This is a genomic window from Pseudarthrobacter sp. NIBRBAC000502770 (assembly GCF_006517815.1).
Lineage (GTDB): Bacteria > Actinomycetota > Actinomycetes > Actinomycetales > Micrococcaceae > Arthrobacter > Arthrobacter niigatensis.
The window spans coordinates 619,197-849,882 of the sequence record NZ_CP041198.1 but is presented as its reverse complement, the minus strand read 5'-3'; the positions used below and the strand labels follow the sequence as shown (position 1 = coordinate 849,882).

Here is a 230,686-nt window from a genome sequence, read left to right as displayed (position 1 = left end):
CTTGGAGCTCAGGGGTTCGCCTTCTGCACCGTTCGCAATCACCACCGGCCTGGCCGCAAACATGCCTTTCCTTCCGGACCCTGCAGCGGCACTGGCTTTGCGCCAGGTTTCGAACGCGGCGCCGCCCCGCCCGGTGAGCCCGGCTGCGGCAAGCGTGTCCAGCAGCCCGGGTCCGGCAGCCTGCGCTTCCCAGGGCCCAAACGCCTCAAGATGCTGGGACCAGCCTGCGCCTGGGCCTGCGGCCAGGAGCCGCGGCTGCTGCCGCAGGCTGTCCTGTTCCGCGTGGAGCGGCACCGGCTGGTGGGTGTCATGGGGGTGGGTCACAGGACGCGTCCTTGCCTGGCATGGGAGGTTTCGAGGAAGGAAGGGCTCAGGCGCCACAGCAGGGCCGCCGCTACGGCGACCGCTGACGCGACGGCCAGCAGGAGGAACCATCCGCTGGAGACGTCGGTGCCGTTGCCGAGGGCGTGCGCCATGGCGACCGGCCAGACGCCGTAGCTGAGCCAGTGCACGGCCTTGAAGCTGCGCTGCCCGATCCGGTGCCGCAGCAGGCCCGTCACCACCACCGCGAGGACGAGGTCCAGTGCCACCGTCCCCAGTCCCTGCCAAAACGGCTGGTACGAGCCCAGGAACGGGACGACGACGTCCACCGGGTTCAGCTTGGCAAACGAGTCCAGGAGCAGGGATCCCACGTGCAGGCCCAGGAACACCGTGGCGAGCAGCGCTATGTTCCGGTGCAGGAGGCTGATGGAGAACCGGGGCAGCACCAGCAGCGGGCGGCCGGACCTGTTGAGGATCCCCAGCAGCACGGACGCGGTGAATAGTGCCAGGGACACGAAGCCGCTGACCCGCCCGAACGCCCACATTGCCTCATCCACGGCGGCCACCCCCGGCATGGGAGCTTCCGCCGGCGGCCAGGGAAGGGCTGCCGTTGTCGGCAGGCCAGTCCCCGGTGGTGACCACCCTGCCCCGGCCGTCCACCAGGCGGGCAGCAATGCCTTCGGCCCGGAACCAGTCCACGGCAGCGAAGCCGCGGACGACTGCCGCCGTGCTGAACGCATTCGCTTCCAGGCAGGTGGGGGCGGCAACGGTCACCGACCGCCAGACCGGCTCGGCCGGCAGGCCAAAACGGGGGTCAAGGATGTGGTGCACCTCGGTCCCCTGGTGCTTCCAGCGGCGCTTTTGCGTACTGGATGTGGCCAGGGCAAAGCCCGGGGCCAGGGAGACCTGCTGGCAGGGGTCGGCAGGAAGGTCCTGCACCATGACCTGCCACTGGCCGGGCCCGCTGTCCGCCCGCGGCCCCGGGCCTGCGCTGGCCAGGTCGCCGCCCAGGCTGATGAGCACCCCGCAACCCAGTGCCTGGTGCACGGCGGCAGCGGCGAGGTCGGCTGAGACTGCCTTTGCTGTTGCTCCCAGGTCCAGCCGGAGGCCGGCCGGGAGGGTCAGGGTCGAGGCGTCGAGGTTCAGGCGGGTCCAGCCGGGTGCCCGCGGTACCGAAGGCCGCCGGGGAGGTGCTGGCTGCAGCGGCACCGGGATGCTGGTGAGCCCGGGCCTCTGCCATTCCGGGCCATGGCCCAAGGCGGCCAGCTCAGCTCCGAGGGTGGGGTCCACATCGCCGCCGGTGAGCCGGGCCGCGTCCAGTGCGCGCTCGAGCAGAAGCCGGAACAGGGGGCTGACGCCTACGCCCTGCGACATCCGGGACTGGCCCATCATCAGTTCGGAGTCTTCCCGGAAGCGGCTGCAGGCGAGGTCGATTGCCGCTACAACGCCGCGGACGGCCTCTTCGGCGGCGGCGAGCAGTTCGGGATCGGTGACGGTGACCGATGCCTCAAGTTCCCAGACAGTCCAGCTGGCCCGTGCAGTGTTGTCCGGCGACGCAGTGTTGCCCGCATGCGAAGTATGTTCGGCGGTCCAGGTGCCGGCTGCGCCGGGAGCGGCCCTGCCGGAGCCTGCCATGTCAGGACCCCGATGACCGGCCGTGGACAGTACTGCCGCTTCCCGGCTGGACCGGCGTGGTGCCGCCGGAACTGCCGTAGGTTTTCGACCGGCGTGAGGTGTTGTTCTTGGTGGTCCCGCGGTTATCGTCGTCAGACTTGGGCGTGCTTGACTGTGTGGCGTTGGTGTCCGTGACGGGAGTGGTCCTGGCGATCACGGAGGGCGTTGCGGCGTAGACGGCGGATGCCGCGACCCCGGCGGCGGCGAAGCTGCCAACGCCCACGGCCGCGGTGATCCCGGTGGCAAGGCGCTTGCCCCTGCTGCGAGTACTCATGACCAGCTCCCGTTCTAGCGGCCTGTCTTTCCTCCCATGGTGCGCCTCCTTCCTGTGAAGATGCTTTAAGGAAGCTGTTGATCGTTGGGAAGTCCGGCCGCACCAGGGCTGGTCACCAGAGCGAGGGCAGGCTTCCCACCAGGCGCTCGTACATGGCCAGCGCGGAGCCGTCCGTCAGGGACGCCACCTGGTCGATGACGACGCGCAGGCGCGCGCCGTCGTCGTCCGCCGCCCGCCAGTCTGCCGCGAACATCGGCTCCAGGTGCCGGTCTCCCGTAGCGCTGAGGGCGGTGACCAGGGCGTGGAGCACTTCCCGCTGCCGCTCGTAGATGGGCTGCCGGTGCTCGGTGGTCATCACGAACGTGGTGGCCAGGCCCTTCATCACCGCGATTTCCATGACGGTTTCGTCGGGAACCATGAGTTCGGCGTTATAGCGCGTAAGGTTTTCCGGCCCGTAGACGGCACGGGTGGTTTCCAGGGCGCTCTGGCAGAACCGGCCAATCAGCTGGCTGGTCATGTTCTTCAGCGCCGCCATGGATTTACGGCTGCCATCGGCCTCCCGCACCCAGACGTCCGTGGCCTCCAGCCGGGCCAGTGCGGCATCGATGGCCGCGGGGTCGTTGTGCGGCAGGTACCACTGCTTGGCGTAGCCCACCACGCGGGCGCGGTGGTCCGGGTTGTCCATCCAGCGCAGCTGGAAGTGGCCGGCAACAATCGCGTCCTCCACGTCGTGCACCGAGTATGAGATGTCGTCCGCGAGGTCCATGACCTGGGCTTCCAGGCAGCTCCGGCGTTCGGGGGCGCCTTCGCGGAGCCAGGTGAAGATGGGGAGGTCGTCCTCGTAGGCTCCGAACTTGCTGGTCCGCTGGCCGTGGATCACCGGCGCTTCCAGGGCTGACCAGGGGTATTTCGACGCCGCGTCAAGGCTTGCGCGGGTGAGGTTCAGGCCCGCGGGCCGGCCGTCAGCCGTGAGCACCTTGGGCTCGAGCCGGGTGAGCAGGCGGAGGGTCTGGGCGTTGCCCTCGAAGCCGCCGATGGCATGTGCCACCTCGTTCAACGCCGACTCGCCGTTGTGGCCGAAGGGCGGGTGGCCCAGGTCATGGCTGAGGCAGGCCGTGTCCACCACGTCCGGGTCGCAGCCCAGGGCCCGGCCCAGTTCGCGGCCCACCTGCGCCACTTCCAGGCTGTGCGTAAGGCGGGTGCGCACGAAGTCGTCCGTGTCCGGGGCCACTACCTGGGTTTTCGCGCCCAGCCGGCGCAGCGCGGACGAATGCAGCACCCTTGCCCTGTCCCGTTCGAAGTCGGAGCGGTACGTGTTCTTGGGCGGCTCCTCCACCCAGCGGGCGGAATCGTGCGTGTCGTAACCGGGCAGCGCCAGGGCCGCGGTGGGGGTTCCCGCGGGCCGGTGCCCGGCAACCGAAGCTTCAGCCACCGGAAACGTCCAGTTCTGCTGCCGCAATGTCCTTGGACTGGTCCTCGTTGAGTGCCCGGGAGTCCAGCCAGTCCTTGGGCAGGGCCGGCCTTTTCGGGGAGCCGGCGCGGCCGCGGGGGCCTTCGGCGTCAACCCCGGGGTAGGGCGAGTCCAGGTCCAGTTCGGCCAGAGTGTCCCGGAGTACGTCCAGGCTGGTCACCAGGGCAAGCCGCGTGCGCAGTTCCCCGCCCACCACGTAGCCCTTGAAGTACCAGGCAATGTGCTTGCGGATCTCACGCAGCGCCTTACCTTCGTCGCCGAAGGTTTCCACCATGAGCTCGGCGTGGCGGTACACGCCTTCGGCCACCTGGCGCAGGTTGGGCCGGTGCCGGACGTCGCTGCCTTCGAACGCGGCCTGCAGGTCACCGAAGAGCCACGGCCGGCCCTGGCAGCCGCGGCCCACCACCACGCCGTCCACGCCGGTTTCGCGAACCATCCGGACGGCGTCCTCGGCGGACCAGATATCGCCGTTGCCCAGCACCGGAATGTCGGGCAGCGCCTCGCGGAGCCGGGCGATGGCGGACCAGTCGGCCTTGCCGGAATAGAACTGGGCGGCCGTCCGGCCGTGGAGTGCGACGGCGGCGACACCGGAGTCGCGCGCGATGCGGCCGGCGTCGAGGTACGTCAGGTGGTCATCGTCGATGCCCTTGCGCATTTTGATGGTCAGCGGAACGTTGCCCTTGGAGGCTTCCTTGACGGCGGTCTGCACGATCGAGGTGAAGAGATCGATCTTCCAGGGGAGTGCCGAGCCGCCGCCGCGCCGGGTCACCTTGGGGACAGGGCAGCCGAAGTTGAGGTCGATGTGGTCGGCCCGGTCTTCCTCCACGAGCATCCGCACGGCAGCGCCGACCGTGCCGGGGTCCACGCCGTAGAGCTGGACGGACCGCACTTTCTCGTCGTCGTCATGCGAAATGATGCGGAGGGATTCGGGGGTCCGCTCCACCAGCGCACGGGAGGTGACCATCTCCGCCACATACATGCCGCCGCCGTATTCACGGCAGAGCCTGCGGAAGGCGGAGTTGGTGATGCCGGCCATGGGGGCGAGGATCACCGGGGTGTCCACCGTGATGGGTCCCAGCTTCAGGGGCGGGAGTTCCAGCTTGGGGGCGGGAGGAGTTGCAGCAACAGTCACCTGTCCATTGTTGCAAAGCCGGGCAAATCGGTGCTTCCGGCCAGTGCCAAAGTACCTGACCCCCCGTTCCGGCCCGCTGTTAGCGTGGCGCGGGGACGGACCACCAGCCAGGACGCTTCAAGGAGACATACCCATGCTGTCAGAGACCTCATATCCCGTCATCCAGGCCACCCTTCCCGTGGTGGGCGAACACACCCAGGAAATCGCGTCCCGTTTCTACAAGCACATGTTCGGCGAACATCCCGAGCTGCTCAACGGCCTGTTCAACCGCGGCAACCAGGCAGATGGCCGGCAGCAACAGGCGCTGGCCGGTTCGGTTGCCGCTTTCGCCGGCTTCCTGGTCAACGACCCCACCCACCTGCCGGACCATCTGCTGTCCCGCATTTCGCACAAGCACGTCTCCCTGGGCCTGAGTCCTGAGCAATACCAGGTGGTCCACGACAACCTGATGTGGGCCATCGTGGATGTCCTGGGCGACGCCGTGACACCTGAGGTGGCCGCGGCCTGGGACGAGGTCTACTGGCTCATGGCCAACATGCTCATCAACAAGGAACGCGGGCTGTACGACGCCGTCCGGCTCAGCCCGGAAACTGTCTGGCGCACATGGCGTGTGGCCGAAAAGATCCAGGAAACCGATGACGTTGTCAGTTTCGTGGTGGAGCGGACCGACGAGCGCGAAGTCAAGCCATCGCTGCCGGGACAGTACGTCACCCTCCGGATGCAGATGCCCGACGGCGTCCTGCAGCCCCGCCAGTACAGCCTGACCCAGGCAGACGACGGCCAGCACCGGCGCTTCGCCGTCAAGCGGGTGCGCGCGGAGGGGGCGCCGGACGGCGAAATGTCCAACCTCCTGCACGACCACGTCAACGTTGGCGACGAGGTCACCCTCTCCGCCCCCTTCGGCGACGTCGTCCTGGAATACACGGACCGGCCCCTGGTGCTGGCGAGCGCGGGAATCGGCATCACGCCCATGGCCGGCATGCTGTCCCACCTGGTCAAGTCCGGCTCCCAGCGGAAGGTCCTGTTCCTGCATGCGGCCGACTCCCCGGCCTCCTTTGCCCTGCGGAACCAGGTGACGGCCGACCTTGCAGCGCTGGCTGACGCCTCCCTCACGTCGTGGTTCCTGGAGCCGGCCGGTGAAGGCTCCTCCGCGGACAGCGACGCCGGTACGGTGCACCCGGGTTTCATGAACGTCAAGGACATCTCGTTGCCGTCCGACGCCGAGTATTACCTTTGCGGTCCCGTGCCCTTCATGCAGGCCGTACGGTCCGCCCTGGTGGGGGCAGGTGTCCGGGCGAAGGACATCCAGTACGAAGTCTTCGGACCGGACCTCTGGCTGGCCGACTACCAGTAGCCGCCTCCAGCGAACGCCGGTCCAGCCCCTGGTCCGCAGGTCAGCCGCGGTCCGCCCGCCGGCCCCGGCGGGTGGCGGGTACTTCCGGAGGCACCGGTGCGTCGGTGTGCACGGCGGCGGGTTCGACGGCGGCGCGCCGGCTGCGTTCCTCAAGCACGGCCGCGGCGAGCGCCCCGGTGTCCGCGACGTCGTCCGCGTGGCTGTGCCCGTCGTCGTGCTTTCCGTCCCCTGGCCCGGCGACGGGCGGATGGACTCCGCCTGCCGGGACGGGACCCGGCACCGGAACCCCGGTGGCCTTCACCACCAGCACGGCGATCAGCGTGGTGACCGGAATGGCCAGGACCAGCCCGATGGAACCCACCAGCGTCCGGATCACCTCCTCGGAGAGTTCGGCGCTGGTGAGCGTGTCCAGCAGGGGCCGGTCGTAGAGCATGACGATGATCAGGATGGGCAGCGCGGCGCCCGCGTAGGCGAACGCGATGGTGTACACCGTGGATGCGATGTGGTCGCGGCCGATCCTCATGGCGGAAGTGAACAGCTTCCGGGCGCTGCTGGCCGGTGCAAGCTCGTAAAGCTCCCACACGGCTGAGGACTGGGTGATGGTGACATCGTTGAGGACGCCCAGGCCGGAAATGATGAGCCCGCAGAGGATCACGCCGGAGATGGAGATGTTGGACGACGTGTTCACCAGGGTGGCGGCGTCGTGGCTCCCGACGCCGGCCAGGTTGGCCGCATCCGTAGCCCAAGCTGCGAGCAGGGCGGTGATGGCCAGTCCAAAGACCGTGCCCAGGAGCGCCGTGGACGTGCGCGCGGAGAACCCGTGGGCGAAGTACAGCACCCCGATCATGATCACGGTGGATCCCACCAGGGCCAACAACAGCGGCGGTTTGCCCTCCACCAGGCCCGGGAGCAGGAAGTTCGCGAGCACGAAGTATGCCCCCACCAGCCCGATCAGGGCCCGGAGTCCGCGCCACCTGGCGACGGCGATGACCACCACGGCGTACAGCACGGCGAGCAGGATGATGGGAAGGGTCCGGACGAAGTCCACGAAGATGTACGCCGGCGATCCCTGCGATCCGCCGGCGCCCTGGGCGTTGGACAGGTTCAGGTAGCGGATCTGGTCTCCGGGCTTGACACCGTGCGATGAGGCCACATCCGGGTTGATGACCACTTTGACCGGGCTGCCGCCCTTGTCGGGCTCGGTGTAGGCGAAGGTGCAGTCCGAGCCTTTGACCGGTGGCTGCTGCGCGCCTTGCTGGCTGCCCCCTTGCTGGCCGGGCGCCTGTTGGGCCGGCCCTTGCTGGGTACTCCCCTGCATGCAGTTCCCGGTCACCACGTTCTGGATGGTGCCGGTATCGAAGGTGACGCCAGGGGCGGTGGAGTACGGGTTGGCGAGCGAAACCCCTTCCTTGCTGCCGGATGGCCATAGCGCCGCCATTCCGGCCAGGGTCAGCAGTGCCAGCGGTATGAGCACGGCGGCCAGGATCCGGTTCGCCTTGCTGCGGGCAGCCATCGCCTGGGGCGTCGGCTCCGAATGATCCAAGGAAGCGTGGGAGTGACCGGCGCCCATCAGCAGTACAACCTCATGGTTGAACTCTACGTGCGGCGCCATAGGGTTTATAAATGGACCATCGGATGGGGAGGAACCTGGCATGGACAACCGTGGTGGGCATGGGGGCGGCAGAAACGGAGCACCCGACAAGGGCGGTGTACAGGCTGGGCAGGTGCCGCGCGTTTCCGCCCATCGGCCGGTCCTGAGCGTCCTTGAAGCATCCGGCAACACCCGGGGCGTGGTCCTGGTCCTGCATGGCGGCAAGGCCCACAGCCGGGATCCGGTGGAGGCCCGGCACCTTAGCCCGGCCAGGATGGTCCCTTTCGCCAGGGACCTGCACCGTGCCGGCCGGAAGCATGGGCTGGCGGTGTGGTCCCTGCGCAACAGCGTCCGCGGCTGGAACGGCTCCGACATGTCCCCGCTCCAGGATGCCCGCTGGGCGCTGCAGCAGATTGCGGACCGCCACCCGGGCGTTCCCGTGTTCCTGCTGGGCCACTCCATGGGCGGGCTGACCGCCGTGTGCGCGGCGGACCACCCACAGGTGGAGGCCGTGGTGGCACTGGCACCATGGCTGAGCCCCGAAACCCCTGCCTACCGGGTCGCCGGCCGGAAGGTGCTGATCATCCATGGCACCACCGACCATATGACCAGCCCCTCGCAGTCGCTGGCCTTTGCCCGCCGGGCGTCCGCGGACGCGGCGAGCATGCAGTACGTCTCGCTCAAGGGCGTGGGGCACTTCATGCTCCGGAAAGTCCGCGTGTGGCACACCCTGGCCACCGGGTTTGTCATCAAATCCTTCGCCGAAAGCACGGGCGCCGGCGTCCAGCCGTCCCGTGCGTTCGTGGAGCTGCTGCCCGAGTCCGCCGTACACGTCACCCTGTAGGGACCGGTCCTGTGACGTGGCGTCCCCCGCCCAACGACCGCTTCTACCGGCTGATCGTCCGCACGGGGCAGTTCCTCCGCTGGGCCCTCCAGCTGGACCTCCGAGCCACGGGCGTGGAGCACCTGCCCCCTCCCGGGCCGCGGACGGGGCCATCCCGGCAGCCGGTCCGCGGGAAAGGGGCCGTTTTCGCCGTGACACACTTCGGCTATGTGGATTTTGCCGTGCTGGAACTGCTCCTGTGGCGCCATGCACGCGCCCAGTTGCGGTTCCTGGTTCACCAGGGCGCAGCGGACCACTGGCTGGCCGGCCCGGCCATCAGCGCCAGCGGCCACGTGGTGGTGGGATATACGGGCCGCGCAGACGCTTACGCGGCTGCCGTTGCCAGGCTGCGGGAAGGCGAATACCTGGCTGTTTTCCCCGAGGCGGGGTCAGCAGGAGCTTCACGGTCCGCGAATGCCGCACGGGTGCTGTCCGGATGGCGGCGGAGGCGGGGGTTCCGGTCATCCCGGTATCCATCTGGGGCGCCCACCGCATCCTGACCCGGGGGCACGGCTTTTCCTTCCGCCGCAGCTGGCGGGCGCCGGTCCGGGTCCACGTGGACGCGCCGGTGGTGCTTCCGGCCGGCGTTGACGTTGAGGCGGCAACGGAAGCTTTGCGCGGCACCCTGCAGGCGGGGATCGACCGCTGCATCGCCGGCTTTCCGCTCCGGCCGGGGCCTGGAGCCTGGTGGATGCCGGCGCGGCTGGGTGGTGGTGCGCCCACGGATGCCGAGCGGCAACTGCTGGACGCTGCCGACGCCGCCGCGGGCCGCCGTCGGGCTCCCCGCACCAGGTAGCATCGCAGCCCAAGCAGGTAGCGCCAGGTGCCGTTTTGAGGGGTCAAAACGGCACCTGGCGCTACCCGGCTGGGAAGCGGGAGCGCGCTTAGTCGGAGACCACCAGGGTCTCGGCGCCGGCCAGGCGGGCCTTGCCGCCTGCCAGGAGGGGTTCGACGGCGGCGCGCAGCGCGGCCATCGAGTCGTCCAGTTCCAGCATGACGGGGTGCTGGTAGGCGATCAGCGCAAGCATGTCCCGGACGGCCTCGGCCGCGTCGTCGGCAGCAAGCGAGGGCTCGTGCCCGACGAAAACGTCCGTGGGAGTGTCCGGTCCCGTGCCCACTTCCGTTTGCGGTGCGTCGTCAGGGCCGGCAGGGGCGGCGTAGCTGACGGCGAACGCCCGGATGCGGCCCTTCTTGCTGGGTGCCACGCCCTGGCCGAACGCCGATTCCGGCTGGGCCCGGAGCACGATGGCGCCGTGGGCTCCGGTGAGCTCATCCAGGAAGAGCTTCTGCACCTGGCCCACGGACAGAACACCAGGAGAGTCCCAGCCGTGGATGGAGGTGTAGTACCGGCCCACCACGTCCGTCAGCTCCACCGAGCCGGTAGCCAGGTCCATGACGATGTCGGAACCGGCGTTTTCACCATCGATGGGGCGGCCGCCGTGGTCCTTGTCCGGGAAGACAGGCAGCCGGAGGGCTCCGGGCTCCACGATAACCAGCCGGGAGCGCTGGATGGGTGCCAGCCCGGCCGCTTTGGCGAATGCGGCCCCGGGCGTGCCCGGTTCCACTTTGGCGCGGAGCTTGGTAACGCCCGACGGCGCGTGTCCGGCTTCGCGGCGCAGCATGGCCAGGAGGGTGGCTCCGATGCCGTTGCGGCGGTGGTCCCTGGCGACTTCAATGTAGGCCCAGAGGCGTTCCGGGTGCAGGGACGCTTCATAGACGACGCCGGCCGCGACCGGGATGCCGACGCCGTCAACGACGTCCTCGGCGACGATGCAGCGCCGCCACGGCGTGCCGTTCCCTCCGTTGGAGGATACGGCCAGGGCGCCACGGAACTGGCGGGCCTGGGCAGTCTCGGGGCCGCCCCAGATTTCCAGCAGCGCGAGGTCGTCGCCATCCCGCCATTCACGGTATTCGATGGCCACGCTCAGGCGCCGATCAACCGTGCCGCCAGGTAGCCTTCCACCTTGTCCAGGGAGACGCGTTCCTGGCTCATGGTGTCCCGCTCGCGGATGGTGACGGCCTGGTCCTCGAGGGTGTCAAAGTCCACCGTGATGCAGAACGGGGTGCCGATCTCGTCCTGGCGGCGGTAGCGGCGGCCGATTGCGCCGGCGTCGTCGAAGTCGATGTTCCAGTTCTTCCGCAGCTGCGCGCCCAGGGCCTTGGCCTTCGGGGACAGGTCCTCGTTGCGGCTCAGAGGCAGCACGGCGGCCTTGACCGGGGCCAGGCGCGGGTCCAGCTTCAAGACCGTGCGCACGTCCACGCCGCCCTTGGCGTTGGGGGCCTCGTCTTCGGTGTAGGCGTCCACCAGGAACGCCATGAAGGACCGGGTCAGGCCGGCCGCGGGCTCGATCACGTAGGGGGTGTAGCGCTCGTTGGTGGCCTGGTTGAAGTAGCTCAGGTCCGTGCCGGAGGCCTTGGCGTGGGTGGAGAGGTCAAAGTCGGTGCGGTTGGCGATGCCTTCCAGCTCACCCCACTCGGAACCCTGGAAGCCGAACCGGTACTCGATGTCCGTGGTGCCCTTGGAGTAGTGGCTGAGCTTCTCTTTGGGGTGCTCGAAGAAGCGCAGGTTCTCCTCGCGGATGCCCAGGCCCGTGTACCAGGCCATGCGCTCCTTCATCCAGTACTGGTGCCACTCTTCGTCCGTGCCGGGCTCGACGAAGAATTCCATTTCCATCTGCTCGAACTCGCGGGTCCGGAAGATGAAGTTTCCGGGCGTGATCTCGTTGCGGAAAGACTTGCCGATCTGGCCGATGCCGAACGGCGGCTTCTTCCGCGAGGTGGTGAGCACGTTGTTGAAGTTCACGAAGATGCCCTGCGCGGTTTCGGGCCGCAGGTAGTGCAGGCCTTCCTCGCTGGCCACCGGTCCCAGGTAGGTCTTGAGCAGGCCGGAGAACTCCTGCGGCTCGGTCCACTGGCCCCGGGTGCCGCAGTTGGCGCAGGCGATGTCCTTCAGGCCGTTCTCGGCGGGGCGGCCCTTCTTTTCCTCGTATTCTTCCTCGAGGTGGTCAGCGCGGTAGCGCTTGTGGCAGGAGAGGCACTCCACCAGCGGATCGGAGAAGACTTCCACGTGGCCGGATGCTTCCCATACCTGGCGGGGCAGGATCACCGAGGAGTCCAGGCCCACCACGTCCTCGCGGCCGCGGACCATGGACTGCCACCACTGGCGCTTGATGTTTTCCTTGAGTTCGGCTCCGAGGGGCCCGTAGTCCCAGGCAGAGCGCGAACCTCCGTAGATCTCACCGGCCTGGAACACGAAGCCCCTCCGTTTGGAAAGGGAAATGACCTGGTCGAGGACGGATTTTGCTGCCATGGGGTAACTCCAATTTCTACAGGGCCGCTGGGTGCGGTCCGCGGGTTGTCAGGCCCCGGCTGCCATGTGCCTGCGGCACAGCGGCAACGGGTCGGGGCGGATGAAGGAAGATCAGGGGAAAGCTTGTGTCCTAGCGTACCGGCCGCTGCCTGCGAAGCGCGCCCCGGGGCCAGGGCAGGGTGGCCAGGATGATCGCGCCGAGCGTGAGCAGCGTTCCCAGGACGGTGGCCGGCGCGACGACGGTTCCCGGGGCGGGCAGGGCAAGGTCCAGGGCCAGCGAGCCAAGCAATTGGCCCGCGATCATTCCCAGGCCGGTGACCAGTACGCCCAGGCTGCGGACCAGCAGGGCGCCCAGCCCAATGAAGATGCAGCCCATGGGGCCGCCCAGGTAGTACCACCACTCCCCCGGCAGCGGGTTGCCGGGGCCGGCCACGGCGAGCTTAACGGCGAAGGCGGCCCACAGCACGATGCAGCCGGCCACGAAGTTCACCAGGGTGGCGGCAATGGGAGTGCCGTAGTGGAGCGTGGCGGTACCGTTCATGGCCTGCTGGAAGCTCATGAGGAATCCCGCCGCCACAGGCAGTATGAGGGGAAGCAGCAACCCGGACGCCCCGTCCCCGGAACCGCCGCTGCTGAACCTCGGCGAAACCGCCCAGGCCACGGCGGCGATGGTCAGGACGCAGCCGACGATCCGGATGGCGGTGACCGACTTCTTTCCGGCCGGCCCTATGCCCAGCCGGTCCACCACGAGGCCGCTGACGGTCTGCCCGGTGACGGTGGCCACGGTGAACAGCGCCACGCCGAGGATGCCGACGGTGAAGGACTGGGCAAAGACGAACAGGGCTCCAATGGCGCCGGCCACCACATAGATGCGGGGAAACGCGCGGCTGCGGACGGCCGGGATGATGGCCGCCAGGCCCGCCCGGCCCCGTGGCAACACCAGGGAAATGAGGATCATGACCAGCAGGCCTGTGCTGAAACTCACGGCCGCGGCGGCAATTCCGTCATTCAGGCGCGCCCCCAGGGCGCCGTTGATGCGGCCCTGGACGGGGATGGCCAGGCCTGAACCTACGGCCAGGGGCAGGCCCGCCAGTGCCGGCAGGCGGGAAGGGGAGGTCATTGAATCAACCTTAGTTCAGGCATTATTGCTCTATGAGCAACCCCATTGAGGACGTCCCCATCCGCGACACCATGATCCGGCTCGGCCAGCTGCTGAAGTTGGCCAATCTCGTCGAGGACGGGGTGGAGGCGGCGGAGCTCATCAAAAACGGGCTGGTCAAGGTCAACGGCGAGATCGATGACCGCCGGGGCCGGCAGCTGCACAACGGGGACACTGTCGACGTCAATGGCCAGACCATACGGGTCGTGGCACCCACGGCGGACTAAGCGCCCGGCCGCCGCGCCGCCGTCGTCCGTTCTACTTGTTCAGCACCTCATGCGTGAGGAACTCCCCCACGTGCCCAATCTCCTGCTGGTTGATGCCGTGCCACATGCCCGAGTATAGGACCTTGGTGAGCTTGACGTGCCTGCGCACCCAGCCCATGGTGAACTCGATCTTGTCCTGGGTGATCACGGGGTCCTGCTGGTCCCGTCCCCAGAACATGGGCACGGTGCCGTCCAGTTCGTCGTCCCTGAAGCTGGGGTCTCCGGCGGCGTCCACCACGAACCCTGAGAGTCCGACGACGGCGGCGAAGTCCGTGGGCCGCTGGCGCAGGAGCGTGGTGGCCATGGCCATGCCCATGGAGAAACCCAGCAGGGTGACGGACGGGTGCCCGGCGCGGATGCTGTCGATCCACTCCAGCACATACGCGGACGCCTTCTTGACCCGTTCCAGCGAGTACTCGATCGAGGCCGTCAGCGGGAACCAGGTGAAGCCGGGGCCCATGGCTATGGGCGCCCGCAGCGACGCGACGGCGAAGTCCCCGGGCAGCATGTCGGCCAGGCTGAGCAGGTCCTGCTCATTGGCTCCGTAGCCGTGGAGGAGCACCAGCAGCGGCTTGCCGGCGCGCTGGTCTTCCGGATGGGACCACAGGACAACGGGGGCAGGAAATACTTCGGCGTCAGTCATGGTTTCCATTCTTACAGTTACCCGAAAGTAACAACCTACGTTCGCGTAGGCAGCGGAGCGGAAGGCAGGATAGGACCGTGACTGATGCAAGTGCCGTTTCCACTACTCCTTCGCCCGCCGGTTCCCATCCCTGGACCCGGTACGTGGCGCTGGGCGATTCCTTCACCGAGGGCATCGGCGACCCCGAACCCTCAAGCCCCGGTGGCCACCGCGGCTGGGCCGACCGCGTTGCGGAGGAATTGGGCCGCACCCAGCCGGACTTCGCCTACGCCAACCTTGCCGTCCGCGGCAGGCTGCTGCAGCAGATCGTGGATCAGCAGCTGGCACCCGCCCTTGACCTGAAGCCTGACCTGGTCACCTTGTCCGCGGGCGGGAACGACCTCATCCGCCCTGGCGGGGACCCGGACGCGCTGGCCGAGAAACTGGATTCCGTGGTCCAGATCCTTTCCACGGGCGGCGCCACGGTGGTCCTGTTCAACGGGCCGGACACGGGGTCGTCGGTGCTGGGCAGGATCCGCAGCAAGGTGGCCATCTACAACGAAAACCTGCGGACGGTGGCGGCCCGGCACGACGCCGTCATTGCCGACATGTGGTCCCTGCGGCAGTTGAGCGACCCGCAGATGTGGGACCAGGACAGGCTGCACTTCTCCCCCTGGGCCACCACACCATCGCGGCCATGGTGCTGGACGCGCTCAACGTGGAGCACTCCTTGAAACCCCTGCAGCCTATGCCGCTGCCGCCCCGGACCTGGCGCGAGGCAAGGAGCGGCGACCTGGTATGGGCGCGGGAATACTTCGTGCCATGGGTGCTGCGCCGCCTGCGCCACCAGTCCTCCGGCGACGGCATCACGGCAAAACGTCCGACGCCGGGTCCCGTCTTTGGACCGGGCGTTCCGATGGGTTCGGGCGAGGGTCCGCTGGGAACCTCCGAACCCAGCCGCCGGTAAGGCTGCCGGGGTTACGCTGGAAGGACAACACTCGAGAGGCGCGGCACCGTGAGCAGCTTGTTTTTCTGGATTATCATCCTGTCCTTCGTTGTCCCCATGGCCATGCGGGCGTACCGGCGCTCCATGGCCCGGCGGGACCGGGACCAGGGCCTGCCGGGCCAGTTCCCCGGTCCGAACCAGTTACCTGGCTACGGCCAGTTCCCTGGCTCCGCCGGGCCGCAGAGCAACCAGCCGCGTGACGGCTACACCCAGCAGGATTACTTCTCCGGCGGCTTCCGCCAGCCCGGCCAGCCGCAGGGCCCCATTGGCGGCCAGCAGCTGCCGCCCTACCAGTACGGGCAGCCGCCCATGGCGGACCCCCGTTACGACGCTCCGTCGCAGGAATTCGGGCAGGAACCCCCGTTCCAGCAGCAGCCCCAGCAACCGCCTTACGGGCAGCAGCCTTATGGACACGAGCCCTCCTCCGGACCGGCTGCACCGCCGCCGCCGGCAGCTCCCCAGGGGTACCGGGCGCGGAAGCTCGCTGAACTGGACCAGCAGTACAGCAACGGTGAGCTGTCCATGGAGGAGTACATGAAGCGCCGTGGCGACATCATGAACGGCTAGCAACACCTGCACACAACAGGCCGGGGACCGAATGACGGTCCCCGGCCTGTTGTTGCTTGGTCGTCGCGCTCAGTGCACCTGGCTAGTCCACCTGCGGGAAGCCAAGGTCGATCACAGAGGTGGACGGGTCCGGCCAGCGGGTGGTGACTACCTTGCCGCGGGTGTAGAACCGGATGCTGTCGGGCCCGTACATGTGGGTGTCGCCGAACAGTGAGTTCTTCCAGCCGCCGAACGAGAACGTACCCACCGGGACCGGGATGGGGACGTTGACGCCCACCATGCCTGCCTCGACGTCGAACTCGAACTGCCGTGCCGCCCCGCCGTCGCGGGTGAAGATGGCCGTGCCGTTGCCGAACTGGTTGTCATTGACCAGCTGTACCGCGTCGCTGTAGGTGTCCACGCGGACCACCGACAGGACCGGGCCGAAGATCTCGTCGTCGTAGACCTTCATGCCCGGCTTGACGTGGTCCACCAGGCTGACGCCGATGAAGAACCCGTCGGAGTCGAACTGCTGGGAGCTGCCGTCCACCACCACGGTGGCACCTTCGCCTTCGGCTCCCGTGACGTAGGACGCCACCCGGTCCCGGTGTTCCGCGGTGATCAGGGGACCCATCTGGGAAGCGGGATCGGTGCCGGCACCGATCTTCAGGTCTGCCATGCGGCTGGAGATCGCCTTGACCAGGTCATCGGCAATGTGTCCGACGGCCACCAGGACGCTGACGGCCATGCAGCGTTCGCCGGCGGAACCATAGGCGGCGGAAACCGCAGCGTCGGCGGCCATGTCCAGGTCGGCGTCGGGAAGCACCACCATGTGGTTCTTCGCGCCGCCCAGGGCCTGCACCCGCTTGCCGTGCTCGGCAGCCCGTTTGTAGATGGACTGGGCCACGGGGGTGGAGCCGACGAAGCTGACTGCCTTCACCTCAGGGTGCTCCAGCAGGACGTCGACGGCTTCCTTGTCCCCCTGGACCACGTTCAGGACGCCGGCCGGCAGTCCCGCCTCGGCGAAGGCTTCGGCGATGAAGACGGCGGCGGACGGATCCTTCTCGCTGGGCTTCAGCAACACCGTGTTGCCGCACGCCAGCGCGCTGCCGATCATCCACAGCGGCACCATGGCCGGGAAGTTGAACGGAGTAATGCACGCCACCACGCCAACGGGCTGGCGGACGGAGTGGACGTCGATGCCGCTGGAGACCTGCTCCGAGCGTTCGCCTTTGAGCATGTGGGACAAGCCCGTGGCGAAGTCGATGTTTTCCAAGCCGCGGGCAATTTCACCTTCGGCGTCGGAGAGGACCTTGCCGTGCTCGCTGGTGAGGATCGCAGCGAGTTCCGATTTGCGCTGGGTCAGGATTTCGCGGACCTTGAAGAAGATGGTGGTGCGCCTGGCCAGACTGGTGGCGCGCCATTCCGGCAGCGCGGCGCGGGCTGCCGCGATGGCCTCCTCTGTCCGGGCTGCGGAGGCGAGCGCCACCTGCTTTTCCTGCCGGCCGGTGGCGGGGTTGAAGACCGGGCCGAAACGGTCGGCATCGGTGACGCGGGTGCCGTTGATGTAGTGCGGGATGGTTTCCAAGGGAGTCTCTTTTCCTGCCGTGCTGGCGGTGTGGCCAGTTGGGCGGCGTGTTTAGTTGGACGGTGCCTGGTCGGCTGGCTGGAGCGAGCCGTCCACGAGTTTGATGATCATGGAACAGTCCTTGCCTGCGTCCCCGGCGTCAATGAGCCGCTGGAACAGTTGCTGGACGTGCTTGCCGATTTCCAGGGGCGTGCCGGTGTCCTCGGCGGCGCTGATGGCCAGGCCGATGTCCTTGTTGGCAAGCTCGGTAGTGAAGGTGGGTGCGAAGTCGTTGTTGGACGCCGCCGTGGGCACCACGCCGGGGACCGGGTACCAGGTCCGGAGCGCCCAAGAGTCTCCCGAGGAGACCGAGGCGATGTTCCAGAAGACCTGCTTGTCCAGGCCCAGCCGGTCAGCCAGGACAGCGCCCTCCGCGGTGGAGGCAAGGTTGATGAAGAGCATCAGGTTGTTGCAGATCTTGGCCGCCTGGCCCGTGGTGGGGCCGCCGGTGGGGATGATGTTTCCGGACATGGGCCCGATGTAGTCCGAGGCGTCTTTGACGGCGCCCTCTTCGCCGCCCACCATGAAGGTCAAGGTCCCTGCTTCCGCGCCGCTCATTCCGCCGGACACCGGGGCGTCCACGAAGCGGAAGCCGGCGGCAGCAGCGGCGTCGTGCAGTTCCTGCGCGGAGGCGATATCGATGGTGGAGGAGTCGATGAGCAGCGTGCGGGTATCCGCGTGCTTGAGCACGCCGTCCTCCCCGAGGTATACGGCCCGGGCGTGTTCGCCCTTGGGCAGCATGGTAAACACGGCGTCCGCGCCGTGCACGGCTTCGGCGATGCTGGCTGCGCGCTTGACGCCACCTGCCTCGGCGGCTGCCAGTGCCGCGGGGTTGAGGTCGAACCCGCGCACGTCGTGCCCGGCCTTCACCAGGTTCACTGACATGTGGCCGCCCATGTTCCCCAGGCCGATCCATCCGATAACTGCCATGCGTAAGCTCCTTTGCTTCCATTCCGGCGTTACTGCCGGCATGCCTGTGTCTACGATCACACCTTGCTAGAGTGCAATCAAGGGGAAAAATTACAGACGCTCTGTGCATCGATGCACACAAGAGGAAGGCTACGCGTGGACTCCAGACGGCTGCCAAGCCCCGACGACCTGCTCATCCTGCTGACGGTGGCGCGCCTGGGCCGGTTCAACGCCGTGGCCGAGACCCTGGGCACCACCCACACCACCATTTCCCGCCGCATCCTGGCCTTGGACAAACAGCTGGGCGGCCGGACCCTGGAACGCAGCCCGCACGGCTGGGAGTTGACCCAGCTCGGTGCGTCCGCAGTGGAGGCGGCGGAGGCGATCGAAAGGACTCTTGGCTCGTTGTCAGGCCTGATCAGCCAGGACCAGAGTGCCCTGGCCGGCCTGGTGCGGGTGGCCACCACCGACGGAGTGGGAGCCGTGTTTGTCACCCCGTCGCTGGTGCGGCTCCAGCAGCAGAACCCGCAGCTGAACATTGAAATGCTGAGCGCCACCCGGAAAGTCAGCCAGAACCGGTCAGGGGTGGACCTGGAGATCGTGGTGGGCCGGGCCGACGTCAGCACCGCCCAGACCATCTTCCTGAGCAACTACTACCTGCGCCTCTACGCCAGCCGCGGCTATGCCGCGCAGCAGGGCCTCCCGGAAACGCTCGACGACGTGGGGCAGCACGCGTTCGTCTCCTACGTGGAGTCTGCGCTCCAGGTGGCGGAGCTTGGGCCCCGCTGGTCATCGCAGCTTCCGACGCCCAGGACGAGCTTCCAGGCCACCAGCGTGTTCGCCCAGGTGGAGGCGGTGCGCCAGGGCGCCGGCATAGGGCTGCTGCCGAACTTCATGGTGGGAGACCGCGAAGATTTCGTCCCCGTGCTGCCCGGTGAGTTTGAGCGCCAGTTGCCCATCTGGGCCGTTGCCAGGCCGGAATCGCTCCGCTCGGTCCGGGTACAGGCCGTGATCGCGGCCCTGAAGGACGAGGTGAAGGAGCGCTCTGTGCTGCTCGCCGGCTGAAGATCCGGTCCGACGGGTCAGGCCTGAGGAGTCAGGCCCGACGGTTCAGGCGCGACGGTTCAGGCCTGGAAGAGCCGCCGCACTACCTGTCCCGCTGCGAGCGCATCAAGGCCCTCGTTGATCTCGCTGAGTGGCCGGGTGTCGGTGTGCAGCAGCTCAACGGGCAGCTTGCCTTCCCGCCAGTACGCCAGGTACTTGGGGATGTCCCGTGCGGGAACGGCGTCACCCATGTAGGAGCCCAGCAGCCGCTTGCCGGCGCCGGCGAACTGCAGGGCAGGTACGGTCAATTCGGCGGACGGGTGGGGCAGGCCCACCGAGACCACCGCGCCACCCCTGGTGACCTGCTCGAGGCAGGACGCGATCACAGCGGCCGAGCCCACCGCCTCGACGGCAACGTCGACGCCGTCGCCGGCTGCTTCCCCGATCAGCCGTCCCGCGTCCTCCGGCGTCCCCACCGCGGTGGCCCCCGCGTCGCGGGCCAGTTGGTGCTTCCCCTGGTTGGGATCGATGGCGATGACGCTGGCGGCCCCGGCGAGGCGGGCTGCCATCACGGCGGACAGGCCCACCGCGCCCAGCCCGAACACTGCCACGGACTGGCCGGGACCGACTCCTGCGGTGTTGAACACCGCTCCCATTCCGGTGAGCACGGCGCAACCAAACATCGCAGCGACTGTGTCCGGGACGTCGTCGTCAATCACCACCACTGATTCCCGGGCAACCACCGCGTAGTCAGCGAAGGCGGATACGCCCAGGTGATGGTTGATGCGGCCGCCCTCCGGCGTCCGCAACAGCGCCGGACCGTGGAGCAGGTCTCCGGATCCGTTCACCTCAGCTGCCCGGTGGCAGAGCGCGGGCCTGCCTGCCAGGCAGGCCCGGCACTGGCCGCAGCTGGGAACGAACACCAAAACCACATGGTCACCCACGGACACGTCGGAGACGCCGTCTCCTACGGACACCACCCGCCCCACGGCCTCGTGTCCCAGTGCCATGGGAAGGGGCCGGACGCGGGAACCGTCCACCACTGACAGATCCGAATGGCACAGGCTCGAGTAGGTGATGGAAACTCCAAGTTCACCGGTGCGCGGCTCCGGCTGGTCCAGTTCCTGCACCAGCAGCGGCCGCGACTCGGCATAGCTTTGCTTTAACCCTGCGGCGGCCGGGGCGGGAACGGTGGAGTAGAGGACGGCGGCTTTCATGGGCCTACTTCTTGCTGGCAGCGAGCAGGTCTGCCGTGCCCTTGGCGTCGGCAGCGTCAACATCGTGCAGCGAGATGCCCCGGGTTTCCTTCAGGAAGAAGACCGCGACGGCGGTGATGGCACAGGCGATGAGCAGGTACACCGCTACCGGGACGGAGGACTTGTAGGTGCCCAGGAGCGAGGCAGCGATGATCGGGGCCAGGGAACCCGCCACGATGGACGTCACCTGGTACCCCAGGGAGACGCCGGAGTAGCGCATCCGGGTGGGGAACATTTCCGCCATGATGGCTGGCTGCCCGGCATACATGAAGGCGTGGAACACCAGGCCGATCATGATCGCCGCCAGGATGACGAAGTCGTTCTTCGTGTCCATCATGGGGAAGGCGAAGAAGCCCCAGGTGGCACCCATGACGGCGCCGGCCATGTAGACGGGCTTGCGGCCGAAGCGGTCCGACAACTTGCCCACCATGGGGACCACCGAGAAGTGGACGGCATGGGCAACAAGCAGCAGCAGGAGGATCCGCGTGGTGTCGGCCTGGACAACGGTCTTTAGGTACGTGATGGAGAACGTGACCACCAGGTAATACAGGATGTTCTCCGCAAAGCGCAGGCCCATGGCAGTGAAGACGCCGCGCGGGTACCGCCGGAACACCTCAGCCACGCCGTAGCCCTTGTGGCCGGCGTCCACTTCTTTACGGGCCTCCAGGAAGATGGGGGCGTCGTTGACCTTGGTGCGGATGTAGTAGCCGATCAGGACGATCACGGCGGAGAGCCAGAACGCCACGCGCCAGCCCCAGCCCAGGAACGCGTCCTGGGTCAGTGTGGAGGACAGGACGAACAATACGGCCGTGGCCAGGAGGTTGCCCAGCGGCACCGCCGACTGCGGCCAGCTGGCCCAGAAGCCGCGGGACTTGCTGGGGCTGTGCTCTGCGACGAGGAGGACCGCGCCGCCCCACTCCCCGCCCACGGCGAAGCCCTGGGCGAACCGGAGGAAAACCAGAAGCGCAGGCGCCCAGTAGCCGATCTGCCCAAAGGTGGGCAGGCAGCCCATGAGGAAGGTGGAGACGCCCACCACGATGATGCTCAGCTGCAGCAGCTGCTTGCGGCCGAACTTGTCGCCGAAGTGGCCAAAGACGATGCCGCCGATGGGGCGTGCGACAAAACCGACGGCATAGGTGAGGAAGGCGGCGATGATGCCGTCCAGTTCGGTGCCGGCGTTGGGAAAGAAGGCCTTCCCGAACACCAGGGTGGCGGCCGATGCGTAGAGGAAGAATTCATACCACTCCACGACCGTGCCGGCCATGGACGCCGTCACCACTTTCTTCAGGCCTGAGGCCTTGACGTCGGTTTCCTCTGTACGCCTTGCGGCGGAGCTTTCCGTACTCATGCGAACTCCTTCGGCGTCGTCGTCGACGCCACGGGGACCAGTCGATGGGGCCCGGGGTGTGATGCACACCACGGACACCGGATTCGATTGAGTATGGTCTGCCCGCGGTGCAACCTCAACGCCAAATAGTGCAGAAGGCATCTGCAGGAATGCACATTGCCGGCCGTCCTCCCGGCGGCGGCTACGCCAGGAAGCTGCTCCGGAGCTGGCTGCCCAGCTGTCCAATTTCGGTCAGGAACCCGTCGTGCCCGATCGGCGCCCGGATGAGGTGGACATCCACGTCCCCGGGCAGGGCCTGGGCAAGCTCGTGGGACTGCGATGGGAAATAGAGCCGGTCGGAGTCGACGGCGGCCACAAAGAACCGTGCCGTGGATGCGGCAAGGGTTTCGGCCAAGGTTCCCCGTCCCCGGCAGACGTCGTGGCTCATCAGCGCTTCGGTCAGGGCAATATAGCTGTTGGCGTCAAAGCGCTTCACCAGCTTGTTGCCCTGGTGGTCCAGGTAGCTTTCCACCTGGTAGCGGCCGCGGGAGGCCAGGACTTCCCCCCGCAGTGGCGATTCCGGCGCCTGGGGTTCCCGTCCGAAACGGCCTTCCAGCTCGGTGGCGGACCGGTAGGTGATGTGGGCGATCCTGCGGGCGAGGGCCAGTCCCTCTTCCGGACTCCGGCCGCCGTAGTAGTCCCCGCCGTTGAAGTTGGGATCCTGCCTGATGGCCAGGGTCTGCGCCTGGGCGAAGGCAATCTGTTCGGCAGTACTGGCGGCTCCGACGGAGATCACGGCGCAGCGCTGCACCCTGTCCGGGTACGTCACAGCCCATTCCAGGGCCCGTGCACCGCCCATGGAGCCGCCCAGGACGGCGAACCAGCTCTTGATGCCCAGCTGGTCCGCCAGCCGGGCCTCGGCAACAGTACTGTCGCGCAGCGTGACCAGGGGAAACCTGGAGCCCCAGGGCTTCCCATCAGGCGCGGGCGACGACGGCCCGGTGGACCCGTAGCAGCCGCCCACGATGTTGATGGACACCACGAAGAAACGGTCCGTGTCCACGGGGGCTCCAGGGCCGGCCAGCTGCTCCCACCAACCTTCTTCGTCGGTGTCGCCGCGGGTCACGTGGGTGCTGCCGGTCAGTGCGTGCTCGATCAGGATGGCGTTGCTGGCGTCCGCGTTGAGCGTGCCCCAGGTTTCGTAGGCCAGGGTGACGTCCGGGAGGTAGCCTCCGGCTTCGAGTTCCAGTCCCCCGATGGAGGCGTAACGGACAATTCCGTGTTCAGGGATGGCGGTTCGGGCGACGGTAACCGTCATGGCAAGACCTCTTCTACGCGCTTGCCCGCCGTCGTCTGACCGGCAGGCCAGGTCCTCACCCGGGGCACCCCACCGCGGATGGAGGGTTGCCGGCCAGCAAGCCGGGGCTGTCACTGGCACTCATGACCTGGTTCGAGTGTACGAAACACCCCCCGCTCCAGGCCAAGAGTATGACTGGTTGTGACTTCCCGGCTTGCCGGCCGGCACGTGCTGCGCCCTCGCGGTTGGGTCTAGGCGCCGGTGCCCTTGGCGGCCCGGAAGCCTGCCTCCAGGTCAGCCAGGATGTCGTCGATGTGCTCCAAACCGACGGAAAGCCGGACCAGGCCCGGGTGAACGCCGGCCACAACCTGCTGCTCCGGCGAAAGCTGGCTGTGCGTGGTCGACGCCGGGTGGATGACCAGGGAGCGCACGTCGCCGATGTTGGCCACGTGGGAGTGCAGCTCGAGTGCGTCGACGAAGCGCTTGCCGGCTTCCGCGCCGCCGGCCAGGTTGAAGGCGACCACGGCGCCCGTTCCCTTTGGCCCGTACTTGCGGCCACGCTCGTACCAGGGGCTGGACGGCAGCCCCGCGTAGGCGACGGATTCGACGTCGTCCCTTGCCTCCAGCCAGCGCGCAACCTCCGTGGCGTTCGCAACGTGGCGCTCCACCCGCAGGCTCAAGGTCTCCAGGCCTTGGGAAATCAGGAACGCGTTGAAGGGCGAGACCGCGGAGCCAAGGTCGCGCAGCAACTGCACCCGGGCCTTGAGGATGTAGGAGAGGTTGGCGCCGAGCGCGCCGCCTTCGCCGAGGTCGCGTGCGTAGACCAGGCCGTTATAGGTGGGGTCCGGGGTGTTGAAGCCGGGGTACCGTTCCGGGTCCTTGCCGAAATCGAACCTGCCGGAATCGACGATGACGCCGGCGATGGCCGAGCCATGGCCGCCCAGGTATTTGGTGGCCGAGTGGATGACGATGTCCGCGCCCCACTCCAATGGGCGGATCAGGTAGGGGGTTGAAAGGGTGTTGTCCACGATCAGGGGCACGCCGGCCTGGTGCGCCACTTCGGAGATGCCCTCAATATCAAGGACGTCCTGGCGCGGGTTGGACACCACTTCACCGAAGAAGAGCTTGGTATTGGGCTGCACGGCGTCGCGCCACTGGTCCAGGTTGTCAGGATCAGCCACGAAGGTCACCGAGATGCCGAACTTCTTCAACGTGTGGGCGAACAGGTTGTAGGTTCCGCCGTAAAGACTGGGGCTGGCCACTATATGGTCGCCTGCCTCGGCGATGTTCAGCACTGCGAACGTCTCCGCGGCCTGGCCGGAGCTCAGCAGCAATGCCGCCAGGCCGCCTTCAAGGCTTGCGATCCGTTGCTCGACGGCGTCCTGGGTGGGATTGCCGATGCGGGTGTAGATGGGTGCAAGTTCGGCCAGGGCGAAGCGGTTGGCCGCGCTCTCGGCACTGGGGAACACGAAGGACGTGGTCTGGTAGATGGGAAGGGCGCGGGCTCCGGTGGCGCTGTCAGGCTCCTGGCCGGCATGGATCTGGCGGGTTTCGAAGGACCATCCGTTGGACATCTCAGTCTCCTATGACATGGGCCCGGCATGCTGGGAGCACCACGGGCCGCGCTTGCTCTCCGGCCATTGCCGGACAGCCTGGTCCTCACCCGGGGCACCCCACCGCGGATGGAGGGTTGCCGGCCAGCGAGCCGGGGCTTGGCGCTGGCACTCATGACCTGGGCCCAGTCTAGGAACTTCAATCCGGCCCGGACAGCATTGTGACGAACATGGTCTTGGCGCAGGCCCAGGGGCATTTGGACAGGGACGGCGGCCACCCAAAATGCCAGTAAGGGTACCCTTAGCTGAGAGCCCGATCACAAAGTGCCAAGATGTTCGCATGCGCATGGATCACGTCTCTTACGCCTGTGAACACGATGGCCTCGCGGCCACTACCGAACGTATTGCAACTGCCCTCGGCGTTGAGGCAGTGAAGGGTGGCGTACACCCCCGCTTCGGAACCCGGAATATGATCATCCCCCTGGCGGGCCACAAGTACCTCGAAGTCGTCGAGGTCCTTGACCACCCGGCGTCGGACAAGGCACCGTTCGGGCAGGCAGTGCGTGCCCGCTCCGCTGCCGGTGGCGGCTGGATGGGCTGGTGCGTCGAAGTGGACGACCTCGCCCCCTTCGAGGAACGCCTGGGCCGCGCTGCCGTGAACGGCAACCGCAAGTTCCCGGACGGCCGCGAGCTGGTCTGGAAGCAAATTGGCATCCTGGGCCTCATCGCCGATCCCCAGGTGCCGTACATGCTCAAGTGGGAGGGCGACCCCTCCCTCCACCCGTCCCACGCTTACGAGAGCAACCTCAAGATGAGCTGCCTGACCATCGCCGGTTCCGCCTCGCGCGTCACCGAGTGGCTCGGTGAGCCCGTGGAGAAGCCGCTCGAGGACGTTGCGGTGGAATGGGTGGCCCCGCACGGTACGCCGGGCATCCTCTCGGTCACCTTTGAGACCGCCAACGGAGCCGTCACCATCTGACCCTTCCCATTCCTCCCGGACCACTCCGGGGAGGTCCCCGGGTTGTGCCCGGGCAAACTTCGGCCGCCATTGGGTGGTGACAACGGCGTCACCACCCAATGGCGGCCGAATCCATTTAAGCGGTGGCTGAGGGTCGCGTCTTTTTCTACGCCACGCGTGCTCTTTTTCGCGCCACACATTTGGGCTGCGGCATGCAACCTTCGCGTCGAAAACGTACGACGACGGCGGCCCGCTTCGGTGCGCCGGCTCACCTGCGCAGGCAGCGCCACCGGTTTGATCTGTAATTGTCAGACCCCCGTTGGATGCTGTGGGTATGGGAATCGGCGGTGGTCTTGGGGTGATGTTGGAGGGTGTTCGTGCCTCTGTTGCTGCCCTGGATGCGCTGGAGCGGGAGGACGCTTCCCTGGCATCCGGTTTGGATGTTGGTTTCGGTGTTGGTGCTGGTGTGGATGTGTTGCAGCGGCGCTATGAGATCCGGTTGGAGCGGCTGGAGCTTACGTCCCGTTTGGAGGCGCAGCTTGCAGGGGTGAAGGCACGGGACGCCGCCGACGCCGCCGGGTTCCAGGAGGCGATGACCCCGCCGGACGCCTCGGTCCAGGACCGCACGTACGCGCAGATGTCGGTGGTGGAGGAGATCGCTGCGGTCTTGACGGTTAGTTCCGGGGCAGCGGGCGCGTTGGTGGAGCAGTCCCGCCGGATTTGTGCCCTGCCGCTGGTGTTCGAGGCCCTGTCCACCGGGGACGTGTCGTGGCAGCATGCACGGATTGTCGCGGACGAAACCGAAGGCCTTGACGCTGTCGGGGCTGCCGGGCTGGTGGCGCATTTCTTCGACCCTGCCGCGCCCGATGCCGCCCGGGGTGCCGCGCCCGGTGAACTGGTCCCGTCCCGGTTCCGGGCCAAGGTCCGGGGCTGGCGGGAGCGCCATCATCCGGAATCGATCGAGAAGCGCCATGTAAAGGGTGTGGCGGACCGTCGGATGGAGTACACCCCGGACCGGGACGGCATGGCCTGGGTCTCCCTCTACCTTCGCGGCGATACCGCGTGCGCGATCTGGAACCGGACCACCGCCACCGCCCGCGGCCTCCAAGGCACCAACGAACCCCGAACCCTCACCCAACTCCGCCCCGACATCGCCGCCAGCCTCCTCCTCGGCGCCGGCATGACGTCCGGCGTCCAGGAAACCGCCGCCGGCGCCGGCGAAGACGTGCCCGATCCCGGCGCCCCGGGCACGCAGAGTTCGGGCACGCAGAGTTCGGGCACACAGGCTGTCACAGAGATCGGTAAGGTCCCCATCCCGCGGGCCGACGTGCTGGTCACCGTGCCCGTGTTCTCGCTCCTCGGCCTCACCGACGAACCAGCAGAGCTGGATGGTTTCGGCCCGATCCCTGCATCGATGGCCCGCAGACTCGTCGCCGGCGGGGCGGAGTCGTTCTACCGGGTCCTGGTCGACCCGCGGGACGGTGCACACCTGGAAATCGGCCGCAAAAACTACCGGCTTACCGGGTCCATCAAACACTGGATCAGGCTGCGCGATGCCCAATGCACCTTCCCCGGCTGCACCAACAAGACCCCCGACAACGAAACAGACCACCTCCAAGCGTGGGAACACGGCGGCACCACCGGAACCAGCAACCTCGCACAGCTCTGCCCCAAACACCATCGGCTCAAACACCACAGCCAATGGACCCCCGATCCGGCCACGAGCAAGGACCCACCGGGCTGGACCTCACCCACCGGACGCCACTACAACCCCGACCAGCAGGATTCAGAACCAACCCACTGGCCACCGGGAAGCCTGCCGGCGCACGCTGTTCGGGGTGCCGTTGTGGCAGGGGTTGAATTGGGGGCCACCGGGCCAGTCGAGGACGGGCAGTGGCAGCAGCTCCTCGCATCGATGCCGCCGTGGTCTGATCCTCCTGTCGAAGAACCACCAAGTGAGGACCTTCTGGACCCCGGCGAGCTTCGCCCCGCGGATCCCCTGTGGGATGAGTTCCATGCCAGGTTTTACGAGCTGCCCGCTGACCCGCAGGCGGACTGGCAGCTGCTGCTGCACCTGATGTGAGGGCAGAAAACAGCGCGCAGGCCGTGGCCGGAGTTAGGGGCCGCCCAGCAGGCCGCAGCCAACATTTCTTTCGGCAGTTCTCACGACGATGAATACTCGGGCCTCGTCGGAGGAGGGCGCGGCGAGGATGTCGGCTCCACCGGCGGTTTTGCCTTGGACCGTCAGGAGGGAAACATCAGTCCGTGCGGGCTCCGGGTCAGGAGCGCAGTTGTACTCGCGCCCGGCAAACTGGACTTTGGAAGGAACCTCTCGAGGCCAGAGCACCCAGTCCGACGTTTGTTCATGGATGCTCCACAATCGCCCGGTGAGCAAACATCCGGCCAACGCCAAGACGGCACTCCCCAAGGCCAATCCGTGTCGTAGTCCCCCGCCCATGCTGCAAGACTTCACGAAGGCATGCCTGGAATCAACAAGAACCCGTAACTAGGGCTACTGCAGGCCGGACCACCGCCCAGCGGTCGTTCAGTCGGGACCGGCAGACCGCGGCGGCCATAGCTGTTCAGCTACCCCAGCCCCACGGCCTTGCCGAAGAGGCTGAAGCCGACGAATGCCACGATGTCCAGCAGCGCGTGGGCGATGACCAGCGGCATGACGCGCTTGGTGCGCGTATAGAGCCAGGCGAAGACCACCCCCATCACAGCGTTGCCAATGAAGGGACCGAAGCCTTGGTAAAGGTGGTAGCTGCCACGCAGCACGGAGCTCACGGCGATGGCCAGTGGCGTGCTCCAGCCGAACTTGCCGAAGCGGTCCATCAGGTACCCCACCACGATGACTTCCTCGAGCACCGCGTGGCGCATCGCCGAGAGGACCAGGACTGGAACGGTCCACCAGTAGGCGTCCAGGGCACTGGGGATGATGGCTGTGGTGATGCCGAGCGCCCGGCCGGCCGAATAGAGCCCCAAGGACGGTATCCCAATCAGCGCGGCCAGCCCCAGGCCTTGCAGCAGGTCCATTCCGGGCCGGGCGAAGTTGAACCCCAGCTTCTGGAATGCTGAACCGGAGTTCCGTGCGTCGCCGGGGGAAGCTTGGCGCTGGTCGGTGAGGAAGTAGAGAACCAGCAGCACAGGAACCAGCGCAAAGATGATGTCGAGCAGCTGGTACGTCAGGTCGAAATACTCGCGGGTGCTCTGCGAGCGGTTCAGGGTGGACGTGCCCTCGGCCAGCGGGGCGCGGGTCATCTTGTCGAGCAGCTGCACCACGGAGTAGATGGCGGACTGGCCCAGGGACAGTCCCAGGACGATCCAGACTTCGAGCCGCAGTCGACGGCGGGAGGGAACCAGCATGTTCCCATCTTGCCTTCAGTTTCTGGATCCTGCCTGACGGAACTCCCCCCAGCCTCCCGGGAGTATCAGGCAGGTGCCACGATCACTTCCGTGCCGTTGGCTTCAAAGGCTGCCTTGTCGCGCGCAGAGATCCCGGAATCGGTGATCAGGCGGGTGAAGTCGTACCCGTCCATCGTGGCAAAGGCCCGCACGCCGACTTTGGAGGAATCAGCCAGGACGTAGGACACCCGGGCGCGGGAAGCCAGCAGGGCATTGACGGAGGCCTCGCCCTCCCCCGTGTTGGTGGGTCCCACCTCCGGGTCGATGCCGTTGACACCGATGAAGGCGATGTCCAGCACCACCTTCTGCATGATGATGTCCGTGTAGGGGCCCACGAGCTCATACGATCGCGGGTTGAGGATGCCGCCTGTCACCATCACCTTGATATTGGGCCGGACCGCCAACTGGCCCGCAATGTTGATGGCGTTCGTTACGACCGTGAGCGTCGGCTGGTTGGAGGGTGCATTCAGGTCCTCCCGGGTGGCCAGGATCTGTGCAAGCGCGGTGCTGGTGGTGCCTCCGCAGAGACCAATGACGGCGCCCGGCCGGATTAGGGCCGCGGCGCACTGCGCGATCTGTTCCTTCGCTTCGGCATGGTCGTCGCGGTTGTAACGTCCGGGCAGGTCATACGCCAGGGCGCCGGCGGTGGCACCGCCGCGCGTCCGCGTCAGCAGGCGGCGCTTGGCAAGGCTGTCCAGGTCGCGCCGGGCCGTGGCAGGGGAGACGTTGAGGGTGCTGACGATCTCGTCGACTTCTACCTGGCCGGTCCTGGCGAGCAGGTCCAGAATCGCTGTCAGCCGGTCGGTGCGTGTCATGCAAGCGGGCCTTTCGATACATCAGCCACCGCTTCGGGATGACGTTTCCTGATTCTAACCATACGGAAAAGATCAGGAACAATCATACAGCAGGAGTCCCGCTAACGCTCCCGCACCCCCGCCCGCCACACAGCGTACGTCAATGGCATCCCGGGCCGGTAAGCGAGATGGGTCGCGGATGGCGCATTCAACAGGTGCAGGTCGGCCCGGTGTCCGACGGCGATGGATCCCACGGCGCGTTCGCCGTCGGTGTCCCGGCCGGCTTCCTTGTGCAACGCCAGCGCACCGCCGTAGGTAGCGGCACGGACGGCCTCGTGCACGCTCAGGCGCATCTGGAGCACTGCCGTTGTCACGCAAAAAGCCATGGAGCTGGTGTACGACGTGCCGGGGTTGCAGTTGGACGCCAGTGCCACCTGCACCCCCGCGTCGAGAAGTTCGCGGGCGGGAGCCAACGGCTGGCGGGTGGAGAGGTCGCAGGCAGGAAGGCACGTGGCAACGGTGCCACGCTCCCCCGTTCCCACGGCCGGGTCCCAGCCGGACCAGGACGACGCCAGGGCTTTCACGTCCTGCGCGGCTAAGTAGTTCACGTGGTCCACGCTGGCCGCGCCAAGCTCCACGGCCAGCTGTACGCCGGGGCCCTCGCCGAGCTGGTTGCCGTGGACCCTCAGGCCCAGGCCGGCCTCGCGGCAGGCCATGAGCACACGGCGGGATTGCTCGGCGTTGAACGCACCCTCCTCGCAGAACACATCGGCCCACTGGACATAAGGGCGGACCGCAGCGAGCATCGGCCCGCAGACCAGGTCTGTGTATTCCTCCGGGTCCTGCCCGGCTGGAACCAGGTGTGCCCCAAGGTAGGTCACCTGGTCCGCAATGGTGGAGGCAATACGCGCGCTCCGGGCCTCGTGCTCAACGTCCAGGCCGTAGCCGGTCTTGGTTTCCAGGTAGGTGGTGCCCTGCGAGACTGCTTCGGCAACCCGCCCCATGGCCAGGCGGGTGAGATCGAAATCGGACGTGGCGCGCGTGGCGTTCATGGTGACGGCGATGCCACCGGCAGCGTAGGCCTCCCCGGCCATCCGGGCTTCGAATTCTGCGGTGCGGTCCCCGGCGAACAGCAGGTGGCTGTGGGAGTCCACCCATCCTGGCAGCATGGCCCGGCCGCCGGCATCGACGGCTTCATCCGCCGGGGGAGCATCGGCCGCAGCCCCGATCCAGGAAATCCGTTCACCCTCGACCACCACCGCCGCGCCCCTCAGGACCCGGTGTTCCAGGTCCTGCGTCATCAGCTCGGCGATATTGGTGATCAAGGTGCTCATGAAATCATTCTTCAGCGTCTGACGGACCAGCGCGTGGCTGCCAGGGCCTGCGCTGTCCGGGATTCCGGACGGTCCACAGCCCCATCGGCAGGGACGGCGCCGCCGGAAGAGCCCAGCCCCGCAAGGATCTGGCCGGCGGCGAACTCCGCCAGCGCCGCCGACGTCTGGAATCCGTAGCCGCCCTGGCCCGCGAGCCAGTAGAACCCGGACGCTTCAGCGTCGAACCCGGCTACGGGCACCCCGTCCGCGGCTTCGGTGCGCAGGCCGGTCCAGGCCCGGCGCACTCCGGTGATCCCCAGGCTGGTGAACGCGTTGAGCTTCTCCACCAGGCGCTCCACATCACCTGGATTGGGCCGTGCGTCCTCGGGCCCGCTGGGCACCGTCTCCGATGGGGAAATCAGCACGTCATGGCCGTCGGGGCGGAAATAGAAAGTGTTGTCCGCCGCTGCCACCATGGGGGTGGCAGCGGGCAGGGGATGGTCGACGGCGGCAATCGCCGCAGTGCGCCGGTACGGCTGGAGGCCCAGCTTCTCGACGCCGCTGAGCACCGCCAGCTCATCGGCCCAGGCACCTGCCGCATTGACCAGTACCGCGGCTTCAAAGCCCTCGGCGCCGGCCCCCACCTGCCACCCTGAACCCAGCCGCTGTGCCGAATGCACGCGGGCGCCGGTGATGATGTCCGCTCCGGCGGCGAGCGCCCGCTTGCGGTGGTCCTCCAGCAGAAGGGGCGCATTGCAGCCAAAGGAGCCGGTATCAAGTCCGGCGGCTTCAAAGGTTCCCGGCTTCAGGGCCGGACACAGCTCGAGGGCACGGTCCACCGCAATGGGCTGCATATGTCCGCTGGCCTCGGCGGCAACATCCTCCGCCGAGCCCACGAGCATGAAACTGCGCGGTGCCAGGACCGCTTCCGGCGCTTCAGCGTCGCGGGCCGCGAGCAGTTCGAGGGTCCGGACGGTGAGCTCCTGCACCACGGGCGGCCCGTAGCTGGGAATCAGCTGGCGGGCGGAGCGGGAGGACGTGTGGTACGCCAACTCCTGCTCCGCCTCCACCAGTGCAACGCTGCAGCGGCCGGCGAGCGCGGACGCGAGGGACAGGCCGGCGATGCCGCCGCCCACAATCAGGACATCGTAGTGTGCTGCCATTGGTCCATCCTGACAGAGATCACGCGTCCCGGGACCCTGCGTTTCAAGGGAAATCCTGTCAGGCTGCTGCCTCGGCACGGCTGGCGACGAAGGCACGCACGCACGCTTCGACGTCGTCCGCTGAATGTGCGGCTGAAAGCTGCACCCGGATCCTTGCAGCACCGCGGGGGACCACGGGGAAGCTGAAGGCTGTGACGAAGACACCGTGCTGCAGCATCCGGTCCGCCACCTTGGCCGCCATGACGGCGTCGCCGAACATGACCGGGACAATGGCGTGCTCGCCGGGGAGCAGGTCGAAGCCTTCCTCGGTCATGCGTCGGCGGAACAGCCCGGCGTTTTCGAACAGGCGGCGGCGGAGGTCGGCCGAGTTCTGCACCAGGTCCAGCGCCTTGAGGGTGGCGGCGACGATGGCCGGTGCAAGGGAGTTGGAAAAGAGGTAGGGACGGGCCTTCTGGCGCAGCATGGCCACGATCTCCCCGCGTCCGGAGACGTACCCGCCCGACGCTCCGCCCAGAGCCTTGCCGAAGGTGCCGGTGTAGATGTCCACCCGGTCAGAGACGCCGGCGTGCTCGGGAGTGCCCGCACCGGTGGCGCCCATGAAGCCCACCGCGTGGGAATCGTCCACCATGACCATGGCGCCGTACTTTTCGGCGAGGTCGCAGATGGCCTCAAGCGGGGCCAGGTAGCCGTCCATGGAGAACACGCCGTCGGTGACGATCAGGGTCCGCCGGGCATCCTGTGCTTCCTGCAGGCGGGCCTCGAGTTCGGCCATGTCCTGGTTGGCGTAGCGGTAGCGGCGGGCCTTGCAGAGGCGGATGCCGTCAATGATGGAAGCGTGGTTGAGCGCGTCGGAAATCACGGCGTCGTCCGGTCCGAGCAGGGACTCAAACACGCCGCCGTTGGCGTCGAAGCAGCTGGAGAACAGGATGGTGTCCTCGGTGCCCAGGAACGCGGAGACCTTGGCTTCCAGCTGCAGGTGCAGGTCCTGGGTGCCGCAGATGAAGCGGACGCTTGCCATGCCGAAGCCGCGCTCATCCATGGCCGCCTTGGCCGTGCGGATGATGTCCGGGTGGTCAGCCAAGCCCAGGTAGTTGTTGGCGCAGAAGTTCAGCACGTCGGCTCCGGGGCCGCCAATCTGCCCGGCGGTGATGTGGCTGGACTGCGGCGAGCTGATGCTGCGCTCGGTCTTGTACAGTCCGGCGGTGCGGATCTCGTCCAGCTCTTCGCGCAGCTGGTCCTTGATGGAGGTGAACATGGGGTTCCTTACAGTCGGGTCCAGTCGAGGACAACTTTGCCGCCCACGCCGCTGCGGGCAATGTCGAAGCCTTTTTCCCAGTCCGTGGCGGACAGCGTGTCCGTCACCACGGCAGAGATGCCGGCGTGCAGCACGGGGTTGGAGGAGAGCATGGCGCTCATGGCGTACCAGGTTTCGTACATCTCGCGGCCGTAGATGCCTTTGAGCGTGAGCATGTGGGTGACCACCTTGCCCCAGTCGATGGTGATCTCCTGGCTGGGCAGGCCCAGCATGGCGATCCGGCCGCCGTGGTTCATGTTGTCGATCATCTCAGGCAGGGCGGAGGGGTGGCCGGACATTTCCATTCCGACGTCGAAGCCTTCGCGCATGCCCAGCTCACGCTGGGCATCGCGCACCCGGGTGGTGGAGACATCGATGGCAAGGTCGGCCCCGAGCTGCCGGGCCAGGTCCAGCCGCGGCCGGGAAACGTCCGTGATGGCAATCTTGCGGGCCCCTGCGTGCCGGGCCACGGCGATGGCCATGAGCCCGATGGGGCCTGCGCCGGTGATGAGCACGTCCTCCCCCACCAGCGGAAAGCTGAGCGCGGTGTGGACGGCGTTTCCAAAGGGGTCGAAGATGGCACCGAGTTCGGGCGTGACGGAGGGATCGTGGTGGACCCAGACGTTGGTTTCGGGGATGGCGACGTACTCAGCGAAGGCACCATCGCGCTGGACGCCGACGCTGACCGTGTGGATGCACATCTGGCGGCGCCCGGCCCGGCAGTTCCGGCAGATGCCGCAGACAACGTGGCCTTCGCCCGACACCCTGTCACCTACTTTGACTTCGCGGACGTCCTCGCCCACTGCAACCACTTCGCCATAGAATTCGTGGCCGGCAATCAGGGGCGCCTCGATGATCCCCTGCGCCCAGGCGTCCCAGGACTGGATGTGGAGGTCCGTGCCGCAGATCCCGGTGGTCATGACGCGGATCTTCACGTCGGCCGGGCCGGCTTCGGGTTCGGGCCGGTCGACGAGCTCGAAGCCGGCGTGCGGGCCGGCCTTATACAGGGCCTTCATTGGCGTCCTTACTGCTTGGCGTTCGCTCTGCGGGGTACCTCCCCATTGAAGCCCCGGTGATGCTTTAGCACAACCGGGATCTTCTCAATCGACGATGTAGCGTTTGCTAATGATTAGAGTGGATGCATGGAGGTTCATCAGCTGGAAATCCTGCGGGAGCTGGGCGCTTTGGGCAGCGTGAAGGCGGTGGCCGATACGCTCATGGTCACCCCGTCGGCCGTGTCGCAGCAACTGGCGCACCTGCAGCGCACCGTGGAGGTTCCGCTGACGCGCAAGGAGGGCCGCAACCTGGTGCTGACAGAGGCGGGACAGGTGCTCGCGGACGCGGGCGCCGCCGTCGTCAGCGCCATGGCCGAGGCCCGCGGTGCGCTGGGCACCTATCACGGCTCCCCTGCCGGCAGGGTGACCCTCAGTGGATTCCATAGCGCGGGGCAGGCCCTGTTCGCGCCGCTGGCGCGCATGCTGGACCGGCCGGAGCACCCTCGCATTGAATTGTCGGACGAGGACGTTGCCCAGCAGGACTTCCCCGCCCTCACCGCCCGGTATGACCTGGTGCTCGCACACCGGATGGACCACAGCCCGCGCTGGCCGGCGGAACGGGTTGCCGTGATCCCCTTGGCGCATGAGCCGCTGGACGTGGCGCTGCCCGCAGGCCACCGGTTGGCCCGACAGGAGAAAGTCACGGCGGACGACGTCGGCGGCGAGGCCTGGGTGACCAGCCACCCCGGCTACTCCCCCGCCGATGTCCTGTCCGCCGTCGCTGCCGTCTCCAGCCGGGAGCCGAACATCATCCACCGCATCAACGACTACTCCACGGTGGCGGCGCTGGTGGCTGCCGGGGGCGTGGTGGGGCTGCTGCCCCGGTACACGGCGGGCCCGGTCCTGAACCCGGACATCGTGCTGCGGCCGCTGGAGGGCATCAGCACCCGGCGCAGGATCGACCTGCTGGCCAGGCCTGAGAACCTGAAGCGTCGGGCCGTGGTGATGGTCTGCGAGGCCCTGGAGGACATCATGGCAGGACTGGTGCAGCAGGGGTAGGCAGCGTGCCGCGGGCGCTCTGCCGGGTGGCCGGACCGGCGCCGCTACGCCCCTTCGCCATCCTGATCGTCTCCGGCGCCCATCTTGTGGCCCATGCCATGCCCGCGTCCCAACCCCAAGCCGGGGCCGTCGCCGGCACCGTCAACGATCCGCTTGGCGGTGGCCTTGTCCCCGTCCTTTACGCCGGCTACCCGCACGGTGTCGCCGGCGGCGATGTCCGCTGGCGTTCCGTCTGCCGGCTTACGGCTGGCACCGTCGCCGGACGCTGGAAGTTTGGTGATCCTGGTGTCCGCGTTGACAGTGTAGGACTGCGTGAAGCCGTCCTCGCTCTTGACGGTGATGGCGGAGTCGCTGACGGACTCCACGGTTCCGCGCTGTTCGAGAACGGTTTGGAAGGTTCCGTCGGGCTGCTTGACCACACCCTCACCATGCAGCGGCTGGGCGCGCTGGGACTTTTGCCCGGGTGCCTTCTGCTGGCCTGGCGCTTTCTGCTGTCCGGGTGCCTTCTGCTGGCCCGGTGCGGTCTGCGAGGGGTTCGGCGCGGCCTGGGAGGGGGACGGCGTTGGCGTCCCGCTTGCCGACCAGGCGAGGGCGGCTCCCGTCCCGGTGAGTGCCACGGCTACGGCACCGGCCAGCACCGCCTTGCGCATCCTCTTAGGTTCCCGGGCCATGGTTGTTCCTCCCGCACGCAGGCAGGGCACCGGCGCCCTGTGGGCTCCAGTGTAAGTCCGCCACGCCGGCGCGGCCACGGGTACTTTGCGGCCGGCGGCACCTGAGTACTTAAAGCCCAACTGGGTCGCAGTCAATGTCGTTACGGGCGCCAAAACGACATCAACTGCGACCCAGTTGGGTGTGCGGGTACTAGACGGTGACGCCCAGTTTCTCCAGGATGAGTTCCCGGACGCGGCCCGCGTCGGCCTGGCCGCGGGTGGCCTTCATGACCCCGCCAACGATCGCGCCGATGGCCTGCACCTTGCCGCCGCGGATCTTGTCCGCGACGTCGGGCTGCGCGGCCAGTGCGGCGTCGATGGCTTCGAGGAGGGGCCCGTCGTCGGACACGACGGCCAGGCCGCGCTTCTCCACGATCTCCTCCGGGGTGCCTTCACCGGCGAGCACGCCGTCCAGCACCTGGGAGGCCATCTTGTTGTTGATCTTGCCCGCCTCAACCATGCGGCTCAGCTCCACCACCGTGGCAGCCTCAACGCCCAGCTGGCCGGGGTCCACGTCGGCGGCCTTGGCGCGGCCCACGATCTCACCCATCCACCACTTGCGGGCCACGGAAGCCGTGGCGCCGGCGGCGATGGTTTCCTCGATCTCGTCCAGGACGCCGGCGTTCACCACGTCCCGGAATTCGAGGTCGGAGTAGCCCCAGTCGGCCTTGAGGCGCTTGCGGCGCTCGGCGGGCGGCTCGGGCAGGGTGGCGCGCAGCTCCTCCACCCATTCACGGGATGCCACCACGGGAACCAGGTCCGGTTCCGGGAAGTAGCGGTAGTCGTCGGCGTCGGACTTGGCGCGGCCGGACGTGGTGGTGCGCGTGTCCTCGTGCCAGTGGCGGGTCTCCTGGATCACCGGTTCACCCGAGTCCAGGACGGCAGCGTGGCGCTGGATCTCGTAACGGACGGCGTGTTCCACGGCGCGCAGCGAGTTCACGTTCTTGGTCTCGGACCGGATGCCGAACCGCTCACGGCCGTGCGGGCGCAGCGAAACGTTGGCATCGCAGCGGACGTTGCCGCGTTCCATCTTTGCATCGGACACGCCCAGGTTCTTGACGATCTCCCGGACGGCCGCCACGTAGGCCTTGGCCAGTTCCGGTGCGCGGGATCCGGCGCCCTCGATGGGCTTGGTGACGATTTCCACCAGCGGCACACCCGCACGGTTGTAGTCCACCAGCGAGAAGTCTGCGCCCTGGATTCGGCCCGTGGCACCGCCCATGTGGGTCAGCTTCCCGGCATCCTCCTCCATGTGTGCGCGCTCGATCTCCACGCGGAACACGGTGCCGTCCTCAAGTTCAACATCGAGGTAGCCGTCGTACGCAATCGGCTCGTCGTACTGGGACGTCTGGAAGTTCTTGGGGGTGTCCGGGTAGAAGTACTGCTTCCGGGCGAAGCGGCAGGACTCGGCGATCTTGCAGTTCAGCGCCAGGCCGATCTTGATGGAGGACTCGATGGCCGTCTTGTTGACCACGGGCAGGACGCCGGGCATGCCCAGGTCCACCTCGTTGACATTGGTGTTGGGCTCATCGCCGAAGACGTTCGGCGCGGAGGAGAACATCTTGGTCTTAGTGTTCAGCTCCACGTGGACCTCGAACCCCAGGACGGGATCGTACTTCTCCATGGCCTCTTCGAAGCTCAGGATGTGGTCAGTGCTCATTATTTTGCCTCCTGGGTTTCGAGGGTTCCGGCAGCGGCGGCGGCAAGGTCGGGAGCCTGTGCCAGCAGCGGGCCGCCCCATTTCGCCTCGAGCAGCGATTCAAGGACCGCGCCCACCCGGTACAAACGGGCGTCTTCGCGCGCGGGGGCCAGCAGCTGGATGCCGACGGGCAGCCCGTCCTCGTCCGCCAGGCCGCCTGGCAGCGACAGGCCGGGGACGCCCGCGAGGTTCGCGGGGATGGTGGCCACGTCATTGAGGTACATGGCCAGCGGATCGTCCAGTTTTTCGCCGAGCGGGAACGCCGTGGTGGGGGCGGTGGGCGAGATCAGGACGTCAGCCTGGGCGAAGGCGGCCTCGAAGTCCCGCTGCACCAGGGTGCGGACCTTCTGGGCGGAGCCGTAGTAGGCGTCGTAGTAGCCTGCGGACAGGGCGTAGGTGCCCAGGATGATGCGGCGCTTGACTTCGTCGCCGAACCCGGCGGCACGGGTGGCACCCATGACGCGTTCGATGGTCATGGGGCCGTCTTCGGGGAGGACGCGCAGGCCGTACCGGACGCCGTCGAACTTGGCCAGGTTGGAGGATGCCTCGGACGGCATGATCAGGTAGTAGGCGCCCAGGGCGTACTGGAAGTTGGGGCAGGAGACCTCCACGATCTCGGCGCCGGCTTCTTTGAGCAGCTCCAGGGCATCGTTGAAACGGTTCTCGACCCCGGCCTGGTAGCCCTCGCCATGCAGCTCCTTGATGATGCCGATCCGCAGCCCCTCGACGTTGCCGGTCTTGGCGGCGGCAACAAGGTCAGCCAACGGTTCCGGCAGCGAGGTGGAGTCGCGGGGATCGTGGCCGCCGATGACCTGGTGCAGGAGCGCGGAGTCCAGGACGGTGCGGGTGACCGGGCCGATCTGGTCCAGGGAGGATGCCATGGCGATGGCGCCGTAGCGGGAGACGCTGCCGTAGGTGGGCTTCACGCCCACGGTTCCGGTGACGGCGCCGGGCTGGCGGATGGAGCCGCCGGTGTCCGTGCCCAGGGCCAGGGGCGCCTCGAAAGCAGCGACGGCGGCAGCGGAGCCGCCGCCGGAGCCGCCGGGGATCCGGTCCAGGTCCCAGGGGTTGCGGGTGGGACCGTACGCGGAGTGCTCCGTGGACGAGCCCATGGCGAACTCGTCCAGGTTGGTCTTGCCCAGGATGGGCATCTTCGCGGCACGCAGCCGCTCGACGACGGTGGCGTCGTACGGGCTGTGCCAGCCCTCGAGGATCTTGGAGCCGGCCGTGGTGGGCTGGCCGATGGTGACAATCAGGTCCTTGACGGCGATGGGAACGCCCGCCAGGTAGTGCAGTGCTTCGGCTTCCGCCCCGCCGGCGGCGCGGATGGCGTCCACCTCGGCGGCGACGGCGAGCGCTTCTTCGGCGTTGACGTGCAGGAAGGCGTTGACCTGGCCGTCAACGGCGGCGATGCGGTCCAGGTAGGCCTGGGTGGCTTCGACGGCGGTGACTTCGCCGGCGTGGAGTTTCTCGGCAAGCTGCGCGGCGGAAAGCCTGATCAGGGTGTCGGCGCTGGTGTTCTTGTCAGTCATGTCTATGCCTCATCCAGGATTGCCGGAACCTTGAAACGGTTGTCATCGGAGTCCGGGGCGCCGGAGAGTGCCTGTTCAGCCGTGAAGGTGTGGCCCACAACGTCGTCGCGGAACACGTTGGTGAGCGGGATGGGGTGCGAGGTGGCCGGAACGTCGTCCCCTGCGGCCTCGCTGACGGACTTGACCGAATTCACGATGACGGCCAGTTCGCCGGCCATCCTGTCCAGCTCTTCGGCACTCATCTCGATGTGAGCGAGCCGCGCGAGGTGCGCGACGTCGTCACGGTTGATCGCAGCCATGGATCTCCCCTGCAAAGTTCGAATTGTTTTCCGATCCAGTCTAGTGCGCCAAACGCAGATGCCCGTCTGACATCCCCCAGCGGGCGTCAGACGGGCACCTTCGAAGCCCGCTCCTGCCTCGGGGACAGGGAGCGCGGGCAGCTACAGACTAACCGATACCGATGGCTCCAGTCAGCATCCCGACGCCGAGCATTACCAGGGAGATAACGGCGGTGCGCCACAGGACCTTCTTGTGGTGGTCGCCCAGGTCCACCTTGGCCAGCGAGACCAGCAGCAGGATGGCCGGAACCAGCGGGCTCTGCAGGTGGAAGGGCTGGCCGGTGATGGAGGCGCGGGCCATGTCGGCGGCGCCGACTCCGTAGTGCGCCGCGGTTTCGCTCAGGACCGGAAGGACGCCGAAGTAGAAGGCGTCATTGCTCATGAAGAACGTCATGGGGATGCTGAGCACGCCCGTGATGACGGCCATGAACGGGCCCATGGAGGTGGGGATGATCTGGACCAGCCAGGCGGACATGGCTTCCACCATGCCGGTGCCCTTGAGGACGCCGGTGAGGACGGCGGCGGCCATGACCATGCTGACCACGGCGACGATGGAGGGTGCGTGCGCAATGAGCTGGGCGCCCTGGTCCTTGACCTTGGGGAAGTTGACCAGCAAGGCGATCGCGGCGCCCACCATGAACACAAACGGCAGCGGGATGACGTTGGCGACGAGCACCACCATGACGGCGACGGTCAGGGCCAGGTTGAACCAGAACAGCTTGGGGCGCAGGGTGCTGCGGTTGGGATCGAGCGCGGTGTCGGTGAGTCCGGCGCTGCTGTCCTCAAGGAGGGTGTCGGTGCGCTCCAGCACGGCCACGGAGGATCCTGCCGGCGAGACGCCGACGGCGGGGGCTGCTCCGCCGGGGTTGCCGCCCTTGCGGCCACGGCCGGCGCCGGACACGCCGGTGCGCGAACCGCCGGCGGTGGTGCCGCCGTCGAACTCTTCCGCCATGAAGGGCTCTGCCGTAGACGGCGTTCCCCAGATCTCGGGGGCGGTGGCGCGGAGGCGGTTGCGTTCCTGCAGGCCGAGCAGCCAGGAGAAAGCGAAGACGACCACCAGGCCGGCCACGAGGGACGGGATCATGGGGACGAAGACGTCGTTGACGTCGATCTTCAGGGCGGTGGCGGCGCGGGCGGTGGGACCGCCCCACGGCAGGATGTTCATGGTGCCGTTGGCCAGGCCGGCCACGCAGGTGAGGACCACGGGGCTCATCTTCAGGCGCAGGTAGACCGGCAGCATGGCTGCGGTGGTGAGGATGAAGGTGGTGGACCCGTCTCCGTCCAGGGACACGGCGGCGGCCAGGATGGCGGTGCCCAGGACAACCTTGGCGGGGTCGTTGCCCAGCTTGCGGAGGATGAACTTCACCAGCGGGTCAAAGAGCCCGACGTCGATCATCAGGCCGAAGTAGATGATGGCGAACATCAGCAGGGCCGCGGTGGAGGTCATGGACTTCATGGAGTCCATGACCATGTCGCCGATGCCCAGGCCGGCACCTGCGAACAGGCCAAAAACAGTAGGGACAATGATCAACGCCAGCACTGGCGTCAACTTCTTCGTCATGATCAGCACCATGAATACCGCGATCATGGCGAATCCAAGTATTACCAGCACAGCCGGCTCCTTCTTGTGAACAGCGGCACAGCGGTGTGACGCGTGCTACAGACTGTAGGGTGGCGGCCGTCACGACAGTGCCTTTGGCTCAATTGATTGGCATACTGCTTATTGGGAGCATTTTGCTCATTGTGCTCACGGCGCCGCCGCGCCGGAACCGTGGCCCCTGCCACCCGTCAAGGAGGATGAATGCAGCGTTCCGTGCCCCGGCAGCCGCTGCGGTTTTCCACCCAGACGCTGCTTCTCCAACTGGCCGTGGTGCTGCTGGTCGTGCTGCTGAGCACCGCCGTTCACGCCTGGCTGACCTACGACCGGGTGGGCAGCGACGCGGAGAACCAGGCACTGACGTTGGCCCGGACCGTCGCCTCCGATCCGGAGGTCCGCGCCGATGTGCTGGCCATCAGCGACCAGCCCGGCACTCCCCCGCCGGCCGAGCTCCTGGCCGGCCCGCTGCAGGCGTCCGCGGAGGCAGCGCGGACCCGGACCGGGGCGCTGTTCGTGGTGATCACCGACGAAACGGGGATCAGGCTGGCCCACCCGGATCCGCAGCGGCTGGGCGAAAAGGTGAGCACCGACCCGTCCGAAGCATTGTCCGGGCAGGAGATCACTACCCGGAACACCGGAACGCTTGGCCCGTCGGCCGGCGCGAAGGTTCCGGTGTACGCGCCGGGCACCAGCACGGTGGTGGGTGAGGTGAGCGTCGGCTACTCCATGGAAACGGTGGCACAGAGCGTGAGCCGCGACATCGGCCCGGTGGCCCTGACCGCCGCCGGCGCCCTGCTGGCCGGGGTACTGGGGTCCTTCCTGCTGCGCCGCCGCCTGCAGCGCCTCACCCTGGGCCTGGAACCGGAGGAAATCAGCACGCTGGTCCACGACCAGGTGGCGGTGCTGCAGGGCGTGGACGACGGCGTGATCGGCGTCAGTGCCGACGGCCGGGTCAGCGTGTTCAACGCCGCAGCGCAGCGGCTGCTTGCTTTGCCCGACCTGTCGGGGTCCCGGTGGGAGGACGCCCCCGTCCCGGAACAGCTGAAGTCCCTCACGCGCACCGGAACTGGTGTTGCCGGTCCGGCGGTGGGTAGCGGCGGATCAACCCAGGACGCCCTCGAACTGGTGGCCGGCGGCCGGGTGCTGGTGGTGAATGCGCGCAAGGCCCTGCACCGCAGGGAGGATTTGGGCTGGGTGGTCATGCTGCGTGACCGGACGGAACTGCAGGAGCTCACGCGGCAACTCGATGCCGTCGGCACCATGTCCACCGCCCTGCGCGCCCAGCGGCACGAGTTCGCCAACCAGCTGCACACCCTGGCCGGTTTCCTGGGCATCGGGCAGCACCAGGAAGCCCGCGACTACCTTGCAGGGCTGGCCGCCACCGGACCGCTGAAGTTCCCGGTGGACCAGGCCGAGCTGCTGCAGGACCCTTACCTGCAGGCATTCGTGGGTGCCAAGGGCGTGGAGGCAGACGAACGGGGCGTCGCACTGCGCATCGGCCCGGAGACCCTGGTCCGCGGGCAGGTGACGGAGGCCCAGGATGTGACCACTGTGCTGGGAAACCTGATCGACAACGCCGTCAACGCCGCTGTGGCGGGGTCGTCCACGGACCGCTGGGTTGAGCTGGAGGTGCTGGATGAACCGGGCGACGACGGCGGCACGCTGCACGTCGTGGTAGCGGACTCGGGTGACGGGCTGGCGGAAGGCACGGACACGGAACGCGTGTTCGCCGAAGGTTTCACCACCGCCGCCGGCCCGGTCCGCGCCGGCGGCGGCCAGGGTTTCGGCCTGGCGCTGGCCCGCCAGCTGGTGCGGCGCCGCGGCGGCGATGTGAAGGTGCTGGACCGCGGGGCCACGGGTGGGCCGGGTGCCGTGTTCATGGCCACCCTTCCGCATACGACGGCGGGAAGCGCCGCCGCAAAGACCACGGGGGAAGCCGGAAAGGAAAAGAATGGCTGACGATTTTCGGGTCCTGATCGTGGACGACGACTTCCACGTGGCGAAGCTGCACGCCGCCTACGTGGATTCGGTGGCCGGCTTCCTGGCCCTGGCGCCCGTCGGTACGGCGTCGCTGGCCTTGCAGGCCATCCATAGCCTGCGGCCGGATTTGGTACTCCTGGATGTGTACCTGCCGGATGCCTCCGGGCTGGACCTGCTGCAGCAGCTGGATGTGGACACGATCATCCTCAGCGCCGCCTCCGACACCGCGTCGGTCCGGGTGGCGTTCCGCCGCGGCGCCCTGGGCTACCTGCTCAAGCCCTTCACGGCGGAGTCACTGTCGCAGCAGCTGCGCTCCTATGCCAGGTACCGGCGCCTCCTGGGCCAGCCCGGGGCACTGGACCAGGACGGCGTGGAGCGCGCCAAACGTGCGCTGATTCCGGGGGATGTCACGCCGTCGTCGAAACCACGTTCCGCAACGGAGGCCGCTGTGCTGGAATCGCTGGCCCCGGGCGATCAGTACTCCGCCGCCGAGGTGGCCGCCCGGGTGGGCGTTTCCCGCGCCACCGCCCAGCGGTACCTGTCCTCGCTGGCGGACGACGGGGCGGTGGACATCCAGCTCCGCTACGGCACCACGGGCAGGCCGGAGCACCGCTACGGCCTGCCGGCACGGTAGGGCCGGAGAAACTACGCGCTCTTCTGCGCGACCAGTTCGATCTCGACGAGCATCTTTGGGTCCAGGAACGGGAGCACGTGCACCAGGGAGAGGGTGGGGCGGATGTCACCGAACACTTCGCCGTGGGCCCGGCCGGCCTCTTCCCATTTGCTGATGTCCGTCAGGTACAGCTTGGACTGCACCACGTCCCCGTAGCCGAAGCCGGCGTCGGCCAGGACCTTGCCGAGTTTCTGCAGGACGTACTGGGTCTGGGTGTAGAAGTCATCCCCCACCACTCCGTCGTCGCCGCTCGCAGCGGTGGCAGAGATGTAGAGGGTGTTGTCCACCTGGACGGCGCGGGAATAGCCGAGGGTCTGTTCCCAGACGGATCCGCTGCCGAAGGTTTTGCGCATGGGTGGGCCTTTCAAAGCTGGAATGGGTCGCCACCACTGTAGGGCTGCTACAGGTCGCGCCGGTAAACCAGCAGTTTTATGTCGGTTCCGGGGACCAGCCAGTCCCGTGCAGGCACCCGCTGGAAGCCGGTCTTGCGGTAGAGCCCGTGCGCGCTCTCCCAGGTTTGGCCGGTGGTGAGGGCCACCGCACGGATGCCGGGGAGGGTCCTGGCATGGCCGATGATGGCCTCCACCATGGCTTTGCCGGCCCCGCTGCGCTGGACGGCGGGGTCCACCACCAGCATCCGGAATTCCAGCTCATCCTGCAGGGCGATGTCCGCGTACGGCTCCCCCGCCAGCGCCAGCGTGACGGAACCTATGACAGCTCCCTCGCGCTCCGCCACCCAGATGGTTGCCTGCTCCGCGCGCTCTGCCACATCCATGATCTTGACCATGTAAGGGTGGGCTGCGTCGTCGAAGTAGCCTGCCGAAAGATACGAATCCCCGGTGATGCGGGCAATGGCGGCGAAGTCGGCCTCGACGGCGGGACGGATGGTTATCTGCGGCTGCACCCGTCAATGCTAGTGGCGGCCCCGCCCACTGGACGGCAGGAAGGCACTTTCCGTGACAGAACTATCAGAACGGACACCCCGCTCCTTCGATGAGGCCGCCCAGTGCCCATCCAGGGCGGCCCGCTCAAAGCGGAAACTTCCCTGACAGCTCCAGCCCGGCCGCGCAGGTCCAGGCGTCCAGGCGCTCGTCGTCCGTTGGTCCGCCGTCGAGCGGGCTGGTGAGCCGCGGCCTGCGCACCCAGCAGCCGGCCTCCTCCGCGATCAGGGCACCGGCTGAAAAGTCATGCTCGTTCAGCCCCCGCTCACCGTAGGCATCGTGGGTTCCGTCGGCCACCATGCACAGGTCCAGGGCGGCGGAACCAAGCCGGCGGACATCGGCAAAGCCGTCCATCAACGTGCCGAAGGCAGCCGCCTGTTGGGCGCGGATTTCGGGCTCGTAGCTGAACCCTGTGGCCAGGATCTGCCCGGCACGGCCCGGTACCGGTCCATCGAGCCTGGTGACTGTGCCGCGTTCCTCAAGCCACGCACCCTGGCCGCGGGCAGCGTAGTACACCCGGCCCAGGGCGGGGGCGTTGACGACGCCCGCCAGCCAGGCGCCGCCGGCATCGGCGACAGCCACCGAGGTGGCGTAGTAGACGATGTTGCGGATGAAGTTGGTGGTGCCGTCCAGGGGGTCGATGGACCAGCGGTAACCGGTGGGGTGGGCGGAGCGGGTGGTTCCCTGTTCCTCGCCGGTGATGCTGTCGCCGGGGCGGGCGGCGGTGATGACGCGGCGCACGGCGTTTTCCGCGGCCAGGTCGAAGGCGGTGACCCAGTCCCCGGCCGCTCCCTTGTTGCTTGCGTCCAGGGCGCTGCCGTCACGGCCGGACAGGACCTTTGCGCCTGCCGCGGCGGCCTGTTTGGCCACCTCCAGCAGTTCCGTTGCAGACGTCATGCGTCCTCCCCAGTCACTACTTCCATTGCCTCTTCCTCGGTCACGTCTTCGTCCGCCGAGTCCCCCAAGGCTGCCGGGCCGCCGTCGAGCAGTTGCCGGAACCCGTCCTCGTCCAGGACGCGGATGCCCAGTTGCTCTGCCTTGTCCAGCTTGCTGCCGGCGCTTTCGCCGGCCACCACATAGCTGGTGTTCCTGGAGACCGAGCCGGCTGCCTTGCCGCCGCGGAGCAGGATGGCTTCCTTGGCCTCGTCACGGCTGAAGTTGGGCAGGGAACCGGTGACCACCACGGTCAGCCCCTCCAGGGTGCGCGGCATGGACTCGTCGCGTTCGTCTTCCATGCGTACACCTGCGGCGGCCCAGCGGTCGATGATCTCGACGTGCCAGTCCTCGGCGAACCACTCCTTCAGCGCGGCGGCGATGGTGGGGCCGACACCGTCCACATGCGCAAGTTCCTCCTCGGACGCGGCGCGGATGCGGTCCATGCTGCCGAACGCCTGTGCCAGGGCCCGTGATGCGCGGGGACCAACGTGCCGGATGGACAGCGCCACCAAAACCCGCCACAAGGGCTGCGTCTTGGCCTTTTCCAGTTCCGTGAACAGCTTCTGGGTGGTGGCGGTGGGCTTGGACGGGGACTTGGCCGTGCCCTTGCTGAAGAAGTACGGCACCAGTTCATATTCGCCGGTGGGGACGCCTTTGGACTTTTTCTCACGCCGGATCCGGACGCCGGCCAGGTCTTCGGGGGTGAGGTCGAACAGCCGTGCTTCGGAGGTCAGCGGAGGGGTGTCCGGTTCGGCAGGCTGGGTCAGCGCGATGGCCGCTTCCCAACCCAGGGCCTCGATATCGAAGGCACCACGGCCGGCCACGTGGAACACCCGCTCCCGCAGCTGGGACGGGCAGGACCTGGCGTTGGGGCAGCGGACATCCACGTCCCCCTCCTTCGCAGGTGCCAGCGGGGTACCGCAGGACGGGCACTCGGTGGGCATCACGAAGTCGCGCACCGGCGGGTCCTGCTGGTCCCGGAGGTTCAGGACCGGGCCCACGATTTCGGGGATGACGTCCCCTGCCTTGCGCAGGACGACGATGTCGCCGATCTTGACGCCCTTGGCCTTGACCACGTCCTGGTTGTGCAGGGTGGCCATTTCCACGGTGGATCCGGCAACCTTAACCGGCTCCATGACACCGTAGGGCGTGACCCGGCCGGTGCGGCCCACGTTGACCTGGATATCCAGCAGTTTGGTGTGGACTTCCTCCGGCGGGTATTTGTACGCCACGGCCCAGCGCGGAACGCGGGTGGTGTTTCCGAGGGCCCGCTGGGTGGCGAAATCATCGACCTTGATGACGATGCCGTCGATTTCGTGGAGCAGTTTGTGGCGCTGGTCCCCGTACCGCTTGATGAAGGCCAGGACGTCGTCCCGGGCGGCCAGCACCTCGAAGTAGGGGCTGACCGGCAAGCCCCATTCCTTAAGCAGTCCGTAGGTTTCCGACTGACTGCCGGCGGCAAGGCCCTCGCGGGCGCCGATGCCGTGGACGAACATCTTCAACGGCCGCTTGGCCGTCTCCGCCGGGTCCTTTTGCCGCAGCGAACCGGCCGCGGCGTTGCGGGGGTTGGCCAGCGGCGCCTTGCCGGCTTCGATCAGGGCCTCATTGAACTCGGCGAACGCCTTGGACGGGATGAAGACTTCGCCGCGCACCTCCATTTCCGCGGGAAAGCCGGTCCCGTGCAGTTCCTGCGGGATTTCCTTGATGGTGAGCAGGTTGTGGGTGATGTCTTCGCCGGTGGTGCCGTCGCCGCGGGTGGCAGCGCGCACCAGCTTGCCGTCGCGGTACAGGAGGTTGACTGCCAGGCCATCGATCTTCAGTTCGGTCAGCCAGGCGGCCTTTGCGCCGCCGTCGCCAATTCTTTCGATGCTGGCCTCGGCCCGGTTGAGCCAGGCCTCGAGCTCCTCCAGCGAGAAGACGTCCTCCAGGCTGTACATGCGCTGCAGGTGTTGCACCGGCGCGAAGGCGGCGGAGACCTCCCCGCCCACTTCCTGGGTGGGTGAATCGTTGGCGACAAGCTCGGGGTGCAGCGCCTCAATCTCCTCAAGGCGGCGGAAGAGCGAATCGAACTCGGCGTCCGATACCAGGGGCGCGTCCTCCTGGTAGTACGCAAACCGGTACTTCCGGACCAGGTCAGCAAGGTTTTCGTACTCCTCGCGGATGGCTTCGGTGGGTACCGCTTCGGGCTGGTGCGGTGCCGTGGTCCGGGTGGCGGTCTGTTCTGCGGGTCCTGGTCCTGTGCTCACAGACCTATCTTGCCCTACACCCCGGACAGCCATGGGGCAGCGCGGCGTGGCACCCGCCTGTTTGGCCGGATGGACCGCTCAGTGCGAGCGGAGCCGGTTCCGGTTCCGGTTCCACACGGCGAAGGCACCGGCGGAAGTGCCCACCAGCAGCGTGCCCAGGGCGATGGGCCCGAGGGCCGGGCAGCCTGGGCCCTCACCGCCGGCGGGTGCCACGGCAGCCATCTGGGTGGGCCCGCTGGAGCGGGTGACGGGGCTGTTCCAGTCCTGCCCGCTTGAGGGGCCGGTGGGTGGGCGGTAGCCCGCTGTGGCTGACGGCGATTCCGTGGGAGCGGCCACCTCCGGGTCCGGCGCCGCCGTTGCAGAAAGCTGTGCGGGGGCCGGGACGTCGGGCTGCGCGGGTTGGGGCTGGCCGGGCTGGGCCGTCGGTGCAGGCGCTCCGGCGGGAGGTGCCGGCTGGCTCGGCGGCGGGACCGGGTCCCTGGACTTCCGCGGGCGCCCGGTCTGGCCGGCGTCGGGGCTGCTGGCGAGGATGGGTACGCAGACCAGCCCGCAGTCAGATGGGGCCTGGGTGTCCGACGCCGGAGTCGGCGAGGGTGCGGTGGCGGCGGCGAGCGCGGGCCCGGCCGGGAAGAAGCCAAGAGCCAGGGCCAGGGCAGCTGCTGAAGCCGTCGTCGGGACGGCACGGAGGATCGGAGCGGACGGGGTCATTGCTACCTTTCGATGCGCGCAGCCCCCCACCGCGGCTTTCTGGTGTCCCCGGTAGTCTTCTACAGCGCCGGGCGGGGCCGCAAATCCGCCGCAGCAGCAGCCCCGCCGTCGTTGGTCCTGCTCAGTCCCGGTTTTCGGGCGGCAGCGCCACCTGGATCTTCCGGGCCTTGCCGCGGCCCACCACGTACCCGCGGCCCGGGATGAAGTCGGGGCTGACCCGGCCCAGCGAGGTGTTGAGCAGGCTGTCGCCTTCGATGTCGCCCGGGTTGAGCAGCAGGCCCCGGCGCCCGGATTTGAAAGGCTGGGCAAGCTGCCAGGCGCTGGACCAGGTGGAGGTCTCGGACTCGCCCACCACCCACTGGTCCGCCTTCAGTGACGCGGTGACCAGCTGTGCCATCCCTGATTCGGCGAGGGTGTCCGTAAATTCCGTCAGGCCTTCGATGAAGAACGCCACAGCCCCGGGATTCCCGGTGGAATGCTCCACCAGGTCCTCCACAACCTCGGCGAGGTCGTCCGGTCCCACCACGGAGCGGTTCCAGATGGGGAGGGAGGCGACGGCGGACCGGCGGGATCCGAGGTAGATCAGCTCGGTAGCGGGGTTTGACCGGCGCAGGGCGTAGGCCAGGGTCACCAGGGCAACGGTCCGGCCGGCGCCCGGGGGGCCTGCCAGCAGCAGCGGGCCGCGGGCCATGATCTCCGCGGGCTGCAGGGACTCATCGTCCACGCCGACCACCGGCAGGTCCGGGCTGCCCGCGGGCAGGACATCCAGGTCCACCTGCTCGGGCAGCCGCTCGATCCTGGGTGCGGTACCGAGGCCCTGGCGCAGCATCGCCTCGCTGAGCTTATGGACTTCCCGGGCCTGCAGGGCCAGGTTGGAGTTGCCGCCCAGGACGGCCAGCTGCACTTCGAGCCCGTCCAGCAGGCCGCGGCCCGGGGGCGACGTTGCGGTGAGGACATCCCTGGGAACGTCCATGGAGATGTAGTCGTCCTCGTTGGAGAGCCGCAGCACCAGCCGCCGCTGGATGGAGGCGAGCAGCGAAGCGGGGACGGCGTTGGGCCGGTCCCCCGTCACCACCAGGTGGATGCCGAGGGTGCGGCCGTCGGTGGCCAGTTGCAGGAAAATGTCCCAGAGCCCGGACAGCTTGCTGTGCTCGTAGGCTTCGCGGAATGCTGACATGCCGTCCACCAGTACGAAGATCCGCTTCTCGTCCGGCCGGTTGGCGAGCTTCCGGTACTCCACGATGGTGGATGCCCGCACCTCAGCGAACTGTGCGGACCGCAGCTCGGCGATGTCCCGCAGGAGGCGCAGGAGCCGCCCAACGCGTTCCACGTCGTCGCCGTTGATGATCTCACCCACGTGCGGAAGCTCTTCCAGCATCCTCAGTCCGGAGGAGCCGCAGTCGATGCCGTACACGTGGACGGGGCCCCCGCGCGGGGTGACCGCGGCGGCAATGGCAATGCCGCGCAGGGCTGCGGACTTGCCGGAACCGCCCGTTCCGTAGATGGCCATGTTGCCGTCCCGGTCCGGTTCGTAGAACACGGTGGGCTGGTCCTGGTGCGCGGGGTCGTCGGCCACGCCGAGCAGGAGCTGTTCGTCGGTGCGCGGGTTGGGCAGCTTGGAGAAATCGTAGGTCTTGGCCAGTTCGTCCAGCCATGGCCTGCGGGGCGGCTGGATGGCCAGGGTGTCCGCTGCGTGGACGATGGTGGAGGTCATCCTGGCGATGTCGTTGGGTCCCGCCGGTTCCTGGACAACAGGCTTGTCAGGGGCCGGCGCTTCCCAGCTGGGACCTGAGCCGAAGGCCATTTCCACGATGTCGATCTGGGGCCGCTGCGGCTTGTCGGTGGTCCAGCCGCCGGCATAGCCGGTCTGGAACCCCTGGATGCGGCCCGGCCCGGTCTTGGCGGCGCCGCGGCCCGGGATGGCGGGGTCGAAGTAGGCGGCGTCCGGGACGCCGAGGATGTCCGTAGCGTCATCCTCATCGGCCATGCGAAGGGCCACGCGGAGGTTGGTGTTGGCGCGCAGGTTGTCCTTGATGACGCCGGCCGGCCGCTGGGTTGCAAGGATCAGGTGCAGGCCCAGGGAGCGGCCGCGGGCGGCCACGTCCACCACGCCGTCCACGAACTCCGGAACATCGTTGGCGAGGGCGGCGAACTCGTCCACGATGATGATCAGGTACGGCGGGGCTTCGGGGTCTGCTTCGCGCTGCAGGGCCAGCAGGTCCTTGGCCTTCTTCCGGTTCAGCAGCTGCTCACGGTAGTGCAGCTCCGCGCGCAGCGACGTCAGGGCCCGGCGGACCAGGTGCGGAGACAGGTCGGTGACAAGCCCGACGGTGTGCGGCAGGTTGATGCAGTCCGCGAATGCGGCGCCGCCCTTGTAATCCACGAACAGGAAGCTGACCCGGTCCGGGCTGTAGGCGGCGGCCATGCCCATGACCCAGGACTGCAGGAACTCGGACTTGCCGGCGCCGGTGGTGCCGCCCACCAACGCGTGCGGCCCCTCGTTCTTCAGGTCCAGGTACAGCGGCTCGATGCCCTTGGACCCCACCAGGGCCCGGAGCGTGCCGTTGTCCTTGCGGTTCGCCACGGCGGTGGCATGCACGGAGTTGTTTTCCGTCCAGCGCTCGGCCACCGACTGCGGGTTGTCCAGGAAATCCTTGCCGATCAGCGTCGCGTAGGACACTGCACGGGGCAGGTCGGAGTCGTCGTTGACAGGCTTGCCCACATCCACCACGGGGGCCAGCATCCGGGCCAGCTGGGCGGCGAGCTCCGCATCCACGCTTTCACAGCTGACCGGATACGTGTGGCGGCCCAGGCGCACCTGGCCGGTGGTGGTCCCGTGGTCGCCGTCCACCACCATGAAGTCGCGGCAGGCGGCCGGGAGGGCCTGGATGTCGGTGGCCACCCATAGGACGTGTACGCCGGAGTCGGGCCCGCGTTCCGCCAGCCGGGTCAGCCGGCCGCGGTCCACGGGAGCGTCGTCCTCCACGATGACCAGCACCGACGGAAGGACCGGCTCTTCGAGTTCATGCTTGGCGGGGTCGATGCCGGGGCGGAGGTCCGGGGCGGTCCGCTTCGCCGCCGCTTCGCGGGCATCCACCAGGTCCTCAAGCCGGGCCAGCAGGGACGAACCGCCGGCCGAGCCGGCGGCCAGGTGGTCCCCGCCCAGCGGGCTGTGCCCCGAGCCCACGTGCGGCAGCCACTGCAGCCAGTTCCAGCGTTCGCGGGACTGGGCGGACGTAATGGCCGTCAGGACCACCTCGGCGGGTGAATGCAGCCCGACGAGCTGCAGCACCATGCCGCGGGCAACATCGTCCACCAGGCCGCGGGCACCCGCGATGCCCAGGGCGCCGGAGGTGCGCAGCTGGGAGACCACGGGGACGCCCTCGATCTCGCTGAACTGTTTGATGCAGTCCTGGATTTCGCGGGCGTACTGGACCTCGGTGTCATTGTTGGACGGCTCTTCCAGCGGGACCCGCGACGGCGCGGTCCCCAGTCCAAAGCGCAGGCCCAGGAAGGAGGAGTGCTCGGGCCGGTGCGTCCACAGCAAAGGCCCCAGCTTGTAGATGGCATCCACGGTGTCGCTGACGGACGGTGCTTCCTGGAGCCGGACCGCCCGTTCCACCTGCTGCAGTTCGGTCAGGTCCTGCCGGAACGCGGCCATGGAGGCGCGGAACTGCTTGAGCTGTTCCTTCTGCTGCTTCCGCGTCCGCATCCTGGTGTCAACGTAATGGCCCACGATGAACAGGGGCATCATCAGCATGAACACCATGGAGAGCACGTTCTGGGTGACCGCGAAGATGACCGCGCCCATCATCAGGGGCGCCACCAGCATGATGTACGGGAACGGCTGGTCCTCCGGCCGCTTGGGCCCGGCAGGGAGGACGCGCTTGGGCACGTCGAAGCGGGGCACCACCCGCGGGGAGCGGTTGAAGTCCACCAGGGGCGACGTCGGCGCTGCCGCGTGGTTGTGCCCCAGCGGCACCACGGTGACGGTGGTGTCCCCCAGGGTCACCGTGTCCGATGAGTTCAGGGTGGCGCGGGTGACGGGCAGCCCGTCCATCAGGAGGCCGTTGGCGGAGTTGGTGTCCACGATCTCGATGCTTTCGCCCACCGTGATCCGGGCGTGCCGCTTGGAGGTGAGCGGATCCGTCAGGCGGATGTCCACGTCCCGGTCCCGGCCGATGTAGCTGGTGCCGCTGGGCAGCGAAAATTCGCGGCCGGCGTCGGGCCCGGACAACACGCGCAGCGTGGCCGCGGCAGGCCCACGGCCGGCACCGGGCTCATGGAATTGTTCGCTGACCTGGGCCAGCGAGACCACGGAGCCCGGGCGCAGGCCCGACTCGAGGAGGTTGTCCTCACGGGCCAGGATGTTTCCGGTGATGCCGGCGCCCACGAAGGCTTCGTCGATGCGCAGGGAAAGGTTGTCCGGCACAGGCGTGCCCTTGCGGTCGGGGTCGGCCGACCAGAGCACGGTGGCGATGTCGGCCACGGTAGCCAGGCCGTCCACCGTGACAGCCAGGTCCCTGGCGTCGGCGGGTTCGCGGCGGAGTGTCAGCCGGATCCTCATCCTTCGTCCACGCCCCTCATCTTTTCGAGCAGGTACAGGTCATCGGGGGTCACCAGGTGGGTGGTGACGGCGTGTTCCACCAACCGTGCGCGGCGGTTGGTGGCGAGCTTCCCGCCGCCTCCGCGCAGGCCCACCACGCCAACGCGGTCCAGCTTGTCGCAGACGTTGTCCAGTTTGCGGTTGAAGCGGGTCAGCGCCCAGCCCAGGGTCTTGGCGGCGGCCGCCGAGGACGGGATGGTGCTGAAGCCGGTGCCTTCGCGCCGGAGCACCGGCTCGGCGAGGGCGACGATCAGTGCCTTCTGGGCGTCGGTGAAGACCACGGGGCCGATGGTGGTGTCGCCGCTGCTGGCGCCGTCCCGGGCTTCCTGCCGGAAGGACGGCGTCTTCAGGTGCACGGCGAACTCGTAGGTGGTGGGCCCGGCCGTGAAGATGACGTTGGTGTGGCTGAACACCAGCGGAATCCGGGCCCCGGGCGACAACCATGCCTGCATGCCGCCGGAGGCGTCAGCCACGGTGGCGGACAACATGCTGCCCACGTTGCTGAGCCACCAGATGCCGTCGTAACGGGCCACCTGCAGGAACTGCCGGTGCAGGTACGGGTTGTCGTCCACTTCAAGGTCGCCTTCGCGGCCGATATTGAAGATGTCCTCGTCCGATGGCTCGTACCATTCGCCACAGAAATCTATTGCTAGATCCCCCATGATCTGTGCCTCCTCAGTGGGCAATGTGTTTGCGTCATCAGCTGGCTAGTCCTGCAGGCAAGCGATGGAGTCCGGGCCTTCCGGCGAGGCGCTGCCGTCGGCCCGCACCAGGATCACTTCCAGGCAAATGGGAGTCGGGCCGAACCCGGAAACAAAAGTCTTCGGTACTTTCGTGGTTTCGTAGGGCCCGTCCGCCTTGGCGGATTTGGAGCGGTACTTGTATGAGTCACCCTCCCTGGGCTGGGGGTTGGTCCAGGAGAAGATGATGGTGTTTGGATCTTCGGGCTTTCGTGCTGCCGAGAGGCCTTCAACACTGGGGACGGTCCCGCTGTCCACCGCGTCCGCCGGCGGCTTGCTGGCCTGCTGGGTTTCCACCGCTTTGGGCGTCCCGGTGGCAGTGTTGGCCACCACGATGCCCACCACCGCCGCCAGGGCCAAAAGGGTTCCGCCTGCCAGCGCGAGCCAAAGGTTGCGCTTGCCATGGTCTGGCGCCGGCTCCGCCTGGGGCTGGTCCACGTTCACGGGCCGGTGCACGGTTGCGTCGGCGGTGTAGGTGTCAGGCCCGGCGTCGTCCCTTACCGGGGCACCATAGTTCGCCGTGCCCGGGCTGCCGCGCAAGACGGTGGACTGGGCCCACTCCCCCTGGCCGCCGCCGTCGGCCGCGCGTGCTCCGTGGCCATCCGTTCCAGCGGCACCCGCCGGGATGGAGGGCACGGCGGGGGCCGGCCGCCATTGGCCGGGGCCGGCGGGCGTGAAGGACGACGGCGGGACGGCGCCGTCGCGGCGTCCCGTGGCATCGGTCCCGGCACCGGGTGCGCTGGGGCGGGTGCGGGCCGGGAAGGTGGGCGCGCTTCCGGTGCGCTCGGGATCAATGGCGGCGATGCTGCGGACGCGCGTTTCCTCCGTGCCGTCGTCCGGATGGCCCTCCTCCTGCTGGGGTTCCTCAAGGACCTCGAAGGGCGTCACGGAGAGGTTGAGTTCTGCCTGGATGCGCTGGAGGGCGAGGGCGAAGGCGTGGGCGGAGGAGTACCGGGACTGCGGCGACTTGGCCATGGCGGTTGCCAGGGCCAGTTCCAGCGACTCCGGCACATCCGGACGGCCCAGCCGGGGCAGAGGCGTGTTGCTGATCCGGTTGATGAGTTCGCGCTGTGAGTTGTCCGCCCCTGGCATGACGAAGGGCGACCGGCCGGCGAGCAGGGTGTACAGGGTGGCGCCGAGGGCCCACACGTCCACCATGACGCCGTCAACGCTGCCATCCCGGAACTGCTCCGGCGGGGACCAGGGAATGGACATGCCGGAGTCGTCGTCGGAGTCCCCGGCAAGGGTGCCGGAGATCCCGAAGTCGGTCAGCGCGGGCCGGTTGTAGTCCGTCACCAGGATGTTGGCGGGTTTGATGTCGCGGTGGGCGATGCCGGCACGGTGGGCGGTTTCGACGGCGGAGGCCACCTGGATGCCGACGGCCAGGACTTCGTCAACGCTGAAGCGCTGGCGCCGGTACCGCACGTCCAGGCTGGGCCGGGAGCAGTACTCCATGGCCAGGTAGGAGTGCCCGTCGTCTGTTACTTCCGCTTCGAAAATCGTGACGATGTAGGGGTGCGAGGACAGCTGGGCCATGAGGTTGGCCTCGGACTCGAAGCGCCGGCGGGCACCCTCCGTCTTCAGGTCGGACAGGAGTACCTTGACGGCCACCTTCCGGCGCGGCCTGTCCTGTTCGTAGAGGTAGACGTCCGAAAAGCCGCCCGAACCGAGCAGGCTGATGTAGGTGAACCCCGGAATGCGGGGCGGCGGCGCAACGGGCCGTTTGGAACTCAAGGAATCTCCTCAAAACGCAATGAGATGTTGTCGCCCAGTTCGGCGATGTCGCCGTCAAGCAGGATGGCCATCTCGTTCTGGGCGAGGCGGCGCGGCGGTTGGCCTTCGCGGACCAGGACGGTGCCGTTGGTGGCCTTGAGGTCGCAGAGCATCACGTGCCAGCCCTCAAGCCGCACCTCCACGTGGGAGCGCGAGATGTCACCGCCCGGGCTTGCCACCTGCACCAGGCGCGGCATCACCCCGCCCTGGACGCGGGATACCGACGGCTGGCGGCCGATCACCATGGACTGGTCGAGGTCCAGCAGGTCTCCGGTGGAAAGCCGCATCCGCCCCAGCCGGGGACGGGCCACCTGCACCGCATCGGGCAACAGGGCGCCCCCGCAGACGCTGCACTGGGCACGGGTAGGCGGGTTGGCGTGACCCTGGGCGCAGATGCGCGCCAGCACCAGCGGGCCACTCCCGGCGTCCTGCTGCCCGGCAGGTGTGTTCGAGGCCGGGCCCGCGGTTCCGGCGAGGCTGCTCTTCATGACTGTCTGGCCGTCGTGGTCAGGGTCGAAGCCTGGGCCGGGCTGCTGGCCTGGGGCGGGCGGGTGCGCCAGCGGTCCATGGGCTGCCGCGGGAGCCTGGACAGGTGCGGGTTCCGGGACGGGCGCGGGTTCCGGGGCAGCGGGTTCCTGGACAGCTGGCTGGCCCCCGGGGCGGGCGGGGGCGGGATCTGTTCCCCCGGTGCGCCAGGGGACGGAGTCGATGAGGACTCCAGCCGACGCAGGACGGGGCGGACCGGCAGCGGCATCGTCCCGGCCGGTCCCGGGTCCCGCTGCATCGCCGGGACTTGCAGGCGCAGGCCCGGCTTCTGCTGCTCCGGCTTCCGCTGGCCCCGGTTCTGTGGCGGAGCCTGCCGGCGCCGCCTCTTCTGCCGTCCCGAGGGCGGGCAGTGGTTCGGCGGCGGCCAGCGCCGGCTGTTGCTGCGGCACCACGTGCCCGGAGTCGGCATCGGGGTCCTCGCGGACGGCGGCGTCCTCGATGTTCCGCATCACGGTGCGGTCCCACAGGTGGTCGTAGGACGTGGTCACCTCCGCGGCGGGGGCGGCATCGGCGTGGCCCGCCGCGGCGGTTGGCTCCGGCCCGGTTGTACCGGGGCCAGGCAGCTCCGGTCCCGGGTCCCCAAGGCCTGCCGAGTCTTCGGTACCGGTTTCTTCGAGAAGCTCTCCGTCGGCGTCGATGATCGCGCCGGGGGCAATGGTGGCTTCCGGATCAAGGTGGCGCACAGCGGACTCCGGATCGGGCTGCGCGCCAGGTTGCTGAAGGTCACCGGCGGTTGCGGCCGGCATGGCAGTGGCGGTCCACACGGACGCATCGGCGGCCGGTTCGCCCCCACCCGTTGGCATTTCCGGGGCAACGGGCTGGTCGATGCCGGCGGGACCGTCCACCTCCCCGGAAGAATTGACGGCGAAGGTGCCGTCACCACCGGCCGGAGTCCCCGTCGATTCGTCGCGGTCAGCCGGAGCTGGAGCAACGACGGCGGCGGGGCCGGACGGCGCACCCAGGGTCAGGGACCGCAGCAGCACCACGCCCTCCACCAGTGGAAGTTCAAGCAGCGGAAGTTCAGGAAGTTCAAGCAGTGGCAGCTCAACCAGCGGCCGGCCGGGACTGCCGGCACCCTGTCCCGTGGCAACCGTGCCGCCGGCGATTGTCAGCCGGCACTTACCCGCCACCAGGAACCTGCGCTCAGTCCAGGTGGTCACGTCGCGGCCGTCCAGATCCACCGGTCCGCCGGGCTGCTCCACGGCGAGGTCGAGCTCGCCGCGCAGGAAAACCCGGAGCGAACCGTTGAAATCGAGGATGGCAAACGACGGTATCCGGGACAGTGACCCACCGGAGCTGCTGGTGACGGCGGCCAGGACCTCGTGTGGCTCGGGGCGGGAACCCAGGAGGTCCCAGATGGCCCCGGCGAGTTCCGCCGGTGTCTCCGGGCCCAGGAGGACTGCGGTCCCAGACCGGACAATGCCCAGCCAGGTGCCGGGGGTGTAGCTTGCGCCCGTCATCGGCCAGGCTCCCCGGCCTGGTCCGCGCCGGCGTCCACAGGTTCGGGCAGGGGCTGCGTTACCGCCTCAGACGCCGGGGGCCGCGGCAGCGTCACTTCGTCGCCGTCCACCGGGGCGTGGCGCGGTGCCGTGGTGCCGGCGCCGTCGTCGTGCGCTACGTTCCGGGCGTCCACCACGATGGCCGTGACGTTGTCCCGGCCGCCGCTGCGCAGGGCGGCCTGGATCAGGGCGTCCACCGCCTCCTGCGGATCAGCCACGGTGCTGAGGATCCGGAGGATATCGTCGTCCGCCAGTTCCCCGGTGAGGCCGTCGGAGCAGACCAGCACCCGGTCGCCTTCCTCCACGGGGAGGAGCCAGTAGTCCGCCTCCGTCTCATCGCCCGTGCCCAGGGCCCGGGTCACCACGTGGCGCCGCGGGTGGACGGTGGCTTCCTGTGCGGTAATCTCGCCGGCGTCAACGAGCTCCTGGACCTCGGAATGGTCCACGCTGATCTGCTCGAACCGGCCCTGGCTGAGCCGGTAGGTGCGGGAATCGCCAATATTCAGGACCAGCCAGTACGGCACGCCCATTTGCTCCACCACCACGGCACCCGTAAGGGTGGTGCCGGCGCGGGCGCCCGTGGCTTCGCGGATGGAGGCGTCGGCGCGGACCAGGTACTCCTGGAGGAGGGCGGCGGTGATGTTCCGCTCCCCCGTGCTGACCTGGGGCATTTCGGCCAGGGCGCGCACGCACAGGCCGCTGGCGATTTCGCCGGCCTCGTGTCCACCCATGCCGTCAGCCACGGCGAAGACGGGGTCGGCGGCGATGTAGGAATCCTCGTTCAGCTCCCGGCGGAGTCCCCTGTCCGTCCCGTAGCCGTAGGTAAGGCTGAGGCCCGGCCCCGGCTGGATGGTGGAGGAAACACTGGCGGGGTGCTGGTTCATGCCTGTCCTAGGTAAAAGGTACGGTCTCCAAAGTGCACGCTGGATCCCGGGGTAACAAACGTGGGGACGCCCGGCACCAGGGGGGTGCGCAGGCCGTCCGGGGTGGTGACGGCGCTTCCGTTGGTTGACTGCCGGTCCGTCACCCAGATGCCCGCACCGTCAGTGAGCAGGTGCAGGTGGGTCTTGGAGATGGATCGGCCGGGGTCGTCCACGGCCAGCAGCTGGGCGTGCTGTTCGCCCGCTTGCCCCACCGGGTTGCGGCCCACCAGGACGCTGCGGTCCAGCTGGAAATCGCGGCCGTCATCGAGCCGGATGCGGAGAACGGCCACCTGGGCGGGTCCGCCGTTGCCGGGGCGCACCTGGGTGCGTTCGACGTCGTCGTCCACGTGCTGTGGCGGCACCCGGTGGCCTGCGGGGGCATCCTGGGCCGGGGTGGCCGGCGGCGCGAAGGATGCCGGCGAGGTGTAGGGCATGGTCTGTGAGGGCATGGTGGCCGACGGCGCAGGCGCGTGGGGTGCGGAAGCCTGGGGAGCCTGGAACCGGGCGACAGATTGTGCTGCGGGGGCTTGGGGCGTGTTTGACTGGGCCACCGGGGAGAGCACCTGCTGCACGGGCGGGAGGTCCAGGGGCGCGAAGCTGTAGGGTCCCTGGATGCCGCCGGTGGTGATGGGGTCCCTGCCGGCCTTGACGTCGAACACCAGGGTCTTGGCAGCGGTGTCGTTCCAGCCCCGGAGTCCGCCGTTCCTGTCCCATCGGTTGGACACGACCACCAGCACTGCCCAGGCGGCACCCACCACGAGCAGCGGGCCGAGGATGAACAGGGCGGCGTCAAACCATTTGAAGACCGCTACCAGCACCGCCGCGGGCAGGGCCAGGAGGATGCCTGCCCCGGTGATGAGGCCGCGCAGGAAGACGGCACCGGCGCCTGGTGCGTAGCCGTCCTGGTCCGCGCTGCAGATGCCCATGGCCAGGTTGCCGGGGGTCTTGCCGGTGCGGGCTTCCAGCCCGAGCACCACGAAGAGGTAGGCCATGGTGAGGCCCAGGCCAACGCCGCCGAAGAGGACCAGGGATGAGGTGTCGTACACAATGTAGCCACCGCTCCTGGTCCGGGTGATCCCGGCGAATCCGATGGCGAACGTCACCACCAGCACCGCCACCCCGGGCAGCCAGTCGATGACGGCAGCGCCAAGCCGCTTGCCCGCCGCAGCCGGAACAAGCTGAAGGTTCACTGCCATTCCCGTTCCTCCCCCTGGAGCGGCTTCCACCCTGGTGGAACCGCCGGTCATGCCCGGCCCGGCGCCCGCGTGGTGGCTGTTCCTGCCCGCGGTGGCCGTTTGTGCTGTGCCCGCCGGCCGACCTGCCGGGGGGCTTTCTACTACCGGGATAGTACCGGGAATCCCGGGCGCATGCGTGGGGCTCGCTTCCCGGGCACCGCTCCTGTCGTAGCCCACCACAGGATCCGGGGTGCGCGTCCGGCGCGCCGCCCGGTTGGGCAGCGGCGCACCGCAGGCAGGGCAGAAGGTGGCACCCGCACGGATCTGCTGTTGGCAGCGCGGGCAGCGTTCGGGATCAGGCATCACTGCTGGCTGGGTCCTTGCTGGTCTGGCCCTGGCGCTTCGCGCTGCGGGGTTTCCGGCTGGGGCGCCGAAGTTGGGGCGGGTGTTCCGGCGCTCTCCCCCGCGGCGTTGCCGTCGGCGAGGCGGCGGCGCGCAGCAAGGATGCCGCCCACCGCCGGGAGCGCCACGCGGCCGCCGCGCAGTTTGAGGCCATTGCCGGAGTTCATCGCGGTCCGGGCGTCGGCCAGCAGCGAACGGGGCGAGAAGCGTGCCTGCTGCCGCCGCCAGAATCCCATGCCGGAGGTCATTTCCTTGAGCGAACCATCAACGATGGTCCAGTACTCGCGGACCTCCTCCTCGGTGGGTTCCCCGGCTCCGAAGATGGAGGCGTCCGCCCGCCGCGCCAGCATGGTGGTTGTTCCCTGGGTGGCAGGGAACGCTTCGGCCAGCACGGCGGCGCTTTCGCGCCGCGTCGAGCGGGTGTCGACGGCGGCGCCCAGGTCTGTCGCGAGGCTCACCACCTCGTTCCATCCTCCGCCCACACGCTGGGCGGGGTGCCCGTCGCGGAAACGCGACTTCCGCCGTCGCGCCTTCAACAGGCCGATCAGCAGCAGCGGCAGCGCCAGGATCACCAGCGGGACCGCGACGACGCCCAGGGCGCCCAGGAGGGCACCCCAGAAGAGCCAGGGGTTGTTCTTTTTCTGGTCGGCGTCCAGCGCGTCCGGCGATGAATCCGGCGGCAGGTCTGCCGGTTCCTGCGGCGGGGGCGGCGGCTGCAGCACCTGCGGCTTGGGCTTGGACTTGTTTTCGGGGTCCGGCGGGATGGGAATGTTGTCCTTGGGCGGGGTGGGATCGAAGCTGACCCAGCCGACCCGTTCAAAGGCGACCTCAACCCAGGCGTGGACGTCCTTGCCGGTGATCTTCACCTCGCCGGCACCGTTCTCCGGGCTGGTCGGTTCAGGGTAGAAACCCATCACCACCCTGGAGGGGATGCCCAAGTGCCGGAGCATCAGGGACATGGCCACCGCGTACTGTTCATCGTCGCCCAGCATCTGCTTGGCCGTGAGCAGGCTGCGGATACGGGCGGAACCGTGGCCGGAGACGCTGGGCAGCTGGCCCTCACTGACCAGGCCGTTGCTGAACGCCCCGGTTTTCTGGAAGTGGGCTTCGATCTGGCGGACCCGGTCGATGGCCGTGGGTGCATCGGCGGACAGGTCGTTGGCCTGGGATCCCACCACCGGCGGCACTTCCAACGCGTCCGGGAGCGACACCTTGGCGAAGTCGTATTGCGTCAGCTGGCCGTGCTCGAGCTTGACGGGGTCGGAGACCTGGACGCTGTAGGAGTCGCCGCGGGACAGCCCGTTGGTGGTCACGGCGGTGTCGGAGCCGGGGTTGAAGTAGAGGCCGGCAGCAGCGGCGGAGCCGGACTGGTCAAAGCTGATGCCGGTGGTCTTTCGCCCGCCGGGGACAAAGTAGCCCTGGTAGTCCTCGATGTTGATGCTGATCGAGTAGTCGTTGGTGGGCACCACGCCGGATGAGTCGGCGAGGGTGTTGATGGATTTCGCATCCCCCACCTTGCTGAAGTTTCCGGAGCCATTGGGGTCCATGTTGTAGTTGGTCCCGTTGAAGGCATCCAGCGCGCCGAGCCGGACCCGGCCGTCCTTCGGGAGGCCCTTGACCACGAACAGGGTGTCGTCCTTTTTGTCCTTCACGTACGTCCGGAAGCTTGCCAGGGGCGTGATGTAGTCCTTGGGGTCGAACGGGGGCACCACCACGTTGCGGAGGACTTTCCGGTCTTCTCCTGCGCTGACGAGCGGTGCGGCCACCGCGGTGACCCCCACGCTGGCAGCAATGACCCCTGCCGCCATGCCCAGCCGGCGGATCCTGGCCCGGCGTGCAGCGGCCGTGTCTGTTTGCGGGTTGTTGACCGCCACCCGGCGGGTGTTGTTCCGCCGCAGTGCGTCGCGGCGGAAGGTGGCCCAGGCGATGCCGAGGACGGTCAGGCCGATGCCGCGTTCGAGTGTCAGGAACGCGGCGTTGGTGCTGAAGGCGATTCCGGTGACGAACAGGACCAGCACGGGCAGGAGGGGCAGGTAGGGGCTTTTGGCGCGCCAGGTCAGCAGCGCAGCGACGAGCGCCGTGATCAGGGAGCTCAGGAAGGGGACAATGAGCACCCCGCCGGCTGTGCCCACAGGCACGCCGACCGTGAGCATGTCCTTCCAGGCGAAGACGACGCCGAGGAGCAGGGTCCGCAGCGAATCAAGGGTGGGGACGAAGCCGGCGATGGCAGCGCCGGGTACCGCCAGCCAGGTTCCGAGGACCAGGTAGGCGGCGAGCGCCAGGGCTGTAGTGATCAACAGCCCCAGCCGCAGGTGGGCGTTCGCTGCGCCGATGGCCAGGCCCAGCACGATTCCGCCGAACCCGGACAGCAGGTAGTACGGGTCCCCGCCGAAGCTGAGGCCGAAACCGAGCAGGCCCAGGCCCAGCAGGACCACCAGTGCCCCGGCGTCGAGCAGGAAATGCCATGGCGGCTGGCCGTCCACGAAGGCCGACTCCGTGGTGGCCGCCTGGCGGCGGGTACGGGTTGGGGGAATCTGCGTTTGCGGGGAGCGGCCCGGTGCGGTGCTCATGCGGCCGCCTTTCTCAGCACGATGGCAAGGTCGGCCAGGTCGCCGAGCGTCAGGACAGTCAGGTCTGCGATGTTGGCCCGGGTGGGGGCCACCCCGGCTTCCACCCTGACCGCCAGGCTACGTACACCCGGCGGGACGGAGGCGGCGGCGGAGCGGAGCTGGGTTGCCGTCACGTTGCTGCCCACCACGAAGAAGACCACCGAGGCGTTGGGCACGGTGTCGGCCAGGGTCCGGGCGAGGTCGACGGCGGTGCGGCGCATGGGGGCGCCGACGATCCGGGTCATGTCGTCCAGCATGTTGCGGCCGGTTTCGCAGCGCAGGGGGCCCTTTTGGGTCAGGACGTCCAGTTCACGCTGTTCGCGGATGGCCTGCCGGCCGATGGAGGCAGCCACGGAGATGGCCATTTCGAACTCGGTCTCGGAGGCGTATTCCTCGGTGTTGATGGACAGCGAGATGGCCAGGTGGGCGCGCCGGGTTTCCTCGAACTGGCGGACCATGAGTTTGTTGGTGCGGGCGGTGGTTTTCCAGTGGATGTGCCGGCGGTCATCGCCCGGCACATAGTCGCGCAGGGCGTGGAAGGAGACGTCGGCGCTGGACAGGTCCGTGGTGGGCATGCCCTCAAGGTCGCGGATAAAGCCCGCCGCCGAACCGGCCAGGGCCACGGTGCGCGGGTGGACGAAGAGGTCCTCCGGGTCGGTCCAGAGGACCTGCCGGCGCAGCAGGTGCAGCGGGTCCGCCCGCACGGAACGGACGGGCCCCACCACGATGACGGCGCGCCGGGCGGTGGGAATGGTGAACAGGTCCTCGTGCACCTGCCCGGGCTTCATGCGGGGCAGATGAAACACGGCCGTGGTGCTGCCCACCGGCAGTTCCAGTGCGGCCGGCAGCAGTGGACGTGCCGAGGTGTTGGAGACGGCGATGCTGCCGACGGCGCTGTCCCCCACGGCCACGCGGGTGCGGGCGAGGTCCAGGACCACCCCGTACGAGGACCGGCCCAGGATGAAGGCTACAGCGATCACAAACATGGCGAAGGCGGCAATGGCCGCCGCCGTGGCTTCCTGCCAGCCGAAGGCCTGGCCGGTGGCCCAGAGCAGGATAGCTGCAGCCAGGACGGACCAGCCCAGGATGCTGACCACGGACAGCACCGGCCATGCATACTTCAGCCAGGTGTCCCGGACGGACCGCCACGCGGGCGTCAGGGCCTGGAGTGCGGTGCTGCTGGCTTCGGACCACACCGCGGCAGGGTGCAGCCGGGTGGGGCGGCCGTTCCGGTGGAAGAGTTGCTGGAAACGCTCCGCGAACCGGGTCAACGGGGTACCGCTGGACGTGCCGTCGGACATAGGGGTGTGCCTTCGTTGTTGCGCTGGAATGGAATGGCGGGGGCTGCGGGGTTCGTCCGCAGCCGGCGGCTCAGGCGTTTGTGCGCTGCTGCGGGGCGGCGACGTCGGCCAGGATCCGGGTCAGCACGGCCTCGGCAGTGGCGCCCGAGAACTCTGCCTCGGGGTCCATCACGAACCGGTGGGTCCACACCACCGGTGCCAGTTCCTTGATGTCGTCCGGGAGGACAAAGTTCCGGCCCTGCGAGGCAGCCCACACCTTGGCGGCCCGCACCATGGCCAGGGCACCACGCACTGACACCCCAAGGCGGGTTTCCGGGGCGTTGCGGGTTTCCTCGCAAAGCCTGGAGATGTATTCCAGCACGGCAGTGTCCACGTGTGCCGTTGCGGCGAGGTCTGCCATGTCCGCCACTGCCTGGGTGGTGATGACGGCGGACAGTTCCTTGGAGCGGTCCTTCAGGTTGCTGCCGCCCAGGAGTCGGACCGTGGACGCGTGGTCCGGGTAGCCGATGGAGGTCTTGATCAGGAAGCGGTCCAGCTGGGCCTCGGGCAGGCGGTAGGTACCCGCCTGCTCGATCGGGTTCTGGGTGGCCATCACCATGAACGGCCGGCCCGCGGAATACGTGACCCCGTCAACGGTCACCCGTGATTCCTCCATGACCTCCAGCAGCGCGGACTGGGTCTTGGGCGAGGCACGGTTGATTTCGTCGGCCAGGACGATGTTGTTGAAGATCGGGCCCTTGTGGAACTCGAACTTCTGCGTCTTCTGGTCGTAGATGGTCACGCCGGTGACGTCGGAAGGAAGCAGGTCAGGGGTGAACTGGATGCGGTTGTTGGAGCCCTGCACCGTAGCAGCCAAGGCCCGCGCCAGGGAGGTCTTGCCCGTGCCCGGCGCATCCTCGAACAGGACGTGCCCTTCGGCCAGCATGGCGGTGAAGGTCAGCCGGATGACGTGTTCCTTGCCGAGCACCGCCTGCCCCACGTTGGCAACCAGCTTTTCGAACGTGTCGGCAAACCACTCGGCCTGCTCAATGGTCATGGTCATGAAAGTTGCTTCCTTTTGATGGGTCGAAAGTTGTCGTGTGGGCCCGGGAGGCCCGGGCCCACACGATGGATGCGGTTGCTAGCGGTTAGGCATGCCATTCGGCGGATTGCAGCCCACGTTGGAGGTGTCGCAGCGGAGCCAGTTACCGGACGCCATCCCGGAGTTCAGGTGGTACCAGATGCCGCTGGGGTTGTTGGACGTCTTGTACCAGACCTGGTAGCGGTCCGCCGTGGACGGGGCACCGGCATCGAGCCACTTGCCGGCACCGGTGCACTGTGAGGGGTTGCCGGCGATGTAGCTGTCAGTCCCCTGGCGGGGCTCCGTGCAGCTGCGGACCGGGCTTGCCGTGACGTACCAGTCCGTGGGCGGGGGCGGTGTGTTGTCCGGGCCGGACGTTGACGTGACCGGACCGCCGACGGCGCCCGGGGTGACCGTGTAGGCACGGACCCGCAGTCTGTGGCTCGTGCTCCAGCCGCCGGCGCCGGCATCAAACTTGTTCGCCTTGCCGACGTTCTGCCAGCCGCCACCATCCATGCTCACCTCGTAGTAGCTGAGGGGCCTGCCGTTCGTCGCCGGGTCATTCCAGGTCCAATGCACCTGTCCATCGCCCTTGGCCGAGGTGCCGCCGTTGATATTGGGGGCGTTGGCAGGACCGTAGGGGTTTCCGGTGCCGATGGCCTTGGCGTCACCGGCCATATTGTTCTTGGTGGACGTGGCAATGATGGTCACGGTGATGTCCCGCCCATTGGTCATGCCACCGATGGTTCCTCCCCCGGCTTTGATCGAGCCGGTCCTGCCGTCGGCGTTGTAGGAGTAGGCAATCTCGGAGGCGGTGGAGCCGTTGCGCTGTGCATCGGTCAACGGCGTGAATGTCACGTCCAGCTGGCCGCTGGTCCCGTTCTCCTTCACCGTTCCAGAGTTGACTGTGCCAGGCTTTCCAGCTGCCCGAATTGCGGCAGACTGCGCGCTAGTGGCACTGGTTCCGGCCTTGTTCGTTGCCGAAACCGTGAAGGTGTAGTTCGTTTCCGAATTGTCCACGGTGACGTTTTGCGAGGTGCCGGCTACCTGCTGGCTGGCAACGGCGGCCCCTCCCCTGAGCGTGGTCAACGTGTAGGAGGAGACGGCGTCGCCGTTGTTGTTGGGCGCCGACCACACGACGCGCAGCTGGCTCTGCGAACCAACCGGCGTGGCCTGGGAGACGCTGGGGGCCGTCGGCGTGGCGGGGACTCCGGCGGGCACCTCGGCCGCGGAATAGGGACTCCATTCGGACGGGTCCTTGGCGTCATTGCGGGCCAGGACCCGGACCTTGTAGGACACGCCGTTCTGCAGGCCCTTCCACACGTAGCTGACTGACGTCAGTCCCTGGATCTGGGCGTTTTGGCCAGCGGGCGCCGGCGAGATTTCCAGGTCGTAGGACTTGACCGGGGACCCCTTGCTGGCCGGCGCGGCCCAGTTGACCGTCAGCTGCTTATCGCCGAACTTCAGCGACGGAGCCTGTGGCGTATCCGGTTTAACGTCCGGACGGACATCGGCAGACGCCGGCGACCGGTCGGAATCACCGAACTCGTTGGTTGCCGTCACCTGGAAGTGGTAGGTGGTGTTGTTGGTCAGGCCATTGAGGGTGCAGGTGTTGGCCGGGCATTCCTGCCGGAATCCGCCCTCCCCGAACACGGTGTACCTGGTGATGGGCGAGCCCCGGTCGGCCGGTGCCGACCAGGTGAGCAGCGCCGTCTGGTCGCCCACACTCTGCGCCTGCGGCGTGGTGGGCGCCGCCGGCTTGTCCTTGACGGTCAGCCGGACCCGCGCAGTGGCGTGCCGGGACGCATCCCCCGTCTTGTCCTCCACCGTGTAGGCCACCACCATGGTTCCGGTAAAGCCCGGCGCGGGGGTTACGGTCACAGAGTCACCGTTGACGCCCACGTTGCCGCTCCCCGTTTCGGTATTGGCGGCGATGATCTTCAGCGGTGTTTCGGGGAACGGGTTGGCGTCGTTGGCGAGCACGTTGATGGTCACCGGCTTGCCGGCGGCGGCGTTGTCCTGCACGTCGTCGTTCGCCACCGGTTTGGGCCGGTTGGAGGCGGTTACTGCAAGCTGGTACGTGGCCGTGGCCTCGAGCCCGCGGGGGTCGATTGCCTTGACCTGCACGGCGGCGCGGGTTCCGGTTGCCGTGGAGTCGGCCGCCGAAACTTTCAGCGTCTTGCCTTCGATGCGTGCAGAGAACCCGCCGGGAGAGTCTCCCACCAGTTCGTACTTCATCTTCTCGACGTCGTCCTGGTCGGGATCTGAGGTGAGCTTGCCGAGGTCGGTGCTGGCCGAGTCACCCTTGGGAACATCCACGTTGGCGCCAAGCAGCTCCGGCGGGTTGTTCTTGTTGGGGTCCGGCAACACCTTGGTGCGGATGCTGAGGGTGGACTTGAGGCCGGCGGGATCGTCCGGCCCGGTACCGTCGGTCACCTCGAAGGTCAGTGAACCGGGGCCCACGTAGTCCGCACCAGCCGTGTACTTCAGGCCGGTGCCGTCGCGCGTTACCGGATCGCCGCCGTCGGCACCGATGAGCTTGATCCTGTCCGCCTGGGTCAGCCGGGGTGAACGTCCTTCCCGGACCTTGACCCATTCCTTCAGGTCGACGTCGACGGATTGTCCGGCCACGACCTCCAGGACCTCGTCCTTGGCCAGTGTGGGGACCTGCTGGCCCAGGCCTGGCACCCAGATGATGGCGGTGGACTGCTGGCCGTCGACGTCTTCCACCGTGTACGGGATCAGCTGTGGCTGTTCGGTGAGGTCCACCAGGACGTTGCCGTTTCCGCCGGGCCGCGCAGTGGTGGCCTCGGTGCTGATCTTCAGGTTTTCGCCCACGCCGTCGGGGTCCTCGTCGTTCTTGAGGACGGGAACGTCCACGGCGGTCTTGCCCATGGCCTGGGCTGATGTCACCCTGTCGTCGCGGGCGATCGGCGCCTTCAGCGGCACGTCGTTGTCCACCACCAGGCGGATGGTGGCCTGGGCGGTGGCGTCCCGGTCGTCGGCGATGGTGTAGCGCACGTTGACGGTTCCGGCCTCGTTCGGGGCCAGGAGGATGATGCGGCCGCTGTTCCTGCTGACGGTGGCCTGCAGGGAGGGGTCGGCCTCGATGCCGTCGGTGAGGATGCGGATCCGGTCGCCGTCAGGATCGGTGTCGTTGGCAGTGGCGTCGACGGCAATCTGCCGGCCGGGACGCACCCGGACCTCGTCGTCCACCGGGGTGGGCTTTTGGTTCATGTCACCGCGGGGCGCGATGCCCACCGTGACGGTTCCCGTGTTCACTGCCCCCTGGCGGTCCACCACCTTGTAGCGGAAGGTGTCGGTGCCGGCACCGTCCCCGGCGGCGGTGAAGTCGATGAAGTTGCTGCCCACCGTGGCGGTTCCCATGGCAGGGGTGCTGTCGATGCCCGTCAGCTGCACGGAGTCGCCGTCGGGATCGATGCCGTCGAGGGGAACCGGGATGCGGACGGTGCCCGCAGCCACCACGCGGGCTGTCAGGTTCCGCGGCTGCGGCCGGGAGTTCTCCGCGCCCTCGAGCGGGAGGATGTGGATGGTCACGGCGGCGGCGCTCTTCTGGCCCTGCGGATCCACCGCGTTGTAGATGGCGCGCACGGTCTTGGGCTGGCTGCCCGCTATGAACCGGAGGGTGTTCTCTGAGACGAAGCTCTTCCCGTCGGCAGGGTCAACCGCCTGCGGCAGGACCGGGTCCACGGTCAGTTCCTGCCCCTGCGGGTGGGTGTCGTTGTCCAGGACGGGGATGGTGACGACGTCGTTGACGCGGACATTCACCTCGTCCGGCTTGGGCTGGGGTGCTTCCACGACAGCGGGGGCCGGCACGGGCACCACGGAGACACTGCCGGTGGCGGACTTCTTTCCGTTGGACATGGTGTATTCGAACAGGATGGGGTCCTTGGTTCCCAGGATGTCCGTAATCCGCAGGACGCTGTGGTTGATCACGCTGACGGACACCGTCGCGTTGTCCGGGAGCTTCACGGACTGAAGCACCAGGACACCACCGGAGGGGTCGGAGTCGTTGGCCAGGGGGTCCAGCAGGACACTGCCGCCCGTGGGCATCAGGGCAACGTCATGGACCGCGACGGGATCGCCGCCGTCGTTGCCGGATTCGACGTCCACCCGGATGAGGCCCTGGCTGCTTTGGGGGCCGTTGCTGGCGATGTACGTCAGGTAGACGGGGCCTGGGGTGCTGCTGCGGAAGGTGAAAGTGCCGCCGTCGGTGACGGGGCCAAGTTCGGCGGGGCCGTTGGCTTCCACCTGGGCGAGGCGGAGGGCACCCCCGTTGGGATCGACGTCGTTCTTCAGCGGGGAAATGACCAAATCCTGGCCCACCACGGCGGTGACGTGGTCGGCGTTGACCACGGGTGCCAGTGCACCTGGCGGCTGGACGTTGACAACTACCTTGCCCGTGACGGTGGCGCGGCCGTCCCAGATACTGACCTGGACGTTCTTCTTGCCGGCAGTTGCGCCGGAATCCTGGAAGGTCAACAGGCCGTCGCGCCGCACCTTGACCTGGTCCTGGTCGTTATCGGCCTTCGCGTCCAGCAGGACCAGGTCGTCGCCGTCGGGATCGATCCAGTCGGTGAGGATGTTCTGGCTGACGGTTTTGCCCTGTTCAACCAGCATGGTGGTGTCTTCGCCGCGTTTGAACTTGGGCGGCTTGTTTTCGTCGGGTCCCACCACGTTGAGCGTGACCTGTCCCGTGGCGGAGAGGCCGCGGCCATCCGAGGCACTGTAGTTGAAGGTCTCGGTGCCCGGCTTGGCGTCCGCGGGGACAGTGATCTGGAAGGCGGTGCCGCCGTAGATGCTTTCCAGCGTTCCCGATTTGGGTCCGGCGTCCCCCACCGCTGCGGTGAGAACGTCGCCGTCGGGGTCTGAGTCGTTGTCCAGGACGCTGAGGATGGTGGTGCGGCCGGGGCGGACTCCGACGGCGTCGGGCTTGGTTTCCGGCGGACGGTTGGGTTTGGTGCGGTCCGGCAGGATGTTGATGGTGTTGTTGTCCGCCGACTCCTGGTCCTGGTCGTCGGACTGGTTCTTGGGCGGGATGACGTCGTCCCAGTTGTTCACCAGCTGCATGTTCTGGTTCACCAACCACACATTCCCCGAATTCACATCATTCAGGACCACCAGGTCCCGGTTCACCCGGAAAACATACGACGGCGACGCACTCGCCTTGGGCACCGCAACATTCTTATCGTCAGCATCATTGACACAGTCCCGGACATACTTGTTCGCACCCGACCACGCCGCATGCACACACCCACCCAACTGCACCGGAGCAGCCGGAACCCCCTCACCATCGAACCCCACGGTCGTGGCCGTACCCCCGTCAAGGGGCTGCTTCAGCAACGCCTTCCGCGTGGCCAGCGCCACAAAGTCACTGTCCGGCCCGGCCTGCTGCAACTTCGCATCCCGCGCATTCTCCAACTGCAGCCGCTTGCCACCAGGCAGGAACAGGTTTCCCGCGGCAGCATCCAACACCACCGGCTGGTCCCCCACCACCGTCATCTGCAAATCCCCGGCACCCTTAAGCCCATCCCACGTACTGGACTCCGACGACGCCACACCACCCTCGGCATCAACACCGGTCACCGTCACGCTGCCGGTCTTCGGATCCGCCGAATAAATCCGGTCATCCGAACCCACCACCGACACCAGGCCCGCCGAACCCACCAAAACCGGCTCCGACGCTTCCTTATCAAAACCATTCACCGTGGCCGGCGACACCGCCCACACCTTCCCCGACGCAGCATCCGTCACCGAAATCGTCCGCGCCCCAAAACTCACATCCGCCGCCCCCGGCAACTGCTTATCCCCACCCAAACGCATATTCGCCGGCGACACCTGGTTCAACGTCGAACCCGTCTCGTCATCGACGAACACCTCACCGGCATGCTGCAACACATCAAACGTCGACAACGCCGGCGTCACCGCCCCATCCAACACCCGCGACGGATAATTCAACCGCCCCACAGCATTCTTCGACTTCGAAACAACCCACACACCACCATCGTTCAACTCCACCTCAGTGGTCTTAAACCCCGGATACAACACAGCACCCGTCACCACCACAGCCACCACAGCACCAAACGCCGTACCGGTGACGAGTTTCTTAAGTCGCTTTTTCAGCCCGAGCTTCCCCAGCAGAGTTGTCACAGCGTTAATTTCCCTCAGATTGTGTAGCCAGATGGCGGCCTGGTGGCAGGACAGGCAGCAGGCTTCCTTTTCCCCGGGGTAAGCCTACCGAATAGCGGAAACCGCCGCGATGGGGACAACTGCCCGCACATCCGCGCCCTGCGTGTCAGCAATGCGGTGCCCCCAGCCCGGCGGGATCGGCAAGCGTGGTGTGGCCGGCGATCACATAGCGGCCAACATTGCGTGCCGAGCCGGATTCAACCCGCCACCACCGGACGATGCCGTTGCCGGACCAGTTGTCGCTCTGGTCGATCCAGCACGCCACCATGATGCGGTCCTGGTCCGCCTTGTAGAACCATGGCGGGCTGTCCGCGTTGACGCCGTCACAGTCGAAGTAGGGACTTGGCCGGTAGTTGGATCCGCCCAGGGTGAAGGTGCAACTCCTGACGAAGTTGGGGTCGGAGGTCTTGATCCGGGTTTCCCACAGGCCTTGCTTGCCCGCTGTGGCGCTGGCGGTAACCACCGCGCTGCCGGTGCCGACAGAGTTGAAGGTCTGGACCGCGATGGTGACGGTGTCACCGAAGTTGGCCGTGTTGACCGTCCGGCTGCCGGAGGGGGCAACGTTCTCCCAGCCGCCGTTGTTGATTTTGATCCTCGTTTGCGCCACGTCGTTGGTGCTGGTGGACGGGGAGGACCAATTCAGGGTGGCCGACTTCTGGTTCACGCCGCCGTTTTGGCCGGACGCGGAGGGGGTGCCCGGGGAGCCGTACGGCGTGGCGGTGGCAGGGGCGCTGCCGTCAGAACTCGGGGCCACCGTGGAGTTGGCGACGACGGTGATACTGACGGCGTTGCCGTTGGTGAAGCCGCCGATGGTCTGGCCGGGCGTGATGGGCCCGCGGGCACCGTTGCTCGCGTTGTAGCTGTAGCTGACCTCGTTTTCGGCAGAACCATTTCGTTCCGCCGCGGTCAGTTTGCGGAAGTCCACCGTCACGGCGCGTCCTGCTCCGCCGGTGTTCGCCGGCGTGGCCGTGACCCCGGAGACCGTCGCCAGCTTGCCGGTGGCGCGCCGGGGCGCGGAGGGCGGGCTGACCGCGCCCTTGCCGGCCTTGTTCTCAGCCTGCACCGTGAACGTGTATGCGGCCTCAGAGTTGTTGGCGGTGAAGTTTGCGGTGCGGACGTTACCGGGGACGGTCTGCGTCTGGGCAGGGGCGTTGCCGCCGCTCATGGTCACGTAATAGGTGCTGATCGGATCACCGTTGGTGTTGGGTTCGGCCCACGTGACCCGAAGCTGGTTCTGGGTCCCCACGGATGCTGCGACGGCGGATGCAGGTGCTGCAGGTGCCGCAGGGACTCCGGCGGGATTGTCCTCCGCGGAATAGGTCCCCCAGTCGGAGGCGCCAAGCTCGTTGACGGCCTGGGCGCGCACCTTGTACTTCACGCCATTGGTGAGGCCGGTCCAGGTGTAGTTCAGCCCGGCGACCTCGTTCTTGAGGGCTGCCCCGCTGGCCGGTGGCGGTGAGATCTCCAGGTTGTAGTGCTTCACCGGCGAGCCCTCGGTTTTCGCCGCGGGCCAGGTGATGGCCATGGTCTTGTCCCCCGCCTTCACGGTTGGGGCTTCCGGTGGCGATGGCTTCTCGTCAGGCCGGATTTCATTGGACTGCGGCGAGGCCTGCGAGTCCCCCACTTCGTTGGTGGCCAGCACCGTGAATACGTACTTCACGTTGTTGGTGAGCCCGCTCAACGTACAGGTGGTGGTGGGGCACTTCTGTTCGAAGCCGTGGTTCGAGCGGACGGTGTACCCGGTGATGGGAGCGCCGTTGTCCGACGGCGGCGCCCACTTGAGCACGGCGGTTCGGCTGCGGACGTCGGTGGCGCTGGGGGCAGAGGGTGCGTCGGGTTTGCCGCGGACGGTGAGGCGCAGGCGGCCGTCCACCTGGCGGGACAGATCGCCCGTCTTGTCGGCCACGGTGTAGCGGACCACCATGACGCCCTTGTACCCGTCAGCCGGGGTAACGGTGATGCTGTCCCCCGACACGGACGGCTGGCCTGCTGCGGCGCCCGTCTCCACGGTGGCGCCCACGATCCGCAGGGGCGTATCCGGGAAAGGGTTGAAGTCGTTGGCCAGGACGTTGACCTGTTCCGTCTTTCCTGCGTTGGCCTTGTCCACAGCATCGTCGTTGGCCACTGGCAGGGGCCGGTTGGATGCTACGTGTCGTGCGGCGATGGTGGCGCCCACGGCGGGTGACCTGCCGTCGGTGACCTTCACTTGGATGTTCCCGGTGACGCCGATGCCAAGGGAACCATCGGCAGTGATGGCGAGCGTGGCGCCGTCGACCTTTGCGCTGAAGCCGGCAGGAAGCGTCCCGTCCAGTTCGAAGCGGAGGTTGTCCTTGTCCCGTTCGTCCACGTCCTTGGCCAGTCCGGCGAGGTCCACCGTTGCCGTTTCGGCCTTGGGGACGTCCACGGAGGTGCCGCTGAACGTGGGCGGGTGGTTGGCGTTGGGGTCCGGGACCACCTTGGTCATGATGACCAGGGTGGATTTCAGGCCGTCGGCGTCGTCAGGTCCGGAGCCGTCCGTTACTTCGAAGGTGATGGAGCCCGGGCCCACATAGTCCGGTCTGGCGGCGAAGCGCAGGGCTTTGCCGTCGGACTGGATGATGCCATCCGGGGAGCCGCCCTGGACGCGGACGGAGTCGGCCACGGTGATCCGGGCGCTGCGGCCGCTGCGGACCCGGACGTATTCGGACAGGTCCAGGGTGACGTCCTTGCCGGACATGACCTCAACGGGGTCGGTCTTGGCGAGGGTGGGGTACTGCGCGCCCTGGCCCGGGATCCACATCAGGGCGGTGGAGGTGAGGCCGTCGACGTCCGTGACCGTGTAGGGGATCAGCTGGTCTTCCGGGGTGAGAGTCACCACTACGTTGCCAGAGCCGCCGGGCCGGGCGTTCGGGTTGCCGTCGGGAAGGCTGACCTTCAACTCGGAGGCCACGCCGTCGGCATCGGAGTCGTTCTTCAGGACGGGGACGTCCACCGCGGTCTTGCCGAGGGTTTCGGCCACCGTCACGTGGTCGTCCTTGGCCGCAGGGCGCTTGAGTTCGGCGTCCGGGCTGATCCGGACCCGGATCACGGCGCTGGCGGAGGCCTTCTTGTCGTCCTGGATGCGGTAGCTGATGCTTTCGTTGCCGGCGGTGCCCGGGGCGGTGAACAGCACTTTGGCAGCGTCCGTTGCCTCAACCTGCAGGTCGGGCCTGGCCTCGAACCCGTCGGAAACCAGGCTGAGCGGGTCGCCGTCGGGGTCTGAATCGTTCGCCAGGGCCTCCACGGCAACCTTGCGGCCGGGCCGGACGTCCACGGCGTCATCCACCGCGATGGGTTTCTGGTTGTTGGCCTCCGGCGGGGCGATGCCGACAATGACTGTGCCGGTGTTTTCGGCGCCGATCCGGTCCCGGACCCGGTAGGTGAAGCTGTCGGTGCCGGCAGCGTCCCCGGCGGCTGTGAACTCCAGGTAGCCGTCGCGCACCACGGCGGTTCCCATGGCGGGTGCCTTGTCGATGCCGATGAGCTGGACGGAGTCGCCGTCTGCGTCGATGCCGTCCAGCGGCACGGGGACCTTGACGGTCATCCCGGCCACCACGCGCGCGGTCAGGTTTCGGGGCTCGGGCCGGGTGTTCCGGTCATCGTCCCGGGCGCGGATGCGGATGGTCACCTGCTGCGAGTCCACCTGCCCGGAGGCGTTCTGAACCTTGTAGATGGCGTACACCGTTTTCGCCTCGGGCCCGGCCACGAACCGCAGCTGGTCTCCCGCCACGAACATTCGTCCGTCGGCTGCATCGGGCTGTTGGGCCAGGTCCGGGAGGAGGGTGAGCTTTGATCCGTTGGGGTCGGCGTCGTTGGCCAGGACGGGAACAGTGACGACGTCGTTGGCCCGGACCGTTGCTTCGTCCGGCTTTGCCTGGGGTGCCTGGAGCTTGGCCGGGGCGGGAACCATCAGCACCGCGATCTCGCCGGTGGCGGAGGACCGGCCATTGGACACGGTGTACCGGACCGTCAGCTGGCCCTCGGCGCGGATGTCGGTGATCCTTACCACCGAGTGGTCCAGCACGGCCACGCTGACCGGCAGTCCGGCGTCGGCCGTCACGGACTGCACCACCAGCACGCCGCCCGAGGGGTCCGAGTCGTTGCCCAGGACATCCACCAGGACATCCCCGCCGGTGGGGAGCAGCGCGGTGTCCCGGACGGCCACCGGGGCGCCCTCGTCGGTGCCAGGCACCACGTCAACGCGCACCAGCTGCTGTGCGCTGGCCGGTCCGTTGGTCACCAGGTAGCTGACGTAGTGGGCACCAAGGGTCCGGGAGTTGAAGGTGAACGTCTGCTGGTCCGGGTTCAGGGTTGCCGTAGTCTCGGCGTCCGGGGTGGCCTGCGCCAGCCGCAGCGTCCCGCCCTGCGGGTCCGAATCGTTCTTGAGCGGGGTGATGACGGTGTCGGTGCCGGCAACGGCCACTATGTGGTCGGCGTTGGCGATGGGCGGCAGGGCCCCTGGGCTCCTGACGTCGACGGTGACTTTCCCTTCCGCGGTGGACTGGCCGTCGGAGACCGACACGGTGAGGACCTTCCGGCCCGGGGCGGCACCGGAATCCTGGAAAGTCAGCTGGCCGTCCGGGCGGATCCGGGCCTGGTCCAGCGGATCGCTGCTGGACACGGAGACGGCGAACAGGTCATCGCCGTCGGGGTCCATCCAGTCCGGAAGGATGTTTTGCGTGACCGACTTGCCTGACTGGACCACCAGCGTGGTGTTCCGGTTGGGCTTTTGCCGCGGCGCAGTGTTGATGCCGGGCGGGATGACGTTGAGCGTTATGTCCGCCGACGCTGACAGGCCGCGGCCGTCGTCCACGGTGTACTTGAAGGTCTCACTGCCGGCCTTGTCGGCGGGCACGGCGACCTGCAGGCCCGTGGAGCCATAGATGGGCGAGACTGCGCCCGTTTTGACGCCTTCGGGGGTTCGGACAGTGAGGACGTCGCCGTCGGGGTCGGAGTCGTTGTCCAGGACGGGCAGGATGGTGGTCTTCCCGGCGCGGATGCCGAACTGGTCGGGCTTGGCCACGGGGGCGCTGTTGGGTTTGGTGCGGTCCGGCAGGACGGTCTGCTGGACCTCGTCGGCGGAGTCCTTGTCGGCGTCGTCCGAGGTCTGCTGCGGTGGGATGACGTCGTCCCAGTTGTTCACCAGCTGCATGTTCTGGTTCACCAACCACACATTCCCCGAATTCACATCATTCAGGACCACCAGGTCCCGGTTCACCCGGAAAACATACGACGGCGACGCACTCGCCTTGGGCACCGCAACATTCTTATCGTCACCATCATTGACACAGTCCCGGACATACTTGTTCGCACCCGACCACGCCGCATGCACACACCCACCCAACTGCACCGGAGCAGCCGGAACCCCCTCACCATCGAACCCCACGGTCGTGGCCGTACCCCCGTCAAGGGGCTGCTTCAGCAACGCCTTCCGCGTGGCCAGCGCCACAAAGTCACTGTCCGGCCCGGCCTGCTGCAACTTCGCATCCCGCGCATTCTCCAACTGCAGCCGCTTGCCACCAGGCAGGAACAGGTTTCCCGCGGCAGCATCCAACACCACCGGCTGGTCCCCCACCACCGTCATCTGCAAATCCCCGGCACCCTTAAGCCCATCCCACGTACTGGACTCCGACGACGCCACACCACCCTCGGCATCAACACCGGTCACCGTCACGCTGCCGGTCTTCGGATCCGCCGAATAAATCCGGTCATCCGAACCCACCACCGACACCAGGCCCGCCGAACCCACCAAAACCGGCTCCGACGCTTCCTTATCAAAACCATTCACCGTGGCCGGCGACACCGCCCACACCTTCCCCGACGCAGCATCCGTCACCGAAATCGTCCGCGCCCCAAAACTCACATCCGCCGCCCCCGGCAACTGCTTATCCCCACCCAAACGCATATTCGCCGGCGACACCTGGTTCAACGTCGAACCCGTCTCGTCATCGACGAACACCTCACCGGCATGCTGCAACACATCAAACGTCGACGACGCCGGCGTCACCGCCCCATCCAACACCCGCGACGGATAATTCAACCGCCCCACAGCATTCTTCGACTTCGAAACAACCCACACACCACCATCGTTCAACTCCACCTCAGTGGTCTTAAACCCCGGATACAACACAGCACCCGTCACCACCACAGCCACCACAGCACCAAACGCCGTACCGGTGAACCAGCGGGAACGCGGCAGGCGGCGCCACCGGGGCGCGGCGGAAGAAGGGTTCTGGGCGCGCGTTTGTCCGAGCCGTGTCATGTGTGGAAATCCCCCGGTAAATCTAGGCTTCGTGCCTGCTGCCGGCATCACAGGACCCCGGGCACCACAACGATACCGCCATACGCCAACAAGTGGATAAATTCTTTCGGCCCGGTCCGTCCCGGACCCAAAGCCGCCGGAGCCTAGTCCAGGACCAGGCCCTTGCCGCGCCCGCGGGTCAGGCGGACGGGATTGATCTCGCCAAAGCCGCGCACATTCTCCGGGTCCTGCGGAATCAGGACGAACCGTTCGTCATGTTCCAGGGCGGAGGCTGTCATGGAATCCACCAGGACGGTACCAGGGTCCGCCAGGGTGGTCAGGCGGGCGGCGAGGTTCACGGTGGGGCCGTAGATGTCGCCCAGCCGGGACAGGATCCTTCCCCAGACCATGGCTACCCGGGCTTCCGGGAGGATTTCGTCTTCGGTGAAGGCTTCAGCCAGCGCCAGCGAAATCTCCGCACCCGCGGCAGGGGTTTCGGCGATGTACAGGACTTCATCGCCCACGGTCTTGACCAGCCGGCCGCCACCGACGGAGATGATCTCGGCGCATTTGTTTTCGAAGCGCTGGACCAGCCGGGCAAGCGTCTTTTCGTTCATCCGCCGGGACAGGCTCGTGTAGGACACCAGGTCCGCGAAACCGACCGCGCGGGCCAGGGGCAGCGGCGCGTCGTCCTCGTCGCCTTCCCGGCCTTCCTCGCTGGCCTGCAGCCCGGCTTCGGCGCGGACCGCGAGGCGCTGGACGCCGGCGTTGAGCTGGCGGCGCCAGGAGTAGACCAGTACTTCCTCGAGTGCGTCCACCAAAGCGGGCAGCTCGTTGACCAGGCGCTTGCGGGCCACGGCGTCCGTGACGCCCTGCTCGTGGACCATGTCCTCCACCAGCGCCTCGATCTGCCAGACCACCATGCGGTCGGTCATTTGCCCGATGGAGCGCGTCACCGAGATCGCCGCTTCCTCCGTGAGCTTGCCGGCGCGGACAAGGTCCACCACGGTGGACAGGGCCGCCTGGTCGCGTTCGGTGAAGGCGACGTCCTCGTCGCCGAAGTTGGGGAATCCCAGGGCACGCCAGAGCTTGCGGGCAGAAAGCAGTGAGAGGCCGGCCCCGGCCGCAACTTCACGGCGGCGGAGCTTGCGTTCCCCACCCAGGAGGCGGGCTTCGAGCGCCTTCATGGCCAAGCGTTCCGCGGACATGGCGCCGGTTGGCGGGTGACGGTCGACGCCGGGCAGCTCCGCGGCAGCACCCGGCCCGGTTGTGAAAGGGTCAGGCGAGCCGGCGTCGGACGACGCGTCGAAGGCGCCGGTTTCGATGCTCTCGACGCGTTCCTGCTGGTCCTCATCGGTCATCCCGTCCACCTTCTCTCATGTCCTCCGGAAATGCACCGGCTGGGTAATACGTCGCGCCGGGCTGGGCCCCCCTGTCCTCCGGCAGTTCCCCGATGGCGTCGAGGATGAAGTCCCGGAACCGGGCGACCTCGGGCACGTCGCGAAAGGTCACCATGCCCTGGTGCCCGGTTTCCAAGGATATATTCCCGGAACGCACCAGGCGCTGCAGCAAGGATTCATGGACCGTCAGGTTTCGCACCGATGCCAGGTTCACCTGCTGGTCCCGCCGGTTCAACAGTCCGTACCGGGCCACCATCCGCTGGCTGGTCAGCGTGTACCGGGTGCCATGCCAGCGAAGAAGCCGGGGCAGGCAGTAGCCCAGCCACACAGCCGCCGCCGCGAGCACGCAGGCGCCCACCAGCCAGGGCGTCCACTGGCGGCCAAGGGCAGGCACCACGCGTGCGGGGCCGCCGCGGATAACCCAGGCGCTGGCGAAGGCGGCCAAGGCCGGCGCCAGGACGAAGGCCACGGCGGGACCGGCAAGCTTCCGCGGCTGCGGGCGGGTAGTGACGATGACCTGCTCCCCTGGAACAAGGGACCTACGCATAACCACCCTGCTGCGGCGCGTCCGGCGACGACCAGGGCCGCAGGTGCACCACATCGCCGGCCGTGACCACATGCTCACGCGAATCCCGGTCCACCACCAGGAGGGAGCCGTAGTCATCCAGGCGGGAGGCATGTCCAATGATTTCGTGGTCGCCGGGAAGCTGCGCGCGCACCTGCTTTCCCAGGGTGACCATGACGGCCTCCACCCGTTTGTGCAGCGATGGGCCGCCGGCCATGCCCGCCGCGGGGTCGCCGTCGGCGTTGCAGAAACTGCGGTAGAGGACAGCGAAGTGGGCCAGGTAGCTTTTCAGCAGCGCGGTGCGGTCTGTGGTGGTGGCACCCTCGATGGCCACGGACGTGGCGGTGGGCACGGGAAGTTCGTCTTCGCCCAGGCTGACGTTAAGGCCGGTCCCCAGGATGACGGGGGGCACGCTGCCGTCCACCATGGGACCGAGCTGGGCCAGGATGCCGGCGATTTTCCTGCCGCGGACCAGGACGTCGTTGGGCCATTTGAGCTCGGCGGGAAGGCCTGCCGTTTCCAGGAGCGTCTGGCGCAGCGCCAGGGCTGCGATCAGGGAAAGCCACGAGTAGCTCTGGGTGGGAAGGGGCCTGCCCTCGGCGTTCACCGGGCGCAAAACCAGGGAGACCGACACGGAACTCAGCGGCGGTGCCTCCCAGCGCCGGTCCAGCCGGCCCCTTGCCGCGGTCTGGTACTCCGCCGTCAGGACGGAGAGGTCAGGCCATTCCGCAGGGTCCACCGTGACGCCCCGCAGGAGGTCGGCGTTGGTGGAGCCGGTGGAGTCCACCACGTCGATCCGGGGTATTCCCGTGGCGGAGAGGAAACGCTGGTCGGCCAGGTCCCCTCGGTTCAGGGGGGTACCCGGTGCGTGTGCGTCATCCATAGCTAGATCCTACCGAGCCGCGCCTGATCGTACCCAGCCTGCCGCAGTCCCGGAACGGGCACCGGGGACTGCATGAGGGCCCGCCTTAGAGGAAGATGTCCGGGACCAGCCGGTGTTCCGGTGATCCCAGGCTGTAGGGGCGGAAGTCGGTCACGCCCGCGGCGGCCAGGACCTGCTCATCCGTGTAGAAGTTGCCCGACGGCGGCGCACCGGCACCGAGATTGCTGCCGGTCAGGATGGCGTGGGCGGCGTCGGCCATGATCTGCGGGCCGCGCGCGGCCAGCACCATGGTTTCGCCGTGGGGCATATTGCGGATGGCAGCCGTGTCGATCAGGGTGCAGGGCCACAGTGAGTTGACCCTGATCCCGTCAGCCTTCAGTTCCTCGGCCAGGCCCAGGGTGGTCAGGCTCATCCCGTATTTGGCCATGGTGTAGGCAAGGTGCTTCCCGGCCCAGGAGGGGTGGAGGTTCAGCGGCGGCGAGAGTGTCAGGATCTGCCCCCGGCCCGAGGCACGGAGCGCCGGGAGCGCCAGCTTGGACAGCAGGAAGGTGCCGCGCACGTTGATGTCCTGCATGAGGTCGTACTTCTTCATGTCCACCTTGTCCGTGGTGGAGAGGTCGATGGCGGAGGCGTTGTTGATGACGATGTCGATGCCGCCGAACCGGTCAACAGCCGCGGCTACGGCGCCGGCCACGTCATCGTCCCTCCGCACGTCGCCCACCAGGGGCAGGGCCTGGCCTCCGGCCGCCTCCAGCTCGCGGGCTGCGGTGTGGACCGTCCCGGCGAGCTTGGGGTGCGGCTCCCCCGTCTTGGCAAGGAGCACAATGTTGGCCCCATCGCGGGCCGCCCGCAGGGCGATGGCCAGGCCGATCCCGCGGCTGCCGCCGGACAGCAGGATGGTCAGGCCCGCCAGGGAGCCGGCGGCCCGGTACGGGCTTTCGGAGGCATGCAAAGCATCGTCGCTTGAAGTCATGGGAACACTGTAACCCAACTAAGTTACTCATGAGTAACATTGTGGAGAGGTTGTTGGAACGGCAGAAAATTGTAGGTTCCCTACAGCCGTTGGCGCCCAAAGCGTTACTAGACTTGCCAGCAGGGTTCGTCTTTTGTGTGGATGCTACTTAACGCTCCGCGCAGCCAGACCTGCCAGCCGACAGAATTGACCTGCTACAGAGCCGGAGACACTTGATGAGCCACGATCTGACAACGACTGCGGGAAAGATTGCCGATTTCCGCGACCGCCAGGCGCGTGCCGAACAGCCCTCCGGCCCCGAGGCCATCGAGAAACAGCACGCCCGCGGCAAAAACACCGCCCGCGAGCGCATCGCCCTGCTGCTGGACGAGGATTCCTTCGTGGAGTTTGATGCCCTGGCCGTGCACCGCTCCACCGCCTTCGGCATGGAGAAGAAGAAACCGCTGGGTGACGGCCTGGTCTCCGGCTACGGCACCGTGGACGGGCGTTTGGTGGCGGTCTACAGCCAGGACTTCACCGTGTACGGCGGATCCCTGAGCCAGGTCAACGGCGAAAAGATCGTCAAGGTCCAGGAGTTTGCGCTCCGCAACGGCTGCCCCGTCGTCGGCATCCTGGACGGCGGCGGCGCCCGCATCCAGGAAGGCGTGGCCTCACTGGCCATGTTCGCGGACATCTTCCGCAACAACGTCCACGCATCCGGCGTAGTGCCGCAGATTTCGCTCATCATGGGCCCCTCCGCCGGCGGTGCCGCCTACTCCCCCGCCCTCACCGACTACGTGGTGATGGTGGACAAGACCTCGCACATGTTCATCACCGGTCCGGACGTCATCAAGACCGTCACCGGCGAGGACGTCGACATGGAAACCCTCGGCGGTGCGCGGCAGCACAACGCCACCACCGGAACCTCCACCTACCTCGCCTCCGACGAGACCGACGCCATTGAGTTCGTGCGCGAACTGCTGGATTTCCTCCCGTCCAACAACCTGTCCGAGGCGCCCGTCCTGGGGCACCAGCAGGAGTTGGAGATCGACGACGACGACCTCGCCCTGGACACGCTGGTTCCGGATTCAGCCAACCAGCCCTACGACATGCGCGCCGTGGTGGAGCAGATCGTGGACGACGGGCATTTCCTGGAGATGCAGGCCCTTTACGCCCCCAACGTGATGATCGGCTACGGCCGGGTGGAGGGCCACACCGTAGGCATCGTGGCCAACCAGCCCCTCCAGTTCGCCGGCACCCTGGACATCGCCGCATCCGAAAAAGCCGCGCGCTTTGTCCGCCATTGCGACGCCTTCAACATCCCCATCATCACCCTGGTGGACGTCCCCGGGTTCCTTCCCGGCAAGGACCAGGAGTTCCAGGGCATCATCCGCCGCGGCGCCAAGCTCCTGTACGCCTATGCCGAGGCCACCGTTCCCAAGCTCACCGTCATCACCCGCAAGGCCTACGGCGGCGCCTACATCGTGATGGGCTCCAAGAAGCTCGGGGCCGACCTGAACCTTGCCTGGCCTACGGCGCAGATCGGCGTCATGGGCGCGCAGGGGGCCGTGAACATCCTCTACCGCCGCGACCTCGCAGCGGTCGCCGAGGACGGCGGCGACGTGGAGGCCCGCCGCGCCCAGGTCATCCAGCAGTACGAGGAAGAACTCCTCAACCCCTACCAGGCAGCCGAGCTTGGCTACGTGGACGCCGTCATCGCCCCCTCGGACACCCGCATCCAGATCATCAAAGGACTGCGCGCCCTCCGCGACAAACGCGCCAGCCTTCCCGCCAAGAAGCATGGGAACATCCCGCTGTGATCCCCACCCCAGGGGCGCCGGAGCCCGACGAGACCCCGGAAACGGCAGAAGCAGCCGCCGCGCCGCTGTTTTCTGTTGTCAAAGGAAAACCCAGCGACGAGGAACTCGCCGCACTGGCCGCCGTCGTGCTTTCCCTCGGCGGAGAAACCCCCGCCCCGGCTAAGACCACCAGCGTGCGGCACTGGGTCCGGAGGCAGCAGTTGCGGCTCGCCCCCACTCCCGGGCCGGGAGCCTGGAAACGCAGCCGGGGCTGACCTCCTCCCTGCCACACTGACTGCGCGGAGCCCGGTAGTCTCGGCATGTGACTATCGACACTGCACCCGCCGCGCGCCCGCACACCCGGATCGACGCCGTCGCGGACACCTACACGGACACCCTGATCAGGCTCAACCCCACCTTTGCCACCACCCTTGGCCTGCCGGGACATGAGACGGAGTATCAGGACTTCTCCCCCGCCGGCGTCGCCGGTTTCGCGGAGGCAGCACGGGCTGCCCTCGTGGCCCTGGAGGGCCTGGAACCGGAAGACGACGTGGACGCCGTCACCCTGGACGCCATGCAGGAACGGTTGGGCCTGCAGCTGCTGATCCACGCTTCCGGCTGGGAATATGCGGAGCTGAACAACATCGCGTCGCCGGCCCAGGACATCCGCGCCATCTTCGACCTCATGCCCACCGAAACCGAGCAGGACTGGGAGCACATCGCCGGCCGCGCGCACAACGTGCCGGCAGCCATCAGCGGCTACACCGAGTCCCTGCGCCTGGCAAGGGATGCCGGGAAGGTGGCCGCTGCACGCCAGGTGCGGATCGTCATCGAACAGGTGACCAAATACGCCGCCGGGGACGGCTTCTTCGCCAAGCTAGGTGCCGGCGCCTCCACCTCCGCCGGGCCGTTGCCGGCGAACCTGCAGGAAATGCTCGACGCCGGTGCTGACGCAGCGCGCCGTGCGTACAGTGACCTGGCCGAATTCCTGCGCACAGAGCTGCTGCCCGCAGCGCCGGAAAAGGATGCCGTCGGCCGGGCCCGCTACGCCCTCGCTTCCCGGTCCTTCCTCGGCGCTGAAGTGGACCTGGAGGAAACCTACGCGTGGGGCGTCCAGGAACTGGACCGCCTCATCGCCGAACAGGAACAGGTGGCGCACGCCATCAAGCCGGGGACATCCATTGCCGAGGCCAAGGACATCCTCAACAACGACCCCGCCCGGCAGTTGAAAGGCACGGAGGCGCTGCAGAGGTGGATGCAGGATGTCTCGGACAGGGCGGTGGCCGAACTCGCCGGCGTGCACTTCGACATCCCCGACGTCATGAAGAAGCTCGAGTGCCGGATCGCCCCCACCGACGAAGGCGGCATCTACTACACCGGTCCGTCCGACGACTTCAGCCGCCCCGGCCGCATGTGGTGGTCAGTCCCCGCCGGGGAGGACACCTTCACCACCTGGGCCGAAACCACCACCGTGTACCACGAGGGCGTCCCGGGCCACCACCTGCAGGTCGCCACTGCAACCTACCGGCGCGAGCTGCTCAACAAGTGGCGCCGGAACGTCTGCTGGACCTCCGGCCACGGCGAAGGGTGGGCCCTTTACGCCGAGAAGCTCATGCAGGAACTGGGCTACCTGGACGATCCCGGCGACCATATGGGAATGCTGGACATGCAGCGCATGCGGGCCGCGCGCGTGGTCTTCGATATCGGCGTGCACCTGGAACTCGGGATGCCCGAACGCTGGGGAACCGGCACCTGGACCGCCGACAAGGGCTACGCATTCCTGAAGGAAAACCTGCCCATCAGCGAAGGCCAGCTCAACTTTGAGTTCACCCGGTACCTCGGCTGGCCCGGGCAGGCCCCCTCCTACAAGGTGGGACAGCGGCTTTGGGAACAAATCCGCGCCGAGCTCGAGGCGCGGCCGGGGTTCGACCTCAAGGAGTTCCATACCAAGGCCCTCAACATCGGCTCCGTAGGATTGGACACCCTCCGCCGGGCGCTGCTTTCCTGACTCGCCCATGCCCGGCGAGACATTAAGCACATCCGTGACGGGAATAAGTAACAATAGCCACCGTCTGCCTTGTATTTCCGGGGTTTTCCAGGTTCGTGGGCAAATGTGGATGCGTAATATTTCTCAATATTCTTTCGACGTGGTATTAGGTGGGGGTCTAGCTTGTTCTGGTGAGCACTCAGACAAGCACCCCCTCCCCCGCAGGGAAGACCGGATTCCAGCTCCCCAAGTGGGCGGGTTCGTTCGGCTTCCAGATCATTGCCGCCCTCATCGTGGGCCTAGGCCTCGGCCTGCTGGCCAAGTACACCGGCAGCACCAAGACCAGCCCCAACGCCCTCGGCGCCACGCTGCAGACCATCGGCTCAAGCTACGTGTCGCTGCTGCAGACCGCCGTCGTTCCCCTGATCTTTACCGCCGTCGTCAGTTCCATTTCCAACCTGCGCCAGGTGTCCAACGCCGCCCGGCTCGCATGGAACACGCTCCTGTGGTTCGCCATCACGTCCCTGATCGCCGTGCTGATCGGCATCGGCCTGGGCGTGCTCCTGCAGCCCGGCGCCAACACGGGCATCAGCGGAGACGCCAAGTACACCGGCAAGTCCGGTGACTGGTGGGCCTTCCTCGTGGGCCTCTTCCCGAAGAACTTCCTCGGCCTGGGTGCCAGCTCCACTGTCGGCGATTCCGGCGCCGTCACCACGTCGATCAGCTTCAACGTCCTGCAGATCCTCGTCATCGCCATCGCGGTGGGCGTTGCCGCCCTCAAGGTGGGCAAGGCAGCAGAGCCGTTCCTGAACCTGAACGCGTCAGCCCTCGCCGTGATCCAGAAGGTGCTCTGGTGGATCATCCGCATCGCACCGCTGGGAACCGTCGGCCTCATCGGCAATGCCGTGGCCGTCTACGGCTGGGACACCATCGGCTCGCTGGGAAAGTTCACCGTGGCCATCTACGCCGGCCTGGTGCTCGTGCTGTTCGTGGTGTACCCGATCCTGGTCCGCAGCCATGGCCTGTCCATCAAGCAGTACTTCTCCGGCGTATGGCCCGCAGTGCAGTTGGCTTTCGTTTCCCGCTCCTCAGTGGGCACCCTCCCGCTGACCCAGCGCGTGACTGAACGCAGCCTCGGAGTGCCCCGCGCGTACGCCTCCTTCGCCGTACCGCTGGGCGCCACCACCAAGATGGACGGCTGCGCAGCCATCTACCCTGCCATCTCCGCGATCTTCGTGGCCCAGTTCTTCGGCATCCACCTGGACTTCAGCCAGTACCTGCTGATCGCCCTGGTCTCCGTCCTTGGCTCCGCCGCAACCGCCGGCACCACCGGCGCCGTGGTGATGCTCACCCTGACGCTCTCCACGCTCGGCCTGCCGCTGGCCGGCGTCGGCCTGCTGCTGGCCATCGACCCCATCCTCGACATGGGCCGCACCGCGGTGAACGTGGCAGGCCAGGCCCTGGTCCCCACCATCGTGGCCAAGCGCCAGGGCATCCTGGACGAATCGCTGTACAACGCACCCCGCAACGGCACCCCGTTCGTGGATGACAGCGATGCTCCCGCCGATGGTTCCGCAACGGACGGCACCAGCGCCGGGACCGCATCCCGCGAGCTGCAGGATGCCAACGCATAACGCGCCAGCAAAAAGACGTCCCCGGGATATGCTCCCGGGGACGTCTTTGCTTAAGGACTTCGCCCCAGCCCGCAGTGGGCGGGCAGCAGTCAGCGTCCGCCAATCACCCCGTTCTGGACTGCCTTGGTCACGGCGTCGGCTTCGGCCTGCGTGAGTTTGCCGTCCGTCACTGCCTTGTCCAGGCGGGTCTTGAGTTCGGCAGCGTGTTCTGACTGCTCCTCGCTGCGGATCTCCTGGAGGGCTGCCGTCACCTTGGCCTCGTCGATTCCCAGCGAGCCCGCCAGCGATTTGGCGAGGGCGGCTTCGCGGGCCGCGGGGTCCGGCTTCTGGCCGTCGGCGGGCGGCGTGGTGGGCTTGTTGGCTTGGCGGAAGGCCTTCAAGGCGTCCGTCACCTTGGCTTCGTCCACGCCGAGCTTCGCCGCCAGGGCAGATGCCTGCTCCATGCCGTTGCCGCCGCGGCCGCCGTGCCTGCCCATGCCGCCGTGGTCGGTTCCGGCGGAGCCGTCGGCCGAGGCACTGGAACTCGCGCTCGGGGTGGGAGTGGGCGCAGTGGTGGTGGCCGATGCCATGCCGGCCACGCCGATTCCTGCACCGAGCGCCAGCGCCGCGGCTGACAGGCCCAGGGTCATCTTCTTCGTGCGGGTCATTTCTCTGTCTCCTCATTCGCCGTCGCCTGACGGCTGCTGGTGATACGCCTCGCGGCGGGACATTTCCAGCATCGTCCACCAGGTTCAGGAAAGGCTGTCGGGAACCTTTCGTTCTCCTGTGAATCCAGATCACTACACCCGGGAAATTAGTTGCATAGAGTGCAAAGTTGCACGTAGTGTAAGCCTGTGCCAGATCCGCTTTCCTCCCCGGAGACCCCGCAGGACGCCATGCCCGCCGCCCCTTCCCGCCGCGAGCTGAACAAGGCCGCCACGCGCCAGGCCATTACCGACGCCGCGCTGGGCCTCCTGCGTTCCAAAGGCCCCGGAAACTTCACGGTGGAGGACATCGCCGACACCGCAGGAATCTCCCGCCGTACCTTCTTCAACTACTTCAGCAGCACCGACGCCGCCTTGGCCTCCATCGTCCACGGCTTCCTGGACAACGCCATCCAGCAGCTGCGCCTCCGGCCGGCGGACGAACCCATGCTGGAGTCGGCCCAGGCCGCCCTGGTGGCCCTGGCCGACCCCAAGGCCATCGCCCCGCTCGCGGAACTGTTCTCGCTGACCCAGCAGAGTCCGCTGATGTCCCACACGGAACTGGAGGCGTGGGACCACTGCCGGGCCCAGGTCTTCACCGTGGCCCGCGAACGCCTCGCCGGAACCCCCGGCGAGCGGGACGAACTCTACGTCCACGCCCTGGCCGGCTCCATCATCTCCTGCGGAAAGGCCGCCATGGAGGTCTGGTTCAGCCGGCGCGGCCCGGACCTCTCACCCGCCTCCCTGGCCGAACTCCGCCAACTGCTCATCGATGCCATGGCCCTGCTGGGCGCCGGCTTCACCACCACCGCTTTCACATCCGCCACCCGTTCCTCCTGATCAGATCGGTCCTCCCGCATGGCACTCCTCCTTTACCGCCTCGGCAAGTTCTCGTACCGCCGGCGCTGGCTTGTCATTTCCCTCTGGCTTGCCGTCCTGGTGGCCGTCGGCGGTTCCGCCGCGGCTTTCCACGGCACGCTGTCAAACAACTTCCAGATCCCGGGCACCGAGACCCAGCGGATCGCGGACAAGCTCAAGCAGGATTTGCCCGCAGCCTCGGGCGGAAGCGCCACGATCGTCTTCGAAGCCCCCGACGGCGGATTCACGGCCGGGAGCCGGGCGGCCGTGACGGATGCGCTGAAGAAGCTGCAAGCCCTCCCCGAGGTCCGCGGCACGGTTGATCCGTTCACCACCCAGGCCCAGGTGGACCAGGCCGGCAAGGCCATCACCGACGGCGAACAGCAACTGGCGGCCGGCCAGGCGCAGCTGGATGCCTCCCGCGCCCAGCTGGAGGCGGGCAAGGCGCAGCTGGCAGCGGCTGAACAGCAGCTCACCGCCGCCGGTGCGCCCGCGGCCGTGGTCGAGGCACAACTTGGCCAGCAGAAGGCAGCGCTGGCCGCCGGCCAGGCCAAACTCGACGCCGGCGCACAGGAACTGCAGGCCAACAAGGCGAAGCTGGAACTTGGCAAGCGCCAGGCCCAGGCGGCCTCGGCCATCCGGTTCGTGTCCGCGGACAACAAGGCCGCCGTGGCCCAGGTTCAGTTCAACACCTCCATCAACGGCCTGGCCCCCTCGGTCCGCAAGCAGGTACAGGAAATCGCCCACGAGACGTCCTCCGCAGGCGTCAAGGCCTTTGCCAGCAAGGAAATCACCGAAGACATCTCGGCCCTGTTCGGCACAGCGGAAATCGTCGGCATCGCCGTCGCGGCCCTGGTCCTGATCCTCATGCTGGGAACGCTGATCGCGGCCGGCCTGCCGCTGCTGATGGCCATCATCGGGGTCGGTGTGGGCGTAGGCATCACCTTTGCCCTCTCCGGCCTGTTCGACATGAGCTCCATCTCCCCCATGCTGGCCCTCATGCTGGGCCTGGCTGTCGGCATCGACTACTCGCTGTTCATCGTCAACCGGCACCGGACCCAGCTCCTGGGCGGAATGGACCCTGAAGAATCCGTGGCCCGGGCCAACGGAACCTCCGGCAACGCCGTCGTCTTCGCCGGCCTCACCGTGATCATTGCCCTCGCCGCCCTGGTGGTCCCCGGTCTGCCGTTCCTCACCGTCATGGGCCTGGCAGCCGCAGGAACCGTGGCGGTGGCGGTACTGGTCGCCATCACCCTGACCCCCGCCATGTTGTCCCTGATCGGCCGCCGCATCATCTCCAGGCGGGCATGGGCCAAGTCCGAGGCCCACAACGCCGAACCGGGCCACGAGGCGGCGGACCTTGCCACCGACCGCGAACGAAGCACCCACGGGTGGGGCGGCCTGGTCACCAAGCACCCCTGGATTGCGCTCGTCGCCGGCGTCCTCCTGCTGGGCACCCTGGCATTGCCTGCCACCCAGCTCCAGCTGGCACTGCCTGACGGCGGATCCGAGCCCGTGGAGTCCGAGGCCTACCACGCCTACGACCTGACCGCACGCAGCTTCGGCGAGGGCGTCACCGGCCCCATCGTGGCCGTGGGCGAGTTCCCCGCGAACTTGGATGCGGCGCAGGCGCAGAAGCTGCAGTACGACATCGCGGACAAGCTCCGTGCCGTGGACAACGTGGTGGCAGCCGTGCCGGTGGCCCTCAGCGAAGACCGCCGCACCGCCGTCTTCCAGGTCATCCCCAAGGAAGGTCCCGCCAGCGCCAGCACGGTCAAGGTGGTCGCCGACCTCCGCGGCCTGAACGGGGAGATCAAGGCCGACTACGACGTCGCCATGGGCCTGACCGGCCAGACTGCCGGCAACGTGGATGTCTCCACCAAGCTCGGCGACGCCCTGCCGCCCTACCTGGCGATCGTCGTCGGACTGTCCCTGGTCCTGCTGCTGCTGGTGTTCCGCTCCATCGTGGTGCCGCTGCTGGCCACGGGCGGCTTCCTGCTGTCGCTGTCGGCCGCCTTCGGCGCCGTCGTGGCCGTCTACCAGTGGGGCTGGCTGGGGAATATCTTCGACGTGGCCAACCCCGGCGCCGTGCTGAGCTTCCTGCCCATCATCCTGATCGGCGTGCTGTTCGGCCTCGCCATGGACTACCAGGTGTTCATCGCCTCCGGCATGCGCGAGGCCTACATGCACGGATCATCCGCCAAGGAAGCGGTCAGGGTGGGGTTCCGGCACGCAGCCGCCGTGGTCACCGCCGCCGCGATCATCATGGTCAGCGTGTTCTCCGGCTTCATCTTCAGCCACCTCACCATGGTCCGGCCGCTGGGCTTCGCAATGGCCTTTGGCGTCCTGTTTGACGCGTTCGTGGTCCGGATGACCATCGTTCCGGCCGTGATGTACCTGCTGGGTGCCAGGTCCTGGTGGCTGCCGCGTTGGCTGGACCGGATCCTGCCGGATGTGGACGTGGAAGGTGCCAGGCTCAACCGTGGCCAGGGGACGCCGGTGCCCGGCGAACTGGTCCACTAGGCTGGGACCGTGCTCCATCTGATCCTCGCGTCCCAGTCCCCCGCCCGCACCAAGCTCCTGGCCGAGGCCGGCATCCGGCACACCGTGCTGGTTTCCGACGTCGACGAGGCGGCCGTCCAGGAACGGTACGGCGTGACGGACCCGCACGACACCGCACTGCTGCTGGCCCGGGCCAAGGCGGAGGCCGTCGCATCCCTGCCGGAAGCGGAGGGCGCCCTGGTGCTGGGCTGCGACTCCGTCTTCGAGTTCGACGGCGAGGCGCACGGCAAGCCGTACACGGCCGACGTCGCCCGCGACCGGATGCTGCGGATGAGCGGCAGCGCGGGGGTGCTGCACACCGGGCACTGGCTGGTGGACTGCCGGGACACGGACGACGACGCCGGCGGCGGCCGCGGCTCGGGCGCCACGCTCGGGGCGGTCGCCTCCGCCGAGGTTTCCTTCCTGGACATGGCCCCGGAGGAGATTGACGCCTACATCGCCACCGGTGAACCGCTGCACTGCGCAGGTTCCTTCACCATCGACGGCCTGGGCGGCGCTTTCATCCGCAAGGTCGACGGCGACCCGCACGCCGTCGTCGGCCTTTCCGTCTCCACCCTGCGGGGCCTGCTCGCCGCCGCCAATGTGCGCATCACGGATCTCTGGCCGCCGCGGTAGGCGTGTGCTTTTTTAGGCACCCTTGTAGCTTCCCTACAAAGGAAGGCTGCTTTACACGCGGATTCCGCAAGTAATATCGGCGGAACCTCCAAAACCGCGCTAGGCTCCCTGAAGGAAAGAAGGAGACGCCTTGTCAGCAAATTTGGAGCAGTCCGCAGGAACCACGCAGCCCAGCCTCACAAAGGTGCTGATCGCCAACCGCGGCGAAATCGCCGTGCGGATCATCCGGGCGGCCCGGGACGAAGGCATCGCCTCCGTGGCTGTCTACGCCGACCCGGACCGCGACGCACTGCACGTCCGGCTCGCTGACGAGGCCTATGCCCTGGGTGGCACCACGGCCGCCGAGTCGTACCTGGTGATGGACAAGATCATTGACGCCGCCCGCCAGGCCGGGGCCGACGCCATCCACCCCGGCTATGGGTTCCTGGCGGAGAACGCAGATTTCGCCGCCAAGGTCATCGCCGCCGGCATCACCTGGATCGGCCCCTCCCCCGAGGCCATCTCCGCCCTGGGCGACAAGGTCCAGGCCCGCCACATCGCCGAGAAGGTCGGCGCCCCGCAGGTCCCCGGCACCGCAGACCCCGTGGAATCCGCCGAGGAAATCCTGGAATTCGTGGACAAGTTCGGCCTGCCCGTGGCCATCAAGGCGGCCTTCGGCGGCGGAGGACGCGGCATCAAAGTGGCCCGCACCCGCGAGGAAATCCCCGAGCTCTTCGAATCCGCCGTCCGTGAAGCCACAGCCGCCTTCGGCCGCGGCGAGTGCTTCATCGAGCGCTTCCTGGACGCTCCCCGGCACGTTGAGACCCAATGCCTGGCCGACGCACACGGCAACGTCGTGGTGGTCTCCACCCGCGACTGCTCCCTGCAGCGCCGCAACCAGAAGCTCGTGGAGGAGGCCCCGGCCCCGTTCCTCACCCCGGAACAGAACCAGCGGCTTTACGAATCCTCCAAGGCCATCCTGAAGGAAGCCGGCTACCTGGGCGCGGGGACCTGCGAATTCCTGGTGGGCCAGGACGGCACCATTTCCTTCCTTGAGGTCAACACCCGCCTCCAGGTGGAGCATTGCGTCTCCGAGGAAGTCACTGGAATCGACCTGGTCCGCGAGCAGTTCCGGCTGGCCCGCGGCGAGGCACTGGGCTACGGCGACCCCGAGGTCCGCGGCCACTCCATCGAATTCCGCATCACCGGCGAGGACCCGGGCCGGAACTTCCTGCCCTCCCCCGGCACCATCAGTGTCCTGAAGAACCCCACCGGGCCCGGCGTGCGGATCGACTCCGGCGTGGAGCAGGGTGACGTCATCAGCGGCAACTTCGACTCGATGCTCTCGAAGCTGGTCGTTACCGGCGCCACCCGCACCCAGGCACTGCAGCGCTCCCGGCGTGCCCTGGAGGAAATGGTGGTCGAGGGCATTCCCACCGTCATCCCGTTCGATCTCGCCGTGGTCAGCAACCCCGACTTCGCCCCCGCGGACGGCCCGTTCAAGGTCCACACCCGCTGGATCGAGACCGCCTTCGTCAACGACATCCCCGCCTGGACACCCAGCGGCACCGCGGAAGAAGAGGCCGACGCCGGCGAACGCCAGCGCGTCGTCGTCGAGGTGGGCGGCAAGCGCCTGGAAGTGGTGCTCCCGGCATCCCTGGGCACCCCCGGCATCGCCGCAGCCGCCGGCAAGCCCGGCAAGTCCAAGAAGCGCTCACGTTCCGCAGGTCCCGCTGCCGCCACGGGCAACGCCCTCACTTCCCCCATGCAGGGAACCATCGTGAAGGTCGCCGTTTCGCACGGTGACGTGGTGTCCGAGGGCGACCTGGTGGTGGTCCTGGAGGCCATGAAGATGGAGCAGCCCCTCACCGCGCACCGGTCCGGCACCATTACGGGCCTGACAGCAACCGCCGGCGAAACGGTGTCCGCGGGCGCCATCATCGCCACGATCGAAGACTAGGAAGCCGGATGCTGGCACCAAGTTTCCAGGAAGAAGTGGCCCGCTACCACCAGGCGGTTCCCGAGATCACCCGGGGCAACACCGCCCCGATCAAGGAACTGTACTCCCGGCTGGACGACGTCACCCTGGCCAACCCGTTCGGCGGGATAGCCCGCGGCTGGGCCCAGGTGGAGGCCCGGCTGGACCAGGCGGCGCGGCAGTTCCGCGACGGCGAGATGCTCGGCTTCGATACCGTCACCTCCTACACGGCCCGCGACACCGCGTACCTGGTGGAGACCGAACACTTCCGGGCCCGCCTGGACGGCGCTGCCGCCACAGAGGAGTTCGCGCTGCGCGTGACCAGCATCTTCCGCCGCGAGGAGGGCTACTGGAAGCTGGTGCACCGCCACGCCGACCCTGCGGCCCGGTCCCAGTCCCGCCGCTCCCTGGCGCAGCCCACAGGCTGAGCGTTCGCCGGGCCTACCATCCGCCCCGGCTAGACATCCACCTATGCGGCGCTGCTACGCGCACGGCTGTGCTGGCAGGCGGCGCCGCCAGGATGCAGACTTAGCTCATGCTGCCATTCCTCCTCCTCGCATCACGTGCTGAAAATGCTGCCGCGGAGGATGAATACGCCGCCTACCTTAGGTACGGCGGGCTTGAGGAACGGGAGCTCCGCCGGGTCAGGCTTGAGGCCACTCCCCTGCCCGCGCTGGATCTTGCGGATTATTCCGGCGTCATCGTCGGCGGCAGCCCGTTCACCTCCAGCGATCCGCCGGAGCAAAAGACCCCGGTCCAGCACCGGGTGGAGCGGGAGCTTGCCGCGCTGCTGGACCAGCTGGTGGCCCGCGACTTTCCGTTCCTTGGCGCCTGCTACGGGGTGGGCACCTTGGGCAGCCACCAGGGCGCCGTGATCGACCGGACCTATGGCGAGCCCCTCGGCGCGGTGGAGGTGGAACTGACCGCCGAAGGCCTCCAGGACCCCATCCTGCAGGGCGTACCTCAAACCTTCACGGCATTGACCGGGCACAAGGAAGCCGTCCGCTCACTGCCCCCGCACGCCGTCCTGCTGGCACGGGCCGCCACCTGCCCGGTCCACATGTTCCGCGTCAGGACCAACCTTTATGCCACCCAGTTCCACCCGGAGCTGGACGCCGACGGATTGGTGACGCGGATCGATATCTACCGGGACGCCGGGTACTTTCCGCCGGAATCAGCTGAAGAGCTCATGGCCGCGGCACGGCAATTCACGATCACCGAGCCCATGGCGGTGCTGAAGAACTTCGTGGCCCGCTACGCCCGGTGAGCATGAAAATGCCCGGCGGGCCGGATGGCCGCGCCGGGCATTGTGGCGTTGGAAATCAGGCCACGTTGTTCTCGTAGTCAAGGTCGCGGGTCTCGCGCGTCAGGAACAGCGCGATCAGGGTCAGCACGGCCATGGACGTCAGGTAGACGCCCACCAGGACAGGGCTGCCCTTCGCGGCTTCCCACAGGGCCACTGCGATGAACGGGGCCACCGCGGCACCCAGGATGCTGGAGAAGTTGTAGCTGATGGCCGAGCCGGTGTAGCGGACGTTCGTGGGGAACAGTTCCGGCAGCAGCGCGCCCATGGGCCCGAAGGTCAGGCCCATGAGGGAGAAACCGAGGATCAGCAGGCCCATGGTGCCCACGAAGCCGCCGCTGAACAGGGGGACGAACAGCAGGCCGAACACGAAGATGCCGGCGGTGACGGCCATCAGCATCTTGCGGCGGCCGTGCTTCTCGGCCAGCGGGCCGGAAACCAGGGTGAAGATGCCGAAGAAGACGACGCCGGCAATCAGCATCCAGAGGAAGTCGTTGCGGGAGTAGCCCAGGCCGGGAACGAACGCTGCGGCGGCGGCTTCGGACATGGGTTTGCCGGCCTTTTCTGCGGCGGCCTGAGCGCCGGCCAGGGTGGGCTTGGTGCCGTAGGTCAGCGTGAACGTGGTCATCAGGTAGAACAGCACATAGGTGGCCAGCATGATGAAGGTGCCCAGGATCAGCTGGCGCCAGCTGGACTTGAAGACGCGTCCCAGCGGCAGCTTGGCTACCTCGTTGGACTCCACCACCTTGGTGAAGGCGGGGGTTTCGATCAACTTGAGCCGGACGTAGAGGCCCAGGATCACCATGACGGCGCTGAGCAGGAACGGCACGCGCCAGCCCCAGGCCGCGAAGGCCTCCGGTGTCAGCGTGTAGCTTGCCACCAGGAAGATGACGTTGGCGATGATGAAGCCAATGGGGGCTCCGAGCTGCGGGAAAGTGCCGTAGACGGCGCGCTTGTTGGCCGGGGCGTTCTCGGTGGCCAGCAGGGCCGCGCCGCTCCACTCGCCGCCGAGGGCCAGGCCCTGGGCGAAGCGCATGACCACCAGCATGGCCGGAGCCCAGAACTCCCAGCCCGGAACCAGCGCCGTGGGAAGGCAGCCGATGAGGAAGGTGGCGATGCCCATGGTCAGCAGCGACGCAACAAGGGTTCCCTTGCGGCCGAACTTGTCGCCGAAGTGCCCGAAGACAATCGAGCCGAGGGGGCGGGCGATGAAGGCCACGCCGAAGACGGCGAAGGAGCTCAGCAGCTGGGTGGTTTCGTTCGCGCCCGGGAAGAAGAGCTTCGGGAACACGAGCACGGCGGCCGTGGCATAGACGTAGAAGTCGTAGAACTCCACGGTGGTGCCGATCAGGCTTGCCACGATGACGCGGCCGCGGGAGTTCACCGGCTGGTGCGAACCAGGCACCTTGGTGGTATCGGTGGATGACATGGGTAAACGCTTTCGTGTGACCGGCCGGGCGCAGGCAGTACTGCCTCCCGGCTCGAATAGTTAGAGTTTGATCTTACTTCCCAACGTCCAGTCAATGGACGAAACGTCCACAATGCGGACCTGTGTTGTGGATCCCATATGCCGGACCCCCGCCGGCGCCTCACGCCGTCCGGCTGCCCCGGATAGGCAAAAGTCACAGCGCGTTAACAAACCTCGACCGTCCGCGAAACGAGCCGTCCCTACCTTGGAGGAACAACATCCCCCGAAGGAGGTAACCCGTGACTGTTGACCGCACCGTTGATGCCGTATCCGCCAGCGCACAGCCCGGCCCTACCCGCACCACTGACGCCCCTGCCCTTGAATTCCGCCCCGGCCGCTGGATCGCCAACTGGGACGCCGAGAACAAGGAGCAGTGGGAGGCCGCAGGCCGGGCCATCGCCCGCCGCAACCTGAACTGGTCAATCTTCGCCGAGTTCCTCGGCTTCGTCGTCTGGCAGCTGTGGTCCATCGTGGTGGTCCAACTCCCCGCTGCAGGCTTTACCTTCTCCACCTCGGAAATCTTCTGGCTCATCTCCATGCCAAGCCTGGTGGGTGCCACCCTCCGCATTCCCTACACGTTCATGGTCCCCCGCTTCGGCGGCCGCAACTGGACTATCGTGTCCGCCCTGCTGCTCCTGATCCCCTCCACCGGGCTGGCCCTCTGCGTCTCGAATCCGGGCACGCCGTTCGGCGTCATGCTCCTGGTGGCTGCCCTGGCCGGCTTCGGCGGCGGCAACTTCGCCAGCTCCATGGCCAACATCACGTTCTTCTACCCGGCCCGGGAAAAAGGCTGGGCGCTGGGCCTGAACGCCGCCGGCGGGAACCTGGGCGCCGCCGTCGCACAGCTTGCCGTTCCCATCGTCATCACCCTCCTCGCTGCCGGCACCGTCAACCTGCCTATGGCCGGCTGGATGTGGGTCCCGTTCATCCTGCTGGCAGCATTCGGCGCCTTCAAGTACATGAACAACCTCACCAGCGCCAAAGGCGACGTAGCCGGTTCGGTCGCGGCGCTGAAGGAACCGCACCTGTGGATCATGGCCCTGCTGTACATCGGCACCTTCGGCTCCTTCATCGGCTTCGCCGGCGTGTTCCCCAAGCTCATCAAGGACTACTTCCCCGCGTTCTCCTCCATCGGAGTGGGGACCGTGGCCCTGTCCCTGGCCTTCCTCGGCCCCTTGGTGGGTTCGCTGGCCCGCCCCTACGGCGGACGCATGGCGGACCGGATGGGCGGCGCCCGGATGACCGTTGCCGCCTTCGCCTCCATGGCTGTGATCACGCTGACCATGATCTGGACCCTCCCGCTGAAGAACTTCCTGCTCTTCCTGGTCCTTTTCCTGATGCTGTTCACCGCCAGCGGCTTCGGCAACGGCGCCACCTACCGGATGATCCCGGTCATCTTCGCCACGTCCAGCCGGGCTGCGCGCCAGGGTGCAAGCTCCGTGGCCACCCAGCGGCTCGCATCCTCCGCCCTCGGCCTGATCTCGGCGATCGGCGCCTACGGCGGCTTCGTGATCCCACAGGTGCTCAATGCCTCCAGCACCGCCAGCGGCTCCTACACTCCGGCCTTCTACGGATTCGTCGGTGCGTATGTCCTCATGCTGGTGGTCTGCTGGACCTGCTACATCCGCAACGCCGGCCGGAACGCGATGGGGCACGTCTAACATGACCAAAAGCGCCGCCACGCACTGCCCCTACTGCGCCCTGCAGTGCGCCATGACGCTCACGTCCCCCGCGGACCTGGCCCCGGCTGCACAGCCGGGGCCGGGCCCCGTGCCTGCACCGGATCCCGCGCCCGCACTGGAGGTTGCCGGCCGGGATTTCCCCACCAACCGAGGCGGCCTGTGCCGCAAGGGCTGGACCTCGGCCAGCCTCCTGAACCACGCGGGCCGGATCACCGAACCCCTGTTGAAAGGCGTCGACGGCGTCCACCGGCCCATCGGCTGGGACCAGGCCCTGGACCTCGCCGCCGCGGCAGTGAAGGACGCCCGCGCCCGGTACGGTGCCGACGCCGTCGGTGTCTTCGGCGGCGGCGGCCTCACCAACGAAAAGGCCTACATGCTGGGCAAGTTCGCCCGGCTGGCCCTGGGCACCTCCCGGATCGACTACAACGGCAGGTTCTGCATGTCCTCAGCCGCCGCGGCGGGAATGCGCGCCTTCGGCGTGGACCGCGGCCTGCCCTTCCCGCTCGAAGCCCTGGACACCGCCAGCACCATCCTGATGCTCGGCTCCAACGTCGCCGAGACCATGCCGCCGTTCGTCCAGCACCTGCAGGGGGCCCGCAACGCCGGCGGCCTGGTGGTGGTGGATCCGCGGCGTTCCGCCACCGCGGCCTTCACGGCCGACGGCGCCGGGCTCCACCTGCAGCCCCTCCCGGGCACCGACCTCACCCTCCTGTTGGGCCTTTCCCACGTGGTCATCCACGAAAACCTGGCGGATGCCGCCTTTATCCAGGAGCGCACCTCGGGCTACAACGCCGTGGTCCGCAGCGTAAACGCCTTCTGGCCCGAACGCGTCCAGTCCATCACCGGTGTCCCGGCGGACCTCATCCGCGAAACCGCCCGCCTGCTCGCCGCCGGTGCCCGCGCGGGCGGCAGCTACATCCTCACCGGCCGCGGCGTGGAACAGCACGCGGACGGCACGGACACCGCCACCGCGGCCATCAACCTCAGCCTCCTGCTGGGCCTGCCCGGCTCCGCCCGCAGCGGCTACGGCACCCTCACCGGCCAGGGCAATGGCCAGGGCGGCCGGGAGCATGGCCAGAAGGCGGACCAGCTGCCCGGCTACCGGAAGATCACAGACCCCGCCGCCCGCGCACACGTCGCCGCAGTCTGGGGCGTTCCGGAGGAGACAATCCCGGGGCCCGGCCTGCCCGCAGTCCAGCTGTTGAAATCACTGGGCCAGCCCGACGGCGTCCGGTGCCTTTTCGTCCACGCCTCCAACATTGCGGTGGCGGCACCCGACGCCAACGCCGTCATCAAGGGGCTGCGGAGCCTCGACTTCCTGGTGGTGTGCGACTTCTTCCTGTCGGAAACCGCTGCGGAGGCAGACCTCATTCTTCCAGTCCTCCAGTGGGCCGAGGAGGAAGGCACCCTGACCAACCTGGAAGGCCGGGTGCTGCGCCGCCGCCGCGCCATCTCCCCTCCCGCCGGCGCCCGCAGCGAGCTCTGGATCATGGCCCGCCTGGCCGAGCGCCTGGACGCCCCCTCCACCTACAGCGAGGACCCGGAAACTGTCTTCGAGGAGCTCCGCCTGGCTTCCGCGGGCGGCCTGGCCGACTACTCCGGCATCGACTACGCCATGCTGGACCGCGGCGAGGCCGCCTACTGGCCCTACCCTGCGGGCGGCACCGGAACGCCCCGCCTGTTCAGGGACGGCTTCGCGCACCCCGACGGCAAGGCGGTCATGGTCCCGGTGGCGCCGCGCCGCCGTCGTACTCCCGCAGCTGAAGCCGCCGGGCACGCAACGGAACCCGCCGGCACAGCCATGACCCTCATCACCGGCCGCCTCCTGGAGCACTACCAATCCGGGGCCCAGACCCGCCGGGTCCCCGAGCTGGCCGCCGCGCAGCCCGAGGCTAGGATGCAGCTCCACCCCGGGGCGGCCGACGCCATGGGCATCGGCGCCGGAACGCTGGTGTCGGTGTCCAACGGGCGCGGAGAGGTGGTGTGCCGGGCGGAGCTCAGCACCGCCATCCGCCCCGAGACGGTCTTCCTGCCCTTCCACTTTCCCGGGGCCGAAAGCGCCAACCGGCTGACGGAAGCCGCGACAGATCCGGTCTCCGGGATGCCCGAGTTCAAGTTCAACACCGTATGGGTCCGGCCCGTGGCCGCACCCGAATCCGCCCGCATGCTGCAAACGACGGAGGCCTCATGAGCGAGCAGATTGTCATTGTGGGATTCGGCCCCGTGGCCGCCCGGCTGGTGGACGAGCTCCTGCCCGCCGTGCGCAGCGGACACGCCAGGCTCACGGTGGTGGGCCAGGAAGCGGAGGCCGCCTACAACCGCGTCCTGGTGGCCGACCTGGGCGTGGGCCGGACCACCGCTGACGCCCTCGCCCTCGCCGACAGCGCCGAGCTGGTTGCGGAGGGCGTGGACGTCCGGCTGGGCGTCCGGGTTAGGCGCGTGGACCGGGCACGGCAGCAGGTGGCTCTGTCCGACGGCGCGTCCGTGCACTACGACCGGCTGGTGTTTGCCACCGGATCCCGGCCCGTGATCCCCAACCTCACCGGCATCAATCCGGACCCCTCCTCCCCCGTGCTGCCTGCCGGCGTCACGGCCTTGCGCGACCTGCGCGACGCGGAAGTGCTGCGGCAGGCCGTGGCGGGCGGCAAGCGCGTGGTGGTCCTGGGCGGCGGCGTCCTCGGCTTGGAAACGGCGCTGGCGGCCGCGGAGGAAGGCGCCACGGTCACCGTGGTCCACAACGGCCCGCACCCGCTGGGCCGCAGCATCGACCGCGGCGGCGGGGCCGTCCTGGCTGCGGGGCTGCGGCGCTGCGGCGTCCGCGTGGCCGGCAACGCCCGGTCCACCGGCGTTGAGCACAACGCGCCCGACGGCGGGTTCTCGGCTTTGCTGCTCGACGACGGCTCAGCGATCGACGGCGACCTCCTGGTCATCTCCTGCGGCGTCCGTCCGCGGACGGAGCTGGCCGAGGGGTGCGGGCTGTCCACCGGCACCGGGATCCTGGTGGACCACCGGCTGCGGGCCCATCACGAGCCGCATATCTTCGCCATTGGCGACTGCGCAGAGGTGCGCTGCCCGGATCCCCGCTGCGCAGCCTGCCGCAACGCCAAGGGTCCCTCCGGCCTGGTGGGTCCTGGATGGCGGCAGGCCGAATGGCTGGCAGGTTACCTCACCCTGTTGGCCGAAGGGGCGGAAGCGGAAGCCGACGTGCTCCCCGCGCTGGCTCCCGAACAGCCCGGCGTCGTGGTCCTGAAAGCCCGGGGCATGAACCTGGCCGTGGCCGGGGACAACGCCGCCGAACCGTGGGACGAGGAAGCCCTCACGGCCGGAGCGGTCAACGGCAGGCCGCGCCTGCAGATCGCCCAGTGGGCGGATCCGGAGCACGGCCGGTACGTCAAGATGACCACCCGCGGCGGCGTGCTGGAAGGCCTGGTGGCGGTGGGCATGCCCCGGACCGCCGCCGAACTCGTGGGGCTTTTTGAGCGGGGTGCCGAGCTTCCCGCCGACCGGTCACTGCTCCTGCGCCTGGATGGACCGGACCAGCTGCCCGGGGGCGGGGCTGCCGATCCCGCGGGCACCGTCTGCCGGTGCGCGGGGGTCAGCGGGGCGGCCATCGCTGCCGCCGCAACCGGCGGCTGCTCCACCGTGGCGGACGTTTCCAAGTCCACCCGCGCGGGCACCGGCTGCGGCGGCTGCCATGAGGACATCAAGGGGCTCATCGAACAGCACTTCTCCCCAGCCTTGCCCTAACCTCGCAAACTCGGCCAGGGAACCCGACGGCCGCGGCCCCAGGCGGCCGCGGCCTGGCAGCTGCGGGGCTTTGGCCCCTTGGCGTCGGGATTCCACAGGGCTTGAATGGTCCCAGGATTCCACTGTCAGCAGGAGGCACCGACGTCCTTGCCCATCATCCTGGCCCTCGCCGCCGTGGTGGCCGCCGCCGTGGCCGGAGCGGTCCTGGCCCGGGAGAAGGATCCGCAGCGCCGGGCCGGTGCACTGGTGAAAATAGGCGCGGCACTGATGACTGTCTTCACCGTGGCCGCCGTGGCTTTCATCAGCGGCGACGCCTTGGATCAGCCCGGCGGGATGGCGGGGCTAATGGCGGTCCTGTCCTGGTTTGCTCCAATGGTGGTCCTTGCGGCCCTCGCCTGGTTCCGGCCGGCCGGGGCTTCTCTCCTCCTGGTGGCGCTGGCCGCGCTGCTCGTCGCGGTCTGCGTGTGGTTCGCCCTCGATCCGGCGGCGGCCCGCAGCATCCAGGACTCGAACGGGCCGGTGGTGGCCGTCGGCGTTGTCGCCTTGGCCTTCCCGGCCTCCGTTCTGGGATTGAAGCGGACCGGCGCAGCTGGCTGGCTGCTGCTGGTATTGGGCGCGTTGCCATTAGTCATCACGCTCCTGGCCCGGTCAGGGCCTGCGGCCTCGCTTGCGGCGGCAGGTGTGGTCCCGGTGATCAGCGGCTTTGCCTACCTGTTGGCCGCACGGCTGGCCCGGCCGGGTTCGGAACCCCGGAAAGCCCGGTCAGTCCCGGCCTAGGCATTCTCCGGGCGCCCCCGCGGCCCGGGAACCGCCGACTGGCTCTTGACGGCGGCGTCCGCACAGCATGTGATGGACGGGACTGGCCCGCGCCCGTCCTCCGGGCCGGACGCCTGCCGTTCGGAACAAACGAAAGGACCCACCCATGTCCCTGCTCGACCCTGCCCTCTGGGAAGGCAAGATCTACCTCAACGGCTGGCGGGCGGGCGGCGGCGGTACCGGCACCAGCATGGAGCCGGCTACCGGTGGGCAGCTGGGCAGTTACGGCATCGCGTCCGTCGCGGACGTCCGCGAAGCCGCATCCGCTGCCGCGAAGGCACAAAAGGAATGGGCCGCCCGCAACCCCGAGGACCGGGCCGCGGTGCTGCGCCGCGCCGGGCAGCTCTGGGAAGAGCACGCAGCCGAGGTCCAGGACTGGATCGTGCGCGAATCCGGCGGCATTCCGCCCAAGGCAGCGCTGGAAACGCATATCGCAGCCAACGAATGCTATGACGCCTCGGCGCTGCCCTCGCTCCCTGCCGGGAACGTCCTCACGTCCAACGAAAACCGCTGGTCCTTTGCCCGTCGCCGTCCGGTAGGCGTCGTCTCCATCATCGCGCCGTTCAACTTCCCCTTGATCCTTTCCATCCGCGCCGTGGCCCCTGCCCTGGCGCTCGGCAACGGCGTGCTGCTCAAGCCAGACCCCCGGACAGCGGTCTGCGGCGGCGTGACCCTGATGCGTATCTTCGAGGAGGCAGGCCTTCCGCAAGGCCTGCTTTCCCTGCTGCCCGGCGGCGCGGACATCGGGGCCGCCGTCGTCGAAGCTCCCGAAGTCCGTGTCATCGCTTTTACAGGCTCGACGGCGGCCGGCCGGAAGATCGGTGAAACGGCCGGGCGGCTGCTGAAGCGCGCCCACCTTGAGCTCGGCGGCAACAACGCGCTCATTGTGCTCCCGGGCGCCGACCTGGCCAAGGCGGCCTCTGCGGCGGCGTTCGGCTCCTTCATGCACCAGGGCCAGATCTGCATGGCCGCCGGACGCCACATCGTGCATGAGGACATCTACGACGACTACGTCGCCGCGCTGTCGGAGAAGGCTGCCCACCTGCCTGTGGGCGATCCGAAGAGCGGCACCGTGGCACTGGGGCCGGTGATTGACGAACGGCAACTGCAGCGGGTGGACGGGATCGTCCAGGATGCGGTGCGGGCCGGCGCCCGGCTGGCCGCCGGCGGCACCCACGATGGCCGGTTCTACCAGCCGGCAGTGCTGGTTGACCTGGATACCGGCAGCCCCGCCTGGAAGGACGAAATCTTCGGCCCGGTAGCCCCGGTGATGAAGTTCTCCACCGTGGATGAGGCCGTGGCGCTGGCCAACGATAATGAGTACGGCCTCTCGATCGGGATCCTGGGCGACGTCGGACTGGCCATGACCATCGCCGACCGGCTGGACTCCGGGAAGGTCCACATCAACGAACAAACCGTTTCGGACGAGGCGAACTCGCCCTTCGGCGGCACGAAGAACTCCGGCAACGGCTCGCGGATCGGCGGCCACCACGCCAACATGGAGTCTTTCACCGAGATCCAGTGGCTCACCATGCGGCCGGACATTGCCCCATACCCGTTCTAGGAGCAGGCCTCCTGCGTCCTTGCACCCTATGCGGGCGCCCCCGCGTTGGGCGGCGTCAGAACACAACGCCCCGTACCAGGCCGATGAGTTGTTCCTTCGTTTGCGCCGCCGATGGCCCGGTTGGGGAGATGAGGACCTGCGCGGTGAAAGTGGCCAGGTTCTGTCCCCTGACCACTTGGAGGGACAGGATGGTAATGGGCACATCTCCGGCCGGACGCAGCGACTTGGGACCGGCCTGTTCGGTACCCGTGAAGAACGTTGCCCTGTCGCCGATGCCATCAATCACCTCGCCTCCCCTGCCCGGGATGCCCAGTACCGTTCCCGCAGCCTTGAGGACTTCGATCGAGAAGACCATCGAGTCCGGGCCCGGCGTGCCAGGGGTGGCAAACGTATAGCGGCAGCTGGCCTCACCAGGCAGGAGCTGCGGCTCCGTGGTTGCCCCGAATGCCTGCTTGACCTGGCCGGGATCGAGCAGGGCGCAGACTGCATTGTTGGTTGTGGCCGGTGGACCCACCGGCGGAGCGGCCGGAACTTTGAGTTCTGTTCCGTTGCCCCAGCCGGCGTCCACAACAGCCTGCGACAGCGTACGGGCCATTGCGTCGCCGTCGGGCGCCATGCCTCCGTTCATGGGCGGCCCGGTGACGTAAGGCATTTCAAGGACCTCGCTGCCCCGGACGGCGGTCAGGACCACGTTCGCGGAGGCACCGCCGGCCTCGCCGCGGAAGTACCCCGTCCACTGCAGGCAGGCGAAGTCGCCGATGCCCATGACGGGTGAACAGTCGGAGGTTGCCTTCGCTTTGTCGATGTCCCCGGCCAAGGCCGGGGACGTCAGTGCAACCGAAAGGCCGGTCATGCCCCGCTCGGCCGACTTGTTCGAATAGGTGCACAGGTAGGCCTTGCTTCCCGGGGGCCGCTGCTGGCTGTTCTGGCCCATCGGCACCAGCCCGGGATCCACCTTCGCGGCGATCTCCGGGGTGATGAGGTTGCAGGCCGGGCTGCCCTTGCCTGGTTCAGGGGACGGCCCCTGGGTCGGGTTGTTCGGGGTGGACGGTCCGGCACAGGAAGCGAGGACCAGCCCGAGCACAGCAACCGCGACCGCGATTCTGAGCCGTCTGAGCCGGCCCACCAATATCTGCACAGCAACCATGGCATCAGTGTGGCGGTGCACGCCGCCGGCCCCAAGGGTCCAAAGTACCGGACCAGGGAACGGTGCCGACGGCGGGGTGCGGCATACACAGTCAGACGCCGAAGAGCCGTCCCGCCACGAGATAGGTTCCGTAGAGACCCGCCGCCAGGAGGACGCCCAGATAGGCGAGCACGAGCCGCGTGTCGCGCAGGAAGCATTTGGACCGTGCCAGGCCCCGCCGTCTTGCCTTCCAGTAGCCGGCGAATCCGAGGGCGGCAAAGGCGACGAGCGCGACGGGACCGGCCAGCCACCCCAGCAGCGCAATGGTGGCAAAGATGCATAGCCGGAGCGGATCGTAGGGTGCCTGGCCGGTGGGTGCGGCGGTGCCCGGACCTTGCGGGGTGGAGTGTGCTGCGGCGTGCCTGCGCACCAGTTGGGACGGCTGGGGTCCGCCGGCAATGCGCCGGGCATCAGAGGCCTGGTCCATGGATCCTCCCTAGGCCTGGCGCACGGGGAGCAGCCGGACTCCGGTCGCCGTGCTCATCCGCTGCTGCGCCAGCGCCGGCCATGCCTGGACGGCGCAGAAGGGCGCGCACTGGTGCTCCCCGTCGTCGCCCTTGGTGCCGACGTGGACGCAGCACTGCGTGAGCCGTTCCTCGATCATGGTGGACATGTCCATGAAGGGCTTGACCATGATCCTGGTGACCCGCTCGGCGAGGAGCCGGCGCAGGCGCTGCTGCTGGCCGGGCAGCTTGCCGGCGGCCAGGGTGGTCAGCGTTCCGATGCCAAGATCGCACTGAGTGCAGATGTTCTTCCAAAGATCCATGGTCCGTGGGTGCGACAGGGACGACTGCTCACTCAGCAGGTCCAGCAGCGAGGTTTTCATCAGGTTCCGCAGTTCCAGCGGAATGGCGCTGTCAGCAATCCTGTTGGCGATGCTGTCAGGATTGAGTTCGAGCCACGCCAGCAATTGGTCGTGGCCGATGAGAGCCGCCAGGGAACGCCAGGTGCCGGCGTCATCCTTGAGCATGTAGCCCACCGATGCGCAGTGTGGATGGGAGCACGGCAGTGCCGTGAGGTCGTGCCACGAGACCACGCCCCCGGTCTGTGACTCAAGCCTGTCCAGGACGCCTGTGTGCGTGAGCCGGTCCAGGGGATCGATGCCGTGCCCGCGCCCGGAACCAAACACGGGCTGCAGCGCAACGCCGCCCACGAACGGGGTCTCCAGCGCACGCATCACCACGTCACCGATCTCACTGTCATTGACGCCCAGGGATGCCGTCATGGTCAGGGTTGTGAAGATCCCGGCCGCGGACAGCCGGGAGATGGCCGCGTCCTTGTAGCGGGTCAGGTCGCCGCCCCGGTGGTGGATTGAGGCCTCCCTGGAAGAGCCGTCGTATTGGAGGTACACCTCCACGCGGTCACGGTGCCGCGCCAACAGGGCAAGCAGTTCATCGTCAGTGGCAATCAGCATGCCGTTGCTGTTCACCATGATCCGCACGATCGGCCGGGCCATGAGTTCGTCCAGCAGTTCCGCCAGGTACGGGTACAGCGTTGGTTCACCGCCGGACAACATCAGCACATCGAGGCGGTCGTTCTCGCGTGCCAGGCGGGTATCGATATTGGCCAGCACCTCCTCCAGCGGAGCCACGCCCTGCAGTTGCGGTCCGGAGGCGGTGAAGCAGGTGGGGCACTTCAGGTTGCAGTGCTCGATGATGTCCTGGAGCAGGATGCAGGTGTGCTGGGTCTGCATGGCGGGAAGCCCGTAGGCATACGCCTCGGGGATGGGACGGAAATTGCCTGCCCGGTCAGGAACGTGCTGCTTGGTGGGGGCCTGCCATTTCTCCAGGTAGCTGAGGATCTCCGGGGACTCGTCGTAGAGCGTGCGGACCAATCCGTGGTCCGGGCAGCCGCGTTCAAGCCACACCCGCCCGTCGCGGATCAGCAGCGCCCCGGACAGCCGGCGGACCTCGCTGAGTGGAGGGTTGGTTTCGTGGCAACGGGGGCAGAACGCCGTGACGTACCGGTGGATCCGGTCACCCCGCAGCGGCTGGCCTGGCCCTGGCAGCTCTCTCGACCTCATTGATCAGTGCTCCTCTTCTCAGATTCGGGCCTGTGCAAGGACACCCACGCACAGTCCCCCGCCGAGCAACAGGAAGATGCCCAGCCCAAGCAGCATCCCCGCCCCGGTCAACGCAGTGCGGTGACTGACGGCAAGGACAATTGCCACTCCCAGGTACACGGCGATGGGGACGAATGCGGCGGGGCCGGCGAAGATGCTGTTTCCCCATGCCACCGGTGGACTGATGGTTGGTGCTCCGATGCCGATTGTTGCCCACAGGTACAGGATGTACAGCGCCAGGGCGCCGAAGACGGTTCCGGCCCCCAGGTAGCCACGCCGCGGTTCCCGATGCCCGGGCGGTGGGGGCTCCTCCGCCGGTGGCGGCGGCTCCTCCCAGTAGTTGTCCATTTTCAAGCCCGGACCTGGACAAGGAAGCTGATGCAGAGGCCCCCGCCGAGCAGGACAAAAGCGCCCAGGCCGATCAGCAGCCCCGCCCCCCAAAGGGACGTCCGGCGCCGTACTGCGAGCACGATCGCCACTGCGAGGTACAGGACGATGGGAATGAAGGCGGCGGGCACGGCGAGGAAGGCCACAGACCAGGCATAAGGCCCTTGGGCCATCGTTCCGAGCACATAAACCGCGTATAGAACCACGGCGCCAACCAGGGCCCCCAAACCCAGGGACCCACCCCGTGGTTGGTTGTCCGGCGGCGGAAGAGGAGGCTGCCCACCGGGGGTTTCTTCGCTCATGCCACGGTTCCTTCCAGTTCGGCGCGGACCGGCTTCCGGAACACGCGCCGGACGCGCCAGGCCAGCAACGGAAGGACCGCCAGCAGGAACAGTTGGGGCCGGCTCAGGCCAAGCCAGAGGACCTCGTTTCCGCGGACGAACTCGACGAAGAACCTGAAGACGGCATAGGCGCTGACGAAACAAATGAAGAGGTCACCGGGATGGGGCAGGGCGTCCCGGTAGCGCCACATCAGGGCGAAGGCGCCCAGGTGGAAGGCGATCTCGTAGGCGAAGGAGGGATGGAGGGCCACTCCCGCCGGTGCGCCGGCCAACGCAGCCTGGGCAGGGGTGAGGACAATCCCCCAGGCACCGCCGGTCGGGGTGCCCGGGAGTTCGGTGAGCAGGCAGCCCACGCGCCCGATAACCATTGCAAGGGCCACGGCAGGCGCCAGCAGGTCTCCCGTGGACTCCTTGTAACCGGTGAGGCGCTTGCCAAGGTGGACGCCGAACCAGGCACCCACCAGGCCGGCAAGGATGCTCCTGTCTCCGTTGCCCCACCAGTCGGCCAGGGAAACCTGCCGCGAGATGTCCCACGTGAGGACCCGCGACCCGATGGCGCCAAACGCCACGGCGAAACCGGCGATGGGCCACAAGCGGGGGTCGGTGAGGCCACGGCGGCGCTTCTCAAAGGCGTAGAACAAGAGGGCTGCACCGATGCCCAGCCCCACCATGCCGGCATGCACCAGCGCATTTCCCGCCAGGGGAAGCCCAATCATGGGCAGAGTGTAACAACGGAACGCGCACCGAATGCGGGCCCTTCGGCCCTTACATGTGGACGTGCAGGCGGCGGGCTGCCTCGGAGATGGATCCGGTGAGCGACGGGTACACCGTGAACGTACTTGCGACGTCGTCCACGTGCAGCTTCTGCTTGACGGCAATGGAGATGGGGAAGATCAGCTCCGAGGCGTTGGGGCCCACCACCACGCCGCCAATGACAGTGCCCGAACCCTTCCGCGCGAAGATCTTCACGAACCCGTCCTTGGCGTTGCGCATCTTGGCGCGGGCGTTGCTGCGCAGGGAGAGCTTGATGACGTCGGCCTGGTACTTACCGGACTCGATCTCGGCCTCGGAGACGCCCACGTTCGCGATTTCCGGTGACGTGAAGATATTGGAGGCCACCTGGTGGAGCTTGAGCGGGGTGACGCCGTCGCCCATGAAGTGTGCCACCGCGATGCGTCCCTGCATGGCAGCAACCGAGGCGAGCGGCAGGACCCCGGTGCAGTCACCGGCGGCGTAGACGTTCGGGGCCGTGGTGCGGGAGACGCCGTCGACCTTAATGTGGCCGCTTTCGCTGACGGCCACGCCCGCCTTCTCCAGGCCGATCCCCGCGGTGTTGGGGATGGAGCCAAGGCACAGGAGGCAGTGGCTGCCCGTCACCTTGGTGCCGTCGGAGAGGGTGACCACCACGCCGTCGTCCGTGCGTTCCACGGTTTGGGCACGGGAGCGGGACAGGACCCGCACACCGCGGCGTTCGAAGACTTCCTCCAGGACGACGGCGGCGTCGACGTCCGAGCCGGGCAGCACGCGGTCGCGGCTGGAAACCAGCGTGACCTTGGAGCCCAGGCCGTTGTAAGCGGATGCGAATTCAGCGCCGGTGACGCCGGACCCCACCACGATGAGCTCCTCGGGCAGCTCGTCAAGGTTGTAAATCTGGGTCCAGTTCAGGATCCGTTCACCGTCCGGACGTGCCGTTTCCAGCTCGCGGGGGTGCGCACCGACGGCCAGCAGGATGGTGTCGGCCTCGACGGTCTCGGAGCCGTCAGCGGTCAGGACCTCGATCCGGTGGCTGTCAAGGAGCCGTCCTGAGCCTTCGATGATCCGCACGCCCTGCTTCTCCAGGCCGTCGCGGATATCCCGGGACTGGTTGCGGGCGAGGTTCAGGAGGCGGTGGTTGATGTGCTTGAGGTCGGCGTGCATCACCGGGACGAAGTCGCCGCCGTCGACGTCGAACTTCACTCCCAGCTCGCCGGCCTCTGCAACCCGGGTCATCAGGTCAGCCGTGGCAATGAGGGTCTTGGAGGGGACTACGTCGGTCAGCACCGCGGATCCGCCGAGCCCGGCACGCTCGATCACGGTGACCGTTGCCCCCAGCGAGGCGGCCACCATGGCAGCTTCGTATCCGCCGGGACCACCTCCCAGGATTGCGATCCGGGGGGAACTGAAATCTGGATGCGTAGTCACAGTCATCCATTCTCTCCCATTGACGGCCCGACCACCAAGAAATCAAGGTGCTTTCCGGGCCTGCCGTGACCGGGGCAACAGGGGCGGCAGGATAACTTGTACTGGTGAGTACAACAGACTTCCTGAACACCGACCCGTTCGCCGCCGCCCGCGCCGCCGCGGACTACATCGCGGAAGAAACGGGCGTGGACCGCCACGACACCGCCCTGGTCCTTGGCTCCGGGTGGGGCGAAGCCGCCGACCTGATCGGCGAGACAACCGCCACCCTGTCAGCAGAGGAAGTCCCCGGCTTCCACGCCCCGGCCGTGGAGGGCCATGTGGGCACCATCCGTTCCATCCTGACCAAGGAAGGAAAACGGGCACTGGTCCTGGGCGCCCGCACGCACTACTACGAGGGCAAGGGCGTCCGCGCCGTGGTGCACGGTATCCGCACCGCAGCCGCCGCCGGGTGCAACACCCTGGTCCTGACCAACGGCTGCGGCGGCCTCAACGAGGACTGGACCCCCGGCACGCCGGTCCTGATCCGGGACCACATCAACCTCACCGCCGCCTCACCGCTGGAAGGCGCCACCTTCGTGGACCTGACAGACCTCTATTCGCCCAGGATCCGCGGGCTGGCCCGGGAAGTGGACCCCACCCTGGACGAGGGCGTCTACGCACAGTTCCCCGGCCCCCACTACGAAACCCCTGCCGAGGTGCAGTACGCCAAGCGGATCGGCGCGGACCTGATCGGGATGTCGACGGCGCTGGAGGCCATCGCGGGGCGTCATGCCGGCATGGAAGTGTTCGGCATTTCACTGGTCACCAACCTTGCGGCAGGCATCAGCCCCCAGCCGCTCAGCCACCAGGAAGTCATCGAGTCCGGCCAGGCGGCGGGCCCGCGCATTTCCAGGCTGCTGGCCGGCATCATCGCCCGGCTCTAGCGGGCCAGCCGCCCGGGGTGCGCCACGTGGGCGGGCAATGACGATAGCGTTATGCCCATGACGTCTTCCGATGCCGAACTTCGCCTGCTCGCCGAAGCCCGCGAATGGGCTGCCCAGGACCCGGACCCCGCAACGAAGGCATCGCTCCTCGAGCTGGTCCGCCTTGCGGAGGACGGCGACCCGGCGGCCCGGCAGGAACTGGAAGACAGCTTCCGCGGCACACTGCAGTTCGGCACCGCGGGACTGCGGGCCGCGCTGGGCCCCGGGCCGAACCGGATGAACCGGGTGGTGGTCCGCCGCGCAGCTGCCGGACTCGCGGCGTTCCTGGTGGACGCGGTAGCCAAGGCTGCCGCGGGCACCCGGCCGCGCGCCGTCGTCGGCTATGACGCCCGCCACAACTCGGACATCTTTGCGGTCGAAACCGCCGCGATCTTCACCGCTGCCGGCGTCGAGACGTTCATGCTGCCGGCAGCCCTCCCCACTCCCCTGCTGGCCTATGCCGTCCGCGCCCTGGACTGCGACGGCGGCGTCATGGTCACGGCCAGCCACAATCCTCCGCAGGACAACGGGTACAAGGTGTACTTGGGGCGGCACGCCGTGCCGGCAGATGGCGACGGCGCCCAGATCGTGGCACCGTACGACGCCGAAATCGCCGCGCGCATCAGCGCCGTGGGGACCCTGGACTCCATCGCGCTGGCAGCAGATGGCTGGACTGTCCTGGACAGTTCGCTCGCCGCCAACTACCAGCGGTCGACGGCGGCACTCGCCATGCCCGGCCGCTTTCCGGCACGGGACCTCCGGATTGTCCTGACACCGCTTCACGGCGTGGGCGGCGGAACAGCGCAGGAAGTCCTGAAGGCGGCAGGTTTCACGGACGTCACCGTGGTGGCCGAACAGGCCGACCCGGACCCCGATTTCCCCACGGTCAGCTTCCCCAACCCGGAGGAACCCGGAGCACTGGACCTTGCCCTGGAAGCAGCGGAACGGCTGGACGCCGACCTCGTCATCGCCAACGACCCCGACGCGGACCGGGCTGCCGTGGCGGCAAAGGACCCCGATACCGGGGCGTGGCGCATGCTCCGGGGCGACGAAGTAGGCTCCCTGCTGGGCGCCCACATGGTGGCCCGGCTCGCCGACGGTGACACCGCAGTGGAGACGGACGGCCGCGGCGTGTTCGCCAATTCGATTGTTTCCTCGCGCCTGCTGGCACGGATCGCCGCGGCGGCCGGGCTGGCCCACGAGGAGACTTTGACCGGATTCAAGTGGATTTCCCGGGTCCCCGGGCTGGTCTACGGCTATGAGGAGGCGCTGGGCTACTGTGTGGCGCCGGAGCAGGTCAAGGACAAGGACGGCATTTCCGCCGCAGTCCTGATTGCCGAACTCGCAGCCACCGCCAAAGCCGCAGGCAAGACGGTCTTCGACACCCTGGACGAGCTGTACCTCCAGCACGGCCTGCACGCCAGCGACCAGCTCAGCATCAGGGTCGCCGACCTGGGACTGCTGGACGCCATGATGAACCGCCTGCGGGTTTCCCCGCCGGAGTCGTTCGGGCAGTCGGCCGTGGAGGTCTTCACGGACCTGGCCGAAGGCAGCGCGCAGCTGCCGCCCACCGAGGGCCTGCTCTACATCACCCGGAACCTGACCCGCGTGATCATCCGGCCCAGCGGCACCGAACCGAAGCTCAAGTGCTACCTGGAGGTCATCCACCAGGTGGGTTCCGCGGCGGAGCTCCCGGCGGCACGCCAGGCGGCACGCGCGTCGCTGGATGAGGTCCGCCACGACGTCAGCGAGGCACTGGGCCTGTAGCCGGCCCCAGCCACCAGAGGGTGCCGGGCTTCCTGCACGCCCGGCACCTGCTCTTTTGTTTCTATGGGTCCCCCGGCGTCAGAGCTGCACCTCGACGACGCCGTCCCTGACGCGGGTGCCGAAGGCTGCCAGCCGCAGGCCCGGGGCGGTGAAGCATTCACCGGTTTCGAGGTCATAGACCTCCTTGTGCAACGGTGAGGAGATGGTGGGGCGGTTCCCCTTGGAACCGAGGATGCCGCGGGCCATGACGTGGGCTCCCGTGGCCGGGTCCTGGTGCGCCACGGCGAAGACTTCGCTGGGGCCGGTGCGGAAGAGCGCCACCTGGCGGCCTGCCACCAGCGCTGCCTCACCCCATGCCGGTTCGAGGTCATCCACCATGCAGACACGGTGCCAGCCGGTCCCGAACCCGGCGGTGTCTGATTCGGCGGCGAGCGCCCCAAGTTCAAGTGTTGCCGTCATGTCCGGCTCCTTTCCCTGTGCCTGTTGTCCCTTGCATTGGCAGCTTTTGCGGCCGTGTCCCACGCTATGGTCCGGGTGTTTCAAAGGGGTGCGGTGAATGTGTCCGGCGCGTAAAAGAGACCTAACGCGGGCGGAAATGCGTTCGTGATGCAGAAGTTAAGTTGACGAAACAATTGGGAAACTGAGGCGAAACTGCCCCTTCCTAGGCTGGAGGCACAAGCTGCAGAGCACCGTCTGCGGCCCATGCGAAAGGCCCACAGTGACCGAACAGACTTCAAGCACAGAGACACCGCGCCGCATCGTCGTCGCCGGCGGCGGCCCCGCGGCCCACCGTTTTGCGGACGCCATGCATGCCCGCGGCCTCGACGGCTGGCATGTCACGGTCCTCACCGAGGAAGCGCACCTCCCCTACGACCGGGTGGCACTTTCCAAGGCCCTCACCGATGCCGGCGTGGACCTGACCCTGGGTACCGCTTCCATGTGGGACCACGGGTCATTGGCCCTGAAGACCGGCGAGCGCGTCGTGAAGGTCAACACCGACGCCAGGACCGTGGAGACGGCCGCCGGCAACACGTACGAATATGACGAACTGGTGGTGGCCACGGGCTCGGACGCTGTGCGCCTGCCCATCCCCGGCGGTGAGCACGCCCACGTGTACCGGACGCTCGAGGACGTGTGGGCCATCAACAAGGCCATTGCCGAACTGACGGCAAAACTCGGCCGCAAGATCAACGCGGTGACCATCGGCGGCGGGCTCCTGGGCCTCGAGTCGGCCGCCGGCACCGAGCAGCTCGGCGCCACCCCCGTGGTCATCAACGGTGCGCCCTGGCTCATGAACACGCAGCTGGACGAGGGCGCCGGCCAGGCCCTGGGCCGGCTCATCGCGGCCAAGGGCTTCGAAGTCCACGGCGGCGTGTTCCCGTCCGAAATTCTGACGGACGACGACGGCCAGGTCACCGGAGTCCTGATGGCTGACGAGCGCGTCATCCCGGCAGACCTGGTGATTGTCGCCGTCGGCGTCAAACCCCGCGACGAACTCTTCCGCGCCGCTGAGGGCGAAGACCAGCTCTTCAGCCTGGGCCCCCGCGGCGGGGTGGTCATCAACGATTTCTGCGCCACCGAAGTACCGGGCATCTGGGCCATAGGCGAGGTGGCCAACTTCGGCGGCATGTGCCTTGGCCTGGTGGCCCCCGCGAACACCATGGCCGAGATCGTGGCCGACCGGCTCCACGGCGGCGACGCCACGTTCCCCGGCTTCGACACCGCCACCAAACTCAAGCTCTCCGGCGTGGACGTTGCCAGCTTCGGCGACGCCTTCGCCCGGACCGAACGCGCCCTGGAAATCGTCTACGCCGACCCCGCCCGCGGGGTCTACCAGAAGATCGTCACCACCGATGACGCCAAAACCCTCCTGGGGGGCATCTTCGTCGGCGACGCCTCGCCGTACATGAGCCTGCGCCCGCTCCTGGGCCGCGAACTTCCGGCCGAGCCCGGCGCCTTCCTCTCCGCGGCGGGCGGCGGCGAGGCTCCCGAAACCGAGCTTCCCGACGACGCCACCCTGTGCTCCTGCAACAACGTCACCGCGGGGACGATCCGCGACGCCATCAACGGCTGCGGCGCCTGCGAGGGCAATGCCCCCGTCCAGGAACTCGGTGAGCTGAAGGGCTGCACCCGCGCCGGCACCCAGTGCGGCTCCTGTGTGCCGATGCTGAAGAAGCTGCTGGAAACCGAGCTGACCAAGTCCGGCGTCGAGGTCTCCAAGGCCCTGTGCGAGCACATTGAACTGTCCCGGCAGGAGCTGTTCGATGCCATCCGCGTCCTGGAGCTGACCTCCTTCGAGGAGATCATGGCCAAGTACGGCACCGGCGCGGGCTGCGACATCTGCAAGCCCACCATCGCCAACATCCTGGCCAGCCAGAACAGCGCCTACGTCCTGGACGCCGGCCGCGGCACGCTGCAGGACACCAACGACCGCGCCCTGGCCAACATGCAGAAGGACGGCACCTACTCGGTGGTCCCCCGCATCGCGGGCGGCGAGATCACTCCGAAGAAGCTCGGCGTCATCGCCGCCGTCGCCGAAAAATACAACCTGTACACCAAGATCACCGGCGGCCAGCGGATCGACATGTTCGGCGCCCGGCTGGAACAGCTCCCGGAGATCTGGAAGGAACTGGTGGACGCCGGTTTTGAATCCGGCCAGGCCTACGGCAAGAGCCTGCGCACCGTGAAGTCCTGCGTCGGCTCCACCTGGTGCCGGTTCGGTGTCCAGGACTCGGTGGCCATGGCCATCCAGCTGGAGCTGCGCTACCGCGGCCTGCGGAGCCCGCACAAGCTCAAGATGGGCGTCTCCGGCTGCGCCCGCGAATGCGCCGAGGCCCGCGGCAAGGACGTGGGCGTCATCGCCACCGCCGACGGCTGGAACCTCTACGTCGGCGGCAACGGCGGGGCCACCCCCGCCCACGCCCAGCTGCTGGCCAAGGACCTGGACGACGAAACCCTGATCAAGTACATCGACCGCTACTTCATGTACTACATCCGCACGGCCGACCGCCTGCAGCGCACGGCCCGCTGGCAGGAAGAGCTCGACGGCGGCATCAAGCACGTCGAGGACGTGGTGGTGAAGGACACCCTGGGCATCGCCGAGGACCTGGAAGCCGCGATGGCCAAGCACGTGGACACGTACGTGGATGAATGGGCCGACACCCTCAAGGACCCCGAACGCCTGCGCCGGTTCCGTTCCTTCGTCAACGCACCCGACCAAAAGGACGACTCCATCACCTTCGTCCCGGATGAGCGCGGCCAGATGCGCCCCGCCACCCCGGAGGAAAAAGGCAAGGTCCTGATCGGTGCTTCCATCCCGGTCCGCTCCGCCACCACGGACACCCCTGGAAACGAGGCATAACCATGCAGCTCAGTATCGACCTCACCGGCCGGACCGTCCTGGTGGCCGGCGCCCCTGATGCCGCGCGGCAGGCGGTACGCCGGTACGAAGCCGCGGGCGCCGTCGTCCACCGTCTTGGAAGCCCCGCCGAGGCGCGGCTCCTCCACGTGCCGGAGCGGCTGTTCCTGGTCGCCGCCGTCGAGGACGGACAGCACGGCTGGGACGCCTTCCTGGACCGCTGCCGGCACGCCGGCATCCCGGTCGCTGCCGAGCCCGCCGCCGGCCCGGCCGGCCACGTCACCCTGGTGGGCGGCGGCCCCGGCACCGGTGACCTGCTCACCGTGGCTGCGGTCAAGGCACTCCGCGATGCCGACGTCGTCTTCTACGACCGGCTGGCCCCGTACCAGGAACTGCCGCTGCTGACCTCCGGCGAACTCGTGGACGTCGGAAAGAAGCCCGGGCACCACAAAGTCAGCCAGTCGGACATCGAAAAACTGATGGTCGAAAGCGCCCTGGCCGGCAACAACGTGGTGCGCCTCAAGGGCGGGGACCCGTACGTCTTCGGCCGGGGCGGAGAGGAAGTTGCCGCGTGCGTGGCCGCCGGCGTCAAAGTGCACGTGGTGTCCGGCGTTACCAGCGCCATCTCCGTCCCGGCCGCGGCCGGCATCCCGGTCACCCACCGGGAAGTCAGCCACATTTTCACTGTGGTTTCCGGGCATGCACCGCTTACCGAAGAGGAGCACCACCACCTTGCCGGGCTGGGCGGCACCATCGTGGTGCTGATGGGCATTGGCACCCTCCACCAGCTTGCGGCAGGGCTGCGCCGCGCCGGCATGCGCCCGGACATGCCCATGGCCGTGGTGGAACGCGGGTACCGGCCGGGCCAGCGCACCACCATCGCAGACCTCGGCACCATCACCTCGGCCGCGGCCGGCTGCAGCAACCCGGCCGTACTGGTCATCGGCGAAGTGGTGCGGGTGGCGGAAGCCAACCGGCAGCACGCCGGTGCGGCAGCCGACCTGGACAGGCTGGCAGCCTCGCTGCTGGGATCATGAAAGGATTGACCCCCATGACTGCACTTGCACCGGCCGAACCCACGCAGGCTGAAGAAGCCACTGACGCCGCGGAGTCGCCGCTGGAGGGATTCCGCATCGGCGTCACCTCGGACCGGCGCTCCCGCGACCTCATCGAAGCCCTGGAGCGGCGCGGCGCCGAAGTGCTGCACGCCCCTGCGCTGAAGATCGCCCCGGTCCAGGAGGACATGCGCCTCATCGAGGACACGCGGGCCATCATCGCCGCCAAGCCCGATCTCTGCATCGCGACCACGGCGTATGGCATGCGCCGCTGGTGCGAGGCCGCGGATTCCTTCGGAATTGGCGACGAACTGCTGGAAACGCTGGGCAGCTGCCGCATGTTCGTCCGTGGACCAAAGGCCCGCGGTGCGGTGCGCGCTGCCGGCCTTGCCGACGTCGGGATCAGCAGCGACGAAACCACCTCAACCCTGGTGGACATGCTCCTGGCTGAAGGCGTCCGGGGCAAGACTGTGGCCATGCAGTTGCATGGCTACACCGACGTCCGCCAGATCGAACGGCTGCGGATGTCCGGCGCCACCGTCCTGACCGTCACGCCCTACCGCTGGGTCAAGCCCGACGGCGAGGACCGGCTTCCGCGGCTCATCGACGCCGCCTGCACCGGGAACCTGGACGTCCTGACCTTCACCAGCGCCCCCGCCGTGGACGCCATGTGGAGCACGGCCCATGAGATGGGGCTCTACAAGCAGCTGGTGGAGAGCCTGAAACTGAATGTCACCACGGCCGTGGTGGGTCCCGTCACGGCCCAGCCCCTGCTGGACGCGGGCATAACGCCGCTGATCCCGGAGCGCTTCCGGATGGGTGCGCTGATCCGGCTGGTGTGCGAGCACCTGGCGCTGAACCACGTCCGGCGGCTGGATACCCGCTCCGGAAGCATCGAACTGCGGGGACGCAGCCTGCGCATCGACGGCCAGCAGGTGGAACTGGCGCCCGCTCCCCTGCTGCTCCTGCGTGCACTGCTGGGCGCGGGCGGCGCGGTCCTGTCCCGCGAATCGCTGTCCGACCTGCTGGAGCTGCGCGGCTCGGTGCACGCCCTGGACATGACCGTGAGCCGCCTGCGGTCCTCGCTGCCGGACGGCAAGCTGATTGAAACCGTGGTGAAGCGCGGGTACCGGATCCGGGTCTAGGTGACCGGGGCCAGGGCTTTTGTGTCGGCGGGCTGATGAATGAGAGATGCGTCACGGGTTCTGTTACCGGCCGGTAAATACTGGCGAACACGGGCCCGCTGAACAGCAACTGCGGGGAAACACCCCGGAAAAGACGCGGGCCTACGCTGTGTTCCATCACGAAGTTCCGGCCGCTTACCGGCCGCCAGCGAAAGGGCCAGCACATGTCCGCTCCGGCATCCTCAACGTCCACCTCCACCGCAACCCGCATTGTCATTGCGGGTGCCGGCCCCGCGGCCCAGGCCCTTGTAGCGCAGCTGGACCGCGCCCGGTTCACCGGGACCGTCACCGTGCTGAGCAACCGCGATGACACCCCCGAAGAGCTGCTGGAGCTTGCCATGCTGCCCCAGGTGTCCGTGCGGTTTGGCCAGCCTGCCAGCCACATCGACCCTGCCAACCGCACCGTAGCCACTGCCGACGGCATGGAGTTCGCCTACGACCACCTGGTCATCGCTACCGGATCGGCCCCGGTGGCAGGCCCGGTGGACGGTGCCGCGCAATGCCTGAACTATGCCACCATCGACGACGCACCGCGGGTCGCGAAGGGTGTGCAAAAGGTGGCCCGGGAGCTGGGACGGCGTCCGGTGGGAATCCTGGTGGGCACCGGCGCGGCAGCCGGGCAGGCCGAAGCCGTGCTGCGCGCCAAAGGCGTGCGGCCCATTCGCACCACTGCCCGCCCCGCCGCCATCATCCCCGCCGTTGTGTCCGGCACATCCGCCCGGCAGGCCGCGTCCGCCGTCGTCTTCGAGGATGGCAGCAGCATGACCGGCGACCTGGTGGTGATGGCGGAGGAGCGGGTGTCCCGCGACGGCCTGGCCGCCAGCGCGGGGCTGCAGACTGCACCCGGGGGCGGCATCGTGATCAGCCGGGACTACCGCACGTCCGTCCAGGGGATCTGGGCGATTGGGGACGCGGCAGCGTTCGACGGCGTGCGGCTGGGGCTGCTGGTAGCGGCGGCTTCGGCGGCAGGTGCCTGCGCCACCCAGTTGTTGAGTGCCGCGGCGGAGGCCCCGGCCCTGCAGGCGGCCTGAGCGCCCATGCCCGCCTGCGGGCCTCCTGCGTGGGGCCTGCTGCGGCGCGGCCCGCTGTGACAAGATGGTTCCCGAAACCGAGTCAACGCCGGGCCCACAAGGCCCTCCGAGAGGACCATCATGAGCAACGAAGCCACCGTTCACGCAGGCACCGCCGATCCGGGCCGGCCCGCGGGCATCGCCTCCTACATCGACCACACGCTGCTCAAGCCCGAAGCCTCTGAAGCCGATGTGCTGAAGGTTTGCGCGGAAGCCGCCGAATATGGCTTCAAGTCGGTCTGCGTCAATCCGGTCTGGGTCAAGACGGTCACCACGGCACTTCGGGGTTCAGGCGTCCTCACCTGTTCCGTGGTGGGCTTCCCCCTGGGGGCCACACCCACGGATGTGAAGTCATTCGAAGCCCGCGGCGCGGTCCTGGACGGCGCGGCGGAGGTGGACATGGTGATCAACATCGCTGCCGCGCGGGCCGGTGACAAGGGCGCCCTCGTCGAGGACATCGCCGCGGTGGCCGAGACGGTCCACGCGGGCGGCGCCATCCTGAAAGTCATTATCGAAACAGCCCTCCTGACCGACGAGCAGAAGGTACTGGCGTGCCAGGCGGCCGTGGAGGCCGGCGCCGACTTCGTGAAGACCTCAACGGGCTTCAACGGCGGGGGCGCGACGGTTGAGGATGTGGCCCTGATGCGCCGGACCGTGGGCCCGGACGTGGGGGTCAAGGCCTCCGGCGGCGTACGGTCCCTGGCAGATGCTCAGGCTATGATTGCAGCAGGTGCAACACGAATTGGTGCCAGCTCCGGTATTGCCATCGTCAAGGGTGAACAGGGTTCAGCCGCTTACTGACCTTGGCCGGAAGCCGCCACAGATCATGCCCTTTGGGGCCGAGGAGGAACACATGTCCAGCCAGATCAACGCGTCCAGCAGGGACACGGCGTCCAACAAGGAGACCGTCCGGACCCCGCAGAACGAAAACAACCTCGCCACCAGCGTGATCCTGTTCGTGGTCTGCTTCGCCCTGTTCCTCGGCGCCATCTACTCGCTGTCCTTCCTCACCCTGGACAACCCGTGGCCCATGGCCGTGTGCCTGCTCCTCTTCGCCCTGGCGTTCTGGCTTCCGCAGACCATCTTTGGCCGCTCGGACTCCGCCGGCGAGCACTAAAGACCCTGGACGCAGCACAGGGAGGGACCCCGGACACTGTCCGGGGTCCCTCCCTTATCTGCTGGGGCCTGGTCCCGGCGGCTAGAACCAAAGCTTGATCCACGCCCCCGCGGCCGCCGCTACCCGGCCCCAGTGGTGCTGGGCGATGGCCCAGCCGGCCACGGACATCCCCACCATGGCGTAGGCGCTCACCGGGATCAACACCAGCCATTCCCGCTTGGAACCCGCCCGGCCCAGCAGTGGAACGGACAGCGCGCCGTTGGCACGCCAGACACTCCGCAACAAGGGCAGCCGGCGCAGCATCTTCGGCGGCCGGACCACCAGCGGCCACAGCAGCGGCACTCCCCCGGTGGTGATGAGGTCCCCGACGATGTGCACCACCACCCCGATCAGCATGGACGTGGGCAGCCAGGTCCACTGTTCTGGTGCATAAGCCGTGACCAGGCCAGCCATGACCAGGGCGAAGATCCAGTTGGAGATGAAGCCGCTCTTGGGAAAGAGCTTCAGAGCCTTGCCTGCGATGTTGATCAGGAACATGCACAGCAGCCCGGCCCCAATGGACAGCCGTCCCCAGCCGGTGTCCAGGTGGACCTGCGATGCCAGGCCGGCGAGGAACACGAAGAACGCCGCACCCAGGATGGAATGCGTGCCCTGCCGGTGGCCGCCGCTGGCGTTCTCGTTGCCCCGGGCGATCACGTTGGACAGCGGCGGCAGCGAATGGGCCACCGTGCTGGACCGGTGGTCCCAGTCGCACACCAGCGCGGTGCCGGCCGTGGCCATGCCGCCGATAAGGATGCCCGTGGGGTCCAGCGGGTACCAGCCCAGGGTGTAAGGGCCGGTGGACGCAACAGCTACCCACGCCGCGGCTCCCGACGCGGCGTGGTGTCCTCCCATCAAGTGCTAACCCACCGCCAGCGGGGCGTCGGAAAAGATGTTCCGGATGACGCCGTTGGCCCATTCCAGGATCTCGGCGTCCTGGAGGTCCCTGCCGCCGATCCGTGCCGTCTTGGGCTTGGGAATGAGGATGGCGTCCATGGCCGGCTTGGACTGCGACCCCGGATACATCCGGTTCAGCCGCATGGTCCTGGACTCCGGGAGCGATGCCGGGGAGAACTTGATGAAGTTGCCCTGCAGGGCCACGTCGGAGAGGCCAGCCTCGCGGGCGGCGACACGGAACCGTGCCACTTCCACCAGGTTCTGCGCGGGCAGCGGCAACTCGCCGTAGCGGTCCACGAGCTCCGCCTGGACCTCGTCAATGGACTCGTTGGTGAGGGCGGCGGCGAGCTTCCGGTACGCCTCCAGGCGCAGCCGTTCACCGGGAACGTAGTCGTGCGGCAGGTGCGCGTTGACCGGCAGCTCGATCTTCATTTCCGCGGCCTTCTCTTCGGCTTCGCCGCGGAAGTCCGCCACGGCCTCGCCCACCAGGCGGATGTACAGGTCGAAGCCAACCCCCTGGATGTGGCCGGACTGCTCCCCGCCCAGCAGGTTGCCGGCACCGCGGATTTCCAGGTCCTTCATGGCCAGCTGCATGCCGGCGCCCAGTTCGTTGTGCGCGGCCACGGCCTTGAGCCGTTCCAGCGCCACCTCGCCCAAAGGTTTCTCTGACGGATACAGGAAGTACGCGTAGGCGCGTTCACGGCCGCGGCCCACGCGGCCGCGGAGCTGGTGGAGCTGGGACAGGCCGTACTTGTCCGCGCCGTCCACGATCAGGGTGTTGGCGTTGGAGATGTCCAGCCCGGTCTCGATGATGGTGGTGCAGACCAGGACGTCGAAGCGCTTCTCCCAGAAGTCCACGATGATCTGTTCCAGCCGGCTCTCGGACATCTTGCCGTGCGCCACCTCCACCCTGGCTTCGGGTACCAGTTCGCGGATCTTCGCGGCGGTGCGTTCAATCGTGGAGACCCGGTTGTGGACGAAGAACACCTGTCCCTCGCGCATCAGTTCGCGGCGGATGGCGGCGGAGGTCTGCTTGTCCGTGTACGGGCCCACATAGGTCAGCACCGGGTGCCGTTCCTCCGGCGGGGTGGCGAGGGTGGAGGTCTCCCGGATGCCGGTCAGGGACATCTCCAGGGTGCGGGGAATCGGGGTGGCGCTCATGGCCAGGACGTCCACGTTGGTGCGCATCTTCTTCAGCGCTTCCTTGTGTTCCACACCGAACCGCTGTTCTTCGTCCACGATCACCAGGCCAAGGTCCTTGAATTCGAAGTCCTTGGAGAGCAGCCGGTGGGTGCCGATCACCACGTCCACGGCGCCGCTCTTGACGCCCTCGGCGGTTTCCTTGGACTCCTTCGCGGACTGGAACCGGGACAGCGGCTTGACGCGGAGGGGGAAGCCGGAGAACCGTTCGGTGAACGTCTCGTAGTGCTGCTGGGCCAGCAGCGTGGTGGGCACCAGCACGGCCACCTGCTTGCCGTCCTGCACGGCCTTGAACGCAGCGCGCACCGCGATCTCGGTCTTGCCGTAGCCTACGTCGCCGGAGACCAGGCGGTCCATGGGGATCTCCCGTTCCATGTCCGCCTTGACCTCGTTGATGGTGGTCAGCTGGTCCGGAGTTTCCACGTAGGGGAAGGCTTCCTCCAGTTCGCGCTGCCAGGGGGTGTCGGGGCCGAAGGCGTGGCCGCGGGAGGCCATGCGGGCTGAGTACAGCCGGATCAGTTCACCGGCGATCTCCTTGACGGCTTTGCGGGCCTTGGACTTGGTGCTGGCCCAGTCGGCGCCGCCCATCTTGCTCAGGACCGGGGTGTCGCCGCCGACATAGCGGGTCACCTGGTCCAGCTGGTCCGTGGGGACGAACAGGCGGTCGCCGGGCGCGCCGCGTTTGGCGGGCGCGTATTCCAGCACCAGGTATTCCCGCACGCCGTCGCCGCCGCCGGCCACCTTGCGCTGGATGAGTTCCACGAACCGGCCGATGCCGTGCTGTTCGTGGACCACGTGGTCCCCCGCGACCAGCTGCAGGGGGTCTACGGCGTTGCGCCGCTTGGAGGGCATCCGGCGCATGTCCTTGGTGGACCCGGCGGAGGTCCGGCCGAGCAGGTCGGCTTCGGTGAGCAGGCCAAGTTTGAGCCCGTCCAGGACAAAGCCACGTCCGACGGCGGCGGTGGTCACCTCGATGATGCCAGCCTGGGGCTCGTGGTCAAGGCGGTCGACGCGTGCGCAGGGGATGTCGTTTTCGTGGAAGAGTTCCGCCAGGCGCTGCGCGGGCCCGGGGCCCTCAGTGGCCACCACGATCCGCCACTGGTCCCGGACGTGCGATCCGATGAAGTCCATCATCTCCGCAACGTCGCCCTGGTAGCCGCGGGGTTCACGGGCGTGCAGGTTCAGGACATCGATCTCCGGCAGCAGTTCCGCATCCTGCGCCAGTGAGGTGATGGACCACCAGGACACGCCGTGCGCCAGGGCCGAGCCGCGGGTTTCGGCCAGCGACCGGAAGCTCGCCGAATGAAGCGCCGCACTGGCCTGGGAGCTGAGGTCCAAAGGTGCGGCCCCGCCGTCGGACGCGGTGGACCAGGCTGCCTCGAGGAATTCCTCGTTGGTGGCGGCGAGGTCGTGGGCTCGGGTGCGCACCTTCTCCGGTTCAATCACCACGGCGATGGAATCGGCCGGCAGCTGGTCCACGAACGGCACCATCGCGTCCACCAGGACCGGCGCCAGCGACTCCATGCCTTCCACCGCGATGCCGCCGGCGATCTTCTCCAGCATGTCCGCGGCGGCTGGAAGCTGGGATTTCAGCGTGGCGGCGCGGGACATCACGGAGGGTGTGATCAAAATTTCGCGGCAGGGCGGGGCGTGCAGTTCGGTGGGGTGGTGGATGCCCGGGGCGGACAGCGAGCGCTGGTCGGCCACGGCGAACCAGCGCATCTGGTCCACTTCATCGCCGAAGAACTCCACCCGGATGGGGTGGTCCTCCGTGGGCGGGAAGACGTCGATGATGCCACCGCGGACCGCGAACTCGCCGCGGTGCGTCACCATGTCCACCCGGGCGTAGGCAGCGTCGGCGAGGCTCTTCACCACGCTGGTGAACGGAACATCCTGGCCCACCTTGAGGGTGACGGGGACCAGGTCGCCCAGGCCGGCCACCACGGGCTGGACCACGGCGCGGACGGGAGCGACGACGACGCGCAGCCGGGCCGCCGTCGAACTTTCCGGATGTGCCAGGCGGCGCAGCACTGACAGCCGGCGCCCCACGGTGTCCGAACGCGGGGAAAGGCGCTCGTGCGGGAGGGTCTCCCAGCTGGGAAACTCGGCCACCGAATCCGCGGGCAGGTAGGCGCGCAGGGCTGCGGACAGGTCCTCCGCTTCACGGCCCGTGGCGGTGACAGCGAGCACGACGCCCGGCCCCGCGGCGTCGGCCTGTCCTGCCACGGCGGCGGCGAGCCCGTCCGCCATCTCCGCCAGCAGCACCGGACGCAGGCCGGCGGGGGCGCTGACCTGGTAGTCCTGGCTGCGCACGGCGAAGCCCCGCGCTGCCTCCGCCCCGACACGGGCGAACGTCTGGTCCGGTTCCAGAGCGCGGCGCAGCCCGTCCAGCGACGGGGCCGCGCCGGACGTTCCGGTGCTGGATGTGCCGGCGGCGGACTGGCCGGGAAGACTCATGGCAGAAGCTCCTGTGGTGTTCAGCGAAAGCAAGCAGGCAACGCGAAAACCCGAAATTCGCTGCGAATCCCGGGGAGCTTCCAGCCTACCGCGCGGGAACGGCCTGCCGGCACGGAACCATCTGCGCGGGAATGGATCTAGGCTGGCAACGTCGAGCCATTTCCGCAGCCTTTTCCCGCAGCGCAGCAGTCCGTAAGGGCAGCCGCTGCGAATTCCAAGGGACGAACAGGAGCCAGCATGACCGCAATGAGTGCCACGCCAACACCCAGGACCGTCCTCGTTACCGGGGCCACCGGCTACATCGGCGGCCGGCTTGTGCCCAAGCTGCTCGAAGCCGGCCACACGGTGAAGGTGCTGGTCCGCTCCCCCGACAAGATCGCCGGCGTCCCCTGGCGCGACAAAGTGGAGGTGGTGCAAAGCAGCCTCGACGACGGCGACGCCCTCCGCGAAGCGCTGTCCGGCGTCGATGTCTTCTACTACCTGGTCCACTCCATGGCGGCCGGGGCCGGGTTCGAAGCGAAGGAAAAGGCGATGGCCAGGACCGCCGCGGACGCTGCCGCTGCCGCGGGAGTGCAACGGATCGTCTATCTGGGCGGCCTGCACCCTCAAGGGGTGGAACTCTCCACCCACATGCGCTCGCGCGAGGCCGTAGGCAAGGTGTTCCTGGACAGCCCGGTGGACGCCGTGGTGTTCCAGGCAGGCGTGGTGATCGGCTCCGGCTCCGCCTCCTTCGAGATGATCCGCCACCTCTCCGAAACGCTGCCACTGATGCCGGCGCCCAGTTGGGTGCGCAACCGGATCGAAGCCATCGCCGTCCGCGACGTCCTGTACTACCTGGTTGCTGCCGCGTCCCTGGAGGGCACCATCAACAGGACGTTCGATATCGGCTGCCGGCAGGTGCTGACCTACGCCAGGATGATGCAGGAATACTCTGCGGAAGCAGGCCTGCCCTACCGGGTGGTGCTGGCGCTGCCCATCCCTGCGCCCAAGCTGGCAGGCATCTGGGTGGCGCTGACCACGCCCATCCCGTGGTCCATGGCGGTCCCGCTGGTCCAGTCACTCCAGCACGACGCGGTGTCCAACGAGCACGACATCGACCAGTACATCCCGCTGCCCGACGGCGGCCTGACCCCGTACCGGACCGCCGTGGCCCTGGCACTGGGCAAGGAGCGGGACGGACAGGTGGAGACCACCTGGGCCAATGCCGGCGCGGATTCCGACCCCCTGCCCAGTGACCCGGAGTGGGCCGGACACAAGGTGTACATCGACGAACGGACGTTCCACGGCGACGTGGACCCGGCCCACGTGTGGACGGTCATCGAAGGCATTGGCGGGCGCAACGGCTGGTACTCGCTGCCGCTGGCGTGGCAGGTCCGGGGCTGGCTGGACAAGCTGACCGGCGGTGCCGGCCTGCTGCGCGGGCGCCGGCATCCCCACACCCTCGCTGCGGGAGAGGTGGTGGACTGGTGGCGGGTGGAACGGATCGAGCGCGGCAGGCTGCTCCGGCTGCGCGCCGAAATGCGTGCCCCCGGACGTGCCTGGCTGGAGCTCTCCGTGGAACCTGACGGGGCGGGCAGCCGCTACCGGCAGCGCGCCATCTTCTTCCCCAAGGGACTGAGCGGCAGGCTGTACTGGCTCGCCGTCCTGCCGTTCCACAGCCTGATCTTCCCGGCCATGGCCCGCAACATCACCACCACCGCCCGGAAACTGGCCGATGCGGAGCCCGCGGCCACCACCCCGTAGGATGTTGGAGGCTTAATCCGTTCCCCACGTCCCAGGAGGACCCATGGCGCTGAGCGCAACCACCACCCTTCCGCACCCCGTTGACAGCGTTGCCGCTGTGCTGGTGAACGAGGATTTCCAGCGCCACGTCAGCCAGCTGGTGGGTGGCAGCCTCGAGTCCTTCACCGTGGACGGCGACATCGCCGGGGCTTTCAACACCACCTCCGTGCGCACCCTGCCCACCACCCGGCTGCCCGAAATCGCCCGGAAGTTCGTTGGCGAAAACCTCAAGGTGACCCAGGTGGAGAACTGGGAAGCACCCGCGGCGGACGGGTCACGCCAGAGCAACATCTCGCTGAAGATCGCCGGCGCTCCCGTGGACGTCACCGCCGTCCAGCGGCTGGTGGCCGACGCCGGCGGAACCCGCGTGGAACTTGAGGGCGCCGTGAAGTCCTCCGTGCCGTTCCTCGGCGGCAAGATCGCCGACGCCGCCGAGCCCATGGTGGCCAAGGCGCTGAACCTGCAGGCCGCCCAGGCGCAGGCCTGGCTGGAAAGCCACTAGCCCGTGCAGCTTCCCGTCTTCGCCGCGCTGGTCCTCATTGTTGCCGGCGTTTGGTCGCTGGTGGTGTGGCCGCAGTTCCTGCGCCGCGTCATGAAGGATCCGCGCGCCCGTGATGCCGCCGGCAAGGCAACGAAGTTCCTGACCGTGCACGTGGTGCTGGTGGGCATCTCCATGGTGCTCGGGCTGGCCACCGCCGTGATCGGGGTCCTCAGCCTGCTTGGCTGACCCCGCCGCAACCCGTGTTGGCACGAAACAGCCCGGGCTTCCCTCCTGAGCGGGGAAAGCCCGGGCTGTTTGCTGTCCGGCTCACGCTGCCTGGTTGAGCGCGTCCTCGGCTGCCACCCAGGAAATCATGGCGCACTTGACCCGGGCCGCGTAGCGGGCCACGCCCTCGAAGGCGGCGGCGTCCCCCAGCAGTTCGGGATCGGCGTGGACCTTGCCCCGGGAGCGCAGGACTTCCCGGAAGCTGTCGATAACTTCATGGAGTTCGGCCACCGTCATGCCTTCGGCGAGGTCGGACAGGACAGATGCGGACGCCATGGAAATGGAGCAGCCCGCCCCGTCCCAGGCAATCTGGGCCACTTTGCCCTCCTGGACCGCAAGCCGGAGCGTGACCTCGTCCCCGCACACCGGGTTAAGCTGGTGGGATTGCCCGGTGGACGTGCCCTCCGGCGCTTCCGTGGCGGCCAGGCCGCTGCCGTGGCGGGCCTTTGAGTGGTCAAGGATGATCTGCTGGTACAGCTGGTCGAGGCTCATGATGTCAACTTTCGTGTTCTCCGCTAGGCGCGGAAGTAGGCCCGGACGCCGGCCACGGCTTCAAGGAAGCGGTCCACGTCGTCGGTGGTGTTGTAGAGGTAGGCGCTGGCGCGGGTGGTGGCGGTCAGGCCAAGGCGCCGGTGCAGCGGCTGGGCGCAATGGTGCCCCACTCGGACGGCAATGCCGCGGGAGTCCAGGAACTGCCCCACGTCGTGGGCATGGACACCTTCGACGTCGAACGCGGCAAGGCCAATCCGTTCCTTCCCAGCGGCCGGGCCCAGGACCCGGATGCCGGGGATGCCTTCCAGGCCCGCCACGATGCGCTGGCCAAGGTCTGCCTCCCACCGGTGGATGCGGTCCAGCCCCGTTTCGGTCAGGTAGTTGGCCGCGGCCGCGAGGGCAATTGCCTGGGAAATGCGCTGGGTCCCGGCCTCGAAACGCTGGGGCGCCGGAAGGTACTCCGCCCGTTCCATGGTGACCGTGGTGATCATCGATCCGCCAGTGAGGAACGGCGGCAGGATGTCCAGGAGCTCCTGCCGGCCGTACAGCACCCCGATTCCGGTGGGGGCAAGCATCTTATGGCCGGAGAAGACTGCGAAGTCCACGTCCAGCTCCTTGACGTCCAGGGGCAAGTGCGGTGCGGACTGGCAGGCGTCCAGGACCACCAGGGCGCCGGCGTCGTGCCCCAGGGCCGTCAGTTCCTGCACCGGGTTGATAATTCCCAGGACGTTGGAGGCGTGGGTGAAGGCAAGGACCTTGGTGCGTGGGCCAATTATGGCCGCGGCCTGGTCCATGCGGAGGCTGCCATCATCCGCGATGGGTATGAAGCGGAGGGTGGCCCCGGTGCGGAATGCCAGTTCCTGCCATGGAATCAGGTTGGCGTGGTGCTCCATTTCCGTCACCACGATCTCATCGCCGGGCTTCAGCGCCAATCCCTTCAGCGCCTGGTCCCCTCGCCCCTGGGCCGCCCATAGCCCGGCATTGGACAGTGCGTAGGACAGGAGGTTCAAGCCCTCGGTGGCGTTCGACGTCCAGATGGTTTCCACGTAGTCGGCGCCGATGAAGTCGGCCATGGTCTGCCGGGCATCCTCGAAGGCTTCCGTTGCCTCCACCGCCAGGTGGTGGGCACCCCGGTGAACGGCGGCGTTCCGCTGTTCGTAGAACTCCTGCTCGGCTTCGATGACGCTCAACGGGTTCTGCGAGGTGGCCCCCGAGTCCAGGTACACCAGTGGCTGCCCGTTGACCAGTTGGTCAAGGACCGGGAAGTCGTTGCGGATGCGCAGCACCTCGGCGTTATCCACGGCCGGGACGGCACGTTCCAGCGTGGCTGGCGTTGATACTACGGCCAAAACGAACTCCTTGGGCTGCCAATGGCTGACACCCAATTGTCCCACACACGGCTGTGGCGGCCGCCCGGGAGGGGTAGCCGCCACCGCTGCCCCGGGCTTCAGCCGAGGGAGCAGAGGGCCGGCGACGGCTGGGGGGAGAGTCTCGGTCTCAGAAGACTCTGACGTCGCCGGCCCCGTCTAAGCCCGGCCCCTGCGGGCCGGAAGTTGAGTGGGCCTCAATGTCCTGTCGGCTGCTCCGCGGCGTCCAGCCGGCCGCTTTGCTTTGCCTCCTTAAGTAAATCCCGCCGCGCCCTTCCGTACACGAGTAGGCAGTACTCGAATCCACCAGGCAGTACTACGGGGGCGCCCTGCGGCTACCCGCCGGTTCTCGATGGCGCGGCGAAACGCCTGGGGCAGCACTGATAACGGTCCCTGGAATGACTGAAGAGGCGCGGAACAGCGGCAGGGCGGACAGGACCTGGCCGGGACTCTACTTGGGCAGGGCCGACTCGAGCTCGTCGCGGCTCCGGACGCCAAGCTTGACGTAGGTCCGGTAGAGGTGGCCTTCCACCGTCCGGACGGAGACCATGAGCCGCTGGGCGATTTCCCGGTCCGTCAGGCCCTGTACTGCCAGCTCCACGATGTCCTGCTCACGCCGGGTGAGGCGGACGGCCGGCGCCGCTGCAATGAAGCGGCCTTCCCGGAACCGTTCACCCAGTTCGTGGTCGCACTTCTCCCGCTGGGCTACGGCCTGCCGGGACCTGCGCCGTTCTCCGACCTGCTCCAGCACGGTACTGGCACGGGCATAGGCTTCCCGGGCCAGGTTCACAAAGCCTGCCTCCTCCAGCGAGGCAGCCGTTGCCATCAGGGTGTCGCCGTCTGCACCCTCCCAGGCGGTGGCCAGGGTCAGCAGGGCTTCCGCCCACCGGCCTTCCACGCCACGGGCGGCGGCCTGCACCATGGGCACCACCGAGGGATCCCCCAGGTCCCAGCACATGGCCAGGACTTCGAGGAGGTTGCCGGTGCGCGCGGAAGCCTCCGTGGTGGTCATCAGGGTCTGCAGTGCGGCCAGGCCCTTGCCGTCACGGGCCAGGTACTCGGCGGCGGCGGCCACGTAGGCCTCGGCGAGGAGATCGTGGGCGGGCCAGCCGGCTGCGGCGTCTTTGTGGTCCTGTTCCAGGCGCCGCGCCTGTTCGGCATCCCCAAGCCGGGCTGCTGCATAGAAGCCCAGGGCACTGCCAAACCGGTACAGCTGCAGGGGGTCGTTGAGCCTCAGCGCCTCCACGGCCGGCAGCAGGACCTGGTAGGCACGCTCCATCCTCCCCTGGCGGAGCAGCGAGTAGCCCTGGAGCAGCTGCAGGCTCCCGTTGAAGGTTGCTGCCCCCGGGCTGTTGGCCGCGGCGTAATGGTTAATCTCCCGCTCCGCCGACTCCCATTCGCCCATGGCCAGGTAGTCGGAGACGAGCCTCCCCAGCACGAATTCAGGGAAGAAGAACAGGCTGCCTTCCAGCGGTGGCAGCTCCGAGGCGGCCAGCAGGGCCGCCTCGAGACCCTCCACGGGACGCCCGGCGGAGGCCAGGGCATGGGCAAGGAGCCCCTCAGCCAGGGCCCGCAGCGGTTCCCCCGCTGTTCCGGTGCGGCGCGTCCGCATCCCGTTGACGGCGTCCTCCAAGGCCGCGACATTCACGTCGGCGCCGAGTTGCAGAAGGTGCAGGAGCTCTTCCTGCCAACTGTCCTCACCGCCGGACAGTGCTGGGTGTCTTTCGACGTCATCTGCCACAACACCCACGGAACGGCCAAGGGCTTGGTGCGCCGAAACCCTGAGCATCAGGACGGCCGGCCCCTCGGTGTCATCTGCCAACGGAAGCCAGCATCCGTCCAGGAGTGCCGCTGCGTCAGCATACGCCCCTTCGTTGTACAGCGCCCGGGCCTGGATGGCCTGGGCCAGCGGAACCAGCGGGGGGTGGTGGATGCGGGCGGCAATGGAACGCGCACTGTGGTTGCGGAACCTCAGCAAGGCCTCTTTCGCTGCCGCCAGCATTTCCTCGTCGCTGACCCGGATGCCACACTCCAGGGCCCATTCCACCGACCGCAGCCGGCCCTCCCCCTGCAGCAGGGTGGGATTCTGGTGGGCTTTGACCTTTTCGAGTAACTGGAGGCTGCGGGAGACGGAAACGGTGTTCCGGATGGCCCCGGCGAAAAGCCCGTTCCACATGGAAAGTTCAGCGGGGATGCCAGGAGCCTCCACGATCATCTGCTGGTCCAACAGGGAACGGACCACTGCTGCCCCGCTGATATCTTCGATGACCTTTCGGCCCACCGGCCCGGCCAGGGCAATGAGCTTCAGGGCTTCCTGTTCCTCGGGCCCCCGCCGGAGATGGTCTTTGGCCACCACTGCTGCGAGCCGGGCACCGTCCGCGGGCAGCTCACCCAACAGCATCCAGATTCCGTTGCGCTTGGCCAGCACGCCCGCTTCAGCGGCGTCATGGAGCAGGGCATCAAGCAACCGGGGATTTCCCCCGGAAGCATTCCAGATGGCATCCACGGTGGCACCCGGCACTGTCCCATCAAGGATGTGGGCCAGGACTTCCTCGATCTGTTCATGGTTGAGGGGACGGAGGTCCACGCGCTCGGCCAGGCCGTCATACCAAAGCTGGTCCAGGGGCTGCGGCAGGCCCGGCCGCGGGCGGGCGGCGGCCACCACCGTTGCCCATCCGGCCGAAATCACCTCGGCGAGAACGCCCGCGGAGGCGTCATCCAGATGGTGGGCATCGTCCACCGCCAGCAGCACCGGCGAGCTGCCGGTGCCCTTGAGTTTCTCGAAATAGGACCACATGGAGCGGAGCACTGCCACAGGTGAGACGGACTCTTCAGCGGTGAGGTCCCCCGTGTAGGGGGTCAGCACCCCGAACGGCACGCCAGCCAGGGCAGAACTGGCATGGATGCGCAGGATGCTCATCGTTCCTGCGAGCCGATCCGTCACGGCATCCGTCACGGCCGACTTTCCGATGCCGGGGCCGGCCATGATGAACACCGCCTGGTGCGTGCCGTTCCGGACCAGGTTGCAGATCCGTTCCACCGGCTCCCGGCGGCCGGTAAGGAGCCGGTGCGCAGCCGCCGGCTTGTGCCCGTTAGACGAGTCCAGTCAGATCACCCCTTGAAGTCACGCCCAGCTTAGTGAAGACCTGGTACAGGTGGCCTTCCACGGTGCGGACCGACACGCCCATTTCCATGGCGATGTCACGGTTTGAGGCGCCGCGGCCCGCCATCCGGGCAATTTGCCGTTCCCGGCTGGTCAACAGCGGGCTCCCGCTGCTGGGCACGATGGGCAGGTTGGACACGGTGGCGGCCAGGATGTCCAGCCGCGCCTGCGCAGTCCTTGCCGAGAGGGCGTCCCCGTCCTGCCGGGCGAAATCAACCGCCAACGCCATGCACCGGGCCTCAACGGCATCCAGCTCCAGGGTCGCTGCGAGTTCCCCGCCGGCAAGCAGCGCCTTGGCATCCTTCGTCCTGCTCCCGAGGGCAATCAGCCGTGAAACTTCGGCCAGCGGACCCTGGCGGTGGCCTGCGATGTCCTCCAGGAGGCGGAAGTCGGTATCGCTGCCATTCACGGTTGCAGCCAACAGGTACATGCCGCCCAGGGTGTGCCTGCCTGCTTCCAGGTTTCGGCGGCCACCCTGTTTCAGTCCGGCCACGGCCTCGGAGTCGCCCAGCCAGCGCCCGGCGACGAGGGCACAGAACTCGATGATGCTCTCGGTCGCGAACCCTGCCTTGCCGGATGTCCTTTGCAGCTTGGCCAGGTACTTGCGGGCAAAAGCGGCGTTCCCGGTCTGCGCATAGGCCAAGGCCGTGGCAGCGTACGCCGTTCGCAGGGCCGCCTGGACCGGCTGCAGCTCCAGCTGCGCAGCGGCGGAGATCAGGGGTTCAAGGGCCGCCTCGCCCCGACCCGAGAAAGCGAAAGCCACCCCGGCCGCGAGTTCGGTGGCGGCGCTCCGGTACGGCAGCCGGTGGGGCTGGCCGGTGCTGAAGGGGCTGAGGAGGTCGATGCAGCGCCGCCACTGGCCCGCCACCAGCAGGACGAAGTAGGCCTCCCTTGTGTAGCGCTCACGGAGCCCAACGACGTGCGAGGCGTCAGTGAGCTGGCCGCCGAGTTGGCGCATGAGGCTCAATGCGTCCATCTCCCGCCCGGTCAGCGCCAGGGCGCTCATCAGGGTGATGGCTGACTGGAACCGGAAGGCGGTGTCCGGGTTGGCCGCGGGATCGGCCGCCCGTTCCAGCGCGGGAATCATGGCAGCGTAATCGCCGGTATGGGCCTGGTATTCGAATTCGCTCAAGGAGATGCGGTTGGTTGCCACGGCTGCCGGTGCAGGCCAGACCGGATGCTGCGCCGTCCTGTCAAGCCATTCCCTGGCGGTGGCCAGCAGTTCGGGGACCTTGCCCTCATGCTCAGGGATGTAGCGCATCACCCGCGCCTTGGCGGCGACCACCTGGGCATACTCTTCGGGATCGAGGGCCTCGAGCTCGGGCCGGGAAATACTTTCCAGGGCTGCCAAGGCCTGGTCCGGCATGTCCAGCTGCAGGTATGCCGCAGCCTTTTGCCGCTGCGCGGACGCCCATCCGGCATCGGTCCGCTGCACCATCTCCGCATAAGTCAGGGCGAACCGGGGGTCGAAGAGCTGGACTGCGGCCTCGGCGGCCGCCAGCGCCAGCGCAGGAGCCAGTTCGGCTTCGCACTCGTGGGTCCAGGCGGCGAACGACATCAGTTCATCCACCGTCATGGTTGCCGGGTCCGGCTCCCTGCCGCCCAGGAGTACGTTGCGAAGCTCGCGACGCCGGGAGATGCTCAGCCAGGTCCTGACAACGTCCCCGATGTATTTCTCCCGCAGCGACACCCAGCGGTTCTCGGAGTCGTCGATCTCGAGCAGCGCACCGTCCTCCATGTCCGCAACCACATCCGCGCCATAGATCGCGGTGAGGCTCGACAATTCCACCCGCCGGGCGCAGGAGAGCATCTCGATGACCTCCCGGGCTTCGGGAGTTTCCCGTGACCAGCGGGAGCGGACGATGTCATCAAGGCTGGCGGCGCCGTCGAGCACCACCTTGTCCCGCAGCGTCCAGACCGAATCGGAGAGGACCAGGTTTCCGGAGAGCTGCTGTTCGGTGACAAGGGCTTTGAGCAGCAGCGGATTTCCGCCCACCATCTGGTGGTAGGTGCTGACCAGGGAGGAAGCGACCCGGTGTCCCAGCAGCGACAGCAGCACCTGCCTGGTTTGGAGCTCGTTGAGGTTGCTGAGCCGTACTTCGGTCAGCTTCCGGTCCGTCAGCAGCCAGTGGAAGTCAGCGGGGAGGTCGCTGGAGTTGGGGGCGACGGCAACGATTTTCGCGGTGCCGGTCAGCAGGACGTTCAGCAGTACGCCCGCGCTCATGTCGTCGATGCAGGCTGACGTGTCCAGCGTAATGACGCACGGCCTGCCGGCGGCGTCGCTGCGGATCAGTGAGGTGATGCCCCTGAGGATGGCGGTGGGCGACCCCATGTAGGCCTGCGGCAGCCGTGCCAGCAGGAATGACAGGCAACCGTAGGGGGTGGCGGATCCCGAAGGCCCGCTCCGAAGCTGCAGGGACCAGATATCGGGGCCAAGGTCCGCCACGGCAGCGCGGGCAAGGGAGGACTTGCCCACTCCCCTGGGGCCGGTGATCACCACGCCCAAGGAGTTTTCGCTGGTCAGGGCGGTGCGGACGGCGTCGAGGTGGGCGCTTCGTGCAGGCATGGACCATTGCTGGCCCTCCGGGGCCCCGGAGGTTGGCGTGGGCAGCCCGTCACCTTGCGGCGTTGACCCACGTCCCCAGCTGAGTGGCTCGATTGACATGAACTTTTCCCCTACATCCTGCAATAGCGGGATGTAGCCCCATTGCTCCCCGCATAGGAAGAAGAGTACCCCGTGCCACAGACAGGGAAATAGGGCCGGAGGGAACTTTTACGATTCCGGTGGGCGTATTTCCGTTTTGGCAGGGTGGAACTTCTGCTGCGCGGCGGTGAGCCCCTCACGGAGCAGGGTCTCCACGGCGTCGGCGGCATCGTCCAGCAGGAAGGGTAATTCCTTGTGCTCCGCGGTGCCGAAGTCGCGTAGAACAAAGTCGGCAGTGTCCATCCGTCCGGGCGGCCGTCCCACCCCTACGCGCACCCGGAGGTAGTCCTTGGTGCCGAGCGCCTTGGAGATGTCCCGCAACCCGTTATGGCCGCCTTCGCCGCCACCGAGTTTGAGTTTGACCGTGTTGAAGGGAATATCGATTTCGTCATGCACCGCGACAACATGGTCTGCGGGGATGCCATAGAAGTTGGCCAGGGCGGACACGGGGCCACCGGATACGTTCATGTAGGTCATTGGCTTCGCCAGGACCACCCTGGGGCCGCCGATGCCCAGCCGGCCTTCGAGGACCTGGGCGCGGGCTTTGTGGGTCTTGAAGCCGGCACCGATGCGGCCGGCGAGTTCATCGAGCACCATCTGGCCGACGTTGTGCCTGTTGCCGTGGTACTGCGTGCCGGGGTTGCCGAGGCCAACGATCAGCCAGGTGTCAGTCATGGATTCAATCCTAGGGGGACGGCGTGGACAGGATGGCAGACCGAAGGGACGCCGGGCTGCGGACATGGCAGTGGCCGGGCCCCGGGAGGGGTCCGGCCACTGCGGGAACTGCGGAGTGGTTACTCTGCTGCGGCTTCTTCTGCTGCAGGAGCTTCCGCTGCTGCGCCCTCGGCGGCAGCTTCGGTTTCAGTTTCCTCGGCGATTTCAACGGCCTCGGAGATGTTGATGACCAGTGCCTCGGCGTCGGTCAGCAGGACGGTGCCCTTGGGCAGGACCAGGTCGGAGCCGTGGATGTGCTCGCCGGCGCCGCGGCCTTCGATGCTGACGACGACGGACTCGGGCAGGTGGGTGGCCTCGGCTTCGAGGGACACGACGGTCAGTTCCAGGTTGTGGACGGTGCCGGGGGCGGTTTCGCCTTCAACGTGGACCGGAACGTCAACCGTGACCTTTTCGCCCTGGCGGACGGTCAGGAGGTCGATGTGCTCGATGATCTGCTTTACGGGATCGCGCTGGATGTCCTTGACCAGGGCCAGGTGGCCTTCGCCGTTGATGTCCAGGGACAGCAGGGCGTTGGCGGTGCGGACCGCGAGGGTGGTGGCCTTGGCCGGGAGGGTGACGTGGATGGGCTCTGCGCCGTGGCCGTAGATGACGGCGGGGATCAGGTTGGCCATCCGTGCGCGGCGGGCGTAGCCCTTGCCAAATTCGGTGCGCAGTTCTGCTGCGAGCTTCTGCTCAGACATGGAAAACTCCTTGAAGACTAAACGGTGTTCAGCAAGGGCGGAGGTCTGGTGTGACCTTCAACGCCGGGCGGCCCGGAGGCGGCCCTTCAAGAAGGCGGTCCCTGCGAAAGGACCTGCAGACCCAGTCGATAACGGAGGCTATGCCCTCCCTCGCCAAGGTATCGCCTAAAAGACTACCAGCACGGCGACCTTTTCCTTAAATCCCCACCGGCCCCCTGAGCCCGCAAGCTCGCCCAGGGAACCCTGCCGGCGGGGTTTCGTCAAGTACTGTCCTAGGCCTTGCCGTCGAAGAGGCTGGTGACCGAACCGTCGTCGAACACTTCATGGATGGCCCTTGCAATCAAAGGGGCGATGGAAAGCACCGTGAGCTGCGGGAAGCGCTGGGACGAATTCAGCGGCAGCGTGTTGGTGACCACCACTTCGCGTGCACCTGACTCGGAGAGGCGCCGGGCTGCGGGGTCGGAGAACACGGCATGGGTGGCCGCGATGATGACATCCTTGGCGCCGGCGTTCTTCAGGACGGTGACGGCCCCGGAGATGGTTCCGCCGGTGTCGATCATGTCGTCGATCAGGACGCAGGTGCGGCCCTCGATCTGGCCCACGACGGTCTTGGAGACGGCCTGGTTGGGGACGGTGAGGTCGCGGCTCTTGTGGACGAAGGCCAGGGGCGCGCCGCCCAGCCGTTCGGCCCACTGTTCGGCGACACGGACGCGGCCGGTGTCCGGCGACACCACGGTGATGTTGTCCGAACCCACCCGGGTGCGGATGTAGTCGGCCAGCAGCGGGATGGCCATCAGGTGGTCAACCGGGCCATCGAAGAAGCCCTGGATCTGGGAGGTGTGCAGGTCCACGCTCATGATGCGGTCCGCACCGGCGGTCTTGTAGAGGTCCGCCACCAGCCGGGCGGAGATCGGCTCGCGGCCGCGGCCCTTCTTGTCCTGGCGGGCATAGGGGTAGAACGGCGAAACCACCGTGATCCGCTTGGCGGAGGCACGCTTCAGCGAATCGATCATGATCAGCTGTTCCATGAGGTGGTTGTTCAGCGGGGCGGGGTGGGCCTGGATCACGAAGGCGTCGGTACCGCGGACGCTTTCACCGGCCCGGACGTAGATCTCACCGTTGGCGAAGTCGTAGGCATCCAGCGGGAGGAGTTCGGTGCCGAGCTCCTTGGCGATTTCCCTTGCCAGCTCAGGATGTGCCCGCCCGGAGGCGAGCACCAGCTTCTTCTCGCCGTGCGCCGTAATTTCGCTCATTGTTACTTGCCCTCTTCTGTAGATGCCGGGGTACTTGAGGAGTCGTGGGTGGCCGCCTGGGCCAGCTCGGCGGAGCGGGTCCCCGGGCGGTGCGCCGGGACCCAGCCTTCGGTGTTGCGCTGGGCGGCGATGCTCAGGGCAAGGGCGCCGGCCGGTACGTCCTTGCGGATCACCGCGCCGGCGCCGCTGTAGGCACCGTCCCCCACGGTGACCGGGGCAACAAAGACCGTGTTGGAGCCGGTGCGGACACCTGAGCCGATCACCGTGCGGTGCTTCTTCTCGCCGTCGTAATTGGCCGTGATGTTGCCGCAGCCGATGTTGGTGTCCTCGCCGATTTCCGCGTCCCCGGCGTATCCCAGGTGGGACAGCTTGGAGCCGCGGCCAATGGTGACGTTCTTGGTTTCGTAAAAGGCGCCGATCTTTCCCTTTTCACCAAGCACGGTGCCGGGGCGAAGGTAAGTGAAGGGGCCGACGGCGGCGCGCGGGCCGATCACCGAGCCGGAGCCGTGGGTGCGGACCACCGTGGCGCCCTCGCCGACTTCGACGTCGGTCAGGGTGGTGTCGGGGCCGACGACGGCGTCCCTGGCCACCGTCGTGGTGCCGTGAAGCTGGGTGTTGGGCAGGAGCCGGACGTCCTGGTCCAGGGTGACCGACGAATCGATCCACGTGGTGGCAGGGTCCACCACGGTCACGCCGGCACGCATCCACGCTTCCACGGTGCGGCGGTTCAGCTCTGCACCGAGGGCGGCCAGCTGGACGCGGTCATTGGCGCCCTCCACCTGCCAGCGGTCGGCGGTGACGACGGCTGCCACGCGGCCGCCTGCCTCGCGTGCCAGTCCCAGCACGTCGGTGAGGTACTTCTCGCCCTGGGCGTTGTCCGTGGTCACCTTGGCCAGCGCGTCACGGAGCACGGCGGCGTCGAAGGCGTAGATCCCGGAATTGACCTCACGGATCAGCCGTTCGGCCTCGGAGGCATCCTTGTGTTCGCGGATGCCGGTGACGGAGCCGTCCTCTCCGCGGAGGATGCGGCCGTAGCCGGCGGCGTCATCCAGGACCGCCGTGAGGACCGTAACGGCGTTGCCTTCGCGCTCATGGGTGGCAACGAGTTCCGTCAGCAGCCCACCGGACAACAGCGGCACGTCGCCATAGGTCACCACGACGGTGCCGGTGAGGTCCTGGTCAGCGTGCAGCGCCTCAAGCGCGGCTTCAACGGCCCGGCCCGTGCCCGGGACATCATCCTGGTCCACGATCACTGCCTGCGGATCCAGCGCCGCCACGTGCGCTTCCACCAGGTCGCGTTCATGGCGCACCACGATGGCAAGGCGCTGGGGGGCGATGCTGCGGGCGGCGCGGAGGGCGTGGCCCACCATGGACAGGCCGCCGATTTCATGCAGGATTTTGGGGGTACGCGATTTCATCCGGGTACCGGCGCCTGCTGCCAGAACAATTACAGCGGCCGGGCCGGCATTCTCGGGGATCACGTACGGGTTCTCCTTGCTTCGTTGTGCTGGCGCTTGGCGGAACCCGGCGGGCCAAGCCGCCGGGCACCGGGTGCCATCCTCATGATCGCGCCCGGCGCAGCAGTTCCGCCCATAGGATTCGAACCTATACTCCACGGCTCCAAAGGCCGGGGTGCTGCCGTTACACCAGAGCGGACCGTGCCGGAAGTCTCAAGCCCCGGGCACAAGTCCCTATTTTGCCACGGGTTCAGGGCCCTGCGCGACACGGGGCGTTCGGCCGCCGCCCGTCCGGCTGAATCCCGCCGCCGGCGGTGGGGCATGATGGGAAGGTGAGCAACAACCTTCCGCGGATGCGGATGACTGGCCTGCAGCGCCGAAGCCAGCTGATCGACGTCGGCCGCGGCCTTTTCGCCGCCCGGGGGCTGGATGGAACCACCATTGAGGAAATCGCCGCCTGCGCGGGAGTGTCCAAACCGGTCATCTACGAACACTTCGGTTCCAAGGAAGGGCTGTACACCGAAGTGGTGGACTGCGAATTCCACATCCTGCTGGACGCCGTCAACGCCGCCCTGACCGAGCAGGCCAAACCGCGCGTCCTCGTCGAACGGGCCGCCCTGGCCCTGCTCACCTATATCGAGGAGCGCACGGAGGGTTTCCGTATCCTGATGCGCGACGCTCCCCCGTCGCAGCCCGAGGGCGCGTTCTCCACCCTGCTCTCCCACGTCACTGCCCGCGTGGAGCACATCCTCTCCGACGAGTTTTCCCGCCGCGGCCTCAGCGGCGAGGACGGCGCCATGTACGCCCAGATGCTCGTGGGCATGGTGGCCATGACCGGCCAGTGGTGGCAGGACAGCCGCCAGCCGGACAAGCACACCGTGGCCGCCCACCTGGTCAACCTCGCCTGGAACGGCCTCACCGGCCTGAAAAAGGACCCGGAGCTGCAGTCAGAGTTCTAGGCGCTGGTCACCTTCGCGGCGCAGGGCCGTCTCCGGCACCCAAGGTGACCTAGTCCCCCAGGAGCTCGGAGGACTCCAGCCACTCGAGTTCCAGGGCGTCTTTTTCGTCCGTGAGGTCCTTGAGCTGCTTGTTCTGGTCGGCGAGCTTGTCGAAGTCGCCGGCTTCGGTGGTCTTCAGCATCAGGTCGTGAAGCTTCTTTTCGTCTTGGTCGAGCTTCTTGAGCTGCCGTTCGATCCGGTTGAGGGCTTTGCGGGCCTCCCGCTTTTCCGCCTCGGAGGGGCCCGTGCCAGTCGCTGCTGCCGCGGCCTGGGCTGCACTGGTGACGGGGTTTCCGCCGCCCGTGACGGTTGAACCGGCCAATGCCGCTTCACGCAGTTCGAGGTACTGGTCCACGCCGCCGGGAAGGCCGCGGAGCCTTCCGTCGCCGAGCAGGGCCATCTGGTGGTCGGTGACGCGCTCCAGCAGGTAGCGGTCGTGGCTGACCACCACCAAGGTGCCCGGCCAGCCGTCCAGGACGTCCTCCACGGCGGCGAGGGTATCGGTGTCGAGGTCGTTGGTGGGCTCATCGAGCATCAGCACGTTGGGTTCACCCACCAACAGCCGGAGGAGCTGCAGGCGTCGCCGCTCACCGCCGGAGAGGTCGCGCACGGGTGTCCACTGCTTCTGGTTGGTGAATCCGAGCTGCTCCACCAGCTGGCCGGCCGTGAATTCCTTGCCGCCCACGTTGAACGAACGCTTTTCCCGCTCGATGACCTCGATGACGCGCAGGTCAGCGACGTCGTCGAGCTCCTTGACTTCCTGGGTGAGGACCGCGGTGACCACGGTCTTTCCCCGCTTCAGCCGGCCGGCGTCGGGCGTGATCTCGCCGTTGAGCAGCTTCAGGAGGGTGGTCTTGCCGGCGCCGTTGACGCCCACCAGGCCGAGCCGCTCCCCCGGTGCGAGGCGGAGGGTGATGTTGTCGAAGAGCTTCCTGCCCTCATCGCCCTGGAAGTTCAGGGACACGTTCTCGAGGTCCAGGACATCCTTGCCCTGGCGCGCGGTGGCCATCTTGCTCAGGGCCATCGAGTCGCGCGGAGCCGGAACGTCCGCGATGAGCGCGTTGGCTGCCTCGATCCGGAACTTCGGCTTGGCGGTGCGGGCCGGGGCGCCGCGGCGAAGCCAGGCCAGTTCCTTCTTGACCAGCTGCTGGCGCTTGCCTTCGACCACGGAGGCCATCCGGTCCCGTTCGGCCCTGGCCAGCACATAGGCGGCGTAACCGCCTTCGAAGGGGTCCACGATCCCGTCGTGCACCTCCCACGTCTTGGTGCAGACTTCGTCGAGGAACCAACGGTCGTGGGTGACCACCAGGAAGGCGCCCTGGTTAGGCCGCCAGCGCGTCTTCAGGTGCCGGGCCAGCCAGGCAACACCTTCGACGTCGAGGTGGTTGGTGGGTTCGTCGAGCATGATGACGTCGTGGTCCTCGATGAGGAGCTTTGCCAGGGCCACGCGCCGCTTCTGGCCGCCGGAGAGGGCGTGCACGTTGGCATGCCAGTCGACGTCGGACACCAGCCCGCCCATGATCTCGCGGATTTGCGGGTTCCGCGCCCACTCATAATCCGCCTGGTCGCCCACGATCGCGGCGCCGACGGTCAGGTCGCCGTCGAGGACGTCGCTTTGGTCCAGGTACCCGACATTGACGTCACCGCGCTTGGTGACCCGGCCGGAGTCGGGCGTGGAGCGCAGGGCCAGCAGCCGCATCAGGGTGGACTTGCCGTCACCGTTGCGGCCCACCATGCCGATCCGGTCCCCTTCCTCCAATCCCAGGGTGATGCCGTCCAGGACGGTGCGGGTCGCGTAGGAAACCGTGAGGTTCTCGCCGCCAAGAAGGTGTGCCAAGGGAACTGCTTTCTGCTGCCGGACTGGAAGTATTAAAGGAGGGTGTCGGAGATGATGCGCGCGCCCGGGACCGGGCCGTGGACAGGGAGCGCCGTCAGGCCGTAGCGCTGCAGGTCCTCTGCCAGGGCAGCGGCCGCAACGGAGTCCTCGGCCAGCAACGCCACGGTGGGACCGGATCCGGAGACCATGCCCGCGATGGCGCCATGGGATTCACCGATTCCCAGCGTATCGCGCAGCGCAGGCGCGAGTTCAATGGAGGCACGCTGCAGGTCGTTCACCAGTACGCGGCCCAGGGACTCGGCGTCGCCGCCCCGCAGGGCCGCAAGGATTTGCGGATCAACCCCGGTGGGTTCTTCGGCGTCGATTCCCCCGGCCCCGCGCAGGCGGTCCAGGGTCCGGTACACCTCGGGCGTGGAGAGGCCGTAATCCGCCACTACCAGCACCCAGTGGGTTTGCGCCTTGGCCAGGGCCGGAGACAGTTCGTCCCCCAAGCCGAGGCCGACGGCGGTTCCGCCCAGGAGCGAGAACGGAACGTCAGCGCCCAGTTCCCCTGCGAGGTGGGCCAGCTCCTCGCGGGACAGCCCGCTGTTCCAGAGGGCGTCGCAGGCCAGGAGCGTGGCAGCGGCGTCGGCGGAACCACCGCCCATGCCGCCGGCCACCGGTACCCGCTTGGTGATCTCCAAATGCACGCCGGTGGCGTGTTCCGAGACGTCGGCCATGATGGCGGCCGCCTTGTAGGCCAGGTTGCTGCTGTCCAGGGGGATGTCGACGTCGTCGAGGTCCAGGGTGCTTTCCGGACTGAGGCTGATGGTGATGCCGGGGGCAGCGGTACTGGTGGCGGCCACTTCCTCGTACAGGGACACCGCGAGATAGACGCTGGCCACCGAGTGGTAGCCGTCCGCCCGCAGCGGCCCCACTGCCAGGGACACGTTGACCTTGCCGGGCGCCTTGACCCGGACGGTCCTGGCAGCGAAACGCCCTGCCGCGCTCACGGGCGGTTTTCCCTGGCTTCGGCGATCCGGGCGAATGCGGCGATGTCGATGACTTCGCCGCGGGCGGTGGGGTCCACGCCCGCCGCGAGCAGGCAGCGTTCGGCTTCCGGTGCTCCGCCGGCCCAGCCGGCCAGTGCCGCACGGAGCGTCTTGCGCCGCTGCGCAAACGCAGCATCCACCACGGCAAACACCTGCTCGCGCGTGGCAGTGGTGGCCGGTGGTTCGCGGCGGGTGAAGGCCACCAGGCCCGAGTGGATTTTCGGGGCCGGCCAAAAGACGTTCATGCCGATCACACCAGCCTTGCGCATCTGGCTGTACCAGGCGGCCTTGACGGACGGCACACCGTAGGTCTTGGATCCCGGCCCGGCGGCCAGGCGGTCCGCTACCTCGTCCTGCACCATCACCAGTCCGTGCTTCAGGCTGGGGAAATGCTGCAGCAGGTGCAGCACCACGGGAACGGCCACGTTGTACGGCAGGTTGGCCACCAGGGCGGTGGGTTCCACCGGCAGTTCGGTGACCTTCATGGCGTCGGCGTGCACCAGGTGGAAGGCGTTGGCGGCCGCGGGCCGCCATTCCTTCACGGTCTCGGGGAGCTTTGCGGCGAGGACAGGATCGATCTCGACGGCGACGACCGCCGCTGCGGCATCGAGCAGGCCCAGCGTCAGGGAGCCGAGGCCAGGACCGACCTCAAGCACCGTTTCGTCCGGCCGCACGCCCGCGGCCGCAACAATGCGGCGGATCGTGTTGCCGTCAATGACAAAGTTCTGGCCCAGGGTCTTGGTGGGCCTGACCCCGATTTCCGCTGCCATCCGCCGAATGTCGGAGGCACCGAACAGCGGTGCGGGCACGGCGGGGATCGGTTCAGTCACCTAGGTATCCTATCCCGCGCGGCACGCCGGCCCTCCCGGTTAACGGCAAAGGCCGGCCCCGGAGTACCCGGGGCCGGCCATTGCCGTCAGCTGCGCTTGTGCCGTGCGGATCAGCGGCTGGCTGCCCAGCCGCAGCCCCACGGCGACAGGCCGCGCTGCGCGTAGACGCGGTTGGCGATGTCGATCTGCTGGGCTTTGGTGGCGAGGCTCGCGTTCGGGGCGTAAGCGCCGCCGCCGGCGCCGATCCAGGTCTGGATGTCAAACTGCAGGCCACCGTAATAACCGTTGCCGCTGTTGATGCTCCAGTTGCCGGTGGACTCGCACTGGGCGATCTTGTCCCACATGGCCTCGTTCATCATGGCCGGTGCTGCCGCGCCGGTGTTGGCACCTGCAGCGGCGGGGGCCGCCGCGGCCTGGACGGCCGGCTTGGCTTTGGTGCCCACGGTGACCTTCTCGGTGACGGGCTGGACTGCGATATTCTCCGACACCAGGGTGCGGGAGGCCTCCCGGCCATCCACGAGCACCAGCTTGAAGGTGCGCTCGATCCTCCCAGCGGTCCCGGCCTGGGTCACCTGCTTCTCACCCTTAAGCATGTCAGCGCTTTCGGCGGTGACCGTATCGAAGGGGACGTCCTCGCTGGTGACCGCGGTCTGGCCGGTGTCCACCCGGGAGACCTTGATGACCATGTTGTTCACCACGTTGGCGTTGGCCGGCTGCGAGGTGCGGTCGTTGGCGCCGAGGGTCACTCCGGAGTCTTCAAGGACCTTGCCCACTGTGGGTGCGGTGGTGGTGGCCGTGTTGACCTTGCCGTCCGCGACGATGCTGACGGTCTTGGGCGTGGAAATGGAGACGTAGGAACCAGCCAGCGCAAGGGTGGCATCCTTCGGCGCCGACACGGAGGAGGCGCTGGCCACACCGAGTTCGGTCACCAGGTCCTCGACGTCCTGCGCCGTGGTGTTGACCGTCTTCTCGGCCCCGTCAAGGCTGACCTTGACTTCCTTGGCCTGGTTGATGTTGATGATGGTGCCGTCCTGGACGGTGGCGTCCAGGGAGGGCGAGACGCGGTCGCCGGGCTTCAGGTCCAGGTTGGCGCTCTTGACCACCTGTGCCACTGTTCCACCAAAGGACTGCACGGACGACGCTTGGCCGTCCACGTTGAGCGTGACTGTTTTGTTATTGCCCACGAAGGCTACGAGGCCTGCGACCAGGCCGCAAAGCACCAGCAGCTGGGCGCCAACCTTAATAAAGCTGAACTTGCCGTCCGATGTGAAGAACTTGATCACGATTGCCCGTAACTCTCGGTCCATCCGGGCACGGGGAATGCGCAATAAAATGCCCGGAGCAACCTCGAAAGGAGGGTCCGGGCACCGGTGCGCCGCCACACTCCGCACAGCTTTATGGCCGGATATTGGTCAAGCCGGGCCGGCTGCAAGTGGAGTGAAATTACCCGTTGGCCTTCCCCGACCCCGGCTAATAGTTGTCCACTGTAACCGTAGCGTTATAAAGCAGCCAACATTTTTGCATACCAGGTATACGGTCGGCGGTGGTGCGGCAGGCAGCGATCAGGACCAGGATCCGTATGCCCGTACGGTATTTTCGCTGATTGCGGTGCACAGGGCGGCAAGGTCGGAGCCTGTCAATTCTGCCATGGCCCGCACGGTGTAAGGGACCATGTAGCTCGCGTTCGGACGCCCCCTGTGCGGGTGCGGCGTGAGGAACGGGGCGTCCGTTTCCACCATGACAAGCTCCCGGGCAGCGACCGCGAGCGCGGCCCGCAGGTTTGCAGCGTTCTTGAACGTCAGGGTGCCGGCGAAGGACATCCACCAGCCCTGCTCATTGCACGTCCTGGCAAGGTCTTCATCCCCGGAGAAGCAATGGAACACCACCCGTTCCGGCGCCCCTTCCTCCCGGAGTACCCGGACCACGTCACCGTGCGCGTCCCGGTCATGGATCTGCAGGGTCAGGTCCAGCCGCTTTGCGATATCGATGTGGCGCCGGAACGAGTACTCCTGGTGCCGCAGCCCCGCCCCTTCCGTGCGGTAGAAGTCCAGCCCGGTTTCGCCGATGGCCCGGATGCGGGGATGCGCGGCGAGCTGTTCGATCTCGGCAAGGGCCGCTTCCAGTTCACCCCGGGCCGCGTACTGCGGGGCATCGTTGGGATGCAGTGCCACCGCTCCCAGGAGCCGTTCGTCCAGGTCCACCGCTTCCACTGTGAACCGCGAGGACTCCAGGTCGCAGCCAACCTGCACAGCACCCAGCACCCCGACGGCCTCTGCTGCGTCGAGGGCAGCCTTGACCCCTACCGGGCCCTTTCCTTCCGGGAAGTCCAGGTGGGTGTGGTTGTCCATGACCGGGACCGGCAACGGTTCCGGCGCCGGCGGGAAATCCCTGCGGCGTCCTGCGTCGGGATCCGTGGTTGCATCTGCGGCAGGCGCCCGGTAGGCGGGGGGAATGGACGATTCGCACATCCAATCAGCCTAGCGGCCACATGACTCCCCCATATTTGCCGGAACTCTCTGTCAGGCAGGGCAGTTGTGTTAGTAGTCTGGAACGAACACACGCGCACGCCCACCGAGGGGCGAAGGCAGGCTTGCTGTCACGTCCAGGTGAAACCCGGGCTGAAAGGTTGCCGATGGAACCCCACCGACGCACTGCCAACAATGGAAGCGCACCGAACCTCAACCTGGCCGGCGTCGCCGATCCCGTCAGCCACCTGAACGGCCACAGGCCGGCACCCATGGAGTCCGGGGCCTTCCACGCAGCCGCGCAACGCATCCTGACCACCGTCAACACGGTCATCGACGGCAAATCCGATGCCGCCAAGCTGGCGCTCACTGTCCTCCTCGCCCAGGGCCACCTGCTGGTGGAGGACGTGCCCGGCGTCGGAAAGACCCTGCTGGCAAAAACCCTTGCCCGCACCATTGACTGCACCGTCAACCGCATCCAGTTCACCCCCGACCTCCTGCCCTCCGACGTCACGGGGGTGTCCATCTACAACCAGGCCTCCAGGCTCTTCGAATTCCGGCCCGGTGCAGTGTTCGCCAACATTGTTATCGGCGACGAAATCAACCGGGCATCCGCCAAGACCCAGTCCGCACTCCTGGAATGCATGGAGGAGCACCAGGTGACGGTGGACGGCACCTCCTACAAACTCGATGAGCCGTTCATGGTGGTGGCCACCCAGAACCCCATCGAAATGGAAGGGACGTATCCGCTGCCCGAGGCACAGCGGGACCGCTTCATGGCCAGGATTTCCATGGGCTACCCGGACAAGGACGCCGAGATCGAGATGCTCGAGACCCATCAGGCGGTCTCGCCGCTGGCGAACGTCTCCCCCGTGGTCACAGCCGGCGATGTCGCCGCCATGATTGCCAGCGTCCAGCAGGTCTTCGTGTCCGGGCCGGTGAAGGAATACACGGTGTCAGTGGGCAGGGCCACGAGGGAAAGCCCGCTGCTGCGGCTCGGCGCGAGCCCCCGGTCCATGCTGCAGCTGCTGCGCGCCGCCAAGGCCACGGCAGCCCTGGACGGACGCGATTTTGTCCTTCCGGACGATGTAGGCGACGTGGCAGAGGCAGTCCTGGCGCACAGGATCATCCTTGACCGGAAGGCTGCCGGCGCCGGCGAAACACCGCACAGCGTCCTGCGGGGCATCCTGTCCCGGCTGCCCGTGCCGCAGGCTGCCGCCGGGCAGCCCGACCGGGCCGGGGCCCCAGCCGGCAGCAGGAACCGCTAGGCGGATGCCATGGCCCTCCTGGACAAGCTCCCGCGGCACCTGTTCACCAGGCGCGGGTGGGGCATGCTGGCAGCAGGCGCCTTCGCGCTCGCTGCGGCCCAGGTCATGGGACGCCGTGACCTCCTGACCCTGGCACTGCTGCTGCTTCTGCTGCCCCTTGTCTCCCTTGCCGGCGTCCGCCTCGTCAAACCGCGTTTCCGGGTCTACCGGGAATTCAACCCCTCTCCGGTGGAAACCTCGGCGCCGGCGGTAGTCTCCCTCGCGGTGGCCAGGACCGGCCCGGGCAGCGGGCGGGTGGTCATGGAGGAGCGGCTCCCGGCGCAGTTCGGCCACCCGCCCGCCTTCCGGTTCCCGTCCCGCGCCGCCACCGGCGGCACCAGCCGCTACGAATACCACCTCACGTCCAGGTATCGCGGGCAGTTCAGGATTGGACCGGTCACGGCCGAGTTCACCGACCCCTTCGGTCTGTCGCTGCACCGGCGGTCCATTGACGACGGCGACGTCCTCACCGTGACGCCTGCCGCCGTCGTCCTGCCTGCCACTGGATTGGCAGGAGCCCGGGGCAACGACGGCGTCACCGCCACGCGGGTCCGGGCGAACCCGAGCGATGACGACGTAATGACCCGCGAATACCGCCACGGCGACCCGATGCGGAGGGTCCACTGGGCTGCCACGGCCAGGCACGGGGCCCTGATGGTCCGGCAGGAGGAATCCGTGACCACGCCGGAGGCGACCATCATCCTGGACCACCGTTCCGGTGCGTTCGCAGGTGGGCCGGGCACCTCGTCCCCGGGGCTGCGGGGCCACGACGGGCATGCGCCGGCCACCAGCGACACGTTTGAATGGTCGGTTGTTGCTGCCATGTCCGTCAGCGCGCACCTGGCAGAACGCAATTACGGCCTTCGCCTGCTGGATGCCGGAGGCGAACCAGCGTTCCTGCACTCGCCCTCTTCCCCCGAGCCGGCGGCCGAGGAGTACAGCGGCCCGTCCGGCCTGCAGTCGATCGCCGAAAGCCTGGCTGCGATCCACCTCTCCGGCCCGCTCCACCCACGGCGGGACGGCGTGCTCCCGGACAAAGGCGGGCGTGCCGCGGAGCACCGGGCCACGGGAACGCGGACGCATCCGGGCATCGACCAGGGGCCGCCGGCGTTTGACGACCACTTGATGGACAAGCTCTCCGCCCACCGGATGAGGGGGCCGCTGATTGCAGTGCTGGGCCGGATTACCGGCGAGGAAGCGGCGGCCCTTGCTCCGGCAGCCGCATATGGCACGGACGCATTCGCCCTCCTGGCGGTGGAACGTCCCGCGGAGTTCCAGCATGTCCTGGAGGTACTCCGGCAGGGCGGCTGGCGGGCAGTGGCCGCGGGGCCCAACACCCGGCTTTCTGCGGTGTGGGGCCAGTTCGGGCAGGAGCCGGCCCTCCCGGTGGCGCCGGCGTCGGAGGTCCGCCGGGGAGCGGGGGTGGCCAAATGACCATGGCACCGGCCCGGCCAACGGGTGAGGGGCAGCAAGCGCACGACAATCCCGGGGTGCCTGCCCGGCGAACGGGCCCGGGGGCCTATCCCTGGGCCATGGCGGCAGCCATTGCGGCGGCGGCCTGCGGCGCTGCCCTGTCCCTGAACGGCGTCCTTCGCGGCTGGAACTGGTACTGGGCCGCCATGACCACGGTAATGGCGGTGGCCTTCACCATGGCAGCACTCCGTTCCGTTCGCGCCCAGCCCCTGCTGGTGACCGCCGGCGGGTTCGTGGCCCTGGGCGGGGTGCTGACCCTGACGTTTTTCCGCAGTTCCAGTTTCCTTTGGGTCTTCCCCACCGGAGCCACACTGCCTGAGCTGGACAAGTTGATCCAGCGCGCCAGCGAAACAGTCCTGGCCGAGACAGCGCCCGTGGCGCCGAACGCCGGAATTGTCATGGTGGTCTGCGCCATTCTCGGCCTGGCCGTCATCCTGGTCGATGCCCTCGCGGTGCCGTTGGGCATGCCCGCGGCTTCCGGCGTCGGGCTGCTGGCCCTGCTGGTGGTCCCGGCCATGATCAAACCCCAGAGTGTGGGCGCCTGGAGTTTCGTTGCCACGGCGGCGGGGTACCTGCTGATCCTTGCCTGCAGCCAGTGGTTCGCACCGGACGGCAGGGTGCAGGGCGGGTCGGCACGCAGCCCGGGGCTGATGCGGCGGGCTGCCGTCACCGGCGCCGTAGCCCTGGCCGCCACCCTGGTGCTGCCCCTGGCCATTCCCGGCTTCGACCGTGGCACCTTCCCGCAGGGGTCACGGCTGAACCCGTGGGGCAGCTCCACCGGCCTCAACCCGATGATCACGCTGGGCAGCAGCCTGCGCACCCCTGACGGAAGCGGCAGGATCACGTACGCCACCAATTCGCCCGTACCTCTCTACCTTCGCTCGGTGACGGTGGAGAATTTCGACGGCGACTCCTGGGGCCCGGATGACCGTACCGGCTCCAGGGTGCCGCTGGACGGCCGGATCGACCCCGGCTATCCGGTCCTCACCGACGAGCAGGTGCGCCTTGTCACCGCCATCGACGCCGGGTCCTTCACGAGCCCGTACCTCCCGGTCCCCTATGCGCCGGAAACCGTCAGCGGCCTGGGCGGCCAGTGGACCTGGGATCCCGCCACGCTGAGCATCAAGGGCACTGACACCACCACCCGGCGGCAGGAATACCTGGTGACCTCCGCGGTGCCCAAGCTCACTTCAGCCCTGCTGGCCCAGTCCTCGGGTCAGGCCCGGGGCATCGCCGATGTGTTTACCAGGGTCCCGGGCAATGTGCCGGACATTGTGAAAACCACGGCGCAGAGCGTGGCTGGAGGCGCGGGGACGCCATACCAGAAGGCCATGGCCATCCAGAAGTACCTCCGGTCCTCCGAGTTCACCTACTCGCTCCAATCACCGGTGCAGGGCGGCTACGACGGCAACGGGCTCTCGGTCCTGGCCGACTTCCTGCAGCAAAAGAGTGGGTACTGCATCCACTACGCCTCCGCGATGGCGGTAATGGCAAGGCTGGAAGGCATTCCGAGCAGGATTGCCGTGGGTTACGCGCCGGGCAGGCTGACCGGGGCCAGCATCACGGTGGCCGGGCAGGGCTCGCTCCCGGAGTACGAGGCGGATGCGCGCGACGCCCACGCCTGGCCCGAGCTGTACTTCCAGGGGCTTGGTTGGGTGGCGTTCGAACCAACGCCCTCCCGTGGAGTTGTTCCCGACTACGCCACCGAGGCTTCGGCATCATCCGGTGCCGAGTCCCTGGGCAACAACGACGGACTCATTCCTGATATTGCCCCGGTGCCCTCACCGGCCGGCACGGCAACTGCACAGCCCGTACCCGGCGCAGGCGGCAGCGGCACCGGCGACGGCCCGCAGTTGCTGCCTTGGCTCCTCGGCACGGCCGGAGCCGGTGCCCTGCTGCTCCTGGCCGGCGCCCCGCATATGGTCCGCGCCGGCACCCGGTCGCGACGGCTGCACCCCAAGCGTCCGGACCTGGCAGTCCCCCTGGCGTGGAGCGAACTGAGGGACCTCGGCACCGACTATGGGCTGCCGCCCGGAGAGAGCGAGACGCCGAGGACCTATGCGGCCCGGTTCCGCAGCGCGCTGCTGGGCGAGCCGGACGGTATGGACCGGGACGCCCACGTGGCGGTGGCATCCCTTACCGCGGCCTTCGAACAGCACAGGTACGGCCGTCCCGGCAGTGAACGGCCGGCGGGCGAGGACTTTGCTGCCGGGGTTGCCGCCGTGGAGGAGTCCCTCCAGGCGAACGCTACCCGGTCCAGGCGGTGGGCGGCCTCATGGCTCCCCCGGTCCGTCATGCGCCGCCTGGGGCTGCTGCTGGGAATGCCGTTCAGCGCAGCGGGCCGCACCATCCGGCACCTGCCGCGTCCCGGGGGGCGGGCGGAGCCAGCAACGGACGACGCCGGCAGCAGGTCCCGCGGAGGCTGAACGCACAGTGCCGGCCGGGAAATTTCCCGGCCGGCACTGCGCTGGTTTCCAGCCGGAATCAGCCGGCGTATGGGTCAGCGATACCGATGTACTGCGTGTAGAGGTACTCCTCGATGCCTTCCAGCCCGCCTTCACGGCCCAGGCCCGACTGCTTCACGCCGCCGAACGGCGCCGCAGCGTTGGAGATGACGCCGGCGTTCAGCCCGAGCATGCCGGTCTCCAGCTTTTCGCCCATCCGGATACCCCGGTTGATGTCCTTGGTGAAGACATAGGCCACCAGTCCGTACTCGGTGTTGTTGGCCAGGCGGACAGCTTCGTCTTCGCTGCCGAAGGTGATGATCGGGGCCACCGGGCCGAAGATTTCCTCGGACAGGATGCGCGTTCCCTCGGCGACTCCGGACAGGATGGTGGGCTGGTAGAAGTAGCCCGGCCCCTCCACCGGTCCGCCGCCCAGGACGGCCTTGGCGCCGGAAGCGACGGCGTCGGAGACCAGTTCGTGGACCTTGTCCCGGCTCTTCGCATCGATCAGCGGCCCCACCTTGGATTCCGGCTCAGTGCCGCGGGCCGTGGTCATCTCCTTCATTTTCGCGGCGAACTTCTCCGCGAATTCGGCCGCGACGGACTCGTGGACGATGAACCTGTTGGCAGCGGTGCAGGCCTCGCCCATGTTGCGGAGCTTCGCCGCCATGGCGCCGGTAACGGCGGCGTCCAGGTCGGCGTCCTCGAAGACCAGGAACGGGGCATTGCCGCCGAGCTCCATGGAGGTGCGCAGCACGTTCCCGGAGGCATCGGCCAGCAGGCGGCGGCCAACTTCGGTGGACCCGGTGAAGGACAGCTTGCGGAGGCGGGAGTCCTTGATCAGGGGTCCGGTGGTAGCCCCGGCCGTGGAGGTGGGAATGACGTTGAGGACACCAGCGGGCAGGCCGGCCTCCTGCATGACTGCGGCGAACAGCTGGGAGGTCAGCGGGGTAAGGTTCGCCGACTTCAGCACCATGGTGCAGCCGGCCGCGACGGCGGGGGCAATCTTGCGGGTGGCCATGGCCAGCGGGAAGTTCCACGGGGTGATCAGCAGGCACGGACCCACCGGCTTCTTGGTGACCAGGAGGCGGGACTTGCCGTCGGGGGAAACGGAGTAGCGGCCAAAGGCACGCACTGCTTCCTCGGAGAACCAGCGCAGGAATTCAGCGCCGTAGGTCACTTCGCCGCGTGCTTCGGCCAGCGGCTTGCCCATTTCCATGGTCATCAGGAGGGCGAAGTCTTCGGCCCTCTCCGTCACCAGGTCGAAGGCCCGGCGGAGGATTTCGCCGCGTTCGCGGGGCGGGACCTTGGCCCAGGACTCCTGGGCTGCTGCGGCAGCGTCCAGGGCCGCCGCACCGTCCTCGGGGCCGGCGTCGGCGATGCTCAGCAGCACCTTCCCGGTGGCGGGATCCTCGACGTCGAACGTCTTGCCTGAAGCGGCGTCGCGCCACTCACCGTTGATGAGCAGCCCGGTGGGAACGGAGGCCAAAAGCCGGGTTTCGCGCTCGGCGGTAACGGCCGGCTGTGCAGTGACAGTCACGATGACTCCCTCGTCGGTAGGGTTGTGGCAGCCCGTCGCCGCGGCCGGAGTGACCGGGATCATGGGGCTGATTAACAGCCAGACTACTGCGGGGCCCTGCCATGGTCTACGCCGTTGCGCACTGCGGATTCGCTGCCGTGCTGTGCAGCTGCACAGCACGGCACCATGCTTCCAGAGTTGGCTGCCGGGCGTCCTGTTAGGGCCTTAGCGGGCGGCGAGGACCGCTGAGTAGAGCTCCCGCTTGCTGACGCGGACGTCTTCGGCGACGGCGGCGACCGCCTCCTTCAGCCGGATGCCCTGGGCCACCAGTTCGTTGACCGCCGCCACATGGTCTTCCGGGGTGCCTGCCGCCTGTTCGGGGGCGCCGCCCAGGACCACGGCAATCTCGCCGCGGACCTCGTTGTCCTCGGCCCACTGGAGGAGTTCGCCCACCGTGCCGCGGATGACTTCCTCATAGGTTTTCGTCAGTTCGCGGCACACTGCGATCCGGCGGTCCGGGCCGAACCTTTCCCGCAGGGCCCGCAGCATTGCCTCGAGCCGGTGCGGGGCCTCGAAGAACACCATGGTGCGCCGCTCCCCCGCCAGGTCAGCCAGGCGGGAGGCCCGCTCGCCTGCCTTGCGGGGCAGGAATCCTTCGAAGCAGAACCGGTCCGTGGGCAGGCCGGAGAGCGCCAAGGCGGTGAGCACGGCGGATGGCCCCGGAACAGCGGTGACGGGGAGTCCGGCTGCGATGGCCCCCTCCACCAACCGGAACCCGGGGTCCGAGACGGCAGGCATCCCGGCGTCGGTCACCATCACCAGCGTGCTGCCTGCACGTACCTGGTCCAGCAGCTCGGCCGTCCGGGTGGCCTCGTTGTGCTCGTGGTAGCTGATGATGCGGCCGGCAACCGCGACACCCAGGCTTTGGACCAGGCGGTGGAGGCGCCGGGTATCCTCGGCCGCCACGATGTCCGCCGTTCCCAGCAGTTCCACCAGCCGGGCGGAGGCATCGCCCGTGTTCCCGATGGGAGTGGCGGCAAGGACAATCCGCCCCGCCGTCGCAGGGCCGGGCTCGGGAGGGGTGCTGGGGTTCGGGTCCACCCACCAAGCCTACTGCTGCCGGGTCTTCCAGCCGCAAAAGGTAGCATGGGGCTCGTGACGCAGACCTCGACGCGGCCCGCCGGGGCCGGGAAACCCAGCCCGGCGGCATCCTCCACCGGAACCGGCGCCACTGCGGAAGAGACGGCCGGGACGACTTCCCGGGCCTGGATCAGCCGGCCGGACGAAGCGTTCACAGTCGAAGCGCTCAAGGCGAGGCTCATCGGCACCGCCACATCGTGGCGCGACTATCCGGCATCACTCCGGCTCTGGTTCATCCTGGTTCCGGCCCTCACGGCGGTAGTCGCCGGCCTCCTCCGCTTCGTCCGCCTGGAAGTGCCGCACAAGCTGGTCTTCGACGAGACGTACTACGTCAAGGATGCCTACTCCTACCTCATCAGCGGTTACGAACGCAGCTGGCCGGACAAGGCCAACGATTCCTTTAACGCCGGAAATCCGGACGTCCTGCTGAACACCCCCGAATACGTGGTCCACCCGCCGGTGGGCAAATGGATGATCGCGGCCGGCATGTGGCTCTTTGGGCCGGAGAACCCCTTTGGCTGGCGCTTCGCGGCGGCCCTCACGGGCACCCTGACCGTGCTGCTGGTCTCACTGATCGCCCTGAAACTGTTCCGCTCGCTTCCACTGGCCGGCGCCGCAGGGCTGCTCCTCGCCGTCGACGGCCACCACCTTGTCATGTCCCGCACCTCGCTGCTGGATGTCTTCCTCACGTTCTGGGTCCTCGCCGCCTTTGGGGCACTGCTGATGGACCGCGATGACGGGCGCCGCCGCCTGGCCCACCGGCTGGCCCGCGCCGCTGCCGCGAACGGCGGCCAGCCCCCGGCCGCGGCGCTGCTGGCCGGACCATGGCTGGGCGTGCGCTGGTGGCGGGTTGCCGCCGGGGTCTGCATGGGACTGGCCGTGGGAACAAAATGGTCGGGCCTGTTCTTCCTGGCCGGGTTCGGCATCCTCACGGTGCTGTGGGACCTCAATGCCAGGCGTGTGGCGGGCATCCGCGGCTGGATCAGCGGCGGAGCTATCCGGGACGGGATCCCGGCCTTCCTGGGGATGGTCCCCGTGGCAGGGATCGTCTACTCGGCCAGCTGGACAGGCTGGTTCCTGTCGGACAACGCCTACTTCCGCCATTGGGCGGAAAGCAACCCGGCGGCGGAATGGGGCTGGCTCCCGGACTCCGTACGGTCCCTGATCCACTACCACCTGGAAGCGTACAAATTCCATCAGGGCCTGAGCTCCGAGCACCCCTACCAGGCCAGCGCCTGGAGTTGGCTGGTGATGGGGCGGCCCACGTCTTTCTTCTATGAGTCCCCGCCCCAGGGCACCCCCGGCTGCAATGTGGAGAAATGCACCTCTGCCATCCTGTCCGTGGGAAACCCGATGGTCTGGTGGCCAGCCGCCATTGCCTTGGTGGTCCTGCTGTTCTGGTGGGCCGGACGCCGGGACTGGCGTGCCGGGGCGGTGCTCGCCGGAGTCGCCGCGGGCTACCTGCCGTGGTTCATGTATCCCGAGCGGACCATGTTCTACTTCTACGCGGTGTCCTTCGAACCGTTCCTGGTCCTTGCCCTGGTATATTGCCTTGGCCTGGTCCTGGGCCGGTCTTCGGATCCCCCGTGGCGCCGGCGCTCGGGACTGTACCTGGTGGTGCTGTTCCTGGCGGCGGCAGTCCTGCTGTCGGCATTTTTCTACCCGATCTGGACCGCCGAAGTGATCCCGTACGTCGACTGGAAGGTGCGGATGTGGATGCCATCCTGGATCTAGGGCAGGATGGCAAGGGAGACCTGAAGGAGCCGCTGCCGCGGCGTGGCAGCGGAAACGGAGACCTGCTGTGAGAGAAGCGAGCACGGAACTGCTGGTTGAGCTTGACGCCAACAGCAACGTGACTGACCTGCTGCTGGAGCAGCACGCCGCCAACCCGGCCCACGCCCTGTACCGGCGGAAGGGGCCCAACGGCTGGGTGGACATTTCCGCGCAGAAGTTCCTGCAGGACGTCAGCGCCCTGGCCAAGGGCCTGATCGCCGGCGGCCTGGAGCCCGGCGACACCGTGGCGGTCATGTCCCGAACTTCCTATGAGTGGACTCTGGTGGACTTTGCCATCTGGTTTGCCGGCGGCGTCACCGTACCTATCTACGAAACGTCGTCCGCAAGCCAGGTGCAGTGGATCATCCAGGACGCAGGAGTCCGCCGCGTGTTCGCCGGCGACCGCGCCACTGTACAGCTCGTCAGCGGCGTGGTGGCAGGTTCCGCCGAGCTCAGCGACCGCCTGGTCAACGTGGTGCGGATGGATTACGACGGCGAGGCCCCGGACCTTGCCAGCCTCGCCGCTGCGGGCACGGGCGTCAGCGACGCCGAGTTGGAGCGCCAGCGGAGCCGCGCAGGGCTGGCCGATCTCGCCTCGCTCGTATACACCTCCGGCACCACGGGCAAACCCAAGGGGTGCGAGATCACGCACGGTAACTTCGCCCTGGTGGCCAGGAACATCGTTGCGTTCCTGCCGGAAATCCTGCAGAAGGACCAGGCCCGCACCCTGATGTTCCTGCCGCTGGCCCACGTGCTGGCCCGGGCCGTCCAGGTGGTGTGCCTCGCAGCCGGGGCAACCCTGGGGCACACCCCGGGCGCGGCGCAGCTCCTGGAAGACCTTGGGTCGTTCCGGCCCACTTTCCTGCTGGTGGTGCCCCGCATCTTCGAAAAGGTCCGGGCGACGGCCGCGCATAAGGCCGCCGTCGCAGGCAAGGGAAAGTTGTTCGATGCCGCGGCGGCCGCCGCCATCGGGTACTCCCGGGAACAGGACCGGCAGAGCCGGGGCGACGGTCCGGGCCCCGGCCTGCTCAGCAGGGCCCGGCACGCCGTGTATGACCGCCTGGTGTATCCCCGCCTGCGCCAGGCTTTGGGCGGAGAGGTTGGATACACCGTCTCCGGCGCCAGCCCCCTGGCCTCCGATGACGCACACTTCTTCCGCGGCGCAGGCATTCCCGTCCTCGAAGGTTACGGGCTGACCGAAACCACAGCGCCCTGCACAGCCAACACTCCGTCCCGGACCAAAGTGGGAACAGTGGGGATCCCCGTGCCCGGGACCACCATCCGGGTGGCCGAGGACGGCGAAGTCCTGGTCAAGGGAATTGGCGTGTTCAAGGGCTACCACAACAACCCGGCAGCAAATGCTGAATCGTTCGTGGACGGGTTCTTCCGCACCGGTGACCTGGGCGCCCTGGACAAGGACGGCTTTTTGACCATCACGGGCAGGAAGAAAGACCTGCTGGTGACCGCCGGCGGCAAGAACGTAGCGCCTGGACCCCTCGAGGAGAAGATCCGCACCCACCAGCTGGTAGGCCATGCGGTGGTGGTGGGCGACGGCAAGCCCTTCATCTCAGCCCTGCTGACCCTGGACCCGGAAGGGGTTGCCAACTGGCGGTCAGAGCGGGGCCTGCCCCCGCTCCCCCTCACGGAAGCTGCCGGCGATCCCCTGATACTGGCCGCCCTCCAGGAGGCGGTGGACCTTGCAAACCGGACGGTGTCAAAGGCCGAGTCGGTGCGGACCTTCAGGCTGCTTGACGCCGAGTTCACTGTGGAGTCCGGGCACCTGACGCCGTCGCTCAAATTGAAGCGTGCCGCCGTGGTGACGGAGTACCAGGCGGAAATCGCCAAAATTTACGACTGATCCACCAATTCCTGCTCCGCCAACGCCTCCCGTGCCTCCGGCGCAACGCCGCGGCGGCGCCGGGTGGGCCACGTGAGCACCAGCGTCACGAGGGACGCCAGGAGAACCAGGCCCGCAATGGCGATGCCGGCGTCGATCCAGAACTGGCTCGGGAACAGCCTGATCAGCGTGTCGTCCAGGCTGAAGGTCCAGGACCCGTCGGCAAAGAAGACGCGGTGGAATTCGGTGAAGAACTGCTGCCAGCCCAGGGCCGCCAGTGTGCCCAGGCCCAGGATCAGGACCAGCGTGATGATGGAGCCTGCGAAGAGCCCCCGCCGGACCCCGCCGGTGCTGCGCCTGCGCAGGTACAGGATGGCGATCAACGCCAGGAGCAGCAGCAGCGCACCCGCGCCGACGGTGGAGAGGATGACGGCCTTGACGTCAGCCATGTGGCTGACTTCGCCGTCCTTGAAGAGCTTTTCCCCGCTCCGCTGCACCAGGTCGCCCAGGTACCTGGGGCCAGCCCAGTTGAGGAGGTAATCCACGGCGTAGGAGCCGTAGGTCATCCTGTCGTCGGTGCTGAATCCGTAGCCGTCGCCCGGGAACCCTGGGCGGTTGTACTCCACCCAAAGGAAGAGCGGGGTGGTGACCGCACGGACGGCCACGATCAGGAGGATGAACGGGTAGATGATCGCGAGCAGGACCTGCATGAAGCGCGGCGCCACTGGCTTGGCGTTCGCTGCGCTTTCACGCTGGGCGTTGCGGCGCTCCACTTCCTCTTCGGGGGGACGGACGTGGAGCGCAGAAGTAGGAAGGGGTTCCTTGAACACCGGCGAACCGGGGCTGCCGGCCGGCTCGTCCGCTGAAGAGGCGGCAGCCGACGATGCGGCGCCCGGACGTCCGGCTGTGTTGCTTCCGGGAGCGGAGGTTTCGACGGCGGCTTCGGCGGCCTTGCGGTGGGCCCGGGTTTCCGGCTGCGGGGTTTTGCCCTCTGCCGCAGGTTCCTGGCGGGCCGCCTTGTCCCGGCCGGCTTCTTCCCCACCAGGCTTGTCCCCGCGGGGCTCTTCCCCACTGTTCGTGTCCCCGTCAGCAGGCGTCAGCCAGGAGAACGCGGGCTCGTCGGAATCCCCGGACGTATCCAGCAAAGGCTCCGGCTGCGGCGCAGCGCTTTTGGCGCGGACCGGTGTTTCGTCATTCACAGCAGCGTCACTTCCGTTGGGTTCCGCGCCGGTTCCATTCCGCCGGCGCGATTCATTCTGCTGACGAGCCTACCGTCCGGAACTTCCGCTGGGCGAGGAACCACCCCGGCTGGATTACAACGATTCAGGCAGCGATTTCCGTGTACCCGGCATCCTCCCGGCGGAGGTCTCCGCGTTCCCCCGCGAGGAAAGCGCGCCTGCCCCACACCAGGACGTATGTCCAGTACGCCCCGAGGACCGCCGTGCCAATGCCTATCCGGGCCCAGGCAGGGAGCGGACTGGGGGTGACAAACCCTTCCACCAACCCCGAGACGAACAGGACCAGGACCAGTCCAAGGGCCACCGTTACCAGCGACCTGCCTTCTTCGGCCACCGCCCGTCCCCTGGTCTGCGGACCAGGCGAGACCATGGCCCAGAAGATCCGCAGTCCCGCCGCAGAGGCGACAAACACGGCGGTCAGCTCCATCAGCCCATGAGGCAGGATGTAGCTGAAAAAAATGTCGGACTTACCAGCGGCGGCGAAGATTCCGGCGGCAACGCCAACTCCCTGGGCATTCCCGAACAGGATCATCGGCACCCAGACCCCGGTGATCCCCAGGGACACGGCCTGTGCGCTGATCCACGCGTTGTTGGTCCACACTGCGCCGGCAAAGGACGCTGCCGGGTTTTCCGAGTAGTAGTTGATGAAGTCCTGGTCCACGTACTGGGCGGCCGCGGTCTCGGACGCCACGGCCCTGAGGGCGTCCGGCGACGTCCCGATCCAGGCCGCGTACGCGGCGGCGATGAGCACGAAAGCCGTTCCGCACGCCAGGGTGAGCCACGTGAGCCGGTACAGCGCGGCGGGCAGCGCCACCACAAAGAACCTGGCAAGGTCGGCCATGGCGTTGGACCGTGCCCCGGTAAAGCGTGTCCTCGCCTGCGCCAGCGTGGCAGAGAGGGAAGCGGACAGGCCGCCCTCCGGAGCCATGGAGCGGACCAGCGACAGGTGGCCGGACGCTGATTGGTACAAGGTCAACAGCTCGTCCGACTCGGCGCCGGTGAGCCTCCGTTTGCCCGCAAGCTCCTGCAGCCGCGCCCACTTGTCCGCATTAACGGCGGCGAAGGCATCCATGTCCACGGCTACAGCCTAGCGGGCGGCACTAGACTTTGACCGTCCGCACCGTCGGATGGTCCACATCATCAGCCGCGGAGGGAAAGGACGCAGTATGAGCCAGATCATCACCGGCGAGGCCGTGGTCCTCGAGCTTCGGCCCGCGGGCTTTGCGGCCCGGGCACTGGGCCTGGCCATCGACGCCGTTTTCCACGTGGTCCTGCTCGTGCTGATCATGCTTGGCCTGGCCGCCGCCGGCAGGGACCTGGACGGCGCGGCCGCGCGCGCCCTTGGCCTGGCCGCCGTCGTCTTCTGCCTGGTGGTGGTGCCCGTGGGAATGGAAACCCTGACCCGGGGCCGGTCGCTGGGGAAACTGGCCACGGGTCTGCGGGTGGTGCGTGAGGACGGCGGTGCCATCCGGTTCCGGCATGCCGTGATCCGGGGACTCACCGGATTCCTTGAAATCTACCTGACGTTCGGGGGGCTTGCCCTCGCCGTCGCACTCTTCAACGACAAATCCAAGCGGCTCGGCGACCTGCTCGCCGGCACGTACGCCGTGCGAAGCAGGGTTCCTGCAGAAGCGGCCCTCCGGGTTTTCGTGCCGCCCTACCTTCAGGCGTGGGCGGCCGCGGCGGACATCGGGCGGATCCCTGACGCCACGGCGCGCAGGGCTGCCCAGTTCATCCGCCAGGCGGGCCGGATGGCTCCGCTTTCGAGGGCCGGCATGGCGCAGGCGATCGCCGGGGAACTGTCAGCCCATGTGGCCCCGCCGCCACCGCCGGGGACGGGCCCGGATGACTATCTGGCCGCCGTCGTCGCTGAACGACGGAACAGGGAGTTCACCAGGTTGTCGCAGTCACGCCGGCGGAACACGGAGATGGGACAGCGGCTGCAACGGTTGCCGTTCGCCGAGTGACTCAGTTGTCGTACTCACTCCACGGAATGTTCCAGTCGCCATATCCGTCGGTGTTCGCCGCGTAGTCACCCTCCGTGTTGATGATCTGGACGACGTCGCCGGTTCCCATGTTGTCGAACACCCAGGCTGCCCCGTCCGGAAGGAACCCGATGCAGCCGTGGGACACATTCGCGTTGCCGATGTACGGATAGGCGGACTCCAGTGCCTGGTGGATGTAGGCCCCGCTGAGGGTCAGGCGGATGGTGTATTCGACGTCGGCCTCACCGTAGTACGCGGGATCGTCCGGCTTCAGGCCGATACTTGCCGCCCTGAAGTGGTCAAAGCGGTTCTTCTCCATGAGCACGGCATATCCCTTGGCGGAGGGGAAGCGTTTGTCCCCCATGCTCACGGGCAGCGTCTTGACGGGCTGGTCGTTGACACTCAGCGTGAACGTGTGGGCCGTGGCGTCCGCGATGGCCACCTTCTTATCCCCAATATTGACGTTGACTTTCTTATTGAAGTTGGCGATCTGGCCGTTTCCAAGGTCGACGCCGAAGAGCTGCATGTCCATGGTGACGGTGGAGTTCGCCGCCCAGAAGTTCTCGGGACGGTACCGGACCATGGTGTCGCTGTACCAGTGGAACGCCCCGGTCTGTCCCGCCGTGGTGGTGATCTTGATGGCCTTTTCCACGGCGGCGCGGTTGGTCACCGGCTCGCTGAAGATGATCTGGAGGGGCTGGCCGACGCCCACCTTCATGCCGTTCAGGGGGTAGATGGCGGCATCCGCCTCATGTGAGCTGGAGACGGTGTTGAAGGACTGGGTGGTGCTGGTCTCCCGCCCTGCACTGTCCTTGACAACATAGGTGTAGCTGTACCCGGTGTTGAATTCCAGAGGCGCGGTAGCGGACCATGAGGTCCCGCCGGCGTCAATGCTTCCGTCGATGCTCTTCCCCGCGATGCTGGCCAGGGTGACGCGCTGGATGGTCCCGTTGCCCACCTTCAGGGAAACCGGCGCGGCGGGGTTGACCTGCTTGGCGCCGTCGGCGGGTGCGGCGTCGACCTTTACCGGCGGGACAACGGGCGATGCGATGCCCGGGGATGTGCGCAGCGCGGAGCCTGCTTCCGATTCAAGGGGCCCGCCTGCGAGTCCCGGAGCGACGGCGGCAAAAACCCCGCCCACGGCAGCCAGGATACAAACGGCAGCCACGGCAATGATTTTCTTGGCAGTCCCCCGGCGGCGGGGCTTTACATCAGGCTCCATGTTTTCGATCCTACGTGCAGAAAATAACGGGCCCGGGCACGTTGCGCGCCCGGGCCCTTACGTCTCAGTAACGATAGTGCTCGGGCTTGTAGGGGCCTGCGACGTCAATGTCCAGGTATTCAGCCTGGTCCTTGCTCAGCTCAGTGAGTTCAACTCCCAGGGCGTCAAGGTGCAGCCGGGCCACCTTCTCGTCAAGGACCTTGGGCAGGACATAGACCTTGTTGTCGTACTCGTGCTGGTCCCGCTTGGTCCACAGTTCGATCTGGGCAATGGTCTGGTTGGCGAACGAGTTGCTCATGACGAACGACGGGTGGCCGGTGGCGTTGCCGAGGTTAAGCAGCCTGCCTTCGGAGAGGACGATGATGGAGCGCTCGGCATCCTGTCCCTCATCGAAGACCCACTCGTGGACCTGCGGCTTGATCTCAACCTTCTTCACGCCGGGGATCCGGGCAAGGCCCGCGATGTCGATTTCGTTGTCGAAGTGGCCGATGTTGCCCACGATGGCCTTGTTCTTCATGCCGGCCATGTGCTCGGCGAGGATGACGTCCTTGTTGCCGGTGGTGGTGATGAAGATATCGCCCTGCGCCAGGACCGACTCCAGCCTGGCCACCTGGTAGCCGTCCATGGCTGCCTGCAGTGCGCAGATGGGGTCGATCTCGGTGACGATCACGCGCGAGCCCTGGCCGCGAAGAGCCTCGGCGGCGCCCTTTCCGACGTCGCCATAGCCGCAGACGACGGCGACCTTGCCGCCCATGAGCACGTCCGTGGCCCGGTTGATGCCGTCGGGCAGGGAGTGCCGGATGCCGTACTTGTTGTCGAACTTGCTCTTGGTCACCGAGTCGTTGACGTTGATGGCGGGGAAGAGCAGTTTGCCCTGGTCTGCGAGCTGGTAGAGGCGGTGGACGCCGGTGGTGGTTTCCTCGCTGACGCCCCTGATCGTGGCGGCGGTGCGGGTCCACTTCTGCGGGTCTGCAGCCAGGGAGCGGCGCAGAACGTCAAGGAAGATACCGTATTCCTCCGAGTCCTCGGGGTCTGTGGAGGGAACAGTGCCCACGGCTTCAAACTCCACGCCCTTGTGCACCAGCATGGTGGCGTCGCCGCCGTCGTCCAGGATCATGTTGGGGCCAAGCTCGGGGTTGGCCTCGGCGCCCGGCCAGGTGAGGATCTGTTCGGCGGTCCACCAGTATTCCTCAAGGGTCTCGCCCTTCCAGGCGAACACGGGCACGCCCTGGGGATCCTCGACGGTGCCCTTGCCCACCACCACGGCTGCGGCGGCTTCGTCCTGGGTGGAGAAGATGTTGCAGGACGCCCACCGGACCTCGGCGCCCAGCGCAGTGAGGGTCTCGATCAGGACAGCGGTCTGGACCGTCATGTGCAGGGAGCCGGCAATCCGTGCGCCCTTGAGCGGCTGGGAGGCCCCGAACTCCTCGCGGAGGGACATCAGGCCCGGCATCTCGTGCTCGGCGAGGCGGATCTGGTGCCGGCCGGCTTCGGCCAGGGAGATGTCGGCAACTTTGTAGTCAAAAGTCATGGGTGGTCCTTTGCTTGGTCCGGGTCCTGGTCCAGTCCCCGTGCTGCTGTGTTTGTGCGTGCGGAGGCAGGTGAACTAGAGCCCTGCCGCAGCGGGATCATGCTGGTCCGAACCTGCGGAGGCGGCTGCCGCCAGCAGCTCCGGAGGCAGCAGCAAAGGGATCCCGTCCTCGATGGCGTACCGGTTCCTGATGCCCGTGTCCCCGGCGGCGGTGGCCACCAGTTCGTCCCCCTCCTGCACCAGGGGCGAGCCGGTCACGGGGCAACGCAGGACGGACAACAGCTCGGGACTGATCTTTGGCATTTGTTCATGCTCCCCTGGCGGGCGCGCTCGCGCCGGTGGCGGAAAAGATGTGCAGGTTCCAGCCTACCGCCAGATGGGGTTCAGGACGGTTCCCGAAGGACCCGCAGGTGTCCACGGCGTGCGCCTTCGGTGCCGGCTGGCGCTTCCAGGGCGGAGTGGTGTGCCCGCTGGGCGGGCGCCTGCGGCTCCGCGGGGAGGGCGGCGGCGTCGCGGACGGCGTTGGCAAGGGCCAGCAGGTCGTCGGGACCAGGTTGTTGCGGGGTGGACGGCATGGCCAGCCGCAGTACTTCCCAGCCGCGGGGAACTGTCAACGAATCAGCGTGCTGCTCGCAGAGGTCGTAGCAGTGCGGTTCGGCGTAGGTGGCCAGCGGACCCAGGACGGCGGTGGAGTCGGCATACACGTACGTCAGGGTGGCTACCGCCGACTGGCGGCAGGCAGACCTTGAACATTGACGGATAGCTCCCACGACATCACAGACTACCCCTTCGCCGGCGAAAAGCCGCGCATTGCCGCTCCGGCCGACGCGCCCGCGGGGCACAGCGGATGTATCGCGAAAATCCTCCCCCGGGTTTACAGTCGATGTATGCAGTCATCGAACCATGAATCAGGTTTTTCGGTCCGGTTGGCTGACCCGGATGCCACCGCGGCAATGGGTACGGAAACCAGTGGCAGGAGCTTCTCCCGGCGGCGCCGGAACCGCCACGGGCGCGGCCTCCGCGGCGAGGTGATGCTGCCAACCCATCCCGGCTACCGGACCCGCGCCGACCGCTTTGACGACATGGTGCTGGACTCGGCCCAGCGGCTGCACGACATCTGGGGCAAGACGCTGGACGGCGTGCGGTTCGGCGTGGACGAAATCCCGCCGGAGCTGGAACAGTTGGCGGCGACTGCGTCCACCCCGCCCATGGGCTCCTACACGCCGGCCGCGGACGGGGACGGCCCCACGATTACGGTGTACCGGCGGGTGGTGGAGCAGGCGTGCTCCAGCGTCGAAGAACTCCAGGACCTGGTCCACGACGTGGTGGTGGAACACACGGCGGAGATGCTTGGCGTGGCGCCGGAAACTTTGGACCCGGTTTACCGCCGCCGCTACTGAGGAGCCGGCCCGCACGGCGGGCTGCCTGAGTCGCCTTTACTAGTAGCCCAGGCTGACCGGGACGGTTTCCTGCCCGGCTGCAGCGGCCAGGAAGGCCAGGGAGGAAACGTCGTTGCGGCCTTCCTGCCCCACGAGCACCGAACCGTAGGCGGCATCCCCGGACGCCGACACCACATAGCCAACGACGTCGGCCCCGCCGGCCTGGTCGGGAATGCTGATGGAGGCTGTGGTTCCCCCGGCGATGTCCGCAGTGGCCGCGGCGCGTACCTTTCCATCGGCTGTGATGGGCGAATACGTGATAGTGGCCCTGGAGTCCAGTACGCCGAACACCAACTGGCGTTGGCCGCCCTTGGGAACCGGGACCACGTGCTGGCTGCCCAGCCGAACGGCTGATGCCGCCCAGGCCACATCCGAGGGCTGACCGGCCTGGAGGCCGCGGGTCATCCGGGCGGCGGCAAGGAAGGAGACGTCTGAAGAGGCAGCAACCGTGTACTGGCCGGCGGGTACCCCTGCCAGGGAAACCTCAGTTGTTGAACCGGCTTTTGCGGTGATGACGCCGCCGGACGGAAGCGCGTGCTGGCCGTCGCGTCCGTACAGCTTGATCTCCACCACGGCGTCAGAAGCGCCGGGCACCGTCAGTTCCAGGGCGGGGCCTGCATCCCGGTAGCCGGGCTGTGCCGTCAGGGAAGCCAACCCGGCAGGGTCCTGGAGATCCACTCCCGTCATCACCTGGCGTACCCCTGGGGCAGTCCCCGGGCTGATGTAGTCCACGCCGCCGGGAGTAAGTCCGCGCAGGAAGCTCTGCTGGATGGAGGCTGCGACCGGTCCACCGGCGCTGCGGACGTGGACGCTGAGCTGGGACTCGTTGGGGGCGAGCCCGGCGAGGACCACGCTGCGGGTGGTGCCGGGAGCAACCAGCAGGCCGCGGCTGCCGGGCGCCTGGATCTGGCCGCGGCCCCCGAACAATTCGAGGCTCACGGTAGCTGGTGTGCTGGAGGCGTTGGTCAGGGCGAGCACGGAGGTGCGGCCCACCGTGGTACTGGCACCAGCCAGCCACTGGTCATTCGAAGGTTGCCCGCAGGTTGCGGCAGCACTGCCCTGCAGGTCACCGTCTGTGGCCGTATATTTCATGGCCCCGGCGGCCGACGCGTTCTGGTTCGCGACGGCGTTGGCACCCACGACGTTCACCTGGTCCACGGTCCGGTCCGCCACCACTCCGGCGAGGAGTTCCTGCGGGGCCGCGGCAGTTGGGGCCGGCCCCGGATCCTTGGCAATTTCGACGGGGGCCGTTCCGTCCAGGTGCGCCAGCCGGCTGCCCGGCAGCACGCCGCCGGCGCTGAGCACTGCGGCGCTGACCCTGGTTGCGGCCGTGGCCGACTCCGGCCGGAACTGGGCGTCCGTCCCCGCGTCCGTGCCTTCCAGCAACCGCGCAGGGCCGGGGCATACGCCAACGCTGGCCCCCGCAGGGACGGCTGCTTTGGCTGCTGGCACTGTGCGGCTTGATGCAGGTTCCGCCACCAGCGATCCAGCCGTGACCACGGCCCCGGCGCCGGCGAGGATCAGCACGCCTGCGGCCACCCCGGCGATCGAGGCCGCCCGGCCTTTACCGCCCGGCAGCCGCGTAGCGCCGCGGCGAGAGCCTCTCGGCCCCTTCCCGGTCCTGTGCACGCCCGCGCTGGGTTTGCCGCCAAAACCGGGCTCTTCTGTTGCCGCCGCCTGCCCGCCGGCCAGGGGCTGCCCGGCAGCGTCCGCCGTCCCGGTCTCCGTTGCCCCGGTCCCAGGCGTCCCGGCGTGCGGGATTCCGATGTCCCGGATTCCGGCGTCGGCGTTGGCATTGGCATTGGCATTGGCATTGGCATCAGCCTTGCCGGCAGGTGGGGTGTGCTCATGCATGTTGGTGTTCCTTACGCAGGGAGCCCTCGTCCCGTGAGAGGCCGGTCCGTGGCCGCCGGGCCGGCATGGGGATCGCCAGGATGACAGTCAGCCCGATCACCGTGATTTGACCGACTGCAGCCCAAAGGGACCAAGGGTTCTCATAGCGGACCGTCAGTTGGCCGGCGGACGCAGGCAGGGTGAAGGCCTGTGACCAGCCTGAGGTGGTGGAGGTCAGTTTCCGGCCGTCGAGCCAGGCTGTCCAACCGGGATCGGCACGCTCGGCGAGGACCACCAGCCGGCCCTCCGGCCCGGCGGGCACTGCGGTATCGACGCCTTCAGCATTTGATGCCACCAATGCCGTGGCCGTACCGCCTGCGTCGACAATACGGACCCGGTGGGCCACATCAGCGGCCTGGGTGCCGCGCTGGTTCAGGGGGCTGATGCGCCACAGCCAACCGACGTCGGTCTGTCCCACGGCCACCAGGCCCGGGACTGCGTCCATGCGGCTTGCGGTCAGCTGGGCTGCGGTGTCGGCGGAGCGCAGGACCACGAAGCCGACGCCGAGTTGTTCGAGGTCGGAACGGGGGTCCACGCCCTGCCCGGCCACCATGGTGGCAACAACGCGGCGGACGGCTGCGGTGACGTCGTCGTCGCCGCGTATTTCTTCGGAACCGGGTCCGCCGATGATGTTCCTGGCGGAGGCGATGGCGGAGAGGCTGTCCAGCGTGGTGCCTGCCCCGCGCATCAGCGAGGCGTTGAAGGTCCCGTCGTCACCGGTGCCGAGGAGGAGGGTCCGCGTTTGCTCGGGTCCGGTACCGCGGTCAACAGCGGTGGCGGGAAGGGAGCGGCCGGTGGCAGCGTCCACGAGCCGCGGAACTCCCAGCGCTCCCCCGTCCGCCGAAGCGGTAGGAGATGTGCCGGCTGCAGGGCCCTGCGCTGCCGGTGCGGCAGCTGCCGGGGTGGCCGGACGCAGCAGGTTCTGCGCGGACCAGGCGGCCATCCCTGCCAGCGGGCCAGCCAGCACCAGCACCAGGGCAACGGCCAGGCCGGCGCGGGCCGCAGTCCTGGTTCCCGCCCCGGCACCGGAGGTCCGGTCCGCAGCGGCCAGGAGCTGCTCCCAACCGAGCAGTGCCGCTGCAAGGAGGGCAAAGGAAGCGGCAGACACGGCAGGTCCGGGGAACGGCGCCACGATGACATCCGTGTTCAGTCCCGTGGCAACGTGGCCCGCGAACCAGCCGCTGGCCAGGGCGATGATCGCAGCGGTCCAGAACCACCTGGCAGTCCGCGCCCGGCGTCCTGCGCTGAAGATTCCCACGACGGCAAGGACCAGCACCGGCCCGGCAATGAGCACGGCGAGCAGCAGGGCCCATGGCACCGGGCCGCCCGCGAAGGCCGACAGTCCATGGAGGCCACCGGCGGGGTTGAACGACAGGGGTTGGCCCATGAACTGCTGCCACAGTGGCGCTGCCTCGAATCCCAGCGGGAGGCCCGGGTCTGCCAGGAGCGCGCGTGGCCTGTCGAGGGTGGACAGCGCGAACGGGACGAACAGGGCCGCGCTGGGCAGCAGGGCCCACCACACGGTCCGTCCGCGCCCTCCCAGCAGGACGCCGCACAGCACGATGACCAGGGTCGCGGGAAGAAGAAGGGAGGGCGCCGAGGCGGTGGTGACCGCCAGCGCCAGGCCCGCAGCAGCAGCGGCCGTCCACGACGGCACACCGTTGATGCCCGCCTTCGCCGGGAGTTGCTCACCGGCCGGGTAGCCGGGCGCCGTAGTGGCGCCGAACCGTCCGTGGCCAATGGCCGAACCCGTGGCCCGCAGCAGGCCCAGGACCACCAGCGGCAGCATGATGTGGGCAATCAGGGCACCTGCCCGGCCCTGGTTCAGCGCGGCCTGGACTGCCGGCGCCGCAGCCCAGAAGAGGGCGGCTGCGAAACGGAGCCGCCGGCGTTCGGTGACTCCGCCAGCGGCGAACCACGCGGTGAGTCCGGACAGCGGGGCACCGAGCAGGAGCAGCCAGGCCATGGCAGCGTTGGCATCGCCTCCGCCCGCGAGGCCGATGATCCAGAGGACGTAGTCAAAGGGATCGCCGCGGCCGGGAAGGCCCGCTCCGAGGCTGATCCACCAGCTGGAGGCGTTGTGCCAGATATCCCCGAGGCCTGCGGAGACCGGGATCAGGGCACCGCCGGAGACGGCGGCGGCACGGAACAGTCCTGCCAGCGCCAGCAGCGAGGCCACTGACGCGATGATGACGGCGGCCAGGGCGCCATTGCCCACCCAGCCGCGCTTGCTGGTGGCCAGGGCCGCGAAGTCGTCCGCGGCGTCGCCGGTGGGCTGGTGTGCGAGCGGGTCCTGGACAAGGTGGTCCGCGCCTGACCCGTCCGATCCCAGCGCCTCCATCAATGACCGGCGGTGGCTCCACACCTCCCGGCGGGGCGTCTGGAGCTTGCGGATGACCGACCGGCGGATGCGCCGCGTGCGTTTGGCCGCCCTGCGGGCCTTGGCCACGGCCCGGGGCCTGCCCAGCGCCGCGCAGGTGGCGAGGAGCTGGGAAATGCCATGCCCGGGATCTTTGACGACGATGCTCAGGAGCAGCTTGAAGAGGCTGCCGAGCAACGCGCCGATGCCGTGGACGGGCACCATCCAGAGCGGGCTGTGCTTCAGGCGGAGGTGGACCTGCGCTTTTCGGGCGGCTGACGGGTTCCCCAGGGCATGGGGCCGGTGCGCCACGTGGAACATCCGGGCCGCGGGAACCACTACAACGCGGTGCCCGGCAAGTCGGTTCCGCCAGCAGAAGTCGACGTCGTCTCCGCTGCCCGGCAGTGCGGGGTCGAAGCCGCCCAACTGTTCCCAGACATCCCGCCGCACCAGCATGCCGGCGGAATTCACCGCGAACGTGTCCGTGCGGCCGTCGTACTGGCCCTGGTCCATCTCGTCCGCGTCGATGAGGGTAAGCCGCTCGGCCCAGCGGCTGGTGGAAAGACCCACATCCATCAATTTCCGCGGCGAATGCCAGTCCAGCTGCTTGCAGCCCGCGACCGTAACAGATGGGGCCCGCTCCACGGCGCCCAGGAGTTCCGCGAGGGCTTCCGGCGCCGGCGCCGCGTCGTCGTGCAGGAGCCAGATCCACTCCGTCCGGCCGGAACCGGCATCTCCATCGAAGGGCACGAGCGCTGCCAGCGCTGCGGAGACAGCGGAACCCATGCCGCCCTTGCCCCGCGAATGGCTGACAACGGCGGCCTCCCCCAAGGCCCGGCTGAGGAGGCTGTAGGAATCGTCGCCGGAGCCAGCGTCAACGCCGACAGCGCGGTCAACCGGGCGCGTTTGGGCGGCCAGTGCCGAAAGGGTTCTGGGCAGATAGGCACTGCCGTTGTGGGCAACCACAACGGCAGTGACATGGACATCCTGAAGAATTAGATTGCTCGCTTCCTAAGCCGCCGGCGCTCACGCTCGGAAAGGCCTCCCCAAATGCCAAACCGTTCGTCATTGGCCAGCGCGTATTCGAGGCACTGGGACCTTACGTTGCAGGCGCCGCAAACCTTCTTGGCGTCGCGGGTTGAGCCGCCCTTTTCGGGAAAGAATGCTTCTGGGTCGGTCTGGGCGCACAAGGCGTCAGTCTGCCAGCCGAGCTCGCCTTCGTCATCGAAGTCCTGCTGCAGCGGCAGTCCAATCCATACCGGCTGGACAGTCCCGGCGGCCAACTCCATGGGCGGATCCAGGTCCTCCTCCGGCTCGGCACCCCCGTCCAACAGGGCTTCATGCGCCGCGAGGAACGCGGTGGCCTGGTCCTCGAGGACACTCGTGGAATTCCTGGTGTACCTCTCCGCAGCATCAGGATCTGCGGGATCCACGTACCAGTCGCTGGGCACCCCCCGCGCACGGTACTTTGCCGTTGCCTGGCCGGCCACGACGGCATCTTCCTGGATACGCTCTGCTTGCCCCACGGCGACCCTCCTGATGTTTCAGCCATTGCCTGGATACGTGGACACTCGGTTGTGTGCCGGTATTTACGCAATTGCTTTAGTTACCTAATTACACGTGTGTAACTAGGGCTAGTCAAGCCGTTGCCGGGATAATAGACAGTCCTTGTTCAGAAGTTTGCGCACGCCACGCCCGGGATTTTTGCCGGCCCGGGCGTGGCGTGGGCCGCAACTGGCCGAAGGTGTACGAAAAACCCGTCAAAATGCAGTGCTGGCGGGGAAAATACCCGGTCTCCGGCAAAATAGCAAGCAAACTTAGCAACTGTAGTGATTAACATCACTCACGCTTCCGCGGCATGCAATCGAAGCCATCGCCGGATGACCCTGTCATTGCGGAGTGGCAGGATGAACCCATGACGACAACCCCCGCAATTGACCTAATGGGCACCCTGCGCTCAGGCAACTCAACGTCACCACGGCTCACCTGGTACGGACCCGATGCAGAGCGGGTGGAGCTCTCGGGACGGGTCCTGGACAACTGGGTGGCAAAGACCAGCAACCTTCTGCAGGATGATCTGGACGCCGAACCCGGCATGCGGCTGCGCCTCGCCCTTCCGGCGCACTGGAAAGCGATCGTGTGGGCGCTGGCGTCCTGGCAGCTTGGCCTGGAAACAGTCCTCGACGGCGGTCCGGCGGACTTCCTCGCCACGGACGACCCTTCCGGGGCCACGGGAGAGGACGCCGCCGTCATTGCCGTTGCACTCCCGGCACTGGCCATGCGGTGGCCCGGGGAGCTTCCCGCCGGCTGCCTTGACTATGCTGCCGAGGTGCGTTCCCACGGGGACGTGTTCATGGCGCACACCGACCCGGATCCGGAAGGATGCGCCGTCCGCACCAGCGAAGGGCGTACTGTCCCCCACCGGGAGCTGTTGACCGGCTTTGCCGTTCCACACGAGGAGGGTGCCAGGGTGCATGTCCCCGCGGACCGCGGGCTCGAATCAGCTTTGTCCAGTGCGCTGGGGGCCTGGCAGCGGGACGGCTCCGTGGTGCTGACCCATCCCGGAGTGGCACTTACCGACAAACTGCGGGCGGACGAACGCATCCACGGCAGCTGACCTCCACGTACGCCTGCTAGGCCTGCGGGCCGCCGTCCACGGTGGTGGAAGCTGGACGCTCCGCGGCGCGGGCGGACTCCCGGTGCGGGTGGGCTTCGATGATCTCGTGGTCGTGGGAGAACTCCGGCTCCTGGTCCAGCTCCTGGTTGAAGACCAGGAAGCGGTAGGCGAAGAAGCGGACAACCGTGGCTACCAGGATGCCGGCCACGCCCGCCAGGAACAGCAGGTTCTTGTTGTCGATGCCCATTCCGTACTTGGCCAACGCCGTAAAACCGGTGGAGATGCCGATGCCTATGCCGTTGATGATGACGAACATGACAAACTCGCGGAGCACGTTGGCCTGGCGGCGGTGGCGGAAGGTCCAGAAACGGTTGGCCACCCACGAGAAGATGGTGGCAACGGTGGCGCCGACAAAACGTGCCTTCGCCTCGCTGTCCGACATTGGGCCGTGCATGAGGTAGTAGGTCAAGCCGTTGTCGATGACGAACGCCACACCGCCCACCGCCCCGAACTTGGCCACCTCGCGCCAAAAAAGTGAGGCGAGCCCCCGGATACGATCTGCAAGTGAGCTAAACATGACCCTCCATGGCCTGACGAACTGTGGGCCACGTGGCCAAAGCTCCATTTTAGCCCCCAAACCTTTGAGCTGCCCGGGAGAACTTGGTCACCCTGGGCTCCGCGGGGCGGAAACCGCGGTGGCATGCCGGGTTGCAAAAGCGGGATTGGGCCCGTCTTCGGTAGGCTGGCACATGTGACTTTTCCAGTGATAGGCGTGGTTGGCGGCGGCCAGCTCGCGCGAATGATGGCCCCTGCCGCTACAGCACTCGGCTTTGAACTCCGTGTCCTCGCCGAGGGCGAGGACGTGTCGGCGGTGTCGGCCGTACCCGCCACTCCAGTGGGCGACTACAAGGACCTGCAGACGCTCCTGGACTTCGCCCAAGGCCTGGACGTCATGACCTTCGACCACGAGCACGTACCGACCGGCCACCTCCGCGCCCTGCAGGACGCGGGGGTCAACGTCCAGCCCGGGCCGGACGCCCTGGTCCACGCCCAGGACAAGCTGGTGATGCGTGCCGCCATCGACCGGCTGGAACTGCCCAACCCGGCATGGGCGTCGGTGGCTGACGTTGATGATTTGGTCCGCTTCGGCGACGGGACAGGCTGGCCCGTGGTGCTCAAGACCCCCAGGGGCGGCTACGACGGCAAGGGAGTGCGAATCGTCGCATCTGCGGAAGAGGCCGCGGAGGCCGCGGACTGGTTTGCCTCCATGAGCCCGCTGCTGGCCGAAGCGAAGGTCGAATTTACCCGCGAACTCTCCGCGCTCGTGGCGCGGACTCCGGATGGCGAGGCACGGGCGTGGCCCGTGGTGCACACCATCCAGGTCGATGGCGTCTGCGATGAGGTGATTGCGCCCGCGCTCGAGATCCCCCTGGAGGTTGCCGCCGCCGCGGAGGATGCGGCACTGCGCATAGCCGCCGAGCTTGACGTTACCGGCGTGCTTGCCGTGGAACTGTTCGAAACCCCTGGTTCAGGTGCCGGCTTCCTGATCAATGAACTGGCCATGCGGCCGCACAACACCGGCCACTGGACCCAGGACGGTTCCATCACCAGCCAGTTCGAGCAGCACCTTCGCGCGGTCCTGAACCTGCCGCTGGGCGCCACCGATGCCCTGGCCCCCGTTACCGTCATGAAGAATTTTTTGGGCGGCGACAACCAGGACCTGTACGCCGCCTACCCCATGGCACTGGCCGCCGAACCTGCGGCCAAGGTCCACTGCTACGGCAAGTCGGTGCGGCCGGGACGCAAGATTGGCCACGTCAACCTGACAGGCAGTTCCACGGCAGAGGTTGATTCGGTCCGCCGCCGCGCCACGGCCGTGGCCGGCATCATCCGCGACGGGCGGGTCACCACAGACGAACCGTCCGCGATTTTCGAGGAGAACGCATGAGCGCCGAAGCCACCCCGGCAGTTGGTACCGCCGCGGGCCCCCTGGTGGGCCTGGTCATGGGCTCCGATTCGGACTGGCCGGTCATGGAGGCCGCGGCGGACGCCCTGGCCGAATTCGGCATTCCCTTCGAGGCGGACGTCGTCTCCGCCCACCGGATGCCCACCGAGATGATCCGGTACGGCCAGACGGCGCACGAGCGTGGCCTTCGGGTCATCATCGCAGGGGCGGGCGGCGCCGCCCACCTGCCCGGCATGCTCGCCAGCGTCACGCCACTGCCCGTGATTGGCGTCCCCGTTCCGCTGAAGACCCTCGACGGGATGGACTCCCTGCTCTCCATCGTCCAGATGCCGGCAGGCGTCCCGGTAGCCACAGTCTCCATCGCCGGAGCCCGGAACGCCGGGCTCCTGGCTGTGCGGATGCTGGCCTCCGGCACCGATGAACTCGCCGACTCGCTGCGGGCGGACCTGATCGACTTCGCCGCGGACCTGAACGCAGTGGCGACCCGAAAGGGGGCGAACCTTCGGCAGAAGGTCAGCGAAGTCTTCCCCGGCGGCTCCAGCCCCCTTCGGGGCAGCCGTTAGGGCGCCCGGCATGGCCAGCAGCAGCAGCGTCCTCCACACCGGCTCCGGCCCGTCGCTGTCGGACCCGGTGCGCTACCCGGTCAGTGCGTCTCCCGAAGTCCGCACCAAGCGGGCTTTCGTCCTGGTCCTGCTGACGCTGCTGGTGCCCGGGAGCGCCCAGCTCGTGGCGGGCGACCGCAAGCTTGGCCGGACGGCGCTCCGCGTCACGCTCTCCGTATGGGCGGTCCTGCTCCTGGCCCTGGTCCTGTTGCTGCTGAACCGGAGCCTGGTCATCAACATCGTGACCAACCCCGTCACGTCGCTGCTGCTGGTAGTGGTGCTCGCCGCGCTGGCCCTCGGCTGGGCCTTCCTGTTCCTGAATACCCTGCGGCTCATCCGCCCTGTCCTGCTGGCACCGCGGGCCCGGCCCGCCGTCGGCATTGCCCTGGTCCTGGCCCTGGTCCTGGGCAGTGGCTCAATGGGGTACGCCGCCTACCTGCTGAATGTGGGCCGCAATGCGATCGGCAACATCTTTTCATCCGGGCCGGCCATCGAGCCGGTGGACGGGCGCTACAACTTCCTCATGATGGGTGGCGATGCCGGCGATGACCGCACCGGCCGCCGGCCAGACAGCCTCTCCATCCTCAGCGTGGATGCCCAAACGGGCCAGACCGCCATCATCTCCGTGCCCAGGAACTTCCAGAACGCCCAGTTCAGCGAAGGCTCCCCCATGCGTGCCCTCTACCCGGACGGCTACAACTGCGGTGACGAGTGCCTGATCAACGCCATCAACACCGAGGTCACCAACGAACACGCGGACCTGTACCCGGGCGTGGCAGACCCCGGCGCGCAGGCCACCATGGAAGCCGTCTCCGGCACCCTGGGCATGCAGATCCAGGCTTATGTCCTGGTCGACATGGAGGGATTCTCCACCCTGATCGATGCCATGGGCGGCATCAAAATCAAGGCCGGCGGCTGGGTTCCCATGAGCGGCTACTTCGACGAGGCCACCAAGACCCACGGCATGCCACTGGGCTGGATTCCCGCCGGGGACCAGACCCTCAACGGCGCCCAGGCCCTCTGGTACGGCCGGTCGCGCGAATACGTTGACGACTACTCCCGCATCCAGCGCCAGCAGTGCGTCCAGCAGGCCATGCTGAAACAGCTGGATCCGGCCACCCTGCTGTCCAAGTTCGAGGACATCGCCGGCGCCGGGACCAAGGTGGTGGAGTCCAACATTTCCTCCGCCCAACTGGGGAGCTTCCTTGACCTGGCCATCAAGGCGAGGGGCAAGGACGTCAAGCGGCTGACCATCGGGCCGCCTGACTTTGACGCGTCGTTTTCCACGAACCCCGACTTCGACCAGATCCACGAACGCGTGGACCAGCTGCTGGCATCGGCTTCCGCCAAGGGTGCACAGTCGGCCGGCATCACCGACGACATAATGGCCCTTCCCCAGGCAGGCGCCGGACACGTCCAGGCCGCCGGGACCGTCCCGGCCACCCTGCCGGCCGCGGGCAACGCCGTCCAGCAGCCCTCGCCGTCGGACTTTACGCCTGTGACCACCACGCCCGACGGTGAGCCGATCACCGAAGAGATGCTGACCCAGCTCAAGCTGGAGGGCAACGAAGAGGCCATCCGCCAGCTCGTGGCCACCAACGGGCAGTGCGCCCCGCTGTAGCGGCCGCCCGCCAGCTCCCACCCACCAAGGAATGGAACGGTTTTGTACGAGATTGAGAACGTCCTGCGTGACTACGCCTGGGGTTCGACGACGGCCATCGCCTCGCTGCTGGGACGCCCTGAGTCGGGGCGTCCGGAGGCCGAACTGTGGATCGGTGCGCACCCTGATTCGCCGTCGGTGGCGCACCTGCCCGAGGACGGAACCCGGAGCCCGCTGGACTCCCTGATCGCTTCCGATCCGGAGCATTTCCTGGGCTCGGACTCCGTGGCCGCTTTCGGGCCCCGGCTGCCCTTCCTGGCCAAGGTCCTGGCAGCCGCGCAGCCGCTCTCCCTCCAGGTGCATCCGAGCCTGGAACAGGCCCGTGAGGGGTTCGCCCGGGAAAACGCAGCCGGAGTGGATCCGCACGCGCCGCACCGTAACTACAAGGACGACAACCACAAGCCGGAGATGATCTTCGCGCTCACTCCGTTCGAGGCCCTCTGTGGGTTCCGGCCCGCCGCCGAAACCCGCGTGATCCTGCAGCACATCGCGGATGCCTTTCCCGGGCCCGCGCAGGTCCCTGCGCTGCTCCGGGCCCTCCTTGAGGATCTCACCGCCTCGGACGAAGGCGCAGGACTCCGGCGCGCCTTTGAGCGGCTAATCACCGGCGGCCAGGGCGTTTCAGAGGAAACAGCGCTGGTGGTGGCGGCCCTGGTGTCCGGTGCTTCCCTCGAGCCCTTCCAGGCAGAGCTGGGCACCGTCATCAGCCTCAACGAAAAGTATCCCGGCGACCCCGGCGTCCTGATCTCGCTGCTGCTGAACAGGATTTCGTTGAAGCCGGGGGAAGCCGTCTACCTTCCCGCCGGAAACGTGCACGCCTACCTGCACGGCCTGGGCGTGGAGGTCATGGCGTCCTCGGACAACGTCCTGCGCGGCGGCCTGACCCCCAAGCACATCGATGTGCCGGAGCTCCTGAAGACCATCGACTTCCACCCGGTGGCCGTTCCGATGCTCACCGCGGAAACTTCCGTGCTGGACCAGGAATTGTTCCGGCCCCCGTTCGGGGAGTTCCAACTGCAGCGCATTGAGCTCGGGCCGGACTCCGGTCCCGTCCCGCTGGCGCAGGCAGGCGCGGCAGTGGTCATCGTGGTGGCCGGCGCCGTGTACCTCGACTCCCCCAAGGGCGACCTGGAGCTGGAGCAGGGGGGCAGTGCGTTCATTGCCGCGGCCGAGGCCCCCGTCAACGTCCACCGGGTGGCCGGCAGCACCGGGCCGGCCCTGGCTTTCGCGGTGACCACCGGACTCTAGTCCGGCGCCATAGCAGCAGGAAGGGCGACGACGGCACTCTGGTGAGTGCCGTCGTCGCCCTTTGGCTTTGACCGGGCCAGTTGCCGCGGCTAGTTGCCCGGACGCAACTTTCGAACCAATGGGCGGACCTGCCCGGCCGCGCCTTTCAGCAGCCGGCGCGCCTGCTGGAGACCCTTGCGGGCGAGCGGCATGGCCTTGGCGTAGGCAGGGTAGAACGGCGACAGCGGCCTTTCCCACGTTCCCAGGAGCATGTTTTCGTGCTTTGCGAATTGTTTCTTGAAATCGGAAATGCCGTCGTTCAGGAGGCCGTTGAAGTCGTACCGGCTGCAGCCGTCTTCCCGCATGGCCTGCAGTGCCGCCCACTTCACGCCGTAGTTCACCCGCTGCTTCTGCCCTTCGGTGGAGACGCCGCCGTAGAGCTCGAACGCGGTGGCGGCGCTGCGCGAAAGCCAGGTGAAGGCCAGCATCTGCTCGCCGTCGAACGCGGCGATGATCGGGGAAGAGTCGCCCAGGTTCCGGAAGATGTCCCGGTAGTACTGGTCCTCGTGGATGCCAAAGCCTGCCCGCTCGGCGGTCTGGTGGTAGATGGCCAGCACCTGCTCCAGCTCGGCTTCGTTCTTGACCTTGCGGAATTCAACGTCGCTGCGCATGGCCTTGCGGATGTTGGCCCGCGTGGACTTGGACATCTCCGCCATCAGCTCGTCGTCGGACCGGGTGAGGTCCAGGATGAGCGTGCGCGGGATGAGGACGGTGTTGGTGGACTCGCGGAAACCGGCGGCGGCAACGGCGCCGGCAAAGGCGGAGTCCTTGTCCCAGTCCGGTTCGATGCTCAGGGCAACGCCCCGGTGGCGGAGCGCGGCATGCTCTGCCAGCCGGTTCAGGACCACCTGCGCGTTGCCGGGCGGGCACATGGGGCCCCGGGGAATGTAGACCAGTGCGCGGAAGGGGACGGGAAGCCTGCGGACCAGGAGCTGGGCGCAGCCGATGGTTTCGTCGCCGTCCTTGACCAGGACCCGGTCCACGGACCAGCCGTGCGCCGCCTTGGTCTCGCCCCAGCCCCACAGCTGCTGCGGATGCCCCTGGAACCGGTCAACGTGCTCGTCCCAGAGGGCGCGGTCAGTACAGGGCACAACAGCAGGAATCATGGCTTAAACCCTATACCAAGGCTTTAACGCCAAAGCCCCCGGCGCGTGGTTGAACTGGTCCCCGAAAGTTGGACTCTTAAATGGCTGACGTTCTACTTTAGCGGTCAGCGATCGGCTTGGCTTTTTGAAGAAGGCTCCGTCCCACCAAGGACGGGGCCTTCTTTGCGTGGAGATGGACCAACGGCCCCCATCGTCATCCGATGGAACGTCGTGGATCAGGTTTTTCAGTGGGACGTACGCCTGTCACTTGAGCGCAATCAGGGTTAGCCTGAGCCATGGCTGGCGGCTATCAACCTCGGAGCAAACCTAGGCTAGTGCTGTGGATCGCAAGCGGCATCCTTGTCGGCGTGGTAGCCGGGTTGACTATGGGCTGGCAACTTGCGCCCGCTTTTGTCCTCATCTATTTCGCTGTTGGCTGGGCTGCGAACCAAGGCCAGAAGCATAAGCGGGAGACAGACATCTACCGCGAGCAGTGGCTAAATAAGCGCAGGACCGGCAATGACGGATTGCAGTCGCCGCCTGAGTAACGGATGAGGGCCTAAGCCGCGAGGGCCGTCAAACGGTATTGAATCGGGCTCTGGCCGTTGAGCTTGGTTGAAATCCTCTTAGTGTTGTACCAGTAGATGTATTCGTGCAGTGCTGCCGTTAGGACTTCAATGTTGAGGAAGCGGACACGGTGGAAGAGTTCTTCCTTGAGGTGTCCGAAGAAGTTTTCCATCACGGCGTTGTCGTAGCAGTTGGCCTTGCGGGACATTGATTGAACCGCGCCGGCGTTCGCCAAAAGGGTGCGCCACGATACGTGCTGATACTGGAAACCCTGGTCCGAATGCACGAGTGGCTGCTGCCCAGGCTCCAAGCATTCCAAGGCTGCGCGCAGGGAGTTGTTAGTTAGATCCAAGTTCGGCGATGTGCTGATGCTGTGGGAAATAATCTGGCGGTCGAAGAGGTCCATGACAGGCGAGAGGTAGAGCTTGCGGTCTCCGACACTGAACTCTGTCACGTCAGTGACCCACTTCTGGTTGGGTGCAGTGGCATCGAATTTCCTGTTCAGGAGGTTCGGCGCGATCATGCCTTGCTCGCCTTGGTAGGAGCTGTAGCGCTTCCTGCGCCGGACCTTGCAGAGCAGACCGAGTGCCCGCATCACCTTCAGCACGGTCTTTTTTGCAACGGTCCAGCCAAGGTTGAGCAGTTCTCTGTGAACGCGCCGGTGCCCGTAGCGCCCATGGTTTTTCTTAAAGATCTCCGCGATGGAAGACTTGAGCTCCCCTTGGGGGTCAGGGGCTTGAAGGCGCGCTTGGTGATAGAAAAACGTGGATCGGGGAAGGCCCGAGACCTGAAGAAGAATCGGCAGCGGGAAGTCAGCCTTGAGGGCGATGAGGGCCTGGACCTTCACCTTTGTTTTGGAGCCCTCAAGGCTCGCAATTTTCCCAGATACGCGACTTGGGCCCGCAGGCGTTCGTTCTCCCGCCGCAATTTTTCCAACTCGGATACCTCAGCCGGCGGTGGGGAGTCGGGCTTCCGGGGCCTGCCCTTGGGCTTGGGGCGTAAGGCGTCCACGCCTTCACGACGGTAGGTACGCACCCACGACTTGAGAAGCACGGCCGAAGATAAGCCGGCCTCTTCCGCCAAGGCCGGTGCAGTCTCACCAGCAAGGAACCGTTGCACCAAAGCGAGCTTGAATTCGAACGTGTATGACTGAGCAGGCTTGGTCACCAGCGCACCTTGGCCATGAATCCTCCACCGCCGATACAGCCTCTTAATAGGCCCACTAGACTCACGAGACACACCCAGCATGGTGGCTGTCGCCGTATATGCAAGGCCTTTCTCAAACCACGCTACAGCCGTCGCGCGCTGATCGGCCGACAAAGAACTACTTGAACGCAAAACTGCTCCCCGGAAGTCGAAACTGAATTTTCAGTCCAACTTCCGGGGAGCAGTTCAGGTGCGCCAGGGGCTTTCGGTCAGCGGGGGCCGCGGGTCAGTTCTTGCGGGCGTAGCCTTCCCACTTGCTGGCCTGGTGTTCGCCGTCCACGAAGCGGATGGTGCCGGACTTGGAACGCATCACGATGGACTGGGTCAGGACCTTGTCCTTGGAGTAGCGGACGCCCTTGAGCAGGTCGCCGTCCGTGATGCCGGTGGCGGCGAAGTAGCAGTTGTCGCTGGAGACGAGGTCGTTGGTGGAAAGTACCCGCTCGAGGTCGTGCCCGGCGTCGATGGCCTTCTGCTTCTCTTCGTCGCTGGTGGGCCACAGCCGCCCCTGGATGACGCCGCCCAGGGATTTGATGGCGCAGGCCGCCACGATGCCTTCGGGGGTGCCGCCGATGCCCATCAGCGCGTCAACGCCGGTTCCGGAGCGGGCCGCGGCAATGGCGCCGGCGACGTCGCCGTCCATGATGAATTTGGTTCGGGCACCGGCTTCGCGGATTTCCTCCACCAGCGGGCGGTGGCGGTCGCGGTCGAGGATCATGACGTTGAGCTGGTTGACCTTCACGCCCTTGGCCTTGGCAATCAGGTGCAGGTTCTGCTTGACCGGCAGGCGCAGGTCAACCATGTCGGCGGCCTCGGGGCCGGTAACCAGCTTTTCCATGTAGAACACGGCGGAGGGATCGAACATGGAGCCGCGCTCGGCAACGGCCAGTACTGCCAGTGCGTTGTTGATGCCCAGGGCGGTCAGGCGGGTTCCGTCGATGGGGTCGACGGCGACATCCACCTCAGGGCCGGTGCCGTCACCCACGCGCTCACCGTTGAACAGCATGGGCGCTTCGTCCTTCTCGCCCTCGCCGATCACCACGACGCCGTTGAAGTGGACGGTCTGCAGGAAGGAGCGCATGGCGTCGACGGCGGCACCATCGGCGGTGTTCTTGTCGCCGAAGCCAACCCAGTGGCCGCCGGCAATGGCCGCGGCTTCGGTGACGCGGACAAGTTCAAGGGCAAGGTTGCGGTCCGGCTCGTCGTGGCCCACGGCAAGCGACGGCGAAATCGTGGAGTACTTCTGGGTCATGGACGCTGGTGACACGTGAACCTCTTCTTCGAGTGGCGATCATTGAACCCGCCCGCCGGTGCAGCAGAACGGTGATTCCTCTGTTACCGATCATAGTCGCGGCGCCGCGACGGGGGCGGCCCGTGACGCAACCCCGCAATGTGGATGGCAGCCCGGGGCGGACCGCCGGCCGGGGCCGAATGGAAGTCAAGCTCCGGGATAGGCGACTATAGAGGGGTGAACGACATGCAGGAAGCCACCAGTCCCAGCTCCGGCCCGGCCCGCCCCAGCGGCCGGCCAGGCGCCGCGGACAGCAGCGCTGACACCCCCGTGAAGCCCGTCATTCCGGCGGCGGCGGCCAAGCGCGCCAACGCTTCGGTGATCGGCATGATCATTGCCTTGGTGCTGAGCATCGCGGCGTTCCTGCCTGTTGTGCTCATGAACCCGCAGCCGAAGAGCGAGGGCTACCGCCCGGACATCGACGTGGCGTCCGTGGCACGGAACGCGGCTGATGTGGCGGGATTCACACCCGTTGCACCGGATACCGGCAACGCCTTCCGCGCGAATTATGCCCGGTGGGAAGCAGGGACGGGCAGCGGGGTTCCCACCTGGGAGGTTGGCTACGTCACCCCCAAGACTTCGTTCATCGCATTGGTGCAGACCACGCAGGCCAACCCCACCTGGCTGCTCCAGCAGACCAAGAACGCCCCCGTTACCGGCTCGCGGAATGCCGGCGGCCGGGAATGGGAACTGCGGGACACCGGCAAGGGCGAAAAGTCGATGGTCCTGAACTACCGGGGCAGCACCGTGGTCCTCTCGGGCGCAGCGCAACTGGACGAATTCGCCACACTGGCGGCCGCCGTCGTGGGCTCCCTGGACGCCGGCCCGGCCGTCACAGTTTCCCCTTCCAGCCCTGCCGCGCCTTAATCTGGTAAGCATGGCTACTAACCTCACCCCTGCCCTGGCTTGGCGCCGCCTGCGCGAAGGCAACGAACGTTTTGTCAACGGCGAGTCCTCGCATCCGAACCAGAACGCTTCACGGCGCTCGTCGCTGGTGGAAACCCAGAATCCGTTCGCGGTGATCTTCGGCTGCTCCGACTCCCGGCTTGCCGCTGAGATCATTTTCGACGTCGGCCTGGGCGACGTCTTCGTGGTCCGGACCGCCGGGCAGGTGATCGACGACGCCGTCCTGGGCTCGCTCGAATACAGCGTCGCCGTGCTGGGGGTGCCGCTGATCGTGGTGCTGGGGCATGACAACTGCGGCGCGGTCACCGCTACCAGGGACGCCGTGGAGACCGGCGAAATGCCGGCAGGTTTCATCCGCGACCTCGTGGAACGCATCACCCCCTCCGTCCTGACCTCCCTGCGGAACAACCAGCCCGAGGTCAACGACATGGTGGTGGAGAACGTCAAGCAGATGTCCCAGCGCCTCGCGGACAGCTCGCGTGTGATTTCCACCGCAATCGAGGAAGGCCGCACCGCGGTCATTGGCCTCTCCTACCGCCTGGCAGAGGGCCGCGCCGACCTTGTTTCTGGAATCGGCGAGCTCTGAGAACTCCGTGCCGGCGGCCCGGCGGGCCGCCGGCACGGCTCCCTTAACGGTTTTCGATGGGGCGCCCGGGAGCCATAAGCTAGCCCCATGACTTCCACTGAAGAGTTCCGCATTGAACATGACACGATGGGCGAGGTCCGCGTCCCCGTGAACGCACTGTACCGCGCGCAGACGCAGCGGGCAGTAGAGAATTTCCCCATCTCCGGCAAGACCCTGGAGCGCACCCACATCGAGGCGCTGGCACGGGTCAAGAAGGCTGCCGCCCAGGCCAACGCTGAACTGGGTGTGCTCGACGGCGAGCTGGCCAAGGCGATTGCAGACGCTGCCGATGAGGTGGCTGCCGGCAAGTACGACGGCGACTTCCCGATCGACGTTTTCCAGACCGGCTCCGGCACGTCCTCGAACATGAACACCAACGAGGTCCTGGCAGAGCTGGCCACGCGTGCGCTGAAGGCCGCGGGCAGCGACAAGGTGGTCCACCCCAACGACCACGTCAATGCCTCGCAGTCCTCCAACGACGTCTTCCCCACGTCCGTGCACGTTGCCGCCACGTCCGCCCTGATCAACGACCTCATCCCCGCCCTGGGCTACCTGGCAGAGTCGCTGGAGCGCAAGGCCGTTGAGTTCAAGGACGTGGTCAAGTCCGGCCGCACGCACCTCATGGATGCCACCCCGGTCACCCTGGGCCAGGAGTTCGGCGGTTACGCCGCACAGGTCCGCTACGGCATCGAGCGCATCAACGCCTCGCTCCCCCGCGTCGCCGAGGTTCCGCTGGGCGGCACCGCCGTGGGCACCGGCATCAACACCCCCGCCGGTTTCCCGGAGCGCGTCATCGAGCTGCTGGCCACGGACACCGGACTGCCGCTGACCGAGGCCCGTGACCACTTCGAGGCACAGGCCAACCGCGACGGCCTGATCGAAGCCTCCAGCCAGCTGCGCAACATCGCCATCTCGTTCATGAAGATCAACAACGACCTCCGCTGGATGGGTTCAGGCCCCAACACGGGCCTGGGCGAGATCGCGATTCCGGACCTGCAGCCCGGCTCCTCCATCATGCCCGGCAAGGTCAACCCGGTCATCTGCGAGGCGTCCATCATGGTCGCTGCCCAGGTCATCGGCAACGACACCGCCATCGCCTGGTCCGGCACCAACGGCGCCTTCGAACTGAACGTCGGCATCCCCGTGATGGCCGCCAACCTGCTCGAGTCAATCCGCCTGCTGGCCAACACCAGCCGCGTCATGGCAGACAAGATGATCGACGGCATCACCGCCAATGTGGAGCGCGCCCGCTTCCTGGCCGAAGCCTCCCCCTCGATCGTCACCCCGCTGAACAAGTACATCGGCTATGAGAACGCCGCCAAGATCGCCAAGACCGCCGTCAAGGAGGGCCTGACCATCCGCCAGGCCACCGAGCAGCTCGGTTTTGTCGGCGAAGGCGACGGCAAGGTCTCCGAGGCCGACCTCGACAAGGCACTGGACGTCACCACCATGACGGCCCCGGCCCACAAGGCCTAACCCCGCCACCACTTCGGGAACGCCCGACGGCGGCCGGCACCTTTCGCACGAAAGGCGCCGGCCGCCGTCGCTCGTTAAGGCAACTGCCCGCCAGCCATCGAGTTTGCACTGTATGGTTTTTAGTGCAAAAATGTACTTTGTGACTGATAGTGCAACTTCTGACAGCCTGCGCGAGCGCAAGCGGACAGCCACCCGGACCGCCATCACCTCTGCCGCCCGCGCCCTGACCTCCGCAAAAGGCCTCAACGGCTACACCGTGGAGGAGGTCTGCGAGGTGGCCGGGATTTCGCGCCGGACCTTCTTCAACTACTTCCCCACCAAGGAAGACGCCATCATCGGCCACGCCGAGGACGACGTTCCGGCCGATGCCATCGAGGAATTCGTGGCCGGTGCCGCCGGCTCCCGCCCCGGCGAAATTTCGCCCACCCTGTTCAGCGACCTGGTCCGGCTCTCCCTCCGCCTGGCCGAGGGCATGACGGAGTCCGAGGAAGACACGCGGCAGCTGATCGGGGTGGTCAAAAAGGAGCCGCAGCTCATCCTGAAAATCATCGGGGTCACGGAACAGCGCGAAGCCCAGTTCGCCCGGGACGTCGCCAGGCGTGAGGGCGTGGCGCCGGACCACCCAGTGGTGCAGATGGCAGTGGTCCTGCTCAGCACCATCGCCCGCAAGAGCAGCATGGCCTACTTCTCCGACGGCAATACCCGCAGCTATCCGGACCTGCTGCTGGAGAACATTTCCGCCGCCAGCCTCCTTTTCTCCCAGCCATTCGACAGCACGGCCACCGCCGCAGAAGGAAACCAATGAGCACCGCAACCGCCAAGCCGCCGGCAGGACCCCTGCTGTTGACGCAAAAACGCATCTGGATCATCTTCTCCGCGCTGATCGCCGGAATGCTGCTCTCCAGCCTGGACCAGACCATCGTCTCCACGGCAATGCCCACCATCGTGGGCAAGCTCGGCGGCGTGGAGCACCAGGCGTGGATCACCACCGCCTACCTGCTGGCCACCACCATCGTGATGCCGATTTACGGCAAGTTCGGTGACATCCTGGGCCGCCGCAACCTGTTCCCGGTGGCCATCGCGCTGTTCACCCTCGCGTCGGTGGGCTGCGCCCTGGCCACCGACTTCTGGGGATTCGTCATCTTCCGCGCCATCCAGGGCCTGGGCGGTGGCGGCCTGATGATCCTCTCGCAGGCGATCATCGCCGATATTGTTCCCGCCAAGGAGCGCGGGAAGTACATGGGTCCGCTCGGTGCAATCTTCGGCCTCTCCGCCGTGGCCGGCCCGCTGCTGGGCGGCTTCTTCGTGGACCACCTGACGTGGGAATGGGCGTTCTACATCAACATCCCCGTTGGCCTTGCCGCCTTTGCCATCGCTTGGTTTGCGCTGACCCTGCCCAACAAGAAAGCGGAGAAGCGGATCGACGTCCTCGGCGTCGTCCTGCTCTCCGCCGCCACCACCTGCCTGATCTTCTTCACCGACTTCGGCGGCAAGAAGGACGAGGGCTGGGATTCACCCCTCACCTGGGCGTTTGGCGCGGGCCTGCTGGTTTCTGCCGCCGCGTTCGTCATGGTGGAGCGGCGCGCCGAGGACCCGATCATCCCGTTGAGCCTGTTCCGGAACCGGATCTTCATCAACGCCACCGCCATCGGCTTCACCCTGGGCCTGGGCATGTTCTCCGCCATCGCGTTCGTCCCCACGTTCCTGCAGATGTCCTCCGGCACGTCCGCTGCAGAATCCGGCCTCCTCATGCTCCCCATGATGGCCGGCCTCATGGGCACCTCAATCTACTCCGGCATCAGGATCTCCAAGACCGGCAAGTACAAGATGTTCCCCATCCTGGGCGCCGTCTTCACCATGGCGGCCATGCTCTGGATGACCACCCTTGCGGCCAGCACCCCCATCTGGGTCATCTGCCTGCAGCTGTTCGTCTTCGGAGCCGGCCTGGGCCTGATCATGCAGGTGGTGGTCCTGGTGGTCCAGAACTCGGTACCGGCCGACCAAATCGGCACCGCCACCAGCACCAACAACTACTTCCGCGAAGTGGGCGCCGCCATGGGCGTGGCCGTCTTCGGGTCCATCTTTACCACCCGCCTCTCCGAGGCCCTGACCAGCGCCTTTACCGGCGCGGGAGCCTCCGCCGAGCAGGCCGGGCAGTCCACCCGGACCCTGGACCCGCAGGCACTCAACCAGCTCCCCGAGCAGCTGCGCGATGCCATCGTAAACGCCTATGCGGACTCCTTGGCGCCCGTGTTCTGGTACCTGCTCCCCTTCATCGCCGTCGCGCTGCTGTTGGCCCTGACGCTGAAGCAGATCCCGCTGTCGGACACCGCCGGTATGGTGGCCCGTGGTGAGGCCGTGGGCGGCGAGGAGGCCGAGCGGCTCGCCGCCGGGCTTCCCGGCACCACTGCCGGGGACGTGGAAGCCGCAGGTGACGGGGACGTTGTGAAGGACGACGACGGCGAGCTGGTTTCCCAGGCCCGCTGACGGCGTCGAACGCCCCGCTTGCCCCGGCTGGCTGTGTGCCAGGCGCACGCTGGGCGGGGGGAAGTGACCAACAGGGTCGCCGCAATCTTTGGGGGTTGCGGCGCCCCTGTTTCTTTAAGCGTCCCGCCGCTACGGCTCGAAGTGGACCGCTGCTGTGGGGGCCAGCGCCTGCCGGATGCTGGTGAGGTGGCCGGGCATCAGCTCGGGAAGGTCGTCAAGGGTAAACCAGCCGACAGCCAGGGATTCGTCGTCATTGACCCTGGCTTCTCCGGAGACGTAGCGGCACAGGAACACCACGTCCAGGAATTCGCAGACGTCACCGTTGGGATACGTGACCGGACCTACCGCGCCCACGGACACCACCCGCTCAGCCTCGGCCACCACGGCCGTCTCCTCGAAAATCTCCCGGACCAGCCCGCGTGCCGGCTGCTCGCCAGGGTCAAGCATGCCGCTGACCAGGGCCCACTGGCCGTTGTCAGCCCGCTGGGCCAGCAGGATCCTGCCGGCGTCATCCACCACCACGCCGCGCACGCCAGGAACCCAGATGGGATCGTTGCCGATCTTCTTGCGCAGCTTCAGGACATACTCAGGGGCAGGCATAGGGCCAGCCTATCCAACCCCCGGGGGCTGCATACCCCGCGGTCATGCGGGAAGCAGCATGGCGGCCGCGGCTCCGGCAAGCATGAACGGTCCGAACGGGATGGACGATTTCAAGGTCCCACGCCGGGCTGCCAGAAGGGCCAGGGACCACAGGCCGCCCAGCAGGAAAGCCAGGAAGGTTCCCGCGAACAGGTGCCCCCAGCTCAGGTAACCCAAGTACATGCCGAGCACTCCTGCCAGTTTGACGTCGCCGAACCCCATGCCCGGCGGGTACACAAAGCGGAGGACGAAGTAGAAGAGCCACAGGATTCCTGCCCCCGCCACCACGCGCACGGCCGGGGTGGAAAGGAAGCCGGTGCCGCCCCCGCATCCGGAAGCGGGCCGGCCCAGGCGATGGCTGCTGCCGCCAGCAGGAGCACCCCGGCCACGCCATAGGACGGAAAGACGATCCGGTTGGGCAGGAGGTGGTGCCGGACGTCGATGATGGTCAGCCGGACCGCCATCACCGCGAAGTAGAGGCAGGCCGCCAGAACCAGCCAGAAGGCAAGCGGGGTGTGCTGCCAGAGTTCACCGAGTCGTCCGATCACCCCTCGGATGCTACTGGATCCCCCCATTCCCGCCGTAGCGCTGCCGCGTAAAATGTGGATATGTCGACCTGGGACTCCCGGCGCAGCCCGGCTCCGGACTCTCCTGCCGCCCCGGCGGACCTTGCCGCTGTGTTCCGGAACCTGTGCCGGTCCTCCCCCTGGAAGTGGCAGTCGCTGCGGTTCGAGTACTGGGACCAGGCCTTCGCCTCAGCCCCTGCCCCGGGTGCACCCTTCATCCGCGCCTGGCTGCGACGTCCGGGCGCGCTCCGCCTGGAAAGCCCTGAGCGGCTGATCCTCCACAGCACCACGGGCATTAACGATTCCCGCGACGTTTTCTATGTAAGCGCCACACGCAAATCCTGGCTCCTCCCTCCGCACCTGGTCACGCCCGTCTATGACGACCGCGGGCTGGTACGGCGCCGCCCCGAGGCAGCCTACGGCGAGCCCGGCTTCGGCAACGGACGCCTCTCGGCCGCCCTGGATCCCGTGGAGCTTGCGGGCAACGCACCGGTGCCCATCGAATTTCCCGGCAGCAACGCGCTGGACATCCGGGAGGCGCGGTACGCCGACCACGAAGGCAGGCCAGTCCTTGAAGCCGTGGTGGTTCCCAACCCTGCGTACCGTCCCGCCGATCCTGCCGCTCCCTTGTGCCTGCCCGGCAAGTCCCTCCTCCGCGTGGACATGGACACCGGCGTCTGTGTGTCCAGCCAGTCGCTGGAAGCGGAAACGGAGGGATATGGCCACTGGATCCGGATCATCGCCGTGGACGAGTACATGCTGGATGACCTGTTCCTGGCCCAGTCCATGAACCTCACCGATGTCCGCCGGCACATCAGCTGGGACATACCGGCCTGAACGTGACAGGCTCCGTCCGCGCCCGTCGGCTAGGCTTCGCGGATGACCACGCTGAACACACTCTGGCCCCTGTTCGACCTCCGGCTGGCCACGCCCCGGCTGGAGCTCCGACCCATCACTGACCAGGACATCCCGGCGGCGGTCGCCGCCGCCCGCAGCGGCATCCACGAGGCCGCCAGGAACCCTTTCAGCACGCCGTGGACAGAACTGCCCGACGACGAGCTTGGCCCCAACATGGCCCGCTGGTACTGGCGCTGCCGCGGCGGGTTCACCCCCGAGGACTGGACGCTGCTCCTGGGCATCTGGCATGAGGGGCAGTTCATCGGGTGCCAGGATGTGGGTGCCAAGGAGTTTGCGGTCCGGAAGACCGTCACCACCGGCTCGTGGCTTAAGCAGTCCGTCCAGGGCCGCGGGCTGGGCAGGGAGATGCGTGCCGCCGTCGTGCTCTGGGCCTTTGACAGGCTGGGCGCCGAAGTGGCCGAGTCCGAAGCCGCGGCCTGGAACAGCGCTTCCCTGGGCGTCTCCCGTTCCCTCGGCTACGAACTGAACGGCACCACCCGCAGAGCCTGGGGCACCAAAGTCGAAACACTCCAGCACGTCCGCCTCACCCCGGAAACCTTCAACCGCCCCGACTGGGAGCTGCAGGTCGAGGGCCACGAGGCAGTGGCAAGGTTCCTTAAGGTGACTTGACTGCACGAGACCGGCCCAAGTCCTTCGCGTAGGAGCGCATCGCCGACCAGAGCGTTGCGCAGGTCGCCCAGCGACCGAAGCACCGCGCCGGGAGGTGTCTAAGCGACGGCGAAGGGCTTGGGGCGGACGTACCCAGCCACCGAAAGGCACGAAGGGCCGTGGCCCGGCGAACCCGGCCACGGCCCCTCACTAAGCGACCTACCCTTCGAGCAGTTCCGTGACCAGGGCTGCGATGGGCGAGCGTTCGGAGCGGGTGAGGGTGACGTGGCCGAAGAGGGGGTGTCCTTTCAGGGTTTCGACGACGGCGGCAATCCCGTCGTGGCGCCCCACGCGGAGGTTGTCGCGCTGGGCGACGTCGTGGGTAAGGACGATCTTGGAGTTCTGGCCCATGCGGCTCATGACCGTGAGGAGGACGTTCTTTTCGAGGGACTGGGCCTCGTCCACGATGACGAAGGCATCGTGGAGGGAGCGTCCGCGGATGTGGGTGAGTGGCATGACCTCGAGCATGCCGCGGTCCATGACCTCCTCCACCACTTCCTGGCTGACCAGGGCCCCGAGGGTGTCAAAGACCGCCTGCGCCCACGGGTTCATCTTCTCGGACTCCGAACCCGGCAGGTAGCCCAGCTCCTGGCCGCCCACCGCATAGAGGGGCCGGAAGACGATCACCTTGCGGTGTTCGCGCCGTTCCAGCACGGCCTCGAGGCCCGCGCAGAGGGCCAGCGCGGACTTGCCGGTGCCGGCCCGGCCACCGATGGACACGATGCCGACGCCGGGATCCATCAGCATGTCGATGGCCAGGCGCTGTTCGGCGGACCGGCCGTGGAGGCCGAAGACGTCACGGTCGCCCTTGACCAGGCGCACCTGTTTGTCCGCGCCCACCCGGCCGAGTGCGGAGCCGCGGTTGGAGAGCAGCACCAGACCGGTGTTGACGGGCAGTTCGGCGGCGGCGGGGATGAAGACGGGCTCGTGGCCGTAAAGGGTGGCGATCTCCTGTTCGTCCGCGTCGATTTCCGCGACGCCGGTCCAGCCGGAGTCCTTGACCAGCTCATTGCGGTACTCATCGGCCGTGAGGCCCATGGCGGAGGCCTTGACGCGCATGGGCAGGTCCTTGGAGACCACCGTGACGTTGCGCCCCTCGTTGGCCAGGTTCTTGGCCACGGCAAGGATGCGGCTGTCGTTGTCCCCGCTGCGGAACCCCAGGGGCAGCACCTCCGCGGAGATGTGGTTCAGCTCCACCATGAGGGTGCCGCCCTCGTCCCCGATGGGAAGGGGCTTGTTCAGGCCGCCGTGCTTGACCCGGAGGTCGTCCAGGAGGCGCAGGGCATTGCGGGCGAAGTATCCCAGTTCCGGATCGTGCCGCTTGGCTTCGAGCTCGGTGATGACGACGACGGGGACCACCACCTCATGTTCGGCGAACCGCAGGAGTGCCCGCGGGTCGGAGAGCAGGACGGAGGTGTCAATGACGAAGGTGTGGATGTCGGCTTCCCTTCCGGAGACAGCAAAACCGGCCGCAGCATCAGTTGCTGCGCCGGCCTCAGAGGTGGCTCGCTCGGCGCGAGAGGTAGCTTTTCCGCCCTGTCCAACAAGGACCTCGGGCAGTTGTTCAGAAGTAGCCACATCGACTCCAGCCCCGGGCGCCAGCCCGGAATTGTTATTGGTGAGGCGGCTCGGCCACGAGGCCGGGTCCGGCCTCCCATACAACCGGCGCGATGTTCCGCTCCATGTATTGGCCTCCCCGATCAGCCGGCGGTTTTGCCTGCTGATGGATATAACGTAAATCCACGGCGGCCCATTTCCGCAACTATTTGACGGCGATTTCTCCGGCGGATCTATGAACTCGTGATGAACCGGGGGTTTCAGGCGCCGAAGCGCCGCTGCCTGCCGGCGTAGTCCCGGAGGGCACGGAGGAAGTCGACCTTGCGGAAGGCAGGCCACAAGGCCTCGCAGAAGTAGAACTCGCTGTAGGCGCTCTGCCACATCAGGAACCCGGAGAGCCGCTGCTCCCCCGATGTCCTGATGACCAGGTCAGGGTCCGGCTGGCCGCGCGTGTAGAGGAAGCGTGAGATGTCATCGACGCACAGGTCATCGGCGAGCTTGGAGATGTCCATGCCCTTGGCCACGGCATCATGGAGGAGTTCCCGGACGGCGTCGACGATCTCCCGGCGCCCGCCGTACCCCACGGCCACGTTCACGTGGATTTTTTCCCGGACCGGGGTCCTGGCGGTGAGCTTGTTCAGCCTCTCGGCCAGGTAGTCCGGCAGCAGCTCCGGGGCACCCATGGCATGGACGGAAATATTGGCGTCTTCGTCCAGCCTGTCCAGGGTATTAGCGATGATGCCCATGAGGAGGTCCAGTTCCTCGCTGGAGCGGTTCATGTTGTCCGTGGAGAGCATGTACAGCGTCACCACTTTGACGCCCAGCTCCTGGCACCAGCCCAGGAACTCGTGGATCTTGTCCGCACCGGCCTGGTGGCCCTGGGCGGTGGGGGCATTGAACTGCTTGGCCCAGCGCCGGTTGCCGTCCACCATGACACCGATGTGCCGGGGAATGCGGTCGCGGGGCAGATCCTTAAGCAGCCGGCGCTCGTAATAGCCATAGAGGAACCCGGGCAACTCCACGCGTCCACTCACCTGACTTTCCTGCCGTACGTACATCCACATCCTAGGCTACCGCCAGCCGTCCCCCGGGACAGGCGGCACGGAGCGAGAGACGTTCGCAGGAAGTTACCCGGCGGTAACTTACCGGTCCGTAAGTTATTCTGGTGCCATGAACAGCGACTCTCCGCAGGCCTCCCCGGCACCCCGGCCGGAGGACAGGAACGCCGGTGCGGATCCGGAGCCCAGCGCAGTGGATGACGCCGCGGTCCGACTGGCGGAACTGTTGATGATCAAACCGAAATGGCGCGGCTGGATCCACACGGTCACGGCCCCGCTGGCACTGGCCGCCGGGATCCTCCTGGTTGCCCTTGCCCCCACCCCGGACCGGCGGATCACCACGGCCATCTACGCTGCCACGGGCGTCCTGCTCTTCGGAGTCAGCGCCGTCTACCACCGCGGCAATTGGTCCCCGCGGGTCAAGCTGGTCCTGAAGCGGCTGGACCACACCAACATCATGCTGGTGATCGCCGGAACCTACACTCCGCTGGCCTGGACCCTGCTGGAGCGGCAGCAGGCGGTGGTGCTGCTCTGGGTCATCTGGGCCGGAGCCATCCTCGGCGTCCTGTTCCGGCTGCTGTGGACCGACGCACCGCGCTGGCTCTACGTTCCCATCTACATCGCACTGGGCTGCGGTGCGCTCTTCTACCTGCCGCAGTTCTTCCAGGCCAGCATGCCGGCAGCCGTCCTGGTGTGCGTAGGTGGGGTCCTCTACATCACGGGCGCTGTGTTCTACGCATTGAAGAAGCCCAATTTCAGTTACCACCACTTCGGCTTCCACGAACTGTTCCACGCCTTGACAGTGCTTGCCTTCGCGGCCCACTTCGTGGCGATTGCCCTGGCGGTCCTTGCGTAGATTCGCCGAACCGCCGCCGGGCCTTCCCTACTCGCGGGGCCGTGAAAGCCCGTCGGCGGGACCGGTTCCGTCGGCCTTCGGCGCTCCCTGGCGCGTGCCGCCGTCGAGCCCGTCCTGCGCGTCCGCTGCGTCGATGTCTGCCTCGGCAGCGGCCGCCAGGCGTTCTTCCTCCACCTGGGCGCGGTAGCGGACCCTGCGGATGCGGCGCACCATGTCCACGATGAGCAGGGCGGTGGCCACAACGAAGAACGCCGTCATGATGAAGCCCAGCAGGCCCGGCGTCACCTGGTCCTCGGAAATTCCGTCCCGGAGCGTCGGAGTGGGCAGCGGGCTCGGCGTGGTGGCCAGGCTCAAGAGCAGAGAATGCACGGTAAATACCTTCTGGTGGAACGGATGCAGCAGGTCGCGGAGGAAACGGCCCCTCGCCGCGCCTGTCTTCTACGCAAGATAGAAATAGCCTGCGTGTCTATCTTAGCCCGGCGAACAGGTCCTTCTCGGGGAGTTCGGAGGGCACCCGCGAGTGGATCAGGGAATAGTCCTCCCAGGGCCAGACCCTGCGCTGCATGTCCGGCGACACCGCAAAAAAGAACCCCAGGGGGTCCACCTGGGTGCGGTGGGCGCGCAGTGCGTCGTCGCGCATTTCAAAGAAGTCGCCGCAGTCCACCTGGGTGGTGGTGGGGTGCGCGGCAGGGGGTGGCGTGTGGCCCTCCGCATCCGACTCCAGCCAGGCCGCCAGGCGCTCCGCATAGGGAGACTGCAGCCCCGCCTCTTCGAGGGCAAAGTGCAGCGCCCGGAACCTTTCCGGGCTGAAGGCACGGTCGTAGTAGAGCTTGCTTGGCTCCCAGGCCTCCCCCGCCCCGGGGTAGCGTTCGGGATCGCCCGCTGCCTCGAACGCTTCCACGGCTACCCGGTGGGCCATGATGTGGTCCGGATGGGGGTAGCCGCCGTTCTCGTCATAGCTCAGGATTACGTGGGGCTTGAAGGACCGCACCAGTCGGACCAGGGGCGCCGCTGCCTGCTGGAGCGGAAGGGTGGCGAAGGATCCGGCGGGGAGCGGCGGAAGCGGGTCCCCTTCGGGGAGGCCGGAGTCAACGAAACCAAGCCACCGCTGCTTAATGCCCAGGATTGCGGCGGCCTGCTGCATCTCGAGCCTCCGGGCGCCGGCCATGTCCCTTTTGGGGTGCGGTACGCCTTCCATGGCGGGGTTCTGGATGTCACCGCGGGACCCGTCCGTGCAGGTTGCCACCAGGACGTCGACACCGGCTGACGCGTACATCGCCATGGTCGCAGCGCCCTTGCTGGATTCGTCGTCCGGGTGGGCGTGGACCGCGAGCAGCCGGAGCGGAACCTGGGAGTTGCTGGACGCTGTCATGGAGGGGACGGCTCCTTATTCGTTGTGCGCGGCTTGTGGCAGCTTATGGTTGTTGGTCGGGGTGCATCGGCCCGGGCGGCAGCCGCAGCCGCCGCGAAGAGCCCGGCGGAAAGGGCACTAAACTGGTCTGGTGACTTCCCCGGACCAGCCGGCCCAATCCGCGCCCGCAGACACTAGCCTAGCCAATCGGTATGGTGCTAAAAAGCGCCGGCTCTCCCCCAAAGCCGCCCGGACTGCGATCGGCGCCGCGCTCGTTGTCGGAATCGGCTTCCTGGCATGGGTGACCACTTCCAACTCGCTGTCAGGGGTGACGTACAAGGACGTGGGATACAGCACCACCGATGCCACGCTGGCGGAAGTGGACTTCCAGGTCACCAGGGAACCGGCCAACCCCGTCAAGTGTGCCGTGAAGGCGCTGGACTCCAAGTTCGCGGTGGTGGGCTGGAAGGTGGTGGACATTCCGCCGTCGGCAGCGGACAGGACGGCCGACGGCGGCAGGACAGTGGCCCAGCGCGTCACGTTGCGTACGGAGTCGGCGTCCGTGTCGGGCGTGGTGGACAGCTGCTGGATTCCCGCCGGAGCGTCGTAAAGGATGTGATGCGCGACGCTTGCTTGTTGGGTTATCTCCAGAGGATTGACTACAATGGGGAGATACCTTTACCCCGCTGAGCTGGTTACTGTTCCACAAGTGGCCACCGTGGCGGGGTCTTTTGCATGTAGGACCACTAGAGGAGAAGTCCGTGTCTACCACCAACAGCGCATCTGCAGCCTGGCTCACCCAGGAAGCTTTTGACCGCCTGAAGGCAGAGCTGGACCACCTTTCCGGCGCAGGCCGGGCGGAGATCGTCCAGAAGATTGAAGCAGCGCGGCAAGAGGGGGACCTCAAGGAAAACGGGGGCTACCACGCGGCCAAGGAGGAGCAGGGCAAGATCGAAGCCCGCATCCGCCAGCTCACGGTACTGCTCCGGGACGCCCATGTGGGTGAAGCGCCTGCCGATGACGGCATCGTGGAGCCCGGCATGATCGTGGTTGCCAGGATTGCCGGCGATGAGGAGACGTTCCTGCTGGGGTCGCGCGAAATCGCGGGCGACTCTGACCTGGATGTCTTCAGCGAGAAGTCTCCCCTCGGTGCGGCCATCCTGGGACACAAGGAGGGCGAGACCCTCAGCTATGTTGCGCCCAACGGCAAGGACATCAAGGTGGAGATTCTCTCCGCCAAGCCCTACGCCGGCTAATACCGCCAGGACCGGCACGAAGCCGGTCCTGCAGAGAGCGGCGGCCGTCCCCCACCAGGGGACGGCCGCCGCTTTTATGTGCGCACGGTGTGCGGTGGGGAGGCGGGACCGGAGTCAGGCCTCCCGCGGAAGCACGGGGACACGGGGACGCAGCAGCAGCGCCGCCACTACTCCGCCGGCAGCGCCACCCAGGTGCGCCTGCCAGCTGACGTAGCCCGCTACAAAGGGAAGGGCACCCAGCAGGATGCTTCCATACCCCATGAAGAGGACAACTGCGAGCAGTATCTGCCGCCAGCTGCGGTTGAAGAACCCACGGACCAGGAGGAAGGCAAAGAGCCCGAAGACAAGCCCGGATGCGCCCACCGTGACACCGTCGCCGATGAGCCAGACGGCCACTCCGCTGCCGAGCCAGCTGAAGGCCAGCGCCGTGAGGAAGACCCGCAGCCCGGAAAGGAAGACCAAGAACCCGAAGATGACCAGGGGCAGGCTGTTGGACAGCAGGTGGTTCAGGTTGGCATGCAGCAGCGGGAAGGTGAAGATGTCCAGCAGCCCGTCGGCGCTCCTGGGCCGCAGCCCGAAGGTGCGCGTAAGGGCGCCCAGCATCATCGTGTTCACCACTTCGATGGCGAACAGGAGTGCCACGAATCCGCCAAGCACCAGCAGTCCGGCTTTGGCGCGCGTCGCGATTGTCTGCCGGTCCGGGCCGCGCCCGCCGCTCCCCAGTCCGTCACCCAGCCCGGCCATGGCCGTTCCTAGTGCACGACAATCGGCTGGAAACCCTCGGCGCGAAGTGCACTGAGGACCTGCTCGCCATGCTGGTGGCCCTTGGTTTCGAGGTTTACGGTGATGGAGACATCGCCCATGCTGATGGAGCCGCCCACCCTGGTGTGGTCCAGGCCGGTGACGTTGGCGTCGTTTTCGGCGATGATGCGGGCGATGGTTGCCAGCGAACCGGGGCGGTCGTCGAGCATCATCCGCACGGTCATGTAGCGTCCGGCAGCGGAAAGGCCGCGCTGGATGACTTTCAGCATCAGCATCGGGTCGATGTTTCCCCCGGAAAGGACCACCACGGTGGATCCGGGGTTTTCAATCTTGCCGTCCATGAGTGCGGCGACACCCACTGCCCCGGCGGGTTCCACCACCATCTTGGCCCGCTCGAGCAGGAAGATCAGGGCGCGGGCCAGGGAGTCTTCACTGACGGTGACCACATCGTCAACCAGTTCGCGGATGATGCTGAAGGGCAGCTGTCCCGGACGTCCCACGGCGATGCCGTCCGCCATGGTGGAGACCTTCTTCAGGGGCACCAGCGCGTCAGCGGCGAGTGAGGGCGGGTAGGCGGCGGCGTTCTCCGCCTGGACGCCGATGATGCGGATCTCCCGGCCGAGTTCCCTGGCGCGGGCCTTGATGGCCACCGCGACTCCTGCCAGGAGCCCGCCGCCGCCCACGCCCATGAGGACCGTGTCGACGTCGGGGACCTGCTCCAGGATTTCCAGGCCTACGGTCCCCTGGCCTGCCACGACGTCCACATTGTCGAACGGGTGGACAAAGACCATGCCCGTTTCATCGCTGTAGCGCTGGGCTTCGGCGAGCGCCTCGTCCACGTTGTGCCCGTGCAGGATGACTTCGGCTCCATGGCTCCGGGTGGCGGCGAGCTTGGGCAGCGCCACGCCCAGCGGCATGTAGATACGGGCTTTGATGCCAAGGCTTTTGGCGGCAACTGCAACGCCCTGGGCGTGGTTGCCGGCCGAAGCTGCCACGACGCCCCGCTTTTTCTCTTCCGGGGAGAGCCGGGCCATGCGGACGTAGGCGCCCCGGACCTTGAAGGAACCGGCACGCTGCAGGTTTTCGCATTTGAAATGGACGTCGCCGCCCACCATTCCTCCCAGTGCCCGGGACGATTCAACGGGGGTGCGCGCAATGATCCCGTCAAGCAGCTTCTGCGCCTCAAGGACATCGTCCAGTGTGACGGGAAGGGTTTCAAGGATCTTCACGGACTACTCTCCTCTGGGTTTTGCCCCGGTGCCCTCCGGAGAGGCGGCGCGGGCATCACGGTGCTCGGATGACGTGCCGGTTTCCGGGCCGTTCCCGGCGTCGGATGCAGTTGGCGGTTCAACGTCCTCGATGGTGTTGTCCCCGCCCGCTCCGGCTGTGATGGGCCTCCCGGCGATTACCGGCACTTGTTCATGTTCCCACGTTCTGGCGGCAATGTAGCGAACGGCCGAGTTTGCTACGGCGAGAATCGGCACGGAGAACAGCGCGCCGGGAATGCCCGCGAGGTACGAGCCTGCCGCAACGCTGAGGATCACGGCGACCGGATGGAGTGACACTGCCTTGCCCATGACCAGGGGCTGCAGGATGTGGCCCTCGAGCTGCTGGACCAGCAGGACGATGCCCAGCATGATCAGGGCGTTCACGGGACCGTTGGCCACCAGGGCCAGGAGGACGGCTACGACGCCGGTCACCAGGGCGCCCACCACGGGGATGAAGGAGCCGAGGAACACCAGCACGCCCAGGGGAAGAGCGAGCGGGACGCCGATGATGGCGGCGCCCACGCCGATGCCCAGCGCGTCGACGGCGGCCACGAACATCTGGATGCGGGCGTAGCTGACCATGGATGCCCAGCCCTTGTGGCCGGCACCGAAGGTTGCTGCCCGGGCCTTGCGGGGAAGCATCCTGACCAGGAAGGCCCAGATCCGGTCCCCCTCCAGGAGGAAGAAGATCAGGATGAACAGCGAGAGCAGCATGCCGGCGGCGAAGTGTCCGGCAGTGCTGCCAAAGGACAGGGCGCCGCTGAGGATGCTGCTGCTGTTGTTCTGCAGTGCGTCGGTGGCGTCCTTGACGTACTGGTCGATCTGGGTGGCGGTCAGGTGCAGGGGCCCGCTGGACAGCCAGTCCTGGACCTGCCGGACGCCTTCGAGGGCCTGGGAATAGAGTTCGCCGAAACCGACCGCCAGCTGCCTGCCCACCAGTGCCAGCGCTCCGGCGATGACGCCGATGAAACCGATCACGGTCAGTGCGACGGCCAGTCCTGCGGGCAGCCCGCGGCGCTTCAGCCATGACGTGACTGGGCTGAGCAGCCCGGCAAGGAGTGCGGCCACCATGATGGGAATAATCAGGAGGGTGATGTGGCTGAGCAGCCACACCAGCGTCCCGGCCATCAGGAGGATCAGGCCCAGCCGCCACGACCAGGAGGCGGCGATGCGGATGCCGTAAGGGATGTCCTTGTCCAGTTCACGGTCGGTGAGCACCCGCAGGGGGGCCGCTGCGGTGGCAGGTGCCGGCACCGGGGGCACCGGTGCTGGATGGGCAAAGGTAACGTCGTCCTCTTGTGGCGTCATGTACCAATACTTCCCCAGCGCCGCTCCAATGGGAAACTACTGCCCTGCCGTGCCGGGGGTGTAGTCGATTCCCCATTCCATGCTGAAGGACTCCCCCGGCGCCAGCCACCGGAGGCCCTCGCCGGAGTTGAAGGCATTGGCCGGTCCCGTCATCGGCTCCACGGCGACCGCCCGCGTCCGGCCCGGATAGACCGTGCTCACGAAGACGTGGACGTACTGGCAGGATTCGTCCTGCCAGAGCGAGACGCTGCTGCCGTCACCCGCGGCCAGGGTATGCCTGGCCACACCCTCCTCAAAGCGGAGGTCCGTCAGGGCTACGTCCACCGCAAGGTCCGCGATGTGCCGGCCGGCCCGGAAATCAACGTCCCCGTCCACCGGGGCTGCACTGCGCGGGATGAGGCGCTCATCGGTTACCAGGCGGGTCCCGGCAGACACTGTCAACTGCAGGTCCCCGGTCGGAGTGTCACCGACCCGCAGGTAGGGGTGCGCGCCGAGGACGAAAGGTGCGGCCGCCGCACCGTCATTGGTGAGTGTCTGCCGGACCTGCAGCCCCAGGTCTTCCGAAAGCTGGTACTCCACCCGGTGCCGCACCAGGAACGGGTAGCCGTGCTGCGGAAACACGGTGGCCTCCAGCGCCACAGCGTGCGGGGATTCCCCGACCGGGACGTAGCCGGCATTTCGAAGCAGGCCGTGGCTGGCGTTGTTCCGGGACACTTCCGTGATGTCCAGTTGTTGCTTCTTGCCGTCGAGGAACCATTGTCCGTCCTCCACCCTGTTGGCCCAGGGAGCCAGCGTGATGCCGGCCCCGCCCGGTGCAATCTCGTCATCGCCGTAGGTCTCGGTCAGGAGGACCCCGCCCCGGCTAAACGAACGGAGGCCGGCGGCGAGTTCGGTCACTACGGCTACGGCGTCGCCGCGGCGGAGCTCGAATTGCCGGCCTGTGGCACAGGGCCGGGCTGGGGCGGGGGCCGTGGCTTCCCCTTTGGAAAAGGCAGTCATGGGGATTACCGTACAACGGGCGGCCGGGCACCTCCATCCCGCCACTCTGTTACTTTTTGTTCTTAACTATTCATTCTTGATCGTTTATGCCAAACTTTTTTCATGACAGGGATCACCAGCACCAATCTCTCCGACGGCCGGGAGCTGTTCTACTTCGACGACGCCGGCACCAGTGTCCCGCGTGCGGCTCACTTGACGACCGACCACCGCGGCCTGCCGCCACGGGCGGAACCCGGCGAAGTCCGTTTCGACGCACTGACCGACGAATGGGTGGCCATCGCAGCGCACCGCCAGGCCCGCACCCACCTGCCGCCGGCGGACCAGTGCCCCATCTGCCCCACCACCCCCGGGAATGCTTCCGAAATCCCTGCCGCCGACTATGACGTGGTGGTCTTCGAAAACCGGTTCCCCTCCCTGGGACCGGCGCTGGGACCGGTTCCGGAGGATGCCGCCTGGGGAACCAAGGGCCCTGCCTATGGCCGCTGCGAGGTGGTGTCCTTCACCCCGGACCACACCGGGGCCTTCAGCGGGCTGAGCCAGGAGCGGTCCCGGACCGTGGTCGAGGCGTGGGCGCAGCGCACCGCTGCCCTTAGCGCCATGGCGGGCATCCAGCAGGTGTTTCCGTTCGAGAACCGCGGCGCGGACATCGGCGTGACCCTGCACCATCCGCACGGACAGATTTACGCCTACCCGTATGTCACGCCGCGCGCCGGTGTCCTGGGCGCCGCGGCCCGGAGGTACTACGACGCCAAGGACGGCCGGGATACCCTCACCGGCTCACTGCTCCGCGCTGAGCGGGAGGATGGCAGCAGGATGGTGGTGGAAGGAAAGCACTTCAGCGCCTATGTACCCTTCGCTGCCCGGTGGCCGCTGGAGATCCATCTGGTTCCGCACCGCCAGGTCCCCGACCTCGCCGCATTGGGCGGGGAGGAGAAGGATGAACTGGCCCATGTCTACCTGGACCTGCTCAAGCGGGTTGACGCCCTGTATCCCACCCCCACCCCGTACATCTCGGCGTGGCACCAGGCGCCGCTGGACGCGGTCCTGCGCCCGGCGGGCTACCTCCACCTCCAGCTGACATCCCCGCGCAGGGCAGCCGATAAGCTGAAGTACCTGGCCGGGTCGGAAGCGGCGATGGGCGCCTTCATCAACGACACCACCCCCGAAATCGTGGCGGAACGGCTGCGCACTGTTGCCGTCCCGCCGTCGTCCACGCCTGCTGCCGCCCTTGCGGCCACCACGGAAGGAGTGCATGCGTGAGCCCCCAAAACCACCCCGATGCCGGAGCCGCCGCGCCACGGGAGCTGGCGGCCCGTTTTGAACAGGAGTTCGGCGCCGCTCCCGACGGCGTGTGGCAGGCGCCGGGGCGGGTGAACCTCATCGGCGAACACACGGACTATAACGAAGGCTTCGTGCTGCCCTTCGCCATCGACCGCACCGCCCGGGTGGCCGTGGCAGCCCGGCCGGACTCCGCCGTCCGCCTGTTGTCGACTTACGGCGACCAGGGCCTGGTCACCACCTCGCTGGAGTCACTGCAGCCCGGAACCGCCAAGGGATGGACCAAATACCCCCTGGGCGTCATATGGGCCCTCCGGGAACGGGGCATTGACGTCCCGGGCCTGGACCTGCTTCTCGACTCGAACGTCCCGCTGGGTGCGGGCCTGTCGTCGTCGCACGCCATCGAATGCGCTGTCATCACCGCACTCAACGACCTCACCGGCGCCGGGCTGGCAGCCGAGGACATGGTGCTGGCGACCCAGCGCGCGGAGAACGACTTTGTGGGTGCGCCCACCGGAATCATGGACCAGTCCGCGTCCCTGCGCGGCTCAAAGGGGCATGCAGTCTTCCTGGACTGCCGGGACCAGGCGGCGCGCCTGGTCCCGTTTGAAACCGAACCCGCAGGCCTGGTGCTCCTGGTGATCGATACCAAGGTGTCGCACTCCCACGCCGACGGCGGCTACGCCTCACGGCGGGCATCGTGCGAGCTCGGCGCCGAGGTCATGGGGGTGAAGGCCCTGCGGGACCTGGAGGTAGCGGACCTTGAGGAGGCAAGCGGGCTGCTGGACGAGGTCACGTTCCGCCGGGTGCGGCACGTGGTCACCGAGAACCGCCGGGTGGTCCAGGCCGTGGAGCTGCTGGGCGGCCCCGGCCCAGGCGCCATCGGCCCCCTGCTGGACGCCAGCCATGCATCCATGCGGGACGATTTTGAGATTTCATGCCCTGAACTGGATCTGGCCGTGGACACCTCCCGGGCCAACGGTTCCATCGGGGCCCGTATGACCGGCGGCGGGTTCGGCGGGGCAGCCATTGCCCTCACGCCGGTGCAAGCCGAACAAAAGGTGCGTGACGCCGTCGTGAAGGCTTTCGCGGACGCCGGGTTTGCGGCCCCGGACATCTTCACGGTTTTCCCTGCAGCCGGAGCCATGCGGATCGCCTAGGCGGGCCTCGCGTTAAATGGCCGTGGGCCCCACCGGTTCGGTGGGGCCCACGGTCCTTTGGAGTACGACGGCGGAAGTTGCCGGGGTGCCTAGTCGTCGCCGCGCAGGATGGCCAGCAGGCGGATGATCTCCACGTACAGCCAGACCAGCGTGACCGTGAGGCCGAACGCTGCCGTCCAGGAGAACCGCTGCGGGGCGCCGCTGCGGACGCCCGCCTCGATGCTGGTGAAGTCCATGATCAGCGAGAAGGCGGCGAGGCCGATGGCCAGCAGGCCGATGAAGACGCCCAGCGGGATGCCGAAGATCTCGACGGAGGTGCGCAGGCCGAACGGGCTCTGCACGGCGCCTGTCCACATCATGACCATGTTGATCAGCGCGAACACGGCATAGCCGATAAGGGCGATCATGAAGAACCGCATGGCCTTCGGGGTGGCCCGGACCTTGCCGCTCTTGAAGAGGACCAGGGTCACGGCGAACACCGAGAGTGTGCCAATCACGGCCTGCAGCCCGACACCGGGGAACATGCCGTCCAGGATCCGGGTCAGGCCGCCCAGGAACAGGCCCTCCAGGGCAGCGTAGGCCAGGATCAGTGCCGCCGAGGGCTGCTTCTTGAAGGTGTTGACCAGTGCCAGGACGAACCCGCCCAGGGCACCGACGAGCATCAGCAGGGAAGCCAGCCCCTGCGCCACCACCAGGGTGACTGCTGCGCCGGCGATCACCGCGGCGAGGCAGGCGGCGGTCTTCATGATGACGTCGTCGAACGTCATCCGGCCGGTGTCCGCCGGGCCTGCCGACGGCTGGCTGTACATCTGCCGCAGCTGTTCGTCCGTCATGCTCTGCGGCTGGGTGCCCCAGCCCTGCTGGGGATACGGCTGCTGGCCGTAGGGAACCTGGCCGTACGGCTGTTGGCCGTAGGAAGCGCCATAGGGAGCCTGCGGGACAGGCGGTGCCTGGGTGGCTCCACGGAAACTCTTTCCGTTGAAGATCGGGTTGCCGCCAAGTGCCATTGCGGGATTCCTCCATGTGGGTGTGGGTGATGAGCTTTTTGTTACGCTACCAATTCCCACGTGGGGGGCGACGCGAAAGTTCCCATGGGGCCCGGTTGCAACCGAACCGTGACCGTTGCCACGGTTGGTACCCGGGCCCCATCAGGAGGGCTAACCCACGCCCAGGTACGCCTCCTTGATGGAGGGGTCCTCCAACAGCTGCCTGCCGGTGCCGCTGTGGGTGATCTCCCCCGTCTCGAGCACGAATGCCCGGTGTGCTCCGGCCAGGGCCTGGTTGGCGTTCTGCTCCACCACAAGGACGGTGGTTCCCTGGTTGTTGATCTCCTTGATGATCTTGAAGATCTGGCGGATGAACTGTGGCGCAAGGCCCATGGAGGGCTCATCGAGCAGCAGCAGTTTCGGGTTGGACATAAGGGCCCTGCCGATGGCAAGCATCTGCTGCTCACCACCGGACATGGTTCCCCCGTACTGCTTCTCCCGCTCCTTCAACCGCGGAAACAGGTCGAAGACCCGGTCCAGGTCCTTGGGCACTCCACTTCTGTCCTTCCGCCCGAACGTTCCCATGTCGAGGTTTTCCATGACGGTCATGCCAGGGAAGATGCCGCGTCCTTCCGGGGCCTGGGAGATTCCGTGCACCACCCGGATGTGGGCCTTCATCTTGGTAATGTCCTGGCCCTCGAAAGTGATCCTGCCCTCGGAGCAGTTCAGCAGGCCCGAGATGGTCCGCATGGTGGTGGTCTTGCCGGCACCGTTGGCACCGATCAGCGCCACCACTTCGCCTTCGTCGACGGTGAAGGAGATGTCCCTGAGGGCCTGGATGCGGCCATAGTGGACTGAAACTCCCGCAAGTTCAAGCAACGTCATCTTCAGGCTCCCCTAGGTAAGCAGCAATAACACGCGGGTCTTCGCGGATTTCGCGGGGCAGTCCGTCCGCGATCTTCTTCCCGAATTCCAGCACGACGATCCGGTCGGTCACGCCCATGACGAGTTTCATGTCGTGCTCAATCAGCAGCACGGTGTAGCCCTCGTCCCTGATGGTGCGGATGAGGGCCATCAGTTCCTCTTTTTCGGCCGGGTTGAAGCCGGCTGCGGGCTCGTCCAGGCAGAGGACCTTCGGGTCAGTGGCCAGGGCCCGGGCAATCTCAAGCCTGCGCTGGTAGCCGTAGGGCAGCTGCCGGGACAGGACATGGGCATGGCTGCCGATGCCCACGAAGTCCAGCAGGGCCATGCCGCGCTCGATGGCCGACTTTTCCTCCTTGATGTGGGTGGGCAGGCGCAGCAGCGCTCCGCCGACGCTGGTCCGGTGCCGCGCGTCCAGGCCCACCACCACATTCTCCAGCGCGGTCATCTCACCGAACAACCGGATGTTCTGGAACGTGCGGGACAGGCCCAGCCGGGTGATCTTGTGCTGCTTGATGCCGTTCAGGACCTGCCCCTCCAGCACCACTTTTCCGCTGGTGGGCTTGTACACGCCGGTCATCGCATTGAAGCAGGTGGTCTTCCCGGCGCCGTTGGGCCCGATGAGGCCCAGGATCTCGCCGCGCTTGATGTTGAAACTGATGTTGTCCAGGGCCACCAGGCCGCCGAACTTGATGGTCAGGTTCTGCACCTCCACGATGTTGTCGCCCACCTTGACCGCGATGTCGCGGTCCGGGGCGACCTTCTCGGCCAGTTCCTGGTCCACGCCGGCCTCGGCAAGGGCGTCCATGTCCAGCTCCGGCGCGATCGGGGCCACCGAATCCTCCTGAACCTGGCTGGCCTGGTCCGCGCTGTGCCGGCCCGGGCTTTGCTGCGCCGGCTGCTCCTCGACGCTGCCGGAGCCCGCGTGCCTTTCCTCGGAGCTCATGCCTCCGCTCCTCTCTGTCCGGCCACCGGTGCTTCGGGGCCGGCCGGTGGATTGTGTTTGTCTTTCGGCGCCGAACCTTCACGGCTGGTGACCTTGTTCAGCGCCGTCCTGCCGTAGGCAAGCAGCCGCTGCCGCGCGGGCAGGAGCCCTTGGGAGCGGAAGATCATGATCAGCACCAGCGCGATCCCGAAGATCAGGTACTTGTACTCGGCGATGGCCGTGAACCTCAACGGGATGTAGCTGACCAGCGCTCCACCCAGAATGGCGCCCACCTTATTGCCGGCACCGCCCAGGACGACGGCGGCGAGGAACAGGATGGAGGTGGTGACGTCGAACTTCTGGTTGTTGACGAACCCCACCTGCCCGGCGAAGAGTGCACCGGAAAGCCCGCCGACTGCAGCGCCGATGGCGAAAGCCCACACCTTGTACTTGAAGGTGGGAACACCCATGATTTCCGCCGCGTCCTCATCTTCGCGGATGGCAATCCAGGCGCGGCCCACCCGGCTGCGTTCCAGGTTGCCCACCAGGAGGGTGACGATGATGATGATGGTCAGGGTCAGCCAGTACCAGGGCACACCGTTTGAGTTGGAGAAGATCGGCGTTCCGTCGGCACCGTCACCCGGCGGGTGGCCGACGTTCTGGAATCCCACCTGGCCCTTCATCGCAGGAATGATGGTGGCCAGGATGCGGATGATCTCCCCGAAGCCGAGCGTCACGATGGCGAGGTAGTCGCCCCTGAGCCGGAGTGTAGGCACGCCCAGCATGACACCGAAGAACATGGTGACTGCCATGGCCACCGGAAGCGTCCAGAGGTAAGGGATGTGCAGGTAGGGCGAATCCGGGCTGGTCAGCATGGCGGCAACGTACGAACCCACCGCAAAGAAGGCGACGTACCCAAGGTCCAGCAGGCCGGCGTATCCGACCACCACGTTGAGGCCGACGGCGATGAGCGCGAACCGGGCCATGTCGAAGCAGGCCAGCGCGAAGTTGTTGCCGGGCTCCGTGGTGATGATGGGCGGGTTGAGCAGCGGAAGCAGGTAGGCCAGTACCACGACGACCACCAGGAAGGCCCACTGCTGTTGGCGGGACAGGGCGTGCCAGCGGTCCGAAAGGTAACCGGTCGTGCGCTTTCCGCTTGGGCGGTGGTCGCTCTTGCCTGCGGCTTTCTCGGAAGCTTCACGTTCCTCGGCTGCCTGCTGGGCTGCAGCGGTCTGCAGCGGCGTGGGGCCGTCCGTCATACTCATGCTTTGCTCCTTCCAAGGGAGGTGCCCAGGATGCCTTCAGGCCGCAGCAGCAGCACGAGCACCAGCACCACGAACGCCACGACGTCGGTCCACTGCGAGTTGCCCAGCAGGATCTGGCCGTAGTTGCCGATCAGGCCAAGCAGCAGGCCGCCCAGCAATGCCCCCCGGACGTTGCCGATGCCGCCGAGCACCGCGGCGGCAAAGGCCTTGATGCCCAGGACGAAGCCACCGCTGTACTGGACACCGGACGGAATTTTCATGACGTAGAACAAGGCGGCGGCTCCTGCGAGGAGGCCTCCGATGACGAAGGTGGTAATAATGATCCGCTCTTTGTTGACGCCCATCAATGTGGCGGTGTCAGGATCCTGGGCAACGGCCCGGATGCCGCGGCCGGTGCGGGACTTGCTGATGAACCTGTCGATGCCCACCATCATGATCACGGCGGCGATGATGATCACCAGCTGCTGCGAATCGATGATGGTGCCGAAGACGTCGAAAATGGGGGTGGGCCGGAACATGGTCAGGGCCAGTTCGGGGCTGGGACCGCGCCAGAGGTAAATGAGGTACTGGATGGTGAAGGAGGCACCAATGGCGGTGATCAGGAAGACCAGGCGGGGCGCGTTCCGTTGCCGCAGGGGCTTGTAGGCGATCCGCTCCAGCAGGAACGCTGTCACGGCGGATGCCAGCATGGCCAGGACCAGCGCCAACAGCAGGTTCAGGATGATGGCCCAGATGTCGAGCCGGGGAGCTGAGGGGCCGAAGCCTAGGCTGCTGAGGGTAAAGAAGACGGCGTAGCAGCCAACGATGAACACTTCCGAGTGCGCGAAGTTGATCAGGTTCAGGACGCCGTAAACCAGGGTGTACCCCAGCGCCACGAGCGCATAGATGGCCCCGAAGGTAAGGCCGTCAAAGGTGGCACTCCAGAAGTTCTGGGCCAGGGACGGTATGTCGAAGGTGATCCAGTCGTTTTCCGTCGGGAGTAGTGGGACAAGAGAGGGAAGCATGGGAACATCCTGATCCAGTTGCACGCGGCCTTGTGGGCCCGGCCGTGGGACTTGTGTCTATTGACGTTGCTTGGTCCTGGGCTGCGCCAAGCGAAGAAAAGGCTGTGGGGGCCCGCTGATGCTGGCCCCCACAGCCGGTTCATGCGTGGTTGCTAGTCCCCAATGGGACCGACCGGAACGATCTTTCCGTTCTCCACCTTGTAGCCGTAAACCGTGGGGGCCTGGAGCTCGCCCTTGGCATCCCACTTGTAGTGCTTGCTGAGTCCGTCCTTGTCATAAGCCTTGACCCAGGCCAGCAGGTCAGCACGGCTCTGCTTGCCGGCGTCGATACCGGACAGGAGGACGGTTGCGGCGTCGTAGCCTTCGATGGAGTACGTTCCGGGCTCGGCTCCCTTGGAAACGTCCTTGTAGGCCGATGCGAATTCCGGAATCAGCTCACCCGGGAGGCACGGGCAGGTGAAGTACGCGTTGTTGGACGCGTCACCGGCCTGCTTGATGAACTGGTCGTCCTTGACGCCATCAGGTGCCACGAACGTTCCGGTGAAGCCCTTTCCAACCAGCTGCTGGTCGAACGGGGCGCCCTCGGCGTAGTACCCGGAGTAGAACACCGCGTCTGCCTTGGCATTCATGATCTTGGAGATGACCGCCGAGAAGTCCTTCTGCCCTGTGGTCACCTTTTCCGTCCCGGCAAGGGCACTGCCCAGGCCTGCGGAGGTGGAGGTTCCCAGGCCGATGCCGTAGTCGGAGTCATCCTGGACCAGGTACACCTTCTTCGCGCCGAGCTTCCCGGTGAGGAACTTGGCGGCTGCGGGGCCCTGGACGGCGTCATTGCCGAGGCCCCGGAAGAACGTGGTCCAGCCGTTGCCGGTCAGGCCGGGGTTGGTGGCCGACGGGGTGATGTGGACCAGGCCCTTCTGCTCGAAGATGTTGCCCGTGGCCTTGGATTCACCGGAGAACGGCAGGCCGACCACACCCACGATGTCAGACTCGCTCACCAGCTGGGTGACGGGGCCGGTGGCCTTGTTGGGGTCACCTTCAGTGTCGAACTTCTTGAACTGGACCTGGCACCCCGGGTTGGACTTGTTGTGCTGGTCGATGGCCAGCTGGATGCCGTTGAAGATGTTGACGCCGAGCTGGGCATTGGGGCCGGTCTGCGCGCCTGCGTAGGCGAGAGTGGTGGTCGAGGGGCAGGTCGCCTTCCCGTCGCCGGCAGGCTTTACCGCACCGGCAGGGACATCGACTTTCGAAATGGCGGGGATGTTCACCTTGCCGGACGAGCCTGAGCTTTCCGTGGTGCCGGGGCCCGCCTGGTTGGCACAGGCCGACAGCAGCATGCTGAATGTGGCTGCTGCTGCCAACGAGGTGAGGACTTTCTTTCGGTACATTTGTCTGCCTTCCGAAACAGGGCCATGCGATGCGCGTGCGGATCAATGGGGCGCTTCGGCGCCCGGAATGGGACCAGGAATTCCTGATTTAGGTTCAAGCTAGTGCATAGACAGCAGCGAAACTGAGTGACAGAGGTCACAGCCTTATAACAGTCGTTGCCTATGCGGAATTAAACGCAGGAAGCCGCCTGCTGTGCAGGCGGCTTCCCGGTGTGCAAACCCTCAGGGCGCCGGAAGGAACAAGGTGTACCCCAGGTGGGACTCGAACCCACAACACGCGGATTTTAAGTCCGCTGCCTCTGCCAATTGGGCTACTGGGGCGCCGGGTCCATGGTACCTGCCCGGGACGCGTTGGCTGGAAACGCCGACAGCGGCCGTTCCCTGCAAAGGGGACGGCCGCCGTCGGACGGTGTCAAGCGTGGTGGAACAAATGCGCTACTTGGCGTTGGCCGCCACGGTTTCCTTGGGAGCGGCGGTGGCCGTGGCGCTGGAGCCGCCAGCCGGCACTGCTGCGGGCGCAGCGGCTGGCTTGGGGGCGGGAGTGGCCGCCGAGACGAAGGCACCGCGCGGGTTGTCCAGGTCCATCAGCTGCGTGGTGTCGCGTCCGGCGAAGAAGCCGATGATCCAGTTCAGGATGACGCGGAACTTGCGCTCCACCGTGGGCATGGCCATGCCGTGGTAGCCGCGGTGGGCCAGCCAGGCGAGGCCGCCCTTGAGCCCGATCCGGCCCAGCAGGTTGATGTTGGCAACACCCTTCCACTCGCCGAAGCCGGCCACTGCACCAAGGTTCTTGTGCTTGTAGTCCGCCAGGGGCTTGTCCCAGCGGGAAGCCCACAGGTTCTTGGCGAGGCGCTTGGCCTGGCGCAGGGCGTGCTGGGCGTTGGGGACGCAGGTTCCGTCCGGCAGGCCCTTGCCCGTGAGGTCTGGAACTGCGGCGATGTCGCCGGCTGCCCAGGCGTTCTCCACGATGCCTTCGTCGCCTGCGATGCGCAGGTCCGGCAGGACGCGGACGCGGCCGCGGGGCTCGAGCGGGAAGTCGGTGGAACGCACCATCGGGTTTGCCTGCACGCCGGCGGTCCACACCAGGGTGTCTGCCTCGAACTCCTGGGCAGGGGTCTTGTCCGGAAGGTTGATCAGCTTCAGGGTGCCTTCGGCGCTGTCCAGCGAGGTGTTCAGCAGGACCTCGATGCCGCGGCTGCGCAGGTGCTCAACCACCCAGTCGGCCTGCTTGGCGGTGACCTCGGGCATGATGCGGCCCATGGCTTCGACCAGGACGAAGCGGACTTCCTCCTGCTTGATGCGGGGGTTGTTGCGCACGGCGGCGCGGGCGAGGTCTTCCATTTCCGTGATGCACTCGATGCCGGCGAAGCCGCCGCCGACCACCACGAAGGTGAGCGCCCGGGCGCGTGCCGCGGGGTCCGTCATGGTGGAGGCAACCTCGATGCGCTCCAGGAGCTTGTTGCGCAGGGCAACAGCTTCCTCGATGGTCTTCAGGCCGATGCCCTTGTCCGCCAGGCCCTTGATGGGGAACGTGCGGGTGATGGCGCCGGCTGCGAGGACGACGTCGAAGTAGGGAACCTCGAAGTTCTCGCCGCCGTCGGCAGGAGCCACCACAGCCGTCCGGTTGACGTGGTCGATCGACGTGACGCGGCCCTGGATGAGCTCGGTCTGCTTGAGGTGCTGGCGGTGGGAGACCACTGCGTGGCGGGCTTCGATGTTGCCACCTGCCACCTCGGGGAGGAAGGGCTGGTAAGTCATGTAGGGCAGGGGATCAACGACGGTGACGATGCCACCTGCATTCGCGATCTTCTTCTGCAGTTTCAGTGCTACGTACAGGCCGACGTACCCGCCGCCGACGACGAGTACCCTGGGACGGTCCTGGAGCTGTGGGGTGGTTGCCATTGTTCAAGGATACAGGAGTTTGTGAAAATCTTCACTAGCCGTCGGACGCCTCCGTAACCTGCTGGTTCCGGGGTGCTTGCACGCTTTCCATCACCCCGGTATCCGGTTCTTCAACGGCCAGGGAGCCGTTGCGGGCAGCCCTGCGGAGCTGGATGGCAGCGGCCGCGATGATCACCACGAAAAGGACGGCAAAACCGATCACGACGGCGGCGCCAATGGCGCTGTCCCGCTGTGACGGGGCCTTGGCGGCGGGAACGGTGGCTTCCGGCAGCGTGGGTGCGGCGCTGGGCACTGGCGTCGCGGTTGGGAGCGGGGCTGCAGGCGCGGCGTTGCCGCGCCGGTGCACGCGGATCCACTCGGCGATGGTGCCCAACGGATTGACGGTGGCCTCCGGGACGTCGGCCTTGAGCGCCGCCTCGGCATTGAGGATCCCGTAGCCGTACAACGGATCCTTGCCCGGGGCCCCGGCGTCCTGGGCGGTGGAGACGATCCTGTTGATGACCTGTTCGGCGCTCATGTCCGGCCACTTGGACCGGATCAAGGCGGCCACGCCGGCCACGATGGGGGTGGATCCGGACGTACCGGCCCATTCCGCGTAGCCGCCGCCGGGGAGGCCGCCGAGGAGGTTCTCGGCGGGTGCAGCCACCCCGATGCTGATGCCCTGCGATGACGCGTCCACGCTGGCCACGTTCTTGCGGTCCAGGCCGGCGACGGTGAGCACGCCGGGAATGGTGGCCGGGGCGCCTACCTGGGTGTTGCCGCCTACCCGGTTTCCGGCGGCGGCTACGATGACCACGTCCTTCTGTTCGGCGTAAAGGAAGGCGGCATCCCAGCTTTGCGGCCATTGCGGCGTGGTGCTGCCGAGCGAGATGTTGATGACCTTGGCGCCGTTGTCCACCGCCCAGCGCACCGCCTCCGGAATCTGGTCCTGGTCGCTTTTGCCGGACGGGTTGGCCGAACCGAGCCAGGTTGAGACGGAGAGCAGCTGCGCTTCGGGTGCCACACCCATGATGCCGTCCGGAGGAACGGCCGGTCCCGGGCTGGGACTGGGACTGGCGCTGGCGGGTTGGTGCCCGCGCCCTGCCAGCATGGTGGCAACGAGGGTGCCGTGTTCCGGCTTGGAGCCGACGCTCTTCTGGCCGTCCGGCTGGCCCGAGCCGGACGCGTCGTAGCCGCCCACAACGGAGCCTTTCAGGTCCGGGTGCTGGGCATCGATGCCGCTGTCGATGACAGCCACTTTCACGCCCGCGCCCTTCGACACCTCCCAGGCCTTGGTGATGCCCGAGTCCGCCAGCCAGTACTCCTTGTCCCGCCATTCGTCGGCACGCGCGGACGGGGCGGTAAACAGGCCGGCACAGAGGCAGCAGGCGGCCAGGAGGACCGCCACTGCGGCGGCCACGGCACGGGAGACAAGCGGGGTTGAAGCTGGGGTGGAATGCATGGACTACCCGATGCTCAGTGCGATGCCGTCAAGGATGTCGTGCTCGCTTGCCGTGGCTGCGGTGATCCTTCCGCCGGTCAGCTCCCCCATCCGTTCCAGGATGCGCCGCCATACCAGTCCCCCGGCACCGATGACGTCGACCCGCCCGGGGTGCATGTACGGCAGGGCTGCCCGGCCGGCGCGGGTCATGTCCAGCAGGTCGGTGGCGGCGTCGCCAATCTTCCGAATGGGAAGCGCCACGCCGTGGATGGCCTCCGGCGTATATTCCGGCAGGCGGAGCGCATGGGCGGTGATGGTGGTGACGGAGCCGGCCACCCCGACGACGGCGGTGGCGCGTTCCAGCGGCACGTCACGGCCGGCGCGGACCATGGCCTCGTCCACGTCGGCTTCCGCTGCGGCAATCTGTCCAGCGGTGGGCGGATCGTTGCGCAGGTGCCGTTCGGTCAGGCGGACACAGCCAATGTCCACGGACTTTGCGGCCGTGACGCCTGCGGCGGTGCCCAGGACGAACTCGGTGCTTCCCCCGCCGAGGTCCACCACGAGCACCTCCTGGCCGTCGAGGACGGGCAGGACGCTGCTGGCCCCGGCAAAGGACAATGCCGCTTCCTCGGCCCCGGAGATGACCTCCGGTTCCACGCCCAGCAGTTCCCTGACGCCGTCCACGAAGACACCCCGGTTGCGCGCGTCGCGGCTGGCGGACGTGGCAACGAAGCGGATCCGCGCTGCGCCGCGCTCCTCGATGAGGCGGGCATAATCGGCTGTTGCGGCGAGGGTGCGCTCCAACGCCTCCGGGGCCAGCTCGCCGGTGGCGTCCACGCCCTGCCCGAGCCGGACCACGCGCATTTCGCGGTGGACGTCGGTAAGGACCGCGCTGCCGTTGCTGCGGTCGATGTCGGCGATCAGGAGCCGGATGGAGTTGGTGCCGCAGTCGATGGCGGCCACGCGGGTCACTCTGGCACCCCCGTGGTTCCGGCGGATTTCCGGACCGGGGCGGGACGGCCCACGATCTCCGGCAGCCCTTGGGGCCCGTGGCGGCTCAGGTCGCGGGAAGGTGCCTCACCGGCGGTGTCCCAGGCGCCGTCGCAGTAGCACTTGTCAGCAGTCCACCACTCGCTGATCATCCGGATCGCTTCGTCGCCCAGGGGGTTGACTCCGCTGCCCGCGGCCAGGGAGTGGCCGACCAGGACGTGCAGGCACTTGACGCGGGTGGGCATTCCGCCGGCGGAGACGCCGTCGATCTCCGGCACCGGGCCGATGCCCGAACGCTGCCCAATGGCTTCGCGGGCGGCGAGGTACTCCTCGTGGGCTGCCCTGTAGGCCGCGGCCAGCCTGTCGTCACCGGCCAGCTGGTCGTTCATGCTGTTCATGACCCCGGCAGCTTCAAGCCTGGAAACCGCGGACGTGATCACCGGGTGCGTCAGGTAGAAGGTGGTGGGGAACGGTGTGCCGTTGCTGAGGCGGGGTGCGGTGGCCGCCACGAGCGGGTTGCCGCAGACGCAACGGGCCGGAATCTCCACGACGTCGCGGACGGGGCGTCCCAGCTGCCTGCTCAGTACTTCAAGGTCGTGTGCTGTTGGTTGGCGGGATTCGTCCCGGGCGGCTGCCGTGTTGTGTTCCACTGTCGCGGGCCGTCCTTCCTGTGCGGTTCAGTCTGTGGCCGCGCGCCTGATGGACTCCCACAGGGAATCCACCCACGGCAGATCGGCGGGGTCTTGTGCTGCTGCGCCGGCGGGACTACTGCTTTCTCCGGCCGGCTCATCGCTGCCAAAAACCCAGTAGCCGGTTTCGCCCGGCATAACCATGTTAATGCGGTCGCGGGCCTGCTGCTTGACGTAGTTGGGGTCCTGCCAGCGTGAAACCTGCTGCCGGAGGGCATCGCCCTCGGCCTGGCGTGCAGCGATGTCGGCATTCAGGGCGTCGATTTCGGCCTTCTTGTCGAAGAAAATCTTGACCGTGGGCGCCAGCATGATGGTAATGGCCACCATCACGACAGCCAGAGCCAGCATGCGGCCGGAAAACGCCTTGGCGGGGACGGGATGCTGTTCCTCGTCGGCGCGGCCGGGATCCTTGCCGTCAACGGGACTGCTGCCCTTGCGCGCGGCGGAGGGCTTCGGAGATCTGGCCTCCCCTGCCGTCCCAGCGCGCTGCCCGGCGGTTGTCCGCCCGTGCCGGTCCGTCGGTGGTGCAGGGGCCGCGGCGGCACTGCCCTTGGCCGGCCGGAAATCCGCCCGGATGACCTCGGCACCGGCGGAGGATCCGTCGTCGGCCGTTTCCTTGGCTGGACGGGTGGGGGCGACCTTGGGAACTTTGGGGCGGCGGGTAGCCATGACACTCCTGAAACGCAGCCTGCCGGGCCGCCACTATCTGTGCTGGACAGTCCCGGCAGGCAAACACTGCTGGAACAGATGCTGCTGTAAACAACAGCGGTGGCTATGGTCTTTCAACCATAGCCACCGCTGAAGGGATTAGCCGGTTACTAGCCCTTGAAACGCGGGAACGCGCTGCGGCCGGCGTAGCGTGCGGCGTCGTCCAGTTCCTCTTCGATGCGCAGCAGCTGGTTGTACTTGGCGACGCGCTCGGAGCGGGCAGGCGCGCCGGTCTTGATCTGGCCTGCGTTGGTGGCCACAGCAATGTCGGCGATGGTGGTGTCCTCGGTTTCGCCGGAGCGGTGCGAGGTGATGGTGGTGTACCCGGCGCGCTGGGCCAGGCTGACGGCGTCCAGGGTCTCGGTCAGGGAACCGATCTGGTTGACCTTGACCAGCAGGGAGTTGGCGGTCCTGGTGTCGATGCCGCGCTGCAGGATGGACGGGTTGGTGACGAAGAGGTCGTCGCCCACCAGCTGGACCTTGTCGCCGATGGCGTCGGTGAGGGTCTTCCAGCCTTCCCAGTCGTTCTCGTCCAGCGGGTCCTCGATGGACACCAGCGGGTAGTCGGCAACAAGTTCGCCGTAGTAGGCGCTCATGTCGCTGGCGGACAGGGACTTGCCTTCGAACTGGTAGGCGCCGTCCTTGTAGAACTCGGAGGAGGCAACGTCCAGGGCCAGGGCGATGTCCTTGCCCGGGGTGTAGCCGGCGTTCTTGATGGCTTCGGTGATGAGGTCCAGGGCTGCGCGGTTGGACGGCAGGTTGGGCGCGAAGCCGCCCTCGTCACCCAGGCCGGTGGACAGGCCCTTCTGCTGCAGCACGGACTTGAGGTTGTGGTAGACCTCGACGCCCCAGCGCAGGCCCTCGGAGAAGGTCTCGGCACCGATGGGGGCGATCATGAATTCCTGGATATCGACGTCGGAGTCGGCGTGGGAGCCACCGTTGAGGATGTTCATCAGTGGCACGGGCAGGACGTGGGCGTTGGGGCCGCCCAGGTACTTGTACAGGGGCAGGTCGGCCGAGGCTGCGGCTGCGTTGGCGACGGCCAGGGAGACGCCGAGGATGGCGTTGGCGCCGAGCTTGCCCTTGTTGGGGGTGCCGTCCAGGTCCAGCATGGCCTGGTCGATGCTGCGCTGGTCGGTGGCGTCGAAGCCGGTCAGTGCCGGGGCGATCTGGTCGATGACGGCGTCGACGGCCTTCTGCACGCCCTTGCCGAGGTAGCGGCCCTTGTCGCCGTCGCGCAGTTCGACGGCCTCGTGCTCACCGGTGGAGGCGCCGGATGGAACCGCCGCGCGGCCGATCTGGCCGTCGGACAGCAGGACTTCAACTTCGACGGTGGGGTTGCCGCGGGAATCGAGGATCTCGCGGGCGTGGATGGCATCGATAAGCGCCATGAATTTGCTCCTTATGGGCGATTAACGGGGGGAATCAGGCAGAAAACTCGACGTACTCGTCAGGGTCCAGCCTAGTCGAGAGTGCTCCGGGTTACTCAAACCGGTCAAGGCCGGGACGTCATGATGGCGCGGGGTCACTTTCGCCCCACTGGCCACGCCGGTAGCGGCGGACAGCGTCCCGCAGGGCGCGCTCAGCGTCCATCCCGCTGTCCCGGGCAGAACGGACGACGGCGAGCAGCAGGTCTCCGAGCTCCTCCTCGCTTCCAGGCACGGGAGCCCCCTCGGGGAGCTCCAGCCCGGCGCGTGCTGCACGGTCCAGTGACTTCTGCGCCCTGGCCAGCGCCGGGAGTGCCTGCGGGATGCCTTCGAAGGGGTCCTGCCGTTCCGGCTTTTCTGCCCGCTTGACGGCATCCCACTTCTGCTCGATCTCCGCCACGGTTGCCGGGAAGGTATCCTGCAGGGATCCGTCGGGCCGGAAGACGTGGGGATTCCGGCGGACCATCTTGGCTCCCAGGCCGCGCGCCACGTCGTCGAACGTGAAGGCTCCGCGCTCCTCCGCAAGGCGGGCGTGCAATACCACTTGGAGCAGCACGTCGCCCAGCTCGCCCTGCAGTTCGGCGTCGGGGTGGCCTTCCTCGATGGTCTCGGCCACTTCGTAGGCCTCCTCGAGGAGGTACTCCACCAGCGAAGCGTGCGTCAGGGCGCCCATCCAGGGGCAGTGTTCGCGCAGTTGGGCAATTTGGCCCAGCAGTTCTTCGGTTGCAGGACTGCCGGGCCGGAAATCCGGATCAGCCAAGGTTGGCGTAGGCGTCGTTGATGTACTCCACCAGCGCTTCCTTTTCCTCCAAGGGCAGGAAGGATGCCTCGGCGGCGTTCAGGGTCAGCTCCAGCAGGTCGTCAAGGTCGTAGTCGAAGGTTTCCACGAGCAGGTTGAACTCGTCGGTCAGGGTGACGCCGCTCATCAGGCGGTTGTCGGTGTTGATGGTGACGTTGAAGCCCAGCTGGTAGAGCATGTCCAGCGGGTGGCTTTCAATACCTTCACCAAACTCCGCAATTGCGCCGGTCTGCAGGTTGGAGGAGGGGCAGATTTCCAGTGCGATGCCACGGTCGCGGACCCAACTGGAGAGGTCGCCCAAGGTGACCAGGCCAACGGTGTCGCCGGCTTCCTCGTCGTCGTCGAATTCCACCATGATGTCCTCGGCGATGCGGACACCGTGGCCCAGGCGGAGGGCGCGGCCGTCCACCAGCGCCGACTGGATGCTCTCCAGCCCGGCTGCTTCGCCTGCGTGCACGGTGGCGGGGAAATTGTGCTGGGCGAGGTAGGTGAAGGCGTCCCTGAACCGGCTGGGCAGGAACCCGTCCTCGGCGCCGGCGATGTCGAAGCCCACGGCGCCCTGGTTGCGGTGGCGCACTGCGAGTTCGGCGATCTCCTGGCCGCGGTCGGCGTGGCGCATGGCGGTGATCAGCTGTCCCACCTGGATCTCGCGTCCGGTCGCGGAGACGGCCTCGACGCCGGCCTCCAGTCCGTCCTGGACCGCCTCCACGGCTTCGTCGAGGCTGAGCCCCTTCTGGAGGTGCTGTTCCGGCGCCCAGCGAACTTCGCCGTACACCACGCCGTCGTCCGCGAGGTCTTCGACGAATTCCTTGGCCACCCGGAACAGGCCATCGTAGGTCTGCATGACGGCCACCGTGTGGTCGAACGTCTCCAGGTAGCGGACCAGGGATCCAGAGTCGGCAGATTCGCGGAACCACTGCCCCAGGGCGACGGGGTCCGTTGAGGGGAGCGTGTGGCCAACGGCCTGCGCCAGTTCGATGATGGTGGCCGGCCGGAGTCCGCCGTCCAGGTGGTCGTGGAGGGAGACCTTGGGCAGGCTCTTCAGGTCGAAATCGATGGCAGGGGCGGCGTCAACAATAGGCTCAGTCACGTTCCCACCTTAGGGTGGGCCGCAGTCCAAAGCCAGCCGTTGGAAGCCGGCCGTTACTTGGCGGCGGGACCGGCCTTTGCCGAGGGCACCACGAGGGCCTGCGTGCCGGGCCTGCCGTCCTTTGCTGAAGCGGAAGATTCGTCGGTCGGTTCGTCCGTCTCCGGTTCATCGTGGCGGCCCAGCCGCTTGTGCCACCAGCGGAGCAGGTGGTCGATGGCGACGCCCAGGACAATGGCGAACACGACGGCGATGCCGGCGCTCAGCAGCGGATTGTGGTGCAGCCATGGGAACGAGCTGGCCAGCAAACCGATGCCAAGGGAGTAGCCCACCCAGGTCACGCAGGCAAAGGCGTCGAAGACGAAGAACCTGCGGTGCGAGAATCCGGTGCTTCCGGCCACGTAGTTGACGGCCACGCGGCCCCAGGGGATGTAGCGGGCGGTAAAGATGAGCACAGCGCCGCGCTTTTCGAGTTCGTAGCGGGCCCAGGCAAAGACTTTCCGGACTTTGGGCCGGCGCATCCACCCCCATCGGTCCAGGCCGATCTTGCGGCCCAGCAGATAGGCCATGTTGTCGCCGCAGATGGCCCCGACCAGCGCAGTGAGGCCGAGGATCCAGAGGTTGGGTTCGCCGCTGTGCCGCGAGAAGGCCGCAAGGGCAACGATGAGGGTCTCGCTGGGGACCACCATGGCGAAGCCGTCCACGAAGAAGAACACCAGCAGTGCCGGGTAGATCCACCACTGGCCCGCTGCATGGAGCACGGCCTCATTAATAAACTCCACGCGGTGTTGCTCCTGTATAAAAATGACACAGCCAAAGTGCCGCAGCCAAAGCGGAAATCGTTCCTAAGTGTCCCACGCGCCGGGCCCTGTCCGCTACGCCCCAGTGCCCGGAATTACCTCCCTAAACGCGCAGGTTATGTCCCGGGTTCCCGGATGCGCTCCACCACGTTGGGTTTGCCGCGGAATTTGTTGATCAGCAGGTCCACCAGGATGCCCAGCGCTACAGCGCAGACAATGGCAATTGCCGCGCCCAGGACGTGGTTGTCCTCAAACCACTGCCCAAAGAAAAGCCCGATCGCCACCGAATAGCCGGCCCACAGGCTGGCTGAAAGGACGGTGAGGCCCACGAACCGCAGGTGCGGGTAGTGGGTGACGCCGGCGGTCAGGTTAACCGCCACCCTGCCGATGGGTATGAACCGGGCCACCAGGATCAGCGACGCCGGCCGCTTGCGCAGCTCCTGGCCGGCCCAGCGGAACGCGCTTTGCATGCGGGGGCCGCGCATCCACGCCCAGCGGCGGGTGCCCACCCGGCGGCCCAGGAGGTAGGCGATGTTGTCGCCGAGGAAGGCTCCCGCCGCGGCGACCAGTATCAGCAGCAGCGGATGGGGAACATCCGCGGTGGCGGCGACGGCGGCGAGGCCCACCACCACGGATTCGCTGGGAACGGGCGGAAAGAATCCGTCAATGATGCAGCAGGCCAGCACCAGGACCAGCACCCATGGCTGGCCCGCCGCGGCGAGGATGAAGTCATTGATGGCCTGCATGGGTTCCTACGCTATGCGGTCGATGATGAGCTGCTGGGCGGGCCGCGACCCTTCCGGAGCGATGACCACGGCGTGTTCCAGGGCTTCCCGGGCGCGGGCAAACCGTTCCGGGGTGTCGGTAAGCAGGGTCATCAGGGGTTCCCCGGCCCGCACGGTGGCCCCGGGCTTGGCGTGCATGCGCACACCCGCCCCGGCCTGGACGGTGTCCTCCTTGCGGGCGCGCCCCGCACCCAGCCGCCAGGCGGCCACGCCGACGGCGAGCGCGTCCAGTTCCACCAGCACCCCGTCGGCGGGAGCGTAGACGACGTCGGATTCCCTGGCCGCCGGCAGGGCGGCGCGGGGGTCGCCGCCCTGGGCGGTGATCATCCGGTTCCACACGTCCATGGCGCGGCCGTCCTTGAGTGCCGCTGCGGGGTCGGCGTCGTGCACCCCTGCACAGGCGAGCATCTCCTCGGCGAGCCGGACGGTGAGTTCAACAACGTCCTCCGGGCCACCGCCGGCCAGGACCTCCAAGGACTCCTCAACCTCGATCGCGTTGCCGGCAGTCAGGCCCAGAGGCGTGTTCATGTTGGTCAGCAACGCAACGGTGTTGACCCCTGCATCCTTGCCGAGCGCCACCATGGTTTCGGCGAGTTCGCGGGCACGGGCCTCGTCCTTCATAAAGGCGCCGCTGCCTACCTTGACGTCCAGCACCAGCGATCCGGTGCCCTCCGCGATCTTTTTACTCATGATCGAGGAGGCGATCAGCGGGATGGCCTCTACCGTTCCGGTGACGTCCCGCAGCGCGTAGAGCTTCTTGTCTGCCGGGGCCAGGCCTGCACCGGCGGCGCAGATGACTGCACCGACTTCCTGCAGTTGGGCCAGCATGTCCTCGTTGCTGAGGTCCGCGCGCCAGCCCGGGATGGACTCCAGTTTGTCCAGGGTGCCGCCCGTGTGCCCCAGCCCCCGGCCGGAAAGCTGCGGGACGGCGACGCCGAACACCGCCACCAGCGGGGCCAGCGGGAGCGTGATCTTGTCCCCCACGCCACCGGTGGAGTGCTTGTCCGTGGTGTACTTCAGGCCGCCGTCGGGACGCCGGAGGCTGGAGAAGTCCATCCGCTCACCGGAGGCGATCATGGCAGCCGTCCAGCGGGCGATTTCGGCGCGGTCCATCCCATTGAGCAGGATGGCCATGTTCAGGGCTGCCATTTGCTCGTCCGCGATGGCGCCGCGGGTGTACGCATCGATGGTCCAGTCGATCTGTTCCGGGCTGAGCTTCCCCTTGTCCCGCTTGGTGCGGATGATGTCGACGGCGTCGAATGCTTCGGCGTTGCTGGTGGTTTGGGTCACCGGGTCTCCTCCAGATGTTGGGGGCCAAATGCGTCGGGCAGCACCTGGTCCATCGTCCTGATGCCTTGGGTAGTCATGACTTCCATCTCCGGGGCGCGGAATTCGTAGAGCAGCTGCCGGCAGCGGCCGCACGGCATCAGGACCGTGCCGGCGGCGTCGACGCAGTAGAAGGCGCGCAACTGGCCGCCGCCGGTCATGTGAAGGTTGCCTACCAGGGCACATTCGGCGCAGAGGGTGAGGCCGTAGCTGGCGTTTTCGACGTTGCAGCCGCTGACGATCCGGCCGTCCGTGGTGAGGGCGGCTGCCCCCACCGCGAAGTTGGAATACGGCGCATAGGCATTTTTCATGGCGGCCACGGCGGCAACCTCGAGGGCCGCCCAATCGACGCCGGTACCGCGGCCGGGCTTGCCTTGGTTGCCGGGGACTCCGGTTTCTGTCACCTTGGTCACCCCTTGACGTACGGGATGCCGTCGGCCGCGGGCGGACGGGACCGCCCCACGAGGCCCGCCACGGCGATGACGGTCAGGGCGTAAGGCAGCATCGCCATGAACTGGCTGGGCACGGGCGAGCCAATGATGGTGATGATGCTCTGCAGGTTGTCGGCGAATCCGAAGAGCAGGGCTGCGAGGAAGGCCCCGATGGGATTCCAGCGCCCGAAGATCATGGCGGCAAGGGCGATGTAGCCGCGGCCGCCGGACATGTCCTTGCTGAAAGCGTCCACTGACACCAGGGTGAAGAAGGAACCGCCGATTCCGGCGATCGCGCCGCCCATCAGGACGTTGATGAAGCGGGTGCGGTTGACGTTGATGCCCACGGTGTCCGCCGCCTGGGGGTGTTCGCCGACGGCGCGCACCCGCAGGCCCCATTTGGTGTGGAACAGGCCGACGTAGACCACGATCACGGCCACGTACATGAGGTAGCCCACCAGGGACTGGCGGAACAGGATGGGTCCGATGATCGGGATGTCGGCGAGGAACGGGATGTCCACCGCCTGGAGCCGGCCGGGCTTGTTCAGGTGTTCCGGGTCCGCCGTGAGCAGGGTGGAGAACAGGAAGCTGGTGAGGCCGATGATCAGGACATTGAGGACCACGCCGACGATGATCTGGTTGACGAGGTACTTGATGCTCACCACGGCCAGGACCAGGGACACGAGTGCACCGGCCACCGCCGCAGAGATGAGTCCGACGTAGACGTTGCCGGTTACGGTGGCGACGACGGCGGCGGAGAATGCGCCGAGCAGGAGCTGGCCTTCGATGGCGATGTTGACCACACCGGCCCGTTCGCACAGCACGCCGGACAGCGAGCCGAACACCAGCGGTACGGCCAGCGTCACCGCACCTGCCATCAACCCGCCCAGGGAAATGGAAGGTTCGGAGTCACGGCCGCCGGCGACGATCCAGATCATGAACCCGGCCAGGAAGACGACGGCGAAGAGTCCGCCCAGCCATCCGGGGGTACGGCGCCGCTGCACAGTCAGCAGGATGGCGTACGCTGCCATGGCGAGCAGCAGGACCGCGCAGATCCAGCCGAAGACCATCGAGGGCACGGTGATCTTCTCCACGTGGGCAACGCCAAGGGCGGCGAGGCCCAGGACGACGACGGCAGCGATTGTGGTGGCGGGAATCCAGCGGTCCACTCCCCCGCCCCCGCGGCGCTGGTTGATCCAGCGGTAGCCGAGGTAGGCGGCGGCCGCCAACGCCACGGCCAGGGTGATCCATGCTGCGGTGGAGGAGGCGTTCGGGTCCCGGGCTTCGGCGATCCGGAAACCGGCTGCTTTTGTGTTGGCCAGGAAGCCGAACAGCACGGTGCCCAGGATGGCGAGCAGGCCCAGTCCAACGCCGGCCTTCCAGCTCACCAGTTCCGTTGTCCCGGCCCGGCCTCCGGCGCTGTTGGCCCGGGGTGCCTTTCCGGCGCCCGGCTGTTTGCTGGCGGGGGATTGTGTGGTGGCGCTCATGCTGCCGCTCCGCTCTTGACGCCGCCGGTACGCGAACCTGCGGTCCCACTTGTGGTGGTCTTCTTCTTACGGGGGTTGACTCCGAATATCGCACGGACCAGCGGCGGTGCTGCGATGAACAGCACGATGAGGGACTGGATGACGAGCACAATATCGATGGGGGTTTGGGTCTGTGCCTGCATTGCCACACCGCCGGCGCGGAAGGCGCCGAACAGCAGGCCCGCGAAGAAGGTTCCCCACGGCGTGGAGCGTCCCAGCAGTGCGACGGTGATGGCGTCAAAACCGATGGAGGCGGCGACACCGCCGGAAAGGTACTTTTCCGTGCCGGACACCTGCGCGACGCCGGCCAGGCCGGCCAGCGCACCCGCGATCGCCATCACCAGGATGGTGCTGCGGGCAACGTTGATGCCGGCGGTGCGGGCCGCGCTCGGGTTTGCCCCAACGGCGCGGAACTCAAAACCGATCGTGGAACGGTTCAGCAGCCACCAGACGAAGGCGGTGGCCGCTATCGCGACCAGGAAGCCGGCGTGCAGGCGGAACTGCGGTCCGAGCAGCTCGGGGAACAATGCCGTGGAGTCAAGGAACGGGGAGATCGGGTTGGTGGAACCCTTGCGCTGGAAAGCCGGGGTCGTGAGCAGGAACAGCAGCAGGAAGTTGGCGATGTAGTTAAGCATGATGGTCACGATCACCTCGTGTGCGCCCGTCCGCGCCTTCAGCAGGCCCACGACGCCGCCCCATACCGCCCCGCCAACCAGGCCGGCGAGGATCACGACCAGCAGGTGCAGGCCGATGGGCAGGTGCCAGGCGAAGCCGACGTAGGCGCCGAAGAGCGCGCCGAAGATGATCTGCCCCTGGGCGCCGATGTTGAACAGGCCGGCACGGAACGCCAGCGCGACGCCGAGCCCGGCACAGATCAGCGGAGTTGCGACCGTGAGGGTCTCGGTGATCGGGTACAGCTGGGCGGCCAGGTCGGCGCCGGCCCAGTTGAAGATGGACCCCTGCACCAGGGCGGTGTAGGGGCGGATGACCTCGGTCAGGAGGTCTCCGGGCTGGGCAAAGAAGTAGCCGGCCGTGACGGCGACCTTCGGATTGGTCACCGCCATCAGGATGCCGCCGAGCACGATGGCCAGCAGCACGGAGAGGAAGGAGACCATGGCGTTGCCGGTGAAGACCTGGTGCAGGACGGATCCGCCGCCGTCCAGGTCATGGTCCCGGCCGCGCAGCTGGGTGGCCGCCGGAACGGCGGACGGCGGCATCTGGCCGCCGGCGGTGTCCAGCACGACGTCGGAAGCGATGGCCTCGGAGGTGGTGCCACCGGGCACCTGGGTCGGGGCGGGCTCCGGGGCCCCGTTGTGGCCTATGGCCTGCGGTTCCGGGGTTGTCTTCTCAGACATGGGTTTCTCCTTCGTGGCCGGCAGGCTCCGATACCGTCGCTCCGGCCGTTGCGCCGGAAGCATGGGCGGAAGCGTTGACTTCGGCTTCTGCGGCCGGGACACCGGCCATCATCAGGCCCAGGACGTCGCGGGACGTCGTGGCGGGTACGATCCCCACCAGCCGGCCGCGGTAGAGCACCGCGATCCGGTCTGCCAGCTGAAGCACTTCGTCAAGTTCCGTGGACACGATCATGACCGGCGTTCCGTGGTCGCGTTCAGCGATGACCCGCTTATGGACGAATTCGATCGAGCCGACGTCCAGCCCACGCGTGGGCTGGGAGGCGATAAACAAGCGGAGTGGCCGGGAAAGCTCACGGGCCAGGACAACCTTCTGCTGGTTGCCGCCGGAGAGGGTGCCCACCGCGGCGGATACGGAAGGTGTGCGGACGTCGAATTCCTCGACTTTCCTGGCGGCGTTCTCCGCGATAACGCCCGGTTTCATGCTCACGCCACGGGCGAAGGGTGCCTTGTCGTAGAGGTCCAGGACCATGTTCTCGGAGATGGTGAATGTTCCCACCAGGCCGTCAAGGGTGCGGTCCTCGGGGACGAAGCCCACGCCCGCACCCAGGACATGCTTGACACTCTTGCCCAGCAGCTCCTCGCCGTCGAGCGTGATGGACCCGGCCACGTGCGGCTGCACGCCAAGGATCGCCTCGGTCAGCTCCGTTTGGCCGTTGCCCTGCACACCCGCGATGGCGAGCACTTCGCCCTTGGCGATGTCGAATGACAGGTCATCGACCACGTGCTGGCCGTTGTGGTCCGTCACGGTCAGGTTGCGGACCTTGAAGGTCACCTCGCCGGTCTTCGCCGGTGCCTTGTCGAGTGTCAGGCTCACGGTGCGGCCCACCATGGCGGACGCCAGTTCGGTGGGGGAAGCGGTGGGATCCGCCTGACCCACTACCTTGCCGCGGCGGATGACCGTGATGGTGTCCGAGATGGCTTTGACTTCACGCAGTTTGTGGGAGATGAAGACAATCGACTTACCGTCGCGCTTCAGCTGCCGGATGATGTCCAAGAGTTCATCGGTCTCCTGCGGCGTCAACACGGCGGTTGGTTCGTCGAGGATGAGCACCTCGGCGTCGCGAACCAGTGCCTTGATGATCTCGACCCGCTGCTGGACCCCGACGGGCAGGTCCTCCACCATGGCGTCGGGGTCGACGTCGAACCCGTACTGGTCCGAGATGCGGCGGATCTTCTCGCGCGTGGCTTCCAGATTGAGGAGGCCGGCAGCTTTAGTGGTCTCATTGCCCAGCGCCACGTTCTCGGCCACGCTGAAGACCGGGATGAGCATGAAGTGCTGATGGACCATTCCAATGCCGGCCGCCATGGCCTCGCCGGGGTCTTTGAAGACGACGGGCTTGCCATCGACCAGGATTTCGCCTTCGGTCGGATCGTACAGGCCGTAAAGCACGTTCATCAGGGTGGATTTCCCTGCGCCGTTCTCGCCCAGGAGGCAGTGCACCTGCCCCGGTTCGACGACCAAATCGATGTGGTCATTGGCTACCAGGGACCCGAATCGCTTCGTGATCCCCTTCAGTTCGAGTTTCAAAACCCCAACCAATCTGTGTGTGTATGGATCTGCTCCGGCGCGCTGTCGGCGGCAGGGCAGCGGGTAGTCCCAGCCTAGTGTCACGGGTGGTTCCTGGGCAGGGCGCGCAGGCGGCAAAAAAGACCGCCGGCATGGCGCTGGCGACCATGCGTTGCCAGCAAAATAGAACGCGCTGCCCTCCGGCCGGTAGCGGCGGAAGGGCAGCGCGCCCCGCAGTTCGGTCCTTACTTGGTGGGGCTGGACTTCGACTCGACCTTAACGGTTCCGGAGATGATGTCATTCTTGAGCTTGTCCAGTTCGCTCTTCAGGTCTGCCGGTACGGCGGAATCGAGATCATGGAACGGAGCCAGGGCCACGCCGCCGTTCGCAAGGGTTCCAATGTACGGCGAGGCGTCGAACTTGCCGTCTTTGTCGTCCTTGATGACCGTCTCCACAGCGGTGGACATGGTCTTCTGGACGGAGGAAAGGATCACTGACTTGTAGTCCGGGGCCGTCAGGTAACCGTCGGAGTCAACCCAGATGAGCTTGGCGTCCTTGCCCTTGGACTTGGCGTCGAGGATCGCGCTGCCCGCGCCGCCGCCGACGGGTCCGGCCACGGGAAGGACGATGTCTGCGCCCTGGTCAAGGAAGCCCTGGGTCAGGACCTTGCCCTTGTCCACCTGCTTGAAGTCGCCGACGAACGTGCCGTCCTGCTTGTCCTTGTCCCAGCCGATGAGCTGGACGCTCTTGCCCTTCTTCTCGTTGTAGTACTTCACGCCGTCGGCAAAACCGTCCATGAAGATGGTGACGGTGGGGATGTTGATGCCGCCGAAGGTTGCGACCTTACCGGTCTTGGAGGTGCCTGCTGCCAGGTAGCCGGCCAGGAATGCGGCCTGGGCCGTGTCGTAGACGATCGGCTTGACGTTCTTGGGGAATGCGGGGTCGTTGTAGTCGATGATCGCGAAGTGGCTGTTCGGGTTGGCCGTTGCGATGGACTTGGTGGCGTCGCCGAGCAGGAAGCCGACGGTCACAGTCAGCTTGCAGCCCTGCTGGACCATGGAGCGGAGGTTGGGGTCGTAGTCGGTGTCAGCCTTGGACTGGACGTGCTTCTCCTGGATGCCGAGGTCCTTGACGGCGCCCTGCAGTCCCTCGTAGCCGGACTGGTTGAACGACTTGTCGTCGAATCCGCCGGAGTCGGACACCATGCAGGCGGTGTAGTCCGAGGCGGTGGCTGAACCCGAGGGGCCGGACGCGGACGGGGCGGCCCCGCAGCCGGTCAGCAGCAAGGCGGACGCACCGAGGGTGGCCACACCGGCCATTGAACCGCGCTTGAAGCCGGCACGCAGTGATTTCTTCAATTTTCCTCCAGGGGTGATGCGAGTGGCACTACGGGCTGGAATTCAATGAGTGTCCGTTTCGGCGCTGAAATTCTGTTTTCACTGAAGGCACGCAGCACTGCGCCGGAGCGCACTGATGGCACTTACTTTAGTGGCCTGCGCCACGTCCCAATAGCACGGCGGGAGCTGGCCCCGGAGATTGTTTACAAGTTGTTACCAAGCAGTAGGGGCGCCCCCAAAGGAGGCGCCCCTACTGCTGTTTGTTCTGTGGTTATGATCGCCGGGCTACAACCGGACCAGCATCTTGCCGGTGTTTGCCCCGTCCAGGAGGTCCATAAAGGCCTGCGGCGCGTTCTCCAGGCCGTCCACGATTGTCTCGTCGTACCGCACGGTCCCGTCCGCGAGCCAGCCTGCCATCTTTTCCGCGAACTCCGCCGCGTGCTGCCGCTGACCGCCTACCAGGAAGCCGCGGAGCGTCAGTTGCTTGCCGATGGCCTGCATCAGGTTGTGGGGCGCCGGAGTCGGTTCGGTGGAGTTGTACTGCGCGATTGCGCCGCACATCGCCACCCGGCCGCCAACGTTGAGGACTGACAGGGCGGCCTCCAGGTGTTCCCCGCCAACGTTGTCGAAGTAGACGTCGATGCCGGCCGGGCCCGCCGCCTTCGCCAGCTGCTCCACGACCGGACCTTCGTGATAGTCGAACGCGGCGTCGAAGCCGAGCTCCAGGAGGCGCGCCACCTTGGCAGGCGAACCGGCCGAGCCGATGACCCGTGAAGCGCCCATCGCCTTGGCGATCTGGCCCACCAGGGAACCCACCGCGCCGGCGGCACCGGAGACGAACACCGCGTCCCCCGGCTTGAAGTCAGCGACCTTCAAGAGGCCGGAATAGGCGGTCAGCCCGGTCATTCCCAGGGCACCAAGGAAGGCGGAAGCCGGGGCCAGGTCGGTGCGGGCCGGGGTTGCGGCGCTGCCGTCCACCACCGCATACTCCCGCCAGCCCAGGGAATGGACGACGACGTCGCCCTCCTGGTGTGCCGACGAACGGGATGCGACCACCTCACCTACTGCGCCGCCGTCGAGCGCTTTGCCCACGGCGAAGGGCGCGGAGTAGGACTTGACGTCGTTCATGCGGCCCCGCATGTAGGGGTCCACGGACATGAAGAGGTTGCGCACCAGGATCTGGCCGTCTTCGAGCGCGGGCAGCGGCGACTCTGCGAGTTCGAAGTTGTCACCGGAAGGGCGCCCCACGGGGCGGGACGCGAGCCGGATTTCCCGGGTAGTGGTTGCGAGGGCTGTGCTCATGCTGCGTACTCCAGAATCTTGAGGTCGACATTGATGTTGCCGCGGGTGGCATTCGAATAGGGGCAGACCTGGTGCGCCTTGGCCACCAGGTCTTCCGCGGTGGCCAAGTCCAGCGCGGGGAGGGCGATTTCCAGCTCGGCGGCCAGCCCAAAGCCGGCGCCGCCGTCCAGTTGCCCAAGGTGGATTTTTGCCGCTACGGCCGAGTCGGTGAGGTCTGCGCCCGCCTTGCGGCCAACCAGCCGCAGTGCGGAATGGAAGCAGGCGGCATAGCCGGCGGCAAAGAGCTGTTCGGGGTTGGTGCCCTGTCCGCTGCCGCCGAGTTCGGCGGGGCTGGCAAGGTCCACGGCCAGTTTGCCGTCATTGCTGCGTGCGGTGCCGTCACGGCCTTCGCCTGAAGCCAGCGCCTCGGCGGTATAAAGGGTCTTCACGAAAATAGTCCGTCCTGTAGATGGAATGGTGCCTGGTTCAGCGGTCAGAGGGATTCATGCAGCGCGGAGGTGAGCTTGCCCAGGGTGGAGCGGAGCTGTTCCAGTTCGTCCAGGGAGAGCCCGGCAGCGTCTGCCAACCGCTGCGGGATGGCCCGGGCAGGTTCGCTGAGGCTCCGCCCGGCCGGCGTGAGGTGGATCGCGACCCGTCGTTCGTCCTCGCCGGACCGCCGGCGTTCCACGAACCCGAGTGACTCCAGGCGCTTGAGGAGGGGCGACAGCGTGCCCGAATCAAGGCCGAGTTCCCCACCAAGTTCCTTGACGCCCCGCGGCTCGCTCTCCCACAGCACCAGCATGACCAGATACTGCGGATAGGTGAGGCCCAGCTCGTCCAGCACCGGCCG

The 230,686-nt window shown here is 67.4% G+C and carries 186 protein-coding genes, 2 tRNA genes, 4 pseudogenes and 2 riboswitches (2 of these 194 only partly in view); of the genes and pseudogenes, 65 read left to right on the top strand and 127 right to left on the bottom strand.

Features of this window, described 5'->3' with window-relative positions; all coding sequences use genetic code 11:
• The 6 genes from NIBR502770_RS04175 to dusB all read right to left on the bottom strand — a co-directional run.
• Positions 1–324, bottom strand: the beginning of a protein-coding gene (locus NIBR502770_RS04175; protein WP_246857393.1) for an NADH-ubiquinone oxidoreductase-F iron-sulfur binding region domain-containing protein. The gene continues 945 nt to the left of window position 1, outside the view; 324 of the gene's 1,269 nt are visible here — the first part of the coding sequence; the start codon lies at positions 322–324; the stop codon falls past the left edge of the window.
• On the bottom strand, positions 321–878 hold the full coding sequence (locus NIBR502770_RS04170; protein ID WP_246857391.1) for a ferric reductase-like transmembrane domain-containing protein: 558 nt from the start codon (positions 876–878) through the stop codon (positions 321–323). The genes NIBR502770_RS04175 and NIBR502770_RS04170 overlap by 4 nt, the downstream gene beginning before the upstream one ends.
• Positions 871–1,956: an FAD:protein FMN transferase gene (locus tag NIBR502770_RS04165; RefSeq protein WP_141181128.1), complete on the bottom strand. Its 1,086-nt coding sequence runs from the start codon at positions 1,954–1,956 to the stop codon at positions 871–873. Before NIBR502770_RS04165 ends, NIBR502770_RS04170 begins: the two co-directional genes overlap by 8 nt.
• A gap of 1 nt (position 1,957) precedes the next feature.
• On the bottom strand, positions 1,958–2,269 hold the full coding sequence (locus NIBR502770_RS04160; RefSeq protein ID WP_141181127.1) for a hypothetical protein: 312 nt from the start codon (positions 2,267–2,269) through the stop codon (positions 1,958–1,960).
• 112 nt (positions 2,270–2,381) lie between these two features.
• Positions 2,382–3,701 (bottom strand): deoxyguanosinetriphosphate triphosphohydrolase, encoded by a 1,320-nt coding sequence (locus NIBR502770_RS04155; protein WP_370871401.1) that lies wholly within the window; start codon positions 3,699–3,701, stop codon positions 2,382–2,384.
• Positions 3,694–4,872: a tRNA dihydrouridine synthase DusB gene (dusB, locus tag NIBR502770_RS04150; RefSeq protein WP_141181126.1), complete on the bottom strand. Its 1,179-nt coding sequence runs from the start codon at positions 4,870–4,872 to the stop codon at positions 3,694–3,696. Before dusB ends, NIBR502770_RS04155 begins: the two co-directional genes overlap by 8 nt.
• A gap of 133 nt (positions 4,873–5,005) precedes the next feature.
• On the opposite strand from dusB, the gene NIBR502770_RS04145 reads away from it, so the two are divergent.
• Positions 5,006–6,226 (top strand): globin domain-containing protein, encoded by a 1,221-nt coding sequence (locus NIBR502770_RS04145; RefSeq protein ID WP_141181125.1) that lies wholly within the window; start codon positions 5,006–5,008, stop codon positions 6,224–6,226.
• A gap of 40 nt (positions 6,227–6,266) precedes the next feature.
• On the opposite strand, the gene NIBR502770_RS04140 is transcribed toward NIBR502770_RS04145, so the two are convergent.
• Positions 6,267–7,739, bottom strand: a complete 1,473-nt coding sequence (locus NIBR502770_RS04140; RefSeq protein ID WP_141183309.1) for a YibE/F family protein — start codon at positions 7,737–7,739, stop codon at positions 6,267–6,269.
• Between the two features lie 139 nt (positions 7,740–7,878).
• On the opposite strand from NIBR502770_RS04140, the gene NIBR502770_RS04135 reads away from it, so the two are divergent.
• From NIBR502770_RS04135 to NIBR502770_RS21770, 3 genes and pseudogenes are all read left to right on the top strand, one after another.
• Positions 7,879–8,661 (top strand): alpha/beta hydrolase, encoded by a 783-nt coding sequence (locus NIBR502770_RS04135; protein ID WP_141181124.1) that lies wholly within the window; start codon positions 7,879–7,881, stop codon positions 8,659–8,661.
• 11 nt (positions 8,662–8,672) lie between these two features.
• A pseudogene (locus tag NIBR502770_RS21775) lies at positions 8,673–9,121 on the top strand (1-acyl-sn-glycerol-3-phosphate acyltransferase); the annotation flags it as partial.
• A gap of 15 nt (positions 9,122–9,136) precedes the next feature.
• Positions 9,137–9,496 (top strand): hypothetical protein, encoded by a 360-nt coding sequence (locus NIBR502770_RS21770; protein ID WP_371416521.1) that lies wholly within the window; start codon positions 9,137–9,139, stop codon positions 9,494–9,496.
• 88 nt (positions 9,497–9,584) lie between these two features.
• On the opposite strand, the gene NIBR502770_RS04125 is transcribed toward NIBR502770_RS21770, so the two are convergent.
• The 3 genes from NIBR502770_RS04125 to NIBR502770_RS04115 all read right to left on the bottom strand — a co-directional run bounded on the left by NIBR502770_RS04125 (position 9,585) and on the right by NIBR502770_RS04115 (position 13,130).
• On the bottom strand, positions 9,585–10,622 hold the full coding sequence (locus tag NIBR502770_RS04125) for a GNAT family N-acetyltransferase (protein WP_141181123.1): 1,038 nt from the start codon (positions 10,620–10,622) through the stop codon (positions 9,585–9,587).
• A 2-nt stretch (positions 10,623–10,624) separates the two neighbouring features.
• A complete protein-coding gene (locus NIBR502770_RS04120) occupies positions 10,625–12,010 on the bottom strand; it encodes a glycine--tRNA ligase (protein ID WP_141161050.1) in 1,386 nt (461 codons plus the stop codon).
• Positions 12,011–12,140: 130 nt separating this feature from the next.
• Entirely contained in the window at positions 12,141–13,130 is a 990-nt protein-coding gene (locus NIBR502770_RS04115) for a DMT family transporter (protein ID WP_141181122.1), read from the bottom strand.
• A gap of 32 nt (positions 13,131–13,162) precedes the next feature.
• On the opposite strand from NIBR502770_RS04115, the gene NIBR502770_RS04110 reads away from it, so the two are divergent.
• Positions 13,163–13,396 carry an RNA-binding S4 domain-containing protein gene (locus NIBR502770_RS04110; RefSeq protein ID WP_141181121.1) on the top strand — a complete coding sequence of 78 codons (234 nt, stop codon included), beginning with the start codon at positions 13,163–13,165 and terminating at the stop codon, positions 13,394–13,396.
• 31 nt (positions 13,397–13,427) lie between these two features.
• On the opposite strand, the gene NIBR502770_RS04105 is transcribed toward NIBR502770_RS04110, so the two are convergent.
• The gene (locus tag NIBR502770_RS04105) at positions 13,428–14,078 is read right to left on the bottom strand and encodes an alpha/beta hydrolase (RefSeq protein WP_141181120.1); all 651 of its coding nucleotides are present in this window, start codon (positions 14,076–14,078) and stop codon (positions 13,428–13,430) included.
• A 77-nt stretch (positions 14,079–14,155) separates the two neighbouring features.
• Here NIBR502770_RS04105 and NIBR502770_RS04100 point away from each other — a divergent pair.
• Together NIBR502770_RS04100 and NIBR502770_RS04095 are read left to right on the top strand one after the other, a co-directional pair.
• Positions 14,156–15,024: pseudogene (locus NIBR502770_RS04100) on the top strand (SGNH/GDSL hydrolase family protein).
• A gap of 48 nt (positions 15,025–15,072) precedes the next feature.
• Positions 15,073–15,630, top strand: coding sequence for a hypothetical protein (locus tag NIBR502770_RS04095; protein WP_141181119.1), 558 nt, complete (start codon positions 15,073–15,075; stop codon positions 15,628–15,630).
• An 82-nt stretch (positions 15,631–15,712) separates the two neighbouring features.
• Here NIBR502770_RS04095 and NIBR502770_RS04090 read toward each other — a convergent pair whose 3' ends face one another.
• On the bottom strand, positions 15,713–17,197 hold the full coding sequence (locus tag NIBR502770_RS04090; RefSeq protein WP_141181118.1) for a CoA-acylating methylmalonate-semialdehyde dehydrogenase: 1,485 nt from the start codon (positions 17,195–17,197) through the stop codon (positions 15,713–15,715).
• 51 nt (positions 17,198–17,248) lie between these two features.
• Complete coding sequence (gene mmsB, locus NIBR502770_RS04085; RefSeq protein WP_141181117.1) at positions 17,249–18,166, bottom strand: 3-hydroxyisobutyrate dehydrogenase; 918 nt, start codon at positions 18,164–18,166, stop codon at positions 17,249–17,251.
• Between the two features lie 111 nt (positions 18,167–18,277).
• Here mmsB and NIBR502770_RS04080 point away from each other — a divergent pair, with 111 nt between their 5' ends.
• The gene (locus tag NIBR502770_RS04080) at positions 18,278–19,210 is read left to right on the top strand and encodes a LysR family transcriptional regulator (protein WP_141181116.1); all 933 of its coding nucleotides are present in this window, start codon (positions 18,278–18,280) and stop codon (positions 19,208–19,210) included.
• 59 nt (positions 19,211–19,269) lie between these two features.
• Here the strand turns inward: NIBR502770_RS04080 and NIBR502770_RS04075 are convergent, their stop codons facing one another.
• The 4 genes from NIBR502770_RS04075 to NIBR502770_RS04060 form a co-directional block, all read right to left on the bottom strand.
• Entirely contained in the window at positions 19,270–20,406 is a 1,137-nt protein-coding gene (locus NIBR502770_RS04075) for a zinc-binding dehydrogenase (RefSeq protein WP_141181115.1), read from the bottom strand.
• A gap of 4 nt (positions 20,407–20,410) precedes the next feature.
• Entirely contained in the window at positions 20,411–21,793 is a 1,383-nt protein-coding gene (locus NIBR502770_RS04070) for an MFS transporter (RefSeq protein WP_141181114.1), read from the bottom strand.
• Positions 21,794–21,974: 181 nt separating this feature from the next.
• Entirely contained in the window at positions 21,975–23,090 is a 1,116-nt protein-coding gene (locus NIBR502770_RS04065) for a homoserine O-acetyltransferase (RefSeq protein WP_141181113.1), read from the bottom strand.
• A gap of 12 nt (positions 23,091–23,102) precedes the next feature.
• Positions 23,103–23,218, bottom strand: a riboswitch (SAM riboswitch).
• 102 nt (positions 23,219–23,320) lie between these two features.
• The gene (locus NIBR502770_RS04060) at positions 23,321–24,643 is read right to left on the bottom strand and encodes a bifunctional o-acetylhomoserine/o-acetylserine sulfhydrylase (protein WP_141181112.1); all 1,323 of its coding nucleotides are present in this window, start codon (positions 24,641–24,643) and stop codon (positions 23,321–23,323) included.
• A 43-nt stretch (positions 24,644–24,686) separates the two neighbouring features.
• Positions 24,687–24,802, bottom strand: a riboswitch (SAM riboswitch).
• A 160-nt stretch (positions 24,803–24,962) separates the two neighbouring features.
• Between NIBR502770_RS04060 and NIBR502770_RS04055 the strand changes: the two genes are divergently transcribed.
• Both NIBR502770_RS04055 and NIBR502770_RS04050 read left to right on the top strand, forming a co-directional pair.
• Complete coding sequence (locus NIBR502770_RS04055; RefSeq protein ID WP_141161063.1) at positions 24,963–25,601, top strand: VOC family protein; 639 nt, start codon at positions 24,963–24,965, stop codon at positions 25,599–25,601.
• 313 nt (positions 25,602–25,914) lie between these two features.
• Positions 25,915–27,663: an HNH endonuclease signature motif containing protein gene (locus NIBR502770_RS04050; protein ID WP_141181111.1), complete on the top strand. Its 1,749-nt coding sequence runs from the start codon at positions 25,915–25,917 to the stop codon at positions 27,661–27,663.
• 503 nt (positions 27,664–28,166) lie between these two features.
• On the opposite strand, the gene NIBR502770_RS04045 is transcribed toward NIBR502770_RS04050, so the two are convergent.
• From NIBR502770_RS04045 to tdh, 6 genes are all read right to left on the bottom strand, one after another.
• On the bottom strand, positions 28,167–28,946 hold the full coding sequence (locus NIBR502770_RS04045; protein ID WP_141181110.1) for a CPBP family intramembrane glutamic endopeptidase: 780 nt from the start codon (positions 28,944–28,946) through the stop codon (positions 28,167–28,169).
• Positions 28,947–29,011: 65 nt separating this feature from the next.
• Entirely contained in the window at positions 29,012–29,800 is a 789-nt protein-coding gene (locus NIBR502770_RS04040; RefSeq protein ID WP_141161066.1) for a DeoR/GlpR family DNA-binding transcription regulator, read from the bottom strand.
• 101 nt (positions 29,801–29,901) lie between these two features.
• A complete protein-coding gene (hutI, locus tag NIBR502770_RS04035) occupies positions 29,902–31,113 on the bottom strand; it encodes an imidazolonepropionase (RefSeq protein ID WP_141181109.1) in 1,212 nt (403 codons plus the stop codon).
• 11 nt (positions 31,114–31,124) lie between these two features.
• A complete protein-coding gene (locus NIBR502770_RS04030; protein ID WP_141181108.1) occupies positions 31,125–32,255 on the bottom strand; it encodes an FAD-binding oxidoreductase in 1,131 nt (376 codons plus the stop codon).
• A gap of 58 nt (positions 32,256–32,313) precedes the next feature.
• Complete coding sequence (locus tag NIBR502770_RS04025; RefSeq protein ID WP_141161069.1) at positions 32,314–33,510, bottom strand: glycine C-acetyltransferase; 1,197 nt, start codon at positions 33,508–33,510, stop codon at positions 32,314–32,316.
• A gap of 8 nt (positions 33,511–33,518) precedes the next feature.
• Complete coding sequence (gene tdh, locus NIBR502770_RS04020) at positions 33,519–34,565, bottom strand: L-threonine 3-dehydrogenase (protein ID WP_141181107.1); 1,047 nt, start codon at positions 34,563–34,565, stop codon at positions 33,519–33,521.
• 126 nt (positions 34,566–34,691) lie between these two features.
• On the opposite strand from tdh, the gene NIBR502770_RS04015 reads away from it, so the two are divergent.
• Positions 34,692–35,603, top strand: coding sequence for a LysR family transcriptional regulator (locus NIBR502770_RS04015; RefSeq protein ID WP_141161071.1), 912 nt, complete (start codon positions 34,692–34,694; stop codon positions 35,601–35,603).
• A gap of 44 nt (positions 35,604–35,647) precedes the next feature.
• On the opposite strand, the gene NIBR502770_RS04010 is transcribed toward NIBR502770_RS04015, so the two are convergent.
• The 5 genes from NIBR502770_RS04010 to NIBR502770_RS03990 form a co-directional block, all read right to left on the bottom strand.
• Entirely contained in the window at positions 35,648–36,274 is a 627-nt protein-coding gene (locus tag NIBR502770_RS04010; protein WP_246857390.1) for a DUF5666 domain-containing protein, read from the bottom strand.
• A 190-nt stretch (positions 36,275–36,464) separates the two neighbouring features.
• Positions 36,465–37,973, bottom strand: a complete 1,509-nt coding sequence (gatB, locus tag NIBR502770_RS04005) for an Asp-tRNA(Asn)/Glu-tRNA(Gln) amidotransferase subunit GatB (protein ID WP_141161072.1) — start codon at positions 37,971–37,973, stop codon at positions 36,465–36,467.
• Positions 37,973–39,544: an Asp-tRNA(Asn)/Glu-tRNA(Gln) amidotransferase subunit GatA gene (gatA, locus tag NIBR502770_RS04000; protein ID WP_141181106.1), complete on the bottom strand. Its 1,572-nt coding sequence runs from the start codon at positions 39,542–39,544 to the stop codon at positions 37,973–37,975. The genes gatB and gatA overlap by 1 nt, the downstream gene beginning before the upstream one ends.
• Before the next feature lie 2 nt (positions 39,545–39,546).
• Complete coding sequence (gene gatC / locus NIBR502770_RS03995; protein WP_141181105.1) at positions 39,547–39,843, bottom strand: Asp-tRNA(Asn)/Glu-tRNA(Gln) amidotransferase subunit GatC; 297 nt, start codon at positions 39,841–39,843, stop codon at positions 39,547–39,549.
• Between the two features lie 148 nt (positions 39,844–39,991).
• Entirely contained in the window at positions 39,992–41,494 is a 1,503-nt protein-coding gene (locus NIBR502770_RS03990; RefSeq protein ID WP_141181104.1) for a CitMHS family transporter, read from the bottom strand.
• Between the two features lie 189 nt (positions 41,495–41,683).
• On the opposite strand from NIBR502770_RS03990, the gene NIBR502770_RS03985 reads away from it, so the two are divergent.
• Together NIBR502770_RS03985 and NIBR502770_RS03980 are read left to right on the top strand one after the other, a co-directional pair.
• The gene (locus tag NIBR502770_RS03985) at positions 41,684–43,438 is read left to right on the top strand and encodes a sensor histidine kinase (RefSeq protein WP_141181103.1); all 1,755 of its coding nucleotides are present in this window, start codon (positions 41,684–41,686) and stop codon (positions 43,436–43,438) included.
• Complete coding sequence (locus NIBR502770_RS03980; RefSeq protein WP_141161076.1) at positions 43,431–44,093, top strand: response regulator; 663 nt, start codon at positions 43,431–43,433, stop codon at positions 44,091–44,093. The genes NIBR502770_RS03985 and NIBR502770_RS03980 overlap by 8 nt, the downstream gene beginning before the upstream one ends.
• Before the next feature lie 11 nt (positions 44,094–44,104).
• On the opposite strand, the gene NIBR502770_RS03975 is transcribed toward NIBR502770_RS03980, so the two are convergent.
• The 21 genes and pseudogenes from NIBR502770_RS03975 to NIBR502770_RS03880 all read right to left on the bottom strand — a co-directional run bounded on the left by NIBR502770_RS03975 (position 44,105) and on the right by NIBR502770_RS03880 (position 81,887).
• On the bottom strand, positions 44,105–44,485 hold the full coding sequence (locus NIBR502770_RS03975) for a RidA family protein (RefSeq protein WP_141161077.1): 381 nt from the start codon (positions 44,483–44,485) through the stop codon (positions 44,105–44,107).
• Positions 44,486–44,532: 47 nt separating this feature from the next.
• Positions 44,533–45,036, bottom strand: coding sequence for a GNAT family N-acetyltransferase (locus tag NIBR502770_RS03970; RefSeq protein ID WP_141181102.1), 504 nt, complete (start codon positions 45,034–45,036; stop codon positions 44,533–44,535).
• A 124-nt stretch (positions 45,037–45,160) separates the two neighbouring features.
• Positions 45,161–45,970 (bottom strand): inositol monophosphatase family protein, encoded by an 810-nt coding sequence (locus tag NIBR502770_RS03965; protein WP_141161079.1) that lies wholly within the window; start codon positions 45,968–45,970, stop codon positions 45,161–45,163.
• Positions 45,967–48,255, bottom strand: coding sequence for an NAD-dependent DNA ligase LigA (ligA, locus tag NIBR502770_RS03960; protein WP_141181101.1), 2,289 nt, complete (start codon positions 48,253–48,255; stop codon positions 45,967–45,969). The genes NIBR502770_RS03965 and ligA overlap by 4 nt, the downstream gene beginning before the upstream one ends.
• Positions 48,256–48,333: 78 nt before the next feature.
• Entirely contained in the window at positions 48,334–48,963 is a 630-nt protein-coding gene (locus NIBR502770_RS03955; protein WP_141181100.1) for a hypothetical protein, read from the bottom strand.
• Between the two features lie 121 nt (positions 48,964–49,084).
• Positions 49,085–53,530, bottom strand: a complete 4,446-nt coding sequence (locus tag NIBR502770_RS03950) for an FtsK/SpoIIIE domain-containing protein (protein WP_141181099.1) — start codon at positions 53,528–53,530, stop codon at positions 49,085–49,087.
• The gene (locus NIBR502770_RS03945; protein WP_141161083.1) at positions 53,527–54,231 is read right to left on the bottom strand and encodes a hypothetical protein; all 705 of its coding nucleotides are present in this window, start codon (positions 54,229–54,231) and stop codon (positions 53,527–53,529) included. Before NIBR502770_RS03945 ends, NIBR502770_RS03950 begins: the two co-directional genes overlap by 4 nt.
• Positions 54,232–54,276: 45 nt before the next feature.
• Positions 54,277–56,043 (bottom strand): serine/threonine-protein kinase, encoded by a 1,767-nt coding sequence (locus tag NIBR502770_RS03940; protein WP_141181098.1) that lies wholly within the window; start codon positions 56,041–56,043, stop codon positions 54,277–54,279.
• Entirely contained in the window at positions 56,040–58,088 is a 2,049-nt protein-coding gene (locus NIBR502770_RS03935; protein ID WP_141181097.1) for an FHA domain-containing protein, read from the bottom strand. Before NIBR502770_RS03935 ends, NIBR502770_RS03940 begins: the two co-directional genes overlap by 4 nt.
• Positions 58,085–59,011, bottom strand: coding sequence for a PP2C family serine/threonine-protein phosphatase (locus NIBR502770_RS03930; RefSeq protein ID WP_141161086.1), 927 nt, complete (start codon positions 59,009–59,011; stop codon positions 58,085–58,087). The genes NIBR502770_RS03935 and NIBR502770_RS03930 overlap by 4 nt, the downstream gene beginning before the upstream one ends.
• Positions 59,008–60,246, bottom strand: coding sequence for an RDD family protein (locus NIBR502770_RS03925; RefSeq protein ID WP_246857465.1), 1,239 nt, complete (start codon positions 60,244–60,246; stop codon positions 59,008–59,010). Before NIBR502770_RS03925 ends, NIBR502770_RS03930 begins: the two co-directional genes overlap by 4 nt.
• Positions 60,247–60,510: 264 nt before the next feature.
• Positions 60,511–60,588, bottom strand: a pseudogene (locus NIBR502770_RS21420) (zinc-ribbon domain-containing protein); the annotation flags it as partial.
• The gene (locus NIBR502770_RS03920; protein WP_141181095.1) at positions 60,588–63,197 is read right to left on the bottom strand and encodes a transglutaminase family protein; all 2,610 of its coding nucleotides are present in this window, start codon (positions 63,195–63,197) and stop codon (positions 60,588–60,590) included. The pseudogene NIBR502770_RS21420 and the gene NIBR502770_RS03920, both read right to left, overlap by 1 nt.
• Positions 63,194–64,537 (bottom strand): DUF58 domain-containing protein, encoded by a 1,344-nt coding sequence (locus NIBR502770_RS03915; RefSeq protein ID WP_141181094.1) that lies wholly within the window; start codon positions 64,535–64,537, stop codon positions 63,194–63,196. Before NIBR502770_RS03915 ends, NIBR502770_RS03920 begins: the two co-directional genes overlap by 4 nt.
• Positions 64,538–64,607: 70 nt before the next feature.
• Positions 64,608–65,579 (bottom strand): MoxR family ATPase, encoded by a 972-nt coding sequence (locus NIBR502770_RS03910; protein ID WP_141161090.1) that lies wholly within the window; start codon positions 65,577–65,579, stop codon positions 64,608–64,610.
• A 78-nt stretch (positions 65,580–65,657) separates the two neighbouring features.
• The gene (locus NIBR502770_RS03905) at positions 65,658–71,768 is read right to left on the bottom strand and encodes an Ig-like domain-containing protein (RefSeq protein WP_141181093.1); all 6,111 of its coding nucleotides are present in this window, start codon (positions 71,766–71,768) and stop codon (positions 65,658–65,660) included.
• Between the two features lie 145 nt (positions 71,769–71,913).
• Positions 71,914–78,087, bottom strand: coding sequence for an Ig-like domain-containing protein (locus tag NIBR502770_RS03900; protein ID WP_141181092.1), 6,174 nt, complete (start codon positions 78,085–78,087; stop codon positions 71,914–71,916).
• A 143-nt stretch (positions 78,088–78,230) separates the two neighbouring features.
• Positions 78,231–79,427, bottom strand: coding sequence for an adenylate/guanylate cyclase domain-containing protein (locus NIBR502770_RS03895; RefSeq protein WP_141181091.1), 1,197 nt, complete (start codon positions 79,425–79,427; stop codon positions 78,231–78,233).
• Entirely contained in the window at positions 79,417–80,013 is a 597-nt protein-coding gene (locus NIBR502770_RS03890) for a PH domain-containing protein (protein WP_141181090.1), read from the bottom strand. Before NIBR502770_RS03890 ends, NIBR502770_RS03895 begins: the two co-directional genes overlap by 11 nt.
• The gene (locus NIBR502770_RS03885) at positions 80,006–80,914 is read right to left on the bottom strand and encodes a biotin--[acetyl-CoA-carboxylase] ligase (RefSeq protein ID WP_141181089.1); all 909 of its coding nucleotides are present in this window, start codon (positions 80,912–80,914) and stop codon (positions 80,006–80,008) included. The genes NIBR502770_RS03890 and NIBR502770_RS03885 overlap by 8 nt, the downstream gene beginning before the upstream one ends.
• Before the next feature lie 85 nt (positions 80,915–80,999).
• Positions 81,000–81,887: an NAD(P)-dependent oxidoreductase gene (locus NIBR502770_RS03880; RefSeq protein ID WP_141181088.1), complete on the bottom strand. Its 888-nt coding sequence runs from the start codon at positions 81,885–81,887 to the stop codon at positions 81,000–81,002.
• A gap of 215 nt (positions 81,888–82,102) precedes the next feature.
• Here NIBR502770_RS03880 and NIBR502770_RS03875 point away from each other — a divergent pair, with 215 nt between their 5' ends.
• From NIBR502770_RS03875 to NIBR502770_RS03860, 4 genes are all read left to right on the top strand, one after another.
• Positions 82,103–83,686, top strand: a complete 1,584-nt coding sequence (locus NIBR502770_RS03875) for an acyl-CoA carboxylase subunit beta (RefSeq protein WP_141161097.1) — start codon at positions 82,103–82,105, stop codon at positions 83,684–83,686.
• Positions 83,683–83,940, top strand: coding sequence for an acyl-CoA carboxylase subunit epsilon (locus tag NIBR502770_RS03870; RefSeq protein ID WP_246857389.1), 258 nt, complete (start codon positions 83,683–83,685; stop codon positions 83,938–83,940). The genes NIBR502770_RS03875 and NIBR502770_RS03870 overlap by 4 nt, the downstream gene beginning before the upstream one ends.
• Positions 83,941–83,987: 47 nt before the next feature.
• Positions 83,988–85,673 (top strand): DUF885 domain-containing protein, encoded by a 1,686-nt coding sequence (locus NIBR502770_RS03865; RefSeq protein WP_141181087.1) that lies wholly within the window; start codon positions 83,988–83,990, stop codon positions 85,671–85,673.
• Positions 85,674–85,843: 170 nt separating this feature from the next.
• Positions 85,844–87,286, top strand: coding sequence for a dicarboxylate/amino acid:cation symporter (locus NIBR502770_RS03860; RefSeq protein ID WP_141181086.1), 1,443 nt, complete (start codon positions 85,844–85,846; stop codon positions 87,284–87,286).
• An 89-nt stretch (positions 87,287–87,375) separates the two neighbouring features.
• Here NIBR502770_RS03860 and NIBR502770_RS03855 read toward each other — a convergent pair whose 3' ends face one another.
• Positions 87,376–87,933, bottom strand: a complete 558-nt coding sequence (locus NIBR502770_RS03855) for a hypothetical protein (protein ID WP_141181085.1) — start codon at positions 87,931–87,933, stop codon at positions 87,376–87,378.
• Between the two features lie 228 nt (positions 87,934–88,161).
• On the opposite strand from NIBR502770_RS03855, the gene NIBR502770_RS03850 reads away from it, so the two are divergent.
• The 6 genes from NIBR502770_RS03850 to NIBR502770_RS03825 all read left to right on the top strand — a co-directional run bounded on the left by NIBR502770_RS03850 (position 88,162) and on the right by NIBR502770_RS03825 (position 95,228).
• On the top strand, positions 88,162–88,809 hold the full coding sequence (locus NIBR502770_RS03850; protein ID WP_141183307.1) for a TetR/AcrR family transcriptional regulator: 648 nt from the start codon (positions 88,162–88,164) through the stop codon (positions 88,807–88,809).
• Between the two features lie 18 nt (positions 88,810–88,827).
• On the top strand, positions 88,828–91,350 hold the full coding sequence (locus tag NIBR502770_RS03845; RefSeq protein ID WP_141181084.1) for an MMPL family transporter: 2,523 nt from the start codon (positions 88,828–88,830) through the stop codon (positions 91,348–91,350).
• Between the two features lie 9 nt (positions 91,351–91,359).
• A complete protein-coding gene (locus tag NIBR502770_RS03840) occupies positions 91,360–92,004 on the top strand; it encodes a nucleoside triphosphate pyrophosphatase (protein WP_141181083.1) in 645 nt (214 codons plus the stop codon).
• A 130-nt stretch (positions 92,005–92,134) separates the two neighbouring features.
• Positions 92,135–93,943: a biotin carboxylase N-terminal domain-containing protein gene (locus NIBR502770_RS03835; protein ID WP_141181082.1), complete on the top strand. Its 1,809-nt coding sequence runs from the start codon at positions 92,135–92,137 to the stop codon at positions 93,941–93,943.
• Between the two features lie 8 nt (positions 93,944–93,951).
• Positions 93,952–94,389: a nuclear transport factor 2 family protein gene (locus NIBR502770_RS03830; protein ID WP_141161105.1), complete on the top strand. Its 438-nt coding sequence runs from the start codon at positions 93,952–93,954 to the stop codon at positions 94,387–94,389.
• Between the two features lie 107 nt (positions 94,390–94,496).
• Positions 94,497–95,228 carry a glutamine amidotransferase gene (locus NIBR502770_RS03825; protein ID WP_141161106.1) on the top strand — a complete coding sequence of 244 codons (732 nt, stop codon included), beginning with the start codon at positions 94,497–94,499 and terminating at the stop codon, positions 95,226–95,228.
• A 55-nt stretch (positions 95,229–95,283) separates the two neighbouring features.
• On the opposite strand, the gene NIBR502770_RS03820 is transcribed toward NIBR502770_RS03825, so the two are convergent.
• Positions 95,284–96,693, bottom strand: a complete 1,410-nt coding sequence (locus tag NIBR502770_RS03820; RefSeq protein WP_141181081.1) for an MFS transporter — start codon at positions 96,691–96,693, stop codon at positions 95,284–95,286.
• A 278-nt stretch (positions 96,694–96,971) separates the two neighbouring features.
• Here NIBR502770_RS03820 and NIBR502770_RS03815 point away from each other — a divergent pair, with 278 nt between their 5' ends.
• The 5 genes from NIBR502770_RS03815 (at position 96,972) to NIBR502770_RS03795 (ending at position 104,541) form a co-directional block, all read left to right on the top strand.
• A complete protein-coding gene (locus tag NIBR502770_RS03815; RefSeq protein ID WP_141181080.1) occupies positions 96,972–98,393 on the top strand; it encodes an MFS transporter in 1,422 nt (473 codons plus the stop codon).
• A gap of 1 nt (position 98,394) precedes the next feature.
• A complete protein-coding gene (locus NIBR502770_RS03810; RefSeq protein ID WP_141181079.1) occupies positions 98,395–100,605 on the top strand; it encodes a molybdopterin oxidoreductase family protein in 2,211 nt (736 codons plus the stop codon).
• Positions 100,602–102,161 carry an FAD-dependent oxidoreductase gene (locus tag NIBR502770_RS03805; RefSeq protein WP_141181078.1) on the top strand — a complete coding sequence of 520 codons (1,560 nt, stop codon included), beginning with the start codon at positions 100,602–100,604 and terminating at the stop codon, positions 102,159–102,161. Before NIBR502770_RS03810 ends, NIBR502770_RS03805 begins: the two co-directional genes overlap by 4 nt.
• A gap of 147 nt (positions 102,162–102,308) precedes the next feature.
• Positions 102,309–102,938 carry a hypothetical protein gene (locus NIBR502770_RS03800; protein WP_141161111.1) on the top strand — a complete coding sequence of 210 codons (630 nt, stop codon included), beginning with the start codon at positions 102,309–102,311 and terminating at the stop codon, positions 102,936–102,938.
• A gap of 145 nt (positions 102,939–103,083) precedes the next feature.
• Positions 103,084–104,541: a benzaldehyde dehydrogenase gene (locus tag NIBR502770_RS03795; protein WP_141181077.1), complete on the top strand. Its 1,458-nt coding sequence runs from the start codon at positions 103,084–103,086 to the stop codon at positions 104,539–104,541.
• A gap of 55 nt (positions 104,542–104,596) precedes the next feature.
• Here the strand turns inward: NIBR502770_RS03795 and NIBR502770_RS03790 are convergent, their stop codons facing one another.
• The 7 genes from NIBR502770_RS03790 to NIBR502770_RS03760 form a co-directional block, all read right to left on the bottom strand.
• The gene (locus tag NIBR502770_RS03790; protein ID WP_141181076.1) at positions 104,597–105,688 is read right to left on the bottom strand and encodes a hypothetical protein; all 1,092 of its coding nucleotides are present in this window, start codon (positions 105,686–105,688) and stop codon (positions 104,597–104,599) included.
• A 91-nt stretch (positions 105,689–105,779) separates the two neighbouring features.
• Entirely contained in the window at positions 105,780–106,154 is a 375-nt protein-coding gene (locus tag NIBR502770_RS03785) for a hypothetical protein (RefSeq protein WP_141181075.1), read from the bottom strand.
• A 9-nt stretch (positions 106,155–106,163) separates the two neighbouring features.
• Complete coding sequence (locus tag NIBR502770_RS03780; protein ID WP_141181074.1) at positions 106,164–107,750, bottom strand: radical SAM protein; 1,587 nt, start codon at positions 107,748–107,750, stop codon at positions 106,164–106,166.
• A gap of 18 nt (positions 107,751–107,768) precedes the next feature.
• Positions 107,769–108,137 (bottom strand): hypothetical protein, encoded by a 369-nt coding sequence (locus NIBR502770_RS03775; RefSeq protein ID WP_246857388.1) that lies wholly within the window; start codon positions 108,135–108,137, stop codon positions 107,769–107,771.
• A 2-nt stretch (positions 108,138–108,139) separates the two neighbouring features.
• Positions 108,140–108,478, bottom strand: coding sequence for a hypothetical protein (locus NIBR502770_RS03770; RefSeq protein ID WP_141181073.1), 339 nt, complete (start codon positions 108,476–108,478; stop codon positions 108,140–108,142).
• Complete coding sequence (locus NIBR502770_RS03765) at positions 108,475–109,233, bottom strand: prolipoprotein diacylglyceryl transferase (protein ID WP_141181072.1); 759 nt, start codon at positions 109,231–109,233, stop codon at positions 108,475–108,477. The genes NIBR502770_RS03770 and NIBR502770_RS03765 overlap by 4 nt, the downstream gene beginning before the upstream one ends.
• A gap of 49 nt (positions 109,234–109,282) precedes the next feature.
• Entirely contained in the window at positions 109,283–110,698 is a 1,416-nt protein-coding gene (locus NIBR502770_RS03760) for an NAD(P)H-quinone dehydrogenase (protein WP_141181071.1), read from the bottom strand.
• A 104-nt stretch (positions 110,699–110,802) separates the two neighbouring features.
• Here NIBR502770_RS03760 and NIBR502770_RS03755 point away from each other — a divergent pair, with 104 nt between their 5' ends.
• Entirely contained in the window at positions 110,803–111,621 is an 819-nt protein-coding gene (locus tag NIBR502770_RS03755) for a purine-nucleoside phosphorylase (RefSeq protein ID WP_141181070.1), read from the top strand.
• Positions 111,622–111,678: 57 nt separating this feature from the next.
• Positions 111,679–113,427, top strand: coding sequence for a phospho-sugar mutase (locus NIBR502770_RS03750; RefSeq protein WP_210418909.1), 1,749 nt, complete (start codon positions 111,679–111,681; stop codon positions 113,425–113,427).
• A 78-nt stretch (positions 113,428–113,505) separates the two neighbouring features.
• On the opposite strand, the gene nirD is transcribed toward NIBR502770_RS03750, so the two are convergent.
• Positions 113,506–113,886: a nitrite reductase small subunit NirD gene (nirD, locus tag NIBR502770_RS03745; RefSeq protein WP_141181068.1), complete on the bottom strand. Its 381-nt coding sequence runs from the start codon at positions 113,884–113,886 to the stop codon at positions 113,506–113,508.
• A 259-nt stretch (positions 113,887–114,145) separates the two neighbouring features.
• Here nirD and nirB point away from each other — a divergent pair, with 259 nt between their 5' ends.
• The 6 genes from nirB to NIBR502770_RS03715 all read left to right on the top strand — a co-directional run bounded on the left by nirB (position 114,146) and on the right by NIBR502770_RS03715 (position 121,211).
• Positions 114,146–116,788 (top strand): nitrite reductase large subunit NirB, encoded by a 2,643-nt coding sequence (nirB, locus tag NIBR502770_RS03740; protein ID WP_141181067.1) that lies wholly within the window; start codon positions 114,146–114,148, stop codon positions 116,786–116,788.
• A gap of 2 nt (positions 116,789–116,790) precedes the next feature.
• Entirely contained in the window at positions 116,791–117,822 is a 1,032-nt protein-coding gene (cobA, locus tag NIBR502770_RS03735) for a uroporphyrinogen-III C-methyltransferase (protein ID WP_141181066.1), read from the top strand.
• A gap of 14 nt (positions 117,823–117,836) precedes the next feature.
• The gene (locus tag NIBR502770_RS03730) at positions 117,837–118,985 is read left to right on the top strand and encodes a uroporphyrinogen-III synthase (RefSeq protein WP_141161124.1); all 1,149 of its coding nucleotides are present in this window, start codon (positions 117,837–117,839) and stop codon (positions 118,983–118,985) included.
• 203 nt (positions 118,986–119,188) lie between these two features.
• Positions 119,189–120,055, top strand: coding sequence for an FAD-dependent oxidoreductase (locus tag NIBR502770_RS03725; RefSeq protein WP_141161125.1), 867 nt, complete (start codon positions 119,189–119,191; stop codon positions 120,053–120,055).
• A 120-nt stretch (positions 120,056–120,175) separates the two neighbouring features.
• Entirely contained in the window at positions 120,176–120,895 is a 720-nt protein-coding gene (gene deoC / locus NIBR502770_RS03720; protein WP_141181065.1) for a deoxyribose-phosphate aldolase, read from the top strand.
• Between the two features lie 52 nt (positions 120,896–120,947).
• Entirely contained in the window at positions 120,948–121,211 is a 264-nt protein-coding gene (locus NIBR502770_RS03715) for a hypothetical protein (protein ID WP_141161127.1), read from the top strand.
• 81 nt (positions 121,212–121,292) lie between these two features.
• Here NIBR502770_RS03715 and NIBR502770_RS03710 read toward each other — a convergent pair whose 3' ends face one another.
• Both NIBR502770_RS03710 and mfd read right to left on the bottom strand, forming a co-directional pair.
• Positions 121,293–122,105: a metal-dependent hydrolase gene (locus NIBR502770_RS03710; RefSeq protein ID WP_141181064.1), complete on the bottom strand. Its 813-nt coding sequence runs from the start codon at positions 122,103–122,105 to the stop codon at positions 121,293–121,295.
• Positions 122,106–122,111: 6 nt separating this feature from the next.
• Complete coding sequence (gene mfd / locus NIBR502770_RS03705) at positions 122,112–125,804, bottom strand: transcription-repair coupling factor (protein WP_141161129.1); 3,693 nt, start codon at positions 125,802–125,804, stop codon at positions 122,112–122,114.
• Positions 125,805–126,041: 237 nt separating this feature from the next.
• Here mfd and NIBR502770_RS03700 point away from each other — a divergent pair, with 237 nt between their 5' ends.
• The 3 genes from NIBR502770_RS03700 to NIBR502770_RS03690 are packed head-to-tail and all read left to right on the top strand — an operon-like array spanning position 126,042 to position 128,313.
• Positions 126,042–127,547: an SDR family oxidoreductase gene (locus NIBR502770_RS03700; RefSeq protein ID WP_141181063.1), complete on the top strand. Its 1,506-nt coding sequence runs from the start codon at positions 126,042–126,044 to the stop codon at positions 127,545–127,547.
• A gap of 43 nt (positions 127,548–127,590) precedes the next feature.
• Positions 127,591–128,088, top strand: coding sequence for a DUF2505 domain-containing protein (locus NIBR502770_RS03695; RefSeq protein ID WP_141161131.1), 498 nt, complete (start codon positions 127,591–127,593; stop codon positions 128,086–128,088).
• Positions 128,089–128,091: 3 nt separating this feature from the next.
• Positions 128,092–128,313, top strand: coding sequence for an SCO4848 family membrane protein (locus NIBR502770_RS03690; RefSeq protein WP_141161132.1), 222 nt, complete (start codon positions 128,092–128,094; stop codon positions 128,311–128,313).
• 81 nt (positions 128,314–128,394) lie between these two features.
• On the opposite strand, the gene sufU is transcribed toward NIBR502770_RS03690, so the two are convergent.
• The 9 genes from sufU to NIBR502770_RS03645 form a co-directional block, all read right to left on the bottom strand.
• Positions 128,395–128,844, bottom strand: coding sequence for a Fe-S cluster assembly sulfur transfer protein SufU (gene sufU / locus NIBR502770_RS03685; RefSeq protein ID WP_141161133.1), 450 nt, complete (start codon positions 128,842–128,844; stop codon positions 128,395–128,397).
• Positions 128,845–128,867: 23 nt separating this feature from the next.
• Positions 128,868–130,193, bottom strand: a complete 1,326-nt coding sequence (locus NIBR502770_RS03680) for a SufS family cysteine desulfurase (protein WP_141181062.1) — start codon at positions 130,191–130,193, stop codon at positions 128,868–128,870.
• Positions 130,194–130,662: 469 nt separating this feature from the next.
• Entirely contained in the window at positions 130,663–133,251 is a 2,589-nt protein-coding gene (locus NIBR502770_RS03675) for a LuxR C-terminal-related transcriptional regulator (protein ID WP_246857387.1), read from the bottom strand.
• Positions 133,252–133,303: 52 nt separating this feature from the next.
• Positions 133,304–135,940 (bottom strand): LuxR C-terminal-related transcriptional regulator, encoded by a 2,637-nt coding sequence (locus NIBR502770_RS03670; protein WP_141181061.1) that lies wholly within the window; start codon positions 135,938–135,940, stop codon positions 133,304–133,306.
• 207 nt (positions 135,941–136,147) lie between these two features.
• Entirely contained in the window at positions 136,148–136,753 is a 606-nt protein-coding gene (gene pth, locus NIBR502770_RS03665; protein ID WP_141181060.1) for an aminoacyl-tRNA hydrolase, read from the bottom strand.
• A 119-nt stretch (positions 136,754–136,872) separates the two neighbouring features.
• Entirely contained in the window at positions 136,873–137,493 is a 621-nt protein-coding gene (locus tag NIBR502770_RS03660; RefSeq protein WP_141161137.1) for a 50S ribosomal protein L25/general stress protein Ctc, read from the bottom strand.
• 272 nt (positions 137,494–137,765) lie between these two features.
• Positions 137,766–138,746 (bottom strand): ribose-phosphate diphosphokinase, encoded by a 981-nt coding sequence (locus NIBR502770_RS03655; RefSeq protein WP_141181059.1) that lies wholly within the window; start codon positions 138,744–138,746, stop codon positions 137,766–137,768.
• A 2-nt stretch (positions 138,747–138,748) separates the two neighbouring features.
• Positions 138,749–140,227 carry a bifunctional UDP-N-acetylglucosamine diphosphorylase/glucosamine-1-phosphate N-acetyltransferase GlmU gene (glmU, locus tag NIBR502770_RS03650; RefSeq protein WP_141181058.1) on the bottom strand — a complete coding sequence of 493 codons (1,479 nt, stop codon included), beginning with the start codon at positions 140,225–140,227 and terminating at the stop codon, positions 138,749–138,751.
• 103 nt (positions 140,228–140,330) lie between these two features.
• Positions 140,331–140,402: transfer RNA gene (locus NIBR502770_RS03645), tRNA-Gln, on the bottom strand.
• Between the two features lie 133 nt (positions 140,403–140,535).
• On the opposite strand from NIBR502770_RS03645, the gene NIBR502770_RS03640 reads away from it, so the two are divergent.
• Entirely contained in the window at positions 140,536–141,162 is a 627-nt protein-coding gene (locus NIBR502770_RS03640) for a TetR/AcrR family transcriptional regulator (protein ID WP_141161140.1), read from the top strand.
• Between the two features lie 49 nt (positions 141,163–141,211).
• Here NIBR502770_RS03640 and NIBR502770_RS03635 read toward each other — a convergent pair whose 3' ends face one another.
• The 5 genes from NIBR502770_RS03635 to NIBR502770_RS03615 form a co-directional block, all read right to left on the bottom strand.
• The gene (locus NIBR502770_RS03635; RefSeq protein ID WP_141161141.1) at positions 141,212–143,038 is read right to left on the bottom strand and encodes an ABC-F family ATP-binding cassette domain-containing protein; all 1,827 of its coding nucleotides are present in this window, start codon (positions 143,036–143,038) and stop codon (positions 141,212–141,214) included.
• A gap of 32 nt (positions 143,039–143,070) precedes the next feature.
• Complete coding sequence (locus NIBR502770_RS03630; protein WP_141161142.1) at positions 143,071–144,030, bottom strand: 4-(cytidine 5'-diphospho)-2-C-methyl-D-erythritol kinase; 960 nt, start codon at positions 144,028–144,030, stop codon at positions 143,071–143,073.
• Positions 144,027–144,899, bottom strand: coding sequence for a 16S rRNA (adenine(1518)-N(6)/adenine(1519)-N(6))-dimethyltransferase RsmA (gene rsmA, locus NIBR502770_RS03625; protein ID WP_141181057.1), 873 nt, complete (start codon positions 144,897–144,899; stop codon positions 144,027–144,029). Before rsmA ends, NIBR502770_RS03630 begins: the two co-directional genes overlap by 4 nt.
• A 110-nt stretch (positions 144,900–145,009) precedes the next feature.
• Positions 145,010–146,206, bottom strand: a complete 1,197-nt coding sequence (locus tag NIBR502770_RS03620) for a resuscitation-promoting factor (protein WP_246857386.1) — start codon at positions 146,204–146,206, stop codon at positions 145,010–145,012.
• Positions 146,207–146,461: 255 nt separating this feature from the next.
• Positions 146,462–147,367 (bottom strand): TatD family hydrolase, encoded by a 906-nt coding sequence (locus NIBR502770_RS03615; protein ID WP_141181056.1) that lies wholly within the window; start codon positions 147,365–147,367, stop codon positions 146,462–146,464.
• 164 nt (positions 147,368–147,531) lie between these two features.
• Here NIBR502770_RS03615 and NIBR502770_RS03610 point away from each other — a divergent pair, with 164 nt between their 5' ends.
• Genes NIBR502770_RS03610 through NIBR502770_RS03600 form a run of 3 tightly spaced genes read left to right on the top strand, consistent with a single transcriptional unit; the run spans position 147,532 to position 152,570 of the window.
• Positions 147,532–148,632 carry a MoxR family ATPase gene (locus tag NIBR502770_RS03610; RefSeq protein ID WP_141181055.1) on the top strand — a complete coding sequence of 367 codons (1,101 nt, stop codon included), beginning with the start codon at positions 147,532–147,534 and terminating at the stop codon, positions 148,630–148,632.
• 9 nt (positions 148,633–148,641) lie between these two features.
• The gene (locus tag NIBR502770_RS03605) at positions 148,642–150,105 is read left to right on the top strand and encodes a DUF58 domain-containing protein (RefSeq protein ID WP_141181054.1); all 1,464 of its coding nucleotides are present in this window, start codon (positions 148,642–148,644) and stop codon (positions 150,103–150,105) included.
• The gene (locus tag NIBR502770_RS03600; RefSeq protein ID WP_141181053.1) at positions 150,102–152,570 is read left to right on the top strand and encodes a DUF3488 and transglutaminase-like domain-containing protein; all 2,469 of its coding nucleotides are present in this window, start codon (positions 150,102–150,104) and stop codon (positions 152,568–152,570) included. The genes NIBR502770_RS03605 and NIBR502770_RS03600 overlap by 4 nt, the downstream gene beginning before the upstream one ends.
• Positions 152,571–152,628: 58 nt before the next feature.
• Here NIBR502770_RS03600 and NIBR502770_RS03595 read toward each other — a convergent pair whose 3' ends face one another.
• Both NIBR502770_RS03595 and rsmI read right to left on the bottom strand, forming a co-directional pair.
• Positions 152,629–154,128 carry an NAD-dependent succinate-semialdehyde dehydrogenase gene (locus NIBR502770_RS03595; RefSeq protein ID WP_141181052.1) on the bottom strand — a complete coding sequence of 500 codons (1,500 nt, stop codon included), beginning with the start codon at positions 154,126–154,128 and terminating at the stop codon, positions 152,629–152,631.
• 204 nt (positions 154,129–154,332) lie between these two features.
• Positions 154,333–155,208 carry a 16S rRNA (cytidine(1402)-2'-O)-methyltransferase gene (gene rsmI, locus NIBR502770_RS03590; protein ID WP_141181051.1) on the bottom strand — a complete coding sequence of 292 codons (876 nt, stop codon included), beginning with the start codon at positions 155,206–155,208 and terminating at the stop codon, positions 154,333–154,335.
• 45 nt (positions 155,209–155,253) lie between these two features.
• Between rsmI and NIBR502770_RS03585 the strand changes: the two genes are divergently transcribed.
• The gene (locus NIBR502770_RS03585) at positions 155,254–156,981 is read left to right on the top strand and encodes a dolichyl-phosphate-mannose--protein mannosyltransferase (RefSeq protein ID WP_141181050.1); all 1,728 of its coding nucleotides are present in this window, start codon (positions 155,254–155,256) and stop codon (positions 156,979–156,981) included.
• A 67-nt stretch (positions 156,982–157,048) separates the two neighbouring features.
• The gene (locus NIBR502770_RS03580) at positions 157,049–158,878 is read left to right on the top strand and encodes a long-chain fatty acid--CoA ligase (protein ID WP_141181049.1); all 1,830 of its coding nucleotides are present in this window, start codon (positions 157,049–157,051) and stop codon (positions 158,876–158,878) included.
• Here NIBR502770_RS03580 and NIBR502770_RS03575 read toward each other — a convergent pair.
• Complete coding sequence (locus tag NIBR502770_RS03575; protein ID WP_141181048.1) at positions 158,869–160,056, bottom strand: TIGR01906 family membrane protein; 1,188 nt, start codon at positions 160,054–160,056, stop codon at positions 158,869–158,871. The genes NIBR502770_RS03580 and NIBR502770_RS03575 overlap by 10 nt on opposite strands.
• 124 nt (positions 160,057–160,180) lie before the next feature.
• Positions 160,181–161,173 (bottom strand): stage II sporulation protein M, encoded by a 993-nt coding sequence (locus tag NIBR502770_RS03570; RefSeq protein WP_210418908.1) that lies wholly within the window; start codon positions 161,171–161,173, stop codon positions 160,181–160,183.
• Positions 161,174–161,261: 88 nt separating this feature from the next.
• On the opposite strand from NIBR502770_RS03570, the gene NIBR502770_RS03565 reads away from it, so the two are divergent.
• Positions 161,262–162,062: an RDD family protein gene (locus NIBR502770_RS03565; RefSeq protein ID WP_141181047.1), complete on the top strand. Its 801-nt coding sequence runs from the start codon at positions 161,262–161,264 to the stop codon at positions 162,060–162,062.
• Between the two features lies 1 nt (position 162,063).
• Here the strand turns inward: NIBR502770_RS03565 and NIBR502770_RS03560 are convergent, their stop codons facing one another.
• From NIBR502770_RS03560 to NIBR502770_RS03545, 4 genes are all read right to left on the bottom strand, one after another.
• Positions 162,064–163,302, bottom strand: coding sequence for an Ig-like domain-containing protein (locus NIBR502770_RS03560; protein WP_141161154.1), 1,239 nt, complete (start codon positions 163,300–163,302; stop codon positions 162,064–162,066).
• A 64-nt stretch (positions 163,303–163,366) separates the two neighbouring features.
• Positions 163,367–164,833: an adenosylhomocysteinase gene (gene ahcY / locus NIBR502770_RS03555; protein WP_141181046.1), complete on the bottom strand. Its 1,467-nt coding sequence runs from the start codon at positions 164,831–164,833 to the stop codon at positions 163,367–163,369.
• 75 nt (positions 164,834–164,908) lie between these two features.
• On the bottom strand, positions 164,909–165,136 hold the full coding sequence (locus NIBR502770_RS03550) for a Trm112 family protein (protein ID WP_141181045.1): 228 nt from the start codon (positions 165,134–165,136) through the stop codon (positions 164,909–164,911).
• An 80-nt stretch (positions 165,137–165,216) separates the two neighbouring features.
• The gene (locus NIBR502770_RS03545; RefSeq protein WP_141161157.1) at positions 165,217–165,603 is read right to left on the bottom strand and encodes a DUF3499 domain-containing protein; all 387 of its coding nucleotides are present in this window, start codon (positions 165,601–165,603) and stop codon (positions 165,217–165,219) included.
• Positions 165,604–165,720: 117 nt separating this feature from the next.
• Here NIBR502770_RS03545 and NIBR502770_RS03540 point away from each other — a divergent pair, with 117 nt between their 5' ends.
• On the top strand, positions 165,721–166,233 hold the full coding sequence (locus NIBR502770_RS03540; RefSeq protein WP_141181044.1) for a metallopeptidase family protein: 513 nt from the start codon (positions 165,721–165,723) through the stop codon (positions 166,231–166,233).
• A 39-nt stretch (positions 166,234–166,272) separates the two neighbouring features.
• Here NIBR502770_RS03540 and NIBR502770_RS03535 read toward each other — a convergent pair whose 3' ends face one another.
• Genes NIBR502770_RS03535 through NIBR502770_RS03525 form a run of 3 tightly spaced genes read right to left on the bottom strand, consistent with a single transcriptional unit; the run spans position 166,273 to position 172,050 of the window.
• A complete protein-coding gene (locus tag NIBR502770_RS03535) occupies positions 166,273–168,126 on the bottom strand; it encodes a DUF5719 family protein (RefSeq protein WP_246857385.1) in 1,854 nt (617 codons plus the stop codon).
• Complete coding sequence (locus tag NIBR502770_RS03530) at positions 168,119–171,490, bottom strand: glycosyltransferase (protein WP_141181043.1); 3,372 nt, start codon at positions 171,488–171,490, stop codon at positions 168,119–168,121. The genes NIBR502770_RS03535 and NIBR502770_RS03530 overlap by 8 nt, the downstream gene beginning before the upstream one ends.
• Before the next feature lie 29 nt (positions 171,491–171,519).
• A complete protein-coding gene (locus NIBR502770_RS03525) occupies positions 171,520–172,050 on the bottom strand; it encodes a WhiB family transcriptional regulator (protein ID WP_141161160.1) in 531 nt (176 codons plus the stop codon).
• A gap of 389 nt (positions 172,051–172,439) precedes the next feature.
• Between NIBR502770_RS03525 and NIBR502770_RS03520 the strand changes: the two genes are divergently transcribed.
• Positions 172,440–173,141 (top strand): TIGR03089 family protein, encoded by a 702-nt coding sequence (locus NIBR502770_RS03520; protein WP_141181042.1) that lies wholly within the window; start codon positions 172,440–172,442, stop codon positions 173,139–173,141.
• A 16-nt stretch (positions 173,142–173,157) separates the two neighbouring features.
• Here the strand turns inward: NIBR502770_RS03520 and NIBR502770_RS03515 are convergent, their stop codons facing one another.
• The gene (locus NIBR502770_RS03515) at positions 173,158–173,718 is read right to left on the bottom strand and encodes a GtrA family protein (RefSeq protein WP_141161162.1); all 561 of its coding nucleotides are present in this window, start codon (positions 173,716–173,718) and stop codon (positions 173,158–173,160) included.
• A gap of 174 nt (positions 173,719–173,892) precedes the next feature.
• Between NIBR502770_RS03515 and NIBR502770_RS03510 the strand changes: the two genes are divergently transcribed.
• The 4 genes from NIBR502770_RS03510 to manA are packed head-to-tail and all read left to right on the top strand — an operon-like array spanning position 173,893 to position 178,617.
• The gene (locus tag NIBR502770_RS03510) at positions 173,893–175,089 is read left to right on the top strand and encodes a 5-(carboxyamino)imidazole ribonucleotide synthase (protein WP_141181041.1); all 1,197 of its coding nucleotides are present in this window, start codon (positions 173,893–173,895) and stop codon (positions 175,087–175,089) included.
• Positions 175,086–175,670: a 5-(carboxyamino)imidazole ribonucleotide mutase gene (gene purE / locus NIBR502770_RS03505; RefSeq protein ID WP_141161164.1), complete on the top strand. Its 585-nt coding sequence runs from the start codon at positions 175,086–175,088 to the stop codon at positions 175,668–175,670. Before NIBR502770_RS03510 ends, purE begins: the two co-directional genes overlap by 4 nt.
• A gap of 10 nt (positions 175,671–175,680) precedes the next feature.
• Complete coding sequence (locus NIBR502770_RS03500) at positions 175,681–177,330, top strand: LCP family protein (protein ID WP_141181040.1); 1,650 nt, start codon at positions 175,681–175,683, stop codon at positions 177,328–177,330.
• Positions 177,331–177,372: 42 nt separating this feature from the next.
• A complete protein-coding gene (manA, locus tag NIBR502770_RS03495; protein ID WP_141181039.1) occupies positions 177,373–178,617 on the top strand; it encodes a mannose-6-phosphate isomerase, class I in 1,245 nt (414 codons plus the stop codon).
• Between the two features lie 89 nt (positions 178,618–178,706).
• Here manA and NIBR502770_RS03490 read toward each other — a convergent pair whose 3' ends face one another.
• The gene (locus NIBR502770_RS03490; protein ID WP_141181038.1) at positions 178,707–179,762 is read right to left on the bottom strand and encodes a peptidoglycan bridge formation glycyltransferase FemA/FemB family protein; all 1,056 of its coding nucleotides are present in this window, start codon (positions 179,760–179,762) and stop codon (positions 178,707–178,709) included.
• A gap of 314 nt (positions 179,763–180,076) precedes the next feature.
• On the opposite strand from NIBR502770_RS03490, the gene NIBR502770_RS03485 reads away from it, so the two are divergent.
• Positions 180,077–180,289 (top strand): hypothetical protein, encoded by a 213-nt coding sequence (locus NIBR502770_RS03485; RefSeq protein WP_141181037.1) that lies wholly within the window; start codon positions 180,077–180,079, stop codon positions 180,287–180,289.
• A gap of 11 nt (positions 180,290–180,300) precedes the next feature.
• Here the strand turns inward: NIBR502770_RS03485 and NIBR502770_RS03480 are convergent, their stop codons facing one another.
• The 3 genes from NIBR502770_RS03480 to glpX all read right to left on the bottom strand — a co-directional run bounded on the left by NIBR502770_RS03480 (position 180,301) and on the right by glpX (position 182,763).
• Positions 180,301–181,155, bottom strand: a complete 855-nt coding sequence (locus tag NIBR502770_RS03480) for an IS3 family transposase (protein WP_371416457.1) — start codon at positions 181,153–181,155, stop codon at positions 180,301–180,303.
• A complete protein-coding gene (locus NIBR502770_RS21765) occupies positions 181,152–181,556 on the bottom strand; it encodes a helix-turn-helix domain-containing protein (RefSeq protein ID WP_371416512.1) in 405 nt (134 codons plus the stop codon). The genes NIBR502770_RS03480 and NIBR502770_RS21765 overlap by 4 nt, the downstream gene beginning before the upstream one ends.
• Before the next feature lie 184 nt (positions 181,557–181,740).
• Complete coding sequence (gene glpX / locus NIBR502770_RS03475; protein ID WP_210411426.1) at positions 181,741–182,763, bottom strand: class II fructose-bisphosphatase; 1,023 nt, start codon at positions 182,761–182,763, stop codon at positions 181,741–181,743.
• 225 nt (positions 182,764–182,988) lie between these two features.
• Here glpX and NIBR502770_RS03470 point away from each other — a divergent pair, with 225 nt between their 5' ends.
• The 5 genes from NIBR502770_RS03470 (at position 182,989) to NIBR502770_RS03450 (ending at position 188,296) form a co-directional block, all read left to right on the top strand.
• Positions 182,989–183,669 (top strand): DUF4245 domain-containing protein, encoded by a 681-nt coding sequence (locus NIBR502770_RS03470; RefSeq protein ID WP_141183300.1) that lies wholly within the window; start codon positions 182,989–182,991, stop codon positions 183,667–183,669.
• A 10-nt stretch (positions 183,670–183,679) separates the two neighbouring features.
• Entirely contained in the window at positions 183,680–184,294 is a 615-nt protein-coding gene (locus NIBR502770_RS03465; protein WP_141161170.1) for a carbonic anhydrase, read from the top strand.
• Positions 184,295–184,381: 87 nt separating this feature from the next.
• Positions 184,382–185,809 (top strand): class II fumarate hydratase, encoded by a 1,428-nt coding sequence (locus tag NIBR502770_RS03460; protein WP_109863457.1) that lies wholly within the window; start codon positions 184,382–184,384, stop codon positions 185,807–185,809.
• 139 nt (positions 185,810–185,948) lie between these two features.
• Positions 185,949–186,614 carry a TetR/AcrR family transcriptional regulator gene (locus NIBR502770_RS03455; RefSeq protein WP_141181036.1) on the top strand — a complete coding sequence of 222 codons (666 nt, stop codon included), beginning with the start codon at positions 185,949–185,951 and terminating at the stop codon, positions 186,612–186,614.
• Positions 186,611–188,296 carry an MDR family MFS transporter gene (locus tag NIBR502770_RS03450; protein WP_141181035.1) on the top strand — a complete coding sequence of 562 codons (1,686 nt, stop codon included), beginning with the start codon at positions 186,611–186,613 and terminating at the stop codon, positions 188,294–188,296. The genes NIBR502770_RS03455 and NIBR502770_RS03450 overlap by 4 nt, the downstream gene beginning before the upstream one ends.
• A gap of 129 nt (positions 188,297–188,425) precedes the next feature.
• Here the strand turns inward: NIBR502770_RS03450 and NIBR502770_RS03445 are convergent, their stop codons facing one another.
• Positions 188,426–188,896, bottom strand: a complete 471-nt coding sequence (locus NIBR502770_RS03445; protein WP_141161173.1) for an NUDIX domain-containing protein — start codon at positions 188,894–188,896, stop codon at positions 188,426–188,428.
• A gap of 42 nt (positions 188,897–188,938) precedes the next feature.
• Positions 188,939–189,483, bottom strand: a pseudogene (locus NIBR502770_RS03440) (prepilin peptidase).
• A 60-nt stretch (positions 189,484–189,543) separates the two neighbouring features.
• On the opposite strand from NIBR502770_RS03440, the gene NIBR502770_RS03435 reads away from it, so the two are divergent.
• Together NIBR502770_RS03435 and NIBR502770_RS03430 are read left to right on the top strand one after the other, a co-directional pair.
• Entirely contained in the window at positions 189,544–190,338 is a 795-nt protein-coding gene (locus NIBR502770_RS03435; RefSeq protein WP_141181034.1) for a hypothetical protein, read from the top strand.
• Positions 190,339–190,380: 42 nt separating this feature from the next.
• A complete protein-coding gene (locus tag NIBR502770_RS03430; RefSeq protein WP_141161176.1) occupies positions 190,381–191,028 on the top strand; it encodes a GNAT family N-acetyltransferase in 648 nt (215 codons plus the stop codon).
• 198 nt (positions 191,029–191,226) lie between these two features.
• On the opposite strand, the gene NIBR502770_RS03425 is transcribed toward NIBR502770_RS03430, so the two are convergent.
• Positions 191,227–192,645 (bottom strand): PhoH family protein, encoded by a 1,419-nt coding sequence (locus NIBR502770_RS03425; protein ID WP_141161177.1) that lies wholly within the window; start codon positions 192,643–192,645, stop codon positions 191,227–191,229.
• A 239-nt stretch (positions 192,646–192,884) separates the two neighbouring features.
• Positions 192,885–193,646 carry an isoprenyl transferase gene (locus tag NIBR502770_RS03420; RefSeq protein ID WP_141161648.1) on the bottom strand — a complete coding sequence of 254 codons (762 nt, stop codon included), beginning with the start codon at positions 193,644–193,646 and terminating at the stop codon, positions 192,885–192,887.
• 148 nt (positions 193,647–193,794) lie between these two features.
• Between NIBR502770_RS03420 and NIBR502770_RS03415 the strand changes: the two genes are divergently transcribed.
• Positions 193,795–194,538, top strand: a complete 744-nt coding sequence (locus tag NIBR502770_RS03415; protein WP_371416486.1) for a hemolysin III family protein — start codon at positions 193,795–193,797, stop codon at positions 194,536–194,538.
• A 27-nt stretch (positions 194,539–194,565) separates the two neighbouring features.
• Here the strand turns inward: NIBR502770_RS03415 and NIBR502770_RS03410 are convergent, their stop codons facing one another.
• Together NIBR502770_RS03410 and mca are read right to left on the bottom strand one after the other, a co-directional pair.
• A complete protein-coding gene (locus NIBR502770_RS03410; RefSeq protein ID WP_141181033.1) occupies positions 194,566–194,907 on the bottom strand; it encodes a hypothetical protein in 342 nt (113 codons plus the stop codon).
• 97 nt (positions 194,908–195,004) lie between these two features.
• Complete coding sequence (gene mca, locus NIBR502770_RS03405) at positions 195,005–195,910, bottom strand: mycothiol conjugate amidase Mca (protein WP_141161179.1); 906 nt, start codon at positions 195,908–195,910, stop codon at positions 195,005–195,007.
• 130 nt (positions 195,911–196,040) lie between these two features.
• On the opposite strand from mca, the gene NIBR502770_RS03400 reads away from it, so the two are divergent.
• Complete coding sequence (locus NIBR502770_RS03400) at positions 196,041–196,499, top strand: DUF4307 domain-containing protein (RefSeq protein WP_141161180.1); 459 nt, start codon at positions 196,041–196,043, stop codon at positions 196,497–196,499.
• Positions 196,500–196,650: 151 nt separating this feature from the next.
• Positions 196,651–197,145, top strand: coding sequence for a transcription elongation factor GreA (gene greA / locus NIBR502770_RS03395; RefSeq protein ID WP_141161181.1), 495 nt, complete (start codon positions 196,651–196,653; stop codon positions 197,143–197,145).
• Positions 197,146–197,259: 114 nt separating this feature from the next.
• On the opposite strand, the gene NIBR502770_RS03390 is transcribed toward greA, so the two are convergent.
• Genes NIBR502770_RS03390 through NIBR502770_RS03375 form a run of 4 tightly spaced genes read right to left on the bottom strand, consistent with a single transcriptional unit; the run spans position 197,260 to position 201,482 of the window.
• The gene (locus tag NIBR502770_RS03390; RefSeq protein WP_141181032.1) at positions 197,260–197,889 is read right to left on the bottom strand and encodes a rhomboid family intramembrane serine protease; all 630 of its coding nucleotides are present in this window, start codon (positions 197,887–197,889) and stop codon (positions 197,260–197,262) included.
• Between the two features lie 8 nt (positions 197,890–197,897).
• On the bottom strand, positions 197,898–199,136 hold the full coding sequence (gene ilvA, locus NIBR502770_RS03385; protein WP_141161183.1) for a threonine ammonia-lyase: 1,239 nt from the start codon (positions 199,134–199,136) through the stop codon (positions 197,898–197,900).
• A 3-nt stretch (positions 199,137–199,139) separates the two neighbouring features.
• The gene (locus NIBR502770_RS03380) at positions 199,140–200,483 is read right to left on the bottom strand and encodes an AI-2E family transporter (protein WP_246857384.1); all 1,344 of its coding nucleotides are present in this window, start codon (positions 200,481–200,483) and stop codon (positions 199,140–199,142) included.
• A gap of 36 nt (positions 200,484–200,519) precedes the next feature.
• Positions 200,520–201,482 carry an aldose 1-epimerase family protein gene (locus NIBR502770_RS03375; RefSeq protein WP_141181031.1) on the bottom strand — a complete coding sequence of 321 codons (963 nt, stop codon included), beginning with the start codon at positions 201,480–201,482 and terminating at the stop codon, positions 200,520–200,522.
• 102 nt (positions 201,483–201,584) lie between these two features.
• Between NIBR502770_RS03375 and galT the strand changes: the two genes are divergently transcribed.
• Both galT and galK read left to right on the top strand, forming a co-directional pair.
• A complete protein-coding gene (gene galT / locus NIBR502770_RS03370; protein ID WP_141181030.1) occupies positions 201,585–202,742 on the top strand; it encodes a galactose-1-phosphate uridylyltransferase in 1,158 nt (385 codons plus the stop codon).
• The gene (gene galK / locus NIBR502770_RS03365; RefSeq protein WP_210418907.1) at positions 202,739–203,920 is read left to right on the top strand and encodes a galactokinase; all 1,182 of its coding nucleotides are present in this window, start codon (positions 202,739–202,741) and stop codon (positions 203,918–203,920) included. The genes galT and galK overlap by 4 nt, the downstream gene beginning before the upstream one ends.
• An 89-nt stretch (positions 203,921–204,009) precedes the next feature.
• Here galK and NIBR502770_RS03360 read toward each other — a convergent pair whose 3' ends face one another.
• From NIBR502770_RS03360 to NIBR502770_RS03235, 26 genes are all read right to left on the bottom strand, one after another.
• Complete coding sequence (locus tag NIBR502770_RS03360; RefSeq protein ID WP_141181029.1) at positions 204,010–204,927, bottom strand: Bax inhibitor-1/YccA family protein; 918 nt, start codon at positions 204,925–204,927, stop codon at positions 204,010–204,012.
• A gap of 150 nt (positions 204,928–205,077) precedes the next feature.
• Positions 205,078–205,785, bottom strand: coding sequence for an ABC transporter ATP-binding protein (locus tag NIBR502770_RS03355; protein ID WP_370871405.1), 708 nt, complete (start codon positions 205,783–205,785; stop codon positions 205,078–205,080).
• Positions 205,778–206,773 (bottom strand): ABC transporter ATP-binding protein, encoded by a 996-nt coding sequence (locus NIBR502770_RS03350; RefSeq protein ID WP_141181028.1) that lies wholly within the window; start codon positions 206,771–206,773, stop codon positions 205,778–205,780. The genes NIBR502770_RS03355 and NIBR502770_RS03350 overlap by 8 nt, the downstream gene beginning before the upstream one ends.
• Complete coding sequence (locus tag NIBR502770_RS03345) at positions 206,770–208,017, bottom strand: branched-chain amino acid ABC transporter permease (RefSeq protein ID WP_141181027.1); 1,248 nt, start codon at positions 208,015–208,017, stop codon at positions 206,770–206,772. The genes NIBR502770_RS03350 and NIBR502770_RS03345 overlap by 4 nt, the downstream gene beginning before the upstream one ends.
• Positions 208,014–209,021: a branched-chain amino acid ABC transporter permease gene (locus tag NIBR502770_RS03340; RefSeq protein WP_141161190.1), complete on the bottom strand. Its 1,008-nt coding sequence runs from the start codon at positions 209,019–209,021 to the stop codon at positions 208,014–208,016. The genes NIBR502770_RS03345 and NIBR502770_RS03340 overlap by 4 nt, the downstream gene beginning before the upstream one ends.
• A 152-nt stretch (positions 209,022–209,173) precedes the next feature.
• Positions 209,174–210,406: a branched-chain amino acid ABC transporter substrate-binding protein gene (locus tag NIBR502770_RS03335; protein WP_141181026.1), complete on the bottom strand. Its 1,233-nt coding sequence runs from the start codon at positions 210,404–210,406 to the stop codon at positions 209,174–209,176.
• A 247-nt stretch (positions 210,407–210,653) separates the two neighbouring features.
• Positions 210,654–210,727: transfer RNA gene (locus NIBR502770_RS03330), tRNA-Leu, on the bottom strand.
• A 114-nt stretch (positions 210,728–210,841) separates the two neighbouring features.
• Positions 210,842–212,308 (bottom strand): NAD(P)/FAD-dependent oxidoreductase, encoded by a 1,467-nt coding sequence (locus tag NIBR502770_RS03325; protein ID WP_141161192.1) that lies wholly within the window; start codon positions 212,306–212,308, stop codon positions 210,842–210,844.
• 34 nt (positions 212,309–212,342) lie between these two features.
• Positions 212,343–213,749 carry a S8 family serine peptidase gene (locus NIBR502770_RS03320; RefSeq protein WP_141161193.1) on the bottom strand — a complete coding sequence of 469 codons (1,407 nt, stop codon included), beginning with the start codon at positions 213,747–213,749 and terminating at the stop codon, positions 212,343–212,345.
• A 3-nt stretch (positions 213,750–213,752) separates the two neighbouring features.
• The gene (locus NIBR502770_RS03315) at positions 213,753–214,700 is read right to left on the bottom strand and encodes a Ppx/GppA phosphatase family protein (RefSeq protein ID WP_141181025.1); all 948 of its coding nucleotides are present in this window, start codon (positions 214,698–214,700) and stop codon (positions 213,753–213,755) included.
• Positions 214,697–215,368, bottom strand: coding sequence for a DUF501 domain-containing protein (locus tag NIBR502770_RS03310; RefSeq protein ID WP_141181024.1), 672 nt, complete (start codon positions 215,366–215,368; stop codon positions 214,697–214,699). The genes NIBR502770_RS03315 and NIBR502770_RS03310 overlap by 4 nt, the downstream gene beginning before the upstream one ends.
• A 27-nt stretch (positions 215,369–215,395) precedes the next feature.
• Complete coding sequence (locus NIBR502770_RS03305; protein ID WP_141181023.1) at positions 215,396–216,076, bottom strand: septum formation initiator family protein; 681 nt, start codon at positions 216,074–216,076, stop codon at positions 215,396–215,398.
• A gap of 149 nt (positions 216,077–216,225) precedes the next feature.
• The gene (gene eno, locus NIBR502770_RS03300) at positions 216,226–217,506 is read right to left on the bottom strand and encodes a phosphopyruvate hydratase (protein WP_141181022.1); all 1,281 of its coding nucleotides are present in this window, start codon (positions 217,504–217,506) and stop codon (positions 216,226–216,228) included.
• A 118-nt stretch (positions 217,507–217,624) separates the two neighbouring features.
• The gene (locus NIBR502770_RS03295) at positions 217,625–218,215 is read right to left on the bottom strand and encodes a MazG nucleotide pyrophosphohydrolase domain-containing protein (protein ID WP_141183296.1); all 591 of its coding nucleotides are present in this window, start codon (positions 218,213–218,215) and stop codon (positions 217,625–217,627) included.
• A 79-nt stretch (positions 218,216–218,294) separates the two neighbouring features.
• Positions 218,295–219,431, bottom strand: a complete 1,137-nt coding sequence (locus NIBR502770_RS03290; protein WP_141161198.1) for an adenosine deaminase — start codon at positions 219,429–219,431, stop codon at positions 218,295–218,297.
• A gap of 53 nt (positions 219,432–219,484) precedes the next feature.
• The gene (locus NIBR502770_RS03285; RefSeq protein WP_141161199.1) at positions 219,485–220,210 is read right to left on the bottom strand and encodes a DedA family protein; all 726 of its coding nucleotides are present in this window, start codon (positions 220,208–220,210) and stop codon (positions 219,485–219,487) included.
• Between the two features lie 134 nt (positions 220,211–220,344).
• Positions 220,345–220,974 carry a DedA family protein gene (locus NIBR502770_RS03280; protein ID WP_141161200.1) on the bottom strand — a complete coding sequence of 210 codons (630 nt, stop codon included), beginning with the start codon at positions 220,972–220,974 and terminating at the stop codon, positions 220,345–220,347.
• Positions 220,975–220,980: 6 nt separating this feature from the next.
• The gene (locus NIBR502770_RS03275; RefSeq protein WP_141161201.1) at positions 220,981–222,303 is read right to left on the bottom strand and encodes a thymidine phosphorylase; all 1,323 of its coding nucleotides are present in this window, start codon (positions 222,301–222,303) and stop codon (positions 220,981–220,983) included.
• Positions 222,300–222,743 (bottom strand): cytidine deaminase, encoded by a 444-nt coding sequence (locus tag NIBR502770_RS03270; RefSeq protein ID WP_256371924.1) that lies wholly within the window; start codon positions 222,741–222,743, stop codon positions 222,300–222,302. Before NIBR502770_RS03270 ends, NIBR502770_RS03275 begins: the two co-directional genes overlap by 4 nt.
• Positions 222,744–222,748: 5 nt before the next feature.
• A complete protein-coding gene (locus NIBR502770_RS03265) occupies positions 222,749–224,257 on the bottom strand; it encodes an ABC transporter permease (protein ID WP_141181020.1) in 1,509 nt (502 codons plus the stop codon).
• Complete coding sequence (locus NIBR502770_RS03260) at positions 224,254–225,651, bottom strand: ABC transporter permease (protein WP_141181019.1); 1,398 nt, start codon at positions 225,649–225,651, stop codon at positions 224,254–224,256. Before NIBR502770_RS03260 ends, NIBR502770_RS03265 begins: the two co-directional genes overlap by 4 nt.
• Positions 225,644–227,239, bottom strand: coding sequence for an ABC transporter ATP-binding protein (locus NIBR502770_RS03255; protein ID WP_141181018.1), 1,596 nt, complete (start codon positions 227,237–227,239; stop codon positions 225,644–225,646). The genes NIBR502770_RS03260 and NIBR502770_RS03255 overlap by 8 nt, the downstream gene beginning before the upstream one ends.
• A 224-nt stretch (positions 227,240–227,463) precedes the next feature.
• The gene (locus NIBR502770_RS03250) at positions 227,464–228,576 is read right to left on the bottom strand and encodes a BMP family protein (RefSeq protein WP_141161206.1); all 1,113 of its coding nucleotides are present in this window, start codon (positions 228,574–228,576) and stop codon (positions 227,464–227,466) included.
• 264 nt (positions 228,577–228,840) lie between these two features.
• A complete protein-coding gene (locus tag NIBR502770_RS03245) occupies positions 228,841–229,857 on the bottom strand; it encodes an NADP-dependent oxidoreductase (protein WP_141181017.1) in 1,017 nt (338 codons plus the stop codon).
• The gene (locus NIBR502770_RS03240) at positions 229,854–230,285 is read right to left on the bottom strand and encodes an organic hydroperoxide resistance protein (RefSeq protein ID WP_141161208.1); all 432 of its coding nucleotides are present in this window, start codon (positions 230,283–230,285) and stop codon (positions 229,854–229,856) included. Before NIBR502770_RS03240 ends, NIBR502770_RS03245 begins: the two co-directional genes overlap by 4 nt.
• 44 nt (positions 230,286–230,329) lie before the next feature.
• Positions 230,330–230,686, bottom strand: the 3' portion of a protein-coding gene (locus tag NIBR502770_RS03235) for a MarR family winged helix-turn-helix transcriptional regulator (RefSeq protein ID WP_141161209.1). Its footprint extends 78 nt past the window's final position; the window shows 357 of its 435 coding nt (coding positions 79–435); the start codon falls outside the window, past its right edge; its stop codon occupies positions 230,330–230,332.

Excerpts from the sequence above, each read along its gene's own strand:
- NIBR502770_RS04115 (WP_141181122.1), bottom strand. The coding sequence starts at position 13,130 with ATGACCTCCCCTTCCCGCCTGCCGGCACTGGCGGGCCTGCCCCTGGCC.
- NIBR502770_RS03980 (WP_141161076.1), top strand. The coding sequence starts at position 43,431 with ATGGCTGACGATTTTCGGGTCCTGATCGTGGACGACGACTTCCACGTG.
- NIBR502770_RS03945 (WP_141161083.1), bottom strand. The coding sequence starts at position 54,231 with ATGGGGGATCTAGCAATAGATTTCTGTGGCGAATGGTACGAGCCATCG.
- NIBR502770_RS04015 (WP_141161071.1), top strand. The coding sequence starts at position 34,692 with ATGGAGGTTCATCAGCTGGAAATCCTGCGGGAGCTGGGCGCTTTGGGC.
- pth (WP_141181060.1), bottom strand. The coding sequence starts at position 136,753 with ATGACTGACACCTGGCTGATCGTTGGCCTCGGCAACCCCGGCACGCAG.
- gatA (WP_141181106.1), bottom strand. The coding sequence starts at position 39,544 with ATGACTGACAAGAACACCAGCGCCGACACCCTGATCAGGCTTTCCGCC.
- NIBR502770_RS03925 (WP_246857465.1), bottom strand. The coding sequence starts at position 60,246 with ATGGCAGTGAACCTTCAGCTTGTTCCGGCTGCGGCGGGCAAGCGGCTT.
- NIBR502770_RS03605 (WP_141181054.1), top strand. The coding sequence starts at position 148,642 with ATGGCCCTCCTGGACAAGCTCCCGCGGCACCTGTTCACCAGGCGCGGG.
- NIBR502770_RS21770 (WP_371416521.1), top strand. The coding sequence starts at position 9,137 with ATGGCGGCGGAGGCGGGGGTTCCGGTCATCCCGGTATCCATCTGGGGC.
- NIBR502770_RS04075 (WP_141181115.1), bottom strand. The coding sequence starts at position 20,406 with ATGAAAGCCGCCGTCCTCTACTCCACCGTTCCCGCCCCGGCCGCCGCA.
- NIBR502770_RS03880 (WP_141181088.1), bottom strand. The coding sequence starts at position 81,887 with ATGACTTCAAGCGACGATGCTTTGCATGCCTCCGAAAGCCCGTACCGG.
- NIBR502770_RS03985 (WP_141181103.1), top strand. The coding sequence starts at position 41,684 with ATGCAGCGTTCCGTGCCCCGGCAGCCGCTGCGGTTTTCCACCCAGACG.
- NIBR502770_RS03805 (WP_141181078.1), top strand. The coding sequence starts at position 100,602 with ATGAGCGAGCAGATTGTCATTGTGGGATTCGGCCCCGTGGCCGCCCGG.
- NIBR502770_RS03585 (WP_141181050.1), top strand. The coding sequence starts at position 155,254 with ATGGGGCTCGTGACGCAGACCTCGACGCGGCCCGCCGGGGCCGGGAAA.
- NIBR502770_RS03885 (WP_141181089.1), bottom strand. The coding sequence starts at position 80,914 with ATGGATGACGCACACGCACCGGGTACCCCCCTGAACCGAGGGGACCTG.
- galT (WP_141181030.1), top strand. The coding sequence starts at position 201,585 with ATGACAGGGATCACCAGCACCAATCTCTCCGACGGCCGGGAGCTGTTC.
- NIBR502770_RS03750 (WP_210418909.1), top strand. The coding sequence starts at position 111,679 with ATGACGTCTTCCGATGCCGAACTTCGCCTGCTCGCCGAAGCCCGCGAA.
- hutI (WP_141181109.1), bottom strand. The coding sequence starts at position 31,113 with ATGAGCACCTTGATCACCAATATCGCCGAGCTGATGACGCAGGACCTG.
- NIBR502770_RS03360 (WP_141181029.1), bottom strand. The coding sequence starts at position 204,927 with ATGGCACTTGGCGGCAACCCGATCTTCAACGGAAAGAGTTTCCGTGGA.
- NIBR502770_RS03450 (WP_141181035.1), top strand. The coding sequence starts at position 186,611 with ATGAGCACCGCAACCGCCAAGCCGCCGGCAGGACCCCTGCTGTTGACG.
- NIBR502770_RS03715 (WP_141161127.1), top strand. The coding sequence starts at position 120,948 with ATGTCCAGCCAGATCAACGCGTCCAGCAGGGACACGGCGTCCAACAAG.
- NIBR502770_RS03820 (WP_141181081.1), bottom strand. The coding sequence starts at position 96,693 with ATGTCATCCACCGATACCACCAAGGTGCCTGGTTCGCACCAGCCGGTG.
- NIBR502770_RS03610 (WP_141181055.1), top strand. The coding sequence starts at position 147,532 with ATGGAACCCCACCGACGCACTGCCAACAATGGAAGCGCACCGAACCTC.
- NIBR502770_RS03430 (WP_141161176.1), top strand. The coding sequence starts at position 190,381 with ATGACCACGCTGAACACACTCTGGCCCCTGTTCGACCTCCGGCTGGCC.
- NIBR502770_RS03325 (WP_141161192.1), bottom strand. The coding sequence starts at position 212,308 with ATGGCAACCACCCCACAGCTCCAGGACCGTCCCAGGGTACTCGTCGTC.
- NIBR502770_RS03670 (WP_141181061.1), bottom strand. The coding sequence starts at position 135,940 with ATGCCTGCACGAAGCGCCCACCTCGACGCCGTCCGCACCGCCCTGACC.
- NIBR502770_RS03465 (WP_141161170.1), top strand. The coding sequence starts at position 183,680 with ATGGCTACTAACCTCACCCCTGCCCTGGCTTGGCGCCGCCTGCGCGAA.
- NIBR502770_RS03445 (WP_141161173.1), bottom strand. The coding sequence starts at position 188,896 with ATGCCTGCCCCTGAGTATGTCCTGAAGCTGCGCAAGAAGATCGGCAAC.
- mfd (WP_141161129.1), bottom strand. The coding sequence starts at position 125,804 with ATGAGTCTTCCCGGCCAGTCCGCCGCCGGCACATCCAGCACCGGAACG.
- NIBR502770_RS03910 (WP_141161090.1), bottom strand. The coding sequence starts at position 65,579 with ATGACCATGACCATTGAGCAGGCCGAGTGGTTTGCCGACACGTTCGAA.
- NIBR502770_RS04010 (WP_246857390.1), bottom strand. The coding sequence starts at position 36,274 with ATGGCCCGGGAACCTAAGAGGATGCGCAAGGCGGTGCTGGCCGGTGCC.
- NIBR502770_RS03900 (WP_141181092.1), bottom strand. The coding sequence starts at position 78,087 with ATGACACGGCTCGGACAAACGCGCGCCCAGAACCCTTCTTCCGCCGCG.
- NIBR502770_RS04080 (WP_141181116.1), top strand. The coding sequence starts at position 18,278 with ATGCACACAAGAGGAAGGCTACGCGTGGACTCCAGACGGCTGCCAAGC.
- NIBR502770_RS03695 (WP_141161131.1), top strand. The coding sequence starts at position 127,591 with ATGGCGCTGAGCGCAACCACCACCCTTCCGCACCCCGTTGACAGCGTT.
- mmsB (WP_141181117.1), bottom strand. The coding sequence starts at position 18,166 with ATGGCAGTTATCGGATGGATCGGCCTGGGGAACATGGGCGGCCACATG.
- NIBR502770_RS03875 (WP_141161097.1), top strand. The coding sequence starts at position 82,103 with ATGAGCCACGATCTGACAACGACTGCGGGAAAGATTGCCGATTTCCGC.
- NIBR502770_RS03470 (WP_141183300.1), top strand. The coding sequence starts at position 182,989 with ATGCAGGAAGCCACCAGTCCCAGCTCCGGCCCGGCCCGCCCCAGCGGC.
- NIBR502770_RS04120 (WP_141161050.1), bottom strand. The coding sequence starts at position 12,010 with ATGGCAGCAAAATCCGTCCTCGACCAGGTCATTTCCCTTTCCAAACGG.
- NIBR502770_RS03965 (WP_141161079.1), bottom strand. The coding sequence starts at position 45,970 with ATGACGTCTGCAACGGAACTGCTGGAGGTGGCCAAACAGGCCGCCGCG.
- NIBR502770_RS03295 (WP_141183296.1), bottom strand. The coding sequence starts at position 218,215 with ATGGGCGCCCTGACGCACGCTTCGCTGGTGGAGTACCTCCTCGAGGAG.
- NIBR502770_RS03245 (WP_141181017.1), bottom strand. The coding sequence starts at position 229,857 with ATGAGCACAGCCCTCGCAACCACTACCCGGGAAATCCGGCTCGCGTCC.
- NIBR502770_RS04065 (WP_141181113.1), bottom strand. The coding sequence starts at position 23,090 with ATGACGGTTACCGTCGCCCGAACCGCCATCCCTGAACACGGAATTGTC.
- NIBR502770_RS03305 (WP_141181023.1), bottom strand. The coding sequence starts at position 216,076 with ATGGCTACCCGCCGCCCCAAAGTTCCCAAGGTCGCCCCCACCCGTCCA.
- eno (WP_141181022.1), bottom strand. The coding sequence starts at position 217,506 with ATGGCGCTTATCGATGCCATCCACGCCCGCGAGATCCTCGATTCCCGC.
- mca (WP_141161179.1), bottom strand. The coding sequence starts at position 195,910 with ATGACAGCGTCCAGCAACTCCCAGGTTCCGCTCCGGCTGCTCGCGGTC.
- NIBR502770_RS03915 (WP_141181094.1), bottom strand. The coding sequence starts at position 64,537 with ATGTCCGACGGCACGTCCAGCGGTACCCCGTTGACCCGGTTCGCGGAG.
- NIBR502770_RS03620 (WP_246857386.1), bottom strand. The coding sequence starts at position 146,206 with ATGGACCGAGAGTTACGGGCAATCGTGATCAAGTTCTTCACATCGGAC.
- NIBR502770_RS03770 (WP_141181073.1), bottom strand. The coding sequence starts at position 108,478 with ATGAGCGAAGAAACCCCCGGTGGGCAGCCTCCTCTTCCGCCGCCGGAC.
- NIBR502770_RS04165 (WP_141181128.1), bottom strand. The coding sequence starts at position 1,956 with ATGGCAGGCTCCGGCAGGGCCGCTCCCGGCGCAGCCGGCACCTGGACC.
- NIBR502770_RS03890 (WP_141181090.1), bottom strand. The coding sequence starts at position 80,013 with ATGCGTAGGTCCCTTGTTCCAGGGGAGCAGGTCATCGTCACTACCCGC.
- NIBR502770_RS03850 (WP_141183307.1), top strand. The coding sequence starts at position 88,162 with ATGCCCGCCGCCCCTTCCCGCCGCGAGCTGAACAAGGCCGCCACGCGC.
- NIBR502770_RS03260 (WP_141181019.1), bottom strand. The coding sequence starts at position 225,651 with ATGTCTGAGAAGACAACCCCGGAACCGCAGGCCATAGGCCACAACGGG.
- NIBR502770_RS03540 (WP_141181044.1), top strand. The coding sequence starts at position 165,721 with ATGCAGTCATCGAACCATGAATCAGGTTTTTCGGTCCGGTTGGCTGAC.
- NIBR502770_RS03415 (WP_371416486.1), top strand. The coding sequence starts at position 193,795 with ATGAACAGCGACTCTCCGCAGGCCTCCCCGGCACCCCGGCCGGAGGAC.
- gatB (WP_141161072.1), bottom strand. The coding sequence starts at position 37,973 with ATGAGCACTGACCACATCCTGAGCTTCGAAGAGGCCATGGAGAAGTAC.
- NIBR502770_RS03350 (WP_141181028.1), bottom strand. The coding sequence starts at position 206,773 with ATGAGCTCCGAGGAAAGGCACGCGGGCTCCGGCAGCGTCGAGGAGCAG.
- NIBR502770_RS03615 (WP_141181056.1), bottom strand. The coding sequence starts at position 147,367 with ATGTGCGAATCGTCCATTCCCCCCGCCTACCGGGCGCCTGCCGCAGAT.
- NIBR502770_RS03375 (WP_141181031.1), bottom strand. The coding sequence starts at position 201,482 with ATGACTGCCTTTTCCAAAGGGGAAGCCACGGCCCCCGCCCCAGCCCGG.
- NIBR502770_RS04135 (WP_141181124.1), top strand. The coding sequence starts at position 7,879 with ATGGACAACCGTGGTGGGCATGGGGGCGGCAGAAACGGAGCACCCGAC.
- NIBR502770_RS03520 (WP_141181042.1), top strand. The coding sequence starts at position 172,440 with ATGACGACAACCCCCGCAATTGACCTAATGGGCACCCTGCGCTCAGGC.
- NIBR502770_RS03535 (WP_246857385.1), bottom strand. The coding sequence starts at position 168,126 with ATGCATGAGCACACCCCACCTGCCGGCAAGGCTGATGCCAATGCCAAT.
- sufU (WP_141161133.1), bottom strand. The coding sequence starts at position 128,844 with ATGAGCCTCGACCAGCTGTACCAGCAGATCATCCTTGACCACTCAAAG.
- NIBR502770_RS03460 (WP_109863457.1), top strand. The coding sequence starts at position 184,382 with ATGACTTCCACTGAAGAGTTCCGCATTGAACATGACACGATGGGCGAG.
- NIBR502770_RS03930 (WP_141161086.1), bottom strand. The coding sequence starts at position 59,011 with ATGAACCAGCACCCCGCCAGTGTTTCCTCCACCATCCAGCCGGGGCCG.
- NIBR502770_RS03565 (WP_141181047.1), top strand. The coding sequence starts at position 161,262 with ATGAGCCAGATCATCACCGGCGAGGCCGTGGTCCTCGAGCTTCGGCCC.
- deoC (WP_141181065.1), top strand. The coding sequence starts at position 120,176 with ATGAGCAACGAAGCCACCGTTCACGCAGGCACCGCCGATCCGGGCCGG.
- NIBR502770_RS03390 (WP_141181032.1), bottom strand. The coding sequence starts at position 197,889 with ATGGCCGGGCTGGGTGACGGACTGGGGAGCGGCGGGCGCGGCCCGGAC.
- NIBR502770_RS04045 (WP_141181110.1), bottom strand. The coding sequence starts at position 28,946 with ATGCTGGTTCCCTCCCGCCGTCGACTGCGGCTCGAAGTCTGGATCGTC.
- NIBR502770_RS03600 (WP_141181053.1), top strand. The coding sequence starts at position 150,102 with ATGACCATGGCACCGGCCCGGCCAACGGGTGAGGGGCAGCAAGCGCAC.
- NIBR502770_RS21765 (WP_371416512.1), bottom strand. The coding sequence starts at position 181,556 with ATGCTGGGTGTGTCTCGTGAGTCTAGTGGGCCTATTAAGAGGCTGTAT.
- NIBR502770_RS03795 (WP_141181077.1), top strand. The coding sequence starts at position 103,084 with ATGTCCCTGCTCGACCCTGCCCTCTGGGAAGGCAAGATCTACCTCAAC.
- NIBR502770_RS03320 (WP_141161193.1), bottom strand. The coding sequence starts at position 213,749 with ATGCATTCCACCCCAGCTTCAACCCCGCTTGTCTCCCGTGCCGTGGCC.
- NIBR502770_RS03660 (WP_141161137.1), bottom strand. The coding sequence starts at position 137,493 with ATGTCTGAGCAGAAGCTCGCAGCAGAACTGCGCACCGAATTTGGCAAG.
- cobA (WP_141181066.1), top strand. The coding sequence starts at position 116,791 with ATGCAGCTCAGTATCGACCTCACCGGCCGGACCGTCCTGGTGGCCGGC.
- NIBR502770_RS03335 (WP_141181026.1), bottom strand. The coding sequence starts at position 210,406 with ATGTACCGAAAGAAAGTCCTCACCTCGTTGGCAGCAGCAGCCACATTC.
- NIBR502770_RS03825 (WP_141161106.1), top strand. The coding sequence starts at position 94,497 with ATGCTGCCATTCCTCCTCCTCGCATCACGTGCTGAAAATGCTGCCGCG.
- nirD (WP_141181068.1), bottom strand. The coding sequence starts at position 113,886 with ATGACGGCAACACTTGAACTTGGGGCGCTCGCCGCCGAATCAGACACC.
- NIBR502770_RS04055 (WP_141161063.1), top strand. The coding sequence starts at position 24,963 with ATGCGCATGGATCACGTCTCTTACGCCTGTGAACACGATGGCCTCGCG.
- NIBR502770_RS04030 (WP_141181108.1), bottom strand. The coding sequence starts at position 32,255 with ATGGCAGCACACTACGATGTCCTGATTGTGGGCGGCGGCATCGCCGGC.
- NIBR502770_RS03700 (WP_141181063.1), top strand. The coding sequence starts at position 126,042 with ATGACCGCAATGAGTGCCACGCCAACACCCAGGACCGTCCTCGTTACC.
- NIBR502770_RS03780 (WP_141181074.1), bottom strand. The coding sequence starts at position 107,750 with ATGAGGTCGAGAGAGCTGCCAGGGCCAGGCCAGCCGCTGCGGGGTGAC.
- NIBR502770_RS03950 (WP_141181099.1), bottom strand. The coding sequence starts at position 53,530 with ATGAGGATCCGGCTGACACTCCGCCGCGAACCCGCCGACGCCAGGGAC.
- NIBR502770_RS03845 (WP_141181084.1), top strand. The coding sequence starts at position 88,828 with ATGGCACTCCTCCTTTACCGCCTCGGCAAGTTCTCGTACCGCCGGCGC.
- NIBR502770_RS04160 (WP_141181127.1), bottom strand. The coding sequence starts at position 2,269 with ATGAGTACTCGCAGCAGGGGCAAGCGCCTTGCCACCGGGATCACCGCG.
- NIBR502770_RS03975 (WP_141161077.1), bottom strand. The coding sequence starts at position 44,485 with ATGCGCAAAACCTTCGGCAGCGGATCCGTCTGGGAACAGACCCTCGGC.
- NIBR502770_RS03830 (WP_141161105.1), top strand. The coding sequence starts at position 93,952 with ATGCTGGCACCAAGTTTCCAGGAAGAAGTGGCCCGCTACCACCAGGCG.
- NIBR502770_RS03775 (WP_246857388.1), bottom strand. The coding sequence starts at position 108,137 with ATGGACAACTACTGGGAGGAGCCGCCGCCACCGGCGGAGGAGCCCCCA.
- NIBR502770_RS03560 (WP_141161154.1), bottom strand. The coding sequence starts at position 163,302 with ATGGAGCCTGATGTAAAGCCCCGCCGCCGGGGGACTGCCAAGAAAATC.
- NIBR502770_RS04105 (WP_141181120.1), bottom strand. The coding sequence starts at position 14,078 with ATGACTGACGCCGAAGTATTTCCTGCCCCCGTTGTCCTGTGGTCCCAT.
- NIBR502770_RS03855 (WP_141181085.1), bottom strand. The coding sequence starts at position 87,933 with ATGACCCGCACGAAGAAGATGACCCTGGGCCTGTCAGCCGCGGCGCTG.
- NIBR502770_RS04145 (WP_141181125.1), top strand. The coding sequence starts at position 5,006 with ATGCTGTCAGAGACCTCATATCCCGTCATCCAGGCCACCCTTCCCGTG.
- NIBR502770_RS04110 (WP_141181121.1), top strand. The coding sequence starts at position 13,163 with ATGAGCAACCCCATTGAGGACGTCCCCATCCGCGACACCATGATCCGG.
- NIBR502770_RS03345 (WP_141181027.1), bottom strand. The coding sequence starts at position 208,017 with ATGAGTATGACGGACGGCCCCACGCCGCTGCAGACCGCTGCAGCCCAG.
- NIBR502770_RS03710 (WP_141181064.1), bottom strand. The coding sequence starts at position 122,105 with ATGGGAGGACACCACGCCGCGTCGGGAGCCGCGGCGTGGGTAGCTGTT.
- NIBR502770_RS03785 (WP_141181075.1), bottom strand. The coding sequence starts at position 106,154 with ATGGACCAGGCCTCTGATGCCCGGCGCATTGCCGGCGGACCCCAGCCG.
- NIBR502770_RS03340 (WP_141161190.1), bottom strand. The coding sequence starts at position 209,021 with ATGCTTCCCTCTCTTGTCCCACTACTCCCGACGGAAAACGACTGGATC.
- purE (WP_141161164.1), top strand. The coding sequence starts at position 175,086 with ATGAGCGCCGAAGCCACCCCGGCAGTTGGTACCGCCGCGGGCCCCCTG.
- NIBR502770_RS04050 (WP_141181111.1), top strand. The coding sequence starts at position 25,915 with ATGGGAATCGGCGGTGGTCTTGGGGTGATGTTGGAGGGTGTTCGTGCC.
- NIBR502770_RS03790 (WP_141181076.1), bottom strand. The coding sequence starts at position 105,688 with ATGGTTGCTGTGCAGATATTGGTGGGCCGGCTCAGACGGCTCAGAATC.
- NIBR502770_RS03490 (WP_141181038.1), bottom strand. The coding sequence starts at position 179,762 with ATGATTCCTGCTGTTGTGCCCTGTACTGACCGCGCCCTCTGGGACGAG.
- glpX (WP_210411426.1), bottom strand. The coding sequence starts at position 182,763 with ATGACCCAGAAGTACTCCACGATTTCGCCGTCGCTTGCCGTGGGCCAC.
- NIBR502770_RS03955 (WP_141181100.1), bottom strand. The coding sequence starts at position 48,963 with ATGACCCCGTCCGCTCCGATCCTCCGTGCCGTCCCGACGACGGCTTCA.
- gatC (WP_141181105.1), bottom strand. The coding sequence starts at position 39,843 with ATGGCTGCGATCAACCGTGACGACGTCGCGCACCTCGCGCGGCTCGCT.
- tdh (WP_141181107.1), bottom strand. The coding sequence starts at position 34,565 with ATGAAGGCCCTGTATAAGGCCGGCCCGCACGCCGGCTTCGAGCTCGTC.
- NIBR502770_RS04140 (WP_141183309.1), bottom strand. The coding sequence starts at position 7,739 with ATGGCTGCCCGCAGCAAGGCGAACCGGATCCTGGCCGCCGTGCTCATA.
- NIBR502770_RS03515 (WP_141161162.1), bottom strand. The coding sequence starts at position 173,718 with ATGTTTAGCTCACTTGCAGATCGTATCCGGGGGCTCGCCTCACTTTTT.
- NIBR502770_RS04070 (WP_141181114.1), bottom strand. The coding sequence starts at position 21,793 with ATGAGTACGGAAAGCTCCGCCGCAAGGCGTACAGAGGAAACCGACGTC.
- NIBR502770_RS03380 (WP_246857384.1), bottom strand. The coding sequence starts at position 200,483 with ATGACGCCACAAGAGGACGACGTTACCTTTGCCCATCCAGCACCGGTG.
- NIBR502770_RS03730 (WP_141161124.1), top strand. The coding sequence starts at position 117,837 with ATGACTGCACTTGCACCGGCCGAACCCACGCAGGCTGAAGAAGCCACT.
- NIBR502770_RS04040 (WP_141161066.1), bottom strand. The coding sequence starts at position 29,800 with ATGACACGCACCGACCGGCTGACAGCGATTCTGGACCTGCTCGCCAGG.
- NIBR502770_RS03935 (WP_141181097.1), bottom strand. The coding sequence starts at position 58,088 with ATGACGGGCGCAAGCTACACCCCCGGCACCTGGCTGGGCATTGTCCGG.
- NIBR502770_RS03550 (WP_141181045.1), bottom strand. The coding sequence starts at position 165,136 with ATGCCAAAGATCAGTCCCGAGCTGTTGTCCGTCCTGCGTTGCCCCGTG.
- NIBR502770_RS03765 (WP_141181072.1), bottom strand. The coding sequence starts at position 109,233 with ATGATTGGGCTTCCCCTGGCGGGAAATGCGCTGGTGCATGCCGGCATG.
- NIBR502770_RS03280 (WP_141161200.1), bottom strand. The coding sequence starts at position 220,974 with ATGCAGGCCATCAATGACTTCATCCTCGCCGCGGCGGGCCAGCCATGG.
- NIBR502770_RS03920 (WP_141181095.1), bottom strand. The coding sequence starts at position 63,197 with ATGAGCACCGCACCGGGCCGCTCCCCGCAAACGCAGATTCCCCCAACC.
- NIBR502770_RS03435 (WP_141181034.1), top strand. The coding sequence starts at position 189,544 with ATGTCGACCTGGGACTCCCGGCGCAGCCCGGCTCCGGACTCTCCTGCC.
- NIBR502770_RS04060 (WP_141181112.1), bottom strand. The coding sequence starts at position 24,643 with ATGTCCAACGGATGGTCCTTCGAAACCCGCCAGATCCATGCCGGCCAG.
- NIBR502770_RS03810 (WP_141181079.1), top strand. The coding sequence starts at position 98,395 with ATGACCAAAAGCGCCGCCACGCACTGCCCCTACTGCGCCCTGCAGTGC.
- ahcY (WP_141181046.1), bottom strand. The coding sequence starts at position 164,833 with ATGACTTTTGACTACAAAGTTGCCGACATCTCCCTGGCCGAAGCCGGC.
- NIBR502770_RS03655 (WP_141181059.1), bottom strand. The coding sequence starts at position 138,746 with ATGAGCGAAATTACGGCGCACGGCGAGAAGAAGCTGGTGCTCGCCTCC.
- NIBR502770_RS03500 (WP_141181040.1), top strand. The coding sequence starts at position 175,681 with ATGGCCAGCAGCAGCAGCGTCCTCCACACCGGCTCCGGCCCGTCGCTG.
- NIBR502770_RS03725 (WP_141161125.1), top strand. The coding sequence starts at position 119,189 with ATGTCCGCTCCGGCATCCTCAACGTCCACCTCCACCGCAACCCGCATT.
- NIBR502770_RS03265 (WP_141181020.1), bottom strand. The coding sequence starts at position 224,257 with ATGAGCGCCACCACACAATCCCCCGCCAGCAAACAGCCGGGCGCCGGA.
- NIBR502770_RS04025 (WP_141161069.1), bottom strand. The coding sequence starts at position 33,510 with ATGTTCACCTCCATCAAGGACCAGCTGCGCGAAGAGCTGGACGAGATC.
- NIBR502770_RS03895 (WP_141181091.1), bottom strand. The coding sequence starts at position 79,427 with ATGACCGATGAGGACCAGCAGGAACGCGTCGAGAGCATCGAAACCGGC.